The sequence below is a fragment of the Mesorhizobium sp. M0854 genome (genome assembly GCF_040319815.1).
Lineage (GTDB): Bacteria > Pseudomonadota > Alphaproteobacteria > Rhizobiales > Rhizobiaceae > Mesorhizobium.
Map to the genome: position 1 here is coordinate 56019 of NZ_JAMYOL010000002.1, position 224357 is coordinate 280375.

Here is a 224357-nt window from a genome sequence, read left to right on the forward strand (position 1 = left end):
GTCAGGCGCTCGGCAAGAAAATGCTGGATGGAATAGTCGGAGCCGACGTAGAGCACGTTGATGTCGACCAGGTTGGTCGAACCGTTCCTGGCCAGTACGTGGACCTGATCGTCGGGCGAAACACGCGGCACAGTCGACGCTTCGATCGGCTGCAGCGTGTCGCTGTCAAAACGCTTGATCCGGAACTCGACGCTGACCTCTTCCGGCCGATAATCGGAGGCGGCGGCCAGCCTCGACAGGCCAATGGCGCGGAAGATTTTCGTCAGATTCCCTGCGGCGGCCTCGATCAACTTTTCGCGGCCGTCCGGATGAATGACGATCAACGGCGGCTTGCTGCCGCCCTTGAGCGTCATGTCGCCCGAAGCCGGCAGGAACCACAGCGCCGGCGCGTCGGTGGCATCTTCTGCGGCGCCGGCAATGGCGTTCTCGCGCAGCACTGCGAGACGCAGATCTGCGCTCTTGCCCGGCTCGACCAGCGCGATGTGAAACCCTGAGCTCTTCCTGGCCGCCAGTTCGTCGAGAACCGAGTTCGCCAGCGCGGCCTCTTTCTCGAGGCCTTTGGCCGCTGCCGGCCGCGCGACCACGAGCTTGTAGTCGACGGCGAGCTCGGCCAGCCGTGCATAGGCATTGGCGGGGATATCGGCCAGCTTGAGCGCCGGCTTGCCGCCGAACTCGACCGGCTTGACCCGGCTTTCCAGGTTTTTCGCCGACTGAACCTGGAGATAGCCAAGCGCCTCGGACAGCGGCGACAGCGCCGACGGCAATATTGCGAGCCTGCTGCCGGGGGTGAGGCGATGCAGCAACCCGGCGCCGATCGTGGCTTTGTCGTTCTCGATGACGATCGGCCATTGCATGACCGCGTCTGTCTTGTCGGTGCCGAAGACGCGTGCGTCGAGTTCTCCCTCGAACAGCGGCGTTGGCCGGGTGCGGCCGTCCGCCGAATATTGCTGCAGCACGGCCTGGCCGAGCTGGCGATAGGTGATGTTGGGGTTCTCGGCCAGTTTCGACAGGATGGTGAAGGTGAACAGGCCGAAACGCGGTGCATCGGCCGTGCCCTTGGGCAGCGGCATCTCGGGCGTCGTCTCCACCGTCTGCGCCGCGTAGAAGGCGACCAATTTGCCCTTGGTGGTCGGCTCGGCGCCGGTCGGCGTCAGCTTGAAGGCCGGCTTGCGCTGCTCGTCGTCGTCAAAGCCGCGCGGCGCGGCCGACGCAATCTCGTCATAGGCTCTCACCGCAGCCGCCCTGGCAGCGTCGTCGCCGCCGACCAGATCGGCGAACTCGACCTTGCGTTCCAGCTCGTCGTCGACCTCGGCGGCGCGCGTCGCAGTGCCGGAATGGCAGCAGTCGAACACGGCCCAGACAAAGGCGCCCTTGTCGCGGATAGCGTCGAGCGCGGTGCCGATCTCGTTGTCGACCAGCGCATTGGGCACGCCCTTTTCGCGGTTGACCCATTTGTCGATGTCGGACGGCAAGAAAATCTCGTCGAGGCCGTCCGTCTCGTCGCCCTTGTTCGCTGCCGGCTGCTGCGCGCCGTGACCGGACAAATGCAGGTAGACGAGATCGTCGCGCTGGACCTTGGCGGCAAGATCGGCCAACGCCGCCTTGATCGCCGCATGTGTCGGCGGTCCGTTGGCGCCTTCGACATCCTTGGCGAGCAGCGTGACGTTTTCGGCCAGGAATTTTACCGGCGCGGGCGTGTTCCCCAGGAGGTAATCGCGCACCAGGCCGGCATCGTTTTTCGGTCCGATCAGCCAGTTTTTCTTCGGCAGGTTCGGGTAATCGGTGCAGGCAACAAGCAGCGCATGGTAGGTGCGCGCCGCTGCGAATGCCCGAAACGGCACCAGGCCGGCAGCGGCCAGCGCGGACGTGCCGGCAAGCAGCGTCCGCCGCGTCACTTTGATCATGATTGCTTCCCCAAGCCCGATCGAATTTCCAAGCACGGCCAGCCTGGCCGAGGATTTTGTCAGTATTTTGAATATGGCGTCGCCGGCCAGCCGACCACCGGCTGCGAATAGAAACAGTAGCAAAAAAGGCAGTTCGTCGCTATCTCAGTGGAAGAGGCCGGATTGCATGCCTAATGGCAGCGATCGGCACGGAGCGGCTTGGAACGGGATCATGGCGGCAAGGGATGTACTGACGAAGAACCAGCTTTGCGTGCTCGAGAAACTCGAGGCCGCCAGCGGCCCGCTCAGCGCCTATACGTTGCTCGACCAATTGCGCGAGCGCGGTTTTCGCGCGCCGCTGCAGGTCTACCGGGCGCTCGACACGCTGGTGAAATCCGGCTTCGTGCACAGGCTCGAAAGCCTCAATTCCTTCGTCGCCTGTGCCGAGCCGCACGACCACAGCCATTCGATGACGGCGTTTGCCATCTGCGACACCTGCGGCCAGGTGACCGAGTTCTCCGACCACGATGTCGGCCACCGGCTCGACGAATGGGTGCGCTCGACCGGCTTCGCCGCCAAGAAGGCGGTGATCGAGTTTCGTGGGACATGTGCGAAGTGTTTGGCCGAGGCGGCTTGAGGCCGGAGCAACGCGGCGAAGGCGGAGCAAGGTTTTCCGAGCCCTCGCCGGGTGTTCCCGGATCGGCTCAGTAGGGAAAGGGTCTCCTTGAGGTATGCCGGATGTGCAGGATCTCAATTGCGTCGGCACGGGCACGATAGAAGACCTTATAAGGGTAGCGGCCTATGAAGAGGACGCGAACGCCAGGGATGTCGGTCGCGTGACCGCTTTCGGGAAATTCGGCAAGTCGCGAAATCCCAGCGTGGATCCGAGAAATGACTGAAAGGGCGCCCTGAGGCGCCCGCTCTTCGAGGTAGTTGAAAATCGCCTCGCGTTCGGCAAAGGCTTGCCGCGTAAATCGGACCTTCATAGCCTGCGGCGGGTGTCGGCCGCGCGAACGGTATCCTCATCTACGAAAGTGCCGTGATCGGCCTCTGCTAGGCCCGCTGTGACCGCGCTGCGCTCTGATTCCGACATCGCATACACGCCAGTCCGCCGCGCCTCGATGACGCGGGCGTAATCAGCAAGCTCCTCCTGGTCTTCGCGAGGCCAAGCTTCCGCATGCCTTACCAGATTCTCAAGTGCCTTGGTGATCATACGGGCACTATAGCATACCGCTGCTGCTCGTGAACCTTGAACCGAACATGGCTCTGTGGCCCGCCTTAATGCGCCTCTTCCCAGTTGTTGGCTGCGCGGGCGTCGACGTGCAGCGGCACCGACATCGATACCGCCGGCATGGCGGCGTTCTCCATGACGTGGCAGACGACCGGGATCGTCGCCTCGACCTCGGCTTCGACCGTCTCGAAAACCAGCTCGTCATGCACCTGCAGCAGCATGCGGGCAGAAAGCCTGGCTTTTTCCAGCGCCTCGTCCATACGGATCATGGCGCGGCGGATGATGTCGGCGGCGGTGCCCTGCAGGCGGGCGTTGATCGAGGCGCGCTCGTTGAAGGCACGGACCGAAGGGTTCGACGACCGTATCTCCGGATAGTGGATGCGGCGGCCGAAGATGGTCTCGACGAAGCCGTGCTCGCGGGCATAGGCCTTGGTCGCATCGATATAGTCGCGGATGCCGGGAAAGCGCTCGAAATATTTCTTGATGTAGTCGCCGGCTTCCTCGCGCGCGATCGACAGCTGGTTGGCGAGGCCAAAGGCCGAAATGCCGTAGATGATGCCGAAATTGATCGCCTTGGCACGGCGGCGCACTTCCGAAGGCATGCCCTCGACCGGCACGTTGAACATTTCTGACGCGGTGATGGCGTGGATGTCGGCGCCATCGGCGAAGGCCTGCTTGAGCTGCGGGATTTCGGCGACGTGGGCGAGCACGCGCAATTCGATCTGGCTGTAGTCGGCGGAAACCAGCTTGTTGCCCTTGTCGGCGATGAAGGCCGTCCTGATCTTTCGACCCTCGACGGTGCGCACCGGAATGTTCTGCAGATTGGGATCCGAGGACGACAGCCGCCCGGTCGTCGTCGCGGCAAGCGCGTAGGAGGTGTGGACGCGCTTGGTGTCGGGATGGATGAAGCCGGGCAGCGCATCGGTATAGGTCGATTTCAGCTTGGTCAGCTGGCGCCAGTCGACGATCTTGCGCGGCAATTCGTGGCCTTCGGCGGCGAGGTCTTCGAGAAGCTGCGCCGAGGTCGACCACTGGCCGGTCTTGGTTTTTGAACCACCGGGCAGACCCATCCTGCCGAACAGGATGTCGCCGAGCTGTTTTGGCGAGCCGATGTTGATGCGTTCGCCGACCAGCTGGTAGATCTCGTCCTCGAGCCGTGCGGCACCCTGTGCCAGTTCTCCGGAGAGCCGCGACAGGATCTGCCGGTCGACGGAGATGCCGCGTTGTTCCATCCGCGCCAGGACCGGCACCAACGGCCGTTCAAGCCGTTCATAGACCGAGACCAGGCCCTTGGCGGCAAGCCGTGGCTTCAGCACCTGCCAGAGCCTGAGCGCGACGTCGGCGTGCTCGGCCCCGTAAGCCGTCGCCTTGCCGAGGTCGGCCTGATCGAGGCCGACGAAGCTTCTTCCCGAACCGGCCAGTTCCTTCAGCGGAATGGTCGCGTGGCCGAGCCATTTATCGGCCAGCGCCTCCAGGCCATGGCCACCGTGGGTGCCGGCCTCGAGCACGTAGGAGATCAGCATGGTGTCGTCATAGGGGCCGATCTCGATGCCGTGACGGCTCATGACGACAAGGCGGTATTTCATGTCGTGCACGATCTTGAGGACGGATTTGTCCTCGAGCAGCGGCTTGAGCAACGCCAGCGCGTCGCGGACCGGGATCTGGTTTTCGACCGCGCCGCCGCCGAGCAGGTCGCCATTGCCGTTTTTATGGGCGAGCGGCACGTAGGCGGCGTGGCCGGGCGCGACGGCCATGGCAAGGCCGATCAATTCGGCCCGCATCGGATCGGGCGAGGACGTCTTAACGTCGAAGGCGACGATGCCTCTCTCCATCGCCTCGGCGATCCAGGCCTTCAGCGTCGCGGCGTCGCGGATGCAGGTGTAGGCGCCGGTGTCGATCTTGCGGGCGGTGGCAGCCTCCAGGCGAAGCGCCGAAAGCAGGGATGGGGTGTCGCCTTGCTTGGCTGCGGCCGGAGCTTCGAGTGCCGCTTCGTCCGACGGCGGTGCGCTCTCGGCGGCCGCGGGCACGCCAAAACCCATATCGGGGCCATGCGCGGTATCGGCACGCTCTATGGTGAGGGGGGTGGCTGGAACGTCGCCGGCGTCGGTTCCGGTCGCTTCGGCCACGCGGCGGGTCAGCGTCGAGAATTCCATGGTCTTGAGGAAGCCGATCAGCCTGGGGCCGTCCGGCGCATGCAATACGAATTCGTCAAGCCCTTCGGTCACCGGCACGTCGTTCTTCAGCCTCACCAGGTCACGCGAAATGCGTGCCTTGTCGGCATTGGCGATGATCGATTCGCGCCGCTTGTCCTGCTTGATCTCGCCGGCGCGGGCGAGCAGCGTGTCGAGGTCGCCGAACTGTTCGAGCAATTGCGCTGCCGTCTTCGGCCCGATGCCGGGCACGCCCGGCACATTGTCGACCGAATCGCCAGTCAGCGCCTGCAGGTCGATCATTTTCTGTGGCGGCACGCCCCATTTCTCGATCACCTCGGGAACACCGATCTGGCGGTCCTTCATCGGGTCGTACATGGCAACCGTTGGGCCGACCAGTTGCATCAGATCCTTGTCGGAAGAGATGATGGTGGTGTCGGCGCCGGCTTCGCAGGCAAGCCGGCAATAGGTGGCGATCAAATCGTCGGCCTCGTAGCCTTCCGTCTCAAGGCATGGCAGGTTGAAGGCCCTGGTCGCCTGGCGGATCAGGCCGAATTGCGGGATCAAATCTTCCGGCGGCGCCGAGCGGTTGGCCTTGTATTCGGGGTAGAGGTCGTTGCGGAAGGTCTTCGACGAATAGTCGAAAATCACGGCGAAATGCGTCGGCACGATGCCGACATCGGTGTTGCGGGCGTCCTGCGTCAGCTTCCAGACCATGTTGCAGAAGCCGAGCACGGCACTGGTCGGCAGCCCGTCGGACTTGCGGGACAGCGGCGGCAGCGCGTGATAGGCACGGAAGATGTAGCCGGAGCCGTCGACAAGGAAGAGATGATCGCCTTTTTTCATAGCACGAGGGAATAGCGCGGCGCAGCGCCGCGGTCCATGCCAAAGGCGGCTTCTGCCAAGGGTTCCGGCAACACCCTGACAAATGGCGTGCGAGCCTGGCCTGCCATGCGGCCTGGCCGGAGCTTTGTTCGCTCACGCCTATGTTACAAAAGTGTAATTTTTGTGCCCTTGAATCGCCACGTTCGCAGACACAGATAAACGCCATCGGCAGTTTTCGCCGAAGTCCGGAGCAAGGCCCGTCCCCCGCCTATCCCGGACACTTGCGGCAGCCTATCCCCCCCTCTCCGGGCTGCCGCATCGTTTCGAGTAGAGGCCGCCGTGGTTCCCTCCACCACGGCGGCATTTTTTTGCGTTTGGACAGGAAGCTGTGGCCCAACGGTCGCGGGCTTTCCGTTTCGCAACATGGGCTCTAGATTCGCCGCCAGAATCGAAAGGCCCGCCAGATGTCCGCAGTTTCCCCTGTTCTCGACCGCCTCGACAAGAACTTCGACCAGAGCCTGGAACGCCTGTTCGGCCTGCTCGGCATCAAGTCGATCTCCACCGATCCGGACTACGCCGCCGACTGCCGCAAGGCCGCCGAATGGCTGGTCGCCGAGCTCAAGCTGATCGGCTTCGACGCCAACGTGCGCGACACACCAGGCCATCCGATGGTGGTCGCGCATCACGATGGGCCGGCGGGCGCGCCGCATTTGCTGTTTTACGGCCATTACGACGTGCAGCCGGTCGATCCGATCGAGCTGTGGGAAAGCGACCCGTTCGCACCGGCGGTCAAGGAGATCGAGCCCGGCCACAAGGTGATCACCGGCCGCGGCGCGGCCGACGACAAGGGCCAGCTGATGACCTTCGTCGAGGCCTGCCGCGCGTGGAAGCAGGTGCATGGCGGATTGCCGTGCCGCATCACGATCCTGTTCGAGGGCGAGGAGGAGTCCGGATCGCCGTCGCTGAAGCCGTTTCTCGAGGCGAATGCGGATGAGCTCAAGGCCGATTTCGCGCTGGTCTGCGACACCGGCATGTGGGACCGCGATACGCCGTCGATCTGCGTCTCGCTGCGCGGGCTGGTCGGCGAGGAGATCACGGTGACTGCCGCCGACCGCGACCTGCATTCCGGGCTCTATGGCGGTGCGGCCGCCAATCCGATCCGCATCCTGGCAAAGATCCTGGCCGACATCCACGATGCGGATGGTCACGTCACCATTCCGGGTTTTTATGACGGCGTCGAGGAAACGCCGTCGCAGATATTGCAGTCGTGGCTGTCGCTCGGTGAGACGGCCGAGACCTTCCTCGGCCCGATCGGCCTGTCGATTCCGTCCGGCGAAAAGGGCCGCTCGGTGCTCGAACTGACCTGGGCGCGACCGACGGCCGAGTTCAACGGCATTATCGGCGGCTATACCGGCAAGGGCTTCAAGACGGTGATCGCCGCGCAAGCCTCGGCAAAAATCTCCTTCCGCCTGGTCCACAAACAGGATCCGGAAAAAATCCGCGCCGCCTTCCAGGCATTTGCCAGGCAGCGGGTTCCGGCCGACTGCTCGGTCGAATTCCACCCGCATGGCGGCTCGCCGGCGATCCAGCTTTCCTACGACTCGCCCTTCCTCGCCAAGGCCAAGCAGGCGCTGTCCGACGAATGGCCGAAGCCGGCGGTGGTGACCGGCAGCGGCGGCTCGATCCCGGTGGTCGGCGATTTCCAGACTTATCTCGGCATGGAGTCGCTGCTCGTCGGTTTCGGCCTCGACGACGACCGCATCCACTCGCCGAACGAGAAGTACGAGATGAGCTCCTTCCACAAGGGCCAGCGCTCCTGGGCGCGCATTCTCGAGGCGCTGACACGCTGAAATTGCGCCAGACTCAAGTTTTTGTTGATTTTTCGCCGGATCGCGGCAAGGACGGGCACGGTCCGTCGCGCATCGCTGCACGGGGCCGCGACCGGAGAAGACGATGAGCGACATACGTTTCCACAAAAACGATCTGCCCGGCCTGCTGCATTACGATGTCGGGGCGGTCGCCATCGACACCGAGACGCTGGGGCTGAACCCGCATCGCGACCGGCTCTGCGTCGTGCAGATCTCGCCGGGCGACGGCTCGGCCGACGTCATCCAGATCGCGCCCGGCCAGAAGAAGGCGCCGAACCTCGTCAGCCTGCTCAAGAACCGCAGCATCACCAAGCTATTCCATTACGGCCGCTTCGATCTCGCCGTGCTCTACAACGCCTTCGGCGTCATGCCGGAGCCGGTGTTCTGCACCAAGATCGCGTCGCGGCTGACGCGCACCTACACCGACCGGCACGGGCTGAAGGACATCTGCTTCGAGCTTCTCGGGATCGGCCTGTCGAAGGCGCAGCAATCATCGGACTGGGCCGCCGAGACGCTGTCGCCCGAGCAGCTCGAATATGCCGCCTCCGACGTGCTCTATTTGCACCGGCTGCGCGACGTGCTGAGCGCGCGTCTGGCGCGCGACAACCGGACCAGGGAGGCCGATGCCTGCTTCCGCTTCCTGCCGACGCGTGCGAAACTCGACCTGATGGGCTGGGATGAGGAGGATATCTTCGCCCACAGCTAATGGCCTTCATGATAATTCTACTCCGGCGGCCATCTGGCGCAGTTTTCTCCGCTTCCGGTGCTCACGGACCCAAACGTCCACTGCGCTCCGGTTCTCGAAAACCACGCCATATGTCTCGCCGAAGCGAATTCTCCTAAAGGCCATCGGCCAGGAACCAGACGCTTGTCCCGGCGTTCCGTTCGCTTCACCGAGAGAAATGAAAATGGCTGCCCGAAAATCAATCGAAACGGCACCGAAGGACGGTTCCAAGGTCACCGTCTACTGGCAGGACAGCGACGGCGTGATAAACGAGAGCATCGCGCAATACCGTTCGCTCGACCGGCTGAAGGCGGCAGGCGGCGACTGGGACGAAAGCGACGCTGGCTGGTGGGCTTATACGGACGGCCATACGCAAAGGAAGATCGAGCCGATCAGCTGGCGGCCGGCCTCCGACGATGCGGATGCCGACGACTGAGGGTTGTCGCAGCCGCCGAACTGAAGTGATTATTCTGAGGCAACGCGCATTTTGTTCTTGCTTTGTGCCGGCAGCTATGCTACTAATTTCGCTGTGGTGCTCAGTGGCTCCAACGACCCGCCCGCCGAGGCGGGTTTTTCATTTCCGGCTTTGGCGCTGTCGCGGGCCGCAGCCGTTCGGCAAGCGACTGAATACAGTTTATTTCGATTTTTCCCGACTTAACCCGCCTTTAAACCGCCGCATCTAGTCTTCAACCCCAACGCCATAGGCATGGGGAAGACAGCACAGCGCATGGCGAACCGGAAAGACAGCCGCATCGAGCCCAGCTTCGAGGCATCGCCGGGGGCGAGATCCTCGGCCGGTTTTTCGGTAAGCGAGGAGGACCGCGTCGTGCCGAGCAACCGAAAAGCCGCTGCAAAGCGCAAATCGTCCAAGGCCAAGCCGCCGCGCGGCGGGCGCGGCAAAAGCCGGCGCGGCGTGTTCGGCGTGCTTGCCCGGCTGTTCTACTGGTGCTTCGTGCTGGCCATCTGGGGCGGCATCGCCACTGCCGGCATCGTCGTCTATTACGGCGCGAAAATGCCGGCGGCCACCACTTGGGCTATTCCCGACCGCGCCCCCAACATCAAGATCGTCTCGGTCGACGGCCAGCTGCTTGGCAATCGCGGCATGAGCGGCGGCGAGGCCGTCGGCCTGCACGAAATGTCGCCCTATATTCCCGAAGCCGTCATCGCCATCGAAGACCGCCGCTTCTATTCGCATTTCGGCATCGACCCGATCGGCCTTTCCCGGGCCATGGTGACCAATGTGCTGGGCGGGCATTTTTCGCAGGGCGGCTCGACGCTGACCCAGCAGCTGGCCAAGAACCTGTTCCTGACGCCGGACCGCACGCTGGAACGCAAGGTGCAGGAAGTGCTCTTGGCGCTGTGGCTGGAGCACAAGCATACGAAGGACCAGATCCTCGAAATGTACCTCAACCGGGTTTATTTCGGCTCTGGCGCCTATGGTGTCGAAGCGGCCTCGCGCCGCTATTTCGGCAAGAGCGCGCGTGACGTCACGCTGTCGGAGGCCGCCCTTCTCGCCGGTCTGCTCAAGGCGCCGTCGCGGCTGTCGCCGGCGCGCGACCCGAAGGCGGCCGAGCAGCGCTCGCAGCTGGTGCTCGCCGCGATGCGCGACGAGGGCAAGATCAGCGCCAAGGAGCAGACCACGGCAATGAGCGCGCCGGCGACACGCGCGCCGTCCTACTGGACCGGCTCGGAAAACTACGTCGCCGATACGATCATGGAAGAACTGCCCGACCTGATCGGCGACGTGCGCCGCGATATCGTCGTCGACACGACCGTCGACCTGACGCTGCAGAAACTCGCCGAGCAATCGATCCGCCGGCTGATCGACCAGAGCGGCAAGAAGCTCAATGTCAGCCAGGGCGCGCTGGTGTCGATCGACAATTCCGGCGCGGTGCGTGCGATGGTCGGCGGTTACGACTATTCGACCAGCCAGTTCGACCGCGCCTCGGAGGCGCGCCGCCAGCCGGGCTCGGCGTTCAAGCCGTTCGTCTACATGGCGGCGCTGGAATCCGGCCGCACGCCCGACAGCGTGCGCAACGACGCGCCGATCAAGATCGGCAACTGGACGCCCGACAATTACGGCGGCAAATATTTCGGCAAGGTGACGCTGGCGACGGCGCTGGCAAAATCGCTGAACTCGGTGGCCGCGCAGCTGACCATGGAAGTCGGGCCGAATGCGGTGGTCGAGGCGGCGCACCGCATGGGCGTCCAGTCCGAGCTGACAGCCAACACCTCAATCGCGCTCGGCACCTCGGAAGTGACGCCGCTGGAACTGACCTCGGCCTATGTTCCCTTCGCCAATGGCGGTTATAAGCCCGACATCCATTTCATCCGCCGCGTCACGACGAGCGACGGCAAGGTGCTCTACGAAAACAATGGCGGCGGTGCGCCGCGCGTCGTCAAGCCCGATGTCGTCGGCATGATGAACTCGATGATGACCGGCACGGTCGAAATCGGCACGGCCAGGAAGGCGGCGTTCGCCTGGCCGGCGGCCGGCAAGACCGGCACCAGCCAGAATTCGCGCGATGCCTGGTTCATCGGCTATACCGCCAATCTGACCACCGGCGTCTGGTTCGGCAACGATGACGGCAGCGCGATGAAGAAGGTCACCGGCGGCGCGCTGCCGGCGCAGGCCTGGCATGAGTTCATGGTCGCCGCGCATGAGGGCGTGCCGGTGCGGCCGCTGCCCGGAACCTGGAAGTCGACGCCGCCCGACACCATCGTCCCGGACGACATACCGTCCGACACGGCGCCGCCGGCGCCGGTCGCTTCCGTCGGCCAATCGGCGCCGCCTGCAGCAGCCACCCAGTCGCCTTCGCGTCCCGTGCGTTCTGCCGAGACAGTCGATGCCGGCGGCCTGGCCATGCCGGGCGTCGACAGCGCCACCGGATCGATCAAGCATCCGGTGCCGCCCGGCAATGTCGGCGGCCCGGTCAACAAGCGGCAGACGTCGATCCTGGACATCCTGACAGGCGGCTGAACAACAGGCCCCCTCGCCACCGCTGCCGCGTTCCGCTACATCTCCCGTTTGGAGACCGCGAATGGCAGAGACCGACACCAGAAAGACCATTGTGCTGACCGGCGCCAGCCGTGGCATCGGCCACGCCACTGTCAAGCGCTTTTCACGCGAAGGCTGGCGCGTCATCACTTGCTCGCGCCAGGCCTTTGCCGAGGACTGCCCGTGGCCGGCCGGACCGGAAGACCACATCAAGGTCGATCTGGCCGACCAGGAGGATGTCGGCATCGCCATCTCGGAAATCCGCCACCGGCTCGAGGCGCATGGCGGCCAGCTGCATGCGCTGGTCAACAATGCCGGCATCTCGCCCAAGCTCAAGGACGGCAACAGCCGCATGAACTCGATCGACACGCCGATGCATGTCTGGCGCGACGTCTTCCAGGTGAATTTCTTCGCGCCGATCATGCTGGCGCGGGGACTGTTCAAGGAGCTGGCGTCGGCCAAAGGTTCGATCGTTAACGTCACGTCGATCGCCGGCACCCGCGTGCACCCTTTCGCCGGCACCGCCTATGCGACGTCGAAGGCGGCGCTCGGCTCGCTGACACGCGAGATGGCGCATGATTTCGGCCCGCACGGCATTCGCGTCAACGCCATTGCGCCGGGCGAGATCGACACCGCGATCCTGTCGCCGGGCACCGAAAAAATCGTCGAGACCATCCCGCTGAGGCGGCTGGGCACCACGGCAGAAGTCGCCGACATCATCTTCTTCCTGTGCTCGCAGCAGGCGTCCTACGTGACCGGCTCGGAAATACACATCAATGGCGGCCAGCACGTTTGAGCGGTTGGTTTTGATCAATCGTTGACGCTGCCCCTCATCCCCCTGCGGGACTTTCTCCCGTGAAGAACGGGGAGAAGCGGCTTGACCGCAACGCTGGCGGGGCAGCGCAGGCTTAGGTTGCCGGGGGCGCTTTCGGTGCTGCCAAAACCACCTCGACAATGCCGCGGGCGATCTCGCGTTCGCCCATGATGACGGTGTCGGCACCAAGGTTTTTGAGGTGCTCGACCTCGGCATCGGAATGGGCGCGGGCGATGATTTCGATTGCCGGATTGGCGGCGCGGGCGCGCAGCACGACCTGCCCGGCCTCGAAGGCGTTGGGAATGGCCAGGATCAGCCGCTTCGCGCCCGCGGGATTGGATGCGGCGAACACGTCGCCACTCGCCGCGTTGCCGGGTACGGTTTCGACGCCTTCGGCCTTGAGTTTCGCCAACGTCTTGTCGGCATCCTCGATGACGAGGAAGGGCAGGGCGGCCTGCTTCAGCGATGTACCGACAAGGCTGCCGACGCGGCCGTAGCCGATCAGGATGGTGTGGCCGGTCAGCCTCGTCCTGGGCGGTGGGCCATCCTCGTTAGCAGCCGCCGCGACCGAAGCCACCTGGCCGGGCTCGGTCGCCGGGCCGATCGGCCTTGCTTCGCCGGACGGCGCCGTCCTGCCGGCGCGTGCTTCCAGCCAGGGTTTCATCCGGTCGACGGCAAGAAACATCAGCGGATTGAGGACGATCGACAGGATGGCGCCGGCGAGGATGAGGTCGCGGCCTTGTTCGGGCAGCAGTTTCAGCCCGACGCCGAGTTCAGCCAGGATGAACGAGAATTCGCCGATCTGGGCTAGGCTTGCCGAAATCATCAATGCGGTTGCCACCGGATAGCGGAAGACGACGACGATGACGAAGGCTGCCAGCGACTTGCCGACAACGATGATGGCCAGCGTCGCCAGGATCGGCCAACCATTGCTGATCACGCTGAACGGGTCGAACAGCATGCCGACCGAAACGAAGAACAGCACGGAAAAGGCGTCGCGCAGCGGCAGCGATTCCTCGGCCGCCCGGTGGCTGAGCTCGGATTCGCTCATGATCATGCCGGCGAAGAAAGCGCCGAGAGCCAGCGACACGCCGAACAGCTTGGCCGCCCCGAAGGCGACGCCAAGCGCAATCGCAAGCACCGCCAACCGGAACAGTTCGCGCGATCCGGTATGGGCGACGTAGTGCAGGATCCAGGGGATAAGCCGGCGGCCGACCACCAGCATGACCACGACAAAGGCCGCGACCTTGGCCAGTGTGACGGCGACGACGCCCCAGACGCCGTAGCTCGCTGGCAGCGACGGCAGACCGCTGGAGTGCACCTCCACCTGCTCTTGGCCGCCGAGCACGCCGGCCAACGCCGGCAAAAGCACCAGCGCCAGCACCATCGCCAGATCCTCGACGATCAGCCAGCCAACGGCGATGCGGCCGCGCTCGGTCTCGATCAGCCGCCGCTCCTGCAGGGCGCGCAACAGCACCACGGTCGAGGCCACGGAAAGCGCCAGGCCAAAGACCAGTCCCGCACCGATCGACCAGCCGAGCATCCAGGCAAGGCCGGCGCCGAGAGCTGTCGCGAAGCCGATCTGCACAATGGCGCCGGGCACGGCGATGGCGCGGACCGACAACAGGTCCTTCAGCGAGAAATGCAGGCCGACGCCGAACATCAGCAGGATGACGCCGATCTCGGCAAGTTCATTGGCGAGGCCGGCATCGGCGACGAAACCCGGCGTGTTCGGTCCAACCAGAACGCCGGCGACGAGGTAGCCTACCAGCGGCGGCACGCGAAAACGGTTGGCAAGTGCGCCGAAGACGAAAGCCAGCCCCAGACCGGCGACGATGGTGGCGATAAGGGGCGTGTCATGCGGCATTGTCTATGGAGCACCTTCAGGAATCGCGATGTCGGATATGCGCCGTCCAAAAGCCGCCGCCTTGGCAGTATGGAGGCTGGGACAGTCGCGAGACAACCCGCAATCCCCATGAAATCGATGGCAAGGCGGCAAAAAGGCGTTGAGCCGGCAAGCGTTGCCACCCGGCGCGGCCTGCTCCAGGCAGGCGATTGCTATGGAAACGAAAGTTGCGCGCCGCCGATGCCCGATCAGGTCGCCTGCAGCAGGCTCTCGATATCGGGTATGCTGTGGTTGGTCAGCGTCTTTGGAATTTCGGCCGTTATCTTGTCGGTGACCTCCTTGTGCAGTTTCCTGCGCATGTCGCCCAGCACCGGCGGCGGCGCGATCAGCACGATCTCCTTGAAGCTGCCGCGGTGCGCGAGCTTGTAGAGCCTGTCGGCAATCTCTTCGGCAAAACGCTCCTTGCCGAGACGGTGCCAGTCGGTGTCCTCGACCGCACTGCGGTGGACGGAAGGGCCGTCGCTGTAGCGGCCGGGGCGGTCCGTGCCTTGTTCTCGGGTTGCCGGATTTTCCTGCTCCATCTCGTGCACGACCTGAAGGTCGGGATATTGGACGTCTCCACGGTTCTCGAGGAACAGCGCCTTTTCGCCATCTGCCACCACGATCCACAGTCCGCGTTTCAGTCTGACGTTGCTCATGGGGCGCTCCTTTTTTGATTTTTCGAACCCATCGCCGGGCCTTTGCCGCAGGGGTGTGACGGGGCCTGGGTCCATAGGGCAAACGCGTGCCGAGGCGGGAATGTTCCGGCACTCGGACCCGGTGCTCCGACAGGGGTCGGCGAGAGTGCGGGGCTGCCGTCGATCGCTCGGTCAGCATCCGGCGGCTTAATCTACTAAATTGATAGAATTTAGAAAAATCTGTTTTGTGGTTAGCTCCTCCGGCCGCTAAAAAGGCAGCGGATCAAGGGCTGCAACAGCAGCTTCAATCTGCCCCGCATTTGAATGTGGAATATTTTTCTCTTGGCCTTCATGCTTGCAGAAAAGAGATTGCCTGCTACGAAGCGATGCGCGAGTGGGTGCCTTCTGGTTTTTCGCGCCTCCGCGTAGAACTGACAAACGGTTCCAGGATTCCGCTCGTCATGCCGCAAGCCACACCCAAGCTCAATGCCTTTCCCGTCTTCATGCGGGTCGAGGGCGAAGCCATAGCCATCGTCGGCGGCGCAGAGGAAGCGCTGGCCAAGGCGCGGCTGCTCGCGCAGTCGAGCGCTGTGCTGCGCATCGTCAGCGATGAAACAAGCCCGGAGCTGCTGGCCTTTATCGCCGAGACGGGGGCCGCCCACATCGCCGACGTCTATGATGCAGCACATCTCAATGGTGCGGTGATGGTGTTTGCCGCCAGCGGCGACGAGGCGCTCGATCGCCGCGTTGCCGGGGATGCGCGCCGGCTGGGCATTCCGGTCAATGCCGTCGACCGGCCGGAGCTATGCGATTTCTTCACGCCGGCACTGGTCAACCGCGCGCCGGTCGCCATTGCCATCGGCACGGAAGGTGCCGGCCCGGTGCTGGCGCAGATGCTGCGCAGCCGCATCGACCGCATGCTGGCGCCCTCGCTCGGGCCGCTCGCGGCGCTCGCCGCATCTTTTCGCGACACCGCCGAAAGACTGCTGCCGAAGGGCAATGCCCGCCGCCGCTTCTGGAGCGATTTCTTTGGCGGCGCGCCGGCCCGCGCTGTCGAGGCAGGCGAGCTTTCGCAGGCGCATGATGCGGCCGTCGGCTTGCTGCTTTCGACAGAACCGGCATCGGGCCATATCGCGCTTGTAGGCGCCGGTCCAGGCGCCGAGGACCTTTTGACGCTGCGCGCCCATCGCCTGCTGATGGAAGCCGACGTGATCGTCCATGACGCGCTGGTGCCGGAGGCGATCGTCGCAATGGGCCGTCGCGATGCCGAGCGCCTGCCGGTCGGCAAGCGCAAGGGCTGCCATTCCAAGAGCCAGGCCGAGATCAATGCGCTGCTGGTCGAGCTTGGCCACGCCGGCAAGCGTGTCGTGCGGCTGAAGTCCGGCGACCCGCTGGTGTTCGGCCGGGCCGGCGAGGAGATGGCGGCACTTCGCGATGCCGGCGTCGCCTACGAAGTGGTTCCGGGCGTCACCGCGGCCTTCGCCGCCGCCGCCGATTTCGAACTGCCGCTGACGCTGCGCGGCGTGTCGTCGTCGATGGTGTTCACCACCGGCCATGACCTCAAGGGAAATTCGCTGCCCGACTGGGCAAAGCTCGCCATTTCCGGCGCGACGGTCGCCGTCTATATGGGCCGCTCGGTCGCCGCCGAGGTCGCCGGCCGGCTGATCGAAGCCGGCCTGTCGCCGGATACGGCCGTCGCCGTGGTCGAGAATGCCAGCCTTGCCAACCGCCGCCGTTTCCACGGCACGCTCGCCGACCTGCCGTCGCTGGAGGCGCGCGCCGACCTCAGCGGCCCGGTGATGACCATCATCGGCGACGCGGTCGCCGGGGCCAATTTCGAACGGTCCGAGCCGCTGGCGGCACACAGGCAGGAAAGCGTGGCGAGTGCTGCCGCGCAAGGAGTGAGCCAATGAAAGTCCTGACCGCGAACCGCCTCGCCGACGGCATAGCCGTCTGGTACGCCAATGGCGGCTGGGCCGAGATCATCGACCATGCCGACATCGCCCATGACAAGGCGGCCGAGGACCGGCTGGAGGCAATCGGCGCCAAGGCCTCCGCCAACAACGAAGTGGTCGACGTCAACCTGATAGACGTGACCGTGGCCAACGGCACGGTCGAAGCGGTCCGGCTGCGTGAAAAGATCCGTGCCGCCGGCCCGACCACCCGCAACGACCTGGGCAAGCAGGCCCGTCCGCAAGCCGCACGCGCGGCATAGATGACACAAGCATGATCCCGATCATGCTCGAACGAAGAAAATAACGGGCGGACGCGCCCGGAAAGACCTGAATATGTACCGTTACGATGAGTTCGACCACGATTTCGTCAAGGCCCGCGTCGCCGAGTTCAGCGACCAGGTCGCGCGGCGCCTTGCCGGCGAGATCACCGAGGACCAGTTCCGGCCGCTGCGGCTGATGAACGGCGTCTATCTGCAACTGCATGCCTATATGCTGCGCATCGCGGTGCCCTACGGCACGCTGAACAGCAAGCAGCTGCGCATGCTTGGCCACATCGCCCGCAAATACGACAAGGGTTACGGCCATTTCACGACGCGCCAGAACATCCAGTTCAACTGGCCGGCGCTGTCGGACATCCCGGCGATCCTGGCGGATCTGGCAAGCGTCGAGATGCACGCCATCCAGACCAGCGGCAATTGCATTCGCAACGTCACCGCCGACCACTTCGCCGGCGCAGCCGCCGACGAGGTTGCCGATCCGCGCCCCTATGCCGAAATCCTGCGGCAATGGTCCTCGGTGCATCCGGAGTTCTCGTTCCTGCCGCGAAAATTCAAGATCGCGGTGACCGGCGCCGAGCGCGACCGCGCCGCCATCCAGACGCACGACATCGGCCTGCACCTGAAGAAGAACGCCGCCGGCGAGCTCGGTTTCGCCGTCTATGTCGGCGGCGGCCAAGGCCGCACGCCGATGGTCGCCAAGAAGATCCGCGATTTCCTGCCCGAAGCGGATCTGTTGTCCTACTGCACGGCGATCCTTCGCGTTTACAACCTCTACGGCCGGCGCGACAACAAGTTCAAGGCGCGCATCAAGATCCTGGTCCATGAGACCGGCGTCGAGGAGATCACCCGCCAGGTCGAGGCCGAATGGCAGGAGTTGAAGGACGCCGAGCTGAGGCTGCCGGAAGAAGACATCCGCGCCATCGATGCCTATTTCGCGCCGCCTCCACTTGTCGACCGGCCGGAAGGCGACGAGGCGGTCAAGCTTGCCCGTCTCGACTCCAAGAGCTTTTCCGAATGGCTGGATCAGAATGTGGTCACCCATCGCCATCCCGACTACGCGGCGGTGACCATCTCGCTCAAGGGCATCGGCGAGACGCCGGGCGATGCCTCCGACAGCCAGATGGAAGCGGTCGCCGACATTGCCGAAAAATATTCATTCGACGAGCTGCGCGTCAGCCACGAGCAGAACCTGATCCTGCCGCATGTGGCGCGTGCCGACCTCAAGGCGGTCTATGACGCGCTTGTCGATATCGGGCTGGCGACGGCCAATTCCAACCTGATCAGCGACATCATCTCCTGCCCCGGCCTCGACTATTGCGCGCTGGCAACGGCGCGTTCCATTCCCGTGGCGCAGGAAATCTCGCGGCGCTTTGCTTCGCTGGAGCGCCAGCGCGACATCGGCGAATTGAAGCTGAAGATTTCCGGCTGCATCAATGCCTGCGGCCATCACCATGTCGGCCATATCGGCATCCTCGGGGTCGAGAAGAAAGGCGCCGAGCTCTACCAGGTGACGCTCGGCGGCTCGGCCGACGAGAACACCTCGGTCGGCGAGATCATCGGCCGCGGCTTCAGTTCGGAAGAGATCACCGATGCCATCGAGCAGATCGTCGAGACCTATCTCGGGCTTCGGCTGGACAGAAACGAAAGATTCATCGACGCCTACCGCCGAGTCGGTCCCGCGCCGTTCAAGGAGGCGCTCTATGCTGGCGAAGCCAAGGCCGCTTGACCGTATCGTCGACGTCGAGGCCGGCATCGCCGCCCAAGCAGCGGGTCTCGACGCACTCTACGGCCATCTGAAGCCGCTGGAGATCATCGAGCGGTCGACCCGGGAGTTCTTTCACGGCGAAATCGCCGCCGTCTCGTCCTTCGGCGCGGATTCGGCGGTGCTGCTGCACATGATCGCCGAGATCGACCGGACGCTGCCGGTGATCTTTCTCGACACCGGCAAGCATTTCGAGGAGACGCTCGGCTATCGTGACGCGCTGGCCGCCGATTTCGGGCTGAGCGATATCCGGGTGATCAGGCCCGACGATGCGGCGCTGGCAAGGATCGACCCGACCGGCAATCTGAACGAGACCGACACCGACGCCTGCTGCGACGTCCGCAAGGTCGAGCCGCTGGCGCGCGGCGTCGAGCCGTTCCGCGCCTGGTTCACCGGCCGCAAGCGCTTCCAGGCGGCGACCCGGGCAGCGCTGCCGGTGTTCGAGGCGGTCGGCTCGCGCATCCGCATCAATCCGCTGGCGCACTGGACGACATCGGACCAGGCCGGCTACATGCGCGCGCATGCGCTGCGTGAGAACCCGCTGGTCGCCTATGGCTATCTGTCGATCGGCTGTTTCCCATGCACGCAGCCGGTGCAACCGGGCGACGATGCGCGCAGCGGCCGCTGGGCCGGGCACGCCAAGACCGAATGCGGCATCCACTTGTCGGGGCTGGAAAGGTCGCTGACCGACGCCTCGCTTTAGGATATGTTGATATCCAGCCGGCCTGCAAACGGCGGCTTCCTGCGCTTCCGGCGCTCACGTACCCAAAGTACGCTCCGCTCCGGTTCTCGGAAGCCACGCAGTTTGGTCGCTTCGCGCCCGCCTTCGGTTCCGGCTCGGCCTGACCTGAATCTCACGGTGCACTTTAGAATCTTTGGACTTGGGAATTTTCTTGATGAGCGATTTGATAGCCGAAAACGCCATGCGGCTGTGGACACCGGATGGGTTCCGCGAGGACGAGTGGGTTCATGCCGAAAGCGCCGAGGCGCTGGTCGGCAATGGCCGTTTCATCCTGCCGTTGCAGGCGTTTCTCGGCCTCGATCCGGAGGTGCGGCGGTCGGCGAAGGAGCGCATCGGTGTGCTGCTGCAGCCCGGCGATCAGCTCGAGAAGATCGCAGGCCTGCTCGATCAGCTGTCGCTGGTGGCGCTGGCGTTTCCGGCGTTCAATGACGGCCGCTCGTTCTCCAAGGGCGAATTGCTGCGCAGCCGTTATCATTTTGCAGGCGCTATGCGCGCCACCGGGCAGGTGCTGATCGATCAGTTGCCGCATATGCTGCGCGTCGGCTTCGATGAATTCGAGGTATCGCACCCGGTGCTGCTGAAGCGGCTCGAGCAAGGCCGCACCGGCGGACTGCCGCTGTTCTATCAGCCGGCGGTGAAGCCGGAGGCCAAAGGCCCGAAATATTCCTGGCGGCGGGTGCGCGCCGGCTGATCCGCTCCAGAGGGCCAGAAGCCCTATCTGGTCGGACCACATTCCCGATTCAGCCTTTTATTTTGCGCCTCTCCGCCTTAGGATGGGCCCATTATTTCGCGATCCGAATAAATGTGGCCACAAGGGAGGAACCGGGTATGGCTGGCAAGAAGATATTGATGCTCGTTGGCGAGTTCAGCGAGGAGTACGAGATTTTCGTCTTTGAACAGGCCATGCATGCGGTGGGCCACACCGTCCATGTCGTTTGCCCCGACAAGAAGGCCGGCGATATCCTGAAGACCTCGCTGCACGACTTCGAGGGCCACCAGACCTATACGGAAAAGCTCGGCCACGACTACATCCTCAACAAGACGTTTTCCGAGGTCAATCCGGCCGACTACGATGCCGTCTACGCGGCGGGCGGGCGCGGGCCGGAATATATCCGCATCGACAAGCGCGTGCAGGCGCTGGTGCGGCATTTCCATGAGACGGGAAAACCGATCTTCACCATCTGCCACGGCGTGCAGATCCTGATCGCGGTCGACGGCGTGGTGCGCGGCAGGGAAGTCGCGGCGCTGCAATATTGCGAGCCGGAAGTCACGCTGGCCGGCGGCATCTATATCGATGTTGCGCCGACCGGCGCCCATGTCGACGGCAATTTGGTGTCGGCGAAGGGCTGGCCGGGCCTTGCCGCCTTCATGCGCGAATGCCTGAAAGTGCTGGGCACCGAGATCCGCCAGGGCGAGACCCTGATGCGCGACCAGCGCCGGGCGGCTTAAGCTCGGAATGTGGAGCCCGCCGCACCCCTAACGCATGTCGCGCAAAAGTGTCAGCGGTTTTGCGATAACGGCATGCATAAACGACAACCTAAAGCGCGTCGCATGAGGCCGGTCGAGCGCAACGCGCTTTAGGTGCGGCGGTATGCTTTACACGGCCATCCGCGCTTCGCGGAACGATACCAGCTTGCTGCGACTCTCGTCCCACAGCGCCAGCTTGACGCAGCGCAGGCTGTCGAGGAGTGTGACGCGGCCGATCTCACGCAGCTCCGGATAGTCCCTCAACACTTCCGGAAGCCGGTAGCATGGCACCTTGGCCGAGAGGTGATGCACGTGGTGGACGCCGATATTGCCGGTGATCCAGTTCAGCACCGGCGGCAGGTCGTAATAGGACGAACCGTGCAGGGCAGCGTGCTGGAATTCCCACTCGGAGTCCTTTGTCCACTCCGTCTCCTCGAACTGATGCTGGACATAAAACAGCCAGATGCCGGCCGATCCGGCGAGGATGACGATCGGCAAATGCACGACCAGGAACGCGCCGGGGCCAACGAACCAGATGAGCAGCGCGGCGATGACCGCGATGGCGAGATTGGTCGACATCGACGACACCCAGGGGGTGAAACCGCCCCGCATCATGCCCAAGGGCAGTCTCTGCTCGAAAATGAAGATCCATATCGGGCCAAGGCCAAACATCACCAGCGGATGGCGATAGAGGCGATAGGCGAGCCGGCCCCGCCATGACAGTTGCCGATATTCAGCGACCGTCAGTGTCTTGATGTCGCCGGTGCCGCGCTCGTCGAGATTGCCGGCGCTGGCGTGATGGGTTGCGTGGGCGCGGCGCCAGCAATCGTAGGGCGTCAGCGTCAACACGCCAAGCACGCGGCCGATCCAGTCGTCGGCATAGCGGTTGGCAAAGAAGGAGCCGTGGCCGCAATCGTGCTGGATCATGAAGATACGCACCAGAAAGCCGGCTGCCGGAAGGATCAGGACCAGACCCCACCAATGGCCATAGGCATAAGCGGCCGAGGACAGTGCCCACAGCGTGGCGAAGGGGATGAGGGTGATGGCGAGTTCGACGGCGCTGCGACGCCTGTCGGGCTTTTTATAGCGCGACAGGATCTTCAACCAGGCGCGCTTGCTGTTTGCCACAGCTTCGGGGGAAATCATGTTCATCATGAAACATAGGCGGAGCGGCGCGCTGCCGCAAGGCGGAGATCACGCAAAGTTACTGCGGGTAAATGTCGCGCGATGGCGAGGAATTGCGGCCGCAATCGCAGGTCGCGTTGCTGGCGACGGTGTCTACCGACGGCGCCCGCCTGCGACCACCTTGGCTTCGACGCCGTCCAGGCGGTCGAGCAATTCCTTCAGACGGTCGGGAATATCGGACTCCGTGCGGAAGGCCGGTAAGGTGCGCAGAAAGCGCTTGGTCGCCTCGGTGCCGAGCTGGCGCCGGATATCGGCGGCGAGCCCGTCGCGTTTTTCGCCATTCCTGCGGGGCATCATCCAAAATCCTGTGTCGGCTTCGAAACTCTTCCAAGGGAGGAATGGTTCCCGCATTGTAGTGTCCCGGCAAGCAAAGCCGTCGGGTACGGTAAAGTTTGAATTAAAATCGAGAGGTCTGCGCCGTCCGCCATCAAGCAGCGACAGCGGCTGCAGTATCGCTTGCCCCTTGATTTTTGGCCGCTAAACCTCGATATCGGGCGCAAATCCACACCATTCGAAAATGACGGGAAACGGCGATGAGCGACCAGGCAAAAGACGAACGCGCGCCCGATGAAGCCGAGAAGACCGAGGCTGCCGCGGAGCCAAGGGAAGGTGGCGTCGACGGCGACTATGAAGCGCTTGTCCGGCTTCTGAAGGAAAACGAAGAGCTGAAGGATCGCGCACTGCGCGTCGCGGCCGACATGGAGAATTTGCGCCGCCGCACTGCCCGCGACGTCCACGACGCGCGCGCCTATGCGGTTGCCAATTTTGCCCGCGACATGCTTTCGGTGTCGGACAATCTGCGCCGTGCGCTGGATGCCATCCCGGAGGAGGCCAAGGCTTCGGGCGATGCCGGCTTCAAGGCGCTGATCGACGGCGTCGAGATCACCGAGCGCGCCATGCTGTCGGCGCTGGAGCGGCACGGCGTGAAGAAGCTCGAGCCCGAGGGCGAGAAATTCGATCCGAATTTCCACCAGGCGATGTTCGAGGTGCCCAATCCCGACGTACCGGCAAATACGGTCGTGCAGGTCGTGCAGCCCGGCTATTCGATCGGCGAGCGTGTGCTGCGGCCGGCCATGGTCGGCGTCGCCAAGGGCGGCCCCAAGCATGTGGCAAGCGAAGCGCCGGTGGAGCCGGGGCCGGTCAACGAGCAGGCTGAGAAGGATGCGTAAGTTAGGGGAGTAGGGGAATAGGGCAGTACGGGAGTAGGGAATAGCGCTACGTCGGGTAAAGTAGCAATTGCCTACTCGCGCCCTTGCCTTCTCTCCGCCTACTCCCTTATTCAGGCCGCAAACCGCTGCGCTTCTCCGCCATAATAATTGACGTAGCGGGCGCCGATCTCCTTGACCGGCATCACCACGAACACGTCGACCGTCGAGAATTCACGGTCGATGACACAACCGTCGCCGATGCGTGCGCCGACGCGCAGATAGCCCTTGACCAGCGGCGGCATCGCCGCGATCGCCGCCTTGGTATTGACGGCCTCGATCGGCATCAGATCCATGGAACAATAGCGCCCGGCGACGGCGCGCACGTCCCAGGATGAATTCGTCCGGCAGTGGTGGGCAAGATAGGTCAGCGCCTCGGCATGTGCCGCAGGCACGGTGCCGTGGAACGACGCGCAGCCGGTCATCACGCCGATGCCGTAATGGTTGATGTAGGCCCAGATGCCTTGCCACAGCGCCTCGATGGTGCGCTTCGAGCGGTATTCCGGCAGAACGCAGGAGCGGCCGAGCTCGAGGAAGCGCTGGCCGGGATGCCGCGCGATGAGCTTGGTCAGCTCGAATTCACCTTCGGAATAGAAGCCGCCGGCGGCCGCGGCAATCTCCTGCCGCAGCAGGCGGTAGGTGCCGACGATGCGGCGATGCTCGGGGCCGGAAAGCGAAGTATCGAAGACCAGCAGATGGTCGCAGAGGGGATCGAAGCGGTCGGCATCGCGGCGGTCCTGCATCTGAAACAGGTCCTTCCTGGCACCAAGCTCGTCGTAGAACACCCGGTAGCGCACTTCCTGCGCGGCAGCGATCTCGGCCTCGTTGCGGGCGAGCCGCACTTCGAGATTGCCGATGCGGCCGAGCGATGCGCCTTTTATGACGGCATCGGCGTTCCGGCCGACGAGCAAAGGCCCGCTGGCGTTCGGCCGAGCATCACATTCCGGCATGACTGTATGCACGAGTGATTCTCCTTCGAGCCATCCCTCTTGGCACGGGGATACGGTGTAGGTGCAACAGGATTGTGACAGTACCGTGATACGGCTCTGCGGGCAATACTTCGTCGACTGGGCAATCTATCAACCGTCTATGTTGTGCCTCAGGCGGCCGCTTGCCCTTCGACCGCATGAACCAGGGCATCGGGGTCGAGCGGCTTGGTGACGAAGCCGCTGGCACCGTGAGCGAGCACGGCGTGGCGGGTCTTTTCCTGGCTGTCGGCCGACAGCACCATGATCGGCACTGGCGGCACCGCGGTCTCCTCCTCATGGCGGCGGATGGCGGCGATGGCGTCCAGGCCGTCCATGACAGGCATATGCAAGTCCATCAGCACCACGTCGTAACGGTGCTTGTGGCCGGTGCTGATGACCGCCTCGACGGCGGCCTTGCCGTTGCCGACCACTTTCACGCGATGCCCGGCCTTCAGCAGCGTGGCGCGGGCCAGCATGGCGTTGATGTCGTTGTCCTCGGCGATCAGCACCGACAGGCCCTGCTGGCGGGCGCCAATGGCGTGCCCCGCCTGCGCGCCGCGCCTTTGCAGTTGCGGCTCGGCGATGACCGGCGCGTGGCTGGTCAAAAGCACGCGCAGCAATGTCTCGCCGCGCACCGGCCTCGCAAGGAAGGTGGCGTAACCATTGGCACGGAACTCGCCAAGCATGCCACGGTCGGTCGGTGCAATCAGCGTCACTGCCTCGCAATCGGCAAATCCGCTCTGGCGCAGGCGCCTGAGCAGCCTGCCGTCGCTTTGCTCCATGGCAGCATCGATCAGCAGCACGTCGCAGCTCTCGGCGAAAGGGGTGGCCTGGGCGGCGGCGGTGGCCAGATCGACCGTGCCGCCATTGGCGCGAATGGTGCGGGCGAGGGCTTCGGCCTCGACCAGGTTCTTCGACACGATCACGGCATGCCGGCCCGACAGCGCGTCCTGGCGGATCTGCGGCGCCTCGACGGCGGAAATAGCGGGAATCTCGAAGACGAATTCGGACCCCTGGCCAAGCCGGCTTGACACAGAGATAGTGCCGCCCATGGCGGTCACCAGGCGCTTGGAAATGGCGAGACCGAGGCCGGCACCGCCATGCGCACGGGTCGAGGTGCCGTCAGCCTGTTCGAAGTCCTCGAATATGCGCTCCATGTCCTCCTCGCGCAGACCGGGGCCGGTGTCGGTGATGGTGAAGCGGATGCGGTCGGTGGTTTCGGTGCGGACGCGGGCGATGCTTGCCAGGACGCCGCCGCTGTCGGTGAACTTGACGGCGTTGCCGATGAGATTGAGCAGCACCTGCCTGACCCTGCCGGGGTCGGCGGTGATCAGCTGCGGCACGTCGGGTTCGACATGACAGCCGAGGCCGATATCCTTGGCAAAAGCCCGCGCCGCCAAAAGCTCGATGACATTGTCGGCGATCTCGCGCACCGACATCGGCTGCGGTTCGGGATCGAAGCGGCCGGCCTCGATCTTGGAGTAGTCGAGCAGGTCCTCGATCAGCGCCAGCAGCGCGCTGGCCGAGGTCGAGATGGCGCCGACATAGGTCCGCTGCTCGGGCGAAAGGCTGGTGTCGGCGAGAAGCCGGGCCATGCCCATGATGCCGTTCATCGGCGTGCGGATCTCGTGGCTGACGGTGGCGAGGAAGCGCGATTTGGCCTGGCTCGCATATTCGGCCCGCTCGCGGGCGGTGATCAGCGAGGATTCGGCGCGCTTGCGAGCGGTGATGTCGCGGGCGATGGCGCGATGCGAAACGGCGCCGCTGTCCTTGTCGCGCACCGACAGCTCGATCCAAGAGAACCAGCGTGGGCCGTCCGGCGTGCGAATGGCGACGTCGGTGGAACTCAGGCATTCATGGTCGGAAAACGCGGCGTCGGGGACGATGCCGACATCGATGCCTAGTTCGGCCAGGGTCTTGCCGGCAAGGTCGCGCTGGTCGGTTTCGACAAGGTCGGCGAAAACCTTGTTGGCGTAGACAATGTGGCCGTCGCGGTCACGATGGACGACGAGATCGCCGAGTGCATCGATCAGCCCGCGAAAGCGCTCCTCGCTCTCCTGCATCTCCCACATGCGGTCGGCCAGCGTCTCTATTTCGGCGCGGCTGCGGGCGGTCGTGGCATCGAGCAGGGCCACCGCGCGGCGCTCGGTGCGCCTGTTGCGCAGATGCATGGCGAGCCCGGCGATGGCTGTCGCCAAAAGGCCGATAGTGATGAAGATCGGCGCCCCGGTCAGATGCGAAAAGCCTGCCAGCACGACAATGGCGACGAGCGTCAGGAAGGGCAGGCCTTCGCGGTTGGAGGCCGGCAGTTCCGGCGCCAGCGGTGGCGCGGCGACAAGCTGCCGTCCTGGCGCCGCGGGGGCCGTCCCGTCGGCCCGTTCGGCTGGTTCCGCCTCTCTGATGCCGGGTTCCGCAATCATACGGAAATCCTGCCAGACAGAGCTTATCGAAGGTTGTGGTTGATCGCTCGAATTTTACCGGTCGCGCTCTTTTTTTCCCTTGGGGGCTCACATATCCACCACCACGCGGCCGCGGATCTTACCCTCGACGATGTCATGCGCGGCGCCGATGATGCCGTCGAAGCCGATGCTCGTCGAAAGGCTGGCAAGCTTTGCGTGGTCGAGATCGGCGCCGATACGGCGCCAGGCCTCGAGGCGGACCGCCTTCGGCGCCATCACCGAATCGATGCCGAGCAGCGAGACGCCGCGCAGGATGAAGGGCGCGACGCTTGCCGGCAGGTCCATGCCGCCGGCGAGGCCGCAAGCGGCAACGGCGCCGCCATAGGAGGTCATCGATAGAACGTTGGCCAGCGTGTGGCTGCCGACCGCATCGACGCCGCCGGCCCAGCGTTCCTTGGCGAGTGGTTTTGCCGGCTGGGTGAGCTCGTCGCGTGAAATCACTTCCGCGGCGCCGAGGTCGATCAGATAGGGGCTTTCGGCAGCACGGCCGGTCGAGGCGATGACGTGATAGCCGAGGCTGGACAGGATCGAGACCGCGACCGAGCCGACGCCACCGGCAGCGCCGGTCACCGCCACCGGGCCGCGATCGGGCACGATGCCGTGGCGCTCCAGCGCGATGACGCAAAGCATGGCGGTGTAGCCGGCGGTGCCGACCGCCATCGCATCATGCGGGCTCATGCCGTCCGGCAACGGCACCAGCCAGTCGCCCTTGACGCGGGCGCGCCCTGCAAAGGCGCCGAAATGCGTCTCGCCGACGCCCCAGCCGTTCAATATGACCTTGTCACCCTTGCGCCAGTCAGGATTGGAAGACGAGATGACGGTGCCGGCGAAATCGATGCCCGGCACCAGCGGCCAGCGGCGGATCACCGGCGCCTTGCCGGTAATTGCAAGACCGTCCTTGTAGTTCACCGTCGTCGCCTCGACCGCGACGGTGACGTCGCCCTCCATCAGGTCTGCCTCGGTAAGCTCGGTCACCGCGACCGACTGGTTTTTCTCGGCGTCGCGCGAAACGAGGATGGCTTTGAAGGTTTCGGGCATTTTTTCTCCTCGGGCTTGCAGATCAGAATGTGCGGCGCCAGGCGAGTGAGGTCAATCGCTCGACGCTCCGCGCCGCCAGCCAATGAGTTCGTCGAAGACGACCAGCACCGCACCAACCGAAATGAAGGCGTCGGCGAGGTTGAAGATCGCGAAGGACCAGACCGGCGTATGGAACAGGACATAGTCGATGACATGACCGTAGATTGCGCGATCAATCAGGTTGCCGAGCGCGCCGCCGACGATCAGTGCGAAGCCGATGCGGGCAAGCAGGTGGCCGGGCGGCGTGCGGGCCGCAAGATAGAGCACGAAAGCGACCACCAGAACCGCGACGACCACCAGGCCGGTGTCGCCGAAGGACGAAAACAGCGAGAACGCGATGCCGGTGTTGTAGGTGCGGTACAGCGCCAGGAACGGAAGCAGGTCGAGCCGTTCCTGAAAGGCAAGACCGGTTTCGACTAGGTATTTCACCCACTGGTCGAGCGCTATCGCGGCGACGACCAGAAGAGCATACGGCCTCCAGGACTTCATGGTTTGCAGTTTCACGGTTTGAGATGTCACGATCTGGCGTCCTCCGGGCCGAGCTTCAGCGCGCCGCGCCGGATCTCGAACAGCATGACGCCGGTGGCCACCGCAAGGTTGAGTGAATCGGCGCGGCCGGCCTGCGGTATCCGCAGCAGTTTGTCGCAGCTTGCGGCAAGCTCGTCAGGCAGGCCTTGCTGCTCGTTGCCCATCATCAAAAGCACCGGGCCCTTTGAAAAATCGACCGAGCGGTAGTCGACCGCACCCTTCAGATGGGTGCCGGCGACAAGGCCGGGGAAGCTCGTTCGCCAGGCGAGAAAAGCTTCGGGCGACGCCTTGGCGACCGGCACGGCGAAAATCGAGCCCATGGTGGCGCGCACCGTTTCGACCGAAAAGGGATCGGTGGTCTCGCCGACCAAGATGACGCCCCTGGCCCCGACAGCGTCGACCGTGCGGATGACGGTGCCGAGATTGCCGGGGTCGCGGACGCGGTCGAGCGCCACCCAGACGTCGCCGTCACGGGCGCGGATGTCCTTCAACGGCAGGTATTTCTGCGAGAACACGCCGACGACCATTTGCGGATTGTCGCGGCGGGTGATGGCGACCAGCACTTTTTCCGAAACTTCAAGGACGGTGCCGCCGGCGGCGACCGTGCGCGCCGCGACCTTTTCAACCGCCGTATTGCCACGTCCGGCCTTGGCGAAGACCAGTGTCCTGATCGACCAGCCGAGATCGAGCGCGTCGATGACCAGCTTCAGGCCTTCGGCCATGAAGGAATTCTGCTGGTCACGGAATTTCTTCAGCGCGAGCGCCTTGATGTCCTTGACCAGCGGGTTGGCGAGGCTGGTGACTTCCTTCACCTGCCCTGGCGCGCCCGCATGCCGTTCGTACGCACTCATTCAGGCCACCCAGCGCGAGAACAGCGAGGTCGAAAGCGCCCGACCGGCAGATTTCTCGCGGATGATCAATTCACCCGACTCGACCGTGCCGCCCATGCCGGCGAAGGTGTCGCGCATCAGGGCATGGATGGCGAAAAAAGAGGCGCGGATCGAATAGGCGGTCAGTACCACGGCGAGCGGCTTCGGCGTCAGGATCGTGCGGCAGATATCGGTCAGCGCCGGCAGGTCCTCGAACAGCTGCCAGACCTCGCCTTTCGGTCCGCGGCCATAGGCGGGCGGGTCGAACAGGATGATGTCGTAGCGGCTGCCGCGGCGCTCCTCGCGTTCGGCGAATTTCACGGCATCGTCGACGATCCAGCGGATCGGCTTTTGCGACAAGCCCGCCATTTCCTGGTTTTCGCGCGCCCAGCCGATCGCCTTCTTGGAAGCATCCACGTGGGTGACCTCGGCGCCGGCACGCGCCGCCACCAAGGAGGCAAGGCCGGTGTAACCGAACAGGTTCAACACCTTCACCGGCCGTTTTGCCGCCGCGATCAGTCCGGCCATGTGGTCCCAGTGCGAGGCCTGCTCGGGAAAGACGCCGACATGGCGAAACGAAGTGAAGCGGCCGAGATAATCTATGCCGTCATGCTTCATCGGCCAGGTCTCGCCGAGCGACGTCTTGGGAAAGCGCCAGCGGCCGATGCCTTCCTCGTCGGTATCGCCGGTGAAAATGGCGTCGGCGCGCTCCCAGTCCCTGGCCGGCAAAGCCTTTTGCCAGATCGCCTGGCCCTCCGGCCGAACGATGCGGTAGGGGCCGTATTGCTCGAGTTTTTCTCCGGCGCCGCTGTCGAGCAACGCGTAGTCCTGATTGGGGCCGACCTCGAGGATCAGCGGCAGATGTTCGGCAGGCAGCGCGCCATCGCGACGGGATAGAGGGCGCGGCGCGGCTTTCGGCTCGGACCGGTCCTGCAGTTTAGGCTCCGAACCGGCGGTCAGGCCGGCGTCGCGCCGCCGCGGCTGCTCCGCCCCGCCCTTCGGGGGCGGGCGGCTGTCGCGGCGTTTGTCGCGAAAAGGTTTCAAGAAGGCGCATCTCCGGACGGCGGCTCGCCGCTTCTGCCACAGCATATTGACCGGCGCAACAAAAGGGCTGCCGACGTGTGCAACCGGATCAGCCGCGCCTGATCGACAGCAGGCCGACTGCGAGCGCTATGAAACCAACGGCCTTGAAGCCGGTGACGACCATATGGCCGGTTTCCCAACTGCTCCGGATACTTTCGAAATTGTCCGGGATCGGTCCAGGCACCCAGGTGGCCAGGACATCGTTTGCCGGTTTGACCAGGGTAAACCACGCCACGAGGGCCATCAGATAAAGCACGGTGGCGGCCAAAATCCACCAGAATGCCGGGCGGTCGCTGCGCAGCACCCAGGCGAGAAGCCCCGGACAGGCGATCGCGGCCACGTCCAGCGGTGCGCCGACAATCGCGAAGAATTGGAACTGAGCGTTGAAGACAGTGGTTTCACGCCAGAGCGAAGGCGGCCAACTGGTCAGCCGCGGCACCGATTCCAGCACATGGGCGAAGGATGGTCCGAGGCTGAGCGCAGCGACGATGGCGGTCAAAACCGACCAGAACAACAGGAACCCGCGCATATCCATAGTGGCCAGACAACGGCGTCAGGACGCAGACGTTCCCGTCCGCCACCCATGTCGCTTGCCGCCGAAAGCGCTGGGGCTCTATCGTGATTGAAACCAGGTCATGATTCATGTCCCGTGCTGAACGCCTGCTCGACCTGATCCAGATCCTGCGCCGGCATCGCCGGCCAGTCAGCGGCCGCAGCCTTGCGGGCGAAATGGGTGTGTCGATCCGCACGCTCTATCGCGATATCGCCACGCTGCAGGGGCAGGGCGCGCCGATCGAGGGTGAGGCGGGGTTGGGTTACGTGCTCAGGCCCGGTTTCATGCTGCCGCCCTTGATGTTCACCGATGAGGAGATCGAGGCGATCGTGCTCGGTTCGCGCTGGGTGGCCAAGCAGCCGGACTGGCGGCTTGCGAACGCCGCCACCGACGCGCTGGCCAAGATCGCGGCGGTGCTGCCGAACGATTTGCGCGAAGAGCTCGACGCCTCGACGCTGCTGGTCGGGTCGCGCACCGAGGTCACCGAAGGCATCGATCTTGGCGTGGTGCGGCAGGCCATCCGCGAGGAGCGTAAGCTGAGCTTTGTCTATCGCGACGCCGGCGGCGCTGCCTCCGAGCGCACCGTCTGGCCGTTCGCACTCGGCTTCTTCGACAAGGTGCGCGTCGTCGCGGCCTGGTGCGAGATGCGCCAGGATTTCAGGCACTTTCGCGCCGACCGGATATCCGGCCTCAATGCCACCGAGATGCGCTATCCGCGCCGCCGTCAGGTGCTGCTCAAAGAATGGCGGGCGACGCTCGACACGCCAAGCTAAGGCTGTTGCTCAGTTGAGACTGCTGCCAGAATCTGGCAGTGGCATACGGTATGCTCCTCCAGTCGAAACCATCTGGAGAGCAATTCATGACACCGCCCAATTTCGTCATCCTCTATGTCGACAAGCCTGAGCAAAGCGGCGCCTTCTATAGCGCGCTGCTTGGGCGGCAACCGGTCGAGACCTCGCCGACCTTCGTGCTGTTCGTGCTCGACAACGGCTTCAAGCTCGGCCTCTGGTCGCGTCACACCGTGGAGCCGGCCGCCGCGGCAGCAGGCGGTGGCGCCGAGATCGTCTTTGCGCTGGACACGCCGGGTGCCGTCGACGCCACCCATGCCGAGTGGGCCGGCCGCGGGCTGAAAATTCTGCAGACGCCGACCGACATGGATTTCGGCCGCACCTTCGTCGCGCTTGATCCCGACAGCCACCGGCTGCGGGTTTATTGGCAAAGGGAGTAAGGCAGTAAGGCAGTAGGGCAGTAGGGCAGTAGGGCAGTACGTGACAGGAAACATAGCTGGCGCGGCGCCGCACGATCAGTACAGTTTCCTACTGCCCTACTGCCCTACTGCCCTACTGCCCTACTGCCCTACTGCCCTACTGCCCTACGCTTGCGCGATACACGCCAATGCCGGCGGCGAGGTCCTCGAGGGCTGCGCCGACCGACTTGAACAGCGTGATCTCGTCGTCGTTCTGCCGGCCTTTTTTCTGGCCGCGCGTGAGTTCATAAAGGTCGGCGACGATGGCTTCCGGCTTCAACACGCCGGAGGCCAGCGGCTGGACGATGTCACCGGCTTCCTTGGTGGCGCCGGCGCGGGTATCGACATAGACGCGGGCGCGTACGATCGCGTGGTCGTCGCTTTCGCGCATCGCCGGCGTGAAGCCGCCGACCAGATCGACATGGGTTCCGGGCTTCAACAGTGCCCCCTTGATCAGTGGCATGGTGGTGATGGTCGCCGACGATACGATATCGGCCTTTCCGAGTTCGGCGTCGAGATCGCCTGCTGCTTCGGCCGAAAAACCCTCGGCACGCAATTTTGCCGCGACCTTTTCGGCATTCGCCGACGTGCGGTTCCAGATGCGGATGTTCTTGATCGGACGCACCGCCGAATGCGCCTTTGCAAGGAATGGCGACAGCGCGCCGGCGCCGACCACCAGCAGCCGCGATGCGTCCTCGCGGGCCAGATAGGAGGCGGCCAGCGCCGAGGCACAGGCAGTGCGCCACTGCGTCAGCCGCTGGCCATCGATCAATGCCTGCGGCTCGCCGGTGGTGCCGTCGAGCAAGAGGTAAAGCCCCATCACCGCGGGCTTGCCGACGGCATTGTTGTCGGGCGACACGGTGACGATCTTGACGCCGATATGGCCATCGGCCGAGGTGCCGGCGGCGTTGAAGTCGGTCCAGGCCGGCATCAAAAGCAGGGTCGAGGCGGCGCCATCGGGCCGCTCGACCGTGTGATGGTGCCTGACCGGCTGCACGGCGCCATCGCGAAAGGCGGCGCGCAACGTCTCGACCAGCCCGGAAAAGGTCAGCGCGCGGTCGACCTCGGCGGCCGAAATGGTCAGCATGAAAGGCTCCGCGAAAGATATGTCAAAGACGCTTCAGTTTGTCGGCTTCGGCAAAGCCGGGCCCCGAGGCGCGGCAGGCGCGCGGCTTACCGCCTGGCGCAGATTCTCGGCCTCGGCACCGCGCTGGCGCGCCAGCTTGCGATAGCGCCCCTGCTTGATCCAGGTCGCCAGGCTGCCGACGATCATGCCGATGGCAAGGGCAAGGAACAGGAATATGAACAGCGGCAAGGTCAGCGTCAGCGCCGGGTTGCCCGGATTGAACGGGTCGAGCGTGAAGGCGACCGGTTCGCGGTTGGCAACGGCCAGCGCGATCAGGATGATGGCCAGCGGCACGAAGACCACGATGAGGATTAAGCGATTGAACATGTTTTTCCGGGGAACTGCTGTCGGAGCGGGACGGCGGGCGCGGCGCCTATTTGCCTCCGTTCAGCCTTTCACGCAATTCCTTGCCGGTCTTGAAGAACGGTACCCATTTCTCCTCGACCTCTACGGATTCGCCGGTGCGCGGGTTGCGGCCGGTGCGGGCAGGGCGATTTTTCACCGAAAACGCGCCGAAGCCGCGCAACTCGACCCGGTTGCCCTCGGCAAGCGCGTCGGTGATTTCATCGAAGATGGCGCTGACAATGTTTTCGACGTCGCGCAGGAAAAGATGCGGATTACGCGTGGCGATGATCTGCACAAGTTCGGATTTGATCATGAAAAGGCTCCCCGTAAAAGCAGTGCCGCCGAAATTATCAGAATGATTTTATTTGGTTTTTCACTCGTCCCAAGCGGTTCCTCAAGGGTGCCAGACGGAAACGAGACCGTCAAGAAACAAGCGGTCCGCTCCAATTTCGTGAAGGACGTCGCCGTCATGGCCGGCCAGGCCAAGCGCAGCACCGACGGTCTGCGCCATCGCTTTGGAGAACAGGAAACCGCCGCGTTTTTCCGTGTCCTTCCATTCCACCACCTTGAGCTTGGCATCGACGCCCTTGCCTGCAAGCCAGTCGATCGCTTCGGCCTCGCCGCCGACCGCGTCGATCAATCTGTTGGTGACCGCCTGCCGGCCGGTGAAGATCGACCCGTCTGCGAGCGCCAGCACCTCCGGCTTGGTCATGTTGCGGCGCTCGGCGACGATGCCGACGAACCAGTCGTAGCTGTCGAGGATCAGCTTGCGGACCATGGCGCGCTCATCGTCATTGGTCGGCTTGAAGGGAGAAGGCGAGGCCTTCAAGGGCGAGGATTTCACCTCCTCCAGCTTGACGCCGAGCTTGTCCATGAGGCCGCTGACGTCCGGGTACTGAATCAGCACGCCGATCGAGCCGACGATTGAGGATTTGCGTGCGACAATATGGTCGGCCGCGGTGGCGATCATATAGCCTGCCGAAGCCGCGAGCGTGCCGACCTCGGCCACCACCGGCTTGTCGGCGGCGAGCTTGCGCACTGCCTCATAGATCGATTCGCCACCGACGGTGGTGCCGCCGGGTGAATCGATCGACAGGATCACAGCCTTGACGCGCGGCGACTGACGGATTGCCTCCAGCCGCTTGATCAGTTCTTCGTCTTCGGTGATGGTACCTTCGATCTTGACCTTGGCGATGTGGTCGACAGCCGCGCCGGTGAAGTCGTCACCATAGATCCATGCCGAGAAGGCGATCAGTCCGGCTGCCGCGACGATAATCGCCGCAACACGCCAGAATGTCAGCTTGCGGCGCAAGCGGCGGCGGTCGATCAGGTCGTCGGCTCTCAATACCATGGTCAGCCTCGTAGTCGGTGGGAGCAGATGCTTTTAAAGCAACCATTCGCGCCCGGCTACCGTTTCCTGACGGCCTTGCGCCAAAGGCCGTTAGGCATTCGCGGCAAGCCTCAACCTGTCTCGTTCCACAGGCCCTAACACTGTGCGCCCATATCTGGTATGAGGTACAGGCTGCGCTGGGGCCATTTTCATTGTACAGGGGCGGCTGTCACATTTTTGCGGTTTTCCTTGGCTTGTGCTTGCTTGAGGGCGCCGGCACCCCACCTATAGGGCGGCCTGGCGGGCAGGGGTTTAGAAGAAGCAGTCATGTTAGCGGGACCAATCGAACCGACCAACACCGAGACGGAGTTGGCTCCCAAGGCCGCAGGCCGGGCGCGGGTCGACGCGTTTGACGTTGCGCAGCGTCATTCGCGCCGGGTCCGTGTCCTCAAGCTGGCCGTGCCGCTGGTCGCTGCCGTGATTGCGGTCGCGTTTCCCGTCTATTCCTATCTCATGGCTCCCGCCGCAATCGAGGTGCAGGCCGACGGCGGCGCCTTTGCCGATGGCAAGCTGGTGATGGCGAACCCCAAGCTCAACGGCTTCACCAAACAGAACCTGCCCTATTCGATGACAGCCCTGCGCGCCATACAGGATGTCAGCAAACAAGGCATCATCGATCTGGAGGGCATCAAGGCCAAGCTGCCGATTGCGGCCGACAACACGGCCGCCATCGATGCCACGCACGGCACCTATGATCGCGACGGCAACACGCTCAGCCTGACCAGCGATGTGACCGTGTCGACCACGGATGGTGTGGTGGCAAAATTCAAATCAGTCTATCTCGACATGGGCGAAGGCACTATGAAGACAAGCGAGCCCGTCGATGTCAGCCGCGGCGGGTCGCGGATCAGGGCGGATTCGATGTCGGTCCAGGACAATGGCAAGGTCCTGGTTTTCGAGAACAAGGTGCGCGTCGACATCGATCCCGCCAGTTTGAAGGCGGCAGAGGCAAAGAGCGGAGAGACCAATGCGGTTCAGTAATTCGGCACGGCGCCTCGCCGCGATTTCGGCGTTGACGCTCGGGTTGCCCTTGGGGCTGACCTTCGGGACGGCGCCGTCGCTGGCGCAATCCAGTGCCACCAGCCAAATGTCCGGCCTCAGGCTGTCGGGCGACAAGCCTATCCAGATCGAAAGCGACAAGCTCGAGGTGCGCCAGGCGGAAAGCGTCGCCGTCTTCACCGGCAACGTCAACGTCGTCCAGGGTCCAACCGTGCTCAAGGCCGGCAAAATGACGGTCTATTACGTCAGGGATGCAGGCGCCGCTAAAGGCGCCCAGCCCGCGGGTGCCGCGGCAATGACCGGATCCGCCAACATCGACCATCTCGAGGTCGACGATAAGGTCTACATCAAATCGGACAATCAGGTTGCCACCGGCGACCGCGGCACCTTCGACATGAAGACCGAAGTGCTGGTGCTTTCGGGCAGCAAGGTCGTGCTCTCGCAAGGCGATAACGTGCTTGTCGGCTGCAAGCTTACCGTGCAGATGAAGAGCGGCCTTGCCCAGGTCGACGCTTGCGGCGGCCGCGTCATGATGTCGATCACGCCGCCGGCGAAGTCTGGAGCAGCGAAACCCTGATGACCGGCATATCGTCGCTGCTGGCGCGTCTTCCAGGGCGCGCCGCCAGCAAACTTGCGGCACCGGCCAGGGTCACCGTCGAAGCGGCAAAGTTCAAGGGAACCTTGATCGCCAAGGGCCTGACCAAAAGCTACAAGGGCCGCAAAGTCGTCAGCGGCGTGACGCTGGGCGTGCGCGCCGGCGAGGCGGTTGGGCTGCTCGGCCCCAACGGCGCCGGCAAGACGACCTGTTTCTACATGGTAACCGGCCTGGTGCCGGTCGATGAAGGCACGATCGAAATCGACGGTTTCGACGTCACGTCGATGCCGATGTATCGCCGCGCCCGTCTCGGCATCGGCTATCTGCCGCAGGAAGCGTCGATTTTTCGCGGCCTGAATGTCGAGCAAAACATCCGGGCCGTGCTCGAGGTCGTCGAAAAGAGCCGCAAGGAGCGTGAGCGCCTGCTCGACGAATTGCTCGAGGAATTTCACATCAGCCATCTGCGCAAGGCTCCGTCGCTGTCGCTCTCCGGCGGTGAGCGGCGACGCCTCGAAATTGCCCGCGCCTTGGCAACCCGCCCCGCCTACATGCTGCTCGACGAACCTTTCGCCGGCATCGATCCGATCGCCGTCGCCGACATCCAGCAGCTCGTGCGCCACTTGACGGCACGTGGCATCGGCGTTCTGATCACCGACCACAATGTCCGCGAGACACTTGGCCTGATCGACCGCGCCTACATCATCCATGCCGGCCAGGTGCTGACCCATGGTCGAGCCGACGAAGTGGTCGCAAATGCCGATGTGCGGCGGCTTTATCTCGGCGAGGGATTTACGCTCTAAGTGCGAAATTCCGGCTCGAGCGGGATTTCCGGCGTAGTCCAGCAGCTTTTTCTTCAATTTTCTGCCTGAAAACGTGCCGGCAGGCGAGTTTTGCCGCTCCTCGCCTTGACAAGCAAAAGCCGGGCCAGTTTCTATGCTGGCCTGGAAAATTCCTTCCAGCAGTGCGGGTGCGTAGACGGAGCGTTTGAAACCGAACCATGGCGTTGGCGGCAAAACTACAGCTACGACAGTCGCAGTCGCTGGTGATGACGCCGCAGCTGATGCAGTCGATCCGCCTGCTGCAGTTCACCCATCTCGAGCTGGAACGCTTCATCGACGACGAGATCGAACGCAATCCCCTGCTGGAACGCGCCGAACCGCAGGAGGACGCCGCCAGCGACCAGGCGCAGAAGGGCGACGCCGCATCGGAACCGGCTGCCGACGGCGACTGGTTCGAGGCGGAAACGGCATGGAGCGCCGAGGCGATCTCGGAAAAGCTCGATACGTCGCTGGAAAACCTGTTTCCTGACGATCCTGGTACGAGCGAGCGGCTCGGGCCCGACCTGACGGCACAATGGAAATCGGCGTCCGGCAACGGTTCCACCTCTTCCTCCGACGGCTTCGACGTCGCGGATATGGCGGCGGCGGCCATCACGCTGCGCGACCATGTCGGCGAGCAGGTGGCGCTCGCCTTTGCCGATCCGGCGGCGCGCCTGATCGCCGGCGAGCTTGCCGACGGCCTCGACGAGGCCGGCTACATGCGTGCCGACATGGCCGAGATCGCCGCCCGCCTCGGCGCGGACGCCACGGCGGTGGCAACGGTCCTGGCGGTCTGCCAGACATTCGAGCCCGCCGGCATATTCGCCCGCGACCTCGCCGAATGCCTGTTGCTGCAGCTGGCCGTGCGCGACCGGCTCGATCCGGCGATGAAGGCGCTGATCGCCAATCTCGAACTTCTGGCACGGCGCGATTTCCAGACGCTGAAGCGGATTTGCGGCGTCGACGAGGAGGATCTGCTCGACATGCTGGCCGAGATCCGGGCGCTCGACCCGCGGCCGGGAATGGCGTTTTCGCGCGGTGCCAGCGATGCGATCGTGGCCGACGTCGAGGTGCGTGCAGCCAATGACGGCAGCTGGACGGTCGAGCTCAATGCCGAGACGCTGCCGCGCGTGCTGGTCGATCACATCTATTTCGCCCAGGTCACGCCACATGCGAAAAACCAGGCGGAAAAGGATTTCCTCGCCGAATGCCTGCAGAACGCCAACTGGCTCACGCGCAGCCTCGACCAGCGGGCGAAGACCATTCTCAAGGTGGCCTCCGAGATCGTGCGCCAGCAGGACGCTTTTCTCGTCCACGGCGTGCGGCACCTGAAGCCGCTCAACCTGCGCACGGTGGCGGACGCCATCGGCATGCACGAATCAACGGTCAGCCGGGTCACGGCAAACAAATACATGCTGACGCCGCGCGGTGTGTTCGAGCTGCGCTATTTCTTCACCGCCTCGATCGCTTCGTCAGGTGGCGGCGATGCGCATTCGTCGGAAGCGGTGCGCGACCGCATAAAGCAGCTGATCGACGAGGAGAAAGCCATCGATGTGCTTTCCGACGATGCCATCGTGGACATGCTGCGGGAATACGGCGTCGACATCGCCAGGCGCACGGTGGCCAAATACCGGGAAGGCATGAACATACCCTCTTCGGTGCAGCGGCGGCGCGAAAAACGCGCTTTGGCCAGCGCCGGCCGTTGATCTCCGGCGGAATTTCCACAGCTTTCGCCCTTCATTGACAAGCGGCGACGAAGTGGCTAGAAGCCCGCCCGCATGGGACGGGCTGGCGAGTGAATTTGAGTTCGCCGATGCCCGCACGAGAGATGGTCCGTCACGATGTAGGCCACGGGACGGCCAAGAAGGCGGCTTGTGATCAACCGGAAAGTTCGGATCTAAAATCGGCGCAAGTGACGCCGCAAAAGCTTGTGCGCGCGGACCACGAGTATAAACTCGGGACAGTTTGAAGCCTGAGCAAGGAAGGTCAGTTTTCAGATGACACTGCGCATATCGGGAAAACACATGGATATCGGCGATGCGTTCCGTACGCGCATCAACGACCGTGTCGGGGAAGTGATCGGGAAATATTTCGATCGGGGCTTTTCAGGGCAAATCGTAGTCGTCAAATCGGGGTCGCGCTACACGGCCGATTGCATGATCCGGCTGGACTCCGGTGCTTCGCTGCAGGCGACCGGCGATGCCCAGGATCCAACACTTGCCTTCGATACCGCGGCCGACCGTCTGGAAACACGCCTCAGGCGCTACAAGCGCCGGCTGAAGTCGCACAATTCAGGCAATAGCAACGGCGAGGTCACCGACGTCGCCTATACGGTGATGGCGCCGCTTGCCGACGACGAGGAGGACATACCGGAGAATTTCGCGCCGGCCATCGTCGCCGAATCGACCATGACGCTGCGGACCATGTCGGTGGCGTCAGCGGTGATCGAACTCGACACCAAGGACAGCCCGGTCCTGGTCTTCCGCAATGCCGGAAACGACCATCTCAACATCGTCTATCGCCGGCCGGACGGGAATATTGGCTGGATCGACCCGTCCACGGCCAAGGTCGCGCAGGGGTAAAAACCAGCCGCACGCGAGCGTGGGGACTGGCGACGGCAGGCGAACAAGGGATTTCAAGCATGGATCTGAGCGATCTCGTCAGCGTTCCGGCAATCATGCCGGCGTTGAAGGCGAACTCCAAAAAGCACCTGCTGCAATTGCTGTCCGAAAGGGCGGCGGCGATTTCCGGGATTCCGGAGCGAGAGGTGTTCGACACCATCCTGCAACGCGAGCGGCTCGGCTCCACCGGCGTCGGCAACGGCATCGCCATTCCGCACGGCAAGTTGGCTGGGGTGAAGCGGATCGCCGGCGTTTTTGCCCGGCTGGAGACACCGGTGGACTTCGAAGCCCTCGATGATCAGCCGGTCGACCTGGTGTTTCTGCTTTTGGCTCCCGAAGGCGCCGGCGCCGACCACCTCAAGGCGCTGTCGCGCATCGCGCGGGTGCTGCGCGACGCCGACACGGTTGCCAAGATCAGGGGCACGCGCGACGCCGTGGCCATCCATGCGCTGCTGTCGGACACGCAGGCCTCGCACGCCGCTTGAGGTTTTGATTAAATCCTTTGAAGGGCCGCCGTGAGCGGCCCTGTCCGTTTCCAGCCAGATCGCTGCGCCATATTTGTCAGTTGATGGCGCCAATGTTGGTGGATAGCGACGTTAGTGGATAGCGACCGGGGTCAGATCGTTTTCCAGCGCGCCAGCCAGTGCACGGTCGCGAGCGTCCGAAAGCAGGATCGGCTGGCCATTAGCGGCAAACAGGGCCCACAGTTCCAGACCCGGCGCGATTTCGCCGAGGCCCGGGAAACGGCCGCGCAGATCGTCGCTCGACACTTTCCTGAGATAGGCGACCGAACCTTCGCCGAGATGGGCGAATTCGCCGCTGGTCATGATGATATTCTCGTTAGTTCTGGTCATTTCAAGCCTCCTTGCCGCGAGACGCTGCTCAAGGCCATCCCGCATGAGAGCTATCGGCAAAAATCAGTCTTTCACCGATATGTTTATTTTTCGTACCAGCCGTTCGGATTCCGGCCGATCGAGATCGATCGACAGAAGGCCGTTCTTCAATTCCGCCGCAATCACCCGCATGCCGTCGGCCAGCACGAAACAGCGCTGAAACTGGCGCGCGGCGATGCCGCGGTGGAGAAATTCGCGCTCGGTGTCGTCGTTCTGACGGCCGCGCACGACCAACTGGTTCTCCTCCGTTGTGACATCGAGATCGCTTTCCGCGAAACCGGCGACGGCGAGCGTGATACGCAGCCTTTCGGTTTTGCCGTCGGCACCGCTGAGGCGCTCGATGTTGTAGGGAGGATAGCTGTCACCGGACTTTGCCAAGCGCTCCAGCGTCTTTTCCATGGAATCGAAACCGAGGAGAAGCGGGCTGGAAAAAGGCGTCATTCGGCTCATGTTACAGTGTCCTCTCAAGAGCGACATAAAGTGGAAAAACCCGGATGGCATTTTTCCCGATGGTCTTGATATGGTCCGCCGCCCGGCAGACTTCAAGCCGTCACACGTCCCGCCCAAAAAGACTTGCCAAAACAAGGAATTGAAATGCCCCAATCCCGCAGGATCATCATCGACACTGACCCCGGCCAGGACGATGCCGTCGCCATATTGCTGGCGCTGGGCAGCGCCGAGCTGGAGATCGTCGGCATCACCGCGGTGGCCGGCAACGTGCCGCTGAAACTTACCGAAAAAAACGCCCGCAAGATCTGCGAGCTGGCCGGCCGGCCGGACGTCAAGGTCTATGCAGGCGCCATCCGGCCGCTGGCGCGCGAACTGGTCACCGCCGAGGAAGTGCATGGCAAGACCGGCCTCAACGGGCCGCAACTGCCCGAACCAAAGATGAAACTGCAGGAAGAGTATGCGGTCGATTTCATCGTCGAGACGCTGATGAGGGAGGAGAGCGGCACGATCACGCTTTGCGCGCTCGGGCCGCTCACCAACATTGCGTTGGCGCTGATCCGCGAGCCGAAAATCGCGCCGCGCATCAAGGAAATCGTGCTGATGGGCGGCGGCTTCTTCGAGGGCGGCAACGTCACGCCGACCGCCGAGTTCAACATCTATGTCGATCCGCATGCCGCCGATGTCGTGTTCAAATCCGGCATTCCGATCGTGATGATGCCGCTCGACGTCACCCACAAGGCGCTGACCACCGCCAAGCGCACGAAGGCCTTCCGCAAGCTCGGCACCAGGGTCGGCACGGCCACCGCGGACATGCTGGAATTCTTCGAGCGTTTCGACGAGGAGAAATACGGTACCGACGGCGGCCCGCTGCACGATCCTTGCGTGATCGCGTATCTGCTGAAGCCGAAGCTGTTCAAGGGTCGCAACTGCAATGTCAGCGTGGAAACCGCCTCGGAGCTCACCATGGGCATGACGGTGATAGACTGGTGGGGGGTGACCAAGCGGCCGAAGAACGCCATGGTGATGCGCGACATCGACCATGATGCGTTTTTCGCGCTGTTGCTGGAAAGGCTGGGGCGGCTTTAGGGCTGCTCAGTAGTTGAGAGGCGGTAGGTGATGGTACCGTCCTGGCGTTGCTGTTCTTCGATCGAGACTTCCGATCCGATCATGTGGGGTGTTTCCACCTCACCATCGACAAATATCCGAGCGTTGCCGTCATGGAGGCGGACTTCATATCTATAATAAAGTCCATGTCCGACGGAACCTTTCGGATTTAGAGGCATCGTCGCAACATCTTCGACGGTGCCTCCTACGAGTTGTGTGCCAGTGATCGGACTGTTCTGCCTGGTTACAATCGGCACAGCGATCGCGAGAGCGAGCGCGCACAAGATTGTGATGCCAACAACTCTGTCGCGAAACTCTTCCCGAAGCAAAAGAATGCTGGTTCTAAGAGAAAGATTTGCCGGCCCCATACCTTAGAGTTGAGTAGCATAGGGGCTTTGTTCAAGAGCGATTCCCCGAAAAAGCCATGTCACTCGCGTCACCTTTGAAAACAGCTTATCGATCGATCGTCGTTCAATTTGCAAACCCGTAAAAGACGAAGCCAATGTCGCGCGTGACGCGCTCGATGCCTACGCGCGAGCCGATCAGACGCGGGAGGTCGTCGTAAACGAGGACCGTCGAACCGTTCTCAAGGACCAGCAGATATTGGATATTGCGCCCTTTACCCTGTCCACTTTTGATCGTCGCATCGACCGGGTCGACCGATCGGATCGGACTTGCGTCATTCGCCCATTTGTTCAGAGCCGACGGAACCATCGCCGCGAACAAAGCGATGAACAGGATCACGCCAAACGCGTTCCTTTTCAAATCCGCGTAACTCCACGGCATAGACATGAATCCCCAACTGTTGATCCATGTGGTGGCCTGAAGGCCGACTTTCAATCGGCTTTCCTATTCCAGGATGTTGCTGTTGGCGTCGCCGGGCTCGCGGCCGTTACTTCGCCTTGGAAAAGGCCAGCCACAGGCCGCCGCCGACCAGGAAGCTGCCGCTGATCCTCGACAAGAGCTTGAGGCGGCCGGCCGACAGCAGGCGTCCGGCGCGGCCGGCGGCCAGCGCGTAGGTCGAATCCGAGACTGCGGCGAAGATCATCGCGGTGAGACCCATGACGCCGATCTGTAGTGCGTAATTGCCTTCGGGAGCGATGAACTGCGGAAAGAAGGCGCCGAAGAACACTAGCGTCTTTGGATTGCTGATCGCCACCAGCAGGCCCTGCAGGAAGAAGCCGCCACGTGGCCTTTTTGCCGTTCCGTCGGCGTTCAGCTTGCCTTTCGAGCGGAACATCTGCACGCCCATCCAGATCAGGTAGGCGGCGCCGATCAGCCGGACCCACTCGAACCAGTGGCCCATGCCCGCGATCAGCGAAGTCAATCCGATGCCGACGATGGCGATCATGATGGCTAGCCCGGCCTGGGTGCCGGCGACATTGGCGAGCCCTGCGCGCGAGCCGTGGCGGATGCTGTTGGCAATGATCAGCGTCACCGTCGGCCCCGGCACCAGGATGATGACGATGCAGGCGACGACATAGGTGGCGTAGAGTTCCAACGACATTTTTTCCCTCCACAGATGCCGCTCGTGCGGCGCGCTGTCGCGATCAATGCATGGCGATGAGTTGCGTGCAAGCCGGCGAGGCGCCGACAATGCGGAGTTGATTTCAGCAGGCGCCGGCCTGCCATGGCAGCGTTGCCTCATAGGCGGCAGCCGCCCTCAGCACGGAGAGGTCACCGCGCGGCCGCCCGATCAATTGCATGCCCATTGGCCGGCCCCTGACGTCGAAGCCCGCCGGTACGTTGACCGCCGGGCAGCCGCCCAGCGTGGCGAGCGCTGAGACCTGCATCCAGCGGTGATAGCTGTCCATGGCACGCCCGGCCACTTCCCTTGGCCAGTGGGTGACGACATCGAAGGGAAAGACCTGTGCGGCTGGCAGCGCAATCAGGTCGAAACGCTCGAAGAGCGATAGCAGTATTCGGTGCCAGGACGAGCGCCTCACCGTGGCGGCATGGATCTGCGGCGCGGTGAGGCGCAGTGCATGTTCCACCTCCCACACGGCCTCCGGCTTCAGCAGGCTGCGTTTCGAGGGATCGTCGTAATGCGCCTTGAGCGCACAACCGCTGCTCGCCTGCCGAAGCGTTACAAATGCCTGCCACAGCGCTTCGAAGTCGCATTCCGGCATCAGCGGCTCGGCCTCGAAGGATACACCCGCGAACCGGCCGAGTGCTGCCTCGCAAAGCTGTAGAATGCCTGCTTCAACCGGCAGATGGCCTTCGAGATCGCCGAGCCAGGCGATACGCCCGCCGGCCGCCGGCGTTTCCACCCCTTGGAGAAACGAGCCTGGCTTATCATGCGACAGCGGCGCGCGAGGATGGTAGCCGGCCTGCACGTCGAGCAGCAGCGCCATGTCCCGCCCCTTACGCCCCATCGGCCCTTCGACGCCCATTTGCGCAAGAAACACATCAAGGTCAGGGCCGGCCGGCACCAATCCCTGCGATGGACGGAAGCCATAGACATTGTTGTAGGCAGCGGGATTGCGCAGGGAACCGCCAAAATCGCTGCCATCGGCAACGGGAACCATGTCGAGCGCCAGCGCGACCGCCGCACCGCCGCTCGAGCCGCCGGCGGTCAGCGCCGGGTCAAATGCGTTGAGCGTCTGTCCGAACACGGTGTTGTAGGTGTTGGAGCCGAGCCCGAATTCGGGAACATTGGTCTTGCCGATGATGATCGCGCCGGCCTTGCGGACGCGCTCGACGAAGAAGTCGTCTTCCTCAGGCACAAAATCGGCGAAGATCGGCGAGCCGAAGGCGGTTCTCAGGCCTTTTGTCAGCGCAAGATCCTTGATCGCGATCGGCAGGCCGAACAGCGATCCGGTATCTCCACCTCGCGCCAGATGAGCGTCAGCGCTGTCGGCCTCGCGCAGGATGTCGGCACGCTCACGCAATGAAACGATAGCGTTGACCAGCGGGTTCACCGCCTCGATCCTGTCGAGGAATGCCGCGACCACTTCGCGCACCGAAAGCTGCCGGCGCCTGATCTTCCCGGCAAGCGCCACGGCAGACAGGCGGCAGATGTCGCCGGCGGGCGGCACCGCGTGCTTCGTCGTCGGGCGCATGGCTGTCATCCCGCTTTAGCCTGCAGATTTCTGCAGGGCGGCATCGACGTCCCTGGCCAGCGGGATGGCCGGCTGTGCACCGGCTTTCAGGCAGGCCAGCGAACCGGCTGCGGCAGCGCGGGCTAGCGCCTGGTCGAGCGGCAGGCCGGCTGCCAGCCCGGCTGCAAAATAGCCGCAGAACGTGTCGCCGGCACCGACCGTGTCGAGCGGGGTGATCTTCAGCGCCGGAACCATCAGGAGATCGTCCGGCGTTGCCGCCAGAACGCCGTCCGAGCCAAGCGTGACGACGATGGTGCGGCCGGTTCTCGCGGCATAGTCGCGCATCCGTGCCGGGCGGTCGCGGCCATTCAACGACAGCGCCTCGCCATAGAGGTCGAACTCGGTTTCGTTGGCGACGAGATAGTCGGCCTTGCTGAGGAAGCCGGCCGCGTCGCCATGGAAAGGTGCGGTGTTGAGCACGGTGATCGCGGCGGCCGTGCTTGCCGCGTCGAGTGCTGCCTCGACGGTCTGCAGCGGGATCTCCAGTTGCAGCAGCACGACGTCGCCGTTTTTTACGAAAGCCTTGGAAAGGTCACCCGGCACGACCGAATCATTGGCGCCCGGCACAACGGCGATCACGTTCTCGCCGTCGGCGCCGACCATGATCAACGCGGTACCGGTCGAGGCAAAGGTCTCGCCGACGCCGGACAGGTCGATCTTGCCGTCGCGCAGCAGCGCCAGAGCGTCGCTGGCGAAGCTGTCCTTGCCGACCGCGCCGACCATGCGCACCTTGGCGCCGGCGCGGGCGGCGGCCAGCGCCTGGTTGGCGCCCTTGCCGCCGGGGGCAGTAGCGAAACCGGAGCCGCGTACGGTCTCGCCGGGACCGGGCAAGCGGTCGACACTGGCGATGAGATCGAGATTGATGGAGCCGATGACGACGATCAAGTAGTGCCTCCCGCTAGCGCATACCACTCTAATTGCGCGGGAAGCTACTCCGTAAGATCGCTGCTTGTCACCCTAGCGGTCCTTGCATCGCTCCAATCGTTCCATTCGTTGGCTATTCAAGAAGAGACCTGTCCCGCCTCCCAGCCGAGGATGGCACGTTTGCGGGTCAGACCCCAATGGTAGCCGGTGAGTGCGCCGGACTTGCCGAGAGCCCGGTGGCACGGCACGACGAAGGACATCGGATTGGCACCGACCGCGGCACCGACAGCCCGGCTGGCACTCGGTACGCCGATGCGCGCGGCGATCGAGGAATAGGTGCAGGCCTGGCCCATCGGAATGCGCAGCAAGGCCTCCCAGACACGGACCTGGAAGTCTGTGCCGATCATGACAACGCGCAGCGGCTGGTCGGCGCGCCACAGCGACGGATCGAAGATGCGCGCGGCATAGGGTGCCGTCGCCGCCATGTCCTCGACATAGGTCGCATTCGGCCAGCGGCTGGACATGTCGGCAAAGGCCGCACGCTCGCCGCCGGGGTCGTTGAAGGCGAGGCCGGCAAGGCCGCGGTCCGTCACCATGATCAGCGCGATGCCGAAAGGCGAGATATGATAGCCGTAGCGGATGGTGAGCCCTGCGCCGCGGGTCTTGTAATCGCCCGGCGACATCGCTTCGTGGGTGACGAACAGATCGTGCAGCCGGCCTGGGCCGGACATGCCGAGTTCGAACGAGGTTTCAAGCAGCGGCATGCCGGCATCGAGCAGCTTGCGCGCATGATCGAGGGTGACGGCCTGCAGAAAAGCCTTGGGCGACAGGCCGGCCCAGCGGGTGAACAGCTTCTGCAGCCCGGTCGGCGTCTCGCCGACCTCCTCGGCCAGCACTTCCAACGAAGGCTGGTCGCGATAGTCGAGGCTGATCTTTTCGATGGCACGACGGACGATTTCGTAGTCTCCACCTTCAGGCGTGATGTCTTTCTGAAGGATTGCTGTCGTTTTGAGAGGCATTTGGGCGTTCATGGCAGTATCTCCTTGAGTGCGAATATCGTCCTTCGCGGCGCCGATCACCACCCGAAACTTGCTTTCCCGCGGCATGTACCCAGATAGAGCTGGGCTTTGAATGGGGAGGACGGTCGTGGCTGGTGAAAAAGTAAACCTGACCGGGGCAAAGGAGACTTTGCTTTTGACACTTTACGGCAAAGCGCTGGAGAGCCGGCTGCCCAATTCGCTGCTCAGGGACTACTTTGCCGACGAGGCGGTGCGCAACATCGACTATGATTTCTCACGGCTCAAGGTCGACAACAATCTCGGCATCGGTCTAGCAATCAGGGCAAAGACGCTGGACGTGTGCGTTCAGGACTTTGTCGCCCGAAATCCTGACGCCATCGTACTGCATCTCGGGTGTGGGCTCGATACGCGCATATTCCGTATCGACCCGCCAGCCGGCGTGGACTGGTTCGACGTCGACTATCCCGAAGTCATCGACCTCAGGCGCAAGCTCTATCCCGTGCGGGATCACTACCACCTGATCGCTTCGTCGGTCACCGAACCGGGATGGCTGAACGAAGTACCTCGGGATCGCCCGGCCATAGTCGTGGCGGAAGGCCTGACTCCCTACCTGGGCGCCGAAGAGGGGCAGCAACTGTTTTCTCGTTTGGTGGGACATCTTTCGAGCGGCGAACTGGTGTTCGATGCCTATAGTCGCCTGGGCCTGAAGATCATTCGCCTCAATTCCTCCTTCCGCGCCACCGGTGCCGAGGTCCATTGGAGCATCGAGAACCCGCATGAATTGGAGCGAGCCGTTCCGAAGCTGCGGTTCGTCGAGGACATCCCTGCCTATAAGCCGGAACATGCCGCTCGCATGCGCTGGTTCGCGAAACTGTTTGTTCGCCTTTGGAAACACATTCCAGCATTGCGCAAGATCGGCAGGCTGTTGCGCTATCGGTTCTGAAACACTGGCTCAGCGCGCCTTGGCGGCTGCCAGAGCGCGCGAAAATGCGGTGGCAAAACTCTCGCGGTCGGCGGGGTTGAGAAAGCCGCCGATCGAGACGGTTTTTCCTTGCGCCTCGACCGCCATTCTGGTGATGCCGATCTCGGCGTGGCGGGCGATCGAAAAGCGCGCCCAGAACGGATTGAAGCGGTGTGCTTCCGATTTGCCTGACGGGGCAGTCTTGCGGATGTCGAGGCTGGTGCGCGACACCGATACCTCCTCGCGAGCCCGGGCGGCACGATAATTGGCGCGGAAGGCGATGTAGACGGCGATCACGTCGAGGCCGAAGAAGCCGAACACCGGCCAGGCGCCGCGCGACAGAAAAAACGCTCCGGTCACCAGCCAGCCGAACAGCAGTGCGCCCATCAGGATGGCAAAGCCGGTCTTGCCCAGCGACCGGTGCGGTATCAGCAGCGCCTGGAAAAATGGCTCGTCGGCCTGAAATGAGGCGTTTGTGTCGCTCATTGGGGAATATTATAGGAAGGCAATGACAAGCCCCAAGCCCAAAAACTCTTCTGCGCTAAAAAAAGACCTGTCGCCCGGCCGCCGCGACGGCTCGAACGTCAAGCCGCGTCCGCGGCCGGCGAGATCGCGGGCGCTTTACAGCGCGGCCGAGGTGCATGAGATTTTCCGGCGCTTTTCCGTTCAGCGGCCGGAACCGAGGGGCGAGCTCGAACATATCGACGCCTTCACGCTGTTGGTGGCGGTGGTGCTTTCGGCTCAGGCGACGGACTCCGGCGTCAACAAGGCAACGCGGGCGCTGTTCAAAATCGCCGACACGCCGCAAAAGATGCTGGCGCTGGGCGAGGCCAGGCTCGGCTACCATATCCGCACCATCGGGCTATGGCGCAACAAGGCCAAGAACGTCATCGCGCTGTCGGAGGCGCTGATCCGCGACCATGGCGGCGAGGTGCCTGAGGATCGCGATCAACTGGTCGAGCTGCCGGGTGTCGGCCGCAAGACCGCCAACGTCGTGCTCAACGTGGCATTCGGCCAGCATACGATGGCGGTCGACACGCACATCTTCCGCCTCGGTAACAGGCTCGGCCTGGCGCCGGGCAAGACGCCGGAACAGGTCGAGCAAGGTTTCCTGAAGATCATTCCGGATGAATATATGCGGCATGCGCATCATTGGCTGATCCTGCACGGCCGCTATGTCTGCAAGGCGCGCAAGCCGGATTGCCCGGCCTGCGTCATCGCCGATATCTGCAAGGCCAAGGAAAAGACGACCAGCGTGCCTGCACCGCTGGTCGAGATCGCGCCGCTCGGGCCAGTAGAAGCGGCTACTGAGTCAGTGCCCGCCAAGTGACTGTGAAGTTCCTCCTATGTGGCGCCGTCCACATTCAGGAACTCTCCTCGACGAACACCTCCTCGCGCCTCTTCCTGACCGCGGGGAGAAACACGATGACGAGCACGGCAAGCGCGATGAGGAGCAGGCTGGCGCTGATCGGCCGCGTCACGAAGGTGCTCGGATCGCCGCGCGAGAGGATCATGGCGCGGCGTAGGTTTTCCTCGAGCAGCGGGCCGAGCACGAAGCCGAGCAGCAGCGGCGCAGGTTCGCAGCGCAGCTTGGTCAGGAGGTAGCCAAGCAAGCCAAAGAAGGCGACGGCATAGAGGTCGTAGACGTTGGTGTTGACGCTGTAAACGCCGATCGAGCAGAACGCCATGATGATCGGGAAGAGCACGTAATACGGGATCGTAAGCAGTTTCACCCAAAGCCCGATCAGCGGCAGGTTCAAGATGATCAGCATCAGATTGCCGATCCACATCGAGGTGATGATACCCCAAAACAGTGCAGGCTGTTCGATGGCGACATTGGGGCCGGGCACGATGCCCTGGATGATCATCGCGCCGATCATCAGCGCCATTACCGGGTTGGCCGGAATGCCGAGCGTCAGCATCGGGATGAAGGAGGTTTGGGCGCCGGCATTGTTGGCCGATTCCGGTCCGGCGACGCCTTCGATGGCGCCCTTGCCGAATTCCCCGGGATTTTTCGAGACACGTTTTTCGACGGTGTAGGAGGCAAAGGCGGCAAGGATCGCGCCGCCTCCCGGCAGGATGCCGAGCGCCGAACCGATGATCGTTCCGCGCACGATGGGAGCCGCCATGCGCCGAAAATCTTCGCGGGTCGGCATAAGGCCGGAGATCTTTCGGATCAGCACGGAACGCTCATGCTCGTTTTCGAGGTTGCGCAGTATCTCGGCGACGCCGAAGACACCGACCGCCACTGCGACGAAATTCAGCCCGTCGGCATATTCGCGGATGCCGAGCGTGAAACGGGGTGTACCGGTGTAGATATCGGTGCCGACAAGGCCGAGCAGCAGGCCGAGCACGACCATGGCCAGCGCCTTGACGATCGAGCCGTGGGCGAGCGCGACGGACGAGACCAGACCGACAATCATCAGCGAAAAATACTCGGCAGCACCGAATTTCAACGCTATCGCCGTCAGCGGCGGGGCAAAGATGGCGACGAGGAAGGTCGACACCGTGCCGGCAAAGAACGAGCCTATCGCCGCGGTCGCCAGTGCCGCCCCGGCGCGGCCTTTCCTGGCCATCTGGTAGCCGTCGATGGCGGTGACGGCCGACGAGGATTCGCCGGGCATGTTGATGAGAATAGCGGTAGTCGAGCCGCCATACTGCGCGCCGTAATAGATGCCGGCGAGCATGATCAGGGAGGAAACCGGATCGCCGATCTGGAAGGTGATCGGCAACAGCATGGCAATGGTTGCGGTGGCGCCGATACCGGGCAGGACACCAATCAGCGTGCCGAGAAGGACACCGATCAGGCAGAAACCGAGGTTTGCCAAAGATGTGGCCGTCGAAAAGCCGAGTGCGAGATTGTTGAGGAGTTCCATTTCATCTCCTCACAACGACAGTGGCAACCACGGGCCGAAACGCCGGAACGGCAGGCCGAGTGCGTAGCTGAAGATGGCGAACGCGAACAGCGTCAGGCCGGCCGACAGCACGAGCGCGGTCAGCGGCTTCATGCGGCCGCTGGCAAACGATGCGATCAGCGCCGCCAGGAAGATCGATGGGATGAAGCCGAGGCCGCGCACCGTCAGGCCGAAGAAGATCGGAGCAGGCAGGATGAACAGCATGCCGCGCCACGCAGTGTAACCGATCGGCTCGCTCTCGAAGCGCACTGCCTCGACTAGGATGACGGCGCCGAGCAGAATGAGCACGATCGCCAGAACCAGGGGGAAATAGCCCGGCCCCATGCGAAAGGCGGTGCCGATTTCGAGGCCCAGCGACTGCAGCGCGAAAAAGACGCCAATAAAGATCAACAGCGCGGCGCATATGCCGTTGGCTCTGTCGATTGCGAAAGGTTTCATGACGTCCTCCCGGCCCGCCTCACGGGCGTGCCGATGCCGGTGTAAAAACGGGGCGCCGGCGGCGCCCCGTTAAAAACCTTTAGTCGGCGTACTGGCCGGCCGCTTCGATGATCGGCTTCCAGCGCGCAATCTCACTTTCCAGCTTGGCCTTGAGCGCGGCCGGCGTGGCATCGGCCTCGGGCGACGGCTTGGTGCCGAGTTCGGCAAATCGGGCGACGACGTTCTGGTCCTTCAGCGCCACCTGCAGAGATTTCGACAGGCGTTCGGTGATCTCGGCCGGCGTGCCCTTGGGTGCATAGATGCCGTGCCAGATGCCGACCTGCACCTGGGGAAGACCGGCCTCTATCGTCGTCGGCACGTCCGGCAGCACGTCTAGCCGTTGCGGCGAGGTTACGGCATAAGCCTTGATCGTGCCGCCCTGGATCTGCTTGGTGGTATTGGTCGTCTGGTCGCACATGATGTCGACCTGGCCGCCGAGAAGATCGGTCATGGCCGGGCCGGTGCCCTTATATGGTACGGTGACCAGCGGCGTGCCGATGGCGCTCATAAACAGCATGCCGCACAGATGCGAGGCGGCACCGATCCCGGCATTGGCAACGGTGATGCTGTCCTTGTTAGCCTTGGCGTAGTCGACCAGCCCCTTCAGATCGGTCGGCTCGAGGTCCTTGCGGCCGACGATGGTCATCGGCACCTCGGTGACGAGGCCGATATATTCGAATGCGTTCAGCGTGTCGTAGGCGAGCTTTCTGTAGAGCGTAGCACTTGTCGCCATGCCGATGTGATGGAGGAGCAGCGTGTAGCCGTCAGGCTCGGCATTTGCGACGCGGCCCGCGCCCAGTGTGCCGCCGGCGCCGCCGACATTCTCGACGATGACCTGCTGGCCGAGGTCCTTCGACATGGCTTCCGCGACAAGACGCGTGACGGTGTCAGTAGGGCCGCCGGCCGAAAACGGCACGACAATGGTGATGATGCGTTCGGGGTAGGTCTGCGCGCCAGCGTCCGGTGGGTAAAGCATGGCGGCCGCAGCGACAGCCAGCGCGGCGACGAATTTTCTCATCGTGATTCCTCCCAGGATACGAATTACCAACCGCTGCGCGGAGTTCCTCTCAAAACCGAATGTAGATGGAGCAATAACTAGCGCAACCCGACAAATGACAATCGGCCTCGAATGGCAAACTGCACGTTTGTCCGCGCAGATGAGTGGAAAGGTTGGGCCGCGCGATGCCCTTCCTCCGACCTATCTTAATAACCGTAGCCGCGCGCTATCGCCGCCGCGAACACCGGGATCAAGAGGAAGATGAAGGCCGCGGTGCGGACATAGGTGCGAACGGACGCTAGCTCCGCCGCAGGAACCTGGAAGCCGGGACTGGCGCTCGCCTGCCTGTTCCAGGACAGGAAACGAATGGTCGGGATAATCGACAACAGGCCGACAATGGCGAAAGCGGCCATCTTTGCCCAGAACATCCAATTGTAGACGTAGAATTCCCAGCCTTTCAGACCATAGACGACGCGGCCGATGCCGACGACGATGATCAGCATGGCAATGATGCCGTAGTGGCGGTCGATGCCGACGAGCCGCTTCAGCGTCGCGGCCGACAAGTCGCTGCGGATCAGGACGAATTCGGCGCCGATGATGCCTGCCAGCGAAAACACCAGCAGATGATGGAAGATGGCAAGCACAAGGTCGGTGGTGTCCATGCTGTATTCCCTCTGTCGGACGGCAGCGCCGAAACCCAACGCGTCTGAACCAATACTGGAGAAAACTAACACCGCCTGGCAGGATTCACATCAGCCTGGAAGATGATCTACACAACCTTGGCTCTTGTTTTTCGCAACGGATTTGGATTTCCCGTCTCGTGCGTGTCGCTGTCCCCACGTTTGGAAGACCTGCATTAGGCACCGGCAACACAACCGAGACATGACCATGGCCAGTCCGCATACAATTGTCGCCCCAGTGATTGAGACCTCGCGCACGGTCCTGCGGCCGCACCGGCTTGACGATTTCGACGCCTATGTCGCGATGTGGGCCGATCCCGTCGTCACTCGTTTTATCGGCGGCAAGCCGCGCACGCGGGAGGAAAGCTGGATGCGCTTCCTGCGGCATGCCGGCCTGTGGTCGCTTCTGGGCTACGGCTTCTGGGCGATCGAGGAAAAGGCCACCGGCCGCTTCATCGGCGAGGCCGGCTTTCACGATCTGAAACGCGACATGACGCCGTCGATCGAGGGCATTCCGGAGGCCGGCTGGGCTCTGGTTGCGGGCGTGCATGGCCAGGGGTTGGCCAGCGAAGTCGTCGCACGGGTGCTTGCCTGGGGCGACGAGACGTTCGGCGCCGCGAAGACCGTCTGCATCATCGATCCGGAAAACACCGGATCGCTGAACGTCGCGGCAAAATGTGGTTATGGCGAAGTGCTGCGAACCGTCTACCAAGGCAAGCCGACCATCCTGCTGGAGCGGCAACCCTGACGGATGTTGTTTGGCACTGCCTGCCACGTCGTCTTCGGGCGTCCGGTTCGCCAGCCTGAAAATCGCGCAGGCCGATTGTGCCGCATGCGGCGTGTTCTGTCTTTGACAGGAAGACGCAAACTCTGCATGAATTTTATCGAGCGGGTCTGAAGTCAGGCCACGTTTCTGGCAGGCACCGGAGGAGGTGTCGCGATTTGGAGGAATCCCATGCTGAACAGACGCCGATTCTTGATGAGCACCGCGGCAGCAGGTGCTGCCGGACTCGCGGCATCGCATTTTATTCCCGCCTTCGCGCAGGACGCGCCGCAGCTGCAGATTTTCGTGCCAGCGGCGCCGGGCGGCGGCTGGGACCAGACGGCGCGCGCCATGGACCAGGTGCTGCGCAGCGAAAAACTGATCTCCGGCTCGCAGATCACCAATGTCGGCGGCGCCGGCGGTACTGTCGGCCTGCCGCAATTCGTCAACCAGTGGAAGGGCAAGGGCAATGCGCTGATGGTGGCTGGCATGGTCATGGTCGGCGCGATCATCGCCAACAAGGCGGCTAACAACCTTACCGAGGTCACGCCAATCGCCCGCCTTACTGGCGAGTTCGAGGCGCTTGTGGTGCCGGCCGCCTCGCCATTCAAGACTGCGGCCGACTTTGTTGCCGCCCTCAAAGCCGACCCGACGCAGGTTCCGGTCGCCGGCGGTTCGGCTGGCGGCTCGGACCACATCTTGTTCGGCCTCATCGCCAAGACCGTCGGTGTTCCGGCCACCAATCTCTCCTATGTGCCGTTTGCCGGCGGCGGCGAGGCGCTGTCGGCGCTGCTCGGCAACCAGGTCGCGGCCGGCATCTCCGGCTATGGCGAGTTCGCCGAACAGGTCAAGGCGGGTGCGCTGCGGCTGCTGGCCATCTCCGCGGATAAACGCCAGGAGGGAATTGATGCGCCGACGATGAAGGAAGCCGGCATCGATGTCGAGCTGTTCAACTGGCGCGGCGTCTTCGCACCGCCCGGCGTCTCGGACGCCGACAAGGCAGCAATGATCAAGCTGATCGAGACCATGGCCAAGAGCGACGCCTGGGCCACCGAATGCAAGAACCGTAACTGGACGCAGATCCTGCTCACCGGTGACGATTATGCGAAATTCGTCGCCGAAGACACGGCCCGCATCGGGACGATCCTCAAGGACCTCGGCCTGGCGTGATGCTCTCGGCAAGGGGCGGCCTGCGCCAACCCTTGCCGACTTTCGCCAGCCGCATGGACATACGCGGCGCCGGAGGTGAAACTACGCCGAGATCGGCCGAGTGAGACCGGTCCAGGGAGAACCGGCCCTCGGGGCTGGCATTGGGAGGACGATGATGAGCACCAGCGACCAGCCGGCGCCGCCGCGCCTTGCAGTGCCCGAACTGCTGATCGGCGTCGGGCTCCTCGCCTGTGCGGGTGCGGTTGCCTGGCAGACGCTGGCAATCCCGGTCTCGCCGCTCTATTCCAAGGTCGGTCCGACCGTCTTTCCCTACATCACCATGACCGGGATGATGATCCTGTCGCTGCTGCTCATCATTGCCGCCTTGCGGGGCGGATGGCAGCCGGAGGACGAAAAGGAGACGCCGACCGACTGGAAGGCGATGGGCATCGTCGCCCTCGGACTGATCGCCAATCTGGTGCTGATCCAGCCGCTCGGCTTTACCGCTGCATCTGTCATCATGTTCGTTCTCATCTGCCACGGTTTCGGCAGCCGGCGTCCGCTGCGTGACGTGTTGCTCGGGCTGATCCTGGCGCTGGCCGCCTATTTCGGCTTTGCCAGGGCGCTTGGCGTCAATATCGGTGCCGGCTTCATCGAAAACCAGCTGAATGCGATCGTCGATTCGGTTGTCGCCATGCTGAGGGGCTGACGCCATGGAAACGCTCGGTCATCTCGCGCACGGATTTTCGGTCGCCTTCTCGCCGATCAATCTCATATGGTGCCTGGTCGGCACCACGCTGGGGACTGCGATCGGCGTGCTGCCCGGCCTCGGGCCGGCACTGACCATCGCGCTGCTGTTGCCGATCACCTACCAGGTGGCGCCGGAGGCGTCGTTCATCCTGTTTGCCGGCATCTACTACGGTGCCATGTATGGCGGCTCGACGACATCGATCCTGCTCAACACGCCTGGCGAAAGCGCCACCATCGTCACCGCGCTGGAAGGCAACCGGATGGCCCGCTCCGGCCGCGGCGGTGCGGCCCTGGCAACCTCGGCGATCGGCTCCTTCGTCGCTGGCACGCTGGGCACCATCGGCGTTGCCTTCTTGGCGCCGATCGTCGTCAAATTCGCGCTGGCCTTCGGCCCGGCCGAATATTTCTCGCTGATGGTGCTGGCCTTCATCACGGTTTCGGCAGTGCTCGGCTCGTCGTCGGTGCGCGGCCTGACCAGCCTGTTCGTCGGCTTCGTTGTCGGCATGATAGGCGTCGACCTGCAGACGGGGCAGCCGCGCTTCACCTTCGGCATGAGCGAATTGTTGGACGGCGTCGACGTCATCGTCGTCGCCGTTGGCCTGTTCGCCGTTGGCGAGACGCTTTACATGGCCTCGCGCCGCTATGCCGGCAAGGACGACATCGTGCCGTTGAAAGGGTCGCTCTACATGACCGCGGCTGAATGGTCGCGCTCGTGGAGGCCATGGCTGCGCGGCTCCCTGATCGGCTTCCCGATCGGCGCCATGCCGGCCGGCGGCGCCGAAATCCCGACCTTCCTCTCCTATGCTATCGAGAAAAAACTCTCCAGACACAAGGAGGAGTTCGGCACGGTCGGCGCCATTGAGGGCGTTGCCGGGCCGGAAGCGGCCAACAATGCATCCGCGGCCGGCGTGCTGGTGCCGATGCTGACGCTCGGCCTGCCGACCTCGGCGACGGCCGCGATCATGCTGTCGGCGTTCCAGAGCTACGGTATCAATCCGGGGCCGCTGCTGCTGACGACGCAGGCCGACCTGGTGTGGGGGCTGATCGCCAGCCTGTTCATCGCCAATGTCATCCTCGTCGTCCTCAACCTGCCGCTGATCGGGCTCTGGGTGCGATTGCTGAAGATCCCGGCGCCGCAGCTCTATGCCGGCATCCTGGTGTTCGCCACGGTCGGCACCTACGGCATCTCGCAATCGCCGATCGACCTCGTCATCCTCTATCTGCTCGGTGCCGCCGGCTTCCTGATGAGGCGTTTCGATTTCCCGACCGCGCCGGTCATCATCGGCATGATTCTCGGGCCGCTTGCGGAAACGCAGTTCCGCCGCGCGATGACCATCTCGAACGGCGATTGGACGGTGTTCTACAAGCATCCGCTGTCGCTGACGCTGCTGACGCTGGCCTTCATCGGCCTGGTTGGACCGCATATCTGGGCCTACATCGAGCACAGGCGCTTGCGCGGGCCGGAGCACGTGCCGGGCGATGCCTGAGCTGTTCGTGACGTCATGACCGACCTGCTTTCCGGCATCCGCGTCCTTGACCTGACCAATGTGCTGGCCGGCCCCTATTGCGCCTACCAGCTGGCGTTGCTCGGGGCCGACGTCATCAAGGTCGAGACGCCGCAAGGTGGTGATCTGGCGCGCCAGCTCGGCGCCTCGCCGGAGCTCAACCGGGCGGGCATGGGCACTTCGTTCCTGGCGCAGAATGCCGGCAAACGCTCGGTGGCGCTCGATCTCAAGCAGGAGGCCGACCGCGAACGCTTCCTCGATCTGGTCGCTTCGGCCGACGCGCTGGTCGAGAATTTCCGCCCCGGCGTAATGGACCGGCTGGGGCTTGGCCATGCCAGGCTGAAGGAGGTCCGGCCAAGCCTTGTCTACTGTGCGATATCGGGCTTCGGCCAGACCGGGCCGATGCGCGACAATCCAGCCTACGACCAGATTATCCAGGGTCTTTCCGGCATCATGAGCATCACCGGTACACCGGAAACGGCGCCGCTGCGTGTCGGCTATCCCGTCGCCGATACGCTTGGCGGGCTGGTCGGAGCCTTCGCCATTACCGCCGCACTGGTCAAGCAGAAGACGACTGGCGAGGGCGCGTTCCTCGACGTGTCGATGCTCGAATGCACGCTTTCTGCGCTCGGCTGGCCGGTGTCGAACTATCTGACGGCGGACGTCGAGCCGCAGCCGATGGGCAATGAAAACATGACGGCCGCACCGTCTGGCGCGTTTCGCACCGGCGACGGCTTGCTCAACATCGCCGCCAACAAGCAAGAGCAGTTCGTCACACTGTGCCGGTTGATCGGTCGGCCGGAGTTGGCGTCGGATGTCCGCTTTGCCGAGCGCGAAACGCGCAAGCAGAACCGCATTGCATTGAAAGCGCTGATCGAGGATGCCTTGGCGAGCGGCTCGGCCGCCGCCTGGGAGGAGACGTTCAATCGCGCCGGCGTGCCGGCAGGCCGGGTGCTGACAATCCCGCAGGTACTGCAAGAGAGACAAGTGATCGAGCGCGGCATGACGGTACGCTTCCAGGCCGTGTCCGGGATGGCTAGGCCGCTGACCGTGGTGCGCGGCGGCTTCATGGTCGATGGCGAGGCACCTTTGCCGAGCAGGCCGCCGCCGGAGCTGGGCGAGCATATGGACGAAGTTTTTGCCAACCTGCCGCCACGCGCCAAGAAAAGAGCGAAGGCATGAGCGGCACGGAAAAGAAGCCATGAGCGACACGGAAAACAAGGCTGGCCGCGCGCGCGGCGAGGAATGGTGGCAGACCGGCATCATCGAGATGCGCCCCGGCGTCATCCGGCTGCGCGGCTATGAAATCCAGGATCTGATCGGTCGCGTCAGCTTTCCGGCAATGATCTGGCTCATGCTGCGCGGCGAACTGCCGAGCGAGGAGCAGGCGGCGCTGCTCGGCATCGCGCTGGGTGCTGCCGTCGACCATGGGCCGCAGGCGCCGTCGATCGCCATCGCCCGCATGGCGATCACGTGCGGCGTCGGCATCAACAGCGCCATGGCATCTGCCATCAACGTGCTTGGCGATGTGCATGGCGGCGCCGGCGAACAGGCGCTTTCCTTCTACGGCGACATCGCCGCTGAAGTGGACGCCGGCGTGCCCCTCACGGGCGCCGTGTCGCTGCGGGTTGATCATTTCCTTGCTGGGGAGGACGGTTATGTGCCCGGGCTCGGCCATCGCTTCCACCCGGTCGACCCGCGGGCGCCCCGCCTCATCGAGCTGACCCGTGACTTTGCCGCGCGCGGCGTCGTCAGCGGGCGCTTCGCCGATATCGCCGAGATGGTCGAGGCCGAGGTTTCGCGGCGCAAGGGCAAAAAAATCCCGCTCAATATCGACGGCGCCACGGCCGTCATCTACGGCGAGCTCGGCTTCCCGCCGCCGCTGACGCGGGGCCTTTTCGTGCTGTCGCGCTCCGTCGGCATCCTCGCACATGCATGGGAACAGTCGCAGGAGAGCGAACGCAACAAAGGGCCACTGCCGCGCGAATGGCTGTGGGCCTATACCGGCACGCCGGCGCGGCCTCTGCCCGAGGAAGACGATGGCAGTCAGTGAGGCATCGGTTCAAGAGACGGGGGCGGCGGGCGCTGGAAACCAATTCCATCCCGACACAGTCGGGGCATGCCTCCATCTTCTATTGAGCGGGATCTTTTCCGAACGCCGGACTCCGCTTTTTGGGATTATGCTCCAGTTCGGCAATCCTGATGTTCCTCACCAGAGTCGAAAGATCCGGCTCGTCGATCAGCAACGCCGCGTCGGTCGGCGTCAGCCATGCCCGCTGCCGTCTCTTGGCTTCTTGCCACTTGGCAAGTTCCTCGGTTACCTCAAGCAAATAGACGACGACATCGACGCGAACGAAGCGGTTCGCCAGCCGCTTCCAGTAGTGGTAGGTGCCGGCAGGCTGTTTCAGTGTCTTGCCGAGAACACCGGCTTCTTCCTGTGCTTCGATGGTGGCTGCCTTGCGGCCGCTCTTGCCCTTCATCGGCCAGCCCTTCGGTACGATGAAGCGCCTCGTCGTTCGCGATGTGACCAGCATCACCTCGACATCGCCATGCTCGTTCAGCCGAAAGGGAATCGCCGCGACCTGGCGAACCCCGTCGCCCTTCCTTGCCTTGCGTACAACCTTCTTCTTGCTGGCTGCCATTCGATAATCCAGTCGAATCGGTGCCCAGACGGCAAGGGCAGCGTTGCAAACTCGCCCGCTTTCAATGGGGCGCAGGCGGAGCGGTTTCCCCAGTATATAAGTCGGCTAAATAAATGAAAGGGACCGGTCGTCAGCGGCAGGTGCTGACAAAGCCGCTCCCTGACGGCAGCAACTGGCAAGTTGGCCTCATCTGCGGCACCTCCTGCCGTTGCGGTATTGGGATTTGGCGATCCAGGGCACGGTACTGCTGTTGCTGCTGCTGGTATTGCTGCCGCCGCAGCCTGTTCTCCAACATCTGCAATTGGTCTTGCTGGATCAACACGTTGCGATCGGCGGGACTGCCGACCTGTGCCGATGCAGCTGGATTTACGCCCGACAGCATCGCCGCAGTCAGCATTGCCGACCCTAGAAACGTCAATAGACGAAGCCGTGGCATTCGTTCATTCCCGCACAAAACCAATCTTCGCTTAATATAGGGCTTTTGTCCGGCGACGCCATGGCCGCCGCTGATTTGAAGCAGATTGGAAGAGGCATTTCGGCTTCGGATGCTCGTCGCGTCAGTCGACTTCGCGCAGCCGGTATCCGACGCCGGTCTCGGTCGTGATATAGCGGGGCTGGTCGGGCGTCTTCTCAATCTTTAGCCTGAGTTGCCGGACATAGACTCTGAGATATTGAACGTCGGTGGAATCGCCCCAGACCTGCTTCAGCAGGAACTGGTGGGTGAGAACCTTGCCGGCGTGCTGCACCAAGGTGCGAAGAATGTCGTATTCTTTCGGCGAGAGCTTTATCTCCTTGTCCTCGACCTTGACGACGCGCTTCACCAGATCGACGGAGAGGTCGCCGGTTTGGAACACCGGTCTCTCACCCTGCTGCTGAAATTTGTGGCGAAGCGCTACGCGGATGCGTGCGACAAGCTCGTTCATACCGAACGGCTTGGTGACATAGTCGTCGGCGCCGAGTTCAAGGGCGGACACGATGCCGGCCTCATCAGTGCGGCTGGAAAGAATAACCACGGGAATGTCCAGGCCATCATCCCGCCATTTGCGCAGCAAATCATGGCCGCTCATGCCGGGGAGGCCGAGATCGAGCAGGACAAGGTCCGGCTTTTCCGTCGCGATGAGTTCAATCGCCGCCCTGGCGTTCGGCGCCTCGCTGATCGCATAGCCTTGGCTGCCAAGCCCGACGCGAAGCAGTTTCCGGATCGGCGGTTCGTCGTCGACCACCAATATCCTGACATCTAGGCTCGTCATGCCAGATCGTCCATATTTTGATGGCCCGTCTCGGGTTCGCCGAGGTTGGGCAGCTCTGTCGGCACCACCTGCATCCTGATGGTGAAAACCGCCCCCGAGCGGTCGGACCTGTTTGCCGCCGAGAGCGTCCCGCCCATCGCTTCGATGAAGCCGCGGCAAATCGACAGGCCGAGCCCGGTGCCGGCACGCACCTGGTCGCCCTTGCGCACACGGTAGAAAGTGTCGAAAACGCGCTCTAGATCCGCTGGCGGAATGCCTGGTCCCTCATCCATGATCTGCAGGATGACGAAGCCGTTGTCGGCCCAGGCTTGCAGGCGGATCGTCGAACCTGGCGGCGCGTATTTTGCAGCATTGTCGAGGAGGTTGAACAGCACCTGTTCGAACAGAACGGGGTCGACCCGCAACATCGGCAGATCCGATGGAATGTCGATCTCGGTCTTATGCTCGCCGACGATCTTGCGGGCCCGATACAGAGCTGAACCGACAATGTCGCCGAGATAGTGAAACGCATAGTTCGGCTCCATCGTGCCGGATTCGATCTTGGTCATATCGAGCAGATTGGCGATGAAGCGGTTAAGCCTCTCCGCTTCATCGAGCACGGTCGACAGCAGTTCCGCCCGGTCCTGCTCGGGAAGCGCGGCCTCGAAGTCCCTGAGTGTTCCGGCCGCGCCCATGATGGCGGCAAGCGGCGTTTTCAAATCGTGGGAAATGGAGGTGAGCAAGGCCGAGCGCAGACGGTCTGCCTCGGCCGCAAGCTTGGCCCGGTCAACATCGGCGACGAGCTGGATGCGCTCGATGGCGACCGCCGCCTGGTCGGCGAGCGCATCGAGCAGACGCTGCTGCTCGGGTGTCAGCAGCGGACCTTGCTTGTCGTTGTCGAGGCCGACAACGCCTACCGCCGTGCGTCCGGTCCGCAAGGGCAGATAGAGGCGCTTTGCTCCGGGCAGCGTGTCGGCGCCGCGCCCGGCGGCGCGGTTATGCTCCCAGGCCCAGCGGGCTGCTGCGATGTCGGCCTCGGCCAGCGTGTCGTCGGGTGGGTAGCCGGCTTTGACCGCAATTGTGCCGTTCTCCGGCAGAAGCAGCACCACGCGCAGCTTCAGCATCGAGGCGATCTGGAAGGCAGTCGCCCAGAGAACGTCATCAAGCGTCCCAGCGCCGGCGAGCTTCTTTGAGAAGAGATAAATATCTTCTGTGGCGCGTGCCCGCGAGCGCGCGGCGACCGCCTGACGCTGCACGCGCGCTGTTAGATTGCTGCCAATGACCGCAACAACCAGGAAGACAGCCAGCGCAACGATGCTCTCCGGATCCTCGATCGTCAGCGTGTAGCGTGGTTCCAGGAAGAAATAGTTGAAGGCAATGGCGCTGATGAGGCAGGCATACAAAGCCGGCCAGAGACCGCCGGTCACCGCCGACGTCAGGACCCCAATGAGAAAGATGATCGCCAGATTGCGGACGTCGAGAAACTGGTCGAGAAGGACGGCGAAGGCGAGCGAGCCAACAACATAGGCCGTGGCCCTGAGATAGGGCCAGATCTCGAACTGCCACTGCTCGTCCGCCGCCTTGACGGTCCTCGACGTCGCCTCGGCGTTGCGTTCGTTTCCCGAAATGACATGGACGCTGATGTCGCCGGCATTGCGGATGAGATCGTAAGTGAGCGAGCCTTCGATCAATTCCCGCCAACGCGATCGGGTCGGCCTGCCGATCACGATATGGGTGAAGTTGTTCGCCGTCGCATGCCGAACGATGTCTTGCGCGACGTTCTGACCCGGAATGGTCGTCACCTCGGCACCGAGCTGCTCGGCAAGGCGCAGCTGCGTCGCCAGCCGATCCTTGTCCTCCTCGGGCATGGCAGCTGAACGAGGGGTATCGACATGAAGCGCCGTCCAAGGGGCGCGGAGCCGGTCGGCCAACCTCCGCGCATAACGTACACGGGCCGCCCCGCCCGGACGCGCATCGACGCAGACGAGAACCCTTTCCCCCGCCGCCCAAGGCCCGGGTATCGCGTGGGCCTGCATGTGGGTCAGCAACTGCTCGTCGACCCGCTGGGCAGTGCGGCGGAGCGCCAATTCCCGGAGCGCCGTCAGATTGCCCGGCGAGAAATAGTTCTCGATGGCGCGCTGGGCGGTGCTGGGGATGTAGACCTTGCCTTCCTCAAGCCGTTTGATCAGATCGTCGGGGGTGAGGTCGATGATCTCGATGTCGTCGGCCTGGTCGATTATGGAGTCGGGGACAGTTTCCCGCACCCTGACGCGGGTGATCTGCGCCACGACATCGTTCAGGCTCTCGACGTGCTGGATATTCAGCGTCGTGTAGACATCGATGCCGTGCGTCAGGATTTCCTGGACGTCGAGATAGCGCTTGGGGTGACGGCTGCCGGCGACGTTGGTGTGGGCGAGTTCGTCGACCAGAACTAGCGCCGGGTGCCGGGCGAGGATGGCGTCGAGATTCATCTCCTCAAGGATCCGCCCCTTGTAATCGATCTCAAGGCGAGGAATGACCTCGTAGCCTTCGACCAGCGTCTGGGTTTCCTTGCGGCCGTGCGTCTCGACGATGCCGATCACCACGTCGACCCCGTCGGCCAGCCTGGCGCGGCCCGACATCAGCATCTCGTAGGTCTTGCCGACACCGGGGGCGGCGCCGAGAAATATCCTCAGGCGGCCGCGCTCCTCCCGCTCGGCATGCTCGAGCAGCGCGTCGGGAGAGGGCCTGGTTTCGGCGGTGCGTCTGTCGTCTGGCATACGGGTCAATCATGAACGGCGCCGGCTTCGGTGTCGATCCCGGCGCCGGTCCTTCACTGTTTCATGGCATCGTCCAGCGCAAGGTTGAGGGCCAGCACATTGACTACCGGCTCGCCGATGAATCCCAATTCGCGATCTTCGACATGGCTGTCGACAAGCGATTTGATCCTGGATTCATCGACGCCCCTGGCCTTGGCCACCCTGGCAACCTGAAAATAGGCCGCATCGGGGCTGATATGCGGATCGAGGCCGCTGCCGGACGTGGTGACCAGATTCATCGGTACCGGCTGGCTCGGGTTTTCGGCTCTCAGCTTTTCGGCGTCGCTCTTGATCCTGTCGATGAGCTTCGGGTTGGTCGGGCCGAGATTCGAGCCGCCCGAGGCGGCGGCATTGTAGCCGTCGCCGGCAGCCGACGGGCGGCCATGGAAGTAGCGGTCGCTTTCGAAAGCCTGGCCGATCAGCTCGGAACCGACGAGCTTGCCGTCCTTCTCGATCAGGCTGCCATTGGCCTGGCGCGAAAACAGCGCCTGGGCAATGCCGGTCATGCCGGTCGGATAGACCAAACCCGTCAGAATGGTGAAGAAGACGATCATGACGATCGCGGGCCTGATTTGATTGAGCATCGACGTGGTTCCTTAGGCGAGACCGAGAGCGGTGATGGCCATGTCGATCATCTTGATGCCGACGAAGGGCACTACGACGCCGCCAAGGCCATAGACAATGAGATTGCGGCTGAGCAGCGCACCGGCGCCGACCGCGCGGTATTTGACGCCCCTCAGCGACAGCGGGATCAGCGCAATGATGATCAGCGCGTTGAAGATGATGGCCGAGAGGATAGCGCTCTGCGGCGTCGCCAGATGCATGACATTGAGCGCTTGCAGCGGCCCGGCGGTCTGGCCCGGGGCGATGTAGAAGACGGCGAATATTGCCGGGATGATGGCAAAATACTTGGCCACGTCGTTGGCGATGGAGAAGGTGGTCAGCGAGCCACGCGTCATCAGCAGCGCCTTGCCGATTTCGACGATCTCGATCAGCTTGGTCGGATCGCTGTCGAGATCGACCATGTTGCCGGCCTCGCGCGCCGCGACCGTGCCGGTGTTCATGGCAACGCCGACATCGGCCTGCGCAAGGGCCGGCGCATCGTTGGTGCCATCGCCGCACATCGCGACCAGTTTGCCTTTGGCCTGCTCGTCGCGGATCAGCTTCAACTTGTCCTCGGGCGTCGCCTGGGCAAGGAAGTCGTCGACGCCGGCTTCCGCCGCGATCGCCGCCGCGGTCATCGGATTATCGCCGGTGATCATCACCGTGCGGATGCCCATGCGGCGCAATTCGGCAAAGCGTTCTGCGATGCCGCCCTTGACGATGTCCTTCAGATGGACGACGCCGAGCAGGCGCCCGTCGCGCTCGACCGCGAGTGGAGTGCCACCCGATTTGGCGATCTCGTCGGCGATCGCCTGAAGGTCGCGGACGGTGTCGCTGCCGGGGCGCATACTGCCTGTGGCAACGGTCGAGAGGTTGACGTGGGCAAGTACCGCATCGACTGCGCCCTTGCGGACCGAGGAGCCTTCCAGATCGACACCGCTCATGCGGGTTTGCGCGGTGAAGGGCACGAAAGTCGCGTGCAGGCTTGCCATGTCGCGGGCGCGGATAGCGTATTTTTCCTTCGCCAGGACGACGATCGAGCGGCCTTCCGGCGTTTCGTCGGCAAGCGAGGCAAGCTGAGCCGCGTCGGCCAGTTCCTGTTCGGTGACGCCCTTGACCGGACGAAATGCCGTCGCCTGACGGTTGCCCAGCGTGATGGTTCCGGTCTTGTCGAGCAGCAGCGTGTCGACATCGCCGGCCGCCTCGACGGCGCGGCCCGACATGGCGAGCACGTTGAAGCGCACCAGGCGGTCCATGCCGGCAATGCCGATAGCCGACAGCAGGGCGCCAATTGTGGTCGGGATCAGGGTAACGAACAGGGCGACCAGCACGGTCACCGAGATATAGCCGCCCGAATACGAGGCGAAGCTCGGGATCGTCGCCGTCGCCAGCACGAAGATCAGCGTCATGCCGACGAGCAGGATGTTGAGCGCGATCTCGTTGGGTGTCTTCTGGCGCTCGGCGCCCTCGACCAGCGAGATCATGCGGTCGAGGAACGTATGACCGGCAGCCGCAATGATGCGCACGCGGATCCAGTCGGACAAGACCTGCGTGCCGCCGGTCACCGCCGAACGATCGCCTCCGGATTCGCGGATGACCGGTGCGGATTCGCCGGTGATGGCCGCCTCGTTGACCGACGCCACGCCTTCGACCACCTCGCCGTCCGAGGGGATGATGTCGCCGGCTTCGACAAGCACGATGTCGCCGACCTTCAGGCTGGTGCCGGGCACCAGTTTGAACTTGCTGCGGTCGCCACCGTTCAACAGCTTGGCCTGCGTCTCGGTTCGCGCCCGACGCAGCGAGTCAGCTTGCGCCTTGCCGCGGCCTTCGGCCACCGCTTCGGCGAAATTGGCGAAGAGCACGGTGAACCACAGCCAGATGATGATCTGCAGCGTGAAGCCAAGATCGCCGCCGCTGGTAACGAGATCCTTGACGAACAGCACGGTGGTGAGCGCCGAGACGACGGCGACGACGAACATCACCGGGTTTCGCATCAAGGTGCGCGGGTTCAGTTTTCTGAAGGAACCGCCGATAGCGGGCCACAGAATGCGGGTATCCATGATGCTCACGGATTTCGACGGGCTCATTTGGTAGCTCCAGTGTCGATGTTGTTGACCGGTCGATCGTGTGCCGAACGAAGGTGCGGCGGCCCGTAAGCCAGCAGCCAGATCATGATCAAGGCTGCCGCAATAGCGAGGAATGTGGACAGCGTCGGGAAAGGAGGGGGCGTTTTCTCCCCCTCCGGCTCGGGGCGATGCCGGACCTTTCGAGGTATGATCTTGAACCAGGGCATCGCCGTTTCAGAATGTCTGACCGTGAATCATCGCCAGGTGCTCGACGATCGGTCCGACCGCCAGGGCCGGGAAGAAGGTCAGGCCGCCGACGATCAGGATGACACCGGCCAGCAGCCCGACGAACAGCGGACCGTCGGTCGGGAAGGTGCCGGCGGAGGCAGGGACGGTCTTCTTTGCAACCAGCGAGCCAGCAATCGCCAACGCCGGAATAATGACCAGGAACCGGCCCATCAGCATGCCGATGCCGAGCGTTACGTTGTACCAGGGCGTGTTGCCGCTGAGGCCGCCAAAGGCGGAGCCATTGTTCGCCGCGGCCGAGGTGTAGGCATAGAGAACCTCGGAGAAGCCGTGCGGGCCGGCATTGGCGATGGAAGCAACGCCGGTCGGCAGCACCACCGCGATAGCGGTGAAGATCAGCATTGCAAGCGGCAGGCAGAGCACGCCCAGCATAGCCATCTTGACCTCCTTGGCCTCGATCTTCTTGCCGAGATATTCGGGCGTGCGTCCGACCATCAGCCCGGCGACGAAAACGGCAATGACGATGAACATCAGGATACCGTAGAAGCCGGCGCCGACGCCGCCGACAATAACCTCGCCGAGCTGCATGTTGATGATGGGGATCATGCCGCCGAGTGCGGTGAAGCTGTCATGCATGGCGTTGACCGCGCCGCAGGATGCGGCCGTGGTGATGACGGCAAACAGTGCCGACAGGGCGATGCCGAAGCGGCTCTCCTTGCCCTCCATGTTGCCGCCGTCGACGCCCAGCGCATGGACGAGCGGATTGCCGGCGGCTTCCGCCCAGTAGCAGACGGCAACGCCGGCGATGAACAGCACGCCCATAGCCGACAGAATTGCCCAGCCCTGGCGCTGGTTGCCTACCATGCGGCCGAAGACATTGGTCAACGCCGCGCCGAGGGCGAAGATCGTCACCATCTGGATCAGGTTGGAGATTGCATCGGGATTTTCGAAGGGATGCGCTGCATTGGCGTTAAAGAAACCGCCGCCATTGGTGCCGAGCATCTTGATGGCAACCTGGGAAGCGACCGGCCCGACCGCGATAGTCTGTTGCGCGCCTTCGAGCGTCGTCGCGTTGACGTAGGCAGCGAGCGTTTGCGGCATGCCGAGATAGACATAGACCAGAGTTAACACGATGCAAAAGGGCAAAAGCAGGTAGAGCGTGCCGCGGGTCATATCGACCCAGAAATTGCCGATCGATTTGCCTGAGGCCCTGGCAAAGCCGCGGATCAATGCGACCGCAATGGCGACGCCAGTCGCCGCCGACAGAAAATTCTGCACGGTCAAGCCGGCCATCTGCACGAGATAGGACATCGTGCTTTCGCCGCCGTAGTTCTGCCAGTTGGTGTTGGTCATGAAGCTGGCGGCGGTGTTGAAGGCCAGCCCAGGTTCGACGGCGGTCATGCCGGCCGGATTGTAGGGCAGGCCGCCTTGCAGCCGTTGCAGCAAATAGAGCACCAGGAAGCCGGCCAGGTTAAAGAACAGCAGGGCCGCCGCGTAGGAGGTCCAGTGCTGCTCCTCGCGCTCGCTGGTCCCTGATATGCGGTAGAGCCCGAGCTCGAGCGGGGCCAGAATTGACGACAGGAATGTGCGCTCGCCGCTGAAAACGCGATGCATGTAGCCGCCGAGCGGCTTGGCCAGCAGAACGACGATCCCGCAATAGACGAGGATCTGCAGCCATCCGTTGATTGTCATGGGGTTGGCTCCTTGCCAGCGGAGATCAGAAGCGTTCCGGGCGAACGAGGGCGTATGTCAGGTAGGCGAGAAGAAACAAGGTCACGGCGCCGCCGAGGATATAGTCGAAAAGCATGTTACGATCCCCTAAACTTACAGCTTGTCGCAAGCTTTGATGTAGCCGAAGCATAGAGCAAAGAACGCGATTCCAATCGCGACAAAAACTATGTCCACCGCGCGTTTTCCTTATGTTGTATTTGTTTGTTTACTTTAACAAACTATCCAAACCCGTCGCCGCATCATATCGGCGGCTGGATACACCGCTCCCGTGAATATGGATCAAAGTGCCATAAAGGTTCGAGACGGGACGCGGAGCAAAGAAATCAAAATCCCATAAGGATTTCGCCGCCTCGGCGCTGGCCGAAGCTTCAGGGGGGAGGTGCGCACCGGCGCGCGAAGCTGCCGGGGCTCAGTCCGCGGGGGTGTAGATCACCGCGTAATCGTCCGCATAGGCCCGCTTCCAGCCCAGTTGGTCGAAGAACGGAATGCGGCTGTCGTCGGCGGTCAACAATGCCCAGCCTATCGTATATTTGTCGAGTTGGGCTTTCAGGATCGGCTTGCCCCGGCTGTGCCCAGTCTGCTCATCCGTTTCCGTAAAGCCATTCAGGAAGAGCTGATCCGCGCGGCCGTCAATAAACGTCCTGATGTCATGAAAAATCAGCGTGCCGCCGAAATCGTAGGAGTTCAGCAGATTGCCCGACAGATTATGGGTTTGGGCAAAGGCCAGTGCGTCCCTCGCCGAGGTCTTCTGGCTCGGCGCGACCGGATAGCTCGTGAAGGCGGCAGCCGCCAAAACCAGCAAAACGGCAAGTCCAGCACAAATCCTGGAAAATTGCCGTGTGAAAAATTGTTCAAGTCCGTCACGCTTTTCCGCCGCCCATTTCTCGGCTGAAAGCGCTGGATATTGTTGCGCGACCTCGACGGCAAGGACCACCGGCACGAGAAGAAAGAACAGGTACATGAACCGTATGTGGGTGAGATAGACGTGCAACGTGAAGACAAGGAACAGCGCCTTGGCCCAGCCAATGCGCAATCTCGACACGAGCAGCCCGAAAAGCGCCACCAGCAGGGCCACCTCCTGGAGGGTGTGCCGCGCGGCGTCGAAGGGCTGCCACTCCGCAATGTAAGGCACCGCCTCATTGCCATAGGCCACGGTGAATGTGGCGAGTATGGCCTTGACGCCATAGGGATTGAGCAGGCTGACCAGTGGGCAAAGCAGCCCGAAAAGGATCCACTTGGCCAGCAGCCGGGGGTTCGACAAGCGTGTGCGCATGACGAGATCGAGGCCGGCGAAGGCGGCGATGACGAAACCGAAGGTGAAGGTGGCATGGAGATTGGCCCAGAGGCAAAGCAGCGCCAGCAGCCATAAGGGCGGTGCTTTCTCGTTGCGTGCGGCCTGGAAAAGACCGGCGGTCCAGACGACGATGATGGGCAAGGTAAAGATGTGCGGCCGGGCGACATAGATTGGCCCGATCAAGAGCGCGAGAACCAGCGTCAGTCCTATCGCCAGCGTCGGCTTCAACCACGCGCTGAGATGCCACGACGTCAAGAAGGCCGTAAGCGCGATTACTGCAGTCGCCAGCAGCACCACGCCGTTCCAGCCGCCGGCTTGAAAGGCAATTGCAAGGAGGACCTGGCTAAGCCATTCCTTGGCGATCCATGGCTGGCCGGCAAAAGTATAGGAATAGATGTCGACGGTGGGGAATGTGCGGCGTGCCAGCATATCCATGCCGACCTTGATGTGCCACCAGCTATCGGGATCCTGCAGGAGGGAGTGGGCAAAGGCGAGGAGCGCCGCCGCCATCACGACCGCCGCCACCAGGCAAAACATCAGCCTCACATGCCGTATGTCGTCTATCGACGGCCTCGCCCCACCAGATATCCCGCGCATATGGCATCCCTGAGCCGCGATAGCGGAAGGGATAGGCCGAATTTGTTAGAAAACCGATAAGCCGCAGGATCGCGGCCCCATGCCGCGCGTCCAACCGGCTGGGCGGCTCAGCCCTCGGCCTTGAAGTTCTTGGCTTCCTTCTCGACCTTCGGGCTGTCCTTGCCGTGCTTGCGCATCAGATCCTTCGCCTGCTTCGGCGAAACGTCGGTGGTTTCGGCCAGGCGCAGAGCCTCCTTTTCGTCCAGATCGCGCGTCTTGCGGTCGGCCATTGCGGTTTTCTTGTCAGCCATTACGACGCTCTTATGCTCTCGGCGATTTCGTTCAGCACCTTGCGGTCGGTGCCGTGGCGCTTGATCAGCGTGCGCGCCTGCTCAGGGGTAATGCCCGCTTCCTCGGCGAAGTGACGTACCTCGTAGTCTTCGCCGCCCGCCACTCGTGAGCGGTCGCGACTGTCGGTCTTGGTTTTGTCGTCGGCCATGGCAGCTCTCCTCATCTCAACGAGAGCATAACGGGCAAGATTTCAGCGAGTTCCTTCGAGCGTGTCGCCCAACTACCGGCTTCGGGCATGACCCGGCATGAGCAGCGGTTTTGCTCAAAGCAATGGCTTGGTGCCAGGCCGACCTTCACGCACAAACAGGCCGGCCTCTTTGGCGGCGCTGCCACCGCCCGCCACTGCTCCTGGGCGCAGCCTGATGTTCGTTCCAGATTGTTTTAATGGGAGCGATGGTCGAACACGACGCCCATGGTCCTACCAACCGCCGTCATGACGATAAGCTCGACCAGATCGTCGTCACTGTTGCCGCAGGCCGGAGCCGTCCTGCGAACGATGTCCAGCATCGCCCTCGTCGATACGGTGTCGCCGGCACCGAACCGTGAAAGCGCAGATGAAACAAGCTCTTGGGCTGTCAAGTCGGCGACCGTCACCCGCTTCACCACGTTCATTGGCTTCCTCCCACCATGAACCCTCTCCCGAGAGAATGATACGCCGAACGTCGCGTTTCGCCAGCAAAATGGTGGTCCTACCAGCGCGTGGGCAGCGACCGAAATCGTCGGTTTTGCGGGAGGCAATCCGGGCGCGAGGGCAGCGCTTTTGTGCCATGCGACTTCGCCATGGACCCAATCCCGGCGGCCGGGATCGGTCTCAGTTTTATTTACGGGCAGTCTGATGCTTGGCAGTGTGGTCTGCTCGGTTGCGGCCGAAGCCGGCGCAGCAAGAACCACGGTGCGGGCAGAACCGGTCTGTCTTTTTTGTTTGACGCAATTCCGGACGGAAAACCGTTCACACGTTTTCCTGGAATTGCTTGTCTTGTGACTCTAGGCGGCCAGGTCGCTCGGAAGCTTGCCGCCGTTCTCGGCCAGCTTTTTCATCAGTGCGTCGTGCAGCCACAGATTCATCGTTACAGTGTCGTTCATATCGCCGGTGTAGTTCAGCTCGTGGGCAAGCTCCTTGCGGGCGCCGAGGCTGCTGTCGATATTCAGAGCCTTCATCAGGTCGACGATCGAATTCTTCCAGTTGAGTTTCTGCCCCCTCGCGGCCACCGCCTTGTCGAGAATGGCAGCGATGTCAGGGGCAGAGGACGGCGCGGCCGGCGCGGCCGGAGCTGGGGTTGCAGCCGGGGCGGATCGGGTAGGCGCCGTCGGCTGGGTGGCCGTGCTCGAAGCAGGCGCGGGAGACGGTTGCGCCGGCGGCGCTTCGCCCGCAACCGCGTTTCCGAAAATCGCACCTTTGATACTGTCGAAAATGCCCATTGCTATCTCCTGTATTGGCTCGACGGTGTGTTGCCCTGACGGTCGGTGAGGCGACCGTTGCCGAATGCCGCATTGAGCGCCCTGGTTGTACCGGACCACGAACGCAACGCAGGGGCAACTCAAAACTGACTAAAAGGTAAAGGCTTGGTTGCATTGGGGGATCGGCTCAGTGATCCGGCCCGAGAGTAGAATAGATCGGATCGCGGCCCGGCAAATCGTCACGCGCAATGGACGGGGAACGGTCAGCAGCCAGTTTTGCTGACGCAGACCAGAAAAATCATCTAGATTCGTGTTCGCAATTCGCTGAGAGGAACGAAGCCATGACAGCAGTCGTCGCATCCGACAGGCTCGAACGTTCGCTGGTTTGGGCAGAGGACGATCTGTCGGTCAAATGGGCCGGCGCTTTCGCGGTTTACGGCGGGCACGGCACCACCCAGTCCTCGGTCATTGTCTACGAGATCGAGCCCGGCAAGCGGCTCGGCTGGCACAGAGACGCCACCGAAGAGACGCAATACATCATCGCCGGCACCGGCGAGCTACACATTGAGGGCGGCAGCACCCACCCGGTCGGGCCCGGCAGCGTCCTGGTACTTCCGACGCCGGTCCGGCACGACCTCGTCAACACCGGCACCGAAACCCTGCGCGCCGTCGCTTTCTTTGCGGCGGCGATGTTCACGCAGACATTCGACGACGTCATGCTGCCGCCGAAATCCCATGTCCTCGGAACGCCCAATCGTGCGGGCTGAATGCGTGCCGGCGAGAATCACCAGGCCTGCGGATTGCGGACTCGGAGCTGAGATGAGCGCGCGCGCGGCCGGCAAGCGGTTTGGCGTCGTTACGCGCCTGCGTCGTGGGCGGACCGGCTGATGGCGCCCGTCAAGGTCGACCCCGCCAAGGTGCGCGAGTTCAGGGATGCCGAAAGCTTCCATGCCTGGCTTGGCGAGCATCACGACAGCGAGGACGAAGTCTGGATCAAGATCCATAAGCTCGATTCGGGACTGCCGTCGATCACTCCGAAGCAAGCCATCGACGTGGCGTTGTGCTGGGGCTGGATCGATGCCGTGCGCAAGGCCTTGGGCGGCAAAAGCTACCTGCAGCGCTACACCCCGCGCGGCAAGAAGAGCACCTGGAGCCAGATCAATGTCGACAATGTCGCCCGGCTGATCGAGGAGGGCCGGATGACCGAGCACGGGCTGAGGCAGGTCGATGCGGCCAAGGCCGACGGCCGCTGGGCGCGCGCCTACAAGAGCGGCAAGGGGATGAAGATCCCCGACGACCTCCAGGCGGCAATAGACGCCGAGCCCACGGCGAAAGAGATGTTGGCAAAGCTCAGCGGCCAAAACCGCTTCGCACTCGCCTTCCGCATCCACAACATGAAAACCGAAGCCGGACGCAAGAAGAAGATCGCGGCGTTCGTGGAGATGCTGAAGCGCGGCGAGACGATCTATCCGCAGGGCAGAAAGTAACATCTGACGAGGCGTGCCGGCGCTGCGTCTTGTGCTTGTCCCGGTCGGCGAGCCTCGAATGCGGCCGGATCACTGCTCAGGCCCACCTTCGATCCAGGCGATGTCGCCGACGATTTGTTTTCGACGAGCGTCGCCCGGCACTTCGACACCAGCTCTCATTCGTTTAGTTGATGCAGGAAAAAGTCTCGTCCTCACAGTCGGCATGGTATATTAGCAGGCGCTGTTATGAGGTTTTTGCCCGTTCAGGAGCCGACTGGCACGTGGGCCGTGTTTGATGCGACCGTGGATGTGCCTGCGGATTTTGCTGGCAGTGCCTTATCGGCTTGCCGCGGGAGCGGGCGGAGTGGCTCGCAGCAAGAGCCAATCAAGATGCTGCAAAAGGCACTTCGATTTGCCGGTTGTCAGCTGCCGGATCGGCACAAGCCGCGGTTCTTAGACTTAGACCGATAGGAGAGATTTCGATGATGCAAGAAAGGGTAATGGCGGCTGCGTTGGCAGCCAGGAATCAGGAAGCGGATATTCGTGGTGTCTTCGATATCACCAACAAAACCGATGCGCCAATTGGGCCCCGCCGATTGGGCGAGGCTATCCACTTTGTCGCCAATGCACCTATCGTTGGCTATGATGTTCACGCCGCCGTCATCAGATATGGCCCAGTCGGAACCCCCAGCCTCAGAGCAACAGATTGCGCACAGCTGTGGGAGAAGTTCGGCGAGGCCTTGCTGCAACACTGACGGGCAGATCTTTGGCGCGTATGGCACCACCATCGTGCAGGACACTTCCCTGGCGAGAACGACATGCAAGCCTGGCCGGTAATGTTGCAATTAAATTAGCGTGAGTGCATATTTTTTGCTGGCTGGACTCGCAACCGGCCAGGCCCGGCGGCCGGCCGCCAACGGGCTGTCAGGCCGGCGACAAATGGCTCCGCAGGCCCGACGGTCCCTTGGCAAGATCGCCGGAACCACAGCATGATGCGGCGGCAAAACGGGTTTGGGAGAATGATATGCCTAAGGTTTCGGAACTCTTTTTCAAGACAGCCATCATCTTTCTTATTCTGGGAATTGCAGCTGGCCTGCAGATGGCAATTTCAGGCGATCACGGCGCGTTTCCGGCTCACGCGCACATCAACCTGCTGGGGTGGGTCACCAGTGCAATATTCGGCGGCTATTATGCGCTGAACCCGGCGAAGGCTGCCCGCAGGAGCGCGATGATCCACTACGGAGTCTACAATCTCGGCCTGGTCGTGATGCTGCCGGCGCTTTACCTGATGCTGCAGGGAAATCCGGCGCTCGAGCCGATCGTCGCCACCGGCTCAATGATTGTCGCTGCCGCCGTGCTGATCTTTGCCTTCGTGGTTTTCTCCGCCGAAACAGAGCGCTCGGTCTCGGGAATACAAGCGGTCCCGCGCTAGACGGGGCGGCGACGGTGCCGAGTCGACCAAGCCCGCGCTTCTGGTGAAGCGCGGGCCGATTGGTTGTAGGCTGATCTGAGGTAAGGGTGCGGCGAAGATGAAAGCCGCTCAGCAGCCTTCGCGCCCCTCTGCCTGCCTGCCTCAAGATACTGCATCGCAGCGGCAGTCGCCGTCCAGCGTCCCTTCAGACTCGGCGAGCCGGTGAGATTTAACTGGCGGAGAGAGCGGGATTCGAACCCGCGTTACGGTTTCCCGTAAACACACTTTCCAGGCGTGCGCCTTCAACCACTCGGCCACCTCTCCGTCTCTTTAGCATTTTCGACGCGGCCGGTTTCGCCGCGCGGGTTGGGGAGATGCATCTCCTTTGGGATTCCGGTGCCGGAATTCCGGCCGTGGGCGCCGTCAACCAGCGGATACCCTTTCCCCGCACCTGAGCCGTCAAAGCAACAGGCGCGGGGCTCATCTAGTCGATCCGGTGCCGAATGCCAAGACATAACGGCAGTCTATTCGCTTTGCCGGATACGGATGCTCAGCCCATGCCGCTGAGGCACCCGTTGGGAGCCTATCGAAAGGAGCGGCGGAGGTGTGCTTGCCGTCCCCGGCGCGCCACCGGTCCCGGCGAACCGGCGGCCGCAGGTTCAACTTCGCGTGTCGCGATTGCGGATAAAGCACGCAGATCCTATTTAACAGTCCACACGACATTCTGATAAACTCCTGGGGAGGAAGGGTCCGGATGTTCCGCTTTATCTTCCGTCTTGCTGCAATGATCGCGCTGTCGGTTTCGGTCATCATGGCCGTGCTCGATGCGACCCGCTCGGTGGCGGCTTCGGCGCTGGTGATGACTCCGCTCAACACCAGCTGGCTCGCGGTTTCGCCGGATACGCGCAGCGCCTTCGAAAGCTTCGTCCGCGACAAGGTCAACCCGCTGCTGTGGGACGGTGCCATCGCCTGGGTGCTCAGCCAGCCCGGCTTTGCCGTGTTCGCGGTGCTGGCGTTCATTCTTTATGCCATCGGTTACAGGCGGCAGCGCCCCAGCGGGCGGTTCGCCGCAACCTGACATTTCCAGCCTGACCCGGTGATCCCGTACCAGGAAGGCTCAACCAAGAAGAAAAGGAAGCCACACATGTTTCTCAGCGACATGCTGAACAAGAAGCTCAACCTGCCGAAACCCTCCGAGGCGTTGCCCGGCCGCGACCGGCCGATCCCGACGGCATCGAAGCACTTTGTCTCGAACAGGCCGCTCAAGGGTCCTTATCCCGAAGGGATGGAAATGGCGATGTTCGGGCTGGGCTGCTTCTGGGGCGCCGAGCGCCTGTTCTGGCAAGTCGAGGGCGTATGGGTCACGGCGGCCGGCTATGCCGGCGGCGTCACGCCCAACCCGACCTATCAGGAAACCTGCACGGGCCTGACAGGCCATGCCGAAGTCGTGCTCGTCGTCTACGATCCCAAGATCGTGTCCTATGCCGAGCTCTTGAAGCTGTTCTGGGAAAGCCACGACCCGACGCAAGGCATGCGCCAGGGCAATGATGTCGGCACCACCTACCGTTCGGCGATCTATACGTTCAACGACGCGCAGTACCAGGCGGCGCTCGCCTCGCGCGATGCCTACGAGGCTTCGCTGCGCGGTGCCGGACGCGGCAAGATCACCACCGAGATCGCGCCGGCGCCGGAATTCTACTTCGCCGAGGAAGACCACCAGCAATATCTGGCGAAGAACCCTTACGGCTATTGCGGCCTGCACGGAACCGGCGTCACCTGCGCCATTCCGGCCGCCGTCTCCGCCTGATTTTATACCCCTGACGCAAGGAATATGCTGTGGCGCCGCGATGCGGCGCCATGCTTTTCCAAAGGGTCAAAATTCCACGTGAATTTTGTTTCGGGCCGTGCCAGATTGACCCGAAGCGGGAGGAAGACACTCCTGCCCGACACCCGTATGCCTGCCGGAGAACCGGGCCGGCATGCGGTGCATAATGGACAAATAACCGACAGGGGTGTGGATCACATGAAACGTATCGTTCTCGGCCTCATGGCCGCAGCTGCAATGGTTCTTCCGGCCTTCGCCGCGGACATTCAACCCGCGATCCTCTATGATCTCGGCGGCAAGTTTGACAAGTCGTTCAACGAGGCATCCTTCCACGGCGCTGAAAAGTTCAAGACCGAGACCGGCATCCCCTATGTGGAATTCGAGGTCAGCAACGCCACCCAGCGCGAGCAGGCGCTGCGCCGTTTCGCCGAGGACGGCCGCAACCCGATCGTCATGGCGGGCTTCTCGTGGGCTGACGCGCTTGACAAGATCGCCACCGAGTTCCCCGACACCAAATTCGCCATCATCGACATGGTCGTCGACAAGCCCAATGTCCGCTCCCTGGTCTATAAGGAGCAGGAAGGCTCGTACCTCGTCGGCGTGATGGCGGCGATGGCTTCCAAGACCAAGAAGGTCGGCTTCGTCGGCGGCATGGATATTCCGCTGATCCGCAGGTTCGGCTGCGGCTATGTCGGCGGCGCCAAGGCGGCCGGGGCCACCGACGTCATCCAGAACATGACCGGCGATACGCCGGCAGCCTGGAACGATCCGGCCAAGGGCGGCGAGATCGCCAAGACGCAAATCGACCAGGGCGCCGACGTAATCTACGCAGCGGCGGGCGGCACCGGTGTCGGTGTGCTGCAGGCAGCGGCCGACGCCGGCAAGCTCGGCATCGGCGTTGATTCCAACCAGAACGGCCTGCAGCCCGGCAAGGTGCTGACCTCGATGGTCAAGCGCGTCGACGTTGCCGTCTACAACACCTTCATGGATGCCAAGAACGACAAGTTCACGGCGGGCGTCAACGATCTCGGCCTCAAGGAAGGCGGGGTCGACTACGCCATGGACGACAACAACAAGGCGCTTGTCAACGATGCGATGAAGGCGGCGGTCGAAAAAGCCAAGGCCGACATCATAGCCGGCACCATCAAGGTGCACGACTACATGTCGGACAATGCCTGCCCGTATTGATCGATTGCTGTTATTGATCGACTGGCACTGCTGAAGTGACGAGCCGCCGGGTGAAAGCCCGGCGGTTTTGTCTTGTCGGCCCGCTCACCAGTGCGGCGGCTTGGTCACCGGCACGTCGGGCGCGGCCTGTTCCTCCAGCGCCAGGAAGCGCTCGGCCAGCGCGTCCAGCTTGCGCTGCATGCGCTCGATCACCTTCCACTGCTCGGCGATCTGGCCGGAAAGTTCCTCGATGGTCTTCTCCTGCTCGGCGGCGCGGATTTCCAGCGTCGTCAGCCGGTCCTCGGGCATGGTCATTTGAAATCCTCGATCAGGCGATTGTGCAGGCTGCGGCCACGTTGGAAATTGACAAGCATGGCGGGATTTGTCGAGAGTGAACCTGCTCCGGCCAATTGCTACGGACCCAATTGGCACAGACTGGGCGTCATGCTAGGCGTTTGACCAAGCGGTAAAAAAATAACAGTGGGAACAGGCTGCATGGCGCAAGCCGCAATCGAGCTGATCGGCATCGACAAGAGCTTTGGCGCCGTGCGCGCCAACCGCGACATCAATCTGGAGATTATGCGCGGCACCATCCATGGCATCGTCGGCGAAAACGGCGCCGGCAAGTCGACGCTGATGTCGATCCTCTATGGTTTCTACCAGGCCGATTCCGGCGAGATCCGTGTCGGCGGCCAGCCGGCATCGATCAAGACACCGAATGATGCGATCGCGCTCGGCATCGGCATGGTGCATCAGCATTTCATGCTGGTCGACAATTTCTCGGTGCTGGAAAACGTCATTCTCGGCGCCGAAAGCGATGCGCTGCTGAAGAAGAGCATTGCCAAGGCGCGTTCCGAGCTGGAGCGGCTCGAGCGCGAATACGGGCTCGAAGTCGATCCCGACGCCATCATCGAGGAGTTGCCGGTCGGCCTGCAGCAACGCGTCGAAATCCTCAAGGCGCTCTATCGCGGCGCCGAGATCCTGATCCTCGATGAGCCGACAGGCGTGCTGACGCCGGCCGAGGCCGACCACCTGTTCCGCATCCTCAGGCAGCTGAAGGAGCAGGGCAAGACGATCGTGCTGATCACCCACAAGCTGCGCGAGATCATGGCGATCACCGACACGGTGTCGGTGATGCGCCAGGGCACGATGGTGGCGACACGCGAAACCAGGAAGACCACGGTCGAGGAGCTGGCCGAGCTGATGGTCGGCCGGCGCGTGCTGCTGCGCGTCGAAAAGGGCGAGGCGAAGGCCGGCGGCGTCAAGCTTGCGGTCAAGAACCTGACGGTCAAGGATTCCCGCGGCGTCACCATGGTCGACGACGTCTCCTTCGACGTCCATGCCGGCGAGATCGTCGGCATTGCCGGCGTCGCCGGCAACGGGCAGTCCGAATTGCTCGAGGCGATTTCCGGCATCAGGCATGCCGTTTCGGGCTCGGTCATGCTCGACGGCAAGCCGATCGACCTCACCGGCGCCGCCGACCCTGGCGAGTTGCGCGAGCGCGGCCTTGCCCATGTGCCGGAGGACCGCCATCATGTCGGGCTCGTGCTGGCCTTCGAGGAGAACGAGAATTCGATCCTCGGTTATCAGGACGACGCGCGCTATCTGAAGGGGCCGTTCCTCGACATCGATGCCATCCGTAACGATGCCAGGGACAAGATCGTCAAATATGACATCCGCCCGGCGGACTGCCGCCTCAAGACCGCCAATTTCTCCGGCGGCAACCAGCAGAAGATCGTGCTGGCGCGGGAAATGGAACAAGATCCCGGCGTGTTGATCGTCGGCCAGCCGACACGCGGCGTCGATGTCGGCGCCATCGAATTCATCCACAAGCGCCTCATAGCCATGCGCGACCAGGGCAAGGCGGTGCTGGTGGTTTCGGTCGAGCTCGACGAGATCCGCTCGCTGTCCGACCGCATCCTGGTGATGTTTGCCGGCCGCGTCGTCGGCGAACGCGGCCCCGACGCGACCGAGGGCGAGCTCGGCCTGCTGATGGCCGGCGTCGAGCACCGGGAGGCCGCCGAGTGAGCACCCCCTATGCCAAGCTGCCGGCCTGGGCCGATTACGTGCTGATCCCGCTGATCAATCTGTTCGTCGCATTCGTCGTCGCCGGCTTCGTCGTCATATTGGTCGGCGAGAACCCGCTGCGTGCAGCCGTCATCCTGGTCGAGGGTGCCTTCGGCCGCGGCCAAGGCATCGCGTTCACCCTTTTCTATGCCACCACCTTCATCTTCAGTGGGCTTTCGGTGGCGGTTGCGGCGCATTGCGGCCTGTTCAACATCGGTGGCGAGGGCCAGGGCTACATCGCCGGTCTCGGCATAGGCATCGTTTGCCTGGCCTTCGACAGCCTGCTCCCTTGGTGGCTGACCTTCCCGATCGCCATTATCGCCGCCGCGGCGATGGGCGCGCTGTGGGCGCTGATCCCGGCCTATCTGCAGGCCAAGCGCGGCTCGCATATCGTCATCACCACCATCATGTTCAACTTCATCGCCGCCAGCGTCATGGTCTATGCGCTGGTGGGGATGCTGAAGCCGCCCGGCTCGATGGCGCCGCAGACGCGCACCTTCCTCGAAGGCGCGCAATTGCCGAAGCTCAACTGGGTCATCGAATTGTTCGGCGCTAAAATCCGTTCGGCGCCATTCAACGTTAGTTCCCTGCTGGCGCTAGCCATGGCCTTTCTGGTGTGGGTGCTGATCTGGCGCACGAAGCTCGGCTACGAGATGCGCACCTATGGCCACAGCCCGAAAGCGGCGCGTTATGCCGGCATTTCGGAGATCCGCATCATCATCATTGCGATGATGATCTCGGGCGCGCTGGCCGGCATGATGGCGCTCAACCCGACGATGGGCGACCAGCACAATGTCGCGCTCGAATTCGTTTCGGGCGCCGGTTTCGTCGGCATCGCGGTGGCACTGATGGGACGCCTGCACCCGGTCGGCATCGTGCTGGCGGCGATCCTGTTCGGCATGCTCTACCAGGGCGGCGCCGAGCTCGCCTTCGAGATGCCGGTGATCAGCCGCGACATGATCGTCATCATCCAGGGCCTCGTGATCCTGTTCGCCGGCGCGCTCGAGCATATGTTCCGGCCCTACGTCCAGGCGTTGTTCGCCTCGCTCAGCCCGAAATCGGTCGGCATGGAAGCGGTCAAGGGGAAGGGCGCCTGAGATGGATTTCTTCAACGCCATCGTACAGGTCCTGGACTCGACCATCCGCCTGTCTGTGCCCTTGCTGCTCGCCTGTCTCGCCGGCCTCTATTCGGAGCGGGCCGGCGTCTTCGACATCGGGCTCGAGGGCAAGATGCTTGTCGGCGCCTTCGCCGGTGCGGCCGCCGCCTCGGTCTTCCACTCGGCCTATCTCGGCCTCGGCATGGCCATCCTCATCTCGGTTGCCTTCGCGCTGATCCACGGCTTTGCCTCGATCACCCATCGCGGCAACCAGATCGTTTCCGGCGTCGCGATCAATTTCATTGCCGCCGGATCGACGATCATGCTCGGCCAGGCCTGGTTCCAGCAAGGCGGGCGCACGCCGGCGCTGGCCGCCGGCGAGCGCTTCGAGGCAATCATCTGGCCGGGCGCAGAGGCGCTCAGGAGCGTTCCGATTCTCGGGCCGATCTATTCGGAACTCATCTCCGGCCATTCCGTGCTGGTCTATCTCGCCTTCCTGGCCGTGCCGTTCACCTGGTGGGTGCTGTTTCGCACCCGCTTCGGCTTGCGCCTGCGCGCCGTCGGCGAGAACCCGGCCGCGGTCGACACCGCCGGCATATCAGTCGCCTGGCTGCGCTATCGGGCGCTGATCTGCACCGGCGTGCTCACCGGCATTGCCGGAGCCTATCTGTCGATGGTGCAGAATGGCGGCTTCGTGAAGGACATGACCGCCGGCAAGGGCTATATCGCGCTGGCCGCGCTGATCTTCGCCAAATGGAAACCGGTCAACGCCATGTTCGCCTGCCTGCTGTTCGGCTTCCTCGACGCCGCGTCGATCCGCCTGCAAGGCACGCCGCTGCCGCTGATCGGCAAGGTGCCGGTGCAATTCATGCAGGCGCTGCCCTATGTGCTGACCGTCATCCTGCTTGCCGGCTTCATCGGCAAGGCAATCCCGCCGCGCGCCGGCGGCGTGCCTTATGTCAAGGAACGCTGATCTATTATGGCTCATGATCTGTTCGAAGCGGCGAAAGCCGCCATGGCCAAGGCCTATGCGCCCTATTCGAAATTTCCGGTCGGCGCGGCGTTGCGCACCGAGGACGGCCGTGTCTTCACCGGCGCCAATGTCGAGATCGCGTCCTATCCGGAGGGCTGGTGCGCCGAAACCACCGCACTTGCCAACTACATCATGGGCGGCGGCGGCAAAATCACGGAAATCGCCGTGATCGCCGAACGCGTGGCAAAATGCTCGCCCTGCGGCGGCTGCCGGCAGCGGCTGGCGGAATTCTGCCGGCCGGAGACGAAGTTCTATCTCTGCGATGATAGCGGCGTGGTCGAGACCGTGACCATGGGCGAGTTGCTGCCATACGGGTTTGAAGGCGATGTGCTGAAATGAAGGAAGCGCTCGATCACCTCGTCGAAAGGCTGGACGGGCTGGCGCCGACTACCGCCTTGGTGCTGGGGTCAGGGCTTGGCGGGCTTGTCGACCAGGTCGAGGATGCGGTGCGAATCTCCTACGCCGACTTGCCGGGGTTTCCCCGAAGCGGAGTCAGCGGCCATGCCGGCGAGGTGGTGGCGGGGCTCTTTGCCGGCACGCCGGTGCTGATGCTGTCCGGCCGGGCGCATTATTACGAGCACGGCAACGCGGCGGCGATGCGGCCGGCACTCGAGGTGCTCGCCGGCCTCGGCATCTCCAGGCTGATCCTCACCAACGCCGCCGGTTCGGTCGATCCCGGGATGGGCCCCGGCTCGGTGATGCTGATCACCGATCACATCAATTTCTCGGGCTCCAACCCGCTGATCGGCGAACCGAGCGACCGCCGTTTCGTCGGCCTGACCGAAGCCTATGACGCCGGTCTCCGCTCCGCCATCGAGCAGGCGGCGAAGGCCACCGGTACCAAGCTGCACAAGGGCGTCTATATGTGGTTCTCCGGCCCATGCTTCGAGACGCCCGCCGAGATCCGCATGGCGCGCGTCATGGGCGCCAACGCGGTCGGAATGTCGACGGTGCCGGAGGTCATTCTCGCCCGCTTCCTTGGGCTGCGCGTCGCCGCCTGTTCGGTCGTGACCAACCTTGCTGCCGGCCTGACCGGAGCCGAGCTGTCGCACCAGGAGACCAAGGACATGGCGCCGGTTGGCGGTGCGCGGCTGGCGACCATTCTGCAGCGTGTTTTTCAGGACGGGCTTCCGGAGCACAGGGTCGACGCCTGATGCTTCCCCAGGAAATCATCCGCCGCAAGCGCGACGGCCAGAAGCTCTCGGCTGAGGAGACAGCGTTCTTTATCGAGGGTTTGACCGCCGGCACAGTCACCGACGCGCAGGTCGGCGCCTTTGCCATGGCGGTGTTCTTCAACGGCATGAGCCGCGACGAGGCGGTGGCGCTGACTATGGCGATGCGCGATTCCGGCGATGTGCTCGACTGGTCGGATCTGCCCGGCCCGGTCACCGACAAGCATTCGACCGGCGGCGTCGGCGACAATGTCTCCTTGATGCTGGCGCCGATCGTCGCTGCCTGCGGCGCCTATGTGCCGATGATTTCCGGCAGGGGTCTGGGCCATACCGGCGGCACGCTGGACAAGATGGATGCCATCCCCGGCTATATCAGCCAGCCGGATGTTGCGCGCTTCCGCAAGACGGTGCTCGAAACCGGCTGCGCCATCATCGGCCAGACCGCCGATCTCGCACCCGCCGACGCCAGGCTCTACGCCATCCGCGATGTGACGGGAACGGTCGAATCGGTGCCGCTGATCACTGCTTCGATCCTGTCGAAGAAGCTGGCCGCCGGCCTCAATTCGCTGGTGCTTGACGTCAAGGTCGGCAACGGGGCCTTCATGGAGAAATCGCGCGACGCAACCGCACTGGCCAACAGCCTGGTCGACGTCGCCAATGGCGCCGGCCTTAAGGCCTCGGCGCTGGTCACCGGCATGAACGAGCCCCTGGCGTCCGCCGCCGGCAATGCGGTCGAGGTGCGCAACGCCGTCGATTTTCTCACCGGCCGCTTTCGCGACCGGCGGCTGGAGGACGTGACGCTGGCGCTGGCCGCCGAGATGCTGCAATCGGCAGGCCTGGTGTCGTCCAACCAGGACGGCCTGCGCCGCGCCGCCGAGACGCTGGCCGGCGGCCGCGCCGCTTCCATCTTCGCGCGCATGGTGGCGGCACTGGGCGGTCCCGTCGACTTTGTCGACAATCCGGAAAAATATCTGCCGAAAGCGGCAACGGAATTCGCGGTCAAGGCGAGCGCGAACGGCTTTGTCACCGGCATCGCGACCCGCGAGATCGGGCTTGCCGTGGTCGGGCTTGGCGGCGGGCGGACGCGGCCCGACGACAGGATCGATCACGCCGTTGGCATCACCAGGCTGTTGCCGGTCGGCGCTGAAGTGCGGGCCGGCGAAGCGCTGGCGCTGGTCCATGCCCGCAATACCGGGGATGCCGAAGCGGCCGCGGCCGCCGTGCTTTCGGCGTATACCATCGGCACTTCCAAACCGGCCACGGAGAAAACCGTCATCCGGCGGATCCTGCCCCGCGGGTAGAGCCATTCCGACGGTATCGGATGGGTTCTATCTTTCTTTGGACCACGATCTTGTCCGAAGACTGGTCCCCAACTTTTCGCAGGCGCGGACCTGCGGTTCGGGATCACGTTCTACTGAACCAGCAGCAGCTTGCCGCCTTCGACCTGGTATTTTTCGAGCCGCTGCAGAAAGCTCATGCCGATCAGGTTGGTGTGCAGCGCCCTGTCGTCGAGCACGACGGCCTCGACGCCCTCGACGGTGATCTTGCCGATCTGCAGGCGATCAATCGTCACCACGGCGGCCTTGATCGCACCATTGGCGGTGTTGACCTGATGGCTGAAGTCCGTCGAATTGAGCGAGATGCCGATCCTGCGCGCGGTCGAGGTGTTGATGGCGACGAGCGTCGCACCGGTGTCGATCATGCCGTCGACCTGGCGACCGTTCAACTTGAAGACCGACATGAAATGCCCGCGCGCGTCCGCGGTGACGACGACCTTGCGGCCGAGCGGCTGCGGCGTTGCCGGCCTGTCCGGGACGGCGGCGAGATTCAGGTTGGTTTGTGTGTCGGCCGGCCTGGCTCCGATGGCGGATTTCAACAGCCGCTCGATTACCTGTGAATTGGACTGATACACGATCGGCAGCGATGCCGACGTTCCGGCAAACACGCCAAGGATGAGGAGCTTGCGCAGCATGGACCGGCCTTTGTGGTTGCCGATCCTTAGTCCGACATGGTGTCTGCCGCTTTAACGAGTGCGGAAACCAGCCGTTTGCGTAAACAATCGGTAAACGGATCTATTTGGTGCCGTACATGCGGTCGCCGGCATCGCCGAGACCCGGCATGATGTAGCCCTTTTCGTTGAGTTGGCGGTCGATGGAAGCGGTGAAGACCGGAACATCGGGATGCGCCTGGGTAAACCGCTCGAGGCCCTCTGGTGCCGCCAGCAGGCAGAGGAAGCGGATGTTGGTGGCACCGCGGCCTTTCAGCTTGTCGATCGCAGCGATCGCCGAATTGGCGGTCGCCAGCATCGGATCGACGACGATCACCAGCCGGTCGGCGAGGTCGCCTGGCGCCTTGAAGAAATACTCGACCGCTTCCAGCGTCTCATGGTCGCGATAGAGGCCGATATGGGCGACACGCGCCGCCGGCACCAGATCGAGCAGGCCTTCGAGCAAGCCGTTGCCGGCGCGCAGCACCGAGGCGAAGACCAGTTTCTTGCCCTCCAGCGTCGGCGCCTCCATCGTTTCGATCGGCGTCTCGATGGTCGTCGTCGTCAGTTCCAGGTTGCGGGTGACCTCGTAGCCGAGCAGCAGCGAGATCTCGCGCAGCAGCCGCCGGAAGCCGGCCGTCGAGGTTTCCTTCTTGCGCATGATGGTCAGCTTGTGCTGGACAAGCGGATGGTCGACGACGGTGACGCCCTTCATGGTGTTCTCCAACTGCGCAAGTGAATGGTGAATGGTGAATAGTGAATAGTGAACTGGTTTGCGAGTCCTTGGTTGCGCGGAAAAACTCGCGGCTGACGGACCGAAGCGCCGGGTGAACCATTCACCATTCACCTGCCCTTGGCGCCGAGCCTGCCCAGCAGCACCGCCCTGGTCTTCCTGTCGACGAAGGCTGCCTCGATGGCCGTCCTGGTGACGGCGGTGAGCGCCTTGTCGTCCATCGCAAAATGCTCGGCAGCGATGTCGTATTCGCGTTTCAGCGAGGTCCAGAAGTAGGGCGGGTCATCGGAGTTGAGCGTCACCTTGCAGCCCGCTGCCCGCAAGGCGGGGAAGGGATGGTCGGCGAAGCTGTCGAAGAGTTTCAGGGCGATGTTGGAGCCAGGGCAGCATTCGAGCACGACGCCTTCGTCGGCGATGCGCCGCACAAGCTCGGGGTTCTCGATGGCGCGCACGCCATGGCCGATGCGAGACGGGCGGATGTGGTCGAGTGCCGCCTCGACGCTCTCCCAGCCCATCAATTCGCCGGCATGGACGGTGATGCCGAGGCCGGCCTCGCGGGCGATCTCGAAGGCCCTGACATAATCTTCCAGGTCGCCTATCCGCTCGTCGCCGGCGACGCCGAAACCGGTCACCAGCGGATGCCCGCAGCGCGCGGCGAAACGCGCCACCCGCTCGATCGATTCGACACCGAAATTGCGCACGCCGGTGACGATCATGCGGCCTTCGATGCCGGTCTTCGCCTTGGCGCGGGCCATGCCTTCGCCGAGCGCGTCGGTATAGGCCTTTGGCGACAGCCCGGCCTTGTTGGCATGGTCGGGCGAGGTGAAAACCTCGGAATAGATGGCGCCGTCGCGGGCGAGGCTGGTCAGGTAATGGTCGGCCAGCCGCGCATAGTCTTCTTCGGTGCGGAACAGGTCCGACGAGAAGTCGTAGGCGGCGAGGAAAGAGGTGAAGTCGTGCCAGACGAAGGAGCCGTCCTGGATGTAGGGCGAGGCATCCTTGCCGTATTTCTCAGCCTGGCGGAGGACGAGTTCAGGCGCCGCTGCCCCTTCGATGTGGCAGTGCAGTTCTGCTTTCAAAGGCATTCAATTATCCCGTCAGGCTTTTTCTTATGACGCAAGTTCCTGTCGAAAAACCGTGTGACACTTTTCCGGAACCTGCTTCGAAGCGCGGCCGAACACCGCGCCTTAAACAATAGCGCCCGCACCATCGATCGGCTATGGTCCCGCCGATTTTATGGCGGATCAAAACGATGTCGGTTGAAAGAACCACTGCTGCGGGCGGCATGGAAACCTCCTATGGTTTCAAGCGGGTAGGGCCAGGCGACAAGCAGTCCCTGGTCAATGATGTTTTCCACAAGGTGGCGAACCGCTACGACCTGATGAACGACCTGATGTCGGCCGGCTTGCATCGATTGTGGAAGGACGCCATGGTCGCCTGGCTCAATCCACCGAAGCGGCCGGGCTGGAGCGTTCTCGACGTTGCCGGCGGCACCGGCGATGTCGCCTTCCGCATCGTCGAGGCGAGCGGCAGGCACGCTCATGCAACGGTTCTCGATATCAACGGCTCGATGCTCGCCGTCGGCCGCGACCGGGCCGAGAAAAAAGGCCTGTCGGCAAATACCGATTTCGTCGAAGCCAATGCCGAGGAACTGCCTTTTGCCGACGCTACTTTCGACGCCTACACCATCGCTTTCGGCATCCGCAACGTGCCGCGCATCGATGTGGCGCTTGCCGAAGCCTATCGCGTGCTGAAGCCTGGCGGGCGCTTTCTCTGCCTTGAATTCTCCGAGGTCGAGATGCCGCTGCTCGACAAGGTCTATGAAGCATGGTCGTTCAACGCCATTCCGCGGATCGGCAAGGTGGTGACCGGCGATGACGAGCCCTATTCCTATCTGGTCGAATCGATCCGCAAGTTTCCCAATCAGCAGAATTTCGCGGCGATGATTTCGCGCGCAGGCTTCGAGCGCGCCTCATTCCGCAATTATTCCGGCGGCATCGCCGCGCTTCATTCGGGCTGGAAGCTTTGAGGCTGGCCCGCATTTTCCGACGTGCCTTGCGCCAGTTCAGGAAACCGGCAGGGCAAAGCCAGCCATGAGCAGCATCGGCGCTGGTTTCAGGCTCGTGCGGGCCGGCTGGGTGCTTGTGCGCGAGGGTGTCATCGCGGCTTTGCCCGGTGACGAGCTCTTCGGCTTGCCGAAATTCGGCTGGCGCATGGCCCGGCTGTTCACCCGCCGTCGGGCGCTTGCCTATGAGCGCGGCGACAGGCTGGCCAAGGCGGTCGTGCGGCTCGGCCCGTCCTACGTCAAGCTCGGCCAGTTCCTGGCGACACGGCCGGATGTCGTCGGCAACGATATCGCGCTTGATCTTGCCATGCTGCAGGACAAGATGCAGACGTTTCCCAAGGCCGAGGCTGTCGCCGCGATAGAGGCCTCGCTCGGACGCAGGGTCGACGAGCTCTATGTCAGTTTTGGCGAGGCCGTCGCCGCCGCCTCGATCGCCCAGGTCCATACCGCCGAAACGCTGCAGGACGGCGTCGTTAGGCGAGTGGCGGTGAAGGTCATCCGGCCGGGCGTGCGCCGCCGCTTCTTTCGCGATCTCGAAAGCTATTTCCTCGCCGCCCGGCTGCAGGAAAAGTACATCCCGTCGTCGCGCCGGCTGCGGCCGGTCGAGGTGACGGAGACGCTGGCCCAGACTACCAAGATCGAAATGGATTTGAGGCTGGAGGCGGCGGCTTTTTCGGAGCTCGGCGAGAATACCAAGGACGATCCCGGCTTCCGTGTGCCGTCGGTCGACTGGGAGCGCACCGGTCGTGACGTGCTGACCATGGAATGGGTCGACGGCATCAAGATGAACGATATTGCCGGCCTGACCGCCGCCGGCCACGACCTGAAGGCGATTGCCGCCAACCTCGTTCAGTCGTTTCTGCGCCATACGCTGCGTGACGGTTTCTTCCACGCCGACATGCACCCGGGCAACCTGTTTATAGAAGCCGACGGCACCATCGTCGCCGTCGATCTCGGCATTGCCGGCCGGCTCGGCAAAAAGGAGCGCCGCTTCCTCGCCGAAATCCTCTACGGCTTCATCACGCGCGATTACCAGCGCGTCGCCGAGGTGCATTTCGAGGCCGGCTACGTGCCGCGCCAGCACAATGTCGCGGCCTTCGCCCAGGCGATCCGGGCGATCGGCGAACCGATCCACGGCCAGCCTGCCGAGACCATCTCGATGGCCAAGCTGCTGACGCTGCTGTTCGAAGTGACCGACCTCTTCGACATGGCGACGCGGTCCGAGCTGGTGCTGCTGCAGAAGACCATGGTCGTCGTCGAAGGCGTCGCCCGCACACTCGACCCGGCCTTCAACATGTGGAAGACGTCGGAGCCGGTGGTGAGCGGCTGGATTGCCCGCAACCTCGGCCCGCGCGCCCTGCTGGCCGATGCGCGCGACGGTGCCAACGCGCTGCTGGCGCTGGCCCGCCAGGCACCGGACCTCGCCGCCCGCACCGAACGGCTGTCGCGTGAGATCGACCTGATGGCCGAACACGGCCTGCGCTTCGACGAAAGGACCGCACGCGCGATCGGCAAGGCCGAGGCGCGCTACACCCGCTCCGGCCGGCTGGCGCTGTGGGTGATCGCATTGACGCTGGTGTATATCGCCTGGCGTATTTTCTAGCGCTTGTTGCAAAGTGATTGCATTGCTATCATTGCACTCAGCAATTCCGGGCAAGGTGCAATCAGATGGCCAGCATCACGATCCGCAACCTTGATGACGAGGTCAAGGACCTGCTGCGCCGACTGGCGGCGGAGAATGGCCGGTCGATGGAAGACCAGGCGCGGGTGATGATCCGCGCAGCGGTCGAAGGTCAGTTCGGTTCGGCCGGTCGCATCGACCAGATCGAGAAAACACTGCGCGAACTGACGAGTTCGCAGAGTCCAGCAGCGCCGGTGGTCGCCGTCTCCAGCCCGCGAGGCATCCTCTCCGGCAAGCGCATCCTGCTGATCATCGGCGGCGGCATCGCCGCCTACAAGGCACTCGACCTGATCCGCCGGCTGCGCGAGCGCGGTGCGGCAGTGCGGGTGGTGATGACCGCGGCGGCGCAGGAGTTCGTCACTACGCTGTCGGCCGGGGCGCTGTCGGCCGACCACGTCTTCACCGAATTGTTCGACCGGCAGGACGAGCACGACATCGGCCATATCAGGCTGTCGCGCGAGGCCGACCTTTTGGTCGTGGCGCCGGCCACCGCCGACCTGATGGCAAAGCTCGCCAATGGCCATGCCAACGACCTTGCCTCGACCGTGCTCATCGCCACCGACAAGCGAGTTTTGGTGGCGCCGGCGATGAACCCGAAAATGTGGGCGCATCCGGCGGTCCGCCGCAACCGTGCGACGCTGAGCAAGGACGGCGTCGCATTCGTCGGCCCGGCGAAGGGCGAGATGGCCGAGAGCAACGAGGTGGGCGAGGGCCGGATGGCCGAGCCGCTGGAGATCGTCGCCGCGATCGAGGCGCTGCTCGACAGCCGGCCAAAGCCGCTGGCGGGCAGGAAGATCATCGTCACCTCCGGGCCGACGCATGAACCGATCGACCCGGTCCGCTACATCGCCAACCGGTCGTCGGGCAAGCAGGGCCACGCCATCGCGGTGGCGCTGGCCAGGCTCGGTGCCGACGTGCGTCTCGTCTCCGGCCCGGTCGGCATTGCCGATCCGGCCGGCGTCGCCACGCTGCACGTCGAAACGGCCGTCGAGATGAAGGACGCCGTCGAGCAGCTGCTGCCGGCCGACGCGGCAGTGTTCGTCGCGGCTGTCGCCGACTGGCGCACTCAAAGTTCGGCCGGGGAAAAGATCAAGAAGGTGGCGGGCGAGGGGCCACCGGCGCTGCAGATGGTGGAAAATCCCGATATTCTCGCCGGTGTCGGGCATCACAAAAAGCGGCCGATGCTGGTGGTCGGTTTCGCCGCGGAGACGCAGGACCTGGTCAGGAACGCCGAGGCCAAGCTTGCAAAAAAGGGTGCCGATCTTATCGTTGCCAATGATGTCTCGCATGAAGATGGTTCCCCGGGCGTGATGGGCGGCGACCGCAACAAGGTGCGGATCGTCTCGAAGGCCGGCGTCGAGGAATGGCCGGAGATGAGCAAGGACGAGGTGGCGACGCGGCTCGCGGCGCTGATCGCCGACCGGCTGAAGACGGTCGTTGTCTAGTCAATCTCCCCCACGGAGATTGACAGCTTCGCCGGCTTCGTGTCGGTCGCCCCCGAAATCCGCAAGGCGGCAAGGCATCCCAGGATTCCGAGCGGGATAAACGCCAGGAACAGCCAGGCGGCGACACTTGCCGCGGCCTCACGGTTCAGGCCTTCGGAAAAGCCGCTGGCGTTGGCGACGATGCCGGTCAGTGCCGCCCCCACGGCATAACCGATGCGCTGCATGGTCGGCACAGCGGCCGAGGCGATCGTCTGCTCGCCTTCCTTGGCCGATGCCACGATGACACGCGTGACGAACGGCCAGGCGATGCCGAAACCGCCGCCTTGCAGCAAGGCACAAAGCAGGATCAACGGGATAGAGCCGGCCGGCACCGTATAGGCGAAACCGGCGACGCCCGTGGCGATCATCAGCGCCCCGCCGACGATGATCAGCCGCTCGCGTTCCGGCGGCGCATTGGCGACGAGGATCGACAGGATCGACCAGGCGATCGATTCGGCGGCGATGATGTAGCCGGTGGTCAGGATCGGAATGCCGTGCAGGCTGGTCAGAAGCAGCGGACCGTAGACGGTAAAGGAGCAGGTCGCCACCGAAAACGCCGCGACCATGGTCATGCCCGCGCCGACCGGCGAGCGCCACGAGAACAGCCGCGACGGGAACAGGCGCGAGCGCGGCTTCAGTGCGTCGATATAGATAAACAGCGCCAGGCCGATCAGGCCGAGGGTGAGCAGCAGCGACGAGCGCAGCAGGGCGATGTCGACGCCGGCGGTGGCAATCAGCACGACGCTGACGGCGAGGCAGCCAAGCGCCGCAAAGGGAAAGGGCGGCGCCGAGCCGCCCGTCGCCTGCGGCCTTGTCGCTTCAGGTGTATCGAGCACGATGAAGCTTGCCAGCGCCATCGCCGTGCCGCCGAGGGTGAAGACGCCGAAGGCCCAGCGCCAGGACAGCAATTCGGTCATGACCGCGCCGAGCACGGGGCCGCTGAATGCGGCGACGCCCCAGATCGCCGACATGACGCCGAAAAGCTGCGGCCAGATCGCGCGGGCAAACACCCGCTCGACCGAGACGAAGGCCAGCGACACCAGCGCGCCGCCACCGAGCCCTTCGATCAGGCGGCCGCAGAGGAACAGCGGCATCGAAGGCGCGGTGGCGCAGACCAGCGCGCCGGCGGCATAGAGCATTGCGGCGACCATCATGTTGGTGCGCAGCGCGACATAGCTCACCAGCCGTCCGGCGGCCGCACCGGCAACGATGGCGCCGAGCTCGTAGATCGCCAGCGACCAGCCGACCAGTTGCACGCCGGCGAGTTCGCCGACCATGGCCGGCATGACCGTTGCCACCATGGTTTCGTTGGTGGCGTGCAGCAGGATGCCGAGGCTGATGAAGCAGAAGCGCGCCAGGTCGCCGCTCGCCCACAGCGCGCGCCAGTCGACCCTGTTTGTGCTTGTCTTGGTCATCCGGTCCCCCAGGCTTTCTCAGACGCTGGTCTGAAGTATTGGAGCGTTCTTCACGTCCAAATGAGTACATGCCGCAGTATGGGAGGACTTCTAGAACCTCAACCGTAGTTGAGATCAAGCGGTCTTGATCGCCGTTGACGTGGCGGATTTCAAAATTGTGCGATGGGGGACGATCACGAGGCGTTGAGATTCTGGTCAGACCGAAGACAAGCAATATTGGATCGCCGCAATCTTCGGTCACGGTAACGGCATGAACACAGTTGCCATGCCGTGATCTTCGAGCGCCCCAACTTTGAACATCAGGGCGGCCCGTCCTCTGCGGAGTGGGCCTGCCGGAATCTATGAGCCTTCGGCAGCTATTCGCAGGCCGACACCTACGCTCCCCGCCGCTCGGGAGCCATGCTGCGCCGTTATTTGAACGAGTGGATCAGGTCGAGCGAGGTGACGGCGACCGCCAGGTTGACGCCGGTCTGTGCCTGGACACTGAGCGGCTGCAGCGAAAAGGCGCTGTCGAGGCCGCCGACCAGGAGATTGGCGCCGCCACCGGTGACCACGCTGGCCTCGGCGTTCACGCCATAGTAGCTGCCGGCAAGGTCGCCTTCATCGTGGTTGCGGGTCGCCGCCAGAACCGCCCATACCAGCTGGCCCTGATGCGTCCGGCCGACATCGACGCCGAGCTTGGAAATCACACCGGTATAGACTTCAGAGGGGCCGCCACGATGCGGACGAAAGACACAGGAAACACCCTTGTTGGAAGTGACGAGATAGGCCGTGCCGCCGTCGATGGTGCAGTCGAGCACGCCGAGCTGGAGTTTGCTGGCGCTGGCGGGAGCGGCAACGACGGTCGTGGCGAGAACAGCGGCACAAGCGAGTTTCTTGATCATGGCAGGGTCCTTTCGAAATTGCCTTGTACAAACGGCTGAGCACGCCGAGCGTTCCGCCGAAAACTTGGCGCCAGCAAGGCGAAGCTAAACGCAGGGTTGTCGGAGTGCGGAAACGGAGGCCCGATTAACCGGCCGCTCAGCCGGCACTGGTGCGGGCCAGGCCGTCCTTGGCCGGCTGGTAGGTCGGATTGAGGTGCACGGCCTCGCGGTAGGATTTCGCGGCCCTGACCTTGTCGCCGCGCCGCTCGTAGATCAACGCCTGGTTGGACCAGGCCTCAGCATTCTTGCCGTCGAGCTTGATCGCCATGTTGAAGTCGGCGAAGGCATTGTCCTCGTCGTTCATGGCAAGGTAGGAGAGGCCGCGCCCGTTGTAAGGCTCGGAGGCGTCCGGCGCCAACGAAATGGCGGTCGAGAAATCCTCGATGGCAAAGGCGTGCTGGCCCTGGCTCTGGTAGATCAGGCCGCGATTGTGATAGGCGCGCGCATCGGTCGTGTCGAGTTGGATGGCTTTCTGGAAATCGTTGAAGGCTTCCTGGACCCGGCCCGCCCTGCGGTAGAGATTGCCGCGGCCGATATAGGCGGCGTCATAGTTGGAATTGATCTGGATCGAGCGATTGTAGTCGGCGAGCGCGCTCGCCTGATCGCCGAGGAAGCGCTGGATGAGCGCACGGTTCGAATAGGCCTGGTAAAAATTCGGATTGAGCTGGATGGCGGTGTTGAAGTCCTTCAGCGCCGCCTGGTACTGGCCGCCGCGGCCATAGGCCGAGCCGCGCACATTGTAGGCTTCCGGATCCTGGGGGTTGCGCTGGATCACCGCCGACAGCGAGGAGATGTTCTCGCTCGAGCCTTGCGCCTTGTCGATGTTGTTGAACTCGCCGGTCGGAACACTCTGGCAGCTGGCAAGCGCCATCCCGGAAAGCAGGGCTGCCGTCAGGGCGAGGCCGCGCCACGCGGTTCTGCGCTCTACGGTGATTGCGTCCATGTCTGCCCTGTCCTTACTGCGCCGTCTGGTCCGTTCCCCCTCCGAACCGGCATCTCTCCCAACCGGTCCTCTCGGACCGGGTCGAACTCACAACAAAAAGGTGGCGGCGATTCCGCATCGCGCCACCTTGGATATCCTTGGAAAAGGACGAAAAATTGACGTCAGAACCGCGGCGGACGCGGAGCACCGGCACCGGCAGCACCGGCCGCGACCGGACGCGGCGTCATCGGCAGCAGGCCTTCGCGCTGGGCGCGCTTGCGGGCCAGCTTGCGGGCACGGCGCACGGCTTCCGCCTTTTCACGGGCGCGCTTCTCGGAGGGCTTTTCGTAATGTCCGCGCATCTTCATTTCGCGGAAGATGCCTTCGCGCTGCATCTTTTTCTTGAGCGCGCGAAGCGCCTGATCAACATTGTTGTCGCGGACGAGTACCTGCACGTGCAATCCTGTCTTTCGGGTTTGAAATCAACAGGCAAGCGGCCATAGCCGCAAGCCTCCGCGGCGCGTTACACCACGAATTGGGGCGGCTGATAGCAGAATCAAGGGGCTCTGTCCACAGCCGATTGAGAGGCGGTGCCGTCCGGGCGGGCACGACAGTCCCACATGGCGGCTTGATTTTTTCAATCTGTGAACTATAGTTCACGAGTGACCATCGTTGAGCAAACCGCCGAGTTCCGGGACTGGCTCAAGGGTCTAAACGATATGCGGGCGGCCGAGCGGATTGCGATCCGCGTGGCACGTATCCAGTCCGGACTGATGGGAGACGTGAAGTTCTTCGATGGCATCGGCGAGCTTCGGATAGACTACGGTCCCGGTTACCGACTGTACTTCGTCAAGCGCGGCAGCGCGCTCGTTATCCTGCTCTGCGGCGGCGACAAGTCCTCGCAGAAGCGCGATATCAGGAAGGCCATTGAAATGGCCAAGGAGATCTGAAATGCCCCACGAGACCTTGCCTTTTGATCCTGCCGAACATCTCGGCCGCGCGGAGGCCCAGGCCGAACTTCTTGCCGACGCCTTTGCCACGGGCGATACCGGCTATATCGCGAATGCTCTCGGCATAGTTGCCCGCGCGCGTGGCATGTCCAAGGTGGCGAAAGATGCCGGCGTCACCCGGGAGGCCCTGTACAAGGCACTGAGCCCCGATGGCGACCCGCGCCTCTCGACATTGCTTGGCGTGGTGAAGGCCTTAGGGGTGAAACTCACCGCCGAAAAGACCGAAGCCTGAGGCCGCCGAATCCCGAAACGAAAAAACCCGCCTCGGCGGCGGGTCGCTGGTGTGAATCAGCACCGTAGAGAAATTAATAGCATAGCTGCCGGCACAAAGCAAGAACAAAATTCGCCTTGGGCCAGATAGGCGCCGCTACGCCGTGGCCAGGTGGAGCTGCTCGAAACCCTCGAAGAACTCGCCGTAGTCGCAGGTTATTTCCTCGCCGGCGGCGATGTCGCGAGTCGCGGTGGCCCCGCCATATTGCGAAAAGTCGGTGTTCGGCTTGTCGGCGTGGTTCATAAAGCGGCCATTGTCGACCTCATAGACCATGAAGCCCGGCCGGTCCGGACTGGGATAGGCATATCTGTCGAGCAATTCCTTGAGGTGCGGCGGCGCCGTCTCGTATCTTTCCATCGGGATCAGCCGGTCGAAGTCCGGATCGAGCCGCCAGATCTGCGCCCCTTTCCGGATCGGCTCGGCGGCGAACACGCCGACGCCTTCGATTGCGCTTGCAGCGATATAGGTCCTGATCAGCAGCATGTTCCAACCCGTTTTCGAGGAGAAGACGGAATCGTCAAATCGCCGGGAAAAGCAAGACCGGTTTTCCGGCATTGCGGCTGGCGGGCCGACATTGCGGCTGGCGGGCCGACGCCAACCGCGAAACGCTTCACGTGCGGGTGATCGAGACACCGCCGTCGGCGAACAGTGCCGTGCCGGTGGTGAAGCTCGATGCATCGGAAGCCAGGTAAAGCGCCGAGCGGGCGATCTCCTCTGGCTCGGCGACGCGCTTCAAGGCATGCAGGTTTTCGACGAACGCCCGCGATTCAGGTGTGTTGAATGTCGCCGAAGGCGTGTCGGTGCCGCCCGGCAGCAGCGCGTTGACCCGGACGCCCTTGGCGCCAAATTCGGCGGCCAGCACCTGCGTCAATCCGATCAGTCCGGCCTTGCTCGCGGCATAGCTGGTCATGCCGGGCATGCCGACCGTGTAGCCGACGAAGGTTGAGGTGAAGATCAACGAGCCGCCGCCGCGTTCGACCATCGCCGGCACCTGGTATTTCGCGCCGAGAAAGGCGCTGGTCAGATTGGTATCGAGCGTCTCGCGCCAGCCCTCCAGCGACAGCTCAGAGACCGGCCCCATCCTGCCGACCGAGCCGGCATTGTTGAAGGCGATGTCGAGCCCGCCGAATTTCTCGACCGCCAGGTCGACCAGGACTTTCGCGTAGGCTTCGTCGCGGACGTCGCCGGCAAGCGCAATGGCGGTGCCCTCGGCGTCTTCGATTTCGGCAACCAGCGCATCGAGTTCCGCCTGGCGGCGGGCCGCGACGACCACCTTGGCGCCTTCCTCGGCAAAGAGCTTTGCCGTGGCGCGGCCGATGCCGGAACTGGCGCCAGTGACGATGGCGACCTTGTTGGCGAGTGCGAACATTTTCTGCATCCTTTTTTGGCGCCGGCTCTTGCCGGCAATCGGATGCTTGGTCGCAGATAGAGGCGGTGCGAGCCACCCGATACCTGCGCTGTGGCCGACAGCGCTTCTTGACGTCCGCTGGCCACCAGGCTACGGGTCGTCATCCAAACTTGCGGGTGGACGCGCCACCCATTTGCAATGACCCCCCAAGACATGATGAGCAAGTTGCTGGAGCCCGGCTACGAGGGCGACAGCGAGTTGACGTGGGCTCTTCGTTCGGAATTTGGCAAAGGCTTTCCGATCGAAAACCTCCGGCCGCTGCTGGTCTCCAGCAATGGCCAGACACAAGCTGCAGCGGTGTTCATAGCGGTCGAAATGGGTTCCAGGCTCAGCTACAAGCTAAATTGTGTTGTCGCCGAGATAGCCGATCTGCTCGATAGCAAAGCTTCTCATCTCCGCTTCGACGCAATCGAGGCGCTTCTGGATGCACCACGCCGGCCGATGCCGCCATTCTCGGCCGCGTGATGCTGCGGCTGGATGACGAACATGCCGGCGTTCGGTGGAGAGTCGTCCAGTTCATCTGCCTTGCACAGCGCTGGCAGCTAGGGCTTGCGGTGGAAAATGCCGCCGCGCTTCGCCCGGACTCGGCTTTCACGACACTGGTCGACGCCTATGGTCACTATGTCATGCCGAGTTCCAAGGACCTGCCACGGTTACTCGAACATCCGGATGCGGTTTTGCGGCGCTTTGCGGCGGCCGTGGCTATCAGGCCGCGCGAGGTGATCGTCGAGCGCTTCGTGGCCATGGCGGAGCAGTCGGACGATGCGGAAATTCGTCAAATCGCTGCCGATTGCCACAAAGGTTATTTGCGGGCGACCTATGCGATTGGGCCGTCCATCCTGAAGCGTGCTCCGGCTGACCCCTCAAAAGGCGAAGCTCAGAAGAGCGACCAGTGAAAGCACGGCGCAAAACGGCAAGCGCCGTCGCAAACGGTGCAAGGCGACTATTGCCTAAGCAGCCAGCCGAGCCGATCGAGCGAAAATGCTTAGCTGACGGCGATCAGCAGGGCGACGGCAATGCCGGCTGTCGTGTAACCGGCCAGGTGGAATCCGGCAGCGCCGCCGAACAGGATGACGAGCTCGAGCACCAGCCGCACACCGCCCGGCACCGGAACCGGCGCCCGCCCCGAGCGGCTCGGATCGTTCGGCACCGCGAAGACTCCCCAGAGCGCGGCGGCAACGAACGGCAATGCCACGGCAAGGATCCAACTCCACATGCCCGCTGAGAGGCTCCAGCCCGCCATGCCGAGGCCGAGCAAAGCGGCGAGCTCCAGCAAGAAGCGCAATGTCAGGTTCCACCAGACGTTAGCCACCGCCATAATCCTCCGATCGTCAGGCGACGGATAGCGGTGGAAGGCAATTGCATCAACCTGCCCGGATGCGGCTTTTTCACCACGGCGCAAAACGGCAAGCGCCGTCGCAAACAGTGCAAGGCTGGCAGCGCCGTTTCGCTAGTGATACAGCTCGCGCGCCGGCGTTCGAGTGAATGCCCGGCCGTCATTTGCGAGGCCTGCGACGTTGAAGAAATACTCGGTATTCGCCATCGCCCGCGAGGCCATGCGCGGTCACAAGGGCTGGGAGGAACAATGGTCCTCACCGGAGCCGAAGAAGGAGTACGACGTCATCATCGTCGGCGCCGGCGGCCACGGCCTGGCCACCGCCTATTATCTCGCCACCGTGCACGGCATCACCAACGTCGCGGTATTGGAAAAAGGCTGGCTCGGCGGCGGCAATACCGGCCGCAACACCACCATCATCCGTTCCAATTATCTCTATGACGAAAGCGCCGGCATCTACGACCATGCGCTGAAGCTGTGGGACGGGCTCAGCCAGGAACTCAACTACAACGTCATGTATTCGCCGCGCGGCGTCATGATGCTCGCCCACAACATCCACGACATCCAGGTCCTGAAGCGGCACGTCCATGCCAATCGGCTGAACGGCATAGACAATGAATGGCTGACGCCGGAGCAGGCCAAGGAATTCTGTCCGCCGCTCAACATTTCGCGCGATGCGCGCTATCCGGTTATGGGCGCCTCCCTGCAGCGCCGTGGCGGCACGGCGCGGCACGATGCCGTCGCCTGGGGCTATGCGCGCGGCGCCTCGGCGCGCGGCGTCCACATCATCCAGAATTGCGAGGTCACCGGGGTCAAGCGCGCCGCCAATGGCGCAGTCATGGGCGTCGATACGACGCGCGGTTTCATCGGCGCCAGGAAAGTCGGCGTGGTCGCAGCCGGGCATTCGTCCGTCATCATGAACATGGCCGGTGTGCGCATGCCGCTGGAAAGCTATCCGCTGCAGGCGCTGGTATCGGAGCCGGTCAAGCCGGTGGTGCCCTGCGTTGTCATGTCGAACACGGTGCATGCCTATATCTCGCAATCCGACAAGGGCGAGCTGGTCATCGGCGCCGGCACCGACCAATATGTCTCCTATTCGCAGACCGGCGGCCTGCACATATTGCAACACACGCTCGACGCCATCTGCGAGATGTTCCCGATCTTCACGCGCATGAAGATGCTGCGTTCGTGGGGCGGCATTGTCGACGTGACGCCCGACCGTTCGCCGATCCTGGCCAAGACGCCGGTACCCGGCCTCTATGTCAATTGCGGCTGGGGCACAGGCGGCTTCAAGGCGACGCCGGGTTCGGGCCATGTCTTTGCCCATACGATCGCCAGAGACGATCCGCACCCGATCAACGCGCCCTTCACCATCGAGCGCTTCCGCACCGGCCGCCTCATCGACGAGGCGGCGGCGGCAGCGGTGGCGCACTGAAGCCGAAATGACGCGCAAGACTCACACCATGCTTTTCGGCTTGGCCCTCGTGGGCGTCACGGTGCTCTTTATGCTGTTGGTGGTCAGGGAGATTTTGGTTCGAATAGTCGGGTATGAGGCTAACGGGGTCGATCCCGTCATGTTGGCCATGTTTGTAGTTGTGGGCGTACTTACTTTTTTCTGCGTGTGGGCGTTTGCCATACCGAAAATACTCAAAAACGCGTTTCTGAATATCGGTTCCCCAAGAACCTTCTCTGGACCACGAACGCAAGCTGATGTCGATCGAGCCAAAGTGAATTTGCGCGCGGTAGGATTGCTCGTCGAAGACCGCCCTGCCGAAGAAAATGTTGTGACCAATCGTGGCAGACATGACGGCTCTGCACATGATGGGTCGACCAAATCCAAGAAAGTCGATTGATGCTTCTCATCCGCTGCCCCTACTGCGAGGAAGAGCGTCCGGAGCTCGAATTCCGCAACGCCGGCGAGGCGCATATCGCGCGTTCCCCAAACATCGCCAGCGAGAGCGACGACGATTTTGAAAAGTTCTTTTTCATCCGTTCCAATCCCAAGGGGATCATCTATGAGCGCTGGCGGCACATGCATGGCTGCGCGCGGTTCTTCAATGCCGTGCGCGACACCGTCAGCGACAGGTTCCTGATGACCTACAAGGCCGGCGAACCGAAGCCCGTAAAGCTGCCGGGAGCCGCCAAATGAGCGCCACGTTCCGCATTGCCGGCGCCGGGCGGCTCAAACAGGCAAAGATAGCTGGCTTCAGCTTCGACGGCCGCCCCTATACCGGCATTGAGGGCGATACGTTGGCCTCGGCGCTGCTTGCAAACGGCGTCCATCTCGTCGGCCGCTCGTTCAAGTACCACCGGCCGCGCGGTTTTCTGTCGGCCGGCGCCGAAGAGCCGAACGCGCTGGTCGAGATCAAGCGCGACGCGGCACGCAAGACGCCGAACGTGCGTGCCACGGTGCAGGAGCTCTATGACGGATTGACCGCACAGTCGCAGAACCGCTGGCCGTCGCTCGCTTTCGACGTCGGTGCCGTCAGCAGCATTGCCTCGCCGATGCTTTCGGCCGGCTTCTATTACAAGACCTTCATGTGGCCGAAGGCCGCGTGGAAAAACCTCTACGAACCCAAGATCCGCGCCGCCGCCGGTCTCGGCGTCGCTCCTGACCAGCCGGATCCCGACCACTATTCGGCGCGCTTCGCCCATTGCGAGGTGCTGGTGCTTGGCGGCGGTGCCGCGGGCATCGCCGCAGCATTGGCCGCGGCCGAGACCGGCGCGCGCGTTATCCTTGCCGACGAGCAGGCGGAATTCGGCGGCAGCCTGCGCTTCGAGAGCGGCGCGAAGATCGAAGGCCAGGACGGCTTTTCCTGGGCGCAATCGGCTCTCGCCAAGTTGAGCGCGATGGACAATGTCCGCGTGCTGCCGCGTACCACGGCCTTCGGCTATTACGCGCAGAATTTCGTCGGGCTGGTCGAGCGCGTCAGCGACCATCTGCAGAACCCCGGCCGCGACCTGCCGCGCGAGCGGCTGTGGCAGGTTCGCGCCAAACGCGTGGTGCTGGCGACCGGCGCCATCGAGCGCCACATGGTGTTTGCCGACAACGACCGGCCGGGCATCATGCTGGCGTCGGCGGCGCGCACCTATCTCAACCATTACGGCGTCGCCGTCGGCAGGAATATCGGCGTCTATACGGCGAACGATTCCGCCTATGCGGCGGCGATCGACCTGAAAAAGGCCGGCATCAACATAGCGGCGATCGTCGACCTGCGCGACAACCCGACCGGGCCGGCGATCGACGAGGCGAGGGCGCTCGGCATCGAGGTCAATTTCGGCCGCGCGGTGATCCGCGCCGGCGGCAAATTGCGGGTGTCGTCGATGACCGTGCAGCCGAAGAATGGCGGCGGCGAGCGCACCATCCCGGTTGACGCGATTCTGATGTCGGCCGGCTGGACGCCATCGGTGCATCTGTTCTCGCAATCGCGCGGCAAGGTCGCCTTCAATGACGAGACCAAGCGCTTCGTGCCCGGAATTTATGCGCAGGACTGCGTCTCGGTCGGCGCCTGCAACGGTACCGACGGGCTGTCGGCGACGATCGACGAGGCCTATGCAGCGGGCGCCAAGGCGGCCAAGGACGCCGGCAGCAGGCCGGCCAAGGGCTCCAAGCCGAAGGTCGACGCCGGCGAGAGCTGGTCGCGCGGCATGCTGGGTGCAGCACCCGGTGCCGGATCGGATACGACGGTCAAGGCGTTTGTCGACTTCCAGAACGACGTCACCGCCAAGGACATCCGCCAGGCAGTGCACGAGGGCATGCGCTCGATCGAGCACGTCAAGCGCTTCACCACCAATGGCATGGCGACCGACCAGGGCAAGACCTCCAACATGCACGGCCTGGCGATTGCCGCCGAGACGTTGGGCAAGCCGATCCCGCAGGTCGGGCTGACGACGTTCCGCGCGCCCTATACGCCGGTGACATTCGGCTCGATCGTCGGCCACGCGCGGGGTCCCCTGTTCGACCCGACCCGCAAGACGGCGATCCATCCCTGGACCGAGCGCCAGGGCGCTGTATTCGAGGATGTCGGCCAGTGGAAGCGCGCCTGGTATTTCCCGAAGCCGGGCGAGGACATACATGCGGCCGTCGACCGCGAATGCGTGACGGTGCGCAAGACGGCCGGCCTGTTTGACGCCTCGACGCTGGGCAAGATCGAGGTGGTCGGGCCGGATGCGGCCAAATTCATGGAACTGCTCTACACCAATCCATGGGAGAAGCTCGAGCCCGGCCGCTGCCGGTACGGCATCATGCTGCGCGAGGACGGCTTCATCTATGACGACGGTGTCGTCGGCAGGCTTGCACCCGACCGTTTCCATGTGACGACGACGACCGGCGGCGCGCCGCGGGTCATGAACCATATGGAAGACTATCTCCAGACCGAGTTCCCGCATCTCAACGTCTGGCTGACCTCGATCACCGAGCAGTGGGCGGTGATTGCCGTGCAGGGACCGAAGTCTCGCGACATCATTGCGCCGCTGGTCGAGGGCATCGACATGTCGGATGAGGCGCTGCCGCATATGTCGGTGCGCGAAGGCAGGATCTGCGGCGTGCCGACAAGGCTGTTTCGCATGTCGTTCAGCGGTGAGCGCGGCTTCGAGGTCAACGTGCCGGCCGATTATGGCGAGGCGGTCTGGGAAGCGCTATGGGCCGAGGGCCAGAAGCACGGAGCCTGTGCCTACGGCACCGAGTCGATGCATGTGCTGCGCGCCGAAAAGGGCTACATCATCGTCGGCCAGGATACCGACGGGACGGTGACGCCGAACGATGCCGGGCTCGACTGGGCCGTCGGCAAGAAGAAGACCGATTTCGTCGGCATTCGCGGCATGGCGCGGCCGGACCTGGTCGCCAAGGGCCGCAAGCAGCTTGTCGGCCTGAAGACCAGGGATCCCAAGGTGGTGCTGGAGGAGGGCGCGCAGATCGTCGCGGACCCGAAGCAGGCAATCCCGATGAAGATGATTGGCCATGTCACCTCGAGCTATTGGTCGCAAAATTGCGGCCGCTCGATCGCGCTGGGGCTGGTCGCCGGCGGCCGCGATCGCACGGGCGAGACGCTCTATGTGCCGATGCCGGACGGGATGATCGAGGTGGAGGTCACCGGCATGGTGTTCTTCGACGAGAAGGGGGAGCGCCTCAATGGCTAAAGCCGCTTTGAAAACCGACGCCGCCGGACCCTCAGTCGAACGCCGTCCAGCTCTCGCCGGCCAGTCGCTTTCCGCCGCCGGCGTTACACTTGCCGTGCTGCCGCCGGCCGAGCGCATATCGCTGCGCGCGCCGGAAGCCTCGATTGCGGCACTTTCGAAAGCGCTCGGCGTCGTCCTGCCGCAAAGGCCGAAAACCTCGGCGGCAAAGGCCGGACGCACGGCCTTGTGGCTCGGGCCGGACGAATGGCTGGTCATCGACGAGAGCGGAAAAGATCCGCTCGCCGACTGCGCCAGCATTTCCGTACTGCATTCGGCGGTCGGCATCTCGCACCGCAACGTCGCCATATCGGTTACCGGTCCGGCTGCCGCGGCGACGATCAATGCCGGCTGCCCGCAGGATCTGTCGCTCGACGTCTTTCCGGTCGGGGCGGCGTCGCGTACCATTCTCGGCAAGGTCGAAATCGTGCTGTTGCGCACGGCGGCCGACGCGTTCCGCGTCGAATGCTGGCGTTCCTTTTCCGATTATGTCTTTGCTTTTCTGTCGGAGGCGGCGCGCGACGCGGCAGCATAGGCATGTTCGCCGCGCCCGCCCGTTCTGCGACAGCGAGCCGAGGGAGAACGCAAATGCCGCCGAACTCCGCGCCGAAGTCGCCGGTCAAGACGCCGGCCGTGCGCTCTTTCGAAGACGAGCAGCGCACTGGGACGGATATCGAAGAGGAACTCGAGGAAGGCCTCGAGGATACATTCCCGGCCAGCGATCCGGTATCGATCACCGGAACGGCCATTCCCGGCGCACCGGCAAGACCCGGCAAGCCCAAAAGCGTGGTGGGACAGAAGCGCAAGAAGTGATCTGCGCGGGGTGACAAAAAGCAGGGCTGAGGCAGCACGATGGGCGGCCGGTAATTGCTGCTGCCCTTTCGGTTCATCACCGCGTGTTGTCGCCCGTCGGCTCAGAAGCTGCTTGGCACGATCCACGGGTCGATGCCGATGCCGAGCCTCGGGCCCTTGCTGCCGGCCTTGTGGGCCGCGGCGTCCGCCTTTTCAAGCGATCCGGTCGGCGCGCAATCGAGCTTCACATCAGCCTTGGTGTCGATGCAGGCCGCTTCTTGCTTGCCTGTCTGACTGCTGCCGGCAAATGCGGCGCTAGAGAGCGCCAGCAGGGCGGCGAGCGTGAGGATTGCCTTCTTCATCGTCGGTCTCCGGTTCAGCTATTGAATTTCTCGTACTTGTACGGTATTGCGTACAGATACGCCCTGGACTCCCGATGTTCAAGCAGAATCGTACGCGTACGGAGAATTGCCGAACGCTCGGCGCTGTGGCGCGGATCGTTCGGAGAAGATCCTGCAGATCGGGAGGAGCGCCGCTCTTCAGCAGTTGACGGGCGGCGTGAGCGGCGCAATCTCGTGCGCGGCGATGGCTTCGAGCATGATGTCGCCGATCCGTGTGATGAACGTCGTCTGGTCGCCGAACGGGTAGAACGGGAAGGTGATCAGCAGCGAGATGGCGCCGTGGCCGACCGCCCACAGCATGGTGGCGATGGCGCGTGGATCGCCTTTGAGCCTGCCGGCGGCAACGCAGGCTTCGACCCTCTCGATCAGCACTTTCATCGCCGGGTTGCCGCCTTCCATCTCGGCAAAGGTCTTGCCGGTCGGCGGCTTGACTTTTTCGGTCATGAAGACGGTGCGGTACTCGTTGGGATTTTCCAGCCCGAAGGCGGCGTATTCGACAAGCACCGCCTTGAGCGCCTCGATCGGGTCGTCGGCCGTATGATTTGCGATGCGCCTGGCCAGGGTCTCGAAGGCATCCTCGGCCAGCGCGAACAGGATGTCCTGCTTGTCGGCGAAATAGGAATAGACCGACATCGGCGCATAGCCGACGCGCTTGGCGAGCTTGCGGATGGTGAGGCCGTCATAGCCTTCTTCCTGGACAAGCTTGTGCGCGGCGTCGACAAGTTCGGAACGCAGTTCGGCCTTTTGTTTTTCGCGGCGCTCCTGGACGCTTAGCTGCAACTTTCTACTGCCTTATGACTGATGCTGGATGCAGCATATATACGCTGTACGGCGTCGGGCAAGGGCGGTGTGAAGCAGAGGCTTGACCTCACAAAACGATGTAACCAGGCAATAAAGCCGGCAACATCGGACTGTTACAGACAAAGACTAATTCGCGGCTCTGCAAAAATTTCGTTTCGGGAGGCCGTTATGACCGGAACTGAGCTTTCGTCCGGCGTGCCGGACGTGGACCCGCTTTCTCATCGCGCCAGGATGGCGCTCAGGCGCGTCGTCATGGTCGCATGGCTGGCGATCGCGCTCGGCTTCGCCATGGAAGCTCTCATTCTGACCGTCAGATTTGCGGCAGGTGCCTACCCGGCGACGACGCAGGTTCTGATCGAACTGGCGCAAGGCGTGACCTGGTCGTTCTTCGTCTGCGCGGGCGTCAGCCTCGGCACGGCGCTCACCAAGGTGCGAGCCTCGCTCGGTGGCCTGATCGGTGCGATTTCGGCGCCACTGGCGATGGGCATCGCCAAAGGGACGCAAAAGGTTATGGTCAGCGCGCTGGACGCGGCGGCAAAGCCGGCCATCCTGTCGCTCACGACGCTCGGTGTGCTGCGGGCGATCGAATACGGGCTGCTCGGCTGGGCACTGGCGTCGCTGGCATCGAAGGAAGAACCGCGTCCGCTCCATTTCGCGCTGGCAGGCGCCCTGATAGGCGCGGTATTCGGCGGCGGCATCACGGTGCTGACCATCGAGACGGCCGCGGCGAACGACGCTGCTCTCGCAATGCCACAGGCGATCGCAACCGGCCTCAACGAGATCGTGTTCCCAATCGGTTGTTCACTGGTCGTCTACATTGCGCTGCAGGTCAGCCGTCACATGAAGTACGTCGCGGCCGAAGCCAAATAGATTTGGCACAGATAGATTTGGGCTTCTCCGCCCGACGAGAGTCAGACCGCTTCCGGCTGGCGTTCGATCAGCGTCAGCGTCAGCCAGCGCGCGGTCAGCGCCGGTTTTTTCGAGCCCTCGATCTCGATCGTCACGTCGTGCGCCGTCTGCACCCACCCCGACGGCCTGACCTTGACGTCGGCCAGCACGAAACGGGTGCGGATGCGCGAGCCGGTCTTCACCGGCGCCAGGAAGCGCAGCGAATCGAAGCCGTGATTGACGCCCATTTTGCTGTTTTCCAGCGGCGGCATGGTTTCGAAGGTCATCGCCGACAACAGCGAAAGCGACAGGAAGCCATGCGCGATGGTGCCGCCGAACGGCGTTTCGCGGCTGGCACGTTCCGGATCGCAATGGATGAACTGATGGTCGTCGGTGGCATCGGCGAACTGGTCGATCATGCGCTGGGTGACGACCCGCCATGGCGACACGCCGACTTCCTTGCCGACGTTGGCCAGAAGCACATCGAGACTGATCGGTTCCACGCTGATGTCCTCCATCTTCACCCCCGGCATTTCACTCGCCGGATGGCGTGCGTCTCATTCCTTGAACAATGTCAGCCCGTGTTGCACCGACTGCCCGCCATCGATCGGCAGGATGGCGCCGGTGACATAGCTGCCGGCCCGGCTGCACAAATAGAGCGTTGCGCCGGCAATGTCATCCGGTGCGCCGATGCGGCCGATCGGAACGTGGTTGCCGATATGTCTTGCCTGGTCCTCGGTGCCGGTGGCGAAGGCCGTCATCCGGCTCCGGAAAGGGCCAGGCGCAAAGGCGTTGACGGTGATGCGGCGGGCGGCGAACTCGATCGCCAGGATGCGCGTCAGGTGGTGAACCGCGGCCTTCGAGGCCGAGTAGGAGTAGGCATCTTCGGCCAAAGGCTGCGTGCCCATCACCGATCCGAGGTTGATCACCCGGGCCGGGTCGGCATCGCTGGCGGCGGCCTCGAGCAGAGGCAGCAATTCGCGCGTCAGGTGGAAGACCGCGGTGACGTTGACGCCGAACACCTTGGCCCAGGCATGGTAGGGAAAGCTTTCCAGCGGCGCGCCCCAGGAGATGCCGGCATTGTTGACCAGGATATGCAGCCGCTCGGTCCGCGCCCTGACCTCGGCCACAAGCGCCGCAATGCCGGCCTCGCTGGAGACGTCGCCGGCAAAACCTTCCGCCCGGCCGGATGCGCCAAGTCCGTTCAACTCGCCGGCAACCTTGGCGCAGTCCTCGCCCTTGCGCGAGGCAATCATCACCGAGGCGCCAGCCATGACCAGAGCGGTCGCCGCCATGCGGCCGATGCCGGTCGCGGCGCCGGTGACCAGCGCTGTCTTGCCGGCGACTGAGAACAGCTCGTCCAGATAGCTCATCGTACCCTCCGCGCAGTTCACCGCGCTTTGGTTCAAGGAAGCGGCTTCACGTCGACAAGGCTAGCCGAACTTCGATCATGCTTGCCATGGGTAAAGTAGCTGGGGTGGGGCACGCTTAGCGGCTGAATGGTTAAGCCCGAAATGCAAGGTGGTGATTCGGCCGTGACATGGGTCGGATGAATGATGCGGCCGTGCCCGTTAGCGAGCACCTTGGTAAGCGGTTCATTTCGCACGTGAACCAGTCGTCATTACTCCTCCGCCCCAGCCGCAGGCGGGTCTTGAGGAGTTGGGAGGTGGCCGAGCAGTGGGGCGGGACTGATATTCGCAGTCGTGGACGGGGACTATGCTGTCGGGGGGAAAGCCATGGGTAAGAAACAACGCACCGTCCTGCTGGCAGCGGTGGTTGCGACTGTCTTCGGCGTCCTTTTGCTGATCCTGATCCTGCAGATGATCAGTTTTCTAGTGGACTAGAGCGAAGCGAAAGGCGTGCCTTTCCGGAGGGGCTCTACCGCAGGCTTTCCAGTTCGCGGATGCGTTTGGCGCCGTCGGCTTCGAGCTGCCTTGTGACCGCGCCGATCAGCGCTTCGGCAACGACGAAAAGCGCGGCGGATGAGTCCCAGGCCGAAGGCACGGCGGTGCGCCCGGCGATGACATGGCGGGCGAAGCGGGCGATCGGCGACAGCCACTGGTCGGTAAACAGCACGATCTGCACGCCGCGCTGGTTGGCCGTCTCGGCGAAACGGACCAGGCTGTCCTGATAGCGCCTGATGTCGAAGATCACCAGCACGTCGCGCTTCCCCATGTCGATCAGTCGGTCGCGCCAGACGCTTTCCTGCCCGCCGAGGTGAAAAACGTTGGGCTGGATGATGGCGAGGTGGGCGGCCATGTAGCGCGCCAGCGGGTCGGTGAAGCGGCCACCGATCAGGAATGTCTTGCCGCGCCGGTCGGCTAGCTTGGCGACGATGTCGGCAAGCTGCTTGTCCGAGAGGTGCCGGAATGTCTCGCGCATGTTGTCGAGGGTCGCCTCCAGCATCGGCGACACGGCGCTGGCGCCCTGCGATGGCGGATTGAGCGTGCGCGAGGCCGGCGACTGCAATTGCGCCGCCAGTTCGTCTTGCAGCGCCGACTGGAATTCCGGATAGTTCTGGAAGCCGAGCCGGGCGACGAAACGCAGGATCGTGGGCGATGATACGCCGGCCGTAGCCGAGAATTCGGCGACCGTCTTCAGCCCGATCAGCGGATAGCTGGCGATCAGCGCTTGCGCTGCGCGCCGCTCGCCGGCCGGCATGGTGCCGATGCGGTCGGAGATCAGTTCGGCAATGCTCGAAACCATGCTTTTTCCCCACCCTGGCCGTGCCGTTAGCGCATTATCGAAATCGCGTTTGACAAAGCCGGCCAAACTGTATGAAATCATCCGCAGGGACGCAATGAGGCAAAATACGTAACATACGATACAGCGCTCCCCGGGGACAGCAGACAATGGAGACAGCACGGCCCGCCAGCCTTGCATCGCCTGAAACCGTAAGGGTGACGAACCCCGGCGGATCAAGCCCTTTCGTGCTGACCTGCGACCACGCCTCCAATTTCCTGCCACCGGAATTCGGAACGCTCGGCCTTGCCGCCGAGGAACTTTCCCGCCACATCGCCTGGGATCCCGGCGCCTTGCCGGTGGCGCGCCGGATGGCCGAGGCGCTTGATGCGACGCTGGTCGAGACCTGCGTCTCGCGGCTCGTCATCGACTGCAACCGGCCGATCGACGCGCCGGACCTGATAGTGACGGTCAGCGCCAGCGAAAAAACCGTGATCCCTGCCAACCAGGGGCTTTCCGCCGACCAGCGGGAGGCGCGCATCGCTCTGGCGTGGCGGCCGTTTCACGAGAGGATCGCAACGGTCATCGACGAGCGCCTGGCGGCCGGGCGGGAGACCAGGCTGGTCTCGATCCATTCCTTCACGCCGGTATACAAGGGCAAGAGCCGGCCCTGGCACATAGGCATCATCCATGACGAGGATGGTCGGTTGGCGGCGCCGCTGATCGCGGCGCTGAAGCGGCTCGCCGGCGTAACGGTCGGCGTCAATGAACCCTATTCGCCGGCCGACCGCGTCTATTTCACACTGGAACGCCATGCCCGCTCGCGCGGGCTGGCCTGCGCAATGATTGAAATCCGCAACGACGAGATCGCCGGCGCAGCCGGGCAGCGGAAATGGGCGGATCTGCTCGCAGGTATTTTTCTCAATCTGGAGCCCGAAGCGGCCAAGGCCTCCAGACCAAGCGCCGTCGGAAAGTCAGTTCAATCGGCCAGCTAAGAAACCAAAAGGGGACTTTAAAATGGTAGCACCGGGTTACAGCGAAGTTGACAAGAAGGAGGACCTGAAAGTTCTCCACGGAATGGGCTATGCTCAGGAACTGTCGCGAAGCATGAGCCGCTTCTCGAATTTCGCGATCTCGTTCTCGATCATCTGCATCCTCTCAGGCGGCATCAATTCCTTTGCGCAAGCGACGTCGTCCATCGGTGGCGCCGGCGCTGGCATCGGCTGGATCGTCGGGTGCATGGTTTCGGGATTTTTCGCGCTCGCCATGGCCCAGATCGCCTCTGCATTTCCGACCGCCGGCGGCCTCTATCACTGGGCATCCATCCTAGGGAACCGTTTCACTGGCTGGCTCACCGCATGGCTCAATCTGCTCGGCCTGATCACCGTGCTCGGCGCCATCAACATCGGTACTGCTTTCTTCTTCGTCGGAACGTTCGGGAGCTGGTTCGGCATTACCGGTACTCCGGGCGAGATTGTCGGATTTGTTGCCGTCATCACCGCGATCCAGGCGCTCTGTAATCACTTCGGCATCAAGCTGACCGCCATGCTGACTGACGCTTCCGGCTTCCTGATCCTTGGCGCAACAGCTGTGCTGATCATTGCCTGCCTGGTGTTTGCGCCCGCAATCGACATCACGCGGCTGTGGACCTTCACCAACTATTCGGGTGATGCCGGCGGCGGTGTCTTCCCACAGTCGGATTCCATGAGCTACCTGTTCCTGCTCTGCCTGCTGCTGCCGGTTTACACCATCACTGGCTATGACGCGTCGGCGCATACTTCGGAAGAAACGTTGAGGGCGGCGCACTCGGTTCCGCGGGCAATCGTTTCGTCCGTAGTCTGGTCGTCGCTGATCGGCTGGGTGATGCTGTGCGCGATCGTACTGGCGATTCCGGATCTGGCGGCCGGCGCCAAGCAGGGCTGGAGCGTGTTCTTCGCCACGATGGACGCGATCTTGCCGGCGTGGCTGAAGACACTGCTCTATCTGGGCATCCTGATCGCGCAGTTCCTCTGCGGTCTGGCAACGGTCACCTCTGCCTCGCGCATGCTTTTCGCCTTCTCGCGTGACGGCGGCATGCCGGTCGGCTCGGCCTCGCTAGCCAAGGTCAGCCCGACCTGGCGCACGCCGGTCAATGCGATTTGGACGGCTGCTGTGCTCGAGGTAATCTATGTCTTTCTTGCCCAGTTCATCTCGGTCGGCGGCACGAACATCTATACCATCGTCGTCAATTCGACATTGGTGTTCCTGTTTCTGTCCTTCATCATTCCGATCGTGCTCGGCATGATGGCTTTCGGAACGGAAAAATGGCCGAACCCCGGCCCATGGAACCTCGGCGCCGGCCTGTTCAAGCTGTTTTGCATCCTGTCGGTCATCGGCATGGCGATCATCTTCTACATCGCCATCCAGCCGCCGAACGACAAAGTGCTCTATATCACCTTGGGCTTCATTGTGCTGACCGCGGTGCTTTGGTTCGGTTTCGAGAACCGCCGCTTCCAGGGTCCGCCCATCGGCGACCAGATCGCAAAGCGTCAGGCGGCGATCAAGGCAGCCGAGCTAGCCATAGGCGAAGCCGGCGCCTGACCCCCTCTCATGACCATGGCCGGCATTCGCGCCGGCCGTGGTTTTCGTTTCCTTTTCAAAGTGACAAGCCCGAAACGACAAGCGCTGGAGTGCCAAAGGAATGGCCGGAAATTTCTCGTTCGATCAGTTGAAGCAAGCGGTCTCCAGCGGCGAGGTCGACACGGTGCTGGCCTGCATCGTCGATATGCAGGGGCGGCTCGCGGGAAAGCGTTTCCTGGCCCGTTATTTCGTCGATTCCGCGCATGACGAGACGCATGGCTGTAACTATCTCTTGGCGGCAGACATCGATATGGAACCGGTGCCCGGCTACAAGGCGGCGAGCTGGTCGAAGGGTTATGGCGATTTCGTCATGAAGCCGGACCTTGCGACGCTGCGGCTCGTTCCGTGGCTGGAGAAGACGGCGCTGGTGATCTGCGACGTGCTCGACCACCATACCCATGACGACCTGGCGCATTCGCCGCGCGCCATGCTGAAGAAGCAGGTCAAGCGGCTGCAGGATCGCGGCTATATCGGCTATTTCGCTTCCGAGCTCGAATTCTATCTGTTCAGCGAAACCTACGATTCCGCCCGCAAGAAGCACTGGCAGGGCCTCGAGACGGCATCGCCCTACATCGGCGACTACCAGATCGGCATCACCACCAAGGAAGAAGGCGTCATGCGCCGGCTGCGCAACGAGATGGAGGCGGCCGGCATCCCGATCGAGAATTCGAAGGGCGAGTGGGGGCCAGGCCAGGAAGAGATCAATGTCCGCTACGCCGAGGCGCTCGACATGGCCGACCGCCACGTCATCCTGAAGAACGGCGCCAAGGAAATCGCCGAGTCCGAAGGCAAGGCGATCTCGTTCATGGCCAAGTACAATTACGGGCTCGCCGGCAATTCCAGCCACATCCATAATTCGCTGTGGAGCGCCGACGGCAAGACGCCGTTGTTCTACGACAAAAATGCCGAGTGGACGCTGTCGACACTCGGCCAGCAATGGGCGGCCGGCCAGCTCAAATATGCCAAGGAATTCACCTGGTTCCTGGCGCCCTACATCAATTCCTACAAGCGCTTCCAGGCCGGCACGTTTGCGCCGACCAAGATCATGTGGAGCGAGGACAACCGCACCGCCGGCTTCCGTCTTTGCGGCGAGGGCACCAAAGGCATCCGCATGGAATGCCGCATCGGCGGCGCCGATTTGAACCCCTATCTGGCTTTCGCCGCGCTGATCGCGGCCGGGCTTGCCGGCATCGATGAAAAGCTTGAGCTGCAGAAGCCCTTCGTCGGTGATGCCTACCAGGCCTCGCAGCTGCCTGAAATTCCAAAGACATTGCGCGACGCCACCGCGACGCTGGCGGAATCGAAAATGCTGAGGCAGGCGCTCGGCGACGATGTGCTGGAACATTACGTCCACACGGCACACTGGGAACAGTTCGAGTACGACCGCCGGATTACGGACTGGGAACTGCACAGGGGGTTCGAGCGGTATTGAATAATCTGGCAACGTTGGCGCCGCTCCTCACCCTCAGCCTCTCCCGTGAAGAACGGGGGAGAGGGGGCCCGGCGCTGAGCTTGTCCCTTCTCCCCGTCAGTATACGGGAAAAGGTGCCGGCAGGCGGATGAGGGGCGGCGCTAACCAACGACATTATTGTAGAATGCGAGGACCCAAGGCATGACCGAAACGGTCAAGATAAAATCCCCCGTCGACGGTTCGATCTATGCCGAACGGCCTCTTGCCACCGACCAGGCGATCGGTGCCGCGGTCGAACGTGCCAAGGCGGCGCAGGAGAAGTGGGCTGAGACGCCGGTCATCGAGCGCGGCAAATACATGCTTGCCATGCTGGAAGCGCTGGTCGCCATGACCGACGAGATCGTGCCGGAGATCGCCTGGCAGATGGGCCGGCCGGTGCGCTATGGCGGCGAGTTCGGCGGCGTCAGGGAACGCGTCAGCTACATGGTCGAGATCGCCGAGGCGGCCCTGAAGCCGGTCATGGCCTCCAATCCGAAGGACGGCTTTCGCCGCTATGTGAAGAAGGTGCCACTCGGCGTGGTCATGGTGATCGCGCCGTGGAACTATCCCTATCTCACCGCCGTCAACACCATCGTGCCGGCGCTGATGGCGGGCAGCGCTGTCATCCTCAAGCATGCGGCACAGACATTGTTGGTCGGCGAGCGGTTTCAGCAGGCGTTTGATAAGGCCGGCCTGCCCAAGGGCCTGTTCCAGAACCTCGTCCTGAACCACGCGCAGACTGAAAGGCTGCTCGGCTCCGGCAAGATCGACCATGTCAACTTCACCGGCTCGGTCGCCGGCGGCCGCGCCATCGAGAAGGCGGCGGCGGGCACCTTCATGACGCTCGGCCTCGAACTCGGCGGCAAGGATCCGGCCTATGTGCTGCCGGACGCAAAGATGGACCATGCCGTTGCCAATCTGGTCGACGGCGCCTTCTACAATTCCGGCCAGTGCTGCTGCGGCATCGAGCGCGTGTATGTCCACGAGAAGGTCTACGACGAATTCGTCGAGGGCTTCATTGCCGAGACCAGGAACTACGTCGTCGGCAATCCGCTCGACCAGGCGACCACCATGGGGCCGATGGCGCAGGCGCGCTTCGCCGACCTGATCCGCGAGCAGAAGGCCGAGGCGTTGCGCAAGGGCGCCAGGGCGCACATCGATATGAAGGTGGCCAACGACAGGCAAGGTTCCCCCTATCTGACGCCGGAAGTGCTGACCCAGGTCGACCACCAGATGAGCGTCATGCGCGAGGAAAGCTTTGGCCCGATCGTCGGCATCATGAAGGTGCGCAACGACGAGGAGGCGATCGCGCTGATGAACGACAGCCCCTATGGGCTGACGGCCTCGATCTGGACGCACGACATTGAGCATGCGGCGGCGATCGGCGATCGTGTCGAGACCGGCACCGTGTTCATGAACCGCTGCGACTATCTCGACCCGGCGCTGGTCTGGACCGGCGTCAAGGACACCGGCAAGGGCGCGGCACTGTCGGCCATCGGCTACGACAATCTGACCAGGCCGAAATCATACCATCTGCGCGAGGTGATCTAAGGTGGCGATCGACAGGCATGCGATCGCTGTTGAGGGGGAGTAATGGCGGATACACAACAATCGGCGCTGCCAGATCGTGAGGGTCCCGAGGGTATCGGCGGGTGGCTTGTCCTGCCGATGCTCGGGTTGATGCTCACGCCGATACTGGGGTTGGTACAACTGCACAATACCGACTATCTCGGCTTCGACTGGCAGGCCTTCAGTTTTTCTCAAGGTGCGCTGCTCGTTGCCGAACTGGTGACAGCAGGCGTTCTAAGCCTTACAGCCCCGGTCCTGTTATTGTTCTTCATGTTCAAGCGCTGGGAGATATTCCCGGGCTGGTACATGATTTGGGCAGTCGCGATGCCGGTATATGTCATCCTCGACCCATGGGCTGCGCATCTGGTTTTTCGCGAGAGCTTTCCAACCTTGGCTGATGCGTTCGACAGCGAAACGATGCGCGGAATTTACCGTTCCGTCTGGGCCGCAGCCATCTGGATTCCGTACATGATGCGGTCAGACCGTGTGGCCAATACCTTTGTGAATTGACGACATCCGAGAGCACGAAAGCAGTCAAGAAGGTCGAAATGACAAAACTCGTTTCCAAATGGAATTACCCGACGACCGTCCGCTTCGGCGCCGGACGCATCAAGGAGCTGCCGGAGGTGCTGGCGGCGACCGGCATCAAGCGGCCGCTGTTCGTCACCGATCCGGGACTGGCCAGGCTGCCGGTGGTGGCCTCGACCCTGAAGATCCTCGACGACGCCAAGGTGCCCTATGGCGTATTTTCCGAGGTCAAGCCGAACCCGGTGGATTCCAACCTGACCGCCGGCATTGCCGTGTTCAAGAAGGGCAAGCATGACGGCGTCATTGCCTTTGGCGGCGGCTCGGCGCTCGACCTCGGCAAGCTGATCGCCTTCCAGGCCGGGCAGACCCGGCCGGTCTGGGATTTCGAGGATGTCGGCGACTGGTGGACACGCGCCGATGCCGATGCGATCGCGCCGATCATCGCCGTGCCGACCACCGCCGGCACCGGCTCGGAAGTCGGCCGCGCCGGCGTCATCACCAATGAAGCGACCCATACCAAGAAGGTCATCTTCCATCCAAAGCTCTTGCCGGCGATCGTCATTGCCGATCCGGAGCTGTCGGTCGGGATGCCGGGCTTCATCACCGCCGGCACCGGCATGGATGCGCTCGCTCACTGTCTCGAAGCCTATTGCGCGCCGGGCTATCACCCGATGGCCGACGGCATCGCCGTGGAAGGCATAAGGCTGGTCTTCGAAAACCTGCCGAAAGCCTATGCCAACGGCAAGGATCTGGTCGCCCGCGCCAACATGATGAGCGCCGCTGCCATGGGAGCGGCCGCCTTCCAGAAAGGGCTTGGAGCGATTCATTCGCTGTCGCATCCGATCGGCGCGCTCTACGATAGCCACCACGGCATGACCAACGCCGTGTTCATGCCCTACGTGCTGGCCTTCAATCGCGAGGCGATCGAGCCGCGCATCGCCCGGCTTGCCGCCTATTGCGGCATCAAGGGCGGCTTCGACGGTTTTGCCAAGGCGATCATCAAGCTGCGCAAGGAGCTCAAGGTGCCGCATGCGCTGCCCGGCCTGATCAAGGGGCTCGACATGGACAAGAAGCGCAAGGGCCTGATTGCCGACATGGCGGTGGTCGATCCGACCGCCGGCGGCAACCCGGTCAAGCTGACCAAGAAGGCGGCGCTGACGCTGCTCGAAAACGCCATCGCCGGCACCGTCTGAGACAATTTTCGCATCGGAAATCGACTTGGGAAAGAGGCAAAGGAAAGGGGGAAAGATGAAAGGCAAGATCGAAACTAGTTAGCCGGAAAAAGAATCGCGAAGCGATTGCTACAGCCGGTTAAAAAGAGTTTACTTTTTCATACTGCGGGGCATCGCTTTCACAAAGCTTTCATCTGGCTGTCACACGAAAACGATACCGCATCGCAGGCGTCCAACGGCGTCAGTTCAACGGAGAGAACACATGTTCAAATTCACGGGAAAACTGCTTTCCCTTTCGGCCGTCGCCCTGATGGCGACCTCTGCCATCTCGTCGGCCCAGTCCATGGATGAACTGGTCGCCGCAGCCAAGGCTGAAGGCCAGCTCACCACCATCGCGCTGCCGCATGACTGGTGCGGCTACGGCGCGGTCATCGACGGCTTCAAGGCAAAATATCCGGGGATCACCGTCAACGAGCTCAACCCCGATGCCGGCTCCGGCGACGAGGTCGAGGCGATCAAGGCCAACAAGGACAACAAGGGCCCGCAAGCGCCCGACGTCATCGACGTCGGCCTGAGCTTCGGCCCGACCGCCAAGAAGGATGGCCTGATCCAGGCTTATAAAGTATCAACCTGGGACTCGATCCCGGACAGCGCCAAGGATGCCGAAGGCTTTTGGACCGGCGACTATTACGGCGTGCTTTCGTTTCTGGTGAACAAGGACCTGGTCAAGGAAGCGCCGGCCGACTGGGCCGACTTGCTGAAGCCGGAATTCGCCAATACCGTGGCGCTCGCCGGCGACCCGCGTGCTTCGAACCAGGCCATCCAGGCAGTCTATGCCGCCGGCCTTTCCGGCGGTGCGGCTGCCGGCGAAGCCGCCGGCACGGCTGGTCTCGACTTCTTCAAGAAGCTCAACGCCGCCGGCAATTTCGTGCCGGTCATCGGCAAGCCCGCGACGCTTGCTCAAGGCCAGACGCCAATCCTGGTGACCTGGGATTATAACGCGCTTGCCGGCCGTGATACGCTGAAGGGCAATCCGCCGGTCGACGTCGTCGTGCCGAAGACCGGTGTCGTCGCCGGCGTCTATGTTCAGGCGATCAGCGCCTATGCGCCGCACCCGAATGCTGCCAAGCTGTGGCTGGAATATCTCTATTCCGACGAAGGCCAGATCGGCTGGCTGAAGGGCTATTGTCACCCGATCCGCTTCAACGACCTCGCCAAGAATGGCAAGCTCCCGGCTGACGTGATGGCCAAGCTGCCGCCGGCCGAGTCCTATGCAGCCGCGGTGTTCCCGACGCTCGACGAGCAGGGCAAGGCCAAGGAAGCCATCACCAAGAACTGGGATGCCGTCGTCGGCGCCAACGTCAAGTAAGACTTGAGATCAGCCGGGCGGCTTAGATCGCCGCCCGGCATACCTCCAGGACGGTAGCCGCGCATGACCGATATCTCGTTGTCCGATCACGCTGTTGCCGGGAAGACCGCGCCTCCTGCCGACGCCCGCAGCATGAGACTGCCGACGCAATGGCTTGGCGTTGCGCCTTTCTTCATCTTCGCCATCATGTTCCTGATCCTGCCGACGCTCTATCTGATGCTGGGCGCATTCCGGAACGATGCCGGCGAATTCACTTTCGAAAACATAGCGGCCTTGGCGCAGCCGTCGATCGTTGCCGCCTACTGGATCTCAATCAAGGTCAGCCTCGCCTCGTCGCTGATCGGTGCTTTCGCGGGACTTGCCATTGCCATCGCCATCGTGCGCGGCGGGCTGCCGGAGTGGATACGCTCGGCGACACTGACCTTTTCCGGCGTGGCCTCCAATTTTGCCGGCGTGCCGCTGGCCTTCGCCTTTCTCGCGACGCTCGGCCGGCTCGGGCTCGCCACGGTGCTGCTCAACGTCTTGGTCGGCTTCAACATTTATGCCCATGGTTTCAACATCCTGTCGTTCTGGGGCCTGACGCTGACCTATGTCTATTTCCAGATCCCGCTGATGGTGGTGATCATCGTGCCGGCGATCGATGGGCTGAAGAAGGAATGGGGCGAAGCGGCGGCAACGCTTGGCGCGACCCAGGCGCAGTTCTGGCGCATGGTCGTCATTCCGGTGATCTGGCCAAGTTTCCTCGGCACCGTCATCCTCTTGTTCGCCAACGCCTTCGGTGCCATCGCCACCGCTTACGCACTGACCGGCTCCTCGCTTAACATCGTCCCTATCCTGCTCTACGCGCAGATCCGCGGTGACGTGCTGCACAATGCCCATCTCGGCTACGCCATCGCCTTCGGCATGATCGTCATCACTGGGCTGGCCAATGTCTTCTACATCTGGTTCCGGACGCGCTCTGAGAGGTGGCTCAAATGAAGTCCGGCAGATTCTGGGCCTGGATCGTCTTCGCGCTGGGCGCGGCCTATTTCTTCATTCCGCTGATCGCGACCGTGGAATTCTCCATGCGCATGCGGCGCGGCGCGTATTCCTTCGATGCCTATCAGGTCGTGCTCGGCGATCCCCGCTTCCAGGCGACCTTCATCTATTCGGTGGTCGCAGCCATCTTCACCATCGTCCTTGGCGTGCTGGTGGTGGTGCCGGCGGCGTACTGGATTCGTCTGCGGCTGCCGCAGATCAGGCCCGTCGTCGAGTTCATCACGCTGCTGCCGCTGGTCATTCCGGCCATCGTTATCGTCTTCGGCTACATCAGAATGTACGGGTCGAACTCACCGCTGCCGTTCCTGGCCAGCGAGACAGGAGCCAATGCCTTGCTGGTCATCGGTTATGCGACACTGGCGCTGCCCTATATGTATCGTGCCGTCGACACCGGGCTTCGCACAATCGACGTACGGACACTGACCGAGGCGGCGCAGATCCTCGGCGCCGGCTGGGGCACGATCATCACTCGGGTCATCCTACCCAACGTGCTGATCGCGGTGCTGTCGGGCGCCTTCCTGACCTTCGCCATCGTCATCGGCGAATTCACCATGGCCAGCCTGCTCAACCGGCCTGCTTTCGGACCCTATCTGCAGAACGTCGGCGCCAATCGCGCCTATGAGCCGGCGGCGCTTGCCATCATCGCCTTTGCCATTACCTGGGGCTGCATGTCGCTGATCCAGATCCTGTCGCGCTTCGCGCCGCGATCGGCGAACCGTCCGAACTGACCCGAAGGAAAAGCCATGGCCGAGCCATTCCTCTCAATCCAGCATGTGCAGAAATCCTTCGGCGCCGCCATTGTGGTGCAGGATTTCAACCTCGACGTCGAGCCGGGCGAATTCGTCTCCTTTCTCGGACCGTCGGGCTGCGGCAAGACGACGGTGCTGCGCATGGTCGCCGGTTTCGAAGAGCCATCCGCCGGCAAGATCGTCGTGGCCGGCAAGGACGTCACCCGGCTCAAGCCCAACCAGCGCAATATCGGCATGGTGTTCCAGGCCTATGCGCTGTTTCCGAACCTCACCGTGGCGCAGAATATCGGCTTCGGGCTGAAGGTCGCCGGTATGCCGAAGGCCGATGCCGACAGGCGCGTTGCCGAGATGCTCGACATCATCAAGCTGCCGCAGATGGGCGACCGCTATCCCTACCAACTGTCCGGCGGCCAGCAGCAGCGCATCGCGCTGGCGCGGGCGATTGCGCCCAAGCCGAAACTGCTGCTGCTCGACGAGCCGCTGTCGGCGCTCGATGCCAAGGTGCGCGTGTCGCTGCGCGAGGAAATCCGCTCGATCCAGAAGAAGCTCGGCATCACCACCATCTTCGTCACCCACGACCAGGAAGAGGCGCTGTCGATCTCCGACCGCATCGCCGTCATGTATGGCGGCAAGGCCGAGCAGGTCGGCACGCCGTTCGAGATCTACAACCGGCCGGCAACCAAATTCGTCGCCAATTTCGTCGGCACGCTGAACGTGCTCGAAGGCACGGTCACCGACGCCGCTTCGGGCAAGGTGCGCGTCAACTCGCAAGAGGTCTCGCTCAAGGGCAAGCTCAACGGCTCGAAATCCGGCGACACGCTGTCGCTGGCGTTGCGGCCCGAGGCGATCTCGCTCGGCCGACACCCCGGTCGCGATTCCAGCCTTTGGGGCGAAATCGCCGAGGTGCATTTCCTCGGCTCGGTCATCCGGGTTCGCGTCGGCATCGGCGGCAGCACGGTCTCGCTCGACACGTTCAACAGTCCGGCCACACCGCCGCCGGCCGTCGGCGAAAAGGCCGAGATTTCGTTCTCGTCGGGCGACATGCTGGTGCTGCATTAGGAGAAGAGTGAATGGTGAATAGTGAATAGTCAGAATGCGCTTTACGCGCCGAAATTCCTCTGCACGCAGCCATTCACCATTCACGAGCAGCCAAAGCCGTCGCCGTTTTTGCAGTGCCAATCGCCCGGCTTCACCGCTACGATACGGCATGGCGCTTTTTGAACTCACCCTTGTCCTGCTTCTCATCGCGGTCGCCCTGACCGCGCTGTCGCGGCGTCTGCAGATTCCCTATCCGTCATTGCTGGCGCTGGCCGGCGCCGGCATCGCCTTCCTGCCGTTTGCCCCGACCATCGAGATCGACCCGGAGCTGGCGCTCGCTCTGTTCATCGCGCCGGTTCTGCTCGACGCGGCCTATGACACGTCGCTGCGCGATCTCAACCGCTACAAGGTTTCGCTCATCCTGCTGGCGCTTGGCGCCGTCATCTTCACCACCGTGACGGTCGCGCTGGTCGGCTGGACGATGGCAGGCCTGCCCATTGCCGCGGCCATAGCGCTCGGCGCGATCGTAGCGCCGCCCGATGCGGTGGCGGCGGCGGCCGTGCTCGGACAGTTCAAGGTGCCGCACCGCATCACCGCCATCCTGGAAGGCGAGAGCCTGCTCAACGACGCCACGGCGCTGCTGATCTACAGGATGTCGGTTTCCGCAGCCGCCGGCACCATCCTGTTGAGCAGTGCCGTACCAATGATCCTGCTGTCGACGGTCGGCAGCCTTGCCGCAGGCTATGTGCTCGGCCGGTTGTCTCTCGCCATACTCGGCCGCATCGACGACCCGGCGAGCGGCACCGTGGTGCAATTCGCCTCAACCTTCGGCGTCTGGATCCTGGCCGACAGGATAGGGCTTTCCGCCATCATCACGATCGTCGTCTATGCCATGACGATCGCACGTACATCGCCGCGCCGCATGCCGGCAAGGAATCGTGTCAGCTCCTACTCGGTCTGGGAGACGGCGGTGTTCGTGCTCAACGTGCTGGCCTTCGTTCTGATGGGCCTGCAAGCGCGGTCCATCGTCGGCCGACTTGCCGAGCAAGGACAAAGCGAGGCGTTCGTCTTTGCCCTAGCTGTGCTGGCCGTCGTCATCGTATCGCGGCTCGTCTGGGTTCTGGGCTGCGGCGCGATCCTCAGAGCGCTGGCACGTCTGGGCGACGAAGACAGGCGGAAGGATGCACCGACATTCCGCGGCGGCGTGCTCATCGGCTGGTGCGGCATGCGCGGCCTGGTGACGCTTGCGGCAGCCTTCGCCTTGCCGGCCGACTTTCCGGGCCGTGATCCGATCGTGCTCGCCGCTTTCACGGTCGTGCTCGGCACATTGGTACTGCAAGGCGTCAGCCTGAAACCGTTGCTGCTTCTGCTCAATCTCGACCTCGACCGGACGGTCGACCGGGAGGTGGCGCAGGCGCGCGTCGCCATCATGCAGGCGGCGCTGGACGTGCTCAGCGGCAAGACATCGAGCGCGGCCGGGGCGGTGCGAGAGCAATATGCCGCCCAGCGCGCCATCGCCGAAAACCCGGAGGATGCCCAGGCGGCGACCGAGTATGACAGATTGCGTCTCTACGCCATCAAGAGCCAGCGCGATGCGCTGGAGCGTTTGCGCATCGACGGAACGATCGGCGACGAAGCCTACCACCGCCTTGAGGAAGAAATCGACTGGTCGGAACTGGCAGCATCCCCGCCCGGTCGGTTCCAGCCGCTGACCACTTAGCATCTGGCCCAAGCTCCCTCCGCCCGGCTGCACATTGCAAGGCTGTCAGCGAACGGCTACTGCCAGCAGGAAACTGAGCCGGATAAGCAATGAAGCTGGTCAGCTATAACATCCAGTACGGCTTCGGCAGCGATGGCCGCTACGACCTGGCGCGTTGCGCCAAGGTCGTGGCCGGCGCCGACATCATCGCCTTGCAGGAGGTGGAACGGCACTGGTTGCGCAGCAACGAGGACGACCAGCCGGAACTTCTTTCGCAATTGCTGCCCGACTACCATTGGGTCTACGGCCCGGCCTTCGACATGGATGCCAGCCACCGGCGTGTAGGCCGCATCGTCAACCGGCGGCGGCAATTCGGCACCATGGTTCTGTCGAAGCTTCCGATCGTCTGGTCGCGGCTGCATACGCTGCCGCTCAGGCGCACGCTGCGGCCGCTCAACACCCGCAATGCCGCACTCGAATGCATGATCCGCACCCCTGCCGGTCCGGTGCGGGTGCTGTCGTTGCATCTGGCGCATATCGCGGTCGAGGAGCGGCTGGAGCAGATCGACTATTTGCTCGCCGAGCATCGCCGTGCGCCGTCCGAGGGCGGCCCATGGAGCGGCGCCGACGACGAGCCGGCGCGCAACTGGAGCAATGGCGAACAGGAGCCAGAAAACCCCGTAGCGGCGATCTGGTTGGGCGACTTCAACATGGAGCCGGATAGCGCCGAGTACCGGCGCATTGTCGGCAGCGCGCCCTATCATCGCGGTGCCGCCTATCTCGACGGTTTTGTCGATGCCGCCGCCGTCGCAATGGAACCGACAGCGGATTTCCACACCCATGTGAAGACTATCGATGGCAGGCTGGCAAAGCGCCGGCTCGACCATTGCTTCGTCGGCGGCATGTTTGCCGGGCGCGTGCGCTCGGTCAGCGCCGATATCGGCCAAATCGCTTCCGACCATTTTCCGCTCTGGGTCGATATCGACCTGGAGACGCCGATCGTCATCGGGACGGGCGGCGGATGAACCGCCGATGAGCCTGTTTGTCTTTTTCGCGGTGCTCGCTGCCGCTTCCATGCATGCGATCTGGAACGCGCTGGTCAAGGTCCATCTCGACCGTTTCCTGTCGATCACACTGATGACGCTCGGCATGGGTGCCGCTGCGCTGGTGACGTTGCCTTTCGTCGAGGTGCCGAAGCCGGAAGTGTGGCCATACATCCTCGCCTCGGTTGTCTTCCACATGGGCTACAGGACGTTCCTGATCGGCGCCTACAAGGCCGGCGATTTCGCCCAGACCTATCCGCTGGCGCGCGGCACCGCGCCATTGCTGGCCGCTTTGGGGGGCGTTGTGGTGGTTGCCGAGATGCCGGCGCCGCTCGCCATTCTCGGCATCCTCTTGTTGTCGGCGGGCACGCTGGTGCTGTCGTTTCGCGGCGGCGCGCATCTGGAGAAATTGAACCTGCGCGCCGTCGGTTTCGCGTTGGGCACATCGATCTTCATCGCCAGCTACACGCTGTCGGACGGCAGCGGCGCGCGGCTGGCCGCCACCGCGTCGAGTTATGCCGCCTGGCTGTTCGTCTGCGATGCGCTGTGGGCGCTGGTGCTATGCGTCGTCTCTCGCGGCCCACAGGCGCTGCCGGTGCTGGCGCGCGACTGGAAGGCCGGAATCTATACCGGCGTGCTCAGCGGCGGCGCCTACTGGATCGTGATGTGGGCGATGACCAAGGCGCCGATCGCCTCGGTGGCGTCGCTGCGCGAAACATCGATCCTGTTCGCCATGATGATCTCGGTGTTCGCGCTCGGCGAGAAGATGACGGCATGGCGAGGTGCCGCGGTGCTTAGCATCGTTGCCGGCGTCGTTGCGCTGAGAATGGGATAGTCACGCGATCTGCAGATCAAACACCATCAGCCCGTCGGTGCCGCCTTCGAGCGCCGCGACCAGTTTTGCGCCGGCTCGCTGATGCGCTTCATGCTCCAGATAGGCATCGCGTGCCGCAGCATCGCGAAAGTCGATGGTGAAGCCGTGCGTGAAGCCGCGGGCGAAGGGTTCCGGGCTGGTATTGGCGCTGAATTCGACCTTGCCCATGCCGTCGATCACCGCCCGCAACGCTTCGAGATCGGCATGGATTGCCGCGCGCTCGGCGTCGGCGACATCGTTGCGAAATCTGACGAAGACACAGTGCCTGATCATTCCTTGTCCCTCATGCCGCTTGGTTGGTGGAAAACACCGCCGGCGGCAGCGGCTCGCGGCCAAGGATCAGATCGGCGCCTTTTTCGCCAACCATGATCGTCGGGGCATTGGTGTTGGAGGAGGGGATGCGCGGCATCACCGAGGCGTCGCAGACGCGCAGGCCCTCGATACCGCGCAGCCTGAGATCTGGCGTCACCACGCTCATCGCATCGTGGCCCATGCGGCAGGTGCCGACCGGGTGGTGGTCGGTCTTGGAACTGCGGCAGGCGTAGTCGAACAACTCGTTGCCGCTCTGCAGGTCGGGTCCCGGCAGTACCTCGCGCAGTACATAGGGCTGCAGCGCCTTCTGCCGCATGATCTCGCGCGCCAGCCTCAGTCCCTTGATCGACATGTCGCGGTCATAGGGATCGGACCAATAGTTCGGATCGATCAGCGGGCGGTCGGCCGGGTCGGCACTGTTCAGCCGCACGGTGCCGCGCGAGCGCGGGCGCAGGAAGGCCGAGTTCAATGTCACGCCCGGATTGTTCAGCTTCTCGACGCCGGCCTCGATGCCGGAGCCGAGGCCGAGATGCAGCTGGATATCGGGAGAGGCGGCGGTCGGATCGGCGTACCAGAAGCCGCCGGTCTCGAACAGGCTGGAGGCTACCGGGCCTTTCTTCAGGAGCAGATACTGCAGGCCGGCCCAAGCCGTCCAGTGCAGCTTGGCGTAGTTGTCGTAGGTGTGATCGCCGGTGCATTCGGCGATGACGAACAGGTCGAGATGATCCTGGAGATTGGAGCCGACGCCGGGCAGATCGTGCACCGGTGTCACGCCGACCGCCTTCAGATGGTCGGCCGGGCCGATGCCCGACTGCAGCAAAAGCTTCGGCGAGCCGATGGCGCCGGACGAGACGATCACCTCGCGCTCGGCGCGCAGGATCGTTGGCTGGCCGCCCGGCCTGTCGACGATCTCGACGCCAACGGCGCGGCCCTTGTCGACGACGATGCGTGTCACCAGAACGCCGGTCCTGACGGTGAGATTCTTTCGCTCGCGGATCGGCCGGAGATAGGCGACAGAGGCGGAGGAGCGCTTCGCGTCCTTCTGCGTCAGCTGATAATAACCGACGCCCTCCTGGGCTACCCCGTTGAAGTCGGGATTGAAGGGGATGCCCATCTCCTGTCCGGCACGGAAATAGGCCTCGCAGATCGGCAGCGGCGCGATCGGGTTCGATACGCCGAGCGGGCCTTGGTCGCCGTGGAAATCGTTGGCATAACGCTGGTTGTTCTCCGCGCGCTTGAAATAGGGCAGCACGTCGCGATAGCCCCAGCCGGCAAGGCCTTCTTCCTTCTCCCAGGCGTCGTAGTCGCGGGCGTTGCCGCGCGTGTAGATCTGGGCGTTGATCGAAGAGCCGCCACCGATCACCTTGGCCTGCGTGTATCGGAAGACACGGTCCTGCATGTGCTTTTGCGGCACCGTCGACCAGCCCCAGGCGGCGATGCCCTTGGTCATCTTGGCGAAACCGGCCGGCATGTGGATCAACGGATGCCAGTCCTTGCCGCCGGCTTCGAGCAGCAGCACCTGATGCGACGGATCTTCGCTCAGCCGGTTGGCGAGTACGCACCCGGCCGGGCCGGCGCCGACGATTATGTAGTCGGTCATGGCATCACCTGTTCATAGCCTCGGCACCGACAGCGCGCCGTCGATATTGATGACCGAGCCGGTCGAAAAGCCGAACTTGCCGCCGGCGAGCGCCGCCACGGCGGCACCGATATCTTCGCTCTCGCCCCAGCGCATCGCCGGCACCAGCCCGCCGTCGATCAGCCCGTCATATTTGGCGGTCACACCGGCGGTCATGTCGGTGCGGATGATGCCCGGGCGCACCTCGAACACGGCGATATTTTCGGCGGCGAGCCGCAGTGCCAGGTTCTTCACCCACATCGAAAGCCCAGCCTTGGAGATGCAGTAATCGGAACGTTCCGGCGAGGCCATGGCGGCGCTGACCGAAGTGATGGTGATGATCGATCTCGCACCATCGCTTGGCAGGCCGAGCATCGCTTTGGCGACGGCCTGGCTGAGGAATACGGTGCCGCGCAGATTGATGCCGAGCACCCGGTCGAAATTTTCCGGCTTGAGCTCGAGCAGATCGCCGCGCAGGACAGTGCCGATGCCGGCATTGTTGACCAGGCAGTCGATGCGGCCGAAGGCGCTTGTCGCGGCATCAATCAGCGCTGCGTGGCCGTCGAGGTCGGCGATGTCGCAGCTGACATAGGCGAATTTCGCGCCGCGCCCGGTGATGTCGGCGGCGAGCCCGTCTGCGGCTTCGTCAGCAAGGTCGGCGACCAGAATATCGAAGCCGGCGCTGGCCAGCGCCTCGGCACAGGCAAGGCCGATGCCGCGCGCGCCGCCGGTGACGATCGCTGCCGGGCGGCTCATGTTGCGAGCTCCGTCTTGCGGATATGGTCGGCGACGCGCAGCGCCTGTGCGGCGATCGACAGCGCCGGATTGACGGCGGCCGAATTCGGCAGGAAGCCGGCATCGACGACGAATAAATTGCTGTGGTCGAAGGAGCGGCAGAACGGATCGAGCGGCGAGGTCGCTGGATCGTTGCCCATCTTCACAGTGCCGCATTGGTGCGAGGGCGTGCGCTTGTCAAACGGACGCGACAGGACGATCGGATAGCCGCAGGCGCGGAAATTCTCGCGCATCACCTTGGTCAGTCCGTCGAGCGACTGCATGTTGGAGCGCCGCCACTGCATGACGATGTCCTTGCCGTCGATCATGATGCGGCTCTCGGGATCGGGCAGGTCCTCGCACATCAGATACCAGTCGACGGCGTGGCCGGCCATGAAATCGAGCGCGAATTTGGGCGCGCGCCTGACATTGGCCTTGAGGATGTTGCCGTCGATCTTGCCGAGGAGCTGGACATTGCCGAGCGGCTTGCCGCCCTTGCCGTCGGACAGATAATAATCGTTCAGCATCAGCGTCTTCTGGTAGACGGATTTGTTCCGGCGGCGTGGATCGATCGCCAGCATGGCGCTCGAATTGTGGTTCATGAAGTTGCGGCCGACCTGGTCGGAGCGGTTGGCCAGGCCTTTGCCGCCGCCTCTGCCCTGAGGGGTGGGCGAGCGTAGCAGGATGGCGGCGGAATTGACTGCGCCGGCCGATAGGATGACCAGCTTCGGCGCGACTTTCTTCAGCGCACCGTTCTGGCGGTAATGGACGGTCTCGATCGTCCTGGCGTCCGGCGATGCCTCGAGATATTCGACATGGGCGCCGGTCTCAAGCCGGATATTCTGATCGGCAAGGGCTGCTGCCAACGGCCCGGATTGCGCGTCGATCTTGCCGGTCCCGGTGTTGGGAAACGCGTCCCACGGCGTGCTGCCATCTTTCAGCCAGGCTTCGATGTCGACGCCGAGCGGCAGCGATGCCGGATGCAGGCCTAGGCTCTTCAACTCGGCGCGCGCACGCGCGATCGACGGCTCGTCTGGTACCGGCCCGAAAGGGTAGGGCGTAGAGTGGAACGGCTCGGTCGGGTCTTCGCCGAGTGCACCGCGCACGCGAAAAAGCTGCTCGGCCTTGGAATACCAGGGTTCGAATTCCTCATAGGAAAACGGCCAGGCCGGCGAGATGCCGCCATAGTGCTCCATCTCCGAAAAGTCTTCCCTGCGGTAGCGGATCAGCACAGCGCCGTAGAATTTCGAATTGCCGCCGACATAGTAGTAATTGCCCGGGTTGAAAGGCGCTCCGCCGGCCTCAAGCCACATCTCCTTCGGCCGATAATGGCCGTCGACGAAGATCGCGCGGGTGTCGCGTGTGTGCGGCGTTGCTGGCAGTGATTCGCCGCGCTCCAGCATCAGGATCGAGGCGCCACCGCCGGCAAGGCCGGAGGCGATCGTGGCGCCGCCTATGCCGGAGCCGATGATGACGATGTCGGGATTTGTCATGGCCGTTAGACGATGCGTTTCTCGGTCGCCGGATCGAAGAACACCGCCTTGGTCAGGTTGAAGGCGAGCGGCGTGACCGTGCCGGGCTGGATTTTGGCATCGGCGCGCAGCCGCGCCACCACCGCCTTGCCGCCGAGATTGGTGACCGCGAACGTATCCGAGCCGGCCGGCTCGATGACCTCGATGTGACAGTCGGCGCGGGCGATGTTCGAGGCGTTGCGTTCGGCACCCTCGGGATCGGTCAGTGCTTCCGGGCGGACGCCGAAGATGATCGGTTTTCCCTGGAATGCCGACAGGCCGGCCGGCGCATTGCCCAGCGGCAGCGAGATCGGCTGGCGCGCCTCGCGCTCCATGACGACGGAGAAGCCGCTGCCGTTGCTGCCGATCGTCGCCGGGATCAGGTTCATCGCCGGCGAGCCCATGAAGTCGGCAACAAACAGGTTGACCGGATTGTTATAGATTTCGGCTGGCGTGCCGAACTGCTGCACCTCGCCGTCGCGCATCACCGCGATCTTGGTGGCCAGCGTCATCGCCTCGATCTGGTCGTGGGTGACGTAGACGATGGTGGTGCCGGTGGTGGCGTGCAGGCGCTTGATCTCGATGCGCATGTCGACACGCAGCTTGGCGTCGAGATTGGACAAAGGCTCGTCGAACAGGAACAGCTTTGGATCGCGCACCAGCGCCCGGCCCATGGCGACGCGCTGGCGCTGGCCGCCGGAGAGCTGGCTTGGCTTGCGCTTCAGCAAATGGCCGATCTGCAGGACCTTCGCCACCTTGTCGATTGCCTTCTGGCGCTCGCCGGCCGGCACGCCGCGCATCTCCATGCCGAAGGCGATATTGCCGGCAACCGTCATGTTCGGATAGAGCGCGTAGCTCTGGAAGACCATGGCGATGTCGCGCTTGGAGGGGTGGAGATCGTTGATCGTGCGTCCGTCGACGCGGATTTCCCCTTCGGTGATGGTTTCCAGGCCGGCAATAGTGTTGAGCAGCGTGGACTTGCCGCAACCGGAAGGCCCGACCAGCACGAGGAAGCCGCCCTTTTCCAGGTCGAGGTCGATGCCTTTCAGGATCTCGACCGCTCCGAAACGCTTCTTCAGCCCGTCAATTTCCAGAAAAGCCATGCGATTATCCTTTGACGGCGCCGGCCATCAGGCCGCGCACGAAATAGCGGCCGGCGAGCACGTATACGAGGAGCGTCGGCAGCGCGGCGATCATCGCCGCCGCCATGTTGACGTTGTATTCGACGACGCCGGTCGAGGTGTTGACGACATTGTTCAGCGCCACCGTCATCGGCATCACGTCGCCTGAGCCGGCATAGGCGGAAGCGAAGAGGAAGTCGTTCCAGATGTTGGTGAACTGGTAGATCACCGTCACCACGATGATCGGCAGCGAGTTGGGCAGCATGATGCGCCGGAAGATCTGGAAGAAGCTGGCGCCGTCGATCTGCGCCGCCTTCACCAGCTCGTTCGGAAACGCTTCGTAATAATTGCGGAAGAACAGGGTGGTGAATCCGATGCCGTAGACGACGTGAACGAACACCAAATTCACGGTCGGATTGCCGAAGCCGAAGGTGAGGCCGGTCGCGTTCTGCAGCTTGACGCCGAACCGGCCGAGGCTGCCGAGGATCGTTGCCATCGGCAAGAGGACGGACTGGAACGGAATGAAGCAGGCAAACAGCATCAGCCCGAACACCAGCGTCGCCCCGCGAAAGCGCCACTTCGTCAGCACATAGCCGTTGAGCGCGCCGAGCAGGGTCGAGATGATGACGGCCGGAACCACCATCTTGATCGAGTTCCAGAAATAACCCTTCATGCCGACGCAGGTGAGACCCGAGCAAACCTCGCTCCACGCCCTTATCCAAGGTGCGAAGGTCGGCTCCTGCGGCAGCGCCAGCATGTTGCCGTTCTGGATTTCGTCCATGGTCTTGAACGAGGTCACAAGCATGACGAACAGCGGCATCAGATAGAACAGCGCGAACAGCGCCAGCAGCCCGTAGATGACAATACGGTTGACCGTCCTGGCGCTGATACCGCCAGTGCTCTGGCGAGCAGGAGTGGCCACGGCGCTCATCGCGGCTTCTCCCGAAGCTCGGAATAGAGATAGGGAACGATGATCGCGGTGATGGTCATCAGCATGATCACGGCGCTGGCCGAGCCGACGGCCATCTCGTTGCGCTTGAAGGTGTACTCATACATGAAGTTGGACGGCAGCCAGGCCGAACCGCCCGGCCCGCCGCTGGTCAGCGCGACCACCAGATCGTAGGATTTGATGGCGAGATGCGCGAGGACGATCAAGGCGGACAGGAAGATCGGCCGCAGCAGCGGGATGACGATGCGACGGTAGAGCTGGAAGGTGGTGGCGCCGTCGATCTGCGCCGCCTTCAGGATCTCGCCGTCGATGCCGCGCAGGCCGGCCAGGAACATCGCCATGATGAAGCCCGACGCCTGCCAGACGCCGGCGATGACCACCGTGTAGATGACGAAATCCTTGTTCTTGATCCAGTCGAAATGGAAGCTCGTCCAGCCCCATTGGTGCAGTGTCTGCTCGAGGCCGAGGCCGGGGTCCAGAAACCATTTCCAGGCAACGCCGGTGACGATGAACGACAGTGCCATCGGGTAGAGGTAGATCGGCCGCAGCACACCTTCGCCGCGGATCTTCTGGTCGAGCAGGATCGCCAGGAACAGGCCGAGCGCCAGGCAGATGGAAATGTAGAGGAAGCCGAAAATCCCCATATTGGTGATCGACGTGTACCAGGAGGACGGCGGATCGCTTTCGAAAGTCCAGCGCCATAGCCGCTGATAGGCGCGTGGCCCGGTGATCGCATAGGAGGGAAAGGTCTTGGAATTGGTGAAGGACAGATAGATCGTCCACAGGATGAAGCCGTAGACGAAGACGATTGTGGCGGCGAAGCTCGGCGCCAGCACGAGCTTCGGCAGCGCATTCTGAAGGCGCGAGCGCACCGTGGCGCCCGGACGGGCATCGTGCTCCGGCGTCAGCGTGATACTGGTTTCAGCAACTGTGCTCATCTGTCCATTCCGTATGGCGGGTCCGGAATTCTGCTGTCTCGGGCTCTGCGGCACGAAAGCGTGCCGGTCGGCGCAACCGCAAAACCTCGCCGCAGGGGATCTCCCCGGCTTGCGCCGGGGAGATCATTCACATGGGCGGGTGCCTTACTTGGCGTCTTCGATCGCGCTGACCAGTTGGGTCACGGCCTCGTCCGAGGTCTTGATCTGGCCGTGCACGAATTTCGAGACGACATCCTTGTAGGCGTTGGCAACCGCGGGAGGCGCGCCATAGCCCTGCGCCAGCGAACCGAACAGCGTGCCGCCTTCATTGGCGGCCTTCAGGTCGGCCATGCCCTTCTTGCCGCAAGCGTCGAAGTCGGTGTCCGGCACGTCGGTGCGGGCCGGGACAGAGCCCTTGACGACGTTGAAGGCCGACTGGAAGCTCTTCGACAGCGTGGCGGTGGCCAGGGCGATCTGGGCGGCCTTGCGGTCCTCCGGAACGTTGAACATGCCGAACATGTCGGAGTTGTAGACGACGCTGCCGTCGGTGCCCGGGAAGCGGTAGCACAGGAAGTCGGTGCCCGGGACCTTCTTGGCGGCGTTGAATTCGCCCTTGGCCCAGTCACCCATCACCTGCACCAGCGCATCGCCCTTGATGACCATGGCGGTGGCGAGGTTCCAGTCCCGGCCCGAGAAGTTCGGGTCGACATAGGTGACGAGCTTGGCGAGATTGTCGAACGACTTCTTCATCGTGTCGGACTTCAGCGACTCCTCGTCGAGGTCGTTGAAGGCCTTCTTGTAGAACTCAGGCCCGCCGGTCGACAGCACGACTGAGTCGAACATTGTCGCTTCCTGCCAGTTCTGGCCGCCCAGCGCGAGCGGGATGACGCCCGCCGCCTTGGCTTTGTCCAGCAACGCAATGAAGTCGTCGAAGGTCTTGGGCTCGGTGCCGCCGATCTTGTCCATCACCGCCTTGTTGATCCATAGCCAGTTGACCGAGTGGACATTGACCGGAGCCGCGACCCACTTGCCGTCATAGACGGAGAATTTCTGCAGGGCCGCGGGAACGGACTTGTCCCAGCCTTCCTTTATCGCCGTCTCGGTCAGGTCGCCCATAACGCCGGCTGCGGCGTAATCGAGCACGGTATAGCCAAGCATCTGCGAGGCGGTCGGGTAGTTGCCCGCTGCCACCATCGCCTTCAGCGCGGTCATGGCAGCGTCGCCGCCGCCGCCGGCCACCGGCACGTCCTTCCAGGCAAAGCCTTCCTTGGCCAGATCCTGCTTGAGCACGTTCAGAGCGGCAGCTTCGCCGCCCGACGTCCACCAATGCAGCATCTGGACTTCCTTGACGTCCTCGGCATGGGCCGCGAACGCAACGCCCGATGCGAGAGCCGTCCCGATAAGCAGTTTGCGCAACATGTACTTCCTCCCTTGTTGAACTTACACGACCGGCGGATGCCCGCCGGGTTCTTCCCAACTCAGCCGACCCACCATCCGGTGCGCTGGCCGCGATGAAACTGGATTGTCTTTTCCTCGGTATAATCCTCGACGGCGCGCTTGCCGAGTTCGCGTCCGAGACCGGACTGCTTGTAGCCGCCGAAAGGCAGCTCGGGGTAACCCTCCATGAACGTGTTCACCCAAACGGTTCCCGAACGCACATTCCGCGCCACCGACATGCAGGTATCGATGCTGGCGCTCCACACGCCCGCCGACAGACCATAGGGCGTGTTGTTGGCGATGTGCAACGCCCTTTCAATCGATTCAAAAGTCAGCACCGAGAGCACCGGACCGAACACTTCCTCGCGTGCAATGGCCATGTCTTCGGTGACATCGCGAACGATGGTCGGATCAAGATACTGGCCGGCGCTCGAAGCAAGCTGATTGCCGCCGCTACAGATCCGGCCGCCGCCGTTTTCCGCTGCCGTCACGTAGCCGGTGACCTTGGCCATATGGTCGGCGGAGATCATCGCGCCGACCTTGGTGCGGTCGTCGAGCGGGTCGCCGACAACCACCTTGGCGGTGAGGGCATTGACGGCGCCGAGGAACTCGTCGGCGATCGCCTCATGGACGATCAGCCGGCTGCCGGCATTGCAGCATTCGCCGGCATTGAAAAAGCCGCCGAACACCGCTGCGTCGGCGGCGGCCTCGAGGTCGGCATCGGGAAAGACGATCTGGCCGTTCTTGCCGCCGAGCTCCATCGCGACTTTCTTCAGCGAGTTGGCGGCAGACGCCATGGTCATCTTGCCGACGCGGGTGGAGCCGGTGAACGACACCATCTCGACCAGCGGATGGCTGACCATCGGTGCGCCGACATCGGCGCCCAACCCGGCAAGGATGTTGACGACGCCATCCGGCAGGCCGGCCTGCATCAGGATCTCGCCGAGCACAAAGGTCGAGGCCGAGGTCATCTCGCTCGGCTTGACCACCGCCGTGCAGCCGGCGGCGAGCGCGAAGGGCAGCTTCTGGCTGACGATAAGGAACGGGAAATTCCACGGCGTGATGATGGAGACGACGCCGATCGGTTCGCGCAACACGACGCCGAGCATGGCATCGCCGAGATTGGCGTAGCTTTCGCCGTGAAGCGTGCGGGCAAGTGCCGCGGCATAACGCCAGATATCGACGGCGCCGCCGATCTCGCCGCGCGCCTGCGCAATCGGCTTGCCGGATTCCAGTGCGTCGAGCCGGGCAATCTCGTCCAGCCGCGCCTCGATCAGGTCAGCAGCCTTGAGCAGGATCGCGGCGCGCTCGGCGGCCTTCATGCGCGGCCACGGGCCGGTCTCGAAGGCCCTGTGCGCGGCCTGTACCGCAGCCTCCACGTCCGCCGCGCCGGCTTGTGCATAGCGCGAGACGGTGAAGCCGTGGCCAGGGCTGCTGCGCTCCAGCGTGCGGCCGTCCTGGGCGTCGACGAACCTGCCGCCGATCAGCAGCCGGTAGCTTTTCGGCGCTGCGGCTGCCTCGGCGGGCATGGCGATGTTGAGAGGTGCGTTCATGTGCGTTTCAGGTCCTAAGATCTTGAGAACGCCGGTTTCTGCTTGGCGTTGAAAGCATCGACGCCGGTCCTGAGATCGCTTGTCAGCGCGATGAAGCCGCTGGCCAGCGCTTCGGTCGCGGCAGCACTCTCTTCGCCCTCCGCGATGGCAATCATCAGCTTGGCGGCTTCGGTCGCGAGCGGGCCGCGCTCGGCGATCTTGCCGGCCCAGGCCTTGGCTTCAGCGAACGCCTTACCGGTCTCGACCACCCGGTCGACAATCCCCAGAGCAAGAGCCTCGGTAGCCAGAAACACTTCGCCGCCGAGCGCCATCCGCCGCACTGCCTGCGCGCCGAAGCGGCGCACGGCGCGCTGGGTGCCGGACCAGCCGGGAACGACGCCGATCGAGGTTTCGGGGAACCCCAGCTTCACCTGTGTTTCCGCCACGCGGAAGTCTGCAGCGGCCGCCAGTTCCAGCCCGCCGCCCAGCGCATGGCCGGCAAGCACGGCGATGGTCGGCTGCCGCAGCCGCGCCAGCCGGTCGAAGACGCGATGGCCGTAGCGCACCCATTGCACCTGGAAATCGGCGGCGCTCATTTCCGCCCAAGCCTCGACATCGCCGCCGGCGCAAAAGCCCTTGCCTTCGCCGCAGATCAGCACGACGCGGACGCCGGTTGCTGTCTCGGCCTCGTCGAGTGCCGCTTCCAGCGCCCGCAGCATCGGAATATCGAGCGCGTTGAATTTCTCCGGCCGGCGCAGTGTGACAATGCCGATGGGGCCGTCGGTTTCAAAGATTACCAGACGCTCAGCCATGTGCGCCTCCAAGCGATGCGCCGCCATTGAGCGACAGGCCGATCGGCCGGTCCCGGTAGAGCGCATCCGGTGTAATTTTCAGCTCGTTGGCGACGGCGAGCGGGATCTCGGCCTGCGCCAGCACATCGCGCTCAAGGTCGATGCCCGGCGCCAGCTCGGTCACCATCAGCCCTGCCGGTGTCAGCTTCATCACGCAGCGCTCGGTGACATAGGTGATATCCTGTCCCTGCGCGACGGCACGCTTGCCCGAGAAGGAGATATGCTCGACCTCGCCGACGACTTTCTTGACCTTGCCCTCCTGGTCGATGCGGATGCCGCCACCGGCAAGCGACAACTTGGCGCCGGCATTGAAGAAACCGGAAAAGACGATCTTCTTCGCTCGCGCGGTGATGTCGACGAAGCCGCCGGCGCCGGCGGTGACGTGGGGCCGCGCCGAAAGCCTGGACACGTTGACAGAGCCGTGGCGGTCGATCTGCAGGAAGGACAGCAGCGAGGCGTCGAAGCCGCCGGCCTGGAAATAGATGAACTGGTGCGGCGAAGGCATGAAGGCGTCGGCGTTCGACGAGCAGCCGAACTTGAAGTCGAGCAGCGGCACGCCGCCGACCGCGCCCTGTTCGATGACCCAGGTGACCTTGCCGTGCTGGCCTTCCTCGAGCAGGATGCGCGGCACATTGGCCGAGATGCCGAAGCCGATATTGACCGCCATGCCGTCGGCAAGCTCCATTGCGACGCGCCGGGCAATGACCTTCTGGACGTTCATCTCGGCGTTGCGGAAGCTCGACAGCGGCCGGAAAATCTCGCCGGAGATGGCCGGATCGTAGGACGTCAGCGTCGTCTGCAACTGGTCGGGCGCCACGACGATATGATCGATCAGCACGCCGGGCACGCGCACATCGTGTGGCTTCAGCGTGCCGTTCTCGACGACGCGCTTGACCTGCGCGATGACGATGCCGCCATTGTTGCGGGCGGCCAGCGCCTGTTCGAGGCCGCCGAGATAGGCACCCTCATGCTCATAGGTAAGGTTGCCGCGCTCGTCCGCCGTGGTGGCGCGAATGATCGCGACCTGAGGTACGATCGAGCGGAAATAGAGCCATTCCTCGCCGTCGAACTGCTGCACCGAAACGATCGGCTCGCTGGCGGCAGCATTCATGGCGCAACCCTGGCGGCGCGGGTCGGCAAAGGTGTCGAGCCCGACCTTGGTCAGCACGCCGGGGCGCTTGGCCGCGGCCTCACGATGCATGTCGAACAGGATGCCGGACGGCACGTTGTAGGCGGCGACCGTATTGTCGCCGATCATCTTCCAGATCTGCGGCGGTTCCGACGATGAAGGCCCGGACGGATAGGAGCCGCACAAAGTGCGCTTCAACAGGCCGGGCTTGGCTACATGGTCGATGCCCTTGATGCCGTACATGTCACCGGCGGCGATCGGGTGCAGCGTCGTGATGTCCTTGGGATGGCCGTCGGCGTCGAAGCGCTCGCCGATGGCGGCAAGCACCGCATCCGGGCAGCCGAGGCCGCTCGACGACGACACGGAAACGACCACGCCATCCCTAATCAGGCCGGCAGCCTCAGCCGCGGAAACGAGTTTGCTCACGCTGCGCTCCCGAGCTTCGGGTCGATGGCAACGGCCTTGCCGGACCTGGCCGATTGCAATGCCGCTTCGGCTGATGTCAGCGACCAGACGCCGTCCTCGCCGGTGGCGGAAGGCTGGCCCTCGCCGCGGATCGCCGCGTGGTATTGGCGCAGCGAACGGGCATAGAGGTCTTCGCGGTCGAAGCTCAATTCCTCTTCGTCCTGTGCCGTGCGAAGCAACACAGAGCCGAGCGGCTTCTGCGTCATCACGTCCTTGGCGATCAGCGAGCCTTCGCTGCCATGCACCTCGAAGCCGGTGCCGGCGAATTTGGTGGTGAAGCCCTCATGCGATTGGGCAATGATCCCCGATCCGAAGCGCCAGATGCACATGGCGCCGTCTTCCAGCCCGCCGGCGGCCATGCCGGCCGACTGCGTGAATGCCGAGATCTCGACGGGATCGTCGCCGAGCACGAAGCGCAGCGTGTCGGCATCGTGGACGGTGATGTCGAGCACCACGCCGCCGCCGGCGTCCGGCCTGGTGATGCGCCAGCCCTGCAGGTTTTCCGGCAGATAGACGGAGTGGAAGACGCGCGCGGCGATCGGCATGCCGATGCGGCCGGCAGCGATCGCTTCGCGCATCGCCCGATGCGAGCCGGCATTGCGCAGGTGGTGATTGGTGCCGAGCACGACGCCGGCGGCCCTGGCCGCCGCGACCATCTTGCGCGCGTCGGCGCTGGTCAGCGCCAGGGGTTTTTCGCAAAGCACATGCTTTCCCGCCTCGATCGCGGCGAGTGCCTGTTCGAGATGCAATTCGTTGGTGGTCGAGATGTAGACGGCGTCGACATCGGATTTGAGCAGGGCGTCGAGCGTCGAGACCGCCGCCGGAATGCGGTTTTCCCGAGCATAGGCGGTAGCCCGCTCCGGGCTGGAGCTCATCACTGCGGCGATCTCGCCGTCCGGCTGCGCGCGGATGGCGCCGATCATGAACTGTCTTGCGATCGTGCTGGCGCCGATCAGCCCCCAACTGACGGTCATGCCGCGTCTCCCATTCCTGCGCAGCCATGCTCCTTGCGATCGGGGCCGCAGCTTTCCCTGACCACGAGGTTGACGGCGCCGATATGATCCTCGGCGCGCGTGGTGCGCGATTGGATCATCTTCAGCACGACATGGGCGGCGCGCTCGCCGAGGCCAGCGGTGTTCACCGCGACGCTGGTCAGCGCCGGCATATAGTGCTCGGCCTCGGCAACGTCGTCGAAGCCGACGACGGCAAAGTCCGCGCCGGGTTCCAGGCCGCGCTTGCGCAGCGCCAGCAAGACGCCGAAGGCGACCGCATCGTTGAAGCAAAGGGCCGCGGTCGGCGGCGCGGCCATGGCGAGTGCGGTTTCCAGGCAGGCAATACCGCCCTTGCGGCTGGTTTCGCCCTCGAAGACCAGCCTGTCGGCCGGATCGATGCCGAGCGCTTCACAGGCCTCGCGAAAGCCGCCCAGGCGCTCGTGATAGACGACAAGGTCGGACGAGCCGCCGAAGAAGGCCAGCCGGCGGTGGCCCTTGCCGATCAGATGGGCGGTGGCGAGATAGGCGCCGCGATGATTGTCGGGCGTGATCACCGGGATACGGCTTTCGGGAAGCCGGCGCATGACGAAGACGACCGGAACGCCTGCGGTCTCAAGGCGACGGAACGCACCAGGCGTGGTGCCGCGCGCCGGCGACACGACGAGCCCGGCGACACCCTGCTCCATCAACGATTTCAGAACCTCTTCCTGGCGCACCGGGTTTTCAGCCGTATTGGCGATGAAAGGCACGACTCCGGCCGACTGGAAGACGCGCTCCATGCCGACCGCGAGCTCGGCGAAAAACGGATTGGTGAGATCGTTGATGACCATGCCGATGACGTTGGAATGGGCCTTGCGCAGATTGGCGGCGCCGCGGTTGTAGACATAGCCGACGTCCTCGATCGCCTTGCGCACCTTGAGCGCGGTTTCGGGCCGGATCAGCCCGCTGCCTTGCAGCACCAGCGATACCGTCGATTTGGACACGCCCGCCTCACGGGCGATGTCGAGTATCGTTGCCTTGGCCCGGCTGGCCATCCAGATCTGTCCTCCCGGTGGTTTCTTGTGCGATTTTATTGGAACGATCTAATCCCTGCGGCGCATTTGAGTCAATCGCGTTTTTGCGAAGCCGGGAAAAATGCGGCTCGGTGGCGCAATTCTCCGGCAAGCAGGGCTTTCGGCTGCTGCGATGCAGCAATTTTCGCTGCACGAGGCAGGAGTCAAAATATCTTGATTTGTTGGAACGTTCCATTTAATAGGCGTTGGCAAGGGAGAGAGCCATGGACATCACCTTGCCCGGGGAAGGCGCCGGCCGTGTCCGCTACCGGCTTGTCGGCCAGCCGGTGCAGCCTGTGGCCGGCGCTCGCTTCTCGCGTATCGCCTACGCCGCCGCCCATGTCGTTGCCGATCCCCTCGCCATGACCGATCCGTGGTCGAGGCCCGCGGTCGACTGGGACAAGACGATGGCGTTTCGCCATCACCTCTGGGGGCTTGGCTTCCGTGTCGCCGAAGCGATGGACACCTCTCAGCGCGGCATGGGTTTCGACTGGGCGAATGCCAAGGAATTGATCCGCCGCTCGATCGCCGAGGCGCGAAGCGTCGAAGGCGCCGATCTTGCGTCGGGCGCCGGCACCGACCATCTGGCGCCGGGGGGCGCCAGCAGGCTAGACGATGTCATCGCGGCCTATGAAGAACAGCTCGGCTTCATCGAAGGGCTTGGCGGCAAGGCGATCATGATGGCCAGCCGGGCGCTGGCGGGGGTCGCCAAAGGCCCCGACGACTATATCGGCGTCTACGACCGCATCCTGTCCCAGGCCTCCGGCAAGGTCATCCTGCACTGGCTGGGCGACATGTTCGACCCGGCGCTGAAAGGCTACTGGGGCAGCAGCGACTTCGAAACTGCGCTGGAGACGCTGGTCGCGATCATCGAACGCCATGCCGGCAAGGTCGAAGGCATAAAGATATCGCTGCTCGATGCCGGCAAGGAGATTGCGCTCAGGGATCGGCTGCCCGAGGGCGTGCTGATGTTCACCGGCGACGATTTCAATTACCCCGAGCTGATCGCCGGCGACGGCGACAGACATTCGCACGCGCTGCTCGGCATTTTCGATGCCATCGCGCCGGTCGCCAATGCGGCGCTGGCAAAGCTGGCCGACGGCGACCGCGCGGGCTACGACGCGCTGATGGCCCCGACAGTGTCGCTGTCGCGCAAGATCTTCGAGGCGCCGACCGAATACTACAAGGCCGGCATCGTCTTCATGGCATGGCTGAACGGCCATCAGGAGCATTTTTCGATGGTCGGCGGCATGCAATCGGCGCGCGGCATCCGTCACTATGCCGATGTCTTTCGCCTTGCCGACCAGGCAGGGTTGCTGGCCGACCCCGAGCTTGCCATTGCCAGAATGACAAGCCTGTGCACGGTAGCGGGCGTCTGATCGCGAGCGCTACAGCATCCGATCCAAAGGTTGCTTCGGGTGGCTTTGCGATTTGCCTTGTCTGGGCAAATCTGTATGCGGTATGCGTCCGGCAACAGAGAAGCCGATCCGGCGCTCCGCCGGCCAACTGGCATAGCTGCCGTTCTGCATTGGGGTAAGCTGATGACCTTCGACCTTCAGGGCAAGCGCGTTTTCGTGGCCGGACATCGCGGCATGGTCGGCTCGGCCATCCTGCGCCGATTGGCCGACGAGGATTGCGAGGTCCTGACCGCCTCGCGCGCCGAGATCGATCTTCTCGACCAGGCCGGCGTGCGGCGCTGGATGGCCGACCGCAAGCCGGATGCAGTGGTGATGGCGGCGGCCAAGGTTGGCGGTATCCTGGCCAACAACAGGCTTCCGGTCGATTTTCTGCAGGACAATCTCGTCATGCAGAACAATGTCATCGACAGCGCCTTCCGCAACGAGGTGCAGAAGCTGCTGTTTCTCGGTTCATCCTGCATCTATCCCAAATTCGCGGCGCAGCCGATCTCCGAGGACGCCTTGCTGACCGGACCGCTCGAACCCACCAACGAATGGTATGCGATCGCCAAGATCGCCGGGCTGAAACTGTGCCAGGCCTATCGGCGCCAGTACGGCGTCGACTACATCTCGGCGATGCCGACCAATCTCTACGGCCCGGGCGACAATTTCGACCTCAATTCCAGCCATGTCGTGCCCGCTCTGATGCGCAAGGCGCACGAGGCCAGGCGCGCCGGCCGCAAGAGCCTGGAGGTGTGGGGATCAGGCACGCCGATGCGCGAATTCCTGCATGTCGACGACGCCGCCGGCGCGCTGGTCTGGTTGCTGAAGAATTATTCGGGCGAGAGCCACATCAATGTCGGCTCGGGGGAAGACATCACCATTGCCGATCTTGCCCGCACCATCGTGTCGGTCGCTGGCGCCGATGCCGCAATAACATTCGATGCGACGAAGCCGGACGGCACGCCGCGCAAGCTGATGGACGTGTCGCGTCTGTTCGCCACCGGCTGGCGCCCGCGCTACTCGCTGCGCAGCGGGTTGGAACAGACCTATGCCTGGTTTCTGGAGCACGTCGAGACCGGCGATCTGCGCCTCGGTGCGGCCTGAGGCCGGTATTGGCCGGGAACATCAGTCGACGAAAAATACCGACGGCCAATTGAGGGATTATTTGGATGGTGGGCGTGACAGGGATTGAACCTGTGACCCCTGCAATGTCAATGCAGTGCTCTCCCGCTGAGCTACACGCCCATCCGAAGCCGCGCATACACCATTTTTGGTTCGGCACGTCAATAGCGGGAAAAGGGAAAGAACGCCTGGCTTGCGGCGTCGGTCAAGACGCGACAAAAAGCGCGTCAGGCGGCCTGCAGCATCTTTTCGACCTCGTTGACGAGGTCGCGCAGGTGGAACGGCTTCGATAGCACCTTGGCGTCTTTCGGCGCCTTGGAATCAGGGTTCAGCGCGACGGCGGCGAAGCCGGTGATGAACATCACCTTGAGGTCGGGATCGATCTCCGTGGCGCGACGGGCGAGCTCGATGCCATCCATCTCGGGCATGACGATGTCGGTCAAAAGCAGCGAAAAAGGTTCCTCGCGCAGCCGCTCATAGGCGCTGGCGCCATTGTCGAAATCGCTGACCTGATAACCGGCGCGCTCCAGCGCCTTGACGAGGAACCGGCGCATGTCGTCGTCGTCTTCCGCCAGCAGAATGCGTGCCATGTTGTCCCGTCCGAATCACCCAACCGACAATGCCGTGCGGCAAGCCCGTTAACCATGCTGTATATGAGGAGGTGACGGTAAACATCAAGTGAACGTTGGCCGCACAATCCTGATTTGGCTGGCGCTTCGGCGGCTGGACATGCGGGCGGCGAGGTGGCACTTTCCCATCATGATGCATTGGTATTCCCGGGTTCGTCCAAATTGAAAACGGCAGCCGAGGATTTTTCGGTCGTTCCACCCTTCGAAATCCGATCGGGCGCCGAACAGCGCGTTCCCTTCCTCTTCAACTCGCCGCATAGCGGCCGCTACTATCCGGACCGGTTCATGGCTATGGCCAAGCTGGACCGCAACGCCATCCGCCGCTCTGAGGACTGCTATGTCGAGGAATTGTTCGGCGGCGCCGTCGCGCTCGGGGCGCCGATGCTGGCGGCAAACTTCCCGCGCGCCTATCTCGACGTCAATCGGGAGCCGTGGGAACTCGACCCGCGCATGTTCGCCGAACCGGTGCCGTCATTCTGCAACATCCGCTCGGCGCGGGTGGCCGGCGGGCTAGGCACCGTGCCCAAGCTGGTCGGCGAGGGGCTCGACATCTATTCCGGCCGCTTGCCGCTGGCGGAAGCCGTGGCGCGCATCGAAGCGGTCTACAAGCCCTATCACGAGACGCTGAAACGGCTTTTGACCAGAACCCATGCGCGCTTCGGCTACGCCGTGCTGATTGACTGCCACTCGATGCCGGCAAGCATAAGGGTCGGCGACAGCGGATTGCGGCCGGATTTCATCGTCGGCGACCGTTTCGGCATCTCGGCCGCGGCGGCGTTGACCGAGACGGCGATCGGCCTGCTCACCGGCATGGGCTACAGCGTCGCCCACAACAAGCCCTATGCCGGAGGCTTCATTACCGAGCACTATGGCCGCCCCGTGCGCCATCTGCATGCGCTGCAGATCGAGGTCAATCGCGGGCTCTACATGAATGAGCGGACGTTCCAGAGATCGGCTGGTTTCGACGCACTGGCCGACGATCTGGCGCGGTTTTCGGCCGAACTGATGGCGATGCCCGATCACAATTTCATGGATCTGCCGCTGGCCGCCGAATAGCCGCGGAATCGCGGTACCCGCCGCTCATGCGGCAGCGTAAAAAAAGACCGCATCGTTTGCACGACACGGTCGAAGTCTAGGGAGGAAACGCCCAAGGAGGGCATGGACAGGAACCCCTGTCCGAGAACAAACGTATTGTGCGCTGCACAAATGTCAAGGCGCGTTCCGGCTTTTTTAATTCACTGTGAAGTGGAAACTGCATTTCCATGACGGCGGCGTTGCATTCGAGCAACAGTTGGCACCATGCGAAAGGCTCCGAACGCCCTTGTTTCGGCATAAATCCGTAGGCAAACGGGTATCTCCAAACATGCTGGAGCGGGAGAATCAGTTGGACATCAACATCGAGTTCATGCGGCGCATTGCGCGTGCCGCCGCAGCCGAGACCTTGCCGCGCTTCCGCAGCCAGGGCGCGGTCACCAACAAGGAGCGCGGCAGCTTCGACCCGGTCACCGAGGCCGACCGCGAGGCCGAGCGCGCCATCCGGGCGCTGATATCAGCGCAATACCCCGATCACGGCATTCTCGGCGAGGAACATGGCAGCGAAAACATCTCCAGCCGGCATGTCTGGGTGATCGATCCGATCGATGGAACGCGCGCCTTCATTTCCGGCCTGCCGGTATGGGGCACGCTGGTCGGGCTCACGGTCGACGGCGATGCCGTCGCCGGCATGATGTCGCAGCCCTTCACCGGCGAGTTGTTCTACGCCAATGCCTCCGGCTCGCATTATGAAGGTCCCGGTGGCCCCCGAAAACTCGCTACGCGCAAGACGACGAATCTCGCCGAGGCGACGCTGTTCACCACCACGCCGGCGCTGTTCAAGGGAGACGCGCGCCTGCGCTACGACCTGTTCGAGCAACAGGTCCAGCTCGCCCGTTACGGCACCGACTGCTATGCCTTCGCGATGGTGGCGGCGGGCAGCGTCGATATCGTTGCCGATCCCGGATTGAAACCGTACGACATCGTCGCGCTGATCCCGATCATCGAGAAGGCAGGCGGCGTTGTCACCACCTTCGAAGGCGGGCCGGCGGAAAACGGCGGCGACATCCTGGCGGCGGCGACACCGGAGCTGCACGCAGCCGCGATGGCGGCGCTGCGCGGCTGAGCATCCGGTGCACCCACGCGTCTGTTTTGCGCAAATCCGACGGAAACCGCGGTACGGTCCTAAAGCAAAGCGCGTCGCGTTTGAGTGAACTCATGGGACGCGCTTGTTTTATGCATGTTATCGCAAAACCGCTGCGCGACATGCATTAGCTGTCGGCAGGCCAAGCGTCCGAGAGACGCAGGCCCCACAAAATGAGCACGAAAGAGATGAGGCCGGTCGGCGCGGACGAATACGCCACACCTTTGATCACAGCTTCCTGAAAGGCACTTCCGTGGAAGGCTCCGGCCGCCAACGGCATAGTCTCGTTGCCGGCCGCCCAGGCGCTGGCGATCACGTAGGCGGCCAGGATCGCCAAAGCCGAATAGATCAGCAGCCAGAAAGCAATCCGCGACGTCGCCGCGCCGAGATTGAGCCTAGACCATGTGAGGCCTAGAGCCAGCAAGAGAACGCCCTCCAGGGCGCTGAGCGTGTGCGCGGACAGTCCGAGCCGCGGTGCGGCGAGATACGGTATTGCAAACCCTTCGAATGACGAAAACAGCAGCAGCGCGACGCCAATCTGCAGTAGCCGATGCCCCTGACGTGACAGCGTGTTCGATGCGTTCATGGTCGTTTTTCTCCCGGCAAATGGCCTCCATTCTCTTTGGCAGCAACCTAGCGCTCGATGCCTTAACGGGAATAAGGGGCTGCGCCGGACAAGCGACCCGTGCGGGCTTTGTTGGCGGGCGCCGGCAAAGCGGTCAAACAGCGTCGCCGGTTCCGGGGATGAAGGCATCGAATGCCGCAAGCAACTGCTCGCGATAGAGGTCGGCTTCCTGGAGGATCTCATGGCGGGCGCCGTCGATCATCACTAGCGAGCCGACGCGCAGACGCCTCGCATAGGCTTCGACTGCCCTGGTCGAGACGACCTGGTCGGCGCCGGCGGCGATCATCAGCAAGGGCACCTGGATCTTGGCCATGAAATCCGGGTCGCTGACGATCAAGGATGCCTCGGTGGCCGCCTTCAGCCAGCGGATCGTCGGTCCGCCGAGCGCCAGCTGCGGATAGGTTTCGTAGATCAGCGTGTTGCGCCGATAGCGTTCCGGGTCGCTGGTCAGCTTGTTTATGGCGAAGGGCACCGATTCCTTGGGCCGCGGCCCCCATGCGGCATAGAGCCGGCCAAGGCCGAGAAGGCAGAACAGCGAACAGAGGCGGCGGACGGTTTTTACCGAAACCGGCAGGTCCGGCACGGTGAAGAACGGTGCGATCAGCACCATGCGGCGCACGCGGTTCGCCATCGAGGGCGCGGCGAGCAGCGCAATCACCGCGCCGGCCGAGTGGGCTAGTATGTAGTAGGGTCCTCGGCAATCGGGCAGCACGATCTCCTCGAAGAACTGCTCCAGATCGCCGGTGTAATCGAAGAAGCTCCGGACGAAGCCGCGCTGTCGGTCGCCGATCAGCCGGTCGGAAGCGCCCTGTCCGCGCCAGTCGAGGGTTGCCACGCCAAAGCCCCGGTCGGCAAGGTTGCGAATGGTCTCGAAATACTTCTCGATGCACTCGTTGCGGCCGGTCAGGACGACCACGGTGCCCTTCATCGGGCGGGCAACCGCGGCAAACAGCCCATAGCGGATCTTCTTGCCGTCGCGCGTGGTGAAGAAGCCGCCGGCCGCGTTTTCCGGCAGCGGATTGCCCGGAGTTTCCTGGAAGAGAGGGGGCTGGTGGAGAAGATCGGTCATGCGGTTTTTGGTTGGTGTCGGTGCCGGCGTGGGCGCAAGTCAGGCATAAACGCCCATGCGCCAAAAGCAAAGGAATTCGGGACGCCGGGGAGGTCGACCGCCAGGCAGCGAACAAGTAAGGCCGGAAGCAGCCTTGGCGTGCTTCCGGCCTCTGTCGACCGGGAGGAAGGGACGTTACACCCGGTTCGGCCTCGTCGTGTCGCCTTTTCCGGCGACCTGTTCGTGATCTCGAGAACAGTTTTAGTGCCGCCTGGCTGAACGCTCGCCGAAGCCACGGTTCATCTGCCGTTCATCGGCATCGGGACGTGGGCCGGGGACCGGTCCCGTTCGGACGCGGGAAAATCTTGAAATGCCGTCGTCGGCTTCCCAAATTTGGCATGCGGTCGCCAATGTCGGGGCCGCTGGCCCATCCGGAACGCCGTCACGGGTTTCGCACCGGCCATACGCAACCTTGTTGCTCAACAGGAGAACACACCATGCGTCACGTTGATTTTTCCCCGCTCTACCGTTCGACCGTCGGTTTTGACCGGTTGTTCACCATGCTCGATTCGCTTGCGCAGCCGGAAGGCCAGACGTATCCGCCTTACAACATCGAGCGCACGGGCGAGGATGCCTATCGCATCTCGATGGCTGTGGCCGGCTTCTCGGAAGATGAGATTTCGATCGAAGCTCACCGCAATGTGCTGACCGTCAAGGGTGAGCGCAAGGAGGAAGGCAATGGCGAAGGCTCCGAACTGCTCTATCGCGGTATCGCCAGCCGAGCCTTCGAGCGCCGCTTCCAGCTTGCCGATCACGTCGAGGTTGTCGGCGCTGCGCTGAAGAACGGCCTGCTCTTCGTCGACCTCAAGCGCAACATCCCCGAAGAGCTGAAGCCGCGCAAGATCGCGATCACCTCGGCTCCGGCCAAGGCCAAGCAGATCGAGGCCAAGACTGCCGCCTAAGCCAGGCAGCTAAACTCCGGGACGCCAACTCCCCGGGAAGAAAGGGCGGTGCAGCAATGCGCCGCTCTTTTTGCTGGTGGGCAAGGCTTGCTATCCGGCGAGCAGGTAGCCGAAACGGTCGACCTCGTCGGGCGTGGTCGCGAAGCTGGTGACAAACCGATAGAGCGCTTCGTCTTCGCCAATGTAGCCGTCGTAGCCGAGCGGCCTGTGCCAGTCGTGGAAGGCCGCCCCTGCCGCTTGCATTCTTTCGGCCTCGGCCTTTTTCATGACTGCGAAGACCTCGTTCGCCTGCGGCAGCCAGGCCAGCCGGGCCGAAGGGGAATCTTCTATCGCCGCGGCAAGCCGTGCCGCCATCGCATTGGCGTGCCGTGCTGTGTCGAGCCACAGTCCACCCCTGAAATAAGCATCGAATTGCGCGGCGATGAAGCGCGATTTCGAGAACAGCTGGGCCGCGCGCTTACGCAAAAAGGCCAATTCCTTGGCTCGCTCGAGGTCGAACAGCACGATCGCCTCGGCGCACCAACAGCCATTCTTGGTGCCGCCGAAGGAGAGGATGTCAACGCCATGCTTCCAGGTCATTTCGGCCGGCGTTGTTTCCAGCGCGACGAGCGCATTGGCAAAGCGGGCCCCATCCATGTGCAGCGGCAGTCCATGCTGCTTTGCGATCGCCGAAATCCTGGCGATTTCGTTCAGCGTGTAGACGGTGCCGACTTCGGTCGACTGGGTGATCGAAACGGCAACCGGCCGCCCGGAATGGACGTTTTCGGGTGCGAAACGGTCCACCGCCCGTTCCAGATTGCCGGCATCGATCCTGCCGAGTGCGCCTTCGACTGTACAAAGCCGCGAACCGCCGGTGAAATATTCCGGTGCACCGCATTCGTCCTCGATGATGTGCGATTCGCGATGGCAGAAGGAAATGCCGCCTGGCTTGTTATAGGTAGTCAGCGACAGCGAATTGGCAGCGGTGCCGGTGGCGACGAAAAACACCGCGACTTCGCATTCGAAGATCTCATTGAAGCGCTGGTAAACGGTCTTGTCGAGGGCACCGTCGCCATAGGCGGTGGAGAAGCCGTCGGCATGGGCCGACAGGCCGGCAGCGATACGGGGATGGGCGCCTGCCCAATTGTCGGAAGCGAAAATCATGCGTCTGCCTATGCTGGGGAAATCGGTGCGAGCTTGGCCGCTTTCGCATGCCGGCCGCAAGGGGCAGATACCGAAAATCCGCTAAAGCCAGTGAAACGCATGAGCGTAGATGCAGCGACGGAAGGTTACGCTGACACGGCGTTCCGCGCAATTTTCTGTCGCGAAAGCTTCAAGAAATTTGTGAATCGGTCTTGTGTGCATCCAAAATTTCTGTCATAAAAATTTAGGACAGTAGTGCTGTCTTATTTTGTCGCACAAAACTGGCCGCATTGGCATATGATTGCGCCTCTGCGGCCATTGCCGCGAGCGACAGCTAGACAGTCTGGCTCCGGCCTGTACGAATACCATATGCGAACCATGCGGAAAGCCGCACGGTCGGCAAGAATTTCGCAAGACGTGCCGCAGATTGAAAGGGGAGCCACGCGCTTCCCGACGGAAACCAGCGCCCGAAGGGGACGGAACGGAGGACAGGACGATGACGGACATGACGCCATCTGCGACGAAGGCCGCGCAGACGACAGCGGCAGCCGTCAAAAATCCGTCCCTGACCAATATTGGGCGAACCAACACCGGCTATGCCGCGCACGGCCTCTATGATCCGCGCAACGAGCATGATGCCTGCGGCGTCGGCTTCATCGTCAACATGAAGGGCGTGAAGTCGCATCAGATCGTCGAGGACGGCCTTGCCGTGCTCGAAAACCTGACGCATCGCGGCGCGGTCGGCGCCGATCCGCTGATGGGTGACGGCGCCGGCGTGCTGGTGCAGCTGCCGGACCGCTTCTTCCGCGAGGAGATGGCCAAGCAAGGGGTCGAACTGCCGAAGCCCGGCCACTATGCCGTCGGCCATGTGTTCATGCCGCGCGACCCGGAGCTGCAGGCGCATATCGAAGGCATCATCGCCGAGGTGGCGCAACTCGAGGGCCAGCCGCTGCTCGGCTTTCGCGACGTGCCGGTCGATAATTCGTCGCTGTCTAAGGCGCCCGACATCGCCGCTTCCGAGCCGGTGCACCGACAGGTATTCCTGGGCCGCGGCGCCGAGATCGAGAACGACGACGATTACGAGCGGCGGCTCTACATCCTGCGCAAGGTCATTTCCGGCCGTATCCACGAAGAGACCAAAGGCGTCGACAACGGCTTCTATGTCGTCTCGATGTCGTCGCGGACCATCGTCTACAAGGGCATGTTCCTGGCCTATCAGGTCGGCGCCTACTACAAGGATCTCACCGACCCGCGTTTCGAGACGGCGCTGATCCTGGTCCACCAGCGCTTCTCGACCAACACATTCCCGTCGTGGAAGCTGGCGCATCCCTACCGCATGGTCGCCCACAATGGCGAGATCAATACGCTGCGCGGCAACGTCAACTGGATGGCGGCGCGGCAGGCCTCGGTCGATTCCGAACTGTTCGGCAACGACATCTCGAAGCTGTGGCCGATCTCTTATGAAGGGCAGTCCGACACCGCCTGCTTCGACAATGCGCTCGAATTCCTGACGCAGGGCGGCTATTCGCTCGCCCACGCCATGATGATGCTGATCCCGGAAGCCTGGGCCGGCAACAAGCTGATGGGTCAGGACCGCAAGGCCTTCTACGAGTATCACGCAGCCCTGATGGAGCCGTGGGACGGGCCAGCGGCGGTTGCCTTCACCGACGGCCGCCAGATCGGTGCCACACTCGACCGCAACGGGCTGCGGCCGGCGCGCTACATCGTCACCGATGACGACCGCGTCATCATGGCCTCGGAAGCCGGCGTGCTGCCGGTGCCGGAGGAAAGGATCGTCAAGAAGTGGCGGCTGCAGCCCGGCCGCATGCTGCTGATCGACCTGGACAAGGGCCGCATCGTTTCCGACGAGGAGATCAAGTCGGAGATCGCGACCAGGCACCCCTACAAGAGCTGGCTCGCCAACACACAGCTCATCCTCGAGGATCTGAACCCGGTCGAGCCGCGCGCCCTGCGCAGGGATGTCTCACTGCTCGACCGCCAGCAGGCGTTTGGCTACACCCAGGAGGACACCAAGCTGTTGATGTCGCCGATGGCGACCACCGGCCAGGAAGCGGTCGGCTCGATGGGTACCGACACGCCGATTTCGGCAATGTCGGACAGATCAAAGTTGCTCTACACCTATTTCAAGCAGAATTTCGCACAGGTCACCAATCCGCCGATCGACCCGATCCGCGAGGAGCTGGTGATGAGCCTGGTGTCCTTCATCGGGCCGCGGCCCAACATCTTCGATCTTGTCGGCAATTCGCGCCGCAAGCGGCTCGAAGTGCGCCAACCGATCCTGACCAACGGCGATCTGGAGAAGCTGCGCTCCGTCGGCCACACCGAAGACCGTTTCGACACCAAGACGATCGACATCACTTACGGTTCGAATGAAGGCGCGGCCGGCATGCAGGGCGCCATCGACCGGCTATGCGAGCGCGCCGAGGCGGCGGTCGCCGGCGGCTACAACATCATCATCCTGTCGGACCGTCAGCTCGGCCCGGACCGCATCGCCATTCCGGCGCTGCTGGCAACGGCGGCCGTGCATCATCATTTGATCCGCAAGGGATTGCGCACCTCGGTTGGGCTCGTCGTGGAATCCGGCGAGCCGCGCGAGGTGCATCATTTCTGCTGCCTCGCCGGCTACGGCGCCGAGGCGATCAATCCCTATCTCGCTTTCGACACGCTGCTCGACATGCACAAGCGTGGCGAATTGCCGGCGGAGGTCGATGCCTACGAAGTCGTCTCCCGTTACATCAAGTCGATCGGCAAGGGCATCCTGAAGGTGATGTCCAAGATGGGCATCTCCACTTACCAGTCCTATTGCGGCGCGCAGATATTCGACGCCATCGGGCTCAAGTCGGACTTCGCGCAGAAGTACTTCACCGGCACGGCGACGCTGATCGAAGGCGTCGGGCTGGACGAGATCGCCGCCGAAACGGTCAGCCGCCACACCGACGGCTTCGGCAACGACCCGGTGCTGCGCAACAGCCTCGAGGTCGGCGGCGAATACATGTTCCGCATGCGCGGCGAGGCTCATATCTGGTCGCCCGACGCGGTGGCGACCTTGCAGCACGCCGTGCGCCAAGGCTCGTGGGAGACGTTCAAGGACTATTCCGCCCAGATCGACAGCGAGACGGCGCAGGCGCAGACCATTCGCGGCCTGTTCAAGATCAAGCTTGCGCAAGAGACCGGGCGTAAGAAGGTCAAGCTCGACGAGGTGATGCCGGCGGCCGATATCGTCAAGCGCTTCTCGACCGGGGCGATGTCCTTCGGCTCGATCTCAAGGGAAGCGCACACGACACTGGCGCGCGCCATGAACGCCATCGGCGGCAAGTCGAACACCGGCGAGGGCGGCGAAGAGGCCGACCGCTATCTGCCGCTGCCGGGCGGCGGCAAGAACCCCGAACGCTCGGCGATCAAGCAGGTCGCCTCGGGACGCTTTGGCGTCACGGCGGAGTATCTTGTCAATTCCGACATGATGCAGATCAAGGTCGCGCAAGGGGCGAAGCCAGGCGAGGGCGGCCAGCTGCCGGGTCACAAGGTCGATGCGACCATAGCAAAGGTCAGGCACTCGACGCCGGGCGTCGGCCTGATCTCGCCGCCGCCGCATCACGACATCTATTCGATCGAGGATCTGGCGCAGCTCATCTACGACCTGAAGAACGTCAATCCGGCGGCCGACGTATCGGTCAAGCTGGTCTCGGAAGTCGGCGTCGGCACGGTTGCGGCCGGCGTCGCCAAGGCGCGTGCCGACCACATCACCATATCAGGCTATGACGGCGGCACCGGTGCCTCGCCGCTGACCTCGCTCAAGCATGCCGGCAGCCCGTGGGAGATGGGCCTTGCCGAGACGCACCAGACGCTGGTGCTCAACGGCCTCAGGTCGCGCGTCGCGCTGCAGGTCGATGGCGGCCTGCGCACCGGGCGTGACGTCATTATCGGCGCACTGCTCGGCGCCGACGAGTTCGGCTTTTCGACTGCGCCGTTGATCGCGGCCGGCTGCATCATGATGCGCAAGTGCCATCTCAACACCTGCCCCGTCGGCGTCGCGACACAGGACCCGGTGCTGCGCAAGCGCTTCAAGGGCACGCCCGAGCACGTCATCAACTTCTTCTTCTATGTGGCGGAAGAGGTGCGGGCGCTGCTTGCCGAGATGGGCTACACCCATCTCGACCAGATCATCGGCGACACCGACCTTCTGGAAAAGCGCGAGCTGATCCAGCACTGGAAAGCACGCGGGCTCGACTTCAGCAAGATGTTCTACAAGCCCGATGCGCCGCACGAGGCGGTGCACTGGACCGAGCGGCAGAAGCATCCGATCGACGACGTGCTCGACCGCAAGCTGATCGACCTCGCAAAGCCGGCGCTCGAAGCCAGGCAGCCGGTCAGTATCGAACTGCCGATCCGCAACGTCGACCGTTCGACCGGCGCCATGCTGTCGGGCGAGGTGGCAAAGCGCTTCAAGCACAAGGGCCTGCGCGAGGACACGATCTCGGTCAAGCTCACCGGCACGGCCGGCCAGTCCTTTGGCGCCTTCCTGGCGCGGGGTGTCTCGTTCGAACTGGTGGGCGCCGCCAACGACTATGTCGGCAAGGGCCTGTCGGGTGGCCGCATCGTCATCCGCCCGCCGGAGAACACGAAAATCGTTGCTGCCGAGTCCATTATTGTCGGCAATACCGTGCTCTACGGCGCAACCGAGGGCGAGGCCTATTTCTGCGGCGTTGCCGGCGAGCGTTTTGCCGTGCGCAATTCGGGTGTCGCCGCCGTCGTTGAAGGCGTCGGCGACCATGGTTGCGAATACATGACTGGCGGTATCGTCGTCGTCATCGGCCAGACCGGCCGCAACTTCGCCGCCGGCATGTCGGGCGGCGTCGCCTATGTGCTCGACGAGGCGGGTGATTTCGCCGAACGCTGCAACATGGCGATGGTCGAGCTGGAGCCGGTTCCGGAAGAGGACGACCTGATGGAAAAGCTGCTCCACCATGGCGGCGATCTCGACCATAAGGGCCGTGTCGACGTATCCGGCGATATGACCAGCCATGACGAGGAGCGGCTCTACCAGCTGATCTCCAACCACGTCCACTACACCGGCTCGGTACGAGGTCGCGAAATCCTCGACGACTGGGCGACTTTCCGGCCGAAATTCCGGAAGATCATGCCGGTCGAATACCGCCGCGCGCTGATCGAGATGGAGCGGATGCGCATGAACGTGGCGGCGGAATAGATTTGGAAATTGCCGGGAGGCCATGCGTCCCGGCAACCATCTTCATCAACAATCCTGACCTCGGACTGAAGGTTGCCACAGCTGCCTTATGAGGTTAACGGGTGCGTCGCCAGGCGTGCCTTCCGGACAGCAGGGACTGGACTATGGGCAAGGTAACAGGGTTTCTCGAGATCGACCGGCAGGTGCACAAGTACCAGCCGGCTTCCGACCGCATCCGGCATTTCCGCGAGTTCACGCTGCCGATGTCGGACAAGGAGGTCGAGAAACAGGCCGCGCGGTGCATGGATTGCGGCATTCCTTATTGCCATGGACCGACCGGCTGCCCGATCCACAACCAGATCCCGGACTGGAACGACCTCGTCTACAATGGCGACTGGGAAAACGCGATCCGCAACCTGCATTCGACCAACAATTTTCCGGAATTTACCGGCCGCATCTGCCCCGCACCTTGCGAGGAAGCCTGCACGCTGAACCTCGAGGATATTCCGGTCGCCATCAAGACCATCGAGCAGGCCATTTCCGACAAAGCCTATGAAACCGGCCATATCCGGCCCTATCCGCCGGAACGGAAGACCGGCAAGCGCGTCGCGATCATCGGCTCGGGGCCGGCAGGCATGGCGGCTGCCCAGCAACTCGGCCGCGCAGGCCATGACGTTCACGTCTATGAGCGCGAGAGCCGGCCGGGCGGGCTGATGCGCTACGGCATCCCCGATTTCAAGATCGAGAAGCATTATATCGACCGGCGCATCGAGCAGATGCAGGGCGAAGGTGTCAGCTTCCATTGCGGCGTCAATGTGGGCGTCGACAAGCCGGTCGCCGAACTGCTCGCCGAATATGACGCCGTGCTCTATTGCGGCGGCTCCGAAACGCCGCGTCCGGCCAACATCCCGGGCGACGATCTCGACGGCGTGCACGACGCCATGCCGTATCTGGTGCAGCAGAACAAGCGTATCGGCGGCGAGCCGATCCAGTCGGTGGCATGGCCGTCGCGCCCGATCGTCGCCGGCGGCCAGCACGTCGTCGTCGTCGGCGGCGGCGACACTGCCTCAGACTGCGTCGGCACCGCCTTCCGCCAGGGCGCGGTGCGCGTCACCCAGCTCGACATCCGGCCGCAGCCGCCGGAAAAGGAGGACAAGCTGTCGGTCTGGCCCTACTGGGCGACCAAGATGCGCACGTCATCGTCGCAGGCCGAAGGCGCCGAGCGCGAATTCCAGGTGGCGACGCTTGAATTCATCGGCGAAGACGGCCAGCTGACCGGGGTCAAATGCTGCGAGGTCGACGAAAAGCGCAAGCCGATCGCGGGCACGGAATTCGTCATCCGCGCCGATCTCGCGTTCATCGCCATCGGCTTTGCCGGGCCAGCCGCTCGCGGGCCGATCTCGGAACTCGACGGGCAGATGAAGATCGTCACCGACAGCCGCCGTTCGAAGAATGTCGAGGCCAATGACCGGGACTACAGGACCAGCGTCGAAAGGCTCTATGCGGCGGGCGACGTGCGGCGCGGCCAGTCGCTGGTCGTCTGGGCGATCCGCGAGGGTCGCCAGGCGGCGCGCGCCATCGACGAGGCGCTGATGGGATCGAGCGTGCTGCCGCGCTGAGCCCGTTCCGAAGAGGTTCTGTTTACTGGCGGATCGCCGTCGTCGTATCGGATGCGGCCGCCGTCGCAGGCTGTGTCTTGGGCGGCCAGGAGAAATCGTCGGCGCGGCCCGGTGAGGCGTCGGGCGCCTTGCCCTCGACGATCAGCCTTTCGCCCGGCAAATTCTTGTCAGCTTTTGCCGGCGGGGCGGCGCCGAGAAGTTCCGAGCCGCCGTCCAGCGCCGGATCGCTGAGCAGCATCGGCACGGTGCGATCGACAGCTATCGGTGCCGCGGCAGGTGCCGGCGCCTCGACGGGAGCGCCGGCCGGGGCAGAAGCCGTCACCACGCTTCCCGGCGCGGCCAGCCCCAGGATCTTCATCAGCGGCTTTTCGGTATAGAAGGCGAGCTTGCGCTTGCCGGCCTTCGACATGTTGATGCCGTCGTCGGAGCGCAGGCGCACCGATTGGCCGTTGATGTCCGGTCCGCTGGTGATGAAGGCGCCGTTCTCGTCGACGAACCCGTCCCAGACGTCGACGAATTCGCCGCCGTGGCTTTCGGCGGACGAGCGGAAGATGTCGTTGAAGGCCAGCATGTCGGAGGTCATTTTCGAGACCCGGAAGGCCGGCATGCCGACCCACAGATACGGCACCTTGGTTGCGGCGATGGCCTTGCCGAACGCATCGGTCCGGCGCTCGTATTCCTTGGTCCAGTTTTCGGATCGCGGCTGCTCGCGTACATCGCCGACGCGCATCTGCTGCCGGTCGTTGGATCCGAGCATGACGACGACGGCTGCCGGTTTTTCGGCAGCGATCAGCGACTTGACCTGTTCTGGCCAGTTGTAGACATCGTCACGCACGAAGCCGGACGATCCGTTGGCACGGACGACGATCCTGACGCCAGTGTTTTCGGCAAAGGCGGCGTCGAGCCCCTCAGCCAGCCCAGACGCCATGAAATCGCCGACCACCAGAACGACGCGTGCATCCGGCGCCTTCTCGACTACTGGGGTTGTCAGCTCGGCCGGCGGCGGCCGGCTAACTGACCGGGGCTTTCTCAGCTTGGGCCTGGGCTTTGTTCTCTGGAATTCTCTCTGGAATTCGGGCGGCGGCTGCTCAAACCGCTCGCTTCTGCGCGGAAACAACAGGTCGCGCAGCGACCAGCCACGACTTTCCGGCTCCTGCGCCATGGCCGCGGTATGAAAGGCACTGGCGCCGCCGACCGCCAGAACGGCTATCGCCAGAACGAGGATCGGCACGCGACGAACGATTAACCGGATGCGCGCAGCCGAAACCAATCACCCTCTCCATCCCGCAACCGGCTCTAGTTCTGCCTGAGCCATTTGAGCACTTCCTTGCTCGGATACCCGTCCTGGGTCAAGCCAGCCTTTGCCTGGAAGGCCATGATGGCGGTTTTCGATCCGTCACCGATCTTGCCGTCGAACTTGCCGTCGTAATAGCCGTGCTCGGAAAGTCGCTTCTGAAGCTCCTGCCTTTCCTCGAAGGAGAGCTTGGTAAACGGTCGCTTCCAGTCCTGCACAAGCCCGCCATAGCCGGCAATTTCGTCGGCAAGAAGGCCCACGGCGAGCGCATATTTGTCGGCATTGTTGTAACGCTTGATGACCGAGAAATTCTTGATCATCAGGAAAGCCGGCCCGCCGCTGCCGCCGGGCAGCTTCAACGTCGCTTTGTCCGCACCGTTCTTGAACGGCTTGCCGTTGGCACGGCTGACCCCCAGCGCCTGCCATTGCGACAGCGACTTCGAGCCTCCGGGCAGCTTCTTGCCGTCCGGAAGGCTGACCTCATAACCCCAGGTCTTGCCTGCCTGCCAGCCGTTCTTCCTCAGCAAATTGGCGGCTGTCGCCAGTGCGTCGGGAATCGAATTCCAGATGTCGCGCTTGCCGTTGCCGTCCATATCGACCGCATAGGACTGGTAGCTGGTGGGGATGAACTGGGTATGGCCCATCGCGCCGGCCCATGAGCCGCTGAGATGGCTTTCGTCGATGTCGCCGGTCTGCAGGATCCTCAGCGCCGCGATCAGCTGGGTGCGGGCAAATTTCGCTCGCTTCGGATCGGCATAACCAAGCGTCGCCAGCGAGCGCACGACATTGCGCATGATATCATCGCGCTTGAGGGTTTCGCCGTAGTTCGATTCCATAGACCAGATGGCCAGCAGGATGTAGCGGTCGACGCCGTATCTTGCCTCGATCCTGTCCAGCCAAGGCTTCCATTTCCTTGCCATCTGCTGGCCGACGGCGACCGACTGGTCATGGACGCGGTTGTCGAAATAATCCCAGGCGGGTGCGGTGAATTCGGGTTGAGTACGGGCCTTTTCCAGTACCACCGGGTCAGCATCGTTGATGCCCTTGAATGCCTGGTCGTAGACGGAGCCGGAAACGCCGCTCGCCACGGCGGTAGCACGGAAGCTGGCGACCCATTGGCGGAAGCCGGCATCGGCAAAAGCCGGCCCGCTGGGCATGAGCAAAGCAAGCGAGAGGCTGGCGGCCGTCAGGACGCTGGTGAAGCGCCTTGCGGCGTTGCGAACGGACATCTTTTCCTCCTTCTTCATCTCAGGAAGACTATTCATCGCCGAACCCGGTTAGCATTTGGTTTACCATAGGTGCCGTGCGGGGTGAAAAGATGCGTCAATGCTTTACCAGCTGAGATTTATGACCCGCCGTTCAGTAATCCTCGATTTCGGCATGAAAATGTCTCGAATCGGGATTGCCGAACAGGCATGCAAATGGATAATTGGCATATGAAGAGAGTTCGCAAGGCAGTGTTCCCGGTTGCCGGTCTCGGCACGCGCTTTCTCCCTGCTACCAAGGCCATTCCCAAGGAAATGCTGACGGTCGTCGACAGGCCGGTCATCCAGTATGTGGTCGATGAGGCGCGCGATGCCGGGATCGAGCATTTCATCTTCGTGACCGGCCGCAACAAGGCGGTCATCGAGGATCACTTCGATGTCCAGTTCGAGCTCTACGACACGCTTGCGCAGCGCGGCAAGGACGACCAGCTCGCCCGCCTGCAGCGGCTGCAACCGGCGCCGGGGCAGACCAGCTTCACCCGCCAGCAGGTACCGCTCGGCCTTGGCCACGCCGTCTGGTGCGCGCGCGAGCTCGTCGGCGACGAGCCCTTTGCGCTGCTGTTGCCCGACATGATCATGCAGTCGGAAAAAAGCTGCATGAAGGACATGGTCGAGCTTTACGCCGAGACCGGCAACAACATCGTCGCCGTGCAGGAATGCGATCCGGCCGAGGCGCACAAATACGGCATTGTCGGCCGCGGCGAGGACGCGCATCACGGTTTCCGCATCACCGGCATGGTGGAAAAGCCGAAGACCGGCACGGAGCCGTCGAACCTCTACATCAACGGGCGCTATATCCTGCAGCCGGAGATATTCAAGATACTCGAAGGTCAGGAAAAAGGCGCCGGCAACGAGATCCAGCTCACCGATGCAATGCTGAAGCTGCAGAAGCAACAGCCCTTCTACGGCTACCACTACCGCGGGCGGACGTTCGACTGCGGCTCGCCCGAAGGCTTCGTCGAGGCCAACGTTGCCTTCGCACTGTGGCGCAGAGACATGAATGCCAGCATGGCCGGTGTCATTCGCACGCTTCTCGACGAACTCGCGCCGTCAGAACGCCGCGGCATAGCCTTGTAGTTTCAACACCGGTTGCCGCGCTGATCGGCTAAAGCGCGCCGCGTTCGACCGGCCTCATGCGACGCGCTTTAGGTTCTTGTTTTAGGCAAGTCGTTATCGCAAAACCGCTGCACACTTTTGCGCGACATGCATTTAGCGCTGCAACTTCAAGCCGACGAAGATACTGTTGGCCGTGTAGTCGCGCCCAATCAGGTTGCTGGTCAGTTTTTCAGTCCTGGCGCGGGTGGTGAGCCCGGTGTAGCGGTTCAGCCACCACGTCAGCCCAGCCTCGGCGCTCAGCGTCAAATCATGATCGTCGGAGCCGGTATAGTCGCGCCATTCGAGGCCGAGAGCGGCATTTCCGGTCAGGTTGGCGCGGATCTGCCGCTCGCCGGTGAGGCTGCCGGAATAGAGCATGTCGCCGCTTTCGCCCGCATTCGTCGTGTTCTCGGCGGTCGTCTGTGCGGTGAGCCCGATCGTGGTGCCGCGTTCCGGCGACCATTTGAGATCGGCATTGACCGTCGCGCCCGAAATAGCCGGCAGGGCATCGTCGTCGATAGCTTCGCGCAGCCAGCCGACCGAGAACTCGCCGGTAAGCTTCTCGCGGAGATCGAGCTCGACGCCGGCCCGTGCGCCAAGCCTGGTCGAGGAGCGCTGGAAGCCGTTTGGATCGACGCGCAAATCATAAGCGCGCCGGCCGATCTCGATTTCGGTGAACGGGGTGATGGCAGGCGAGATCTCGTAACCGGTACGCAAAATGGCCGTGTAGAGCGTCGAGTCGCGGCCCTTCTGCGACAGCGATCCGCCCGACGAAAGCTTGGCGTCGCCAAAGATGTCGTGCTCGATCGCGCCGGTCAGCGCGAAGCGCATCTTGCCGGCATCCTTCTCGACGGCGAGACTGCCGTTCATGGTCTGGCGCACCGGCTGGCCAACGGCGCCGACGACCGCGTCCGGCGCCGAGGCCGATTCGGGCACGGCCTCATAGCCCAGCTTGGCGATGGCGCGCAGATCATTGTCGAGATCGATGTTGAGTGTGCCGTCGACGCGGCCTTGCGCCTCGTGAATGTCATAGCCGGACAAGGTTTCGCGGAAGATGCCATAGCCCTCAACCGTCGCCGAATTCTCCCGCCAGTCGGAGACGGCGTTGAAGCGCAGAGTCGTTTCCGACAGCAAGGCCGGCTTGCCGAGGCTGCTCGAATCGGCGTTTGTCGAAGACGTCAGGCCTTGCTCGAGCGTCGGCCGGATTACGAAAGAGCCGAGCTTGATGCCGGTGGCGGCGAACGGGTCGTCCTCGTTCTTTTTGTTCTGGCCGTCGATGGCTTCGGTGCGCTCGGCGCCGGGGTCGAGCCTGAGCCTCTCGGCGGAATCGATGGTGACGGCACGGCGGTTGACCGTATCCTGCTCGTCTATAGCGGCGGTATCGGTGTCATCGGTCGCCGCCGCGGCTGCAGTCGCGGCTCTCATGCGCTTCTGGCTGTCAGCGGTCTCGTCTTCGGCGTTGGCCGCATTGGCGGCGCGTGGCGTCGCGCTTGGCCGCCGTCGGGGTGGCGGAGCAGGGTTGTCGGGAAATGGGTCGCCGCTGGCCGCTGGTTGATCGAAAGTGCCGCCGGTTGTGGCCGCCTCGCCCGTGCCGTCGTCAGGCAACGCCCCTTGGCTGGCCGGGCGATAGGTAGGCAGCGGCGTATTGTCGTTGGCGGTTGCAGCAGCCTGCGCGGCTTGGGTTCCGGCTATGCTCGATTGCCTGATCTTGTACTGCTGTTCGTCCAGGATTGTCGATTCCGAAACCTCGCCGCGCAGCTCGGTTTCCTGGGCGCAAAGCAGTGCCGGCCGCGACAACGAAAAGACGCTGGTTGCCAGCAGCAAAGCGCAGACCGCCTTGCCCTTTCGTCCCATTTTGTTTTGAGGCTGAAACCCGGACATCGGCACCACTGCTTGCGCGGCGCACGCGCGCCATACTTACGAAACCGTAAATGGGGATGGTTAACGGAGCGTTGAGGCATGGCCCGTCAGGAGGTTCCGGACGGCAATTCCGTTGGACAGGCGCGCGCCGAAGCGCTAATCGCATCGTCCATGGACGTGAAATCCCCAGACAGGAAGCGGCATGACGGGCAGGCCGCGATTGCCTCGGCGCTGAGAACCGTGGCGACGGAGCAGGCCGGCGTCGCGGCACTGGCAGACGCTCTCGAAAACGGGCTGGCCGAGCCGTTCGCACGATCCGTCGGCATGGTGTCGCAGATCGATGGCCGCGTCATCGTCACCGGGGTCGGCAAAAGCGGCCATATCGGCTCGAAGATCGCCGCAACGCTCGCCTCGACCGGCACGCCGGCCTTTTTCGTCCACCCTGCCGAAGCCAATCACGGCGACCTTGGCATGATCGCCAGAAACGACGCCATAATCGCGCTTTCGTGGTCGGGCGAAAGCCTTGAGCTCAAGGGCATCATCGCCTATTCGAGGCGCTTCTCGATCCCGCTGGTCGCGGTCACCGCGGGTGAAAAATCGGCTCTGGCGCGCGCGGCCGACGTTGTGCTTCTGCTGCCGCGAGCACCGGAAGCCTGCCCGCACGGGCTTGCGCCGACGACCTCGACACTATTGCAAATGGTGATGGGCGATGCGCTGGCCATCGCGCTTCTCGAGGCACGCGGCTTCACCCCGGACCATTTCCGCACGTTCCATCCCGGCGGCCAGCTCGGAGCCAACCTGACGCAGATCCGCGAGATCATGCATGTCGGCGACAGGCTGCCGCTGGTGTCGTCAGGTACCGGCATGCGCGAGGCAATCCTCGAATTGTCGCGCAAGGGGTTTGGCTGCGTGGCCGTGACTGCCGCAGACGGCAAGCTGATCGGCATCATCACCGATGGCGACATCAGGCGCCATATCGGCAGCGATCTCCTGGCAATGAGCGTCGATCAGGTGATGACCAGAGAGCCGAAAATGGCTTCGCCCGACACGCTTGTTGCGACGGCGCTGCAGACAATCAACGACTCGGCTATCACCAGCCTGATGGTGGTCGAAGGCAGGCGGCCGATCGGGCTCGTCCATCTGCACGACCTGCTGCGCATCGGTGCTGCCTAGCGGACTTCTAGACCGCCTCGACCGTCAGTTCCAGGTCGGTATCAGCGGCGCCCGTCACCCGCACTTGCGTGCCGGCCGGCAGGTCAGGGCCGGAGACGCGCCACAACGTGTCGCCCAGCTTTATGCGGCCGCGCCCGTCCTTGATCGGCTCGGCAAGGGTCGCCGTCCGGCCGACCATCTGTGCGCCGCGACGGTTGAGCAGGGGCTGGTCGGTTTCATCATGGCGCCCGCCCACCAGCCGCTTGCCGACATAGGCCGAGACCAGCGACAGCGCGAGGAAGGCGAGGACCTGGACTTGCCAGGTCCAGAAACCGGCATCCCAGATGAGCAGTGAGACGACGCCGATCAACAGCGCGGCAATGCCGATCCACAGCATGAAAATGCCCGGCGCGATGACCTCCATTACCAGCAGGACGAAGCCGAGGACCATCCAGCTCCACGGGCCGAGTTCAGAAACAATGCGGCCGAGCATGGCTGTGGCCTCAGGTTTCGCTCGGACGAACGACCGGCGGACGGGCGGCCTGTCGTGCGGCACCGGCGGTGCCTTCGCTTCGGAAAACTTCTTTGGCGATTTCGCCAATACCGCCGAGCGTGCCTATCAGCGATGAGGCCTCCATCGGCATCAGCACGAGCTTGCTGTTTGTCGCTGAGCCGATCCTGGTCAGCGCTTCGGTGTATTTCAGCGCGACGAAGTAGTTGAGCGCCTGCACGTCGCCTTTGGAAATCGCCTCCGACACCACCTGCGTGGCGCGTGCTTCAGCCTCGGCCGAGCGCTCGCGCGCCTCGGCATCGCGGAAGGCGGCTTCCTTGCGGCCTTCGGCCTCCAGGATCTGCGATTGCTTGAGGCCTTCGGCGGCGAGGATCTGCGCGCGCTTATTGCGCTCGGCCATCATCTGTCGGCCCATCGATTCGACGAGATTGGCCGGCGGATTGATGTCCTTGATCTCGACACGAGTGATCTTGATGCCCCAGGGATGCGCCGCCTCGTCAACGACGCGCAGCAGGCGCTCGTTGATGGCGTCGCGGTTCGACAAAAGTTCGTCGAGGTCCATCGAGCCCATCACGGTGCGGATGTTGGTCATCGTGAGATTGAGAATCGCATTCTGCAGGCCGGAGACCTGGTAGGCGGCCTGCGCCGCGTTGAGCACCTGATAGAAGGCGATGCCATCGACGGCAACGGTGGCATTGTCGCGGGTGATGATCTCCTGCGTCGGTACGTCGAGCACCTGCTCCATCATGTTCATCTTGGCGCCGACACGGTCGACGAAAGGCACGATCAGGTTGAGGCCCGGGTTCAATGTCTTGGTGTAACGGCCAAAACGTTCGACGGTATAATTATAGCCTTGCGGAATTGTTCGGATGCCCTTGATAAGCACCAGCACGACAAGGGCGACAAGAACAAGAAGCGCGATATCAAAACCACTGAAACCCATTTGGCTCTCCCCTCAAAGGCCGGCCATGTTGGATATTCCACGCGACCGATTCCACCAAACACTTAAGTGTGTTTCAGCAATGTTACAATCAGGTGATCACGGATTGCGGGTGCATAGACGGGTGATCTGTTCAGGCCCAGCCGGACAGCTCGCGCCGCACCATCGCCTCGATCACCGCCATGCCCTCGGCACTGTCGTTGAGGCAAGGGATATGTGCGAACTTTTCGCCGCCGGCATGATGGAAGGTCTCGGACGCTTCCCTGCCGATCTCGTCCAGCGTCTCGATGCAGTCGACGGAAAATCCTGGATTGACGATGGCGACCGATTTCACGCCTTCGCGCCCTAGTCTTTCGACCGTCTTGTCGGTGTAGGGCTGCAGCCACTCCTGCGCGCCGAAGCGCGACTGGAAGGTGGTAATCAGCTTGTTTTCATCCCAGCCGAGCTTTTCGCGCAGCAGTCGGGTCGTCTCGAGGCAATGGGCCTGGTAGGGGTCGCCCTTGTCGGAATAGAGTTTCGGAATGCCGTGATAGGAAGCAATGACAATTTCCGGTTCGAATCCGAGGCTCGCCAGATGCTTTTCGACCGAACGGGCGAGCGCCTCGATATAGGCCGGCTCGTTGTAATAGGGTGGCACGCTGCGAATGGCCGGGGCGCGGCGCATCTTCATCAGCGCGCGAAACAGCTGGTCGTTGGCAGTCGCAGTCGTCGTCGCCGAATATTGCGGATAGAGCGGGAAAGACAGGATGCGGTCGCAGCCTTGCTCGACCAGTCTCTCGGCCACGCTCTCGGTCGAAGGGTTGCCATAGCGCATCGCCCAGTCGACGACGACATTGGGTAGCTCGCCGAGCGCGAGCCCGAGCTTCTCGGCCTGGGCGCGGGTGTAGGTTCGCAGCGGCGACTCGTTGCGCTCCCGGTTCCATATCCTGGCATAGTTGGCCCCTGATTTCTTCGGCCGGGTGGTGAGGACCACGCCGTAGAGGATCGGATACCAGATCGCCTTGTTGAGCTCGATGACGCGCGGATCGGACAGGAACTCCCGGAGGTAGCGCCACATCGGCTTGAAGCCGGTGCCGTCCGGGGTGCCGAGATTGATCAGCATGACACCGACCTTGCCGGTCCTGACCAGAGGGCGCCCTGCCGACGGCGAGGCGGCAGTCTTCTCGGCTTTGATTTCAGCAGGGTTGGCAAGCGTCATGAGGTTCTCCAACACCGCGAACCAACGGTGCCGCGGCGAAAGTAGCGATGCCGCGCCGGTTTTCAAATGCTGCGTCTGGCCGCACCTTATCCCAGAAATGCAACACCCGCCCGGTCTGCCGGGCGGGTGCATTGCGTTCCTGCGGCCGGATTACTTTGAGGCCGCCGGGATCGTCAAGGTTGCGCCGACCGGAAGGCGGCGTGGCTCGTAGGCTTTGTTGGCATCGGAGATTATTTTCCATTTGGTGCCGTCGCCATAAGCCTTCACCGCGAGATCCCAATAGGTATCGCCGGCGACGATTACATGGCTGCTTTCGGCCGGTGCCGGCTCAGCCGGAGCAGGGGTCGCCGGAGCCGGTGTGGCAGGAGCCGCAGGTGCCGCCGGCTGGGCCGGCTCGGCGGGTGCGGGTGCCGGCGCTGTTTCAGCCGGGACGGCCGGCGGCGTCTTGGAAATGTCGCCGGAGCCGGCCGGCATTTCGGGCATTGCCGGCTCAACGGGCTTTGCCGGCGCAGCCTCAGCAGGTTTTGGCGGTTCGGCAGGGTTGGCAGGTTCTGCGGCCGGGGCCACGGTCGCGGCGATCTCGGTGATGCGGCCGTCGAGCTTCGGCGTATAGGGCCGGTGCGCGCCCAGGTAGTCGGCGACGACCTGTTCCAGCCCCGGGCCGTAATCATAGGCGTTCTTGGCCTTCTCGGCGAACACCTTGTAGCCGTCGCCGCCCTGGCGGACATAGTTGTTGGTGGCGACCAGGTAATCCTTGTCCGGCTTAATCGGTGTCCAGGCGCCGCCTTCCATGACCTCGACCGATTTGACGCGTCCGTTAGGCGGCGCCGATTTGTCGAACGCATATTTCAGGCCGGCAACCTGCGGGAAGCGCCCGGCGCCGTCCTCGACCTGGCTGAGGCCGCTTTCGAGGCCGGCAACCAGATCCTTGCCGGAGATCTGGAAGGTCGCCAGCGTGTTCTGAAACGGCAGGACGGTGAGAACCTCGCCCATGGTGACGGTGCCCTGGTCGATCGAGGCGCGCAAGCCGCCGCCATTCGAGATGACGATCTCGACACCTTGGTCCTTGACCCGGTCGAGGACGGCGTCGGAGACCAGATTGCCCATCTCGCATTCGCGGGCGCGGCAGTTTTCGCGACTGCCGTCGATCGCCTTGGTGGTCTCGGCGACTTCCTTGTTCTTCAAAGCCTCGATCGGCGCGCCGAGTTCCTTGATGCGGGCAAGCACGGCTGGGTCGGGTGTGATCGATTTGTCGAGATGGATGGGATCGCCGCTTGCCTCCTTGACGACGCCGTTGTCGTCGAACACGACCTTGAACTCGCCGAGATATTTCGAATAGGACGCCGCCTGGACGACCGGCACTTTGTAACCGTCCGGATTGTCGACCATCGTCGGATATGGGCCTTCCGCCTTGGGGTCGGTGTTGGACAGCAGCGAATGGCTGTGGCCGCCGACCACCACGTCGATGCCCGGGATCTTGGCGATCACGTCGCGCTCGCGCTTGTAGCCGATATGGGTGACCGCGATGATCTTGTTGACGCCCTCTCGCTTCAGTTTCTCGACCTCAGCGGTGATCGACTTGACGTCGTCTTCGATGGCAATGTTCGGGCCAGGGGTGGCAAGCTCCGGCGTGTCGTTGGTGACCGCGCCGACGATCCCGATCTTCTGGCCGCCGACCTCGACCACGATCGACGGCTTGACGCGGTCGCCGAGCTTGGATTGCGCATTGGCCTTCACATTGGCGCCGAGCACCGGAAACTGGATCATGTCGAGAAACGGCGCCAGCGCCGACTCGCCATCGTCGAACTCATGGTTGCCGAGAGCCTCGGCATCGAATTTCATCTGGTTGAGGAATTCGCCTTCGGTCTTGCCTTTGTAGGTCGTGTAGAAGAGCGAGCCCTGGAAATTGTCGCCGGCGCTGAGCAGCAGCACGTTCTGGCCTTCCAGCTTCTTGCGCTCCTGCGCGATCGCGGTGACCAGGCGGGCGGCGCCGCCGACGCATTCGCCCTTGGTCTCCTCCTCGGCCGAGCAGGTCGATTCGTACTTGTTGTTGCTCTCGATGCGGCTATGCCAGTCGTTGATGTGCAGGATGTTGAGCGTGTAGTCGGCAAAGGATACCCCTGCCGACAGGCCAAGCGCCGATGCCGACAGCGCGGCGATGGCAGCAATCTTCTTCATTCTCGTCTCCCGGATAACTTGACCAGAGGCGTTTAACGCTCTTGTTTGACTGGGATGTAACAGCCCTCTTGGGCTATGTTCACATCGCGTTTCAGTCGATGCAAGCGGAAATCGGCATCAGCTTTGCCGGCGCAAGAAGACGGCGGCTTGAAGCCGCCGCCCTTGTGCAAAGTAAATTCGGAATCGGATTTCAGGTGCGCCTGGTCAGCACAAAATTCTGCCCGCTCGCGCTGGTGCAATTGAGCTGGCTGGTGGAGACCATCAGGCAGTTGAAGCTGATCGGCGTCTGGCGGATCAGCGACGTGCCATGGATCTCGACCGAGGTGCCGCCGGTCATGGTGTAGCTGCCATCGGCAAGCTTCTGGCCGGTGTCGGTTGCGACGGTCGCGAAGCTGCCGCCCTTGAAGGTCGACAAGCCCGTGCCCTGCGCGTCGATCCAGGAGCCTTCAACCCCCTTGGCCGTGATCACCGGCGGCTCGCCTGGGCCGGTTGTCGTGCAGGCCGCCAACGCGACCGTAGCGGCCGCGGCAATGCCAGCCGAAAGCAGTCTTTGCGCAATCGTCATCTTCAAGATCCTCTCCTCTCGCATCGGCCCGAAAATCGATCCGATTTTCGGAAAGCACGATGCGCACATTCAAAGTGCTAGAGCGTACTTTGTGCGTCCAAATGGACGCACGTGGCTCTAGGCCGCCCCTCTTCAATCGCCCGATTTCCGGGCGATTGCAAGCTGGCCGAGTGCCGAGGCAACGCTGCTATCGAACGAGGATGTTGCGGAATTGCCACGGGTCTTTGGTATCGAGATCCTCGGGAAACAGACCAGGCCGATTGTCGAGCGGTGTCCAGTCGGTATAATAGCTCCTGACCGGCCCGAGATAGGGGCCCTGCACGTCGAGGCAGCGCTTGTAATCCATCTCGTCGGCCTCGACGATGCCGGCCTCGGGATTTTCCAGCGCCCAGACCATGCCGGCCAGCACCGCCGACGTGACCTGCATGCCGGTGGCGTTCTGATAGGGCGCCAGCTTGCGCGCCTCGGCCAGCGACAGCTGCGAGCCGTACCAGTAGGCGTTCTTGGCGTGGCCGTAGAGCAGCACGCCGAGTTCGTCGACGCCATCGACCAGTTCATTTTCGTCGAGCACGTGATGCACGGGCTGAGCCTTGCCGGCGACACCGAACATCTCGTGCAGCGACAGCACTGCGTCGTTGCAGGGATGATAGGCGTAATGGCAGGTCGGCCGGTATTGCACCTTGCCCTTCTTGCCGCGCAGCGTGAAAAAATCGGCAATCGAGATCGCTTCGTTGTGTGTCACCAGGAAACCGTATTGCGGGCCGGGCGTCGGACACCACGTGCGCACGCGTGTATTGGCGCCGGGCTGCTCCAGATAGATCGCGGCCTTCGAACCGTTCTTGTGGCTTTTGGCGTTCTTCGGCATCCACGCCTCATGCGTGCCCCAGCCGAGCTCGGCCGGCTGCAGCCCTTCCGAAATGAAGCCTTCGACCGACCAGGTGTTCCAGAACACGTTCATCGGCTTGGGCTTCTTGGTGCGCTGGGTGTCGCGCTCGGCGATATGGATGCCCTTGACGCCGGCCTTCTTCATCAGCCTGGCCCAGCCTTCGCGATCGTGCTGCGCGGGTTCCGAGAAGTCGAGGCCAAGATCTGTGGCGAGATTGACCAGTGCCTGCTTGACGAACCACGAGACCATGCCCGGATTGGCGCCGCAGCACGAGATCGCCGTGGTGCCGCCCGGGTTCTTCGCGATTTCAGTACGTACGGTCTCGCGCAGCGCATAGTTGGTGCGTGAGGCGTTGTCGGCCTTCTCGTCGAAATAAAAGCCGAGCCAGGGTTCGACCACCGTGTCGATATAGAGGACGCCAAGCTTGCGGCAGAGCTTCATCAGCTCAAGCGAGGAAGTGTCGACCGACAGGTTGACGCAAAAGCCCTGGCCGCCGCCATTGGTCAAAAGTGGTGTCAGCAGCTTCTTGTAGTTCTTTTTGGTCACCGCATCCTGCATGAAAGTGATGCCGCGCTCGTCGAGCAATTTACGGTCGGTGTCGCGCGGGTCGATGACCGTCATGCGCGACTTGTCGAATTTGAAATGGCGCTCGATCAGCGGCAGCGTTCCCCGTCCGATCGAGCCGAAGCCGATCATCACTACAGGGCCGGTGATCTCACCGTAAACGGGCCAGTTTTCATTCGCCATTTATCGATTACTCCCTCAAAAAACGCTTCGGAACAGCGGCTTGGCCGCGGCGCGACAAACCATAGATCATTGTCACAATAAAGCGAAAAGCGGACGGCCGGCCTCACGCCGCGCCATCCCGGCTACGGCTCGACTAGTCTTGCGAATGCAGGCTTGAAGAGGTCACGTGCCTCGGAGACCGGCAGTTCCAGCAGATCGTCGGCGCAGGCCTGGATGGCATGCGGCAGGGTCTGGAGCCCGAAAACCAGAACCTGCTTGTCGCCCTCACGCCAGAGGCTGACCGCTAGATATTCGCCGATGAGATCGTCAATGCCGCATTCGGCTTCGTGATCGATATCGGTCTGATCGATCGGTTTCTTGCGCCGCTGCTTGACGAAGGAGGCCAGGGAAGGACCGGGCTTGCCATCCACCGTATCCGAGAAAATGTCCTGAAGGCCAAGCAGGACGCCGCGCCGCACATCCATGATGTAGGCGTCCGAATAGTTGGTCGGATGCGCTCCGCCGCAGAAGATGCTGCCGGACTCCCGCCAGCTCATCAGCCGCGGAGTCAGCGACGTCACTTCGAATGTGCTGTCCTCATAGCCGCCGAGCGTGCCGCCGTTCATACCGTCAATTGGCCCGCCTTCGTTGAAACCGGCATATTGCGCCGCCACGCAGCCCAGTGCGCCGATGTTTGCGCGCCAGTGCCTCTCTTGCAGCAGAGCATTCGCGGCCTCGATCGGAACGTCGCCGGACAGTTCGACAATGCGCGGCGTGGCAAACCTGGTGCGGGGGTCGACGACATAGCGGTAGGTTGCGTCCGGCCAACCAGTCGTCTTGCCGTTATCGAGCTGAGTGTCCATCCGCAGATAGTCATAAGGGGACGTTTCCATAGTGAGCGGCGTGTCATTGGCGAAGAACTTCATGAAGCTGAAATCGTAGAGATCGAGCGGGGTGCTGGGCTCGTTCCCGGTCACTTGCCGACTTGCGACCCGTTCCAATCTGAGCGGCAGCGCCTTCTTTCCGTTCCAGCTGCCTTCAAGGGTCTTGCCGTTACTGGATGAGGCCAGGCGCCACACGGCGGCAATCGGCGCGGCCTTTCCGTCATCGCAATTGTCGGTGCCGCATGCCTCCTCCTCGGCCAGTTCGAACTTGCTGCCCCTTTGAGACCGGGCCTGCAGCGGGATGTCAACGCCCTTCGAGCGGTAGAAATAGCGGCCGGCCAGCGGGCCGCCGGGCGCCACGGGGTCGCCGGTGAATTCGACGACGATATCGGCCTTTCCAAGCTTGCCGGCATAAGTCACCGGCTCCGCCTCGGCTGCTGTCGACAGTACCAGGATCGCGGCCATTAACGTGACCGGCCTGCTAAGATGCTGGATCATTGTTCCCCCCAGCGATCATTTTCAGTGTTCCCACCAGCCGGTCACGGTCGGCGGTCATCCCCTTGTAGTCGAGTTGTGCCTCGTCCAGCGCCAGAAGTTGTTCGGCCAAGGACGCCGCGAGCGCCGCGCGGTCGGGGTGGCGTTCCAGCACGGCGAGCGGGTCGAGATGGATGCGGATGGTGAAGAGTACGTCGCCCGAAACGGGGAGCTTTCTCAGCGTCTGCCGCTCGACGCGGATAAAGGCATGGGCGTCGATGTCGCCATCCGGGAATCTCGACGGGCGACTGCTGGCGCGGTCGATGCGTTCGAGGTTGGAGAGCGGATGGTAGAGCGCGTCGCCCGCCTGGATCGACCAGTTGTAGCGCTCGACGGCTTGGCCCTGGAGGCCGTCGAACATGCGGTTGATGAGATCGGCCGGGCGTGTGCCCGGGCCGAAACCCGGTACCGGCGCGTGGATCTGCTGCAGCGGCTTGCCGAATTTTTCGATCAGCGACCATGACGACGGGAAGCAGAGCGAGCCGGCCGCCAGACGCCAGCCGCTCTCGTCGCGACGCATCAGGATCAAATCCTCCTGGACGAGCAACGAGGCCGCGACAAGCGGCGCATCGCTGAAAGAAGCTGAGGTGCCTGAGCCCTCGAGATTGTCGATGCCGCCGATCACCTCGATCGCATTGTCGGTACGCCTGTGGGTCTCAGGAAAGTTCGCCGCCAGATGCGCACCGAGCAGATCGAGCACTTCGCGCTGAGCGTCGCGCGTTGTTTGCTCCTCGACAAAAACCTTGCCGGGAATTTCCGCATAAAGCCGGCGTTTCTCGGCAAGATAGGGCAGCAGATATTCGTCGACCTCGATCCAGCTATCGAGATTGAGCGGCTTCAGCCCGATGGTGAACAGTTTCGACGAGCCGTCATAGGGTGTGTGGGTCGGCGGGCGGAAGCTCATGCCTCTTTGTAGGCTTCCAGTGCGGCGGCGGCCATTCTCGCCGTGAATTCGGTGATTTCGTAATCGGCGGCACCTGCCTTGGCGAAGGGATCGTCCGCCAGTCTGGCTTCGAGCACTTCGCGTGGACCACGCGCGATGATGATGCCGCCGGTCCTTGGCCGCTTTGGCCCGGAGGCGACAAAGATACCTTGCGCATAGCAGGCCTTCAGCCACTCGACATGCGCTTGCTGCAGGCGGTCGATCTCGGTCAGCGGCACCTTGTAGTTCAGCGAAACCACGAACATTGTTGTCTCCAGATGCTTCAGCCCAGCCGCGCCGGGATCAATCCGCGCAGCGAGTTGCCGACGAACAGCGCCTTGGCCGATTTCAGTTCGTTCCACGTGTAGACCGCTTCACCGGCGCGGCCTTGATCCAGCAGTTCGCCGCGCAGGACGCCAGGCAGCAGGCCACAATCGAGCCGCGGCGTGGCCAGCACGCCGTCGCCGAAATCGGCAAAGACATTAGTGATCGTGCCCTCGCAGATTTCGCCGCGCTCATTGGCGAGCAGCACCTCGTCGGCGCGCCCGGCGAGATATTCGGCGCGCGCGCGCGTACAGGTTTGTCGGCGGCTGGTCTTGTGGCGCAGCAGCATATCGCTCGAATCAAGCCGCACGCGCGCCAGCTGCAGGGTCCAGACCTTGTCTGCGGCGAGCGGCTCGTAGGGCTGCACCGACACCGCCATTTCGCCCTTGCGCGACAGGACGAGGCGGGTGCGCAACGCGATCTGTTGGTGGCCGACCGCATTCATCAGCGCTTCGCCGACCCTTGTCGGATCGCAGGCGAAACCGAGTTCGCTTGCCGAGCCGTAAAGCCGCGCGAGATGGCGGTCGAAACGGAGGAAACCCGAGCCGGGTTCCCAGCGCATTGTTTCGATCAGTTCGAAATCGGCAGTGTTCCTGTCGCGAAACGGGCTTTCAGCAGACACTCCTGGTACTCCTCTTCGGCTGTCGAATCGAAGACGACGCCACCGCCGACATTGTAGACCGCCTCGCCATTGGCAAAGAGCGAGATGGTGCGGATCGCCACCGAAAAGCGCATCCGGCCCCCGGGCGCGATCCAGCCTATGGCGCCGCAATAGACATCGCGCGGGCCACTTTCCAGCTCGCGCAGGATCTCCATGGCGCGGATCTTCGGTGCGCCGGTAATCGAGCCGCAGGGGAACAGCGCGGCGAAAATCTGATGGATGGCGAGGCCGGGCAAGAGTTTCGCCCGCACGCGGCTCACCATCTGGTGGACGGTCGGGTAGCTCTCGATGCGGAAAAGCTCCGGCACATCGAGCGTGCCAACCTCGCTGATCAGTGAGATGTCGTTGCGCAGGAGATCGACGATCATCCGGTTCTCGGCCTGGTTCTTCTCGTCGTTGCGCAAGAACGCTTTCAGGCGATCGTCCTCGGCTTTTGTTGCGCCGCGCGGCGCGGTGCCCTTCATCGGATGCGTCTCGATCATGCCTTCCGCGTCCACCTCGAAGAACAGTTCGGGCGAACGCGACAAGACGATCGGATCGCCGAGCGCGACCAGCGCCCCATACTTCACCGGCTGGCGTTCGGTCAGCGCGTTGAAGGCGACCAGCGGGTCGCCCGACCACTGCGCATGGACCGGAAAGGTCAGATTGCCCTGGTAGCAGTCGCCCTTGCGGATGTGGTCATGCAGCCTGGCAAAGCGTTTGGCGTAGTCGTCCGAAGACCAGGCTGCCTTGGCGTCGAAGATTGGGCCGTTGCTGGCCGGCGGATCGCCTGGCGCGACCGTCTGCTCGACCGGCGCATCGAACACGCCGAGGCAAAAAAGCGGGGCGCGGCGGCCGGCCGGCAGCAGCGGAACGAGCTTGGGTTCGAGCAGGTAACCGGCCTCGTAGGAGAAATAACCGGCCAGCCATTTGCCGCCGTCATGTGCAGCCTGCGCGGCTTCCAGCGCCGGTAAAAAATCCGCCTCGCCATGCGCTGCGATTATCTCGGCCGGCCGGTCGAAAACGAGCTGCCGCGCGGTCTCGTCGTTCCTGAAAATTGCAAAGGGCAGGGGCAGGGACATAAGGCTCGGATGCTGCGGTCACCAGCGATCGATCTATATGGGGGCTCGACCGTGCGCAATCGAGGGAACGGCGTCTCAAGACGCAAAGGCGCGGCGGGCAAAAACAAAAGCGGCGCCCGAGAGCGCCGCCTTGTTCCCGATGCCGCCTTGCGATGGATCAGGTGTTGCTGGCTTCTCCCGCGGTCGGGAAGCGGCGCGCAAATTCCTTTTCGTCGCCGGCGGCAAGCAGTTTCGCCTGCTCGATCCAGCGTTCACGTTCGATGCGGCCGTCGAAATTCAACGTCGCCTCGATCCGCTTGACATCGTCGGGTGTCCAGGCGGCGATCTGGGCATAGGTCGTGACCCCAAGCCCTTTGAGCAGCCGCTCGTTGGTGGGGCCGATGCCGATCAGGCGACGCAGGTCGTTGGCTTTGCCTGGGGCAATAGCTGTTGCCTTGCCGGTCGCGGCTTTCTTTGCCGCCGGCGCGGCCTTGCTTGCCGCCGGCGCAGCCTTGCTTGCCGTCGGCGCGGCGCTCGCTTTCGATGCAGGCGGTTTCGGCGTTGCCGTTTTCGCGGCACTTGCGCGTGGCGCGGTCGCGGCCTTCGCCGTTGCAGATTTCTTCGGCGCCGGTTTGGCTGGTGCGGATGTCGAAATCAGGGTTGACGGCGCCTGCATCGCCGCCTTGGTCGCACCGGCCTTGGCGGCTGGCGCCTTAGCTGTTGCCGCCTTCGCGGTTGGCGCCTGGGTGGTTTTCGCCTCGCCCAGCCGGCGTTCGAGATCGGCGCGGGCGCGGCCGCATGCATCCAACTCACCGGTCAGACGGTCGCTATCGGCCCGCAATCTGTCGCGTTCGCTGCGCGTGCGGTCTAGATCGCCGCGCAAACTGTCGAGTTCGCCACGCAGGCGTCCCCAAATGAACCAGCCAACCAACACACCTACCAGGAACGCCAGGAGCATGTAGAAAAAAGTGCCCATTGTCTTTCTCTCTCCAGTCCGATCCGTTCGCCCTGGCCTAAAGCCATGACCTCGGCGAAGGACCATTCGATGGTGGTTCCGCAATTTGCAGAACAGCCGGCTTCGATCGAGCTGTCGGCGACCGGTTTGCCCCTGGCCAACAACCGTTGTCGCATCCGCCGACACGCCATGGCCGGTCGGGATTTTCCGACCGGATCCATTCGTGCCCGGCTGAGCTTGAGGGCGGACGCTATCATACAGCTTACGGGAATCTAACGGAAAACTTCCATGGAAAGTTATTTAAGAACAAATAACCAAGACAAGAATAGACCATCGCCAATATGCGTTGCTGCTAAACTGTTCTGGAAAACCCGGTCATCCGGTGTTGCGCATCGCCCAGTGTTGCGCATCACTTGTCCAGTGTTTCCAGCTCGTCGATCAGTCCGCTGATCACGCCAAGCCCGATCTGCCAGAAGGCAGGGTCGGCCGCGTCGAGGCCGAACGGCGCTAGAAGCTCGGAATGATGCTTGGTGCCGCCGGCGCGCAGCATGGCAAAATATTTCTCCTGAAAGCCGCGCTCGGCGTTCTGGTAGACCGCGTAGAGCGAGTTCACCAGGCAATCGCCGAATGCGTAGGCATAGACGTAGAAAGGCGAGTGGATGAAGTGCGGGATATAGGTCCAGAAAACCTCGTACCCTTCGCGCAGCTTGATCGCCGGCCCGAGGCTTTCCGCCTGCACTTCCAACCAGAACTGGCCGAGCTTGTCGGAGGTCAGTTCGCCGCTCCTGCGCTCGGCATGCACCTTACGCTCGAACTCGTAGAAGGCGATCTGGCGCACGACCGTGTTGATCATGTCCTCGACCTTCTGGGCGAGCATGGCCTTGCGTTCGCGCTTGTCGGTGGTCTGCTCGAGCAGCGAGCGGAAGGTCAGCATTTCGCCAAACACCGATGCGGTTTCGGCCAGCGTCAGCGGCGTCGATGCCATCAGGGCGCCCTGGCCGCCGGCCAGCACCTGGTGCACGCCGTGGCCGAGTTCGTGCGCCAGCGTCATCACATCGCGCGGCTTGCCCATGTAGTTGAGCAGCACATAGGGATGCGCCGAAGGCACGGTCGGATGGGCGAAGGCGCCAGGCGACTTGCCGGGTCTCACCGGTGCATCGATCCAGTTGCGGTCGAAGAAAGTTCTGGCGATCTCCGCCATGTCGGGCGAAAAGCGCTGGTAGGCGGAAAGCACGGTGTTCTTGGCCTCGTCCCAGCCGATGACCGCCTGTGGGGTCTCGGGCAATGGCGCATTGCGGTCCCAGTGGTTCATCACCTCCATGCCGAGCCAGCGCGCCTTCATCGCGTAATAGCGATGCGACAGGCGTGGATAGGCGTCGCGAACCGCGGCGGCGAGCGCATCCACCACGCTGCGTTCGACGCGGTTGGCGAGATGGCGGGAATCGGCAATGTCCTCGAAGCCGCGCCAGCGGTCGGAGATCTCCTTGTCCTTGGCCAGCGTGTTGGTGACCAGTGTAAAGACGCGCAGATTCTTGCGGAAGGTCGTGGCCAGCGCCTCGGACGCCCGGCGGCGCACCTCGCCGTCGGCGTCCTGCAGGCGATTGAGCGCCGGCTCAAGCGTCAGCTCCTCGCCGTCGACGTCGAAACGCAAATCGGTCATCGTCTCGTCGAACAGGCGGTTCCAGGCCCCGCGCCCGGTGATCGATTTTTCATGGAAGAGCTGCTCTATGCGGTCTTCGAGCTGATAGGGCTTATCCTTGCGCAGATCGAGCACCCAGGGCCGGTAATGGGCGAAGGCCGGATCGGCGGCGAGTGCGGTTTCGATCGCACCATCGTCGATGAGATTCAGCTCGAGCGCGAAAAACAGCAGGTGCGCGCTGGCATCGGTCATCTTTTCCTGGATGTCGCCATAGAGCTTGGCGCGCTGCGGATCCGACGTGTTGCCGGCATAGACAAGCCCGGCATAGGAGACGATGCGGCCGATCAGCTCCTCCAGCACTTCATAGACCTGAAGCGCCTCGCCAAGCCTGCCGGCGCCGCCACGCCCGGCCTCGGCGGCGAGCGTGCCTTTCCAACGGCTCTCGAAGGCGATGGCATCGGCGGCGGCCTTGGCGATGTCGCGCTTCAACTCGGGCGCCTCCATGCCCGAATAGAGATCGGCTAGATTCCATTCCGGCAGGTCGCCAAGCTCCGCCACGCCCTGACCGGGCGCCGCCGCCAGCTTTCGAGCAAAAACCATGCGCATTGCCGATCCTTCCAGACACAAAAATTCGAGGAAACGAGAAGCCGGTCAAATCCTAAGGAATTCATTCACCGGGTTTTTTGAAAGCTTATTTAGAACCCTGTGCCAAGATGATCCATAGGGCGCATTCTCGGGCGGGCACGGTCGGATCAGTCATGGCAGCTTCCATACTCATAGTCGATGACGATCCCGTGCAGCGCAGGCTGCTCGAGGCGGCGGTGACGAAATTCGGCCACACCGCGATCGTCGCCGATGGCGGCGAGGCCGGTCTCGATCTCGTCGACGGACCCAATGCGCGCGAGGTGTCGGTGATCATCCTCGACCTGATGATGCCGGGCCTCGATGGCATCGGCGTGCTGAAGGCGATGCGCGAGCGCGGCATCCACATTCCCGTCATCGTGCAGACCGCGCAGGGCGGCATCGAAACCGTCGTTTCGGCAATGCGTCACGGCGCCTTCGATTTCGTCGTCAAGCCGGCCTCTCCCGACAGGCTGCAGGCGTCGATCGGCAACGCCCTCAAGGTCGAAGCGCTCGAAGGCGAAGTGAAGCGCTCGTCACGGCAGCGCGGCGGCCATCTGACGTTCAAGGACATGATCACCCACAGTCCGGCGATGGATCGGGTGATCCGGCTCGGCCGCAAGGCGGCGGCGTCCAACATTCCGATCCTGATCGAAGGTGAATCCGGCGTCGGCAAGGAACTGGTGGCGCGCGCCGTCCAGGGCAGCGGCGACCGCCGCTCGAAACCCTTCGTCACCGTCAATTGCGGCGCCATCCCAGACAATCTGGTCGAATCGATCCTGTTCGGGCACGAGAAGGGCTCGTTCACCGGCGCCACCGAAAAACATACCGGCAAGTTCGTCGAAGCGCACACCGGCACGCTGTTCCTTGACGAAATCGGCGACCTGCCGCTCGACGTGCAGGTCAAGCTGTTGCGCGCCGTACAGGACGGCGAGGTCGATCCGGTTGGCGGGCGCTCGGCCGTCAGGGTCGACATCAGGCTGATCTCGGCAACCCATCGCAACCTGCTGCAGCAGGTCAAGGACGGCAAGTTCCGCGAGGACCTGTTCTACCGGCTGAACGTCTATCCGATCTTCGTGCCGCCATTGCGCGACCGTCGCGACGACATCCCCTATCTGGTCGAGCACTTCATGGAGAAGGTGGCGCCCGCCGATCCGCGCCACCGCCTGCGAGGCATCTCGGCTGCGGCGCTTGCCATGCTGCAGGCCTATGACTGGCCGGGCAACATAAGGCAGCTCGAAAACGCCGTCTTCCGGGCCTCGGTGCTCGCCGACGGCGACATGCTGACCGAAGAAGAATTCCCGCAGATCCGGGCGCAAGTCGAGGGCACGGTCAATCTCGATTCGGGTATCGCCTTGCCAGCTCCAGGGTGGCCAGCTTCAGGGGGGCCAACTCCAGGGTGGCCAGCTTCCGGAGTGGGTTCGGGCAGCCAGCCGCGCGACAACATATCGGCCGCTGGCGGCATCGCAGCCGCCGACGCCGATGCACCAGCCAAGCCTCGTTTCGGCACGCTGCGGGCGCTCGACGAGCGCGGCAATGTGCGTGCGCTGGCCGACGTCGAACTCGAAATGATCAAGCTCGCCATCGATCACTATAACGGCCAGATGAGCGAAGTCGCCCGCCGCCTCGGCATCGGCCGGTCGACGCTCTACCGCAAGCTCAAGGAATACGGCATCGACCCGGAAACCGGCCGCGTCGAACGGCTCGCTTCCTGAGTCACAGGGCCAAGCCGGTTCTCATCCGGACATCATTCCACGCAACTGCGCCTCGAAATGATGTGTTCGCCACAGTGTTCACGTATTAAGGCGGACGGTAACAGATCGTGTTTCGAGCTGGCGCCAAAACATGATCTAAACCAGCGGTTTACCAAGATATCCTGCGCAATATTTTTGGCGGGATATCGCCACCGTGTTACCGCATTTCGGCTTCAATAAGCGATGATTAACCATTAGGATCGATATTCGGATGCACACACCACGCATCCGTTTGGTCAAATCCGGGGACAAAACGGCAGCCTGCAAGGCCTTTTGATTTGAACAGAATCGAACGACACGAAAACGGGCGGCATTATCACATGAGCGTCTGGCCGAGATGGCTGGCAGCGGTGATTGTTGCCGTCGGGTTCCTTGCAGCGGCGGCAACCGGCGCCAGCGCCGAGACACGTTCGCTGAAGCTCTATCATCTCCACACGCATGAAAAGGCGGAGATCGTCTACAAGCGCAACGGCCGCTACGACCAGGCGGGCTTGCGAAAGATCAACATCATCCTGCGCGACTGGCGTCGCAACGAGCCGACTAAGATGGATCCGCGCCTGCTGGACCTGGTCTGGGAGGCCTATCGGGAGAGCGGCGCCACCGACTACATACAGGTCGTCTGCGGCTATCGTTCGCCGGCCACGAATTCGATGCTGCGCAGCCGCAGCAGGGGCGTCGCCGAAAAAAGCCAGCACATGCTCGGCAGGGCGATGGATTTCTATATTCCCGGCGTGCCGCTGAAGAAGCTGCGCGACGTCGGCCTCAGGATGCAGGGCGGCGGCGTCGGCTACTACCCCAGCTCCGGCTCGCCCTTCGTGCATATGGATGTCGGCAATGTGCGCCACTGGCCCGGCATCAGCCGCCAGGAACTGGCGCGCGTGTTCCCCAACGGCAAGACGCTGCATGTGCCGAGCGACGGCAAGCCGCTGCCTGGTTATCAACAGGCGCTCGCCTCCTACAAGGCCCGCAAGGGCGCCGGCGCACCGGCCATCGAACTGGCCAGCGCAAGCGGCGGCGGCAAAAAATCCCGCGGGTTCCTGGCAGCCTTGTTCGGCGGTGGCGACGACGAGGCGGACGACAGCGCCGACGTGGCGATGGCCGAGCCGGCGCCAAAGCCCCGTAACGTGAAGCCGGCGCCGTCCGCCAAGAGCAGCAACCTGCCTGGCATTGCCATCGTCGCGCCTCAGGATGCCAAGCGCGCCGAGATTCCGGAAGTCGCCGATGCTCCGGCGCCTGCGCCTGAACCGGAGGATGACACGCCGGAGACGATCATCGCGGCATTGCCGGCGCGCAGCATTCCGCTGCCGGATTTTGCTCCGCGCCCGAAGACGGACGTCGGCGCCCAGCCGCCTGAGAACGTTCCGTTCGGCGTGGCGGATGCGGCTGGATCGACTGAACAGGCGGTGGCGACCGCGCAAGCGCCGGCAAGCGTGGCGCCGGCAAATGTTCCGTTCGGCATAGCAGACCCGTCTGCTGCGGCCGGCCCGGTGCAGGTCGCGGCAAACAACGTTCCCGTGCCGAGCTGGCGGCCCGATCATTCGCTGCCGGCCGATCTTTCGCCTGCTAGTCTTGCGCCGCAGGACAAGCAAGTGTTGCTGGCGCTGGCGAGTGCGGCCGAGCGGAGCAACACCGCCACCGACGCATTCTCGGTGTTGCCGTCGGCGCGGCCCGACAGTTCCCAGCCCGACGAGGTCAAGGCCGTTCTGGAAAGGGTCAGCGCGACCGACGAATACAAGGTCGCGTCGCTTTCCGAGCAAGCATCGGTGTTCGAGGAACCGGCGAGCGACGACGGGGCATCGAGCGACGGGGCATCGCCGCGCGAGGCCATCGTTGCCCGCCCGGCCGGCTCCGATCCGGCCGCCGTCATCGGTGCAGGCGTGAAGACCACACGCAAGGAACCCAGGGCCACCGCCCGCGACCTGAAGCCCGGCCCCAAGCCGGTGGTGGTCGCCGCCGCGCCGCAGGCCGCCCGGTGGGCGCTGCACAGCGGTGAGTATGTCGCAACTGTTTCAGATGCGACAACGGCGCCGCGCTACGCCTACGACTTCGTCCGTACGGCACCGAGCGAGGTCTATACGATAGGCTTCCAGCCGGGCAACGAGATGGCCGACGCAAACCGGTTCACCGGCAAAGCCGTCAAGTTCATGTCGGTTGCCCGCTTCAAGACCGAGTAGGCCGCGCTGGGCACCTCGCGCGGCCTCCACCGCCGGCACTGGCTTCCTTCATCCAGGGATGCTAACCACTGGTCGGCATTCTCCCGCTTCGTCTAATGGTAGGACAGCGCCCTTTGAAGGCGTGAATCGTGGTTCGAGCCCATGAGCGGGAACCAGCCCGGCGAACCAGATCGGCGGCGGCTTTTGATGCAGAAGATGCTAGCGCCCGAGCTTGCTTGCCGCGCGCGCCAAGGCTTCGATCTCGTCCCATTTGCCGGCCTTGACCAGATCGTCCGGCGCCACCCAGGAACCGCCGACGCAGATGACGTTGGGCAGGCTGAGGTAGTCCGCGGCATTCTTGCCGGTGATACCGCCGGTCGGGCAGAATTTCACGTCGGCAAGCGGCGAGGCGAAAGCCTTGAGCGAAGCGATGCCGCCCGACTGTTCGGCCGGGAAGAATTTCAGAAAGCGCAGGCCGGCTTCGCGGGCGGCCATGACCTCTCCCGGCGTGATGGCGCCGGGCAGCAACGGCACGTCGCTGTCCTTGGCTGCCGCGAGAAGCTCGCGGGTGATGCCGGGGCTGACGATGAACTTCGAACCGGCGGCCGCCGCCTCGCCGAACTGGCGGGCGTCCAGGATGGTGCCGGCGCCGACGACGGCGTCTTCAACCTCGCCCGCCACCCGGCGGATCGCCTCCAGCGCGTCGGCGGTGCGCAGCGTGATCTCGATCGCCGGCAGGCCGCCGCGGGCCAGCGCCCGGGCCAGCGGCACCGCGTCGGCGGGATTGGCGATCTTCAGCACCGGTATGACCGGCTGGCCGTTGAGGAGCGACAGGAGCTTTTCGGTCGTGCTGGGCATTCGTCGTCTCTCCTCTGTTGATCAAGTCGACCGGTTAGCAGAAGGCGGTTTTTCTGTCCACGAAACGCGGCGTGTCGCGATGTCACGCGTGGTGTTCGAAACCTTCCGCGATCTGACCGCTCCCGGCTCTGCCTTGATCCGGCTGTCGTGAGCGTTTAGTGGCTTGGTGATGACACTGTCCAGCCAAGCCTTCCGCGTTGCCGCGCTTTACCGCTTCGCCCGGCTCGACACCTTCGAGGCGCTGCGCGCGCCGCTCGCCGCCTTCTGCTGTGCGCGCGGCATCAAAGGCACGCTGCTGTTGGCGCGTGAGGGCATCAACGGCACGGTCGCCGGCAGTGAAACGGCAATCGCCGCGCTCATCGATCATCTCGAATCCATCGACGGTCTCGCCGGCCTCGAGATCAAATACAGCAGCGCCGCAACGATGCCGTTCCACCGCATGAAGGTGCGGTTGAAGCGCGAGATCGTCACCATGGGCGTGGACAATATCGATCCGGCGGCAGGTGCAGGCACCTATGTTGCGCCGGCCGACTGGAATGCACTGATCTCGGATACGGGTACCATCGTCATCGACACGCGCAACGCCTACGAGGTGTCGCTCGGCACCTTCAAGGGCGCTGTCGATCCCGCCACCAGCAGCTTCCGCGAATTCCCGGCCTGGGTCGAGCAGCATCGGCACGAGCTCGACGGGCGCAAGGTCGCCATGTTCTGCACCGGCGGCATACGCTGCGAGAAGGCGACGGCCTATGTGAAGTCGCTCGGTTTGGAGGATGTGTTCCACCTCAAAGGCGGCATTCTGAAATATCTCGAGGATGTGCCCGCCGAACAGAGCCTCTGGCAAGGCGAATGCTTCGTCTTCGACGAGCGCGTTTCGGTATCGCACGGGCTGGTCGAAGGCGAGGCCGAACTCTGCCGCGCCTGCCGGCATCCGCTAGCCGCGGAAGACCGGCTGTCGCCGCAATATGCCACCGGCGTTTCATGCCCGCATTGCTTCGATGCCCGCTCGGACGAAGATCGCGCCCGCTACGCCGAGCGCCAGCACCAGGTCGAGCTGGCGCAAGCACGCGGCGACCGCCACATCGGAAGTTAGCTTCACGTTAAGCAACTTCACGTCAAGCAATAGAGAAACGATCGATGACCCACAGCCATGTCCCGTCGCTCTGCCGGCGCGCGACCTCGGTGGTGATGGTGCCGTCGGGAAGCCGGGTCGAGGTCAGCGCCAGGTCGCCATTGACGACAGCCGGGCGCTGATCTCCGGACTGAAATTTTCGGCCGGTTGCGGTGATCTCCGCGAACAGCGCCCGGATGGCTTCGCGGCCGAACGTCAGGTGTCCGCCACCGCTGTCGATGACTGCATGTGGCTCGAAAAGCGCGGCCATGCCGTCAATGTCTCCGACCCATTGCCGCGAAATCAGCAGGCGCTCCAGCTCCTGGGGATCGCGTGCCGGCTGGCGGTCTGTCTCATCGGTCATGCCAGGCTCCTCTCAAGCATATAATTTCCGCGTGAAATCCAAGCAGATGTCGGTGCGAGGTCATGCGTGGCAGCGGGCAAAAGGACGCGCCGCGTCATTGTAATGTCAAGCTGCGGGACCTAGGTCTTCGACGTGCAAACCCTGCCCGCGCACCTTCGGCCGGGCCAATTCTGGAGGCATAGATGTTCGATCCCAAGAAACTCCTCGACGATCTGCTCGGCTCGCAAATTCCTGGCACCGGATCGACCGTCCGCGACAAGGCGGGGCAGGCGGTGCAGATGGCCAAGGACAATCCGCTTGCTGCCGGCGCGCTGGCTGCGGTGCTGCTCGGAACCGGCCCCGGCCGTCAGGTCACCGGTGCGGCGGTGAAGCTTGGTGGGTTGGCTGCGATCGGCGGCCTCGCCTACAAGGCCTACCAGAACTACAAGAACGGCAACGCGCCGGCCGAGACGCAAGCTGCAGGCGAACCGGAATTGCTGCCGCCGCCGGCCGATACCGCCTTCCATCCGTCGCAAGCGCCGCAGGGCGAAGACGAATTCACGCTGACGCTGGTCAGGGCGATGATCTCGGCGGCGAAGGCCGACGGTCACGTCGATGACGAAGAGCGGCAGAAGATCGCCGGCAAGCTCAGCCTCGCCGGCGTCGGCGCCGAAGCGGAGAAATTCCTGATGTCGGAACTGGAGGCGCCGCTCGATCTGGATGCGCTGATCGCCGGGGCCAAGACCGATGCGCAAAAGCTGGAACTCTACACCGCCTCGCGTCTTGCCATCGATCCGGACACGCGGGCCGAACGCGGCTATCTCGACCTGCTTGCCGGCCGTCTCGGCCTGCCGGATGCGCTGGTCGACCATGTCGAAGCGACGGTGACGGCGGCGAAGGTGCCGGCAGCGGGCAGCACGGCCAAGCCGGTCGCAGGCTCGCGCTGGTAGCTCGAAGAGGAAGCCTCGGAGCTCGGCGCCGTTGGCGTTAGCTTCTCGTTAATCCGGTGAGCGCATGATTTCAGCCAGTCGGATCGGCTTTCCTCCTCCCATGTTCGGATCAGGGGCGGTCGCCAACGGCCGCCCTTTTTGTGAGCACAGGCTTTGGGCCGGCTTGCCATGGTTCCCGTCATTTGCGATGCCTCATCCCTTTCAGGGAGTACAGCCATGACCGACTATAAAACCGCCATCGTCACCGGCGCCGGCACGGGCATCGGCAAAAGCGTCGCCACAGTGCTGCTCAAGGCCGGCTGGAATACGGTCTTCTGCGGTCGCCGCAAGCCGGTGCTGGAGGATGCGATCGCCGCGGCCGGGCGGACGCAGGCCAAGGCATTGGCCTTCGCCTGCGACATCAGCAAGGCCGATCAGGTCGACGATCTGTTCGAGACGGTGGCGGCGGCTTTCGGGCGCGTCGACCTGCTCTTCAACAATGCCGGCACGAGCTACAAATCGACATTGATCGACGACATTCCGGTCGAAGTGTGGAACGACATCGTCGGGGTCAATCTCACCGGCTCGTTCCTGTGTGCTCGCGCCGCGTTCGGCGCCATGCGCAGGCAGCAGCCGATGGGCGGCCGCATCATCAACAACGGCTCGGTATCGGCCTATGCGCCACGGCCGGGCTCGGTGCCCTATACGGCGACCAAGCACGCCATCACCGGGCTGACCAAGACGCTGGCGCTGGACGGCAGGCCCTTCGACATTGCTTGCGGCCAGATCGACATCGGCAACGCGCTGACCGACATGGCGCAGGCGATGACGGTCGGCGTGCCGCAAGCCAACGGCACCATTGCCGCCGAAGCGGTGATGGATGTCGAGCGCGTCGCCGATGCGGTCCTCCATATGGCCAGCCTGCCGCTCGACGCCAACGTGCTGTTCATGACCGTGATGGCGACGAAGATGCCATTTGTCGGGCGAGGGTAGGCAACCGGTCCAGGTTGCATAAATGTCGTTGTCCCAAAACCGCTGCGCACTTTTGGGCGACATGCACAAGACTAGGCCGTAACTCATAAATGCGGAATGACCGGAATGGGTGGAAGCGGGCTTGGGATTTGTGGAAAGCGCTCACGGCGTATGTCATGCTAGAATTGCAGTCATAGAGAATGGTTCATGCATGAATTGGGAACAGATAGCATCGGATTTCGCTTGGGACGGCTCCTGGCGAGACATCTACGTTCTGAACACGTCTGAGGCAGATTGGCAGGTCGTCTGGGACATCCTCCTCGAATGGACCCCGCCTGCTAGTTTCAGTGTCTCCGGCAAGATCGAGTCGATGCCATTGGGCGTCGAAGCGGCCCTGGAAAGCGAAACAGGCAGCTTACTGTCTTTTTACGTCGGGCCAATCCAGCTTGCATGTCACTTCTTCAGTGCTGTCGAAATTGAGTTCGACTTTGATCCAAGACAAGTCAGCGGAAAAACCGAGGTTGAGAAGCTTGACCGCTTTATGCGATTGCTCGGTGACGCTACTGGGAAGCAGATAATTCTCACGCAGGAAAATGATCAAGAGGCTATCATCGCCCGCTACTCTCCCGATCTTGAGAGTGTGGTCTGGACGGCACTTTCATAGCCAAATGTCTACCTCCGCAGCGGACTTGATCAAAGATTTGCCTGAAGGTGCGATGCTGCTCGCCGACAAGGGCTACGATGCCAACGCATTGCGCACTGCCATCACCGACCAGAACACTTGGGCCAATATCCCGCCCAAAGCCTATCGCAAGGCCCCGATCTGCTTCAGCCCTTCCTGTACAAAGCCCGTAACCTGATCGAGCGCTTCTTCAACAAAGCCAAACAGTTCCGTCGCATCGCGACGCGCTACGACAAGCTGCCTGAGAACTTTCTTGCCGCCCTAAAACTCATCGCAATCCGCATCTGGCCACGTAGCTATGAGTCTACGTCTAGGGCCGGGTGACCGGAAGCGGCACGCCGGGAAGATAGAGCGAAATCGGGCGGATTTCGTAGACGGCGGTCGGATTGACGCGGCGAAGGTCGCGCGCAATGTCGATGGCGGCGTCACGGTTGGCACAGTCGACGACATAGAGCCCCAGCAATTGTTCCTTGGTCTCGGCGAAGGGGCCGTCGATAACCATTCCGGTGCCTGGCCCGCGCAAGGTGCAGGCGTCTTGTGTCGCGCCGAGCCGGGCCGCCGGCCCAAGGGTGCCTTGCCGGTAGAGCCGATCGTTGATCTGGAGAAGATCGGTCATCAGCGCCGCATCCTGCTCAGGCGTCAGTGCCGTAATCGCTTCTTCCTCGTGATAGGCAAGAATGGCATAGAACATCTGGCTTCTCCTTTCGTCGTCCTCACTTCGCCAGGAACGCCTCGATCCGCTCCAGCGCGCGCAGGATGTTCTCCTCGGAATTGGCGTAGGACAGCCTGACATAGCCTTCGCCGAGAATGCCGAAATCGGGGCCGCCGATCAGCGCCACGCCGGCATCCTCGAGCAGCGCCGAGGCGAGCTTCTTGGCCTTCCAGCCGGTCTTGGAAACATTGGGGAAGGCATAGAAGGCGCCTTTCGGCGTAATGCAGGAAACGCCGGGCAAGGCATTCAACCCTTCGACCACGACCTTCCTGCGGCGGTCGAAGGCGCGCATCATCTTGTCGACATCGTCCTGCGGGCCGTCGATGGCGGCAATGCCGGCATACTGGCTCGGCGCGTTGACGCAGGACCAGCAATTGACCGCCAGCTTGCGCACCTTGTCATAGAGATGCGCGCCCTTGTCGCCGTTCGGCCAGATCGACCAGCCCATGCGCCAGCCGGTCATCGCCCAGGTCTTCGACCAGCCGTTGAGCACGATCAGCCGATCACGGATTTCGGGGAAGGCGAGCAGCGAACAGTGCGTCTCGCCGTCATAGGTCATCACGTCGTAGATCTCGTCGGAGAGGATGGCGACGTCCGGGTGCGCTTCCAGGCCCTTGACCAGCTTCTCGATCTCGGCGCGGGGGGTGACGCCGCCGGTCGGGTTGGCGGGCGAGTTGAGGATCAGCAGCCTGGTCTTCGGCGTGATCAGCGCCAGTGTCTCCGCGGCCGAAAAGGCAAAGCCGTTCTCCTCGCGCATCGGCACCGGGATGGGGGCAGCACCGGTGAACTCGATCATCGAGCGGTAGATCGGAAAGCCGGGATCAGGATAGAGAATTTCGGCGCCCGGCTCGCCGAACATCAGGATCGCCGCGAACATGGTCGGCTTGCCGCCGGGCAGGATCATCACCGCTTCCGGCGAGACTTCGACGCCGGTGGTGGCCAGCGTGCGGCGTACCACCGCTTCGCGCGTCGCCAGCAGGCCGTTGGCCGGCGTATAGCCGTGATGGCCGTCGCGCAGCGCCTTGATCGCCGCCTCGACGATGTGCTGCGGCGTCTTGAAGTCGGGCTGGCCGATGCCGAGATTGACAATGTCGCGGCCCTGATGGGCAAGTGCCGTGGCACGCGCCAGCACTGCGAACGCATTTTCCTCGCCGAGGCGGTCGAAGGCCGAAATCGTGTGGAGCATTTTTCCTGTCCGTGTGGTTCTTTCAGCGAGCGTGCGTTTTTGTGAGCGTCCGCCCGCAAAAGTCAAACGGATTGGAGTTTTCGGTGTCGGAAAATCTCAAGAATTGGCAACCGCGCCCGCGGCCCGAACGCAAGGTGCTGGAGGGGCGAACTGTCAGGCTGGAGCCGCTTAACGCCGAAAAACACGGTGACGGTTTGTTCGAGGCCTCGTCGGTGGCCGATGCCGGCGATCGCTTCGCCTGGCTGCCAGACTACCCGCCGGAGAGCCGTGCCGCCTTCCAGCCGTGGCTGGACAAGGCAGAAGCCAGCGAGGACCCGCTGTTCTTCACGGTCATCGACAAGGCCAGCGGCAAGGTTGCCGGGCGCCAGACGCTGATGCGCATCGACGCCGCCTACGGCGTCATCGAGATCGGCAACATATATTGGGGTCCGCTGATCTCGCGAAAGCCGGCGGCGACGGAAGCGCAGTTCCTGTTCATGAAGTACGTCTTCGACGAGCTTGGCTACCGCCGCTACGAATGGAAATGCAACAACCGCAACGAGCCGTCGAAGCGCGCGGCGGAACGTTTCGGCTTCAAGTTCGAGGGCATTTTCCGTCAGCATCTTGTGGTCAAGGGCGAAAACCGCGATACCGCGTGGTATTCGATCATCGACAGGGAATGGCCAGATCTGCGCAGAGCCTATGAGGCGTGGCTCGATCCGGCTAATTTCGACAGCGATGGCCAGCAAAGGCGGCGGCTCGAGGATTTTCGCGCTGAGTTCGGCGCCTGATTATGATCCCGAAAAGTGGACGCCGGTTTTCGGATAAGATCATGGTCAAACAAGAAGACAGAGCCTCCATCCCGAGTCTGCCGGGATGGATCAGGCTCTAGCAGGGGCTATAGATGGCGCATACCCACGACCACGCTTCGCAGGGCCACGACCACAGTCACGGTGCCGGGCATGTGCACGGCTCGACCGACAAGAAGCGCGTGCTGATCGCGGCCTGCCTGACCGCCGGCTTCATGGTCGTCGAAACGCTTGGCGGTCTCTTGACAGGATCGCTGGCGCTGCTGGCGGATGCCGGCCACATGCTTGCCGATTGCATTGCGCTCGGCCTTGCCTGGTATGCCTTCCATCTCGCGGGCCGGCCGGCAACCGTGCGCCTCACCTATGGTTTCGGCCGGGTCAAGACACTGGTCGCCTATACCAACGGCATCGCCATCTTCGCCATTGCGCTGTGGATCGTCTACGAGGCCTGGGGGCGTTTGCTGACGCCTGAGCCCGTGCTCGGCGGGCCGATGCTGGTCGTTGCCATCGCCGGCCTTGCGATCAATATCGGCTCTTTCTTCGTGCTGCATGGCGGCGACCGCGGCAGCCTGAACATGCGCGGCGCCATCCTGCATGTGCTCGGCGACCTGCTCGGCTCGGCCGCGGCGATCGTGGCGGCGCTGGTGATCCTGGCGACGGGCTGGACGCCCATCGATCCGATCCTGTCGGTGCTTGTCGCGCTGCTGATCCTGTCCACGGCCTGGTCGCTGATGCGCGAAGCCGCCCACGTCCTGCTCGAAGGCGTGCCGGCAAGCCTCGACCGCGACCTGATCGCCAGGGACATCGAGGCGACAATCAAGGGCGTGCGCGAGGTGCATCACATGCATGTCTGGTCGCTCGACGGCTCCAGCAACATGGCGACATTGCATGCCTGCCTCAATGACGGCGTCGACGCGCATATGGCGGTAAGCGCGATCAAGAAGCGGCTTGCGGCGGAACATGGCATAGCCCATGCCACGGTCGAACCGGAATTCGGCCGATGTGCCGACAGCCATGAGCATGATGACGAGCACGATCACGCGCATGATGCGGCACCGCACCGCGGCCATTATCACTGACTTCGGGAGTTCTGGGCATTGGCAACGATCGACATGAACTCTCGCCACCCTGGCGCCGCGTGATGGACCGCGACACCCGCAATGCGGCAATCGGCGCCGCTTGGGTTTTGCTGCTGTTCGGCATCGCAGCCTATTATCTTCCAACAGTGATGCTGGCGGTCGGCAGGGTCTCGACGGTGCTTGCCGGTGTCGTCGCGGCGATCTTCATGGTGGCAATCTTCGTCGTGTTCTGGCTGCGTAGCCGCAGCCAGCGCAAAAAGGGAAAGTGACATGCGCATTCTGATTACCGGCGCGGCAGGCATGGTCGGCCGCAAACTCATCGCCAGGTTGGCCAAGGACGGGACGCTCGGCGGCCGCAAGATCGCCGCGCTCGATCTTCACGATATCGTGCCGCCGCAAGCGCCGGTGCTCGAAGGTGTCAGCATTACCCTCCACACCGGCGACCTTGCCGCACCGGGAGCGACCGCAAATCTGGTCGCGCCGCGCCCCGACGTGATCTTCCATCTCGCCGGCGTGGTGTCGGGTGAGGCGGAGGCCAATTTCGATCTCGGCTATCGCGTCAATCTCGACGGCACCAGGGCGCTGTTCGATGCCATCCGCTTGGCCGCCTATACGCCACGCGTCGTCTTCACCTCGTCGATCGCCGTGTTCGGCGCACCGTTTCCCGACATCATTCCGGACGAGTTCCACCCGACGCCGCTGACCTCCTACGGCACGCAGAAGCTGATCGGCGAGGCGCTGCTTGCCGACTATACGCGCCGCGGTTTCTTCGACGGCATCGGTATCAGGCTGCCGACCATCTGCGTCAGGCCGGGAAAGCCGAACAAGGCGGCCTCAGGGTTCTTCTCCGGTATCATCCGCGAGCCGCTGAGCGGCCATGAAGCGATCCTGCCGGTGCCGCGCTCGGTCATACACACACACGCCAGCCCGCGTTCGGCGGTGAATTTCCTGATCCATGCGGCTCAGATCGACGGTACCGCCGTCGGCCCACGCCGCAACCTGACGATGCCGGGCGTCGCCGTCAGCGTCGGCGAACAGATCGAAGCGCTGGAACGGGTCGCCGGCGCCAAGGCGGTGAAACTGATCCGCGAGGAGCCCGACGAGACGATCTGGGCGATCGTCAAGGGCTGGCCGACGCGCTTCGAGGCGCGGCGCTCGAGGGAGCTTGGCTTTGCCGCCGAAACGAGCTTCGACGAGATCATCCGCGTCCATATCGAAGACGAGTTGGGCGGCAATATCCCTAGTTAAAGCGCCCCGATCGGACGCAACGAGGTCAGGCGCCAGTCAGGCTGGCCGAAAGCAGCAGCAGGCCGAACAGGAAGACGAAGGCGGCGCCGCCGATCTCGACGAAGGAATGGATGCGGTTGCCCATGCGGCCGTCGCCGGCGAAATACACCGCCCAGTTCTTCGCGGTCACCGCAAGAGTCGCCAGAGCCGAGACGGTGATTGCGGTGCCGAGGGCCATGGCCAGCACCGACAGGATGCCGCCGAACCATAGCCCGTTCAGCAGGGCGAAGCTCAGCACGATCAGCGCGCCGGAACAGGGGCGGATGCCGACGGCAGCGACAGCCGACCAGGCCGTGCGCCAATCGAAGCGATCACCGGAAAGCAGCGCCGGGTCGGGCGCATGCGAGTGCCCGCAGGTCTCGCAGACCTCGCCCGCCGCATGGCTGTGGTGATCGTGCGCAGCATGGGCGTGGTCGTGGGCGCCGTGGTCATGCGCATGATCGTGGTGGTCATGCGCATCAAGCGCGTGGGAATGTGCCGCATGGGCATGCGCGGAATGTGAATGGCCGGCATGTGAATGGCCGGCATGGGCAGCCGAGAGGCTGTAGCCCGGATTTGCGCCGAACACGCGAAGGATGGCCGGGCCGGCCTTGCGCCACAGCAGCCAGGCGCCGAACAGAGTGACGAAGACATAGCTCATGATTTCGAGGAACCATGCGGCGTCTGTCATCGAGACAGCAGTGCCGCGCAGCAAGAAATAGGCGACCAGCATCACCACGATCGCGGTCAGCGCCTGCAGCAGGGCCGAGACGAAGGACAGCATGATGCCGCGCCGGAGCGCCACTTCATTGGCCACCATGTAGGAAGAGATCACCGCCTTGCCGTGACCGGGGCCGGCGGCGTGGAAAATGCCATAGGCAAAGGACAGGCCGATGAGCAGCCACAACTTGCTGCCGTCCTGGCGCATCGCCTTCATCGCGCCGGCAAGCGCATGATAGAATTCCTGCTGGCGCAGATTGATCCACATCAGGATGTGGGCGAACGGGCCGGTGGCGGTTGGAGCCATGCCGTCATTGGTGCCGATGCCGAGTGAACTCTGGGCGTGGGCGGAGCCGAGAAAGTGCGTCATCACAAAGGCGACGGCCAGAAGACCGAATGCCAAACGCAGGGACGGTTTGGTCACTGGATCTATCCTTCCGGCTGACAGGTCAGTTCAAGTTTGGTGGCAAAGATCTTGCTCATGTCGGTGCCTGTCGGATCATTGAAGAAGGCCTCGGTCAGGGTCTTCTGGTTCTGGGCGATCGCCTCGTCCGGGTTCGGGCGGACAACCTTGCTGGTGCAGGTCGGCGGCAACCCATCGACCTGCAGATTGGCATCCTCGGTGAAATCGATCGCGGTGTAGAAGGTCGGGTCGTAGACGCCGATATCTATCTTGCCGCTCAGTTTGATCGGTACCTTCGGTTCAGATTCAAACAGGATGATCAACTGGTCATTGTCGAAATTGGCCATCAAATGCGGCGGCGGGGTCATTGCCACGTCCTTGCCGTCGACGGTGACGAGCTGGAAATAGTTGAATTCGGCAAGCGAGGCATGGACGGTGTCGGCGACATCCTTCAGCTCCTTGTCGTCGAGTTTCAGGTCGGAATTCTTGTCGAACTCCATCATCACCGTGCTCGAAAACAAATCGTCGAAGCGCCAGACATGGCGCAATGCCTTCACAGTTTGGTGATCCGGGCCGAGGACCACTTCGAGGCGGGCTTCGGCGAAGACGTGGGGATGCACCTCAGCCGGTCCGACGGCGGCAAACGTCGCGGTCAAGGCCGAAGCCAGCATGATTGCTTGCCGTTTCAGGTGCATTCTCGGTCGCGATTCAATCGACTTCGGTGAATTGCCGACAGTTACCAGAAAGCGGGCGAAAATGGGACCGCAACGCGGCTGAAAGCTCATGCGTTGTCCAGCGTCTTGAACCACTGCACCAGGAAGTCGACGAAAACGCGAACTTTTGCAGGCAGATAGCGCCGGTGCGGATAGACGGCAAAAATGCCGCCGCCGGGCAGAATGCGGTCATCCAGCGCAGTCAGCAGCTTGCCGCTTTCGATGTCGGGCGCGGCGATGAAATCCGGCAGGACGGAAAATCCCAATCCAGCCACGGCAGCGGCCCTTGCCGCCATCGGGCTGTTGACCTCGATCGGGCCGGAAACCGAAACGCTCACCGTATCGCCGCTGTCGCCTTTGAACGGCCAGTTGGTGAGCCAGCGCCCATTGGTGTCGATGATGCAAGGCACGCGGGCAAGGTCTTGCGGCCTGACCGGCATGCCGTGCCTGGCGATCAGTTCAGGAGACGCGCAAAGCCGTACCGAAAATGGCGCCAGGCGTCTGGCGATCAGTGAGGAATTTTCCAGCCGCGAAATGCGCACTGCCAGATCGAAACCCTCTTCGACCAGATCGACGAAGCGGTCGTCGAGATGAATGTCGAGCACGATGTCGGGATGCTGCTTGGCGAAGTCGATCAGCGATTGGCCGATCGGCGCGTCGGCAAAGGTGCGCGGCGCCGACAGCTTGATCCTGCCGCGCACGTCGCCGGAGGATTCGCGCACCGCATCGGCAAGGCTGTCGACCTCGCGCACGATCTCCGAGGCGCGCCGGTAATAGGTGTGGCCGGCCTCGGTCAGGGAAAACTGCCTGGTGGTGCGGTTGAGCAGCAGCGCGCCGAGCTCGTCCTCCAGCTCGCGCACATATTTCGACAATAGCGCCTTCGAGCGGCCGATCTTGCGCGCCGCCGCCGAAAATCCTTCGGCCTCGACCACGTCGATGAAGGCGCGCATGCGGGTCAGCGTATCCATGTCATGCGCCTCCTTGGTGGGCCGAAAGGATGCGGGCGGCCAGCGCAATCAGCTGCCGGTCGCTGTTCTTCGGACCGAGCAGCGAAAGGCCGAACGGCGCCCCGCCGGTCTTGCCGAGCGGCAGCGTGATTTGCGGAAAGCCGGACAGGCCGGAAAGGCAGAGCAGTCTCAGCGCCCGCTCGCGATAGGTCTGCAAATCGTCGAATGACGCGGCCTTGAGCGGCGCGGCACCAGGAGCGGTCGGAAGCACAAGAACGCCGTCGTCGCCAAGCAGGCCGGCCAGTTCGAGGCGAAACGAAACGCGACGTTCCGTTTCACATTGCCCGGTTGCCGCGTCGATTGTCGCGCCGTGCTCGAAACGCTCCTTGACACCGGGTCCCAGCATGCGGTCGCCGCCGGCGATCCAGGCGCCGTGACTTTGCCAGGCTTCATAGCCTTGCAGCTTGCGGAAGCACCAATAGAGATCGTCGGTCGAATGCGACAGCGGGCCGACGCTGCGCGGTGCGCCCAGCACCGAAGCGACACTGCGGAGCATGGCGCGATATTCGTCGGCCTCGTGCGGGCCGAGCACGAGGCCGTCCAGCGCAGCGAGAGTGACGGGGCGTCTCAGTTCATGGGAATGCGGATCGTCGCCGAGCAGCACCGTGCCGACCTTTTCGTAGATGACGATGTCGCTTGCGAACCAACCGAATGTGTCCAGCGAAGGCGCCAGCGGCATGGCGCCGTCGAGCGGGATACGGCCATGCGTCGTCCTGAGGCCGATCAGGCCGCAGAAGCTTGCCGGCGCTCGGATCGAGCCGCCGGTGTCCGATCCGGTTGCAATGTCGGCCAGCCCGCCGGCGACTGCCGCGGCAGAACCGGACGACGAGCCGCCGGTGACGCGGTCGGGTGCTGCCGGGTTGATGGGCGACGGGAAATGCGCGTTCAGCCCCAGCAGGGAAAATGCGAGCTCGTCGGTCTGCGTCTTGCCGACGAAGCGGGCGCCCGAATCAAGCAGCGCCTGGACGGCCGGCGCGGTCGCCATGGCCGGTGAAGCGTCCCGGTATTTCTGCGGATTGCCGCAGCCGGTGCGGTAGCCGGCGACGTCGAAGATGTCCTTTACGGCAAGCCGCAAGCCGGCAAGCGGGCCGGATTTCGCATTGGCTACAGGGGTTTGATCAAGGTCGAGAAAAGCGTTCAGCGGGCCGCGAGTGCCAGTCATGCGTTCGATATCCGGATGTGCTTGCCGCAGCATTTTTCTTCTGGTTGCCGCAGCATTGTTCGATGCCACAAATTTTACAACCTGCCATACGATTTTTATTGATTGTGAAATCTTTCGATCTTATATCGCGCTTGCCCAAAGTCGCACGTGCCTGTGGGTGTCCGCCGATCCTCGAATGGTGAGGGTAATCGGTAAGGTAACTGGAGCCAACCCCTCCAGTCGGTTTAGCGGCCAACCGCCAACCGAGGACACCTTGAAGCAACGACGGTGCGGGCCTTTCTGGTGTTCTGCCGGTCGTCCAAAGACCGGGGTTACTGAAGAGGCACACCTTCATTGCCGGCAGTGCGGACGGGTCTCCCATCCAAGCCAAGGCAGACAAAGCGAACCGAGGCCGGGCAAGGCCAAGGTTCACCGCCGCGAGACGGCGCTTCATGGTTCCGGGGTCTCCACCGGCTGGTTCCATGGATTTCCGTCCCGCCTTTGTCCACCGCGTGTTCGCGAGGCCGAGAGCCCGCGTCCGCAAGCCTTTGTGCGCGCCGCAAGGCGCTGATGGAGAGACCCGATGGCTACCCAGCGCATCCTTGACTTTCTCGCCACCCGACGTCCGAACGGTCCGTGCCTCGTCGTCGACCTCGATGTCGTGCGCGACAATTTCCGCGCCTTCGAGAAGGCGCTTCCCGATTCCAAGATCTACTATGCGGTGAAAGCAAATCCGGCGCCGGAAATCCTGCGCCTGCTTGCTGCGATGGGCTCGTCCTTCGACACCGCTTCCGTTGCCGAAGTCGAGATGGCGATGGACGCCGGTGCGCCGGCGGACCGCATCTCCTTCGGCAACACCATCAAGAAGGAGCGCGACATCCAGCGCGCCTACCAGCTCGGCATCAAGCTGTTTGCGGTGGACTGCGTCGAGGAGGTCGAGAAGATCGCCCGCGTCGCTCCCGGCGCCCGTGTGTTCTGCCGCGTCCTGACCGACGGCGAGGGCGCCGAATGGCCGCTGTCGCGCAAGTTCGGCTGTGTGCCGGCGATGGCGGTCGACGTGCTGCGCCATGCCAGGGCGCTCGGTCTCGACGCCCATGGCGTGTCGTTCCATGTCGGCTCGCAGCAGACCGACCTGACCGCCTGGGACCGCGCGCTGGCAGACGCCAAGAAGGTGTTCGCGACGCTGGCCGACGAAGGCATCGTGCTGAAGATGGTCAATATGGGCGGCGGCTTCCCGACCCGCTATCTCAGGGATGTGCCGGTGGCGCAGGCCTACGGCCAGGCGATCTTCTCGGCGCTCAGGAAGCATTTCGGCAACGCCATCCCCGAGACGATCATCGAGCCGGGCCGCGGCATGGTCGGCAATGCCGGCGTCATCAAGTCGGAGGTCGTGCTGATCTCGAAGAAGGCCGACAACGACAATGTGCGCTGGGTGTTCCTCGACATCGGCAAGTTCGGCGGTCTCGCCGAGACGATGGACGAGGCGATCCGCTACCCGATCGTCACCGCGCATGACGGCAGCGAGACCGCGCCTTGCGTGCTCGCCGGCCCGACCTGCGATTCGGCCGACGTGATGTACGAAAAGACGCCGTACCCGCTGCCCTTGTCGCTGACCATCGGCGACGAGGTGCTGATCGAGGGCACCGGCGCCTATACGACGACCTATGCATCGGTCGCCTTCAACGGCTTCGAGCCTCTCCGATCCTACGTGATCTGACGGTTCGAAAGAACCGATCAGATCATCCGGAGATGGGCGCCTGTCGCCTGCCCGGGTTCGCCTGTGGAACAATCCGCTCGTGAAGGATCGCGGAAATGGACATTGTAGATTTCGTTGTTGAAGGCGTGGGAATCTCCCCCTTCGAGGGGGAGATGGCCGCGAAGCGGCCAGAGGGGGTCGGTTCGACTGGACTCGGCCTCCCGCCGCAGATGGAGGCCGGCGCTTCACGCGCGACAACCCCCTCTGTCGCCTTCGGCGACATCTCCCCCTCGAGGGGGGAGATTGCGGTCGTCGCCGAAACCGCCGCCGACGTTGGCGCTCGCGAGGCTTTGCTCGATCGCGCCATGGGGCCGAAGCGCCGGAAGAAGTCGTCGGAAAAGCTGCGGCGCGGCCGCCGGCCTTCGGAGGGCCTGGCCTTTGTCGCGCGCGACGCGTCGGGCACTGTTGCCGGCACGGTGCGGCTGTGGGACGTGGTGCTGGGCGAGGGCGGCAAGGCAGCGCTGCTGCTCGGCCCGCTTGCCGTCGACCCGGCGCTGAAAAATGCCGGCATCGGCTCGGCGCTGATGCGCCATGCGGTCACTGAGGCCGAGCGGCTTGGCCATGCGGCGATCCTGCTGGTCGGCGACGCGCCCTATTACAAGCGCTTCGGTTTTTCGGCCGCAAAGACCGGCTCGCTGGCCATGCCGGGGCCTTACGAGCGGCACCGCCTGCTGGCGCGGGAACTGGTTGTCGGCGCGCTCGACGGCGCGCAAGGCACGCTGAAGGCGGCCGGGCGCAAGCTGAAGGCACAGCGGCTGCCGCTCGCTGCCTGATGGTTCGAAGCAAGCCGCCGCCATCGTGCGGCGGCTTGTTTCACCTCAAGCGATCAGCCGATCAACTGGCTGAGCGCCATGGCGACGCTCATGTCGCCTTCGACCTTTATCTTGCCGGACATGAAGGCCATGGTCGGGTTGAGGTCGCCTGATATCAGCGAGTCCAGATCGTCGAGCGACAGCTTTATGGTGCAATCGGCCGGCGCATCGGTGGTCGAGACATCGGCGCCGTCGATGACGATGACGCCGTCGCTGCCGGTGTCGAATTTCACCGAGCGATCGAACCCGGCACTCGCCACGCGCGACCTGATGTTGTCGGCAATCTCCTGAACGCTCATGGCGGTTCTCCTCGTCTGCTTGCGTTTGTCGCGCGCCGGCGCTTCGACCTGGCCGAAGCCGCTTGCCTGGTTTTACAGCCACGGCCGCCGGCGCATATAGCTTCGGGTTGACGTTTACGTCAACGCAGTTCCCCGAGGTGAAGATGGGCTTTATCGCCGCAGCATCACGCGGGCATGGTTGCCGGTGCTGTCCTTCGCCAAAGGATGCGGTGCTGGTGCCGAGCATGAACGTGCAATCGGCGGCCGAGACCTTCCAGCGCGCCGGCGCCGAGGAATTGGCGGTGGTCGAGGATTTCACCGATCGCAAGGTGATCGGGCTGCTGACCGAAGGCCACCTGATGCGGCGCTATGCCGAGGAACTCGACAAGGCGCGGCGGGATCTGTCGGGCGAGGGGTAGCCGCGTCCTGTCCCGATAGCGATGCGACACACATGTCGGCTGCTGCGTAAGGAGGGCACGTCAACGGCCCGCTAATCGCCGGCTCCGAAATCCGATTGCGCGGACTGTCTTCTTCCTTGTGGAAGAGTGTCTTGAAGAAAAAAGCGTCGGGAACCGCCTTGATTACTTTTGCGATCACGGCGGTCGCGAGCACGGCAAACGCTAGGCGACCGAGAAGCACGCTCGTAACATCAGCGCCAAGCGTGGCGACGACCAACGTATCCTCAATGAGGCTATGGGCAAAACCCATGAACACGCAGGCAAGGAATAGCTGACGCGGCTCCGCGCTAGGCGTGCGCGCCTCGCGGATCAGCAGTCCTGCGCCATAGGAAATCCCGAGAAACAGGCCGACAGCGGCGAAAGGTACCGTCTGCTTTTCGATGCCGGCGAGCCGAAAGAGCGGTGCAAGCCCTCTGTTCATCCAATCCAAAATGCCCGACATCTTTAGAAGCTCGATCACCCAGCTCAGCGCAAGCAGAACAACGAGCATGATGCCCAGGGTTTTGAGCGTACCCAGGAAAAAGCCGCCCCAGTCGGTGCTTTCATTCGTCGGCATCCACGCCGGCTTCACCGGTCCTGACAGCCATCCGGTCACGGCGAATATCTGATGCAGAAGGACAGCAAAGACCAAACCCCCGCCAATACGAAGCGCCGTGGTGACCAGGAAGCTCGGTCCGGCCCTCTGAATGATCCGTTGCTCGATCGGAATGGCATGTGCAAACAGCAAGAGAGCCGAAAGAACCGTCATGTCGGCAGTGCTGAGCGCCGAAACCGGAACCAAGGTGAATACGATCACAAGCGCGCCCCAGATCCCGACCAGCAATCCCGTCAGCCAGGCAAAGGCGAGTTCAGGTGGCAACCCCACCTGCAACATGATCGGGGAGAAGAACGGAGAAATCGCCTGGATGACGCCAAGGTCCTGCAGCAGCCGTGTGGCAATCGCAACCGGAACGATCACGCGAACCAGTTCCCAATAGATTTCAAGCGTCTCCAATGTCTTGCGATAGAAGGCGGCGCAAATTGCCATCATGCTGCTCCATCATTCCTGGAGCCGTCTGAGTAGCGTGAGACGCTTCGCATTTGTGGTCAAAGTTTGCGATTCCGTGCAATAAAATTGCAACGCACCGACGCTGAGCGCGACCAACATGGACAAGATCGACAGAAGGCTTCTCAACCTGCTCCAGGATGATGCCTCACGAACTAACGCCAAACTGGCGGGGTTAGTCGGGCTTTCCCCTTCGAGCTGCCTGCGCCGCATACGACGACTGAAGAAAAGCGGTGTCATCAGCCGCGTTGTCGCGCTTCTCGCACCGGCAAAGGCTGGCCGGGGCTTGAAGGCGATCGTCACCGTCGAACTGGAGCGTCATGGTGAGCAGTATATGCGGGACTTTCTCGAGTTGGCCGCCCAGGAACCGGCCGTCACTCAGGCCTACAGTGTAAGCGGCGAAACCGACGCCGTCCTCATGCTCCGCCTGACGGATATGGAAGAGTTCGATGCGCTGTGCGAGCGACTGTTCCGAGACCGAAGCAACGTCGCGCGGTACCACACGATGTTCGTGATCCGAACGGCCAAAGAAGTGACCGCAATTCCGCTGTAGATGTTAGGTTGCGATCGACCTGCTAGGCCGCGAATTCATAAACGAGCATTGGCCGCACGGAGCGCGGCTTGAGCTCGAGCCCAAATCATCCCCCGGCAAGGCGCGGCAGCAGGAATATCTCCGCCCCTTCCGGCAGTTCCTTCGACCAGGTGTCGCGATAGATCGTCCCGTCGATGGCGACGGCGATGCCGCGATCGATGTAGGGCTCGAGGCCGGGATACTGTTCAGCCAGTTTCCTGAACAGCTCCCGAATATCCTTCGCCTCGATCTCGACCTTGCTCTTGCCTCCGGCGATCGCGCCGAGCGATCCCCAGAGCGTCACTTCGACCATCAGCCTTCCCGTTCCGCCTCGAGCGCGGCAAGGATGCGCGGCGGCGACATCGGGATGTGCGTCATGCGCACGCCCGCGGCGTTTGACACCGCATTGGCGATCGCCGCCAGCGGCGGCACGATCGAGGTCTCGCCGACGCCGCGCACCCCGTAAGGATGGTTGGGATTGGGGATCTCGAGGATCTGCGTGTCGATCATCGGCAGGTCCGAGCAGACCGGGATCCGGTAATCCAGGAAGCCAGGGTTCTGCAGCCGCCCGTCCTTGCCGTAGATATACTCCTCGTTGAGCGCCCAGCCGATGCCTTGTGCGGCACCGCCCTGGTACTGCCCCTCGACATAGGTCGGATGCACCGCCTTGCCGGCGTCCTGAACGACGGTGTAGCGCAGCACCCTGGTGGAGCCTGTCTCGGGATCCACCTCGATATCGCAGATATGGGTGGCGAACGAGACGCCGGCGCCGTCGGCGACGAGCTCGCTATGGCCGGCAATCGGTCCCCCCGTCTTCCCTGACGCAGCGGCGATCTCCTTCAGCGACAATGCTGCAAGGTTGCCGTATTTCTCGCCCTTGGCAATCGCGTGACCTTTTTCCCAGACCACGTCGTCGACGGGAATGTCCCACATCTGCGCGGCGCGTTCCCGCAACACCTTGATGGCGTTGCGGGCGGCCGAGATCGTCGCCATGGAGGAGGAGAAGGTGCCGCGGCTGCCGTCCGTCATGTCGTTGTAGCCGAGGCTGGAGGTATCGGCGACCACCGCCTTGACCTGCTCATAGGGGATGCCGAGCTCCTCCGCCGCGACCAGCGAAAGCGACGCGCGGGAACCACCCACATCGACCGTGCCGACGGCAAGCGAGACCGAACCGTCCATGCCGATGTTGAGGTCGGTGCAGGTCTGGCCACCGAAATTGAACCAGAAGCCGCAGGCCATTCCGCGGCCCTGATTCTTGCCGAGCGGCGCCTTCATATGCGGGTGGTTCTTCACCGCCTCCAGCGTCGGCCCGATGCCGATCGGGCCGTATACCGGGCCGTAGGAGGATCTGGTGCCTTCCTGCGCCGCGTTCCTGATCCGGAACTCGACGGGGTCCATGCCGATCTCCTTGGCCAGCTCGTCGACCGCACTTTCCACCGCAAACGCCGCCATCGGAGCCGACGGCGCGCGATAGGCCGCGGTCTTGGGCCGGTTGACCAGCACTTCGTAGCCGACCGTCCTGACGTTCTCGAGCTTGTAGCAGGCAAAGGCGGTCATGGCGCCGATCTCGGCCCACATGCCGGCATAGGGGCCGCAGGAATAGCGCAGCGTCGCCTCGGCCGCCGTGATCGTGCCGTCCTTGCGGGCGCCGATCCGAACATCGATCGAGGTGGCGCTGGTCGGGCCGGAGGCGCGGAACACCTCGTCGCGCGTCATGACCAGCTTGACCGGCCGCCCAGCCTTGCGTGACAGCGCCAGTGCCACCGGCTCGGCCCAGACATGGGTCTTGCCGCCGAAACCGCCGCCGATCTCCGAGGAGGTGACGCGCAGCTTCGAGGCTTCCATGCCAAGCAGTTGGGCGCAATGTTGGCGGTAGACAAAATGGCCTTGCGTACAGACCCACAGGTCGGCGGTGCCGTCGGAGCTCACATTGGCCACGCAGGCATGCGGCTCGACATAACCCTGGTGCGTCTGCTCGGTCTTGAAGGAGCGTTCGACGACGAAGTCGGCCTGGCCGAAACCTACATGGATGTCGCCATGGCCGTACTGGGTGCGCTTGGTGACATTGGAAGGCTTGAGGGGCTTTTGCTCGAGGCCTTCGGTGAAGATGGCGTCGTTGACCAGAGGTGCGGAGTGCTTCATCGCCTCGTCGACATCGGTGACATGCGGCAGCACCTCGTAGTCGACCTCGATCAGCTTCAGTGCCTGCCTCGCTGTGCGGGCATCGACCGCAGCGACCGCGGCCACGGCATGGCCGTCATAGAGCGCTTTCTTGCGCGCCATGCAGTTGTCGAGGATGTCGTACATGGCGGCATCGCCGTCGGTGAGGTCGGGCAGGTCGGCCGCGGTGATCACGGCCTTGACGCCGGCGAGCTTCTCCGCCTTCGACGTGTCGATCTTCCTGATCGTGGCATGCGCATGGGGGCTTCTGAGAACGCGCCCGACCAGTTGCCCGGCCATGTTGAAGTCGGCGCCATAGCGTGCGCGGCCCGTCACCTTGTCGACGCCGTCGGGACGGATGGGACGCGTGCCGACAGCGGTGAAATTGCGTCCGGAGTAACGCGGATCGAAATTCATCGTCATGCTCCCTTCATCACGCTGGCGGCGTCCTGAACGGCACGCACGATCTTGTCATAGCCGGTGCAGCGGCAGAGGTTCCCGGCGAGGCCGAAGCGGATCTCCTCCTCGGTCGGATCGGGATTCTTGGCCAAAAGGTCCTTCGCCGCTATCAAAAAGCCCGGCGTGCAGACGCCGCATTGGAGTGCAGCGTGCTCCAGGAATTTCTGCTGCAGCGGATGCAGCCTGTCGCCATGCGCCATGCCCTCGATGGTCTCGACGCGCCGGCCCTCGGCCTCCGCGCCGAGCACCAGGCACGAGCACACCAGCCGATCGTCGAGGATGATGCTGCAGGCCCCGCAGTCGCCGGTGCCGCAGCCTTCCTTGGCGCCCGTCAGCCCCAGGCGATCGCGCAGGACATCAAGCAGCGTCTCGTCCGGCTGGCAAAGGAACTCGACATTGTCGCCGTTGATTGTCGTTGATACTGCCACACCAGCCATCATTTGCCTCCTGCGCGTGCATAGGCGGTCGTGGCGGCCCGCTTGGCCAGCACACCCGCGACTTTCCGTCTGAATTCGATAGTGCCGCGCTTGTCGTCGATCGGGCGGCAGGCGCCCGAGCAGACCTTGGCGAGCCTCTCCAGCGTGGCTTCGTCCAGCTTGGAGCCGATGAGAACCTCGGCGGCCTCCTCGACCAGAATCACCGTCGGCGCCACGGCGCCCAACGCCAGACGGGCGGATTTGACGCGACCTTGCTCATCGAGCGTCAAGTTCACGCCGGCGCTTACCACCGCTATGTCCATCTCCGTGCGCGGAATGAAACGCAGATAGGCATCGCCCGAACGCGGCAGACGGCTGTCGAGCAGGATTGCCTCGATGATCTCGCCCTTGGCCAGCGACGTCTTGCCCGGCCCAGTCGGCACCGCTTGCACGGCAATCGTGCGCCTGGTTCCCGGGCCGACGACCACAGCCTTGGCGCCAGCGGCCACCAGCGCCGGCACGCTGTCGGCGGCCGGCGAGGCGTTGCACAGATTGCCGACGATGGTGCAGCGTCCCTGCACCTGCTTCGAGCCTATCAGCTTGGCCGCTTCGACGACGCCGGGCCATGCCTTCTGCAGGGCCGTGTTCTCGCCCAGCACGGCGCAGGGGGCCGCCGCGCCGATGCTGAAGCCCTCGGCTGTTTCCCTGATCTCGCCAAGCCCGTCGATCGCCTTGATGTCGACGATCAGGTCGGGTTCGATAAAGCCGCCTTTCATTCGCACCAAGAGGTCGCTGCCTCCGGCGAGGATGGCGGCCGTGCCGGCTGAACCGGCCAACAGGCCGGCGGCGTCTTCAATTGAAAGCGGACGTATGTAACGCATCGTCTCCCCTTAGTGGTCATAGTCACACCAACTGATATAACCGTCTCTCCACAATGGCCATCCTGTTCGTGCATTCGCGGATTGGGCCAGGCGCCGCAATTTCATTTTGCTCGTCCAACTGGACGCACCGCCAGCCACTAATGCTCGATCGGTCCCTTCGGCATGACGAGCGCCGTCCCTGCTGTCGTCGGGCGCTCGATCATGCGGCGGACGCGCGGTGGCTCGTTGCCGCTATGCAGCGCCCTTATGCGCTCGCCGATGACGGCGTCGGCGTAGGTGGCGCGCCGATTGTGGCGGATATATTCTACCCAGGTCGGCGTGTGGTAGTGCTCGATCCATATCGAGGGATTTTCGAGATCGCGCGCCAATGTCCAGTTGCGGGCGCCGTCACGGCGGCGGATGCGGCCGCGCTCGGCCATGGTGGCGAGGAATTCCGGCACGTCCTCGTTGCGGATGACATATTCGATCATGATGGCGATTGGACCGCTGCGCGGCTTGAGATCAAGGGCCAGATGCGGCTCCTGAAAACGGTTGAGCGGATCGAGGTTGAGCACAGCCTGCTGCGGCAGCGGCAGCAGCAGGCCGATGGCGCCTCCCGCCAGCATGGCGACGCTGGCCGCCATCAGGGCGACTTCGGCGCCATGCGCGTCGGCAACGACACCCCAGACCCAGCTGCCGAGCGCGATGCCGCCGAAGGTCGCGGTCTGGTAGACCGAAAGCACGCGGCCGACCACCCAGCGCGGCGTCGACATCTGCACGGTGACGTTGAAATGCGAAAGCGCCGTCACCCAGCAGGCGCCGCCGAGCAGCAGGCCGAGCGACGTCTGCCAGGCATGATTGCTGACGGCGGCGTTGAAGGCGCAGACGGCGAAGCCGGCGAATGCCATGCGCACCATGGTTTCGCTGGACAGCAGCTGCCGCAGCCTGACGCTGGTCAGCGCGCCGCCGACGGCGCCGATGCCGAAGGCGCCGAGCATGATGCCGTAGCTCAAGGCATCGCCCTTGACGACGTCGCGCGCGACCAGCGGCAGCAGCGCCAGGACCGCGCCGGCGCTGAAGCCGAAAGCCGAGCTCCTGACCAGCACCTTGCCGATATTGGGCGACATGGCGACATAGCGCAGGCCGGCACCCATGGCGGCGCCCAGCGTCTCGCGCGGCAAGGTCGATGCCGGCAGTTCCGGCTTCCAGCGGGCCAGCACGACGATGAGGCCGACATAGCTCAGCGTGTTGACGGCGAAGGCCGCGGCAGCGCCTGCCGCGGCAACGATGATGCCGCCGATCGCCGGGCCGACGCTGCGCGTCAGGTTGAAGCCCATCGAGTTGAGCGCGATCGCCGCCGGCACCTTGGTGCGAGGCACCATGTCGCCGACCGAAGCCTGCCAGGACGGACTGTTGAGCGCGGTGCCGCTGTCGATCAGGAAGGTGAAGGCGAGCAGCGTCCACGGCGTCATCAGGTCGAGATAGGTGAAGACGGTGAGAAGAGCCGAGACGACGAGCATGAAGATCTGGGCGATCAGCATGACTTTGCGCCGGTTGAAGCTGTCGGCGATGGCGCCGGCCAGCAGCGCGAAGAGCATGATCGGCAAGGTGGTCGAGGCCTGGACCAATGCCACCTGGTAGGACGAGGTGGCGATCGTCGTCATCATCCAGGCGGCGCCAACGCCCTGGATGAGGCCACCGAAGTTGGAGACGAGGCTGGCGGACCACACCGCCCGGAAGATGCCGTGCCGGAACGGCGCCAGCGCCGAGGCGCTTTCGCTTTCCGGTGTGTCGTCGTTCATAAATGCTTTCCCGGGCTCAAATGCGTTTGTTCTTCCGATCAATAGGCCCCGCAAGCCGTGGGTTCAAAAAATAGAACATCATCTCGCAAAGGGCGAACGCATTCTGGAAAAACATCATGGTCCAACAACAAGATAGCGGGCGGGTCAGCGCGTGCCGCCGCAGGCTGAACGATCGGTCAGGCAGGCGGTACCGCTTGCCGAGCGCTGCCATCTGATTGGCAGGCACCGGCGGCACTTCTAGCGGTCCTCGAAGCCGGTCAGCACGCCGACGGCGTTGATGCCGATCTCCTCGACGGCGTAGCCGCCTTCCATGACGAACAGCGTCGGCAGGCCGAGCCTGGCGATGCGGCGGCCGATCCTGGGGTAGTCGGAGGTCTTCAGCTTGAACTGGCTGATCGGGTCCTTCTCGAAAGTGTCGACGCCGAGTGAAACCACGACGACGTCAGGAGCATAAGCCGAAAGCCTCGTGCAAGCGTCCTCGAGCGAGGCGTTCCACACGTCCCAGCCGGTGCCGAAGGGCATCGGGTAATTGTCGTTGAAGCCTTCGCCGTCGCCCTCGCCGCGTTCGTCGGCATGGCCGAGGAAGAAGGGATATTCCGTCATCGGATCGCCATGCAGGTTCAGCACCTGAACGTCACCGCGGCGATAGAAGATCTCCTGGGTGCCGTTGCCGTGGTGATAATCGATGTCGAGGATCGAAACGCGCCCGGCGCCATGGTCGCGGAACCATTGCGCGGCGACGGCGGCGTTGTTGATGAAGCAATAGCCGCCCATGAAGGCCGCCCCTGCATGGTGCCCTGGCGGGCGGCACAGCGCGAAGGCGGAAGGCTCACCGGCCTTGACCAGCGCGGCGGCGGTCAACGCGACGTCATAGGACGACTTGATCGCATCCCATGTGCCTTTGACGAACGTCGCGCCACCGTCGAAGGAGTAGAAGCCGAGCAGCGCATCGATGCCTTTCGGGCGCACGTCGCCGCGAAGGCCGCGCGTCGGCCAGGTGAAGGGAATGGCCGAACCGCTGCGGCCCGATGCTTCCCAGAGCGGCCACACGGTCGGCAGGAAATCGATGTAGTCGCTGGCATGCACCTTCCTGGCGGCGGCGAGGTCGTGGCTTTCCGGCGGCAGGATCGGACCGAGCTTCTCGCTCTCCACCCGCGCCCTGATGAACTCGGCGCGCGACGGCTTTTCAAAGGCCGGCACGATGGCGCCGGCGATCAATTCGACATTGCCGGAATGGCCGGCATGGAAAGGCGAAAAAACAGTCTTCATGAAATTGTTCCGTGGTGAGACGCGGCGACCCTAACCGTCCTGCACTGCCTTTCACAAGGCGCTGGGCCAACCAGCCATGGCTTGCTGGCCCGGCAGCCGGTCGTCTAGCCTGCCGGCAGCGCAACCGACCTGCGGGTAATCATGAGTTCAAATGCCGACCTGATCGTCACCAATGCCCGTGTGCTGACCATGGACGAAGGCAATCCGACAGCCGAAGCGGTGGCGATAAAGGACGGCAACATCCTGGCGGTTGGCGATCGCCGGACGATCGAGACGCTGAAAGGGCCGGCCACGAAGATCATCGATGCGCAAGGCGGTTCGGTGGTGCCGGGCTTCATCGAAGCGCATATGCACCTTTTCGGCGGCGCCGCCGAACTGGACAATCTGCACCTTCAGGGCGTGCATGGCTTCGACGCGCTGAGCGACGCGATCCGCGCCTAGGCTGCGGCACGGCCGAACGCCAAATTGCTGCTTGGGGCCGGCGTCGACTATACCATCCTTTCCAAGGAAGAGCCGGTCACCCGCCATCATCTCGACCGCATCATCGCCGACCGGCCGTTCGCCATGTCGGCTTCCGATCACCACACGATGTGGGCCAACACCAAGGCGCTGAAGCTGGCCGGCATCCTGCACGGCAAGCAACTCGGCCCCGGCAACGAGATCGTCATGGGCGCCGACGGCCTCGCGGCCGGCGAATTGCGTGAGGGCGAGGCGTTTGGGCCGATCCTTGAGCTTTCCGGGCAGAACCGCGTGCGGCTCGGCCTTGCGACAGGCGGCGAGCCCGAACCGTACCCTTCCGCAGCCGAAGTCGCGGCCGATCGCGACCTGATGCATCGCGGTCTGGAATGGTGCGCCCGCCACGGCATCACCTCGATCCAGAACATGGACGGCAATCTCTACCAGCTCGAACTGCTTGCCGGTTTGGAGCAGGAAGGGCGGCTGCTCTGCCGCACCAAGATACCTTTTCATTTCAAGAACTTCATGACGCTCGACAAGCTGGAAAAGGCATCGAGCATGGCCAACTCCTATCGATCGGAATGGCTGTCGTCCGGCATGGTCAAGATGTTTTACGACGGCGTGCTGGAAGGCTGGACCGCGGTCATGGTCGACGACTATGCCGACCGGCCGGGCTGGCGCGGTGAGCCGCTGTTCACGCCAGAGCATTTCGCCGAGGTGGCAGTGGAGGCCGACCGGCGCGGCCTGCAGATCGCCGTGCATTCGATAGGCGACGGCGCTGTGCGCGCGGTCCTCGACGGTTACGAGGCGGCGCGGCGGAAGAACGGCAGGCGCGACAGCCGTCACCGGGTCGAGCACATCGAGGTCACCACTGCCGCCGACGTGCCGCGCTTTGCCGAACTCGGCGTCATCGCCTCGATGCAGCCGCCGCACCCGCCCGGCGCCATGGACTTCCCGCTGGAGCCGACGCTCTCGCGCATCGGCCGCGAAAGATGGCCGCTCAGCTATGCCTGGCGGACGCTGAAGCAGGCGGGCGCGCATGTCGTTTTCGCTTCCGACTGGCCGGTGTCGCGGGTCGACCCGATCCTGGGCATTCGGGCGGCGGTGCTGCGCAAGCCTTGGGCAGAGGGCGACCCCGACCAGAGCTTCTCGCTGCTGGAAGCGCTTGCGGGCTATACGGTCGAAGGCGCCTATGCCGAATTCATGGAACACCGTAAGGGCCGGCTGAAACCAGGCTATCTGGCCGATCTGGTGGTGCTGTCGGCCGATATCGAGGCAACTGAACCGGCTTCCTTGCACAAGGTGCGTCCGGTCAGCACCATCTGCGGCGGCAAGATCACTTACCGGGGTTGATGATGGCGCTGACTATGGCATGGGGCTTGCGTTCTGAACCGAGATCCAGATGCATGGTTGCCAAGCCGACCGGCATATGCTGACAATCGAATGGGAACTGGATCCGCCATCAAGAGCGGACATGAAAATGGGGTAATGCGTGCCGGATCAACCGGGTAAGAGTGCAATCGAGGTCCGCGGCGTCCGCAAGGTGTTCGGTACCGGGGACGCACAAGTCGCCGCTCTCGACACGGTTTCGGTGTCGATCCGCGAGAACGAGTTCTTCACGCTGCTCGGGCCGTCGGGCTGCGGAAAGACGACGCTGCTCAGGCTGATCGCCGGCTTCGATTTTCCCAGCGAAGGCGAAATCCTGCTGCACGGCCACGACATCGCGCCGCTGCCGCCGTTCAAGCGGCCGGTCAACACCGTCTTCCAGTCCTATGCGCTGTTCCCGCACATGACGGTGGCCGAGAATATCGGCTTTGGGCTGGAGATGCTGGGCAAGCCGAAGACCGAAATCAAGGCGCGCGTCGCCGAGATGCTGAAGTTGGTCAAGATGGAGGCGCTGAGTGCCCGCCGCACCAGCCAGATCTCCGGCGGCCAGCAGCAGCGCGTCGCACTGGCCCGCGCGCTGGCGCCGCAGCCGAAAGTGCTGTTGCTCGACGAGCCGCTGTCGGCACTCGACTACAAGCTGCGCAAGGAAATGCAGATCGAACTGAAACGGCTGCAGCACCAGACCGGCATCACCTTCATCTTCGTCACCCATGACCAGGAAGAAGCGCTGACCATGTCCGACCGCATCGCCGTGATGTCGGCCGGCAAGATCCTGCAGGTCGGCACGCCCTGGGACATCTATGACAAGCCGGCCGAGCGCTTCGTCGCCGACTTCATCGGCGAAACCAATTTCCTGACCGCGGCCATCACCGGCATCGGCAACGGCAAGGCGCGCGCGACACTAAAATCCGGCGCGACGATCGACGCGACGGTGGCTGAGGGCTTCCAGCCGAAGGAGAATGCGACGCTGGTGGTCAGGCCGGAACACGCCAAGCTGACCGGCGGCAAGGGCGATCTTTCCGGAACCGTCGAAAACATCGTCTATTTCGGCACCGACACGCATATTCATGTCCAACTGGACAGCGGCGAAGCCTTCACCGTGCGCCAGCAGAACACGCGCAGCGCAGGCTGCGGTTTCGAGCGGGGCGACAAGGTCGGCGTCTCGATCGGCAACGACGCCGCGCAAGTGCTGAGGGATTGATGGCGAGCGCGGAAGAAGTCGCCAAGGCGGCCGAACGGCGCGACATCCGCGACCGCTGGCTGCTGTCGGCGCCGGCCCTGCTGATCATCTTCCTTGCAGCAACCGGTCCCTTGCTGATCGTGCTGGTTTATTCGTTTTTGACGCCCGGCCCTTATGGCGACGTGAAGTGGCAATTCTCGCCCGAGGCCTGGACATCGGTGTTCATGGAACGCGACATCTTCGACGACACGCTTTCCATTGCTGCCGCCCATGTCACTATCTTCTGGCGCTCGATCAAGCTTGCCATCGTGACCACGATCGCTACTTTGGCGCTTGGTTTTCCTACTGCCTATTTCATGGCGACGCGCAGCGAGAAGACGCGCGATCTCTGGCTGTTCCTGATCACCATACCGTTCTGGACCAACTTGCTGATCCGCACCTTCGCCGTGCTGCAGATCATCCGCAACGAGGGGTTGATTAACACGGTGCTGCTCAAGCTCGGCATCATTTCGGGGCCGATCCAGATATTGTTCACCGATTCGGCGATCCTGATCGGCATGGCCTATGTCTATCTGCCGCTGATGGTGCTGCCGATCTACGCCAGCATGGAAAAACTCGATTTCCGGCTGGTCGAAGCCGGCTACGATCTTTATGCGACACGCTTCCAGGTGCTCAGGCGTATCATTTTCCCGCTGGTCAAGCCGGGCGTCATCGCCGGCTCCATCCTGGTGTTCATTCCGGCGCTCGGCGCCTATGTCACACCGGTCCTATTGGGCGGCGGTAAGACCATGATGCTTTCCAACCTGATCGAGCTGCAGTTCGGGCAAGGCCGCAACTGGCCGCTCGGCTCGGCGCTGTCGATCGCCGTCATGGTCATCGTCATGGTGGCGCTGCTCGCCTATGTGCGTAACACCGGCCGGTCGGAGATGCGTCATGGCTAGCAGCTTCGCAATCAAGCATCAGCCGGGATTCACCGCGATCGCCGCGACCTGCTTCGTCGTGCTCTATCTGCCCATCGTCGTGCTGGTCGTCTATGCCTTCAACGCCGCGACCTCGACGTCGGAATGGGGCGGCTTCTCGCTCAAATGGTTCCAGTCGGCGTGGCAGAACACGCAAGTCATCGACGCCACCGTGCGCTCCTTCCAGATCGGCGCCATCGCGGCGATCCTGGCCACGATCTTCGCCACCATGGCGGCGCTCGCCACCACGCGCACGCCGCCCTATCCCGGCCTGACCTTCAAATATGCCGCCATCAACCAACCTCTGATGGTGCCGGAGATCGTCACCGGCGTGGCGCTGCTGATCTTTTTCTCGCGCATCAAGATATTCACCGGCTATTCCGGACTCGGCTACCTAATCGCGGCGCATACGGCCTTTTGCATTCCGTTCGCCTACCTGCCGATCCGGGCGCGGCTGGAGAACATGGACCTGACGCTGGAACGGGCCGCCGCCGATCTCTATGCGACGCCGTGGAAGACGTTCCGCCGCATCACCCTGCCGCTGCTTTGGCCCGGCATCCTGGCCGGATTGATGCTGGCCTTCGTAATCTCGCTCGACGATGTCGTCATCACCGAGTTCGTGAAATCGGGCGGCCAGGACACGCTGCCGACCTACATGCTTGGCCAGATACGTCGAGGGATAACGCCGGAGATCAACGCGATATCGACCGTGTTCCTGCTCTTGTCGGTCGCCATCGTGACGTTGTTTTTCTTCATCAGCAGGAAACGGGACTGAAAATCGAAAATGGGAGCTAAAACATGAACTGGAAGACATCAGCGACCGCCGTCGGGTTGGCGCTGCTCGCCTCGACAAGCGGCGCTTTCGCGGACGGCGTTTTGAACATCTACAATTGGGGCAACTACACCAGCCCCGACGTGATCAAGAAGTTCGAGCAGAAATACAACATCAAGGTGACCATCACCGATTACGATTCGAACGATACGGCGCTGGCCAAGGTTCGCCAGGGCGGCACCGGCTTCGACATCGCGGTGCCTTCGCAAACCTTCGTGCCGATCTGGATCAAGGAAGGCCTCGTTCAGGAGACCGATCCCGGCAAGATGGAGAACTTCAAGAACGTGGCGCCGGAATGGGCCAATCCCGATTTCGATCCGGGCCGCAAATATTCCGTGCCATGGGCCTGGGGCACGGTGGGTATCGTGGTGAACACCGATGTCTACAAGGGGCCGTCGGACAGTTGGGGCATCATCTTCAACACACCCGACGAACTGAAGGGCAAGGTCAACGTCGTGCCGGAAATGAACGACGTCATGTTCGCGGCGACCAAATATGTCGGCGCCGCGCAATGCGCCAGCGACAAGGAAACGCTGAAGAAGGTGCGTGACACGCTGGTTGCTGCCAAGCCGAACTGGATCGCAATGGAATACAATACCATCGAGAAAATGGGCGCCGGCGATTTCAAGGCGACCAGCGACTGGAACGGCTCAGCCCTGCGCCAGCGGCTGGCGAACCCCAAGATCCACTATTTCTATCCCAAGGAAGGTTTTGGCCTCTGGAGCGACAATGTCATGGTCCTGAAGGAAGCCAAGAATGTCGAGAACGCCAAGCTGTTCCAGAACTTCATCATGGATCCGGAAAATGCCGCCGGCCTATCCGCCTTCCACCGCTACGCCAACGGCATTGCCGGTTCCGACAAGTACATGCCGGCCGATATGAAGGATGCGCCGGAAGTCATCATCCCGGAAGACGTCAAGGCGCATGGCGAGCTGCAAAAATTGTGTTCCGAGGACGTGCAGGCAATCTACAGCAAGATCTGGACCGAACTGCAGAAGTGACCGCATCGTGATGGACCCGGCGGCAGGCGCCGGCCGGGTCCGTTTTGTCCGCATTTTTTTTAACGTCGCCTATCGGTGGCGACACTGAAAGCCGTGCACGCCATCGCCGCGGCGCTCGCCTAGAACGCCAAAGACCCGGAAGGAAGCGGCTATGGCCGGCAAGACCGCGTTCGAGACCAGGTATGGCTTTGCCCGCAAGGAGGTGCTGCTCGGCAATTGGCGGGAAAGCCCGTTCAGCCGGTGGTCGTTCCAGAATGTCGGCGAGCTGGTGCCGAGCGCTGCCGTGGCGGCACAGCCGGGCAGCAGCGAAGCGTCGGCGCAGGATTTCGGCGGGCTACTTGGCGAAAAAGTCGCTCTTGCAGGCGGCGCGGAGACTGTCGCGGCGTTTCTCGCGCGCTCCGATACCGACGCGCTGACGATCATGAAACGCGGCAAATTCGTCGGCGACTGGTTCGCGCCGCATATGGAGTTTGGGGCGCGCCACATCGTCTTTTCGATCAGCAAGTCGCTGACCGCCATTGTTGCCGGCATATTGGAAGGCGAGGGGATTTTCGATCCGCAGGCTCCGGTAAGCCGCTATCTGCCCGAAGCCGCCGGCTCGGCCTATGGCGATGCGCGTGTGCGGCACGTGCTCGACATGAGTGTCAGCCTCGATTTCGAAGAGGCCTATCTCGATCCGGAAAGTGCCTTCGCCCGCTATCGCCGCGCCATGCTGTGGAATCCGGGCGGGGGCACCGAGAGCCTGGCCACTTTCCTCATGACGCTGCAGGGCCTGGCCGAGCCGCATGGCCGGACGTTCCGCTACCGTTCGCCCAATTCCGACCTGCTCGGCATCCTGCTCGAACGTGCGTCTGGCCGGCGCTTCGACGATCTGATGCGCGAAAAATTATGGGAGCCGCTCGGCGCCGTCAGCGACGCCTCGGTGACAGTCGACGTGGAAGGCACGGCGCGCACTGCCGGCGGCATTTCGGTGACGCCGCGCGACCTTGCACGCGTCGGCGAGATGATGCGGCAAGGCGGCGTGGCCAATGGCGGCCGCGTCGTGCCGGAAGCCTGGATGCGCGACACGACCGAAACTGGCGGTGACGCCGAGGCCTGGCGGCGCGGCACGATGGCGTTCCTGTTTCCGCGTGGCCGCTACCGCAACAAATGGTACCAGACGGGCGCGGCAAGCGGCGCCGTCTGCGGCATCGGCATCCACGGCCAGTGGCTTTACGTCAATCCGAAGGCCGAAATGGTAATCGCAAAGATGTCGTCGCAGCCGGTACCGGTCGACGATCCGCTCGATCTGGATATGATTTCTTTCTTCGAGGCGCTGAGCCGGATGGTCTGATCCATCCAGACAGCCCGACCTTTCCTGTGGACCTCTCGCCGGGTTGAAAATGGCGCAGTTGGCGCGGCAGTGCTCTGCGCCTATGGTCGCCGCTCGTTTCGACTAGCGACAGGTATGACATGGCAGCCGACATCAAGCGCATCGCAACCATCATAGCCGCCGAGATCGCCGCGCGGCCCGAACAGGCTGCGGCGGCGATCGGCTTGCTCGACGACGGCGCGACCGTGCCGTTCGTGGCGCGCTACCGCAAGGAGGTCACCGGCGGCCTCGACGACACGCAGCTGCGCGACCTCGCCGAGCGGCTCGCCTATCTGCGCGAACTCGACGCGCGCCGCGACACCATCCTTGGTTCGATCCGCGAGCAGGGCAAGCTGACCGAGGAGCTCGAGGCAAAGATCGCTGCGGCCGGCACCAAGGCCGAACTCGAAGACATCTACCTGCCTTACAAGCCGAAGCGCCGGACCAAGGCCGAGATCGCACGCGAGCGCGGGCTCGGGCCTCTGGCGGAAGCTATTCTCGCCGACCGTACGGCTGTACCCGCCGAGCTGGCGCTGGCCTACATCAGCGAAGACGTGGCCGACGCCAAGGCAGCGCTCGAGGGAGCGCGCGACATCCTGTCCGAACAGTTCGCCGAGAATGCCGACCTGGTCGGCAAATTGCGGACCTACATGAAGGAACGCGCCTTTCTGCGCTCGCGCGTCGTCGACGGCAAGCAGGAGGCCGGCGCGAAATTTTCCGATTATTTCGACCATGTCGAGCGCTGGGCCAACGTGCCGAGTCATCGCGCGCTGGCCATGTTGCGCGGCCGCAACGAGGAGGTTCTGTCGCTCGACATCGAAGTCGATGCCGATGACGCCTCTCCGGTGAAACCGGTTGAGCGGATGATCGCCGACGCCTACGCCATCGGCCGCCAGTTGCCGGGAGACCGCTGGCTGATGGAGGTCGCCGGCTGGACCTGGCGCATAAAGCTGTCGCTGCACCTGACGCTCGATCTGATGCGCGATCTGCGCGAGCGGGCCGAAGAAGAAGCCATCCATGTCTTCGCCCGCAATCTCAAGGATTTGCTGCTTGCCGCGCCCGCCGGCTCGCGGCCGACGATGGGGCTCGATCCGGGCATTCGCACCGGCGTCAAGGTGGCGGTGGTGGACGGCACCGGCAAGCTGCTGGCGACGACAACGGTCTATCCGTTCCCGCCGAAGAACGACGTGCGCGGCACGCAGGCCGAACTGGCCAAGCTCATCCGGCTGCACAAGGTCGAGCTGATCTCGATCGGCAACGGCACCGGCAGCCGCGAGACTGAAAGGCTGGTGGCCGACATGCTGGCTGATATGCCCGCCGGGTCCGGGCCGAAGCCGCTCAAGGTGATCGTCAGCGAAGCCGGTGCGTCGGTCTATTCCGCCTCGGCAGCGGCGGCAGCTGAATTTCCAGGCCTCGACGTGTCGCTGCGCGGGGCGGTGTCCATCGCGCGGCGCCTGCAGGATCCGCTCGCCGAACTGGTCAAGATAGAGCCCAAGTCGATCGGCGTCGGCCAGTACCAGCACGACGTCGATCAGTACCGCCTCGGCCGCTCGCTGGAAGCGGTGGTCGAGGATGCGGTAAACGCCGTCGGCGTCGATCTCAACACGGCGTCCGCACCGCTTCTGGCGCGGGTTTCGGGTCTCGGCGCATCGCTGGCCGAGGCGATCGTTGCGCATCGCGATGCCTCCGGCCCGTTCGCCAGCCGCCGCGAACTGTTGAAGGTCTCCCGCCTTGGACCCCGCGCGTTCGAGCAATGCGCCGGCTTCCTGCGCATTCCAAACGGCAGCGAACCCCTCGATGCCTCGGCCGTGCATCCGGAAGCCTATGGCGTTGCCAAGAAGATCGTCGCGGCCTGCGGGCGCGACGTCCGCTCGCTGATGGGCGACAGCGCCGCACTCAAGGCGCTCGATCCGCGCGTCTTCGTCGATGAGCGCTTCGGCGTGCCGACGGTGCGCGACATCCTGGCGGAGCTGGAAAAGCCCGGCCGCGATCCGCGCCCCGGCTTCAAGACCGCGACCTTTGCCGATGGCATCGACGACATCAAGGATCTGAAGCCCGGCATGCAGCTTGAAGGCACTGTCACCAATGTCGCGGCTTTCGGCGCCTTCGTCGATATCGGCGTGCACCAGGATGGGCTGGTGCACGTCTCGCAACTGGCCGATCGGTTCATCAAGGACGCGCATGACGTGGTCAAGGCCGGCGACGTGGTCAAGGTGCGTGTCGTCGATGTCGATATCAAGCGCAAGCGCATCGGCCTGTCGATGCGCAAGGATGGTGGCGGTGGCGTACCGAAGCCGCGCGACAATGGCGGCAGGCCGGTGCCGCGCGCGCCGGCGCCCCAACGCCAGCCGGAGCGGCCGGCGCAGCAGGGCGCGTTCGGCGCCGCGTTGGCCGATGCGTTGAAGCGGAAGTAATTTCGCGAGCCGGGCTGCGCCGCCAGGTCAGACGGCGGCGCTCGACATTGATGATCCATCACCAATGCTCATGGATCGGCGAAGCTATTTCGTTTGATTTTTTCAGGACGGGAGCCGATAAGCCGCGCGTTTCAAGATTTCTGTTTCGATGCATGTCGTTATCCCCAAGCTGCCGAACACCCTCGGGTCAGGCCCGCGGGCAAGCTTTGGGCGACATGCATGAGTTTGGGAGACCGAGAGCCATGGCCGCCGACAAGAACGCATTCGTCTGGGATGATCCTTTCCTGATCGAGGACCAGCTTTCGGAGGACGAGCGCATGGTGCGCGATGGCGCCGCGGCGTTTGCCGCCGACAAGCTCGCTCCGAAGATCGAGGAAGCCTATCTCGAGGAGAAGACCGACGCCGGGATCTTTCGCGAGATGGGCGAGGCCGGACTGCTCGGCATCACCATCCCCGAGGAATATGGCGGGCTCGGCGCCAACTACGTCACCTACGGGCTGGTCGCGCGGGAAGTGGAACGGATCGACTCGGGCTATCGCTCGATGATGAGCGTGCAGTCGTCGCTGGTGATGTATCCGATCCATGCCTATGGCTCGGAAGAGCAGCGCAGGAAATACCTGCCGAAGCTGGCGTCGGGCGAATGGATCGGCTGCTTCGGCCTGACCGAGCCGGATGCCGGCTCCGATCCGGGCGGCATGAAGACGCGGGCCGAGAAGACCGCGAGCGGCTACAGGATCTCCGGCTCGAAAATGTGGATTTCCAACGCGCCGATCGCAGACGTGTTCGTCGTCTGGGCAAAGTTGTCCGACGAAAGTGGGGGCGCGCATGGCAACGAGATTCGCGGCTTTGTCCTGGAAAAGGGCATGAACGGGCTGTCGGCGCCGAAGATCGGTGGCAAGCTGTCGCTGCGAGCCTCGATCACCGGCGAAGTGGTGATGGAAGGCGTCGAGGTCGGCGAGGACGCGCTGCTGCCCAATGTCTCGGGTCTCAAAGGGCCGTTTGGCTGCCTCAACCGGGCACGCTACGGAATTTCCTGGGGCGCCATGGGCGCGGCTGAGGATTGCTGGCACCGCGCCCGCCAGTATGGCCTCGACCGCAAGCAGTTCGGCAAGCCGCTGGCCGGTACGCAGCTTTTCCAGAAGAAGCTCGCCGACATGCAGACCGAGATCGCGCTCGGCCTGCAGGGCAGCCTGCGCGTCGGGCGGCTGATGGACGAAGGCAAGATGGCGCCGGAGATGATCTCGCTCGTCAAGCGCAACAATTGCGGCAAGGCGCTCGACATCGCCCGCCAGGCCCGCGACATGCATGGCGGCAACGGCATCCAGATCGGCTACCACGTCATGCGCCACGCCCAGAACCTGGAAACCGTCAACACCTACGAGGGCACGCATGACGTGCATGCGCTGATCCTCGGACGGGCGCAGACCGGGTTGCAGGCATTCTTTTAGGGTTCAGGCTCCGCTTCCAGGATGCCCGTGCCTGGTATCTCCCCTCGCAAAGCGGGAGATCGGCAACTTTCGTCGACCATGCCACATTTTGTTCTTGCTTTGTGCCGGCAGCTATGCTACTAATTTGGGTATGGTGCTAATTGGCTCCAACGACCCGCCCGCCGAGGCGGGTTTTTCTTTTCCGCTCTTTTCGACGAAGCATCGCGTGTGCTGCCGATCATCGATATCGGCGGGAAGCGCCCGGTGCTGACCCGCCGGCCTTCGGCTCTGCACCGTTGCAACGTCTTGCCGCCACACTGCGGAATCCCGGGGTCGGCGCTCCGTTTCGTGAGCTATGAAAGCTGCTTGATTTAGGTGCAGCGCAACATCTCTGCTTGGAGAATGGTCAGCATTCGTGTCAGGGTTCAGCGAACTCCTTTTGAAACGCCGACTTCAGGGGCACCATGGCAATTCTGGCAGCCGTCTATCACCTGACCCATTACAAATACGACCGGCCGGTCGTATTAGGCCCGCAAGTCATAAGGTTGCAGCCTGCGCCGCATTCCCGCACCAAGGTGCTCAGCCATTCGCTGAAGGTCGGGCCGGCAAATCACTTCGTCAATCTGCAGCAGGACCCCTACGGCAATTTCCTGGCCCGCTTCGTCTTTCCCGAGCCGGTGACGGAACTGAAGATCGAGGTCGATCTCGTTGCCGACATGACGGTCTACAATCCGTTCGATTTCTTCGTCGAACCGTCGGCCGAGACGTTTCCATTCGAATACCCCGAAGAGATCCGGGACGATCTGACCATCTACCGAACGCCGGAACCGGCGGGGCCGCTGTTGCAGGCATTCCTGAAAACCATCGCGCGCCACCCGACCAACACCGTCAATTTTGTCGTCGACCTCAATGCGCGGCTGCAGCGCGAGATCGCCTATATCGTGCGCATGGAAACCGGCGTCTTCTCGCCCGAGGAAACGCTGGCCGCCGGCAAGGGGTCGTGCCGCGATTCGAGCTGGCTCCTGGTGCAGATACTGAGGAACCTCGGCATCGCCGCGCGTTTCGTCTCCGGCTACCTGATCCAGCTCAAACCCGACCTCGTTGCGCTCGACGGGCCGCCCGGCACTGCGACCGATTTCACCGACCTCCATGCCTGGTGCGAGGTGTATCTGCCGGGCGCCGGCTGGATCGGCTTCGACCCGACCTCCGGCCTGCTCACCGGCGAAAGCCATGTGCCGCTCGCGGCAACGCCCCATTTCCGCAATGCCGCGCCGATCTCCGGCATGGCGAGCTTCGCCAATGTCGAATTCGGCTTCGACATGCGGGTAGACCGCATCGCCGAGCGTCCGCGCATTACCAAGCCGTTCTCCGACGAGAGCTGGCAGGCGCTGGACGCGCTGGGGGTCCAGGTCGATGCTGCGCTCCAGGCCGGCGATGTGCGGCTGACCATGGGCGGCGAGCCGACCTTCGTCTCGATCGACGATTTCGAGGCTGCAGAGTGGAACACCGCCGCCGTCGGGCCGACCAAGCGGGAAAAGGCCGATGCCCTGATCCGCCGGCTACGCGAACGCTTCGCGCCGGGCGGCTTCCTGCATTACGGGCAAGGCAAGTGGTACCCCGGCGAAAGCCTGCCACGCTGGACCTTCTCGCTCTACTGGCGCACCGACGGCGAGCCGGTGTGGAGCGACCCGTCGCTGATCGCGCATGAAAAGAGCGAGGCGGATGTCGGACCGAAGCAGGCCGAAGGCCTGCTGACGGCGATCGCCGACGAACTCGGCATCGACAAGACGATGGTCAGCGAAGCCTATGAGGATCCCGCCGAATGGCTGCTCAAGGAAGGCAAGCTGCCGGACAACGTCGATCCTTCCAATTCGAAGCTGGAGGACCCCGAGGAGCGCAGCCGCATGGCGCGGGTGTTCGAACGCGGGCTGACCAAGCCGTCGGGCTATGTGCTGCCTGTCCAGCGCTGGAACAGCCAGGCGTCCGGACCGCGCTGGCGCTCGGAGAAGTGGAAGACGCGGCGCGGCAGGCTGTTCCTGGTGCCCGGCGATTCGCCGGTCGGCTACCGCCTGCCGCTCGGCACGCTGCCCTATGTGCCGCCGGCGCAGTTCCCCTACATAGTCCCGGTCGATCCATCGCTGCCGCGCGGACCATTGCCGGCGCGCGAGGCGATCTTGCCCGGTTCTGCTTCTCCGGCCGAACTGGAGGGCGCCGACGAGATGGCACGACGCCAGCAGGCGGTATCCTTTACGGCCGTTACCGGCCAGCAGGACCGCGTCGAACAGGAGATCACCGAGATCGGCGGCGCCGGGCGCCCGGCGCTTTCGGTCGAGCCGCGCGACGGACGGCTTTGTGTGTTCATGCCGCCGGTCGAGGCGCTGGAGGATTATCTCGAACTGGTGGCGGCGGCTGAGAACGCGGCAAGGGCGATCGGCCTGCCGGTGCATATAGAAGGCTACGGCCCGCCGCACGATCCGCGCCTCAATGTCATCCGTGTCGCACCCGATCCCGGCGTCATCGAGGTCAATATCCACCCCGCTGCGAATTGGCAGGATTGCGTGGCGACGACCACGGCGATCTACGAAGAGGCGCGGCAGACGCGGCTTGGCGCCGACAAGTTCATGATCGACGGCCGCCACACCGGCACCGGCGGCGGCAACCACGTCGTCGTCGGCGGCGCAACGCCCAATGACAGTCCGTTCCTGCGCCGCCCCGACCTGTTGAAGAGCCTGGTGCTGCAATGGCAGCGGCATCCGTCGCTGTCCTATCTGTTCTCCGGCCTGTTCATCGGCCCGACCAGCCAGGCGCCGCGCTTCGACGAGGCGCGCCACGATTCGCTTTACGAACTCGAAATCGCGATGGCGCAGGTGCCGCATCCGGACAAGGGCGCGGCACCCCTGCCGTGGCTGGTCGACCGGCTGTTCCGCAATCTTCTGACAGACGTGACCGGCAATACCCATCGCTCGGAAATCTGCATCGACAAGCTGTTTTCGCCGGACGGGCCGACCGGCCGGCTCGGGCTGGTCGAATTCCGCGGCTTCGAGATGCCGCCCAACGCGCGCATGAGCCTGGCGCAGCAATTGCTGGTGCGCGCCATCATCGCCCGGGCCTGGAAGAACCCGCTCGACGGCCGCTTCGTGCGCTGGGGCACTTCGCTGCACGACCGTTTCATGCTGCCGCATTATGTATGGGCGGATTTTCTCGATGTGCTGGACGACCTCAAGCTGAACGGCTTTGCGTTCCGTCCGGAATGGTTCGATGCCCAGCTCGAATTCCGCTTCCCGTTCTGCGGCGACGTCCAGCATGCCGGCGTCAAGCTGGAGCTCAGGCAGGCGCTCGAGCTGTGGCACGTGATGGGCGAGCAAGGCGCGATCGGCGGCACCGTACGGTTTGTCGATTCCTCCGTCGAAAGGCTGCAGGTGAAGACCGAGGGGCTCAACCCGGAGCGTCACGCCGTCGTCTGCAACGGCCGCGTCGTGCCGATGAAGGTGACCGACAACCGCGAGATCGCGGTGGCCGGCGTGCGCTTCAAGGCCTGGCAGCCGGCGTCCGGCCTGCATCCGGCGCTGCCGGTCAACACCCCGCTGGTCTTCGACATCTATGACCGCTGGTCGGGCCGCGCAGTCGGCGGCTGCGTCTACCATGTCGCACATCCCGGCGGGCGCAGCTATGACACCTTCCCGGTCAATGGCAACGAAGCGGAGGCGCGGCGGCTCGCTCGCTTCGAGCCGCGTGGCCATACGCCGTCCAGCTATGTGCTGCGCAACGAAGAAGCCTCTGAAGATTTCCCGATGACCCTTGACCTTCGGCGGCCGCAAAGACTCTGATCAGCCATGGCGAAGGGGAATCACAAAAGGCTGCGCAGCAAGCCGCAGACCCACAGTCTGCTGGAGCACTACCAGCCGATCGACGGCGTCGTCGACGAGATGGTCGATGCGTCGGGCAATCCGCGGCCGGCCTGGCGGCACTTCATCGAGTCGCTGGAGGACCTGGGGCCGGAAAAGCTTGCCCAGCGCTTCGCCCGCGCCGACCAGTACCTGCGCGACGCCGGCGTCTACTACCGCGTCTATGACAAGGCCGGCGCCAACGAGCGGGAATGGCCGCTGGCGCATGTGCCGCTGCTGATCGAGGAGCAGGAATGGGCTGACATCAGCGCCGGCCTGGTCCAGCGCGCCGATCTGTTCGAGGAGACCATCGCCGACATTTACGGGCCGAACCGGCTGGTCGAGAAAGGCATTCTGCCGGCCGGATTGATCGCGGCCAGCCCGGAATATTTGCGGCCGGTCGTCGGCACCAGGCCGGCCAGCGGCCATTTCCTGCATTTCTGCGCCTTCGAGCTCGGTCGTGGCCCGGACGGCCGCTGGTGGGTGCTTGGCGACCGCACACAGGCGCCGTCGGGCGCCGGCTTTGCGCTGGAAAACCGCGTCGCCACCACGAGGGCGCTGTCCGACATCTACGGCGAGATGCATGTGCACCGCCTGGCCGGCTTCTTCCGTCGCTTCCGCGACGTGCTGATCGGCATGGCCAAGCAAGCCGGCGGCCGTGTCGCCATCCTGACGCCGGGACCGCTAAACGAAACCTATTACGAACATGCCTATATCGCCCGCTATCTCGGCATCATGCTGCTCGAGGGCGAGGACCTGACCGTCTCGGGCGGCAGGCTGATGGTGCGCACGGTTTCGGGGCTGATGCCGGTGAGCGTCTTGTGGCGGCGGCTCGACGCCGCCTTCGCCGATCCGCTTGAATTGCGGCCGGACTCGCAGATCGGCACGCCGGGGCTGGTCGAGGCGGTTCGGCAAGGGGCGGTTTCGGCCGTCAATGCGCTGGGCTCCGGCCTGATGGAGACGCGCGCGCTGCTCGCCTTCCTGCCCAAGATTTCGCGCGCCCTGCGCAACGAGGAACTGCTGCTGCCGACGGTCGCGACATGGTGGTGCGGGCAGGAGACGGAGCGTGAACATGTGCTCGCCAATATCGATAGCATGGTGATCGGCCCGGCGCTGTCGACGCGGCTTGCCTTCGAGGACGACGGCTCGACCAAGCTCGGGTCAGCGCTGTCGGTCGAGGAACGGGCCGAGCTCGTCGCCAGGATCGAACGGGACGGCGGCGACTTCGTCGGCCAGGAAGCGGTGACGCTGTCGACCACGCCTGTCTATGTCGGCGGCTGGCTGGAGCCGCGGCCGGCAAGCCTGCGCGTCTATCTGGCGCGGACGCCGGAAGGCTGGACGGTGATGCCGGGCGGTTTTGCCCGTGTCGGCTTTTCGCTCGACCCGACGGCCATTGCCATGCAGCGCGGCGGCCAGGCGGCGGATGTCTGGGTGGTCAGCGACAGGCCGGTCGAGCGCGAGACGCTGCTGCCGCAGGAGCACGACAGCTTCACCCGAACCCTGCCGGGCAGTCTGCCCAGCCGCGCGGCTGAGAACCTGACATGGCTCGGCCGCTATATCGAGCGATCGGAAGACACGGTGCGCATCCTGCGCGCCTACCATGTGCGGCTGGCCGAGACATCCGATCCCGAGATGCCGCTGCTCGCCGATATCAGCGACTATCTCGCGCCGTTCGGCATCGACGTCGAAACGGCAATCCCATTGGGGCTCATCGGCACGCTGGACAGCGCCGTTTACAGCGCCGGGCAGATCCGCGACCGCTTCTCGCCCGATGGCTGGCTGGCATTGAAGGATCTGTCGAAGACCATCCATCAATTTGCCGCGACAGTGGCGCCGGGCGACGACGCGACAAGGGCAATGACGGTCATCCTGCGCAAGCTGGCCGGGTTTTCCGGCCTGCTGCACGAGAACATGTACCGCTTTGCCGGCTGGCGTTTCCTGGAAATCGGCCGCAGGCTCGAACGCGGCATCCAGATCGCCCGCACGCTCGCCCGGCTGACCGGAGCCCAGGCGCCGGAAGGCGCGCTCGACATGATGCTGGAGATCGGCGACAGCGTCATGACCCACCGTCGGCAGTATCCGGTGCAGGCGGGGCGGCGCACGGTGGTCGACCTTTTGGCGCTCGATCCGCTCAACCCGCGCTCAATCCTTTTCCAGCTCGAACGGCTGAAAGCCGAAATCGCGCTGCTGCCCGCTGTCGGCGCTGAAGGCCATATGTCGCCGGCGGCCAAGGAAATCCTGCAGCTCAACACGTCGATCGCCATCAAGGAGCCCTCGGACATGACGGCCAAGGCCCTCGGCGATCTCGCCAATGAAATCGGCGGGCTCTACAACAGCCTCGCCAAAGCCTATTTCGGGTAGAGACAGCATGCTCTACGACATCAGGCTTCACCTGCGTTACGACTATGATGCGGCGGCCGGCGGCGGCCGCCATCAGGTGCGCGTGCTGCCGCCGACCATCCCTGGCGTGCAGCGCGTCATTGCCGCTTCACTGTCTTTTGTGCCGGCGCCCAGCGAACGTTCCGACTTTTCCGACTTTTTCGGCAACAGTGTCACCTCGATCGCCTTTCGTGACGCGCATGATGCGCTCGACATCAGGATGAGCGCGCGTGTTTCAGTGTCGCGGCCCGAACCCGGGCTCGACGTATCGCCGGACATACGCCGGCTGAGGGAAGAACTCGGCGCAGTGCACTCGCTGGCGCCGGCTTCGCCGCATCACTTTCTGGCCGCCAGCGATCA

Annotated in this window: 213 protein-coding genes, 3 tRNA genes and 4 pseudogenes (2 of these 220 cut by a window edge); 107 read left to right on the forward strand and 113 right to left on the reverse strand. The window is 63.4% G+C overall.

What is annotated here, in order from left to right; translation table 11 throughout:
* Window positions 1-1904, reverse strand: the 5' portion of a protein-coding gene (locus NKH99_RS03150) for a caspase family protein (protein ID WP_353012573.1). 298 nt of this gene lie to the left of the window's left edge; 1904 of the gene's 2202 nt are visible here — the first part of the coding sequence; it begins with the start codon at window positions 1902-1904; its stop codon lies beyond the left edge, outside the window.
* 211 nt (window positions 1905-2115) lie between these two features.
* Here NKH99_RS03150 and NKH99_RS03155 point away from each other — a divergent pair, with 211 nt between their 5' ends.
* Window positions 2116-2520: a Fur family transcriptional regulator gene (locus NKH99_RS03155; protein ID WP_023675234.1), complete on the forward strand. Its 405-nt coding sequence runs from the start codon at window positions 2116-2118 to the stop codon at window positions 2518-2520.
* A gap of 67 nt (window positions 2521-2587) precedes the next feature.
* On the opposite strand, the gene NKH99_RS03160 is transcribed toward NKH99_RS03155, so the two are convergent.
* The 3 genes from NKH99_RS03160 to polA all read right to left on the reverse strand — a co-directional run bounded on the left by NKH99_RS03160 (window position 2588) and on the right by polA (window position 6110).
* Window positions 2588-2869, reverse strand: a complete 282-nt coding sequence (locus tag NKH99_RS03160) for a type II toxin-antitoxin system RelE/ParE family toxin (RefSeq protein WP_352448351.1) — start codon at window positions 2867-2869, stop codon at window positions 2588-2590.
* Window positions 2866-3096: a hypothetical protein gene (locus NKH99_RS03165; RefSeq protein ID WP_352502674.1), complete on the reverse strand. Its 231-nt coding sequence runs from the start codon at window positions 3094-3096 to the stop codon at window positions 2866-2868. The genes NKH99_RS03160 and NKH99_RS03165 overlap by 4 nt, the downstream gene beginning before the upstream one ends.
* Before the next feature lie 65 nt (window positions 3097-3161).
* Entirely contained in the window at window positions 3162-6110 is a 2949-nt protein-coding gene (gene polA / locus NKH99_RS03170; protein WP_353012576.1) for a DNA polymerase I, read from the reverse strand.
* A 443-nt stretch (window positions 6111-6553) separates the two neighbouring features.
* Between polA and NKH99_RS03175 the strand changes: the two genes are divergently transcribed.
* The 5 genes from NKH99_RS03175 (at window position 6554) to NKH99_RS03195 (ending at window position 12475) form a co-directional block, all read left to right on the forward strand.
* A complete protein-coding gene (locus NKH99_RS03175; protein WP_353012579.1) occupies window positions 6554-7939 on the forward strand; it encodes a M20/M25/M40 family metallo-hydrolase in 1386 nt (461 codons plus the stop codon).
* Between the two features lie 103 nt (window positions 7940-8042).
* Window positions 8043-8663 (forward strand): ribonuclease D, encoded by a 621-nt coding sequence (locus NKH99_RS03180; RefSeq protein WP_254816792.1) that lies wholly within the window; start codon window positions 8043-8045, stop codon window positions 8661-8663.
* A gap of 202 nt (window positions 8664-8865) precedes the next feature.
* The gene (locus tag NKH99_RS03185; RefSeq protein WP_352539425.1) at window positions 8866-9117 is read left to right on the forward strand and encodes a hypothetical protein; all 252 of its coding nucleotides are present in this window, start codon (window positions 8866-8868) and stop codon (window positions 9115-9117) included.
* 291 nt (window positions 9118-9408) lie between these two features.
* A complete protein-coding gene (locus NKH99_RS03190; protein ID WP_353013101.1) occupies window positions 9409-11661 on the forward strand; it encodes a transglycosylase domain-containing protein in 2253 nt (750 codons plus the stop codon).
* 61 nt (window positions 11662-11722) lie between these two features.
* Window positions 11723-12475: an SDR family NAD(P)-dependent oxidoreductase gene (locus NKH99_RS03195; protein ID WP_023675240.1), complete on the forward strand. Its 753-nt coding sequence runs from the start codon at window positions 11723-11725 to the stop codon at window positions 12473-12475.
* Window positions 12476-12587: 112 nt separating this feature from the next.
* Here the strand turns inward: NKH99_RS03195 and NKH99_RS03200 are convergent, their stop codons facing one another.
* Both NKH99_RS03200 and NKH99_RS03205 read right to left on the reverse strand, forming a co-directional pair.
* Window positions 12588-14360: a cation:proton antiporter domain-containing protein gene (locus tag NKH99_RS03200; RefSeq protein WP_353012582.1), complete on the reverse strand. Its 1773-nt coding sequence runs from the start codon at window positions 14358-14360 to the stop codon at window positions 12588-12590.
* Window positions 14361-14587: 227 nt separating this feature from the next.
* Entirely contained in the window at window positions 14588-15037 is a 450-nt protein-coding gene (locus NKH99_RS03205; protein ID WP_352448343.1) for a baeRF12 domain-containing protein, read from the reverse strand.
* A 440-nt stretch (window positions 15038-15477) separates the two neighbouring features.
* Here NKH99_RS03205 and cysG point away from each other — a divergent pair, with 440 nt between their 5' ends.
* From cysG to NKH99_RS03235, 6 genes are all read left to right on the forward strand, one after another.
* On the forward strand, window positions 15478-16929 hold the full coding sequence (gene cysG, locus NKH99_RS03210; RefSeq protein ID WP_352539422.1) for a siroheme synthase CysG: 1452 nt from the start codon (window positions 15478-15480) through the stop codon (window positions 16927-16929).
* Window positions 16926-17231 (forward strand): DUF2849 domain-containing protein, encoded by a 306-nt coding sequence (locus NKH99_RS03215; protein WP_352469417.1) that lies wholly within the window; start codon window positions 16926-16928, stop codon window positions 17229-17231. The genes cysG and NKH99_RS03215 overlap by 4 nt, the downstream gene beginning before the upstream one ends.
* Before the next feature lie 73 nt (window positions 17232-17304).
* Window positions 17305-18975, forward strand: a complete 1671-nt coding sequence (locus tag NKH99_RS03220) for a nitrite/sulfite reductase (RefSeq protein WP_352469418.1) — start codon at window positions 17305-17307, stop codon at window positions 18973-18975.
* Window positions 18950-19714 carry a phosphoadenylyl-sulfate reductase gene (locus NKH99_RS03225; RefSeq protein WP_352448339.1) on the forward strand — a complete coding sequence of 255 codons (765 nt, stop codon included), beginning with the start codon at window positions 18950-18952 and terminating at the stop codon, window positions 19712-19714. The genes NKH99_RS03220 and NKH99_RS03225 overlap by 26 nt, the downstream gene beginning before the upstream one ends.
* Window positions 19715-19907: 193 nt before the next feature.
* A complete protein-coding gene (locus NKH99_RS03230; protein WP_352539420.1) occupies window positions 19908-20444 on the forward strand; it encodes a DUF934 domain-containing protein in 537 nt (178 codons plus the stop codon).
* Between the two features lie 137 nt (window positions 20445-20581).
* On the forward strand, window positions 20582-21202 hold the full coding sequence (locus tag NKH99_RS03235; protein ID WP_352502643.1) for a DJ-1/PfpI family protein: 621 nt from the start codon (window positions 20582-20584) through the stop codon (window positions 21200-21202).
* A 147-nt stretch (window positions 21203-21349) separates the two neighbouring features.
* Here the strand turns inward: NKH99_RS03235 and NKH99_RS03240 are convergent, their stop codons facing one another.
* Both NKH99_RS03240 and NKH99_RS03245 read right to left on the reverse strand, forming a co-directional pair.
* Window positions 21350-22372 (reverse strand): fatty acid desaturase, encoded by a 1023-nt coding sequence (locus tag NKH99_RS03240; protein WP_352469420.1) that lies wholly within the window; start codon window positions 22370-22372, stop codon window positions 21350-21352.
* A 126-nt stretch (window positions 22373-22498) separates the two neighbouring features.
* On the reverse strand, window positions 22499-22702 hold the full coding sequence (locus NKH99_RS03245; protein ID WP_023675249.1) for a hypothetical protein: 204 nt from the start codon (window positions 22700-22702) through the stop codon (window positions 22499-22501).
* A gap of 236 nt (window positions 22703-22938) precedes the next feature.
* On the opposite strand from NKH99_RS03245, the gene grpE reads away from it, so the two are divergent.
* The gene (grpE, locus tag NKH99_RS03250; protein WP_023675250.1) at window positions 22939-23574 is read left to right on the forward strand and encodes a nucleotide exchange factor GrpE; all 636 of its coding nucleotides are present in this window, start codon (window positions 22939-22941) and stop codon (window positions 23572-23574) included.
* Between the two features lie 110 nt (window positions 23575-23684).
* Here the strand turns inward: grpE and olsB are convergent, their stop codons facing one another.
* The 7 genes from olsB to NKH99_RS03285 all read right to left on the reverse strand — a co-directional run bounded on the left by olsB (window position 23685) and on the right by NKH99_RS03285 (window position 31129).
* The gene (olsB, locus tag NKH99_RS03255; RefSeq protein WP_023675251.1) at window positions 23685-24560 is read right to left on the reverse strand and encodes a l-ornithine N(alpha)-acyltransferase; all 876 of its coding nucleotides are present in this window, start codon (window positions 24558-24560) and stop codon (window positions 23685-23687) included.
* A gap of 149 nt (window positions 24561-24709) precedes the next feature.
* Window positions 24710-26998, reverse strand: a complete 2289-nt coding sequence (locus NKH99_RS03260; protein WP_352684496.1) for a PAS domain-containing hybrid sensor histidine kinase/response regulator — start codon at window positions 26996-26998, stop codon at window positions 24710-24712.
* Window positions 26999-27085: 87 nt separating this feature from the next.
* Entirely contained in the window at window positions 27086-28075 is a 990-nt protein-coding gene (gene acuI, locus NKH99_RS03265; protein ID WP_353012587.1) for an acrylyl-CoA reductase (NADPH), read from the reverse strand.
* Between the two features lie 51 nt (window positions 28076-28126).
* The gene (lspA, locus tag NKH99_RS03270; RefSeq protein ID WP_352454178.1) at window positions 28127-28603 is read right to left on the reverse strand and encodes a signal peptidase II; all 477 of its coding nucleotides are present in this window, start codon (window positions 28601-28603) and stop codon (window positions 28127-28129) included.
* Between the two features lie 26 nt (window positions 28604-28629).
* Window positions 28630-29493: a TrmH family RNA methyltransferase gene (locus tag NKH99_RS03275; protein ID WP_352684494.1), complete on the reverse strand. Its 864-nt coding sequence runs from the start codon at window positions 29491-29493 to the stop codon at window positions 28630-28632.
* Window positions 29494-30555: an RsmD family RNA methyltransferase gene (locus NKH99_RS03280; RefSeq protein WP_353012590.1), complete on the reverse strand. Its 1062-nt coding sequence runs from the start codon at window positions 30553-30555 to the stop codon at window positions 29494-29496.
* An 88-nt stretch (window positions 30556-30643) separates the two neighbouring features.
* Window positions 30644-31129 carry an anthrone oxygenase family protein gene (locus NKH99_RS03285; RefSeq protein ID WP_352980616.1) on the reverse strand — a complete coding sequence of 162 codons (486 nt, stop codon included), beginning with the start codon at window positions 31127-31129 and terminating at the stop codon, window positions 30644-30646.
* A gap of 107 nt (window positions 31130-31236) precedes the next feature.
* Here NKH99_RS03285 and NKH99_RS03290 point away from each other — a divergent pair, with 107 nt between their 5' ends.
* Window positions 31237-31920: a helix-turn-helix transcriptional regulator gene (locus NKH99_RS03290; protein WP_352684488.1), complete on the forward strand. Its 684-nt coding sequence runs from the start codon at window positions 31237-31239 to the stop codon at window positions 31918-31920.
* Between the two features lie 86 nt (window positions 31921-32006).
* The gene (locus tag NKH99_RS03295) at window positions 32007-32375 is read left to right on the forward strand and encodes a VOC family protein (protein ID WP_352506606.1); all 369 of its coding nucleotides are present in this window, start codon (window positions 32007-32009) and stop codon (window positions 32373-32375) included.
* A gap of 136 nt (window positions 32376-32511) precedes the next feature.
* Here NKH99_RS03295 and lhpI read toward each other — a convergent pair whose 3' ends face one another.
* The 4 genes from lhpI to sppA all read right to left on the reverse strand — a co-directional run bounded on the left by lhpI (window position 32512) and on the right by sppA (window position 35215).
* Complete coding sequence (gene lhpI / locus NKH99_RS03300; protein WP_352834519.1) at window positions 32512-33480, reverse strand: bifunctional Delta(1)-pyrroline-2-carboxylate/Delta(1)-piperideine-2-carboxylate reductase; 969 nt, start codon at window positions 33478-33480, stop codon at window positions 32512-32514.
* Window positions 33481-33513: 33 nt separating this feature from the next.
* Window positions 33514-33846, reverse strand: coding sequence for a LapA family protein (locus NKH99_RS03305; protein ID WP_352613047.1), 333 nt, complete (start codon window positions 33844-33846; stop codon window positions 33514-33516).
* Window positions 33847-33892: 46 nt separating this feature from the next.
* Complete coding sequence (locus NKH99_RS03310; RefSeq protein WP_023675261.1) at window positions 33893-34177, reverse strand: integration host factor subunit beta; 285 nt, start codon at window positions 34175-34177, stop codon at window positions 33893-33895.
* Between the two features lie 81 nt (window positions 34178-34258).
* The gene (sppA, locus tag NKH99_RS03315) at window positions 34259-35215 is read right to left on the reverse strand and encodes a signal peptide peptidase SppA (RefSeq protein WP_352469429.1); all 957 of its coding nucleotides are present in this window, start codon (window positions 35213-35215) and stop codon (window positions 34259-34261) included.
* Between the two features lie 306 nt (window positions 35216-35521).
* Here sppA and lptC point away from each other — a divergent pair, with 306 nt between their 5' ends.
* The 6 genes from lptC (at window position 35522) to ptsN (ending at window position 40772) form a co-directional block, all read left to right on the forward strand.
* Entirely contained in the window at window positions 35522-36235 is a 714-nt protein-coding gene (gene lptC / locus NKH99_RS03320) for an LPS export ABC transporter periplasmic protein LptC (RefSeq protein ID WP_352469430.1), read from the forward strand.
* Window positions 36222-36830, forward strand: a complete 609-nt coding sequence (locus tag NKH99_RS03325) for an LptA/OstA family protein (RefSeq protein ID WP_353012596.1) — start codon at window positions 36222-36224, stop codon at window positions 36828-36830. The genes lptC and NKH99_RS03325 overlap by 14 nt, the downstream gene beginning before the upstream one ends.
* The gene (lptB, locus tag NKH99_RS03330) at window positions 36830-37648 is read left to right on the forward strand and encodes an LPS export ABC transporter ATP-binding protein (RefSeq protein ID WP_292664962.1); all 819 of its coding nucleotides are present in this window, start codon (window positions 36830-36832) and stop codon (window positions 37646-37648) included. Before NKH99_RS03325 ends, lptB begins: the two co-directional genes overlap by 1 nt.
* Window positions 37649-37845: 197 nt before the next feature.
* On the forward strand, window positions 37846-39372 hold the full coding sequence (gene rpoN, locus NKH99_RS03335) for an RNA polymerase factor sigma-54 (RefSeq protein ID WP_353012599.1): 1527 nt from the start codon (window positions 37846-37848) through the stop codon (window positions 39370-39372).
* Window positions 39373-39663: 291 nt separating this feature from the next.
* Window positions 39664-40248: a ribosome hibernation-promoting factor, HPF/YfiA family gene (gene hpf, locus NKH99_RS03340; RefSeq protein ID WP_352613042.1), complete on the forward strand. Its 585-nt coding sequence runs from the start codon at window positions 39664-39666 to the stop codon at window positions 40246-40248.
* A 59-nt stretch (window positions 40249-40307) separates the two neighbouring features.
* Window positions 40308-40772, forward strand: coding sequence for a PTS IIA-like nitrogen regulatory protein PtsN (gene ptsN, locus NKH99_RS03345; RefSeq protein ID WP_353012602.1), 465 nt, complete (start codon window positions 40308-40310; stop codon window positions 40770-40772).
* Window positions 40773-40883: 111 nt separating this feature from the next.
* On the opposite strand, the gene NKH99_RS03350 is transcribed toward ptsN, so the two are convergent.
* Window positions 40884-41141, reverse strand: a complete 258-nt coding sequence (locus NKH99_RS03350) for a BQ00720 family protein (RefSeq protein ID WP_023675269.1) — start codon at window positions 41139-41141, stop codon at window positions 40884-40886.
* A gap of 63 nt (window positions 41142-41204) precedes the next feature.
* On the reverse strand, window positions 41205-41630 hold the full coding sequence (locus tag NKH99_RS03355) for an Hsp20 family protein (protein ID WP_023675270.1): 426 nt from the start codon (window positions 41628-41630) through the stop codon (window positions 41205-41207).
* Window positions 41631-41774: 144 nt separating this feature from the next.
* Between NKH99_RS03355 and NKH99_RS03360 the strand changes: the two genes are divergently transcribed.
* Window positions 41775-42716: a nucleoside hydrolase gene (locus NKH99_RS03360; protein ID WP_352453985.1), complete on the forward strand. Its 942-nt coding sequence runs from the start codon at window positions 41775-41777 to the stop codon at window positions 42714-42716.
* 489 nt (window positions 42717-43205) lie between these two features.
* Here the strand turns inward: NKH99_RS03360 and NKH99_RS03365 are convergent, their stop codons facing one another.
* The 5 genes from NKH99_RS03365 to NKH99_RS03385 form a co-directional block, all read right to left on the reverse strand.
* Window positions 43206-43574, reverse strand: coding sequence for a hypothetical protein (locus tag NKH99_RS03365; protein WP_353012605.1), 369 nt, complete (start codon window positions 43572-43574; stop codon window positions 43206-43208).
* Window positions 43575-43626: 52 nt separating this feature from the next.
* Window positions 43627-44241, reverse strand: a complete 615-nt coding sequence (locus NKH99_RS03370; RefSeq protein WP_352469436.1) for a LysE family translocator — start codon at window positions 44239-44241, stop codon at window positions 43627-43629.
* 103 nt (window positions 44242-44344) lie between these two features.
* Window positions 44345-45805, reverse strand: a complete 1461-nt coding sequence (locus NKH99_RS03375) for an amidase (RefSeq protein WP_353012608.1) — start codon at window positions 45803-45805, stop codon at window positions 44345-44347.
* 6 nt (window positions 45806-45811) lie between these two features.
* A complete protein-coding gene (locus NKH99_RS03380) occupies window positions 45812-46720 on the reverse strand; it encodes a ribokinase (protein WP_353012611.1) in 909 nt (302 codons plus the stop codon).
* Between the two features lie 116 nt (window positions 46721-46836).
* Window positions 46837-47730 carry a methylated-DNA--[protein]-cysteine S-methyltransferase gene (locus tag NKH99_RS03385; RefSeq protein WP_353012614.1) on the reverse strand — a complete coding sequence of 298 codons (894 nt, stop codon included), beginning with the start codon at window positions 47728-47730 and terminating at the stop codon, window positions 46837-46839.
* A gap of 115 nt (window positions 47731-47845) precedes the next feature.
* Here NKH99_RS03385 and NKH99_RS03390 point away from each other — a divergent pair, with 115 nt between their 5' ends.
* Window positions 47846-48661 (forward strand): class I SAM-dependent methyltransferase, encoded by an 816-nt coding sequence (locus tag NKH99_RS03390; RefSeq protein WP_353012617.1) that lies wholly within the window; start codon window positions 47846-47848, stop codon window positions 48659-48661.
* A gap of 9 nt (window positions 48662-48670) precedes the next feature.
* Here NKH99_RS03390 and NKH99_RS03395 read toward each other — a convergent pair whose 3' ends face one another.
* The gene (locus tag NKH99_RS03395) at window positions 48671-49165 is read right to left on the reverse strand and encodes a DUF2244 domain-containing protein (RefSeq protein WP_353012620.1); all 495 of its coding nucleotides are present in this window, start codon (window positions 49163-49165) and stop codon (window positions 48671-48673) included.
* A 22-nt stretch (window positions 49166-49187) separates the two neighbouring features.
* Here NKH99_RS03395 and nth point away from each other — a divergent pair, with 22 nt between their 5' ends.
* Window positions 49188-50009: an endonuclease III gene (nth, locus tag NKH99_RS03400; RefSeq protein ID WP_353012622.1), complete on the forward strand. Its 822-nt coding sequence runs from the start codon at window positions 49188-49190 to the stop codon at window positions 50007-50009.
* Window positions 50010-50043: 34 nt separating this feature from the next.
* Here nth and NKH99_RS03405 read toward each other — a convergent pair whose 3' ends face one another.
* From NKH99_RS03405 to NKH99_RS03420, 4 genes are all read right to left on the reverse strand, one after another.
* Complete coding sequence (locus NKH99_RS03405) at window positions 50044-51555, reverse strand: tripartite tricarboxylate transporter permease (protein ID WP_353012625.1); 1512 nt, start codon at window positions 51553-51555, stop codon at window positions 50044-50046.
* 9 nt (window positions 51556-51564) lie between these two features.
* Entirely contained in the window at window positions 51565-52032 is a 468-nt protein-coding gene (locus tag NKH99_RS03410; RefSeq protein WP_353012628.1) for a tripartite tricarboxylate transporter TctB family protein, read from the reverse strand.
* 79 nt (window positions 52033-52111) lie between these two features.
* Complete coding sequence (locus NKH99_RS03415; RefSeq protein ID WP_502899993.1) at window positions 52112-53089, reverse strand: tripartite tricarboxylate transporter substrate-binding protein; 978 nt, start codon at window positions 53087-53089, stop codon at window positions 52112-52114.
* Window positions 53090-53274: 185 nt separating this feature from the next.
* On the reverse strand, window positions 53275-53730 hold the full coding sequence (locus tag NKH99_RS03420) for a DUF2214 family protein (RefSeq protein WP_353012631.1): 456 nt from the start codon (window positions 53728-53730) through the stop codon (window positions 53275-53277).
* A 226-nt stretch (window positions 53731-53956) separates the two neighbouring features.
* Between NKH99_RS03420 and NKH99_RS03425 the strand changes: the two genes are divergently transcribed.
* The 6 genes from NKH99_RS03425 to NKH99_RS03450 all read left to right on the forward strand — a co-directional run bounded on the left by NKH99_RS03425 (window position 53957) and on the right by NKH99_RS03450 (window position 59968).
* Window positions 53957-54496 carry a GNAT family N-acetyltransferase gene (locus tag NKH99_RS03425; RefSeq protein WP_353013107.1) on the forward strand — a complete coding sequence of 180 codons (540 nt, stop codon included), beginning with the start codon at window positions 53957-53959 and terminating at the stop codon, window positions 54494-54496.
* 207 nt (window positions 54497-54703) lie between these two features.
* A complete protein-coding gene (locus NKH99_RS03430) occupies window positions 54704-55681 on the forward strand; it encodes a Bug family tripartite tricarboxylate transporter substrate binding protein (protein ID WP_352453995.1) in 978 nt (325 codons plus the stop codon).
* 154 nt (window positions 55682-55835) lie between these two features.
* On the forward strand, window positions 55836-56369 hold the full coding sequence (locus NKH99_RS03435) for a tripartite tricarboxylate transporter TctB family protein (RefSeq protein ID WP_352453996.1): 534 nt from the start codon (window positions 55836-55838) through the stop codon (window positions 56367-56369).
* 4 nt (window positions 56370-56373) lie between these two features.
* Window positions 56374-57897: a tripartite tricarboxylate transporter permease gene (locus tag NKH99_RS03440; protein ID WP_352979048.1), complete on the forward strand. Its 1524-nt coding sequence runs from the start codon at window positions 56374-56376 to the stop codon at window positions 57895-57897.
* Window positions 57898-57912: 15 nt separating this feature from the next.
* A complete protein-coding gene (locus NKH99_RS03445) occupies window positions 57913-59097 on the forward strand; it encodes a CaiB/BaiF CoA transferase family protein (protein WP_353012635.1) in 1185 nt (394 codons plus the stop codon).
* Between the two features lie 19 nt (window positions 59098-59116).
* A complete protein-coding gene (locus NKH99_RS03450; RefSeq protein ID WP_352469450.1) occupies window positions 59117-59968 on the forward strand; it encodes a citryl-CoA lyase in 852 nt (283 codons plus the stop codon).
* Between the two features lie 79 nt (window positions 59969-60047).
* Here NKH99_RS03450 and NKH99_RS03455 read toward each other — a convergent pair whose 3' ends face one another.
* The 13 genes from NKH99_RS03455 to NKH99_RS03515 all read right to left on the reverse strand — a co-directional run bounded on the left by NKH99_RS03455 (window position 60048) and on the right by NKH99_RS03515 (window position 72870).
* Window positions 60048-60557, reverse strand: coding sequence for an NUDIX hydrolase (locus NKH99_RS03455; RefSeq protein WP_353012638.1), 510 nt, complete (start codon window positions 60555-60557; stop codon window positions 60048-60050).
* A gap of 130 nt (window positions 60558-60687) precedes the next feature.
* A complete protein-coding gene (locus NKH99_RS03460) occupies window positions 60688-60954 on the reverse strand; it encodes a hypothetical protein (protein ID WP_352539406.1) in 267 nt (88 codons plus the stop codon).
* A 160-nt stretch (window positions 60955-61114) separates the two neighbouring features.
* Window positions 61115-61807 (reverse strand): response regulator transcription factor, encoded by a 693-nt coding sequence (locus NKH99_RS03465; RefSeq protein ID WP_352767058.1) that lies wholly within the window; start codon window positions 61805-61807, stop codon window positions 61115-61117.
* Window positions 61804-64545 (reverse strand): DUF4118 domain-containing protein, encoded by a 2742-nt coding sequence (locus NKH99_RS03470; RefSeq protein ID WP_353012641.1) that lies wholly within the window; start codon window positions 64543-64545, stop codon window positions 61804-61806. The genes NKH99_RS03465 and NKH99_RS03470 overlap by 4 nt, the downstream gene beginning before the upstream one ends.
* Before the next feature lie 53 nt (window positions 64546-64598).
* Window positions 64599-65168 (reverse strand): potassium-transporting ATPase subunit KdpC, encoded by a 570-nt coding sequence (gene kdpC / locus NKH99_RS03475; protein ID WP_353012644.1) that lies wholly within the window; start codon window positions 65166-65168, stop codon window positions 64599-64601.
* A 12-nt stretch (window positions 65169-65180) separates the two neighbouring features.
* Window positions 65181-67274, reverse strand: a complete 2094-nt coding sequence (gene kdpB / locus NKH99_RS03480; RefSeq protein WP_352818271.1) for a potassium-transporting ATPase subunit KdpB — start codon at window positions 67272-67274, stop codon at window positions 65181-65183.
* A 213-nt stretch (window positions 67275-67487) separates the two neighbouring features.
* A complete protein-coding gene (gene kdpA, locus NKH99_RS03485; RefSeq protein WP_352814472.1) occupies window positions 67488-69191 on the reverse strand; it encodes a potassium-transporting ATPase subunit KdpA in 1704 nt (567 codons plus the stop codon).
* Window positions 69192-69216: 25 nt separating this feature from the next.
* On the reverse strand, window positions 69217-69306 hold the full coding sequence (locus tag NKH99_RS03490; protein WP_023675300.1) for a K(+)-transporting ATPase subunit F: 90 nt from the start codon (window positions 69304-69306) through the stop codon (window positions 69217-69219).
* Between the two features lie 333 nt (window positions 69307-69639).
* Entirely contained in the window at window positions 69640-71121 is a 1482-nt protein-coding gene (locus NKH99_RS03495) for a hypothetical protein (protein WP_353012648.1), read from the reverse strand.
* Window positions 71122-71228: 107 nt separating this feature from the next.
* Window positions 71229-71411 carry a hypothetical protein gene (locus tag NKH99_RS03500; RefSeq protein ID WP_352469832.1) on the reverse strand — a complete coding sequence of 61 codons (183 nt, stop codon included), beginning with the start codon at window positions 71409-71411 and terminating at the stop codon, window positions 71229-71231.
* Window positions 71411-71599: a DUF3606 domain-containing protein gene (locus NKH99_RS03505; protein ID WP_352502669.1), complete on the reverse strand. Its 189-nt coding sequence runs from the start codon at window positions 71597-71599 to the stop codon at window positions 71411-71413. The genes NKH99_RS03500 and NKH99_RS03505 overlap by 1 nt, the downstream gene beginning before the upstream one ends.
* A 233-nt stretch (window positions 71600-71832) precedes the next feature.
* On the reverse strand, window positions 71833-72063 hold the full coding sequence (locus tag NKH99_RS03510) for a hypothetical protein (RefSeq protein WP_353012651.1): 231 nt from the start codon (window positions 72061-72063) through the stop codon (window positions 71833-71835).
* Between the two features lie 372 nt (window positions 72064-72435).
* The gene (locus tag NKH99_RS03515; RefSeq protein ID WP_352539401.1) at window positions 72436-72870 is read right to left on the reverse strand and encodes a DUF3597 domain-containing protein; all 435 of its coding nucleotides are present in this window, start codon (window positions 72868-72870) and stop codon (window positions 72436-72438) included.
* A gap of 320 nt (window positions 72871-73190) precedes the next feature.
* Here NKH99_RS03515 and NKH99_RS03520 point away from each other — a divergent pair, with 320 nt between their 5' ends.
* From NKH99_RS03520 to NKH99_RS03535, 4 genes are all read left to right on the forward strand, one after another.
* Window positions 73191-73616: a cupin domain-containing protein gene (locus NKH99_RS03520; RefSeq protein WP_352994653.1), complete on the forward strand. Its 426-nt coding sequence runs from the start codon at window positions 73191-73193 to the stop codon at window positions 73614-73616.
* A gap of 120 nt (window positions 73617-73736) precedes the next feature.
* On the forward strand, window positions 73737-74336 hold the full coding sequence (locus NKH99_RS03525; protein WP_353012655.1) for a YdeI/OmpD-associated family protein: 600 nt from the start codon (window positions 73737-73739) through the stop codon (window positions 74334-74336).
* A gap of 461 nt (window positions 74337-74797) precedes the next feature.
* Window positions 74798-75070, forward strand: coding sequence for a hypothetical protein (locus NKH99_RS03530; RefSeq protein WP_352469463.1), 273 nt, complete (start codon window positions 74798-74800; stop codon window positions 75068-75070).
* Between the two features lie 269 nt (window positions 75071-75339).
* On the forward strand, window positions 75340-75747 hold the full coding sequence (locus NKH99_RS03535; protein ID WP_352501933.1) for a hypothetical protein: 408 nt from the start codon (window positions 75340-75342) through the stop codon (window positions 75745-75747).
* Between the two features lie 213 nt (window positions 75748-75960).
* On the opposite strand, the gene NKH99_RS03540 is transcribed toward NKH99_RS03535, so the two are convergent.
* A tRNA-Ser gene (locus NKH99_RS03540) sits at window positions 75961-76050 on the reverse strand.
* A 430-nt stretch (window positions 76051-76480) separates the two neighbouring features.
* Here NKH99_RS03540 and NKH99_RS03545 point away from each other — a divergent pair.
* The 3 genes from NKH99_RS03545 to NKH99_RS03555 all read left to right on the forward strand — a co-directional run bounded on the left by NKH99_RS03545 (window position 76481) and on the right by NKH99_RS03555 (window position 78739).
* Complete coding sequence (locus NKH99_RS03545) at window positions 76481-76804, forward strand: hypothetical protein (protein WP_352469464.1); 324 nt, start codon at window positions 76481-76483, stop codon at window positions 76802-76804.
* 66 nt (window positions 76805-76870) lie between these two features.
* Window positions 76871-77533 carry a peptide-methionine (S)-S-oxide reductase MsrA gene (gene msrA / locus NKH99_RS03550; protein WP_353012658.1) on the forward strand — a complete coding sequence of 221 codons (663 nt, stop codon included), beginning with the start codon at window positions 76871-76873 and terminating at the stop codon, window positions 77531-77533.
* A gap of 216 nt (window positions 77534-77749) precedes the next feature.
* Window positions 77750-78739, forward strand: a complete 990-nt coding sequence (locus NKH99_RS03555) for a BMP family lipoprotein (protein ID WP_353012661.1) — start codon at window positions 77750-77752, stop codon at window positions 78737-78739.
* Window positions 78740-78823: 84 nt separating this feature from the next.
* Here the strand turns inward: NKH99_RS03555 and NKH99_RS03560 are convergent, their stop codons facing one another.
* Window positions 78824-79033 carry a SlyX family protein gene (locus NKH99_RS03560; RefSeq protein WP_031211352.1) on the reverse strand — a complete coding sequence of 70 codons (210 nt, stop codon included), beginning with the start codon at window positions 79031-79033 and terminating at the stop codon, window positions 78824-78826.
* A 180-nt stretch (window positions 79034-79213) separates the two neighbouring features.
* On the opposite strand from NKH99_RS03560, the gene NKH99_RS03565 reads away from it, so the two are divergent.
* The 6 genes from NKH99_RS03565 to deoA are packed head-to-tail and all read left to right on the forward strand — an operon-like array spanning window position 79214 to window position 85388.
* A complete protein-coding gene (locus NKH99_RS03565) occupies window positions 79214-80746 on the forward strand; it encodes an ABC transporter ATP-binding protein (RefSeq protein WP_352539397.1) in 1533 nt (510 codons plus the stop codon).
* On the forward strand, window positions 80743-81882 hold the full coding sequence (locus tag NKH99_RS03570) for an ABC transporter permease (protein WP_352979034.1): 1140 nt from the start codon (window positions 80743-80745) through the stop codon (window positions 81880-81882). Before NKH99_RS03565 ends, NKH99_RS03570 begins: the two co-directional genes overlap by 4 nt.
* Window position 81883: 1 nt before the next feature.
* A complete protein-coding gene (locus tag NKH99_RS03575) occupies window positions 81884-82855 on the forward strand; it encodes an ABC transporter permease (protein WP_352469471.1) in 972 nt (323 codons plus the stop codon).
* Window positions 82856-82861: 6 nt separating this feature from the next.
* Entirely contained in the window at window positions 82862-83254 is a 393-nt protein-coding gene (gene cdd, locus NKH99_RS03580) for a cytidine deaminase (protein ID WP_352488680.1), read from the forward strand.
* On the forward strand, window positions 83251-84069 hold the full coding sequence (locus NKH99_RS03585; protein WP_352469473.1) for a purine-nucleoside phosphorylase: 819 nt from the start codon (window positions 83251-83253) through the stop codon (window positions 84067-84069). The genes cdd and NKH99_RS03585 overlap by 4 nt, the downstream gene beginning before the upstream one ends.
* Window positions 84069-85388 carry a thymidine phosphorylase gene (gene deoA, locus NKH99_RS03590; protein ID WP_352469474.1) on the forward strand — a complete coding sequence of 440 codons (1320 nt, stop codon included), beginning with the start codon at window positions 84069-84071 and terminating at the stop codon, window positions 85386-85388. Before NKH99_RS03585 ends, deoA begins: the two co-directional genes overlap by 1 nt.
* Window positions 85389-85498: 110 nt before the next feature.
* On the opposite strand, the gene NKH99_RS03595 is transcribed toward deoA, so the two are convergent.
* The 3 genes from NKH99_RS03595 to NKH99_RS03605 form a co-directional block, all read right to left on the reverse strand.
* Window positions 85499-86059, reverse strand: coding sequence for a TIGR02281 family clan AA aspartic protease (locus NKH99_RS03595; RefSeq protein ID WP_352767076.1), 561 nt, complete (start codon window positions 86057-86059; stop codon window positions 85499-85501).
* A gap of 100 nt (window positions 86060-86159) precedes the next feature.
* Window positions 86160-86789, reverse strand: a complete 630-nt coding sequence (gene upp / locus NKH99_RS03600; protein WP_023675320.1) for a uracil phosphoribosyltransferase — start codon at window positions 86787-86789, stop codon at window positions 86160-86162.
* Window positions 86790-86917: 128 nt separating this feature from the next.
* Complete coding sequence (locus NKH99_RS03605; protein ID WP_353012668.1) at window positions 86918-87892, reverse strand: adenosine deaminase; 975 nt, start codon at window positions 87890-87892, stop codon at window positions 86918-86920.
* 167 nt (window positions 87893-88059) lie between these two features.
* Between NKH99_RS03605 and ubiE the strand changes: the two genes are divergently transcribed.
* The 3 genes from ubiE to coaBC all read left to right on the forward strand — a co-directional run bounded on the left by ubiE (window position 88060) and on the right by coaBC (window position 91998).
* The gene (gene ubiE / locus NKH99_RS03610; RefSeq protein WP_352469477.1) at window positions 88060-88836 is read left to right on the forward strand and encodes a bifunctional demethylmenaquinone methyltransferase/2-methoxy-6-polyprenyl-1,4-benzoquinol methylase UbiE; all 777 of its coding nucleotides are present in this window, start codon (window positions 88060-88062) and stop codon (window positions 88834-88836) included.
* Window positions 88837-88900: 64 nt separating this feature from the next.
* On the forward strand, window positions 88901-90475 hold the full coding sequence (gene ubiB / locus NKH99_RS03615) for a 2-polyprenylphenol 6-hydroxylase (protein ID WP_352539391.1): 1575 nt from the start codon (window positions 88901-88903) through the stop codon (window positions 90473-90475).
* Between the two features lie 65 nt (window positions 90476-90540).
* Window positions 90541-91998, forward strand: a complete 1458-nt coding sequence (gene coaBC, locus NKH99_RS03620) for a bifunctional phosphopantothenoylcysteine decarboxylase/phosphopantothenate--cysteine ligase CoaBC (protein WP_353012671.1) — start codon at window positions 90541-90543, stop codon at window positions 91996-91998.
* Here coaBC and NKH99_RS03625 read toward each other — a convergent pair.
* The 4 genes from NKH99_RS03625 to rpsU all read right to left on the reverse strand — a co-directional run bounded on the left by NKH99_RS03625 (window position 91995) and on the right by rpsU (window position 95752).
* The gene (locus NKH99_RS03625; protein ID WP_353012674.1) at window positions 91995-93452 is read right to left on the reverse strand and encodes an MFS transporter; all 1458 of its coding nucleotides are present in this window, start codon (window positions 93450-93452) and stop codon (window positions 91995-91997) included. The genes coaBC and NKH99_RS03625 overlap by 4 nt on opposite strands.
* Before the next feature lie 410 nt (window positions 93453-93862).
* Window positions 93863-94336 (reverse strand): DUF992 domain-containing protein, encoded by a 474-nt coding sequence (locus NKH99_RS03630; RefSeq protein WP_352469481.1) that lies wholly within the window; start codon window positions 94334-94336, stop codon window positions 93863-93865.
* A 136-nt stretch (window positions 94337-94472) separates the two neighbouring features.
* The gene (locus NKH99_RS03635; RefSeq protein WP_352469482.1) at window positions 94473-95318 is read right to left on the reverse strand and encodes a tetratricopeptide repeat protein; all 846 of its coding nucleotides are present in this window, start codon (window positions 95316-95318) and stop codon (window positions 94473-94475) included.
* A 161-nt stretch (window positions 95319-95479) separates the two neighbouring features.
* Window positions 95480-95752: a 30S ribosomal protein S21 gene (gene rpsU, locus NKH99_RS03640; RefSeq protein WP_023675331.1), complete on the reverse strand. Its 273-nt coding sequence runs from the start codon at window positions 95750-95752 to the stop codon at window positions 95480-95482.
* Between the two features lie 207 nt (window positions 95753-95959).
* Here rpsU and NKH99_RS03645 point away from each other — a divergent pair, with 207 nt between their 5' ends.
* The gene (locus NKH99_RS03645; RefSeq protein ID WP_352448269.1) at window positions 95960-96247 is read left to right on the forward strand and encodes a type II toxin-antitoxin system RelE/ParE family toxin; all 288 of its coding nucleotides are present in this window, start codon (window positions 95960-95962) and stop codon (window positions 96245-96247) included.
* A gap of 1 nt (window position 96248) precedes the next feature.
* Window positions 96249-96539 carry an addiction module antidote protein gene (locus tag NKH99_RS03650; RefSeq protein WP_352448268.1) on the forward strand — a complete coding sequence of 97 codons (291 nt, stop codon included), beginning with the start codon at window positions 96249-96251 and terminating at the stop codon, window positions 96537-96539.
* 135 nt (window positions 96540-96674) lie between these two features.
* Here the strand turns inward: NKH99_RS03650 and NKH99_RS03655 are convergent, their stop codons facing one another.
* Window positions 96675-97061: an SET domain-containing protein gene (locus NKH99_RS03655; RefSeq protein ID WP_352454023.1), complete on the reverse strand. Its 387-nt coding sequence runs from the start codon at window positions 97059-97061 to the stop codon at window positions 96675-96677.
* Between the two features lie 127 nt (window positions 97062-97188).
* On the reverse strand, window positions 97189-97947 hold the full coding sequence (locus NKH99_RS03660) for an SDR family oxidoreductase (RefSeq protein WP_352814416.1): 759 nt from the start codon (window positions 97945-97947) through the stop codon (window positions 97189-97191).
* 195 nt (window positions 97948-98142) lie between these two features.
* On the opposite strand from NKH99_RS03660, the gene NKH99_RS03665 reads away from it, so the two are divergent.
* Window positions 98143-98451, forward strand: coding sequence for a hypothetical protein (locus NKH99_RS03665; RefSeq protein ID WP_353012677.1), 309 nt, complete (start codon window positions 98143-98145; stop codon window positions 98449-98451).
* Window positions 98451-98882 (forward strand): hypothetical protein, encoded by a 432-nt coding sequence (locus tag NKH99_RS03670; RefSeq protein ID WP_353012680.1) that lies wholly within the window; start codon window positions 98451-98453, stop codon window positions 98880-98882. Before NKH99_RS03665 ends, NKH99_RS03670 begins: the two co-directional genes overlap by 1 nt.
* An 89-nt stretch (window positions 98883-98971) precedes the next feature.
* Here the strand turns inward: NKH99_RS03670 and NKH99_RS03675 are convergent, their stop codons facing one another.
* Window positions 98972-99304 carry a YrdB family protein gene (locus NKH99_RS03675; protein WP_353012683.1) on the reverse strand — a complete coding sequence of 111 codons (333 nt, stop codon included), beginning with the start codon at window positions 99302-99304 and terminating at the stop codon, window positions 98972-98974.
* Window positions 99305-99503: 199 nt separating this feature from the next.
* On the opposite strand from NKH99_RS03675, the gene NKH99_RS03680 reads away from it, so the two are divergent.
* The 6 genes from NKH99_RS03680 to NKH99_RS03705 are packed head-to-tail and all read left to right on the forward strand — an operon-like array spanning window position 99504 to window position 105310.
* Window positions 99504-100757, forward strand: a complete 1254-nt coding sequence (locus tag NKH99_RS03680; RefSeq protein ID WP_352814410.1) for a sarcosine oxidase subunit beta — start codon at window positions 99504-99506, stop codon at window positions 100755-100757.
* Window positions 100758-100764: 7 nt separating this feature from the next.
* A complete protein-coding gene (locus tag NKH99_RS03685; RefSeq protein ID WP_352469486.1) occupies window positions 100765-101175 on the forward strand; it encodes a hypothetical protein in 411 nt (136 codons plus the stop codon).
* The gene (locus NKH99_RS03690; protein ID WP_023675338.1) at window positions 101175-101471 is read left to right on the forward strand and encodes a sarcosine oxidase subunit delta; all 297 of its coding nucleotides are present in this window, start codon (window positions 101175-101177) and stop codon (window positions 101469-101471) included. The genes NKH99_RS03685 and NKH99_RS03690 overlap by 1 nt, the downstream gene beginning before the upstream one ends.
* Window positions 101468-104461: a sarcosine oxidase subunit alpha gene (locus tag NKH99_RS03695; protein WP_352767085.1), complete on the forward strand. Its 2994-nt coding sequence runs from the start codon at window positions 101468-101470 to the stop codon at window positions 104459-104461. Before NKH99_RS03690 ends, NKH99_RS03695 begins: the two co-directional genes overlap by 4 nt.
* The gene (locus NKH99_RS03700; protein ID WP_352767087.1) at window positions 104454-105032 is read left to right on the forward strand and encodes a sarcosine oxidase subunit gamma; all 579 of its coding nucleotides are present in this window, start codon (window positions 104454-104456) and stop codon (window positions 105030-105032) included. Before NKH99_RS03695 ends, NKH99_RS03700 begins: the two co-directional genes overlap by 8 nt.
* A gap of 53 nt (window positions 105033-105085) precedes the next feature.
* The gene (locus NKH99_RS03705; RefSeq protein WP_023675341.1) at window positions 105086-105310 is read left to right on the forward strand and encodes a hypothetical protein; all 225 of its coding nucleotides are present in this window, start codon (window positions 105086-105088) and stop codon (window positions 105308-105310) included.
* Window positions 105311-105411: 101 nt separating this feature from the next.
* Here NKH99_RS03705 and NKH99_RS03710 read toward each other — a convergent pair whose 3' ends face one another.
* Both NKH99_RS03710 and NKH99_RS03715 read right to left on the reverse strand, forming a co-directional pair.
* Window positions 105412-105651: a DUF680 domain-containing protein gene (locus NKH99_RS03710; protein WP_352469490.1), complete on the reverse strand. Its 240-nt coding sequence runs from the start codon at window positions 105649-105651 to the stop codon at window positions 105412-105414.
* Between the two features lie 177 nt (window positions 105652-105828).
* Entirely contained in the window at window positions 105829-106470 is a 642-nt protein-coding gene (locus NKH99_RS03715) for a TetR/AcrR family transcriptional regulator (protein WP_352469491.1), read from the reverse strand.
* A gap of 189 nt (window positions 106471-106659) precedes the next feature.
* Here NKH99_RS03715 and NKH99_RS03720 point away from each other — a divergent pair, with 189 nt between their 5' ends.
* A complete protein-coding gene (locus NKH99_RS03720; protein WP_352469493.1) occupies window positions 106660-107361 on the forward strand; it encodes a hypothetical protein in 702 nt (233 codons plus the stop codon).
* A 41-nt stretch (window positions 107362-107402) separates the two neighbouring features.
* Here the strand turns inward: NKH99_RS03720 and NKH99_RS03725 are convergent, their stop codons facing one another.
* The 3 genes from NKH99_RS03725 to NKH99_RS03735 form a co-directional block, all read right to left on the reverse strand.
* Window positions 107403-107897 (reverse strand): MaoC family dehydratase, encoded by a 495-nt coding sequence (locus NKH99_RS03725; protein WP_031211357.1) that lies wholly within the window; start codon window positions 107895-107897, stop codon window positions 107403-107405.
* Between the two features lie 39 nt (window positions 107898-107936).
* On the reverse strand, window positions 107937-108752 hold the full coding sequence (locus tag NKH99_RS03730; RefSeq protein WP_352682471.1) for an SDR family oxidoreductase: 816 nt from the start codon (window positions 108750-108752) through the stop codon (window positions 107937-107939).
* A 505-nt stretch (window positions 108753-109257) separates the two neighbouring features.
* On the reverse strand, window positions 109258-110085 hold the full coding sequence (locus NKH99_RS03735; RefSeq protein ID WP_352832490.1) for a MurR/RpiR family transcriptional regulator: 828 nt from the start codon (window positions 110083-110085) through the stop codon (window positions 109258-109260).
* A 146-nt stretch (window positions 110086-110231) separates the two neighbouring features.
* On the opposite strand from NKH99_RS03735, the gene NKH99_RS03740 reads away from it, so the two are divergent.
* The 13 genes from NKH99_RS03740 to NKH99_RS03800 all read left to right on the forward strand — a co-directional run bounded on the left by NKH99_RS03740 (window position 110232) and on the right by NKH99_RS03800 (window position 125170).
* Complete coding sequence (locus tag NKH99_RS03740; protein ID WP_353012689.1) at window positions 110232-111056, forward strand: N-formylglutamate amidohydrolase; 825 nt, start codon at window positions 110232-110234, stop codon at window positions 111054-111056.
* Between the two features lie 22 nt (window positions 111057-111078).
* A complete protein-coding gene (locus tag NKH99_RS03745) occupies window positions 111079-112641 on the forward strand; it encodes an amino acid permease (protein ID WP_353012692.1) in 1563 nt (520 codons plus the stop codon).
* Between the two features lie 100 nt (window positions 112642-112741).
* Complete coding sequence (locus NKH99_RS03750) at window positions 112742-114112, forward strand: glutamine synthetase family protein (protein WP_352469498.1); 1371 nt, start codon at window positions 112742-112744, stop codon at window positions 114110-114112.
* A gap of 180 nt (window positions 114113-114292) precedes the next feature.
* Entirely contained in the window at window positions 114293-115681 is a 1389-nt protein-coding gene (locus NKH99_RS03755) for an aldehyde dehydrogenase family protein (protein ID WP_352469499.1), read from the forward strand.
* A 42-nt stretch (window positions 115682-115723) separates the two neighbouring features.
* Complete coding sequence (locus tag NKH99_RS03760) at window positions 115724-116209, forward strand: DUF2569 domain-containing protein (protein ID WP_352469500.1); 486 nt, start codon at window positions 115724-115726, stop codon at window positions 116207-116209.
* Window positions 116210-116247: 38 nt separating this feature from the next.
* Window positions 116248-117420, forward strand: a complete 1173-nt coding sequence (locus NKH99_RS03765; protein WP_352469501.1) for an iron-containing alcohol dehydrogenase — start codon at window positions 116248-116250, stop codon at window positions 117418-117420.
* Between the two features lie 241 nt (window positions 117421-117661).
* Window positions 117662-118768 (forward strand): ABC transporter substrate-binding protein, encoded by a 1107-nt coding sequence (locus NKH99_RS03770; RefSeq protein WP_352469502.1) that lies wholly within the window; start codon window positions 117662-117664, stop codon window positions 118766-118768.
* A gap of 63 nt (window positions 118769-118831) precedes the next feature.
* Window positions 118832-119746, forward strand: coding sequence for an ABC transporter permease (locus NKH99_RS03775; protein ID WP_023675356.1), 915 nt, complete (start codon window positions 118832-118834; stop codon window positions 119744-119746).
* The gene (locus NKH99_RS03780) at window positions 119743-120534 is read left to right on the forward strand and encodes an ABC transporter permease (RefSeq protein ID WP_352454042.1); all 792 of its coding nucleotides are present in this window, start codon (window positions 119743-119745) and stop codon (window positions 120532-120534) included. The genes NKH99_RS03775 and NKH99_RS03780 overlap by 4 nt, the downstream gene beginning before the upstream one ends.
* 15 nt (window positions 120535-120549) lie before the next feature.
* Complete coding sequence (locus NKH99_RS03785) at window positions 120550-121614, forward strand: ABC transporter ATP-binding protein (RefSeq protein WP_352469503.1); 1065 nt, start codon at window positions 120550-120552, stop codon at window positions 121612-121614.
* 148 nt (window positions 121615-121762) lie between these two features.
* A complete protein-coding gene (locus tag NKH99_RS03790) occupies window positions 121763-123313 on the forward strand; it encodes a cation:proton antiporter (protein WP_352469504.1) in 1551 nt (516 codons plus the stop codon).
* An 89-nt stretch (window positions 123314-123402) separates the two neighbouring features.
* Window positions 123403-124317, forward strand: coding sequence for an endonuclease/exonuclease/phosphatase family protein (locus tag NKH99_RS03795; RefSeq protein ID WP_353012697.1), 915 nt, complete (start codon window positions 123403-123405; stop codon window positions 124315-124317).
* 7 nt (window positions 124318-124324) lie between these two features.
* Window positions 124325-125170, forward strand: coding sequence for an EamA family transporter (locus tag NKH99_RS03800; protein ID WP_352539371.1), 846 nt, complete (start codon window positions 124325-124327; stop codon window positions 125168-125170).
* Here NKH99_RS03800 and NKH99_RS03805 read toward each other — a convergent pair whose 3' ends face one another.
* The 14 genes from NKH99_RS03805 to NKH99_RS03870 form a co-directional block, all read right to left on the reverse strand.
* Entirely contained in the window at window positions 125171-125482 is a 312-nt protein-coding gene (locus NKH99_RS03805; protein WP_352742094.1) for a Dabb family protein, read from the reverse strand. It lies immediately after the preceding gene.
* Window positions 125483-125492: 10 nt separating this feature from the next.
* Entirely contained in the window at window positions 125493-127121 is a 1629-nt protein-coding gene (locus NKH99_RS03810) for a GMC family oxidoreductase (RefSeq protein ID WP_353012700.1), read from the reverse strand.
* Between the two features lie 12 nt (window positions 127122-127133).
* Entirely contained in the window at window positions 127134-127895 is a 762-nt protein-coding gene (locus tag NKH99_RS03815; RefSeq protein ID WP_352469507.1) for a 3-ketoacyl-ACP reductase, read from the reverse strand.
* The gene (locus tag NKH99_RS03820) at window positions 127892-129406 is read right to left on the reverse strand and encodes a GMC oxidoreductase (RefSeq protein WP_353012703.1); all 1515 of its coding nucleotides are present in this window, start codon (window positions 129404-129406) and stop codon (window positions 127892-127894) included. Before NKH99_RS03820 ends, NKH99_RS03815 begins: the two co-directional genes overlap by 4 nt.
* A 5-nt stretch (window positions 129407-129411) precedes the next feature.
* Entirely contained in the window at window positions 129412-130527 is a 1116-nt protein-coding gene (locus NKH99_RS03825; protein WP_023675366.1) for an ABC transporter ATP-binding protein, read from the reverse strand.
* A 4-nt stretch (window positions 130528-130531) separates the two neighbouring features.
* On the reverse strand, window positions 130532-131476 hold the full coding sequence (locus NKH99_RS03830) for a carbohydrate ABC transporter permease (RefSeq protein WP_023675367.1): 945 nt from the start codon (window positions 131474-131476) through the stop codon (window positions 130532-130534).
* Window positions 131473-132432 carry a carbohydrate ABC transporter permease gene (locus tag NKH99_RS03835; protein WP_352469510.1) on the reverse strand — a complete coding sequence of 320 codons (960 nt, stop codon included), beginning with the start codon at window positions 132430-132432 and terminating at the stop codon, window positions 131473-131475. The genes NKH99_RS03830 and NKH99_RS03835 overlap by 4 nt, the downstream gene beginning before the upstream one ends.
* 144 nt (window positions 132433-132576) lie before the next feature.
* A complete protein-coding gene (locus NKH99_RS03840) occupies window positions 132577-133830 on the reverse strand; it encodes an ABC transporter substrate-binding protein (RefSeq protein ID WP_031194023.1) in 1254 nt (417 codons plus the stop codon).
* Window positions 133831-133889: 59 nt separating this feature from the next.
* Entirely contained in the window at window positions 133890-135401 is a 1512-nt protein-coding gene (locus NKH99_RS03845; RefSeq protein ID WP_352682494.1) for an aldehyde dehydrogenase family protein, read from the reverse strand.
* 14 nt (window positions 135402-135415) lie between these two features.
* Window positions 135416-136192 carry an enoyl-CoA hydratase/isomerase family protein gene (locus NKH99_RS03850; RefSeq protein WP_352469513.1) on the reverse strand — a complete coding sequence of 259 codons (777 nt, stop codon included), beginning with the start codon at window positions 136190-136192 and terminating at the stop codon, window positions 135416-135418.
* Window positions 136185-137786 carry an acyl CoA:acetate/3-ketoacid CoA transferase gene (locus NKH99_RS03855; protein WP_353012708.1) on the reverse strand — a complete coding sequence of 534 codons (1602 nt, stop codon included), beginning with the start codon at window positions 137784-137786 and terminating at the stop codon, window positions 136185-136187. The genes NKH99_RS03850 and NKH99_RS03855 overlap by 8 nt, the downstream gene beginning before the upstream one ends.
* Entirely contained in the window at window positions 137783-138799 is a 1017-nt protein-coding gene (locus NKH99_RS03860) for a Gfo/Idh/MocA family protein (protein ID WP_353012711.1), read from the reverse strand. Before NKH99_RS03860 ends, NKH99_RS03855 begins: the two co-directional genes overlap by 4 nt.
* Window positions 138796-139851 carry a LacI family DNA-binding transcriptional regulator gene (locus NKH99_RS03865; protein WP_352814372.1) on the reverse strand — a complete coding sequence of 352 codons (1056 nt, stop codon included), beginning with the start codon at window positions 139849-139851 and terminating at the stop codon, window positions 138796-138798. Before NKH99_RS03865 ends, NKH99_RS03860 begins: the two co-directional genes overlap by 4 nt.
* Window positions 139808-140065 carry a hypothetical protein gene (locus NKH99_RS03870; RefSeq protein ID WP_353012714.1) on the reverse strand — a complete coding sequence of 86 codons (258 nt, stop codon included), beginning with the start codon at window positions 140063-140065 and terminating at the stop codon, window positions 139808-139810. The genes NKH99_RS03865 and NKH99_RS03870 overlap by 44 nt, the downstream gene beginning before the upstream one ends.
* Window positions 140066-140093: 28 nt before the next feature.
* Here NKH99_RS03870 and NKH99_RS03875 point away from each other — a divergent pair, with 28 nt between their 5' ends.
* Both NKH99_RS03875 and fcl read left to right on the forward strand, forming a co-directional pair.
* Window positions 140094-141248 (forward strand): dihydrodipicolinate synthase family protein, encoded by a 1155-nt coding sequence (locus NKH99_RS03875; RefSeq protein ID WP_353012717.1) that lies wholly within the window; start codon window positions 140094-140096, stop codon window positions 141246-141248.
* 162 nt (window positions 141249-141410) lie between these two features.
* Window positions 141411-142373, forward strand: coding sequence for a GDP-L-fucose synthase (gene fcl / locus NKH99_RS03880; RefSeq protein ID WP_353012720.1), 963 nt, complete (start codon window positions 141411-141413; stop codon window positions 142371-142373).
* Window positions 142374-142439: 66 nt separating this feature from the next.
* Here the strand turns inward: fcl and NKH99_RS03885 are convergent.
* Window positions 142440-142514: transfer RNA gene (locus NKH99_RS03885), tRNA-Val, on the reverse strand.
* Window positions 142515-142618: 104 nt separating this feature from the next.
* Window positions 142619-142981 (reverse strand): cell cycle two-component system response regulator CpdR, encoded by a 363-nt coding sequence (cpdR, locus tag NKH99_RS03890; protein WP_006199474.1) that lies wholly within the window; start codon window positions 142979-142981, stop codon window positions 142619-142621.
* Window positions 142982-143134: 153 nt separating this feature from the next.
* Here cpdR and NKH99_RS03895 point away from each other — a divergent pair, with 153 nt between their 5' ends.
* Entirely contained in the window at window positions 143135-144076 is a 942-nt protein-coding gene (locus NKH99_RS03895) for an N-formylglutamate amidohydrolase (RefSeq protein WP_352539364.1), read from the forward strand.
* Window positions 144077-144404: 328 nt separating this feature from the next.
* Complete coding sequence (gene hisN, locus NKH99_RS03900) at window positions 144405-145178, forward strand: histidinol-phosphatase (protein ID WP_352682504.1); 774 nt, start codon at window positions 144405-144407, stop codon at window positions 145176-145178.
* Window positions 145179-145323: 145 nt separating this feature from the next.
* Here hisN and NKH99_RS03905 read toward each other — a convergent pair whose 3' ends face one another.
* Complete coding sequence (locus tag NKH99_RS03905) at window positions 145324-145782, reverse strand: styrene oxide isomerase (RefSeq protein ID WP_352469520.1); 459 nt, start codon at window positions 145780-145782, stop codon at window positions 145324-145326.
* Between the two features lie 133 nt (window positions 145783-145915).
* Window positions 145916-146890 carry an alpha/beta fold hydrolase gene (locus NKH99_RS03910; RefSeq protein ID WP_352469521.1) on the reverse strand — a complete coding sequence of 325 codons (975 nt, stop codon included), beginning with the start codon at window positions 146888-146890 and terminating at the stop codon, window positions 145916-145918.
* A 476-nt stretch (window positions 146891-147366) separates the two neighbouring features.
* Between NKH99_RS03910 and NKH99_RS03915 the strand changes: the two genes are divergently transcribed.
* A complete protein-coding gene (locus NKH99_RS03915; RefSeq protein WP_023675381.1) occupies window positions 147367-147831 on the forward strand; it encodes an Hsp20 family protein in 465 nt (154 codons plus the stop codon).
* Window positions 147832-147921: 90 nt separating this feature from the next.
* Here the strand turns inward: NKH99_RS03915 and NKH99_RS03920 are convergent, their stop codons facing one another.
* Window positions 147922-148974: a threonine aldolase family protein gene (locus tag NKH99_RS03920; protein ID WP_352501928.1), complete on the reverse strand. Its 1053-nt coding sequence runs from the start codon at window positions 148972-148974 to the stop codon at window positions 147922-147924.
* 475 nt (window positions 148975-149449) lie between these two features.
* On the opposite strand from NKH99_RS03920, the gene gltB reads away from it, so the two are divergent.
* A complete protein-coding gene (gene gltB, locus NKH99_RS03925) occupies window positions 149450-154180 on the forward strand; it encodes a glutamate synthase large subunit (protein WP_353012725.1) in 4731 nt (1576 codons plus the stop codon).
* Window positions 154181-154323: 143 nt separating this feature from the next.
* A complete protein-coding gene (locus NKH99_RS03930) occupies window positions 154324-155778 on the forward strand; it encodes a glutamate synthase subunit beta (protein ID WP_353012728.1) in 1455 nt (484 codons plus the stop codon).
* 22 nt (window positions 155779-155800) lie between these two features.
* Here the strand turns inward: NKH99_RS03930 and NKH99_RS03935 are convergent, their stop codons facing one another.
* Window positions 155801-157048 (reverse strand): SGNH/GDSL hydrolase family protein, encoded by a 1248-nt coding sequence (locus tag NKH99_RS03935; protein WP_353012731.1) that lies wholly within the window; start codon window positions 157046-157048, stop codon window positions 155801-155803.
* 26 nt (window positions 157049-157074) lie between these two features.
* Window positions 157075-158301: a lytic murein transglycosylase gene (locus NKH99_RS03940; RefSeq protein WP_353012734.1), complete on the reverse strand. Its 1227-nt coding sequence runs from the start codon at window positions 158299-158301 to the stop codon at window positions 157075-157077.
* A 207-nt stretch (window positions 158302-158508) separates the two neighbouring features.
* On the opposite strand from NKH99_RS03940, the gene galU reads away from it, so the two are divergent.
* Complete coding sequence (gene galU, locus NKH99_RS03945) at window positions 158509-159414, forward strand: UTP--glucose-1-phosphate uridylyltransferase GalU (protein ID WP_352469528.1); 906 nt, start codon at window positions 158509-158511, stop codon at window positions 159412-159414.
* A gap of 132 nt (window positions 159415-159546) precedes the next feature.
* Here the strand turns inward: galU and NKH99_RS03950 are convergent, their stop codons facing one another.
* Window positions 159547-161286 carry an outer membrane beta-barrel protein gene (locus NKH99_RS03950; RefSeq protein WP_502899994.1) on the reverse strand — a complete coding sequence of 580 codons (1740 nt, stop codon included), beginning with the start codon at window positions 161284-161286 and terminating at the stop codon, window positions 159547-159549.
* A gap of 177 nt (window positions 161287-161463) precedes the next feature.
* Here NKH99_RS03950 and NKH99_RS03955 point away from each other — a divergent pair, with 177 nt between their 5' ends.
* Window positions 161464-162465 carry a KpsF/GutQ family sugar-phosphate isomerase gene (locus tag NKH99_RS03955; protein WP_353013110.1) on the forward strand — a complete coding sequence of 334 codons (1002 nt, stop codon included), beginning with the start codon at window positions 161464-161466 and terminating at the stop codon, window positions 162463-162465.
* A gap of 7 nt (window positions 162466-162472) precedes the next feature.
* Here NKH99_RS03955 and NKH99_RS03960 read toward each other — a convergent pair whose 3' ends face one another.
* From NKH99_RS03960 to NKH99_RS04020, 13 genes are all read right to left on the reverse strand, one after another.
* Window positions 162473-162937, reverse strand: a complete 465-nt coding sequence (locus tag NKH99_RS03960; protein ID WP_352682513.1) for an NfeD family protein — start codon at window positions 162935-162937, stop codon at window positions 162473-162475.
* A 10-nt stretch (window positions 162938-162947) separates the two neighbouring features.
* Window positions 162948-163898 (reverse strand): SPFH domain-containing protein, encoded by a 951-nt coding sequence (locus NKH99_RS03965; RefSeq protein WP_352539357.1) that lies wholly within the window; start codon window positions 163896-163898, stop codon window positions 162948-162950.
* A gap of 130 nt (window positions 163899-164028) precedes the next feature.
* Window positions 164029-165093: a ferrochelatase gene (gene hemH, locus NKH99_RS03970; RefSeq protein ID WP_353012741.1), complete on the reverse strand. Its 1065-nt coding sequence runs from the start codon at window positions 165091-165093 to the stop codon at window positions 164029-164031.
* Between the two features lie 150 nt (window positions 165094-165243).
* Window positions 165244-167271, reverse strand: coding sequence for a 5'-nucleotidase C-terminal domain-containing protein (locus tag NKH99_RS03975; RefSeq protein ID WP_353012744.1), 2028 nt, complete (start codon window positions 167269-167271; stop codon window positions 165244-165246).
* A 190-nt stretch (window positions 167272-167461) separates the two neighbouring features.
* The gene (gene omp10 / locus NKH99_RS03980) at window positions 167462-167836 is read right to left on the reverse strand and encodes an outer membrane lipoprotein Omp10 (RefSeq protein WP_023720183.1); all 375 of its coding nucleotides are present in this window, start codon (window positions 167834-167836) and stop codon (window positions 167462-167464) included.
* Between the two features lie 187 nt (window positions 167837-168023).
* Window positions 168024-169469: a homospermidine synthase gene (locus NKH99_RS03985; RefSeq protein ID WP_352448220.1), complete on the reverse strand. Its 1446-nt coding sequence runs from the start codon at window positions 169467-169469 to the stop codon at window positions 168024-168026.
* 122 nt (window positions 169470-169591) lie between these two features.
* A complete protein-coding gene (locus NKH99_RS03990) occupies window positions 169592-170830 on the reverse strand; it encodes a hypothetical protein (protein ID WP_352832451.1) in 1239 nt (412 codons plus the stop codon).
* Window positions 170814-171770, reverse strand: a complete 957-nt coding sequence (locus tag NKH99_RS03995; RefSeq protein ID WP_352469535.1) for a heme-dependent oxidative N-demethylase family protein — start codon at window positions 171768-171770, stop codon at window positions 170814-170816. The genes NKH99_RS03990 and NKH99_RS03995 overlap by 17 nt, the downstream gene beginning before the upstream one ends.
* On the reverse strand, window positions 171767-172054 hold the full coding sequence (locus NKH99_RS04000) for a YciI family protein (RefSeq protein WP_352469536.1): 288 nt from the start codon (window positions 172052-172054) through the stop codon (window positions 171767-171769). Before NKH99_RS04000 ends, NKH99_RS03995 begins: the two co-directional genes overlap by 4 nt.
* A 17-nt stretch (window positions 172055-172071) precedes the next feature.
* Window positions 172072-172734, reverse strand: a complete 663-nt coding sequence (locus NKH99_RS04005) for an aminotransferase class IV family protein (RefSeq protein WP_353012748.1) — start codon at window positions 172732-172734, stop codon at window positions 172072-172074.
* Window positions 172683-173834, reverse strand: coding sequence for an aminodeoxychorismate synthase component I (locus NKH99_RS04010; protein WP_352539351.1), 1152 nt, complete (start codon window positions 173832-173834; stop codon window positions 172683-172685). The genes NKH99_RS04005 and NKH99_RS04010 overlap by 52 nt, the downstream gene beginning before the upstream one ends.
* A 157-nt stretch (window positions 173835-173991) precedes the next feature.
* Window positions 173992-174789: a helix-hairpin-helix domain-containing protein gene (locus tag NKH99_RS04015; RefSeq protein ID WP_353012751.1), complete on the reverse strand. Its 798-nt coding sequence runs from the start codon at window positions 174787-174789 to the stop codon at window positions 173992-173994.
* Between the two features lie 388 nt (window positions 174790-175177).
* Entirely contained in the window at window positions 175178-177013 is a 1836-nt protein-coding gene (locus NKH99_RS04020; protein ID WP_352682529.1) for a M3 family oligoendopeptidase, read from the reverse strand.
* Between the two features lie 152 nt (window positions 177014-177165).
* Between NKH99_RS04020 and NKH99_RS04025 the strand changes: the two genes are divergently transcribed.
* The 3 genes from NKH99_RS04025 (at window position 177166) to NKH99_RS04035 (ending at window position 181111) form a co-directional block, all read left to right on the forward strand.
* Complete coding sequence (locus NKH99_RS04025; RefSeq protein WP_353012754.1) at window positions 177166-178743, forward strand: sigma-54-dependent transcriptional regulator; 1578 nt, start codon at window positions 177166-177168, stop codon at window positions 178741-178743.
* Between the two features lie 359 nt (window positions 178744-179102).
* The gene (mepK, locus tag NKH99_RS04030; protein WP_353012757.1) at window positions 179103-180956 is read left to right on the forward strand and encodes a peptidoglycan L,D-endopeptidase MepK; all 1854 of its coding nucleotides are present in this window, start codon (window positions 179103-179105) and stop codon (window positions 180954-180956) included.
* Between the two features lie 81 nt (window positions 180957-181037).
* Window positions 181038-181111 (forward strand) — tRNA-Gln (locus NKH99_RS04035).
* Window positions 181112-181154: 43 nt separating this feature from the next.
* On the opposite strand, the gene NKH99_RS04040 is transcribed toward NKH99_RS04035, so the two are convergent.
* Complete coding sequence (locus tag NKH99_RS04040; RefSeq protein WP_352469543.1) at window positions 181155-181793, reverse strand: 2-dehydro-3-deoxy-phosphogluconate aldolase; 639 nt, start codon at window positions 181791-181793, stop codon at window positions 181155-181157.
* Here NKH99_RS04040 and NKH99_RS04045 point away from each other — a divergent pair.
* Window positions 181783-181944 carry a hypothetical protein gene (locus tag NKH99_RS04045; protein WP_352448208.1) on the forward strand — a complete coding sequence of 54 codons (162 nt, stop codon included), beginning with the start codon at window positions 181783-181785 and terminating at the stop codon, window positions 181942-181944. The genes NKH99_RS04040 and NKH99_RS04045 overlap by 11 nt on opposite strands.
* Before the next feature lie 18 nt (window positions 181945-181962).
* A complete protein-coding gene (gene trhO, locus NKH99_RS04050) occupies window positions 181963-182883 on the forward strand; it encodes an oxygen-dependent tRNA uridine(34) hydroxylase TrhO (RefSeq protein WP_353012762.1) in 921 nt (306 codons plus the stop codon).
* A gap of 22 nt (window positions 182884-182905) precedes the next feature.
* Here the strand turns inward: trhO and NKH99_RS04055 are convergent, their stop codons facing one another.
* Entirely contained in the window at window positions 182906-183265 is a 360-nt protein-coding gene (locus NKH99_RS04055; RefSeq protein ID WP_352469545.1) for a YybH family protein, read from the reverse strand.
* Window positions 183266-183447: 182 nt separating this feature from the next.
* Here NKH99_RS04055 and NKH99_RS04060 point away from each other — a divergent pair, with 182 nt between their 5' ends.
* The 4 genes and pseudogenes from NKH99_RS04060 to NKH99_RS04075 all read left to right on the forward strand — a co-directional run.
* Window positions 183448-184194: a tellurite resistance TerB family protein gene (locus NKH99_RS04060; protein ID WP_353012765.1), complete on the forward strand. Its 747-nt coding sequence runs from the start codon at window positions 183448-183450 to the stop codon at window positions 184192-184194.
* Window positions 184195-184410: 216 nt separating this feature from the next.
* A complete protein-coding gene (locus NKH99_RS04065) occupies window positions 184411-185166 on the forward strand; it encodes an SDR family oxidoreductase (RefSeq protein ID WP_353012768.1) in 756 nt (251 codons plus the stop codon).
* Between the two features lie 190 nt (window positions 185167-185356).
* Complete coding sequence (locus NKH99_RS04070) at window positions 185357-185809, forward strand: hypothetical protein (protein WP_352448203.1); 453 nt, start codon at window positions 185357-185359, stop codon at window positions 185807-185809.
* Between the two features lie 10 nt (window positions 185810-185819).
* Window positions 185820-186151, forward strand: a pseudogene (locus NKH99_RS04075) (transposase); the annotation flags it as partial.
* Here NKH99_RS04075 and NKH99_RS04080 read toward each other — a convergent pair.
* Window positions 186138-186518 (reverse strand): YciI family protein, encoded by a 381-nt coding sequence (locus tag NKH99_RS04080; RefSeq protein WP_254816974.1) that lies wholly within the window; start codon window positions 186516-186518, stop codon window positions 186138-186140. The pseudogene NKH99_RS04075 and the gene NKH99_RS04080 overlap by 14 nt on opposite strands.
* 22 nt (window positions 186519-186540) lie before the next feature.
* Entirely contained in the window at window positions 186541-187725 is a 1185-nt protein-coding gene (locus NKH99_RS04085; protein WP_352568120.1) for a pyridoxal phosphate-dependent aminotransferase, read from the reverse strand.
* A gap of 83 nt (window positions 187726-187808) precedes the next feature.
* Here NKH99_RS04085 and NKH99_RS04090 point away from each other — a divergent pair, with 83 nt between their 5' ends.
* The 4 genes from NKH99_RS04090 to denD all read left to right on the forward strand — a co-directional run bounded on the left by NKH99_RS04090 (window position 187809) and on the right by denD (window position 190840).
* Window positions 187809-188495, forward strand: coding sequence for a GNAT family N-acetyltransferase (locus tag NKH99_RS04090; RefSeq protein ID WP_352469551.1), 687 nt, complete (start codon window positions 187809-187811; stop codon window positions 188493-188495).
* Window positions 188496-188608: 113 nt separating this feature from the next.
* Window positions 188609-189592 (forward strand): cation diffusion facilitator family transporter, encoded by a 984-nt coding sequence (locus NKH99_RS04095; RefSeq protein ID WP_353012772.1) that lies wholly within the window; start codon window positions 188609-188611, stop codon window positions 189590-189592.
* 62 nt (window positions 189593-189654) lie between these two features.
* Entirely contained in the window at window positions 189655-189861 is a 207-nt protein-coding gene (locus NKH99_RS04100) for a hypothetical protein (protein WP_352539338.1), read from the forward strand.
* A 1-nt stretch (window position 189862) separates the two neighbouring features.
* Window positions 189863-190840 (forward strand): D-erythronate dehydrogenase, encoded by a 978-nt coding sequence (gene denD, locus NKH99_RS04105; protein ID WP_352682541.1) that lies wholly within the window; start codon window positions 189863-189865, stop codon window positions 190838-190840.
* A gap of 25 nt (window positions 190841-190865) precedes the next feature.
* On the opposite strand, the gene NKH99_RS04110 is transcribed toward denD, so the two are convergent.
* The 4 genes from NKH99_RS04110 to NKH99_RS04125 all read right to left on the reverse strand — a co-directional run bounded on the left by NKH99_RS04110 (window position 190866) and on the right by NKH99_RS04125 (window position 194863).
* On the reverse strand, window positions 190866-192011 hold the full coding sequence (locus NKH99_RS04110) for a nickel/cobalt transporter (protein WP_352682650.1): 1146 nt from the start codon (window positions 192009-192011) through the stop codon (window positions 190866-190868).
* Entirely contained in the window at window positions 192008-192676 is a 669-nt protein-coding gene (locus NKH99_RS04115; protein ID WP_352469555.1) for a DUF1007 family protein, read from the reverse strand. The genes NKH99_RS04110 and NKH99_RS04115 overlap by 4 nt, the downstream gene beginning before the upstream one ends.
* 86 nt (window positions 192677-192762) lie before the next feature.
* Window positions 192763-193662, reverse strand: a complete 900-nt coding sequence (locus NKH99_RS04120; RefSeq protein ID WP_352469556.1) for a LysR family transcriptional regulator — start codon at window positions 193660-193662, stop codon at window positions 192763-192765.
* 1 nt (window position 193663) lies between these two features.
* Entirely contained in the window at window positions 193664-194863 is a 1200-nt protein-coding gene (locus NKH99_RS04125; protein WP_353012775.1) for an amidase, read from the reverse strand.
* Window positions 194864-195425: 562 nt separating this feature from the next.
* On the opposite strand from NKH99_RS04125, the gene odc2 reads away from it, so the two are divergent.
* Window positions 195426-196559, forward strand: coding sequence for an ornithine/lysine decarboxylase (gene odc2 / locus NKH99_RS04130; protein ID WP_352448194.1), 1134 nt, complete (start codon window positions 195426-195428; stop codon window positions 196557-196559).
* A 209-nt stretch (window positions 196560-196768) separates the two neighbouring features.
* A complete protein-coding gene (locus NKH99_RS04135; RefSeq protein WP_352767309.1) occupies window positions 196769-197371 on the forward strand; it encodes a GNAT family N-acetyltransferase in 603 nt (200 codons plus the stop codon).
* Between the two features lie 53 nt (window positions 197372-197424).
* Here NKH99_RS04135 and NKH99_RS04140 read toward each other — a convergent pair whose 3' ends face one another.
* On the reverse strand, window positions 197425-197709 hold the full coding sequence (locus tag NKH99_RS04140; protein ID WP_352448193.1) for an SCP2 sterol-binding domain-containing protein: 285 nt from the start codon (window positions 197707-197709) through the stop codon (window positions 197425-197427).
* 200 nt (window positions 197710-197909) lie between these two features.
* Between NKH99_RS04140 and NKH99_RS04145 the strand changes: the two are divergent.
* Window positions 197910-198107 (forward strand): annotated as a pseudogene (locus tag NKH99_RS04145) (chloride channel protein); the annotation flags it as partial.
* 304 nt (window positions 198108-198411) lie between these two features.
* Here the strand turns inward: NKH99_RS04145 and NKH99_RS04150 are convergent.
* A pseudogene (locus NKH99_RS04150) lies at window positions 198412-199176 on the reverse strand (nucleoside recognition domain-containing protein); the annotation flags it as partial.
* Window positions 199177-199291: 115 nt separating this feature from the next.
* Here NKH99_RS04150 and NKH99_RS04155 point away from each other — a divergent pair.
* Window positions 199292-199744, forward strand: coding sequence for an Lrp/AsnC family transcriptional regulator (locus NKH99_RS04155; protein ID WP_352994546.1), 453 nt, complete (start codon window positions 199292-199294; stop codon window positions 199742-199744).
* An 85-nt stretch (window positions 199745-199829) separates the two neighbouring features.
* On the opposite strand, the gene NKH99_RS04160 is transcribed toward NKH99_RS04155, so the two are convergent.
* The 7 genes from NKH99_RS04160 to NKH99_RS04190 form a co-directional block, all read right to left on the reverse strand.
* Window positions 199830-200075 (reverse strand): MoaD/ThiS family protein, encoded by a 246-nt coding sequence (locus NKH99_RS04160; protein WP_023675441.1) that lies wholly within the window; start codon window positions 200073-200075, stop codon window positions 199830-199832.
* A complete protein-coding gene (locus NKH99_RS04165; protein ID WP_353012779.1) occupies window positions 200075-202339 on the reverse strand; it encodes a xanthine dehydrogenase family protein molybdopterin-binding subunit in 2265 nt (754 codons plus the stop codon). The genes NKH99_RS04160 and NKH99_RS04165 overlap by 1 nt, the downstream gene beginning before the upstream one ends.
* Window positions 202340-202341: 2 nt before the next feature.
* The gene (locus tag NKH99_RS04170; RefSeq protein ID WP_352448182.1) at window positions 202342-202818 is read right to left on the reverse strand and encodes a (2Fe-2S)-binding protein; all 477 of its coding nucleotides are present in this window, start codon (window positions 202816-202818) and stop codon (window positions 202342-202344) included.
* Complete coding sequence (locus tag NKH99_RS04175) at window positions 202818-203678, reverse strand: FAD binding domain-containing protein (protein WP_353012782.1); 861 nt, start codon at window positions 203676-203678, stop codon at window positions 202818-202820. The genes NKH99_RS04170 and NKH99_RS04175 overlap by 1 nt, the downstream gene beginning before the upstream one ends.
* Window positions 203679-203815: 137 nt before the next feature.
* Window positions 203816-205459, reverse strand: coding sequence for an MFS transporter (locus tag NKH99_RS04180; protein WP_352767625.1), 1644 nt, complete (start codon window positions 205457-205459; stop codon window positions 203816-203818).
* A gap of 16 nt (window positions 205460-205475) precedes the next feature.
* Entirely contained in the window at window positions 205476-205694 is a 219-nt protein-coding gene (locus NKH99_RS04185; protein ID WP_352767623.1) for a hypothetical protein, read from the reverse strand.
* 2 nt (window positions 205695-205696) lie between these two features.
* Entirely contained in the window at window positions 205697-206728 is a 1032-nt protein-coding gene (locus NKH99_RS04190; RefSeq protein WP_352767621.1) for a histone deacetylase family protein, read from the reverse strand.
* 141 nt (window positions 206729-206869) lie between these two features.
* On the opposite strand from NKH99_RS04190, the pseudogene NKH99_RS04195 reads away from it, so the two are divergent.
* The 11 genes and pseudogenes from NKH99_RS04195 to NKH99_RS04245 form a co-directional block, all read left to right on the forward strand.
* Window positions 206870-208537: pseudogene (locus tag NKH99_RS04195) on the forward strand (amidohydrolase).
* Between the two features lie 139 nt (window positions 208538-208676).
* Window positions 208677-209771: an ABC transporter ATP-binding protein gene (locus tag NKH99_RS04200; RefSeq protein WP_352682561.1), complete on the forward strand. Its 1095-nt coding sequence runs from the start codon at window positions 208677-208679 to the stop codon at window positions 209769-209771.
* Complete coding sequence (locus NKH99_RS04205; RefSeq protein ID WP_352918214.1) at window positions 209771-210691, forward strand: ABC transporter permease; 921 nt, start codon at window positions 209771-209773, stop codon at window positions 210689-210691. The genes NKH99_RS04200 and NKH99_RS04205 overlap by 1 nt, the downstream gene beginning before the upstream one ends.
* The gene (locus NKH99_RS04210; protein WP_352469567.1) at window positions 210684-211484 is read left to right on the forward strand and encodes an ABC transporter permease; all 801 of its coding nucleotides are present in this window, start codon (window positions 210684-210686) and stop codon (window positions 211482-211484) included. Before NKH99_RS04205 ends, NKH99_RS04210 begins: the two co-directional genes overlap by 8 nt.
* Window positions 211485-211507: 23 nt before the next feature.
* Window positions 211508-212542, forward strand: coding sequence for an ABC transporter substrate-binding protein (locus NKH99_RS04215; RefSeq protein WP_352539328.1), 1035 nt, complete (start codon window positions 211508-211510; stop codon window positions 212540-212542).
* A 151-nt stretch (window positions 212543-212693) separates the two neighbouring features.
* On the forward strand, window positions 212694-213875 hold the full coding sequence (locus NKH99_RS04220) for a serine hydrolase domain-containing protein (protein ID WP_353012786.1): 1182 nt from the start codon (window positions 212694-212696) through the stop codon (window positions 213873-213875).
* Window positions 213876-213994: 119 nt separating this feature from the next.
* The gene (locus NKH99_RS04225; RefSeq protein WP_353012789.1) at window positions 213995-216307 is read left to right on the forward strand and encodes a Tex family protein; all 2313 of its coding nucleotides are present in this window, start codon (window positions 213995-213997) and stop codon (window positions 216305-216307) included.
* Window positions 216308-216549: 242 nt separating this feature from the next.
* Window positions 216550-217755: an acyl-CoA dehydrogenase gene (locus NKH99_RS04230; protein WP_352994528.1), complete on the forward strand. Its 1206-nt coding sequence runs from the start codon at window positions 216550-216552 to the stop codon at window positions 217753-217755.
* A 443-nt stretch (window positions 217756-218198) separates the two neighbouring features.
* A complete protein-coding gene (locus NKH99_RS04235) occupies window positions 218199-221561 on the forward strand; it encodes a transglutaminase family protein (protein ID WP_353012793.1) in 3363 nt (1120 codons plus the stop codon).
* A 6-nt stretch (window positions 221562-221567) separates the two neighbouring features.
* Complete coding sequence (locus NKH99_RS04240; RefSeq protein WP_353012796.1) at window positions 221568-223979, forward strand: circularly permuted type 2 ATP-grasp protein; 2412 nt, start codon at window positions 221568-221570, stop codon at window positions 223977-223979.
* A gap of 7 nt (window positions 223980-223986) precedes the next feature.
* A protein-coding gene (locus tag NKH99_RS04245) for a transglutaminase family protein (protein WP_352448166.1) crosses the window boundary here: on the forward strand, window positions 223987-224357 show its beginning. Its footprint extends 514 nt past the window's final position; the window shows 371 of its 885 coding nt (coding positions 1-371); the start codon lies at window positions 223987-223989; its stop codon lies beyond the right edge, outside the window.

Excerpts from the sequence above, each read along its gene's own strand:
- NKH99_RS03155 (WP_023675234.1), top strand. The coding sequence starts at position 2,116 with ATGGCGGCAAGGGATGTACTGACGAAGAACCAGCTTTGCGTGCTCGAG.
- NKH99_RS03160 (WP_352448351.1), bottom strand. The coding sequence starts at position 2,869 with ATGAAGGTCCGATTTACGCGGCAAGCCTTTGCCGAACGCGAGGCGATT.
- NKH99_RS03165 (WP_352502674.1), bottom strand. The coding sequence starts at position 3,096 with ATGATCACCAAGGCACTTGAGAATCTGGTAAGGCATGCGGAAGCTTGG.
- polA (WP_353012576.1), bottom strand. The coding sequence starts at position 6,110 with ATGAAAAAAGGCGATCATCTCTTCCTTGTCGACGGCTCCGGCTACATC.
- NKH99_RS03175 (WP_353012579.1), top strand. The coding sequence starts at position 6,554 with ATGTCCGCAGTTTCCCCTGTTCTCGACCGCCTCGACAAGAACTTCGAC.
- NKH99_RS03180 (WP_254816792.1), top strand. The coding sequence starts at position 8,043 with ATGAGCGACATACGTTTCCACAAAAACGATCTGCCCGGCCTGCTGCAT.
- NKH99_RS03185 (WP_352539425.1), top strand. The coding sequence starts at position 8,866 with ATGGCTGCCCGAAAATCAATCGAAACGGCACCGAAGGACGGTTCCAAG.
- NKH99_RS03190 (WP_353013101.1), top strand. The coding sequence starts at position 9,409 with ATGGCGAACCGGAAAGACAGCCGCATCGAGCCCAGCTTCGAGGCATCG.
- NKH99_RS03195 (WP_023675240.1), top strand. The coding sequence starts at position 11,723 with ATGGCAGAGACCGACACCAGAAAGACCATTGTGCTGACCGGCGCCAGC.
- NKH99_RS03200 (WP_353012582.1), bottom strand. The coding sequence starts at position 14,360 with ATGCCGCATGACACGCCCCTTATCGCCACCATCGTCGCCGGTCTGGGG.
- NKH99_RS03205 (WP_352448343.1), bottom strand. The coding sequence starts at position 15,037 with ATGAGCAACGTCAGACTGAAACGCGGACTGTGGATCGTGGTGGCAGAT.
- cysG (WP_352539422.1), top strand. The coding sequence starts at position 15,478 with ATGCCGCAAGCCACACCCAAGCTCAATGCCTTTCCCGTCTTCATGCGG.
- NKH99_RS03215 (WP_352469417.1), top strand. The coding sequence starts at position 16,926 with ATGAAAGTCCTGACCGCGAACCGCCTCGCCGACGGCATAGCCGTCTGG.
- NKH99_RS03220 (WP_352469418.1), top strand. The coding sequence starts at position 17,305 with ATGTACCGTTACGATGAGTTCGACCACGATTTCGTCAAGGCCCGCGTC.
- NKH99_RS03225 (WP_352448339.1), top strand. The coding sequence starts at position 18,950 with ATGCTGGCGAAGCCAAGGCCGCTTGACCGTATCGTCGACGTCGAGGCC.
- NKH99_RS03230 (WP_352539420.1), top strand. The coding sequence starts at position 19,908 with ATGAGCGATTTGATAGCCGAAAACGCCATGCGGCTGTGGACACCGGAT.
- NKH99_RS03235 (WP_352502643.1), top strand. The coding sequence starts at position 20,582 with ATGGCTGGCAAGAAGATATTGATGCTCGTTGGCGAGTTCAGCGAGGAG.
- NKH99_RS03240 (WP_352469420.1), bottom strand. The coding sequence starts at position 22,372 with ATGAACATGATTTCCCCCGAAGCTGTGGCAAACAGCAAGCGCGCCTGG.
- NKH99_RS03245 (WP_023675249.1), bottom strand. The coding sequence starts at position 22,702 with ATGATGCCCCGCAGGAATGGCGAAAAACGCGACGGGCTCGCCGCCGAT.
- grpE (WP_023675250.1), top strand. The coding sequence starts at position 22,939 with ATGAGCGACCAGGCAAAAGACGAACGCGCGCCCGATGAAGCCGAGAAG.
- olsB (WP_023675251.1), bottom strand. The coding sequence starts at position 24,560 with ATGCCGGAATGTGATGCTCGGCCGAACGCCAGCGGGCCTTTGCTCGTC.
- NKH99_RS03260 (WP_352684496.1), bottom strand. The coding sequence starts at position 26,998 with ATGATTGCGGAACCCGGCATCAGAGAGGCGGAACCAGCCGAACGGGCC.
- acuI (WP_353012587.1), bottom strand. The coding sequence starts at position 28,075 with ATGCCCGAAACCTTCAAAGCCATCCTCGTTTCGCGCGACGCCGAGAAA.
- lspA (WP_352454178.1), bottom strand. The coding sequence starts at position 28,603 with ATGAAGTCCTGGAGGCCGTATGCTCTTCTGGTCGTCGCCGCGATAGCG.
- NKH99_RS03275 (WP_352684494.1), bottom strand. The coding sequence starts at position 29,493 with ATGAGTGCGTACGAACGGCATGCGGGCGCGCCAGGGCAGGTGAAGGAA.
- NKH99_RS03285 (WP_352980616.1), bottom strand. The coding sequence starts at position 31,129 with ATGGATATGCGCGGGTTCCTGTTGTTCTGGTCGGTTTTGACCGCCATC.
- NKH99_RS03290 (WP_352684488.1), top strand. The coding sequence starts at position 31,237 with ATGTCCCGTGCTGAACGCCTGCTCGACCTGATCCAGATCCTGCGCCGG.
- NKH99_RS03295 (WP_352506606.1), top strand. The coding sequence starts at position 32,007 with ATGACACCGCCCAATTTCGTCATCCTCTATGTCGACAAGCCTGAGCAA.
- lhpI (WP_352834519.1), bottom strand. The coding sequence starts at position 33,480 with ATGCTGACCATTTCGGCCGCCGAGGTCGACCGCGCGCTGACCTTTTCC.
- NKH99_RS03305 (WP_352613047.1), bottom strand. The coding sequence starts at position 33,846 with ATGTTCAATCGCTTAATCCTCATCGTGGTCTTCGTGCCGCTGGCCATC.
- NKH99_RS03310 (WP_023675261.1), bottom strand. The coding sequence starts at position 34,177 with ATGATCAAATCCGAACTTGTGCAGATCATCGCCACGCGTAATCCGCAT.
- sppA (WP_352469429.1), bottom strand. The coding sequence starts at position 35,215 with ATGGTATTGAGAGCCGACGACCTGATCGACCGCCGCCGCTTGCGCCGC.
- lptC (WP_352469430.1), top strand. The coding sequence starts at position 35,522 with ATGTTAGCGGGACCAATCGAACCGACCAACACCGAGACGGAGTTGGCT.
- NKH99_RS03325 (WP_353012596.1), top strand. The coding sequence starts at position 36,222 with ATGCGGTTCAGTAATTCGGCACGGCGCCTCGCCGCGATTTCGGCGTTG.
- lptB (WP_292664962.1), top strand. The coding sequence starts at position 36,830 with ATGACCGGCATATCGTCGCTGCTGGCGCGTCTTCCAGGGCGCGCCGCC.
- rpoN (WP_353012599.1), top strand. The coding sequence starts at position 37,846 with ATGGCGTTGGCGGCAAAACTACAGCTACGACAGTCGCAGTCGCTGGTG.
- hpf (WP_352613042.1), top strand. The coding sequence starts at position 39,664 with ATGACACTGCGCATATCGGGAAAACACATGGATATCGGCGATGCGTTC.
- ptsN (WP_353012602.1), top strand. The coding sequence starts at position 40,308 with ATGGATCTGAGCGATCTCGTCAGCGTTCCGGCAATCATGCCGGCGTTG.
- NKH99_RS03350 (WP_023675269.1), bottom strand. The coding sequence starts at position 41,141 with ATGACCAGAACTAACGAGAATATCATCATGACCAGCGGCGAATTCGCC.
- NKH99_RS03355 (WP_023675270.1), bottom strand. The coding sequence starts at position 41,630 with ATGAGCCGAATGACGCCTTTTTCCAGCCCGCTTCTCCTCGGTTTCGAT.
- NKH99_RS03360 (WP_352453985.1), top strand. The coding sequence starts at position 41,775 with ATGCCCCAATCCCGCAGGATCATCATCGACACTGACCCCGGCCAGGAC.
- NKH99_RS03370 (WP_352469436.1), bottom strand. The coding sequence starts at position 44,241 with ATGTCGTTGGAACTCTACGCCACCTATGTCGTCGCCTGCATCGTCATC.
- NKH99_RS03375 (WP_353012608.1), bottom strand. The coding sequence starts at position 45,805 with ATGACAGCCATGCGCCCGACGACGAAGCACGCGGTGCCGCCCGCCGGC.
- NKH99_RS03385 (WP_353012614.1), bottom strand. The coding sequence starts at position 47,730 with ATGAACGCCCAAATGCCTCTCAAAACGACAGCAATCCTTCAGAAAGAC.
- NKH99_RS03395 (WP_353012620.1), bottom strand. The coding sequence starts at position 49,165 with ATGAGCGACACAAACGCCTCATTTCAGGCCGACGAGCCATTTTTCCAG.
- nth (WP_353012622.1), top strand. The coding sequence starts at position 49,188 with ATGACAAGCCCCAAGCCCAAAAACTCTTCTGCGCTAAAAAAAGACCTG.
- NKH99_RS03405 (WP_353012625.1), bottom strand. The coding sequence starts at position 51,555 with ATGGAACTCCTCAACAATCTCGCACTCGGCTTTTCGACGGCCACATCT.
- NKH99_RS03410 (WP_353012628.1), bottom strand. The coding sequence starts at position 52,032 with ATGAAACCTTTCGCAATCGACAGAGCCAACGGCATATGCGCCGCGCTG.
- NKH99_RS03415 (WP_502899993.1), bottom strand. The coding sequence starts at position 53,089 with ATGAGAAAATTCGTCGCCGCGCTGGCTGTCGCTGCGGCCGCCATGCTT.
- NKH99_RS03420 (WP_353012631.1), bottom strand. The coding sequence starts at position 53,730 with ATGGACACCACCGACCTTGTGCTTGCCATCTTCCATCATCTGCTGGTG.
- NKH99_RS03425 (WP_353013107.1), top strand. The coding sequence starts at position 53,957 with ATGGCCAGTCCGCATACAATTGTCGCCCCAGTGATTGAGACCTCGCGC.
- NKH99_RS03430 (WP_352453995.1), top strand. The coding sequence starts at position 54,704 with ATGCTGAACAGACGCCGATTCTTGATGAGCACCGCGGCAGCAGGTGCT.
- NKH99_RS03435 (WP_352453996.1), top strand. The coding sequence starts at position 55,836 with ATGAGCACCAGCGACCAGCCGGCGCCGCCGCGCCTTGCAGTGCCCGAA.
- NKH99_RS03440 (WP_352979048.1), top strand. The coding sequence starts at position 56,374 with ATGGAAACGCTCGGTCATCTCGCGCACGGATTTTCGGTCGCCTTCTCG.
- NKH99_RS03445 (WP_353012635.1), top strand. The coding sequence starts at position 57,913 with ATGACCGACCTGCTTTCCGGCATCCGCGTCCTTGACCTGACCAATGTG.
- NKH99_RS03450 (WP_352469450.1), top strand. The coding sequence starts at position 59,117 with ATGAGCGACACGGAAAACAAGGCTGGCCGCGCGCGCGGCGAGGAATGG.
- NKH99_RS03455 (WP_353012638.1), bottom strand. The coding sequence starts at position 60,557 with ATGGCAGCCAGCAAGAAGAAGGTTGTACGCAAGGCAAGGAAGGGCGAC.
- NKH99_RS03460 (WP_352539406.1), bottom strand. The coding sequence starts at position 60,954 with ATGCTGACTGCGGCGATGCTGTCGGGCGTAAATCCAGCTGCATCGGCA.
- NKH99_RS03465 (WP_352767058.1), bottom strand. The coding sequence starts at position 61,807 with ATGACGAGCCTAGATGTCAGGATATTGGTGGTCGACGACGAACCGCCG.
- NKH99_RS03470 (WP_353012641.1), bottom strand. The coding sequence starts at position 64,545 with ATGCCAGACGACAGACGCACCGCCGAAACCAGGCCCTCTCCCGACGCG.
- kdpC (WP_353012644.1), bottom strand. The coding sequence starts at position 65,168 with ATGCTCAATCAAATCAGGCCCGCGATCGTCATGATCGTCTTCTTCACC.
- kdpB (WP_352818271.1), bottom strand. The coding sequence starts at position 67,274 with ATGAGCCCGTCGAAATCCGTGAGCATCATGGATACCCGCATTCTGTGG.
- kdpA (WP_352814472.1), bottom strand. The coding sequence starts at position 69,191 with ATGACAATCAACGGATGGCTGCAGATCCTCGTCTATTGCGGGATCGTC.
- NKH99_RS03490 (WP_023675300.1), bottom strand. The coding sequence starts at position 69,306 with ATGCTTTTCGACTATATCCTCGGCGGCGCCGTGACCTTGTTTCTTCTC.
- NKH99_RS03495 (WP_353012648.1), bottom strand. The coding sequence starts at position 71,121 with ATGCGCGGGATATCTGGTGGGGCGAGGCCGTCGATAGACGACATACGG.
- NKH99_RS03500 (WP_352469832.1), bottom strand. The coding sequence starts at position 71,411 with ATGGCTGACAAGAAAACCGCAATGGCCGACCGCAAGACGCGCGATCTG.
- NKH99_RS03505 (WP_352502669.1), bottom strand. The coding sequence starts at position 71,599 with ATGGCCGACGACAAAACCAAGACCGACAGTCGCGACCGCTCACGAGTG.
- NKH99_RS03510 (WP_353012651.1), bottom strand. The coding sequence starts at position 72,063 with ATGAACGTGGTGAAGCGGGTGACGGTCGCCGACTTGACAGCCCAAGAG.
- NKH99_RS03515 (WP_352539401.1), bottom strand. The coding sequence starts at position 72,870 with ATGGGCATTTTCGACAGTATCAAAGGTGCGATTTTCGGAAACGCGGTT.
- NKH99_RS03520 (WP_352994653.1), top strand. The coding sequence starts at position 73,191 with ATGACAGCAGTCGTCGCATCCGACAGGCTCGAACGTTCGCTGGTTTGG.
- NKH99_RS03525 (WP_353012655.1), top strand. The coding sequence starts at position 73,737 with ATGGCGCCCGTCAAGGTCGACCCCGCCAAGGTGCGCGAGTTCAGGGAT.
- NKH99_RS03530 (WP_352469463.1), top strand. The coding sequence starts at position 74,798 with ATGATGCAAGAAAGGGTAATGGCGGCTGCGTTGGCAGCCAGGAATCAG.
- NKH99_RS03535 (WP_352501933.1), top strand. The coding sequence starts at position 75,340 with ATGCCTAAGGTTTCGGAACTCTTTTTCAAGACAGCCATCATCTTTCTT.
- NKH99_RS03545 (WP_352469464.1), top strand. The coding sequence starts at position 76,481 with ATGTTCCGCTTTATCTTCCGTCTTGCTGCAATGATCGCGCTGTCGGTT.
- msrA (WP_353012658.1), top strand. The coding sequence starts at position 76,871 with ATGTTTCTCAGCGACATGCTGAACAAGAAGCTCAACCTGCCGAAACCC.
- NKH99_RS03555 (WP_353012661.1), top strand. The coding sequence starts at position 77,750 with ATGAAACGTATCGTTCTCGGCCTCATGGCCGCAGCTGCAATGGTTCTT.
- NKH99_RS03560 (WP_031211352.1), bottom strand. The coding sequence starts at position 79,033 with ATGACCATGCCCGAGGACCGGCTGACGACGCTGGAAATCCGCGCCGCC.
- NKH99_RS03565 (WP_352539397.1), top strand. The coding sequence starts at position 79,214 with ATGGCGCAAGCCGCAATCGAGCTGATCGGCATCGACAAGAGCTTTGGC.
- NKH99_RS03575 (WP_352469471.1), top strand. The coding sequence starts at position 81,884 with ATGGATTTCTTCAACGCCATCGTACAGGTCCTGGACTCGACCATCCGC.
- cdd (WP_352488680.1), top strand. The coding sequence starts at position 82,862 with ATGGCTCATGATCTGTTCGAAGCGGCGAAAGCCGCCATGGCCAAGGCC.
- NKH99_RS03585 (WP_352469473.1), top strand. The coding sequence starts at position 83,251 with ATGAAGGAAGCGCTCGATCACCTCGTCGAAAGGCTGGACGGGCTGGCG.
- deoA (WP_352469474.1), top strand. The coding sequence starts at position 84,069 with ATGCTTCCCCAGGAAATCATCCGCCGCAAGCGCGACGGCCAGAAGCTC.
- NKH99_RS03595 (WP_352767076.1), bottom strand. The coding sequence starts at position 86,059 with ATGCTGCGCAAGCTCCTCATCCTTGGCGTGTTTGCCGGAACGTCGGCA.
- upp (WP_023675320.1), bottom strand. The coding sequence starts at position 86,789 with ATGAAGGGCGTCACCGTCGTCGACCATCCGCTTGTCCAGCACAAGCTG.
- NKH99_RS03605 (WP_353012668.1), bottom strand. The coding sequence starts at position 87,892 with ATGCCTTTGAAAGCAGAACTGCACTGCCACATCGAAGGGGCAGCGGCG.
- ubiE (WP_352469477.1), top strand. The coding sequence starts at position 88,060 with ATGTCGGTTGAAAGAACCACTGCTGCGGGCGGCATGGAAACCTCCTAT.
- ubiB (WP_352539391.1), top strand. The coding sequence starts at position 88,901 with ATGAGCAGCATCGGCGCTGGTTTCAGGCTCGTGCGGGCCGGCTGGGTG.
- coaBC (WP_353012671.1), top strand. The coding sequence starts at position 90,541 with ATGGCCAGCATCACGATCCGCAACCTTGATGACGAGGTCAAGGACCTG.
- NKH99_RS03625 (WP_353012674.1), bottom strand. The coding sequence starts at position 93,452 with ATGACCAAGACAAGCACAAACAGGGTCGACTGGCGCGCGCTGTGGGCG.
- NKH99_RS03630 (WP_352469481.1), bottom strand. The coding sequence starts at position 94,336 with ATGATCAAGAAACTCGCTTGTGCCGCTGTTCTCGCCACGACCGTCGTT.
- NKH99_RS03635 (WP_352469482.1), bottom strand. The coding sequence starts at position 95,318 with ATGGACGCAATCACCGTAGAGCGCAGAACCGCGTGGCGCGGCCTCGCC.
- NKH99_RS03650 (WP_352448268.1), top strand. The coding sequence starts at position 96,249 with ATGCCCCACGAGACCTTGCCTTTTGATCCTGCCGAACATCTCGGCCGC.
- NKH99_RS03655 (WP_352454023.1), bottom strand. The coding sequence starts at position 97,061 with ATGCTGCTGATCAGGACCTATATCGCTGCAAGCGCAATCGAAGGCGTC.
- NKH99_RS03660 (WP_352814416.1), bottom strand. The coding sequence starts at position 97,947 with ATGTTCGCACTCGCCAACAAGGTCGCCATCGTCACTGGCGCCAGTTCC.
- NKH99_RS03665 (WP_353012677.1), top strand. The coding sequence starts at position 98,143 with ATGAGCAAGTTGCTGGAGCCCGGCTACGAGGGCGACAGCGAGTTGACG.
- NKH99_RS03670 (WP_353012680.1), top strand. The coding sequence starts at position 98,451 with ATGCTGCGGCTGGATGACGAACATGCCGGCGTTCGGTGGAGAGTCGTC.
- NKH99_RS03675 (WP_353012683.1), bottom strand. The coding sequence starts at position 99,304 with ATGGCGGTGGCTAACGTCTGGTGGAACCTGACATTGCGCTTCTTGCTG.
- NKH99_RS03685 (WP_352469486.1), top strand. The coding sequence starts at position 100,765 with ATGACGCGCAAGACTCACACCATGCTTTTCGGCTTGGCCCTCGTGGGC.
- NKH99_RS03690 (WP_023675338.1), top strand. The coding sequence starts at position 101,175 with ATGCTTCTCATCCGCTGCCCCTACTGCGAGGAAGAGCGTCCGGAGCTC.
- NKH99_RS03695 (WP_352767085.1), top strand. The coding sequence starts at position 101,468 with ATGAGCGCCACGTTCCGCATTGCCGGCGCCGGGCGGCTCAAACAGGCA.
- NKH99_RS03700 (WP_352767087.1), top strand. The coding sequence starts at position 104,454 with ATGGCTAAAGCCGCTTTGAAAACCGACGCCGCCGGACCCTCAGTCGAA.
- NKH99_RS03705 (WP_023675341.1), top strand. The coding sequence starts at position 105,086 with ATGCCGCCGAACTCCGCGCCGAAGTCGCCGGTCAAGACGCCGGCCGTG.
- NKH99_RS03710 (WP_352469490.1), bottom strand. The coding sequence starts at position 105,651 with ATGAAGAAGGCAATCCTCACGCTCGCCGCCCTGCTGGCGCTCTCTAGC.
- NKH99_RS03720 (WP_352469493.1), top strand. The coding sequence starts at position 106,660 with ATGACCGGAACTGAGCTTTCGTCCGGCGTGCCGGACGTGGACCCGCTT.
- NKH99_RS03725 (WP_031211357.1), bottom strand. The coding sequence starts at position 107,897 with ATGGAGGACATCAGCGTGGAACCGATCAGTCTCGATGTGCTTCTGGCC.
- NKH99_RS03730 (WP_352682471.1), bottom strand. The coding sequence starts at position 108,752 with ATGAGCTATCTGGACGAGCTGTTCTCAGTCGCCGGCAAGACAGCGCTG.
- NKH99_RS03735 (WP_352832490.1), bottom strand. The coding sequence starts at position 110,085 with ATGGTTTCGAGCATTGCCGAACTGATCTCCGACCGCATCGGCACCATG.
- NKH99_RS03740 (WP_353012689.1), top strand. The coding sequence starts at position 110,232 with ATGGAGACAGCACGGCCCGCCAGCCTTGCATCGCCTGAAACCGTAAGG.
- NKH99_RS03745 (WP_353012692.1), top strand. The coding sequence starts at position 111,079 with ATGGTAGCACCGGGTTACAGCGAAGTTGACAAGAAGGAGGACCTGAAA.
- NKH99_RS03750 (WP_352469498.1), top strand. The coding sequence starts at position 112,742 with ATGGCCGGAAATTTCTCGTTCGATCAGTTGAAGCAAGCGGTCTCCAGC.
- NKH99_RS03755 (WP_352469499.1), top strand. The coding sequence starts at position 114,293 with ATGACCGAAACGGTCAAGATAAAATCCCCCGTCGACGGTTCGATCTAT.
- NKH99_RS03760 (WP_352469500.1), top strand. The coding sequence starts at position 115,724 with ATGGCGGATACACAACAATCGGCGCTGCCAGATCGTGAGGGTCCCGAG.
- NKH99_RS03765 (WP_352469501.1), top strand. The coding sequence starts at position 116,248 with ATGACAAAACTCGTTTCCAAATGGAATTACCCGACGACCGTCCGCTTC.
- NKH99_RS03770 (WP_352469502.1), top strand. The coding sequence starts at position 117,662 with ATGTTCAAATTCACGGGAAAACTGCTTTCCCTTTCGGCCGTCGCCCTG.
- NKH99_RS03775 (WP_023675356.1), top strand. The coding sequence starts at position 118,832 with ATGACCGATATCTCGTTGTCCGATCACGCTGTTGCCGGGAAGACCGCG.
- NKH99_RS03780 (WP_352454042.1), top strand. The coding sequence starts at position 119,743 with ATGAAGTCCGGCAGATTCTGGGCCTGGATCGTCTTCGCGCTGGGCGCG.
- NKH99_RS03785 (WP_352469503.1), top strand. The coding sequence starts at position 120,550 with ATGGCCGAGCCATTCCTCTCAATCCAGCATGTGCAGAAATCCTTCGGC.
- NKH99_RS03790 (WP_352469504.1), top strand. The coding sequence starts at position 121,763 with ATGGCGCTTTTTGAACTCACCCTTGTCCTGCTTCTCATCGCGGTCGCC.
- NKH99_RS03795 (WP_353012697.1), top strand. The coding sequence starts at position 123,403 with ATGAAGCTGGTCAGCTATAACATCCAGTACGGCTTCGGCAGCGATGGC.
- NKH99_RS03800 (WP_352539371.1), top strand. The coding sequence starts at position 124,325 with ATGAGCCTGTTTGTCTTTTTCGCGGTGCTCGCTGCCGCTTCCATGCAT.
- NKH99_RS03805 (WP_352742094.1), bottom strand. The coding sequence starts at position 125,482 with ATGATCAGGCACTGTGTCTTCGTCAGATTTCGCAACGATGTCGCCGAC.
- NKH99_RS03810 (WP_353012700.1), bottom strand. The coding sequence starts at position 127,121 with ATGACCGACTACATAATCGTCGGCGCCGGCCCGGCCGGGTGCGTACTC.
- NKH99_RS03815 (WP_352469507.1), bottom strand. The coding sequence starts at position 127,895 with ATGAGCCGCCCGGCAGCGATCGTCACCGGCGGCGCGCGCGGCATCGGC.
- NKH99_RS03820 (WP_353012703.1), bottom strand. The coding sequence starts at position 129,406 with ATGACAAATCCCGACATCGTCATCATCGGCTCCGGCATAGGCGGCGCC.
- NKH99_RS03825 (WP_023675366.1), bottom strand. The coding sequence starts at position 130,527 with ATGGCTTTTCTGGAAATTGACGGGCTGAAGAAGCGTTTCGGAGCGGTC.
- NKH99_RS03830 (WP_023675367.1), bottom strand. The coding sequence starts at position 131,476 with ATGAGCGCCGTGGCCACTCCTGCTCGCCAGAGCACTGGCGGTATCAGC.
- NKH99_RS03835 (WP_352469510.1), bottom strand. The coding sequence starts at position 132,432 with ATGAGCACAGTTGCTGAAACCAGTATCACGCTGACGCCGGAGCACGAT.
- NKH99_RS03840 (WP_031194023.1), bottom strand. The coding sequence starts at position 133,830 with ATGTTGCGCAAACTGCTTATCGGGACGGCTCTCGCATCGGGCGTTGCG.
- NKH99_RS03845 (WP_352682494.1), bottom strand. The coding sequence starts at position 135,401 with ATGAACGCACCTCTCAACATCGCCATGCCCGCCGAGGCAGCCGCAGCG.
- NKH99_RS03850 (WP_352469513.1), bottom strand. The coding sequence starts at position 136,192 with ATGGCTGAGCGTCTGGTAATCTTTGAAACCGACGGCCCCATCGGCATT.
- NKH99_RS03860 (WP_353012711.1), bottom strand. The coding sequence starts at position 138,799 with ATGACCGTCAGTTGGGGGCTGATCGGCGCCAGCACGATCGCAAGACAG.
- NKH99_RS03865 (WP_352814372.1), bottom strand. The coding sequence starts at position 139,851 with ATGGCCAGCCGGGCCAAGGCAACGATACTCGACATCGCCCGTGAGGCG.
- NKH99_RS03870 (WP_353012714.1), bottom strand. The coding sequence starts at position 140,065 with ATGGAACGTTCCAACAAATCAAGATATTTTGACTCCTGCCTCGTGCAG.
- NKH99_RS03875 (WP_353012717.1), top strand. The coding sequence starts at position 140,094 with ATGGACATCACCTTGCCCGGGGAAGGCGCCGGCCGTGTCCGCTACCGG.
- fcl (WP_353012720.1), top strand. The coding sequence starts at position 141,411 with ATGACCTTCGACCTTCAGGGCAAGCGCGTTTTCGTGGCCGGACATCGC.
- cpdR (WP_006199474.1), bottom strand. The coding sequence starts at position 142,981 with ATGGCACGCATTCTGCTGGCGGAAGACGACGACGACATGCGCCGGTTC.
- NKH99_RS03905 (WP_352469520.1), bottom strand. The coding sequence starts at position 145,782 with ATGAACGCATCGAACACGCTGTCACGTCAGGGGCATCGGCTACTGCAG.
- NKH99_RS03910 (WP_352469521.1), bottom strand. The coding sequence starts at position 146,890 with ATGACCGATCTTCTCCACCAGCCCCCTCTCTTCCAGGAAACTCCGGGC.
- NKH99_RS03915 (WP_023675381.1), top strand. The coding sequence starts at position 147,367 with ATGCGTCACGTTGATTTTTCCCCGCTCTACCGTTCGACCGTCGGTTTT.
- NKH99_RS03920 (WP_352501928.1), bottom strand. The coding sequence starts at position 148,974 with ATGATTTTCGCTTCCGACAATTGGGCAGGCGCCCATCCCCGTATCGCT.
- gltB (WP_353012725.1), top strand. The coding sequence starts at position 149,450 with ATGACGGACATGACGCCATCTGCGACGAAGGCCGCGCAGACGACAGCG.
- NKH99_RS03930 (WP_353012728.1), top strand. The coding sequence starts at position 154,324 with ATGGGCAAGGTAACAGGGTTTCTCGAGATCGACCGGCAGGTGCACAAG.
- NKH99_RS03940 (WP_353012734.1), bottom strand. The coding sequence starts at position 158,301 with ATGTCCGTTCGCAACGCCGCAAGGCGCTTCACCAGCGTCCTGACGGCC.
- galU (WP_352469528.1), top strand. The coding sequence starts at position 158,509 with ATGAAGAGAGTTCGCAAGGCAGTGTTCCCGGTTGCCGGTCTCGGCACG.
- NKH99_RS03950 (WP_502899994.1), bottom strand. The coding sequence starts at position 161,286 with ATGGGACGAAAGGGCAAGGCGGTCTGCGCTTTGCTGCTGGCAACCAGC.
- NKH99_RS03955 (WP_353013110.1), top strand. The coding sequence starts at position 161,464 with ATGGACGTGAAATCCCCAGACAGGAAGCGGCATGACGGGCAGGCCGCG.
- NKH99_RS03960 (WP_352682513.1), bottom strand. The coding sequence starts at position 162,937 with ATGCTCGGCCGCATTGTTTCTGAACTCGGCCCGTGGAGCTGGATGGTC.
- NKH99_RS03965 (WP_352539357.1), bottom strand. The coding sequence starts at position 163,898 with ATGGGTTTCAGTGGTTTTGATATCGCGCTTCTTGTTCTTGTCGCCCTT.
- hemH (WP_353012741.1), bottom strand. The coding sequence starts at position 165,093 with ATGACGCTTGCCAACCCTGCTGAAATCAAAGCCGAGAAGACTGCCGCC.
- NKH99_RS03975 (WP_353012744.1), bottom strand. The coding sequence starts at position 167,271 with ATGAAGAAGATTGCTGCCATCGCCGCGCTGTCGGCATCGGCGCTTGGC.
- omp10 (WP_023720183.1), bottom strand. The coding sequence starts at position 167,836 with ATGACGATTGCGCAAAGACTGCTTTCGGCTGGCATTGCCGCGGCCGCT.
- NKH99_RS03985 (WP_352448220.1), bottom strand. The coding sequence starts at position 169,469 with ATGGCGAATGAAAACTGGCCCGTTTACGGTGAGATCACCGGCCCTGTA.
- NKH99_RS03990 (WP_352832451.1), bottom strand. The coding sequence starts at position 170,830 with ATGATCCAGCATCTTAGCAGGCCGGTCACGTTAATGGCCGCGATCCTG.
- NKH99_RS03995 (WP_352469535.1), bottom strand. The coding sequence starts at position 171,770 with ATGAGCTTCCGCCCGCCGACCCACACACCCTATGACGGCTCGTCGAAA.
- NKH99_RS04000 (WP_352469536.1), bottom strand. The coding sequence starts at position 172,054 with ATGTTCGTGGTTTCGCTGAACTACAAGGTGCCGCTGACCGAGATCGAC.
- NKH99_RS04010 (WP_352539351.1), bottom strand. The coding sequence starts at position 173,834 with ATGTCCCTGCCCCTGCCCTTTGCAATTTTCAGGAACGACGAGACCGCG.
- NKH99_RS04015 (WP_353012751.1), bottom strand. The coding sequence starts at position 174,789 with ATGGGCACTTTTTTCTACATGCTCCTGGCGTTCCTGGTAGGTGTGTTG.
- NKH99_RS04020 (WP_352682529.1), bottom strand. The coding sequence starts at position 177,013 with ATGCGCATGGTTTTTGCTCGAAAGCTGGCGGCGGCGCCCGGTCAGGGC.
- NKH99_RS04025 (WP_353012754.1), top strand. The coding sequence starts at position 177,166 with ATGGCAGCTTCCATACTCATAGTCGATGACGATCCCGTGCAGCGCAGG.
- mepK (WP_353012757.1), top strand. The coding sequence starts at position 179,103 with ATGAGCGTCTGGCCGAGATGGCTGGCAGCGGTGATTGTTGCCGTCGGG.
- NKH99_RS04040 (WP_352469543.1), bottom strand. The coding sequence starts at position 181,793 with ATGCCCAGCACGACCGAAAAGCTCCTGTCGCTCCTCAACGGCCAGCCG.
- trhO (WP_353012762.1), top strand. The coding sequence starts at position 181,963 with ATGACACTGTCCAGCCAAGCCTTCCGCGTTGCCGCGCTTTACCGCTTC.
- NKH99_RS04055 (WP_352469545.1), bottom strand. The coding sequence starts at position 183,265 with ATGACCGATGAGACAGACCGCCAGCCGGCACGCGATCCCCAGGAGCTG.
- NKH99_RS04060 (WP_353012765.1), top strand. The coding sequence starts at position 183,448 with ATGTTCGATCCCAAGAAACTCCTCGACGATCTGCTCGGCTCGCAAATT.
- NKH99_RS04065 (WP_353012768.1), top strand. The coding sequence starts at position 184,411 with ATGACCGACTATAAAACCGCCATCGTCACCGGCGCCGGCACGGGCATC.
- NKH99_RS04070 (WP_352448203.1), top strand. The coding sequence starts at position 185,357 with ATGAATTGGGAACAGATAGCATCGGATTTCGCTTGGGACGGCTCCTGG.
- NKH99_RS04080 (WP_254816974.1), bottom strand. The coding sequence starts at position 186,518 with ATGTTCTATGCCATTCTTGCCTATCACGAGGAAGAAGCGATTACGGCA.
- NKH99_RS04085 (WP_352568120.1), bottom strand. The coding sequence starts at position 187,725 with ATGCTCCACACGATTTCGGCCTTCGACCGCCTCGGCGAGGAAAATGCG.
- NKH99_RS04095 (WP_353012772.1), top strand. The coding sequence starts at position 188,609 with ATGGCGCATACCCACGACCACGCTTCGCAGGGCCACGACCACAGTCAC.
- NKH99_RS04100 (WP_352539338.1), top strand. The coding sequence starts at position 189,655 with ATGGACCGCGACACCCGCAATGCGGCAATCGGCGCCGCTTGGGTTTTG.
- denD (WP_352682541.1), top strand. The coding sequence starts at position 189,863 with ATGCGCATTCTGATTACCGGCGCGGCAGGCATGGTCGGCCGCAAACTC.
- NKH99_RS04115 (WP_352469555.1), bottom strand. The coding sequence starts at position 192,676 with ATGCACCTGAAACGGCAAGCAATCATGCTGGCTTCGGCCTTGACCGCG.
- NKH99_RS04120 (WP_352469556.1), bottom strand. The coding sequence starts at position 193,662 with ATGGATACGCTGACCCGCATGCGCGCCTTCATCGACGTGGTCGAGGCC.
- NKH99_RS04125 (WP_353012775.1), bottom strand. The coding sequence starts at position 194,863 with ATGACTGGCACTCGCGGCCCGCTGAACGCTTTTCTCGACCTTGATCAA.
- odc2 (WP_352448194.1), top strand. The coding sequence starts at position 195,426 with ATGGCTACCCAGCGCATCCTTGACTTTCTCGCCACCCGACGTCCGAAC.
- NKH99_RS04135 (WP_352767309.1), top strand. The coding sequence starts at position 196,769 with ATGGAGGCCGGCGCTTCACGCGCGACAACCCCCTCTGTCGCCTTCGGC.
- NKH99_RS04140 (WP_352448193.1), bottom strand. The coding sequence starts at position 197,709 with ATGAGCGTTCAGGAGATTGCCGACAACATCAGGTCGCGCGTGGCGAGT.
- NKH99_RS04155 (WP_352994546.1), top strand. The coding sequence starts at position 199,292 with ATGGACAAGATCGACAGAAGGCTTCTCAACCTGCTCCAGGATGATGCC.
- NKH99_RS04160 (WP_023675441.1), bottom strand. The coding sequence starts at position 200,075 with ATGGTCGAAGTGACGCTCTGGGGATCGCTCGGCGCGATCGCCGGAGGC.
- NKH99_RS04165 (WP_353012779.1), bottom strand. The coding sequence starts at position 202,339 with ATGAATTTCGATCCGCGTTACTCCGGACGCAATTTCACCGCTGTCGGC.
- NKH99_RS04170 (WP_352448182.1), bottom strand. The coding sequence starts at position 202,818 with ATGGCTGGTGTGGCAGTATCAACGACAATCAACGGCGACAATGTCGAG.
- NKH99_RS04175 (WP_353012782.1), bottom strand. The coding sequence starts at position 203,678 with ATGCGTTACATACGTCCGCTTTCAATTGAAGACGCCGCCGGCCTGTTG.
- NKH99_RS04180 (WP_352767625.1), bottom strand. The coding sequence starts at position 205,459 with ATGAACGACGACACACCGGAAAGCGAAAGCGCCTCGGCGCTGGCGCCG.
- NKH99_RS04190 (WP_352767621.1), bottom strand. The coding sequence starts at position 206,728 with ATGAAGACTGTTTTTTCGCCTTTCCATGCCGGCCATTCCGGCAATGTC.
- NKH99_RS04205 (WP_352918214.1), top strand. The coding sequence starts at position 209,771 with ATGGCGAGCGCGGAAGAAGTCGCCAAGGCGGCCGAACGGCGCGACATC.
- NKH99_RS04210 (WP_352469567.1), top strand. The coding sequence starts at position 210,684 with ATGGCTAGCAGCTTCGCAATCAAGCATCAGCCGGGATTCACCGCGATC.
- NKH99_RS04215 (WP_352539328.1), top strand. The coding sequence starts at position 211,508 with ATGAACTGGAAGACATCAGCGACCGCCGTCGGGTTGGCGCTGCTCGCC.
- NKH99_RS04220 (WP_353012786.1), top strand. The coding sequence starts at position 212,694 with ATGGCCGGCAAGACCGCGTTCGAGACCAGGTATGGCTTTGCCCGCAAG.
- NKH99_RS04225 (WP_353012789.1), top strand. The coding sequence starts at position 213,995 with ATGGCAGCCGACATCAAGCGCATCGCAACCATCATAGCCGCCGAGATC.
- NKH99_RS04230 (WP_352994528.1), top strand. The coding sequence starts at position 216,550 with ATGGCCGCCGACAAGAACGCATTCGTCTGGGATGATCCTTTCCTGATC.
- NKH99_RS04235 (WP_353012793.1), top strand. The coding sequence starts at position 218,199 with ATGGCAATTCTGGCAGCCGTCTATCACCTGACCCATTACAAATACGAC.
- NKH99_RS04240 (WP_353012796.1), top strand. The coding sequence starts at position 221,568 with ATGGCGAAGGGGAATCACAAAAGGCTGCGCAGCAAGCCGCAGACCCAC.